Genomic DNA, 169,170 nt, shown 5'->3' on the forward strand with positions numbered 1-169,170 from the left:
TTTGTCCGTATAAAACGTCCGCGTCCGGTACTTCATGATCAACACTCCATCTTTCCAAAAAGATTAAAGTGTTGCGTCGACCCGTTGAAACCGCACACGCAATGAAGACCTTAGTGCAGGACGCCGCTAACGGCAGGTTTGAGCCCAGTGTGACCGATGCTGCAAAATGGGTGAATGGCCGCAATAGGTCTCCCAATGAAGTCATTCAGTCGTTTTCTTGATGCAGGAGTGAAAACCGCCGAGACGTTCTACTTGGAAAATGGCCAGTTCCCCAGAAACCGTAGAATTGTCTGTGAAGACGCTTTTCGGCTTCTGGGGTCAGGGCCGATTCCATAGTCGAGAACTGGCCAGATCCTCAAATCGGCACACTGTATGAAAGATCTCATCAGGCCCCTGAAGTCCTTAGAAACCAAAAGGGCAATGAGAAGCTGCGCCGCTTTGGCATTGCCGCCGTGGCCAATGCACGCGCCTGATCTGCGCGTTCCTGACGACCGATTTTGATGTAATGGGCTGTATCTATTGACCCATCCGGGCGGCGTTTGATGTCTGGCGTTTCATTTTGTTGCATTGCGAGAACTCCTCATTTGTCCTGACACCAATGGACTTCAATCGCGCCGCCAAAGCTTGAAGACGCCCTTTAGAACTCCTTGCCATTTCAATATTTCTGCCCTGCCGGGGACCAAAGTCCTTGAGTATCGGCGTCATTTGCCCGTTCAATGTGCAATGGCATATGAATTCGGAAACTGCTTGATCGACCCTGATAAACACCTTTTTGAGTACGACGGGTTCCCGGTTCACCTCGAACCACAAGTCTTTGATCTGTTATTGTTACTTGTCGATCAGAAGGGTCGGCTGGTGACCAAAGACGACCTTGTCCAAACCGTTTGGCAAGGGCTAAACGTGTCTGACGCCACAATAAGCGCACGGATCAACGCCGCACGAAAGGCCGTTGGTGACACCGGGCGGGTGCAAGCCATTATCAAGACGGTCCATGGCAGAGGCTTTCAACTGAATGTCGAAGTGAAGGCAGTCGCAGCCTCCGCGCAAACGCCCGATCTTTCGCGCTCTGATACGCAAAACATCAAATTTACCCGATCTTCCCGCGGTGCAAGAATTGCGTTTTCCAAGAGCGGGAATGGCCCGCCACTGGTTCGGGTCGCCCATTGGCTTTCGCACTTGGAATTAGATTGGCAAAGCCCCGTCTGGAGGCCATTGATCGAAACGCTCGATTGCAAAAACACGCTTTACCGCTACGATCAAAGGGGCACTGGACTGTCCTCACGCGACCTTGAGGGCGCAGAAATTGATGCCTTTGCCGACGACCTAAAGGCCGTTGCCGACGCCAATAAATTGGATTGCTTCCCGATCTTTGCAGCATCCCAAGCCGTCCCGGTGGCGATCCGCTTTGCCCAAAGGTTTCCCCAACGGGTCAGCGGATTGGTTTTGTACGGCGGGTATGTGAAGGGACGCGCATTGCGCGAAGCGGCACAGGGCGACATTGATGAAGAAACTGTTCTGGGCCTCATCAGGGCGGGGTGGGGCAAGGCGGACAGCCCATTTGTAAATGCGTTCTCGACTCTGTTCATGCCGGACGCCACGCCCGCGCAATTGGCCAGTTTTGTGAAGATGCAAACTGAAACGATATCGCCGGAAAATGCCGCTCGATTGAGACAAATAATTGACCGGTTTGATGTTTCAGAATTATTAGCGTCCATTCGTACGCCGACGCTGGTCATTCATGCGATCTCGGACGCGATGCAGCCTGTCGAACAGGGACGAATACTCGCAAGTGAAATTCAGGGCGCAAGATACGTTTCTCTTGAAAGCAGGAACCATGTCCCACTCCCTCAAGAGGAAACCTGGACTACGATGATGCATGAAGTTCAGTTTTTTCTGGACAGCTTACAGCCTTAATCACGCCGGTCTTATGTCATCAGGGCACTTCACGAACAACTGTAAGCAGACCTCTGGGTCGGTGGGTCGAGCGTCAGCTAAGTCCCACACAGCGGAACTTCGAGTGGTATTTAATGATGACCGCTTTCGACAGTCCCTACCCTCCCAAACATCGACACCGTGCCGACAGCTGCAGTCTAGTTGCTGCTCGCGTGCCTTCAGCACAGCAAAGTTTTCAGGTTTCAGGAACTGTCACCGCCGATCTTCTTACCCATCACGTCCGCTGCCTGCCGCAACGGGTCGTCTGCAAGATGGGCGTAGCGTTGGGTTGTGGAGGGGTTTGTATGTCCAAGCAATCGACCGACTATAGGCAGACTCAGACCGCTGGAAACGAGATGTGATGCATGTGTATGCCGATTGTCGTGGATACGGTAGTTTTGAAGACCTGCAGATGTGGTGACCGAGCTCCAAAACTTCTTCAGATCCTTATACGGTTGGTCCGGAGAGCGTCCCGGAAACAACCAGCGACTTTCAGGATAGTCCCCTGCGCTCATTGCCGAAAGTAAATCACAGGTTGCTGATGATAACGGCAAGTGCTCTCTTCGCTTTTGCTTTGTGTGGTGCGACGGCTTTGTCCAGACCGCGCGGTCCAAATCGAAGTCTTCCCATTTTGACTTCAGCACTTCGCCGATCCGTGCGCCTGTCAGGAGCTGCAGGCGTATAGCGTTGGCTGCAACCTGATTTGGATGCTCTGACAGAACCACCAATAGCCTTTGTAGCTCATCGTCTGACAACCAGCGGTCCCGCTTTTCCTCAGGGAACTTTTCTATACCGCGCGCGGGATTGTCAGTTCGCATCCCCCAGCGTACCGACAGTTGGAACATTTTTGAAGCAAGCGCGAGCGTTCGATTGGCCTGATACGGAGTGTCGCGCATCTGGTTGTGAAGCTTCTGAACATGCTGATGCGTTACTTCAATAACTTTAAGATCCCCAAGCTTGGGGAGAATGTATCTGTCCAGCATCGACCGATCATTCCGAACGCTACCGGGACGTTTCTTTGGCTCCGCATGTTCGGTCATATATTGCGCGGCAAGTGAGTTCACCGTTGGTGAATGCCTAAGCGTTTGAGCATCCGCGACAGGGTCTCCGCCACGCACCACGTCAGCAAGAAGAGCGCGTGCAATTTCGCGGGCCGCGCCCAATGACAAGGTTGGCCCATATCGCCCAAGTGTCTTGCGTTTCGACCGACCGGTTTGTTTGTTGCGATATTGAACTAAGAAGCTTTTGACACCGGTCGTTTTCACGCGGAGTCCAAAACCAGGCAAACCGTCGTCCCAATAGATCATGTCCCGGTTTGTTGCTGAAAGGCGATCGACGCTTGATTTTGTTAATCTGACGTTGGGCATGGTGCTTCCAGATGAATAGGGTAAGCATAGGGTAAGCAAAGTGCAGTGAGTTGGGAAGGGCCTTATAGAAATCTCAGAACGCAAAAACTCCTGTTATTTAATAAAATATACTGCCCAATCGAATTGACTACAATGCTATCGAAAATGGGGTAATAAGACTTTTAATCAGTGGGTCGTAGGTTCGAATCCTACACGGCTCACCACTGAATCCGTGTTAATGAATGACACGTGATCATTCCTTTACGACAAGGTTCTTTTCTTTTCTGCGTTAACATTTCGATAACGCGAGCAATCTCCGCGAATAAGATAAGTGCCGACTTCAGGAACCACGTAGCCAAATTTACGGCAGCTGATTAACGGTTTTTGGCATGAGGTTCGTGTCAGTCGTACACTTTGCTCCACATCGACACCAGATATGCAGGGAACACTTGTTTGATGGTTGCGATATTCTACTCCATCTGCGGGCGGTGCGGTTTCTGTGTAGCGCAGGTAATCTATAAAAAAGAGATACCTTACTTGCGCCGGACTTCAATATCACTTGCCTAAGCCCTTCTGATGAACCTTACGTATGAAGAACCCGACTAGAACTGGGGCCAGAGGCTCTGTGAAGGTGCCTTCGTCTTTCATCTGCGTCTCGACACGGGAGCTGGCCGCGCGCCGAACCCTTCGGGATTGGGGGCGGCAAGTAAGAGGTGAAACACCGCTGATCTTCTTTCTTATTCCTACGGGTCTCGTTGCCGAAGAAATTGTGGGGGATGCACTTGTTAGTGGGGTCATTTGATTGTTGCTCGAAAGGCTTTGGACCTATTGGAAAAGATGACGCCAGCGGAACCAGATCATGCCCAAGCGTCGAACTCTTAAGGCCCACGAGCGGAACGAATTAGAACAGTTCCCTTCGCGCAAAATCCTACACAACGTGAAGTTGCCGCTCTGGTCAAGGAGACCAAAAGCGATCTACAAGAGCTCGCGACACCGCGTTCTAAAGAAACCTTCATTGTTCGTAGAACCATCGAAACCGGGGGGAAACACGCAACCTTGTCTATCCAGAAGGACGATTACGCGCGGTTCATGAGCGTTTTAACTTTCACTTCAATAAGATTGTTCAACCAAGCTACTCGATGAGTCCGAGGAAACACCGGTCATAGCGTGACAATGCTGCCGCACACCTTGAGGCAATCCAATGCCTCACACAGGATATCAAGCAGTTCTATCCATCAACCTCTCGCAGCAAGATCCGAAAATCTCTCATTGAGCAGTTTGGCATAGCAGGAGACGTCGCTGGATTAATTGCCCATGTCGCGACCGCTGACGACAAGGCTTGCTTTGGCTCGCCGCTTACGCCAGTTCTCGCATCGCTTGTCCCGCGACCTATGTTCAACGCAATTTCAGACCTATGTGAAACACATAACTTAGCATATACTGTGTGGGTCGATGATCTAACCCTTTCGGGAGACGCAATAACTGGACAATTTGTCTCAGAACTTCGTCAGATTATCGCATCAAATGGCCTGCAGTCTCATAAATTGGCTTACCGGACCGAAAACAAGGCAGTTTTCACAACAGGTGTCGGGGTTGTCGGAAGCAACTTGGTGGTACCCAACAGAACCGAGCTAAAGTCGAGAGATCTATGGCGAGAGTTCAAAAATGCTGCATCTCTTGTTGAATTGGATACCGCATCAGCTAGGCTGCTTGGTCATCTGGGCGGGATACGTCGCAATTTTGGAAAAGCTTCCCCACGTGGACAAATACTCCCTTGTGAGATGAATGCGATCCGACAAAACGTGCGAAAGCATTCCGGCTCAATTCGGAACGCCTTGCTGCTGAAACAGCGGGACTTCGTCAACTGACGCTAGAAGAGCAGGTAGAGTTCTCCAAACGCCGCTGTGCGGCCTTTCGAAACCGCGACGGTGGGCACTTCTGACGAGCCAGGATCCATCGTTAGTATCTTGACTGCCAAGTATACTGTTAGCTGGTTTTGCGGTGCTATGGCCTGTTTGGCCGGCAGCGCAACGGAAACGGACAATATCGTGGAAACTACAAACAGTGTTTTCAATTTCATGATTGCGTCGGGCCGGTTGCTGTTCTCCGAAATGTAAAACAACGAAACGTAACTTGATCAATTTCTTTGTCAGGTTGGGCGCGCTCTGCTTGCCAAAGCAATCAGCTTTCCTCCAAATCAAATGGCACAACAAGTGATCAAACAACCGAACACAATTCCAGTGGGGTAAGCTTGGTCTGTCCTCGATATAGTTATGATGTTTAACGGCGGCCTTTGATGGGCCACAAAACGGCATCCGTCACTCTTGGCCAATGCCGCAGTTGGGCGGTTGTCCCAATTTCCAGCATAAGCATAAAGAGGATCGCGGACTTTAGTGCGGATTGCAGCATCGTCCCGTATGGGCGCTATAGCCCAATTTGCTGCATTCTGCGTTAATGTTTGTGAGGCCATTCTGGGTCAGTTGTGACGAAAAGGTCGAAACCTTTTAGCGTTCAACAAGTTTTTTGTGGTGCTGCTGGGGAGGATTGAACTCCCGACCTCACCCTTACCAAGGGTGCGCTCTACCACTGAGCTACAGCAGCGTACCGTGGCGGCGGATGTAGCTCCAAAGCGCGAAGCTTGCAACCCCAATCTGGACCCTTTTTTACACGTCATGTAAGGAAAGGTTATGGAACGGAAATCGCAAGCCCCCTCTAAGCCCAAAAAGGCCCAAACCCGCGAAGATCGCCTTAAGGCGGCGCTCAAGGCGAATATGGGTCGTAGAAAGGCACAAGCGCGTGCACGTGCGGAAAAACAACCGGGGCCGGATGAGGCAGACAGCAGTAAAGGGCAGGACTAATGGATTCGATAGTAGTGCGCGGCAATGGGCCGCTGAACGGGCAGATCCCGATCGCCGGGGCCAAGAATGCCTGCCTGACACTAATGCCCGCGACGCTTCTGAGCGAAGAACCGCTGACGCTGACCAATGCACCGCGCCTTAGCGATATTAAAACGATGAGCCTTTTGCTTCAGTCGCTGGGCGCTGAGGTCACAAGCCTGCAGGATGGCAAGGTGGTGGCGATGTCGAGCCACAACCTTGATAACCACGTCGCAGACTATGATATCGTGCGCAAAATGCGTGCCTCAAACCTTGTGTTGGGGCCGATGCTGGCGCGGCTGGGGCAGGCCGTTGTCTCTTTGCCGGGCGGCTGTGCCATTGGCGCGCGTCCAATGGATTTGCACATTCATGGGCTAGAAGCGTTAGGCGCAGAGATTGAGCTGAAAGAAGGCTACCTTCACGCAAAGGCCCCAAAGGGTCTGAAGGGGGCGGTGATCGAGCTGGCCTTTGCTTCGGTTGGGGCCACGGAGAATATCCTGATGGCGTCAACATTGGCCAAGGGCACAACCGTGATCAAAAACGCCGCGCGCGAGCCTGAGATCGTTGATCTGGCAACCTGTCTGCGCGCCATGGGGGCCCAGATCGACGGTGACGGAACGTCCGAGATTACCATTCAGGGCGTTGACCGCCTGCACGGTGCAACCCATCCCGTTGTCGCGGATCGGATCGAACTTGGCACCTACATGCTTGCACCTGCGTTTTGCGGTGGCGAGGTTGAACTGCTCGGTGGTCGGCTTGATCTGGTGACGGCGTTTGTCGAAAAACTGCACGCCGCTGGGATCGACGTGAGCGAGACCGAAAACGGGCTGAAAGTTGCCCGCAAAAACGGACGGGTCAAGGCCGTGGATGTCACCACCGAACCTTTCCCCGGTTTTCCTACTGATTTGCAGGCGCAGATGATGGCGCTCTTGTGTACAGCCCAGGGCACGTCGGTTCTTGAAGAGAAAATTTTTGAGAATCGCTTTATGCACGCACCTGAACTGGTGCGCATGGGCGCTTCTATTGATGTGCAGGGCGGCACTGCGACGGTGCACGGGGTTGATCAGCTCAAGGGGGCGCCAGTGATGGCGACCGACCTGAGGGCCAGCGTATCGCTGATCCTTGCCGGGTTGGCGGCCGAAGGCGAAACCATCGTTAACCGCGTCTACCATCTGGATCGCGGCTATGAGCGGGTCGAGGAAAAGCTGGGCAATGTCGGCGCCCATATTGAGAGAGTGAGAGAATCGTGAACGAAGACGCACGTTTTGAAGACGGGCGCGAGGCGCCTTTGAACCTCGGCGCAATGGACGATCAGGATGTTAAAATCCTGTCCACCCTTGTTCAGGACGCGGTGTTCCCGGCAACCGAAATGAAATGGCTCCCGAGCGAGCGCCGCTTTGCACTTTTGATTAATCGCTTTCGGTGGGAGGATCTGCCCGCCGCCGAGCGTCGCAAGCGCGCAGTTGAACGTGTTCAGTCGCTGCTGGTCGTGGACAACGTGTTGCGCGTGGCCAGCCAGGGCATAGATCGACAGGATGCGGACACGATTCTGTCTGTGCTCACCGTGACCTTTGAAAAGGGCGATGATGGCGCTGGCTTTGTCGAACTGACCCTTGCCGGGGATGGCGGTATCCGACTTGAGGTCGAGGCGCTGGAAATGACATTGAAAGACGTCACACGCCCCTATGCCGCGCCGTCTCGCAGCGCGCCCAGGCACGACGTATAGCGCAGTGATTGCGGGGCGTCTTGCCCCTCCTGTCGGGCGAGGGTATTCAGCGCTCAAAGGAGAGCACGATGCCCCAGTTTCTGAACGCCGCCGATCCAGACTTTGAACCCCGCTTTGCCGCCCTTTTGGGGGCCAAGCGCGAGGATAGTCCAGACGTGGACGCGGTTGTGGCTGGTATTATTGCCGACGTCCGCGCGCGTGGCGATGCCGCTGTAATCGAGCTGACGGCCAAGTTTGACCGGCTGGAGCTGACACCTGAAACTTTGGCCTTTTCCCAAAAGGAAATCGACGCATATTGCGCACAGGTAACAGATACGGATCGCGCCGCACTGGAACTGGCCGCGGATCGCATCCGTGCTTATCACGCCCGCCAAATGCCCGAGGATCAAAGCTGGACCGACCCCAGCGGCGCGACATTGGGCTGGCGCTGGACGCCCGTGTCAGCGGCGGGACTTTACGTCCCCGGCGGCCTCGCTTCTTATCCGTCCTCTGTTCTGATGAACGCTATCCCGGCCAAAGTTGCCGGGGTCGAAAGGCTGGCCATCGTGGTGCCAACACCTGACGGCGTTGCTAACCCGCTCGTGTTGTTGGCTGCGCGGTTGGCTGGTGTGGATGAGGTGTATCGCATCGGTGGCGCACAGGCGGTGGCAGCGCTGGCCTACGGAACAGAAACCATCGCACCCGTGGACAAGATCACTGGCCCGGGAAATGCGTTTGTTGCAGCCGCGAAACGACGTGTCTTTGGCAAGGTAGGTATCGATATGATCGCTGGGCCGTCCGAAATTCTGGTGATCGCCGACAAAGACAACAATCCGGATTGGATCGCACTGGACCTTCTCAGTCAGGCAGAACATGACGAAAGCGCTCAGTCTGTGCTGATCACGGATAATGCCGAATTTGGCAGTGCCGTTGCCGAGGCCGTGGACAAACGATTGGAAACGTTGGAACGTCGCGCCATTGCAGGCCCAAGCTGGCGCGATTTTGGCGCGGTGATCACAGTGTCGGATCTGACCCAGGCCGCCACTTTGTCCAACCGCATGGCACCTGAGCACTTGGAACTCTGTGTGGCTGACCCGGACGCGCTGGCCCGTGACATCACCCATGCCGGCGCAATCTTCCTCGGCCAATACACGCCAGAGGCCATAGGCGACTATGTCGGCGGACCAAACCACGTCCTGCCCACGGCACGCTCAGCACGGTTTTCTTCCGGCCTGAGCGTTATGGACTTTGTCAAACGCACAACCCTGTCCAAAATGACGCCAGACGCGCTGCGTGCCATAGGCCCAGCGGCAGAGACTCTAGCAATTTCCGAAAGCCTTGAAGCGCATGGGCTCAGCGTCCGCGCACGTCTGGATGCGTTGAACGAGTAGTATTTCGAGTGTTCCGGGCACAATGATAGAGCAGGCCCGCTCTCTTCATCTTGCCGGAAATACTTCGGGGGTGGAGGGGGCTGGCCCCCTCCGAAAGCGTCCTCAAACTGCTGCGGCGCGGCTTTCTTCGAGATAGATCTCGCGCAGACGACACGCAATTGGCCCAGGCGTGCCATCTCCCAACGCAACACCGTCAATTTCAACAACCGGCATCACAAATGCACTGGCCGACGTGGTAAACGCCTCATCCGCCTCTTTGGCCTCGTCGATGGTGAACAGGCGTTCTTCGATTTTCATCTGGGCTTCTTCGGCCATGCGCAACACCGCCTTGCGGGTGATCCCATGGAGAATGTCGTTTGACAATGGGCGGGTCACGATGGTGCCGTTTTTGACAAAATACGCGTTGTTCGACGTTCCTTCAGTCACATACCCGTCCTCGATCATCCAAGCGTCATCGGCACCGGCCTTCTTGGCCATCATTTTGCCCATCGAAGGGTAAAGCAACTGCACTGTTTTGATGTCGCGGCGGCCCCAGCGGATGTCGTCGATGGAAATGATCTTGGCACCTTTCCGGGCCGCGGGACTATCGGCCAATCCGGGCTTGTTCTGGGTGAACAGCACGATGGTTGGCGCCGTGTCTTCGGACGGAAACACAAAATCGCGATCGCCATCTGACCCGCGCGTCACCTGCAGATAGATAAGCCCTTCGTTGATCTCGTTCAGCTCCACCAACTTGCGATGGATGTCCAGCAACTCGTCCTTGGTACAGGGCTCCGCCATGTCCAGCGCATCCAACGAGCGTTTCAGGCGCACAGCGTGCCCTTCAAAGTCGATCAGCTTGCCATCAAGCACGCTTGTCACTTCATAGACCGCATCAGCCATCAGGAAGCCACGGTCAAAGATCGAGATTTTGGCATCGGTTTCAGGCAAGTATTCGCCGTTGACATAAACGGTGCGGGTCATGGGCAGGGTCGTCCTTTTGGTGTGTTTCGATTGCGGTTTACAGGATCAGCGCGCGGCTGCAAAGCGCGCGTCTCCAGCCAGCAGCATTGCCTTGCGCTTCTTGTTGATGGAAGAGGCCCAGGTAAAGCGCACCTGGCCATTTTCGATGCTGTCAATATAGAGGCAGCGATTGCCAATCGGATTGCCGTTATCCCATCTGGCGTCGAACAAACAGACAAGACCATCAGGCGTTGCGATCCAGCTTTTGAAATAGCTGACCAAAATGCCGCTGTTGGCAACACCATTCTGTTCACCGCCATTGGGGGAGAACCACAACAGAAACGGGCGGCTTGTCTTTGTCATTAATGTCCGATTGGTCAGCAGGCGTTCCAGATTGGCATCACGGGCCATGGAATTGCGCAGGGCGGGGTTTTTCTCGAATGCATTATATGCCGCCTTTGCGGCGTCTTTGTTGCCTTTGAATGCGCCGGGGGCATAGCCAAAAACGGCAGGGGCGGTTTTGGCATTGATTGGTTTATAAAGCGCCGTGACGGTTTTGGTTTTCACCACCGCCGGGGCGACGATCGTGCCATCGACGGCAAACAAAATGCAATCGCGCTGGCCTTTGCGCATGAACGAACGGCAGAACGACATGGCGCGTGCCGCCGCTTTGTCCTTGCTTGCAAACCCATGTGATCGCCCCCACGCACCGTCAGGGGACACCGCAAATCCAGTGTGTTTCTTTTGCGATTTCTGCTCCTGAAATTCGGCGCTTTGCTTGTTTGTCAGGACCACAGTCCAAATGCCCTGCGCATCTTTGGCAAAGGCGACCGGGGCACACGCCAAAACCAAGGCTATGGCAAAAGAAAACACGGTCTTCACGGGTCAATCTCCTGAATGAACGAACCGCAGATTAGCGAAGCAACACGCGCGCGGCCATAAGCAGTTCACCATCCTATCCCCAAAGCGCGGTACGTGGCGGATGCACACCTTTGTCGTCAAAGGCAAGCGGGGCCTCTCGGTCTTCGGCGAGGAGCAGCGGGCCGTCCAAATCGGTGATCAGCGCGCCCTGCGCCACCAGCGTTGCAGGTGCCATCGCGAGCGAGGAGCCGACCATGCAGCCCACCATAACCTTGTATCCCTCAGCCAGTGCCGCGTCACGCAATGCAAGCGCTTCGGTCAGGCCGCCGGTTTTGTCGAGCTTGATATTAACCACATCATACTTGCCCTTGAGCTTTGGCAGACTGCTCCGGTCGTGACAGCTTTCATCGGCACATACAGGCACCGGGCGCTCCATGCCCAACAACGCGTCGTCCTCACCCGCGGGCAGCGGCTGTTCAACCAGCGCAACCCCAAGCCGCACAAGATGCGGCGCGAGTTCGGCGTACACTTGCGCTGACCAGCCCTCGTTTGCATCCACGATGATGGTCGAGTTGGGTGCACCGGCGCGCACAGCCTCAAGGCGGGGCATATCGTCGGGCGTGCCCAGCTTGATCTTTAGCAACGGACGAAAGGCATGCTTGGCCGCCTGTGCCTGCATCGCCTCGGGCGTGTCGAGAGACAGCGTATAGGCGGTGATCTCAGGGCCCGGCACTGGCAAGCCGGCCAAGTCCCACGCGCGCTTTCCCGCCTTTTTGCACTCCAGATCCCACAACGCACAGTCCAGCGCATTGCGCGCCGCTCCGGCGGGTAGCTCAAAAAGAGACTGCCGCGTGATATTGCCCGTGACCGCCATGATCTCGTCCGTCACGCTTTCCAGCGTTTCATTGTAACGGGCATAGGGCACACATTCGCCCCAGCCAGATGCGTCGCCATCTGTGACACGTACAGTGAGCACCTTTGCCTCGGTCCGAGAGCCGCGCGAGATCGTGAAAACCTGTGCGAGCTTAAAGACGTCAGGCGTGACAGAAATGTCCACGGGAATACCCTTTCATTGCCTCCGAAACACCCCGGAGGGGCCGGGGGGATGCCCCCGGCATTGGTCTGTCTTACAGCGCGGCCAGCGCATCTACCAGCTTGCCCGCACCAAAACGGAACGGATCTGTCGCAGGCAGGTCCATACGCGCTTCCAACTCCGCCAGATAGGCTTTGGCGTCGTCTTCACCCATGTGCTGGGTGTTGACCGAAATGCCAATGATCTGACAGGCAGGGTTGGCGCGCCGTGCCAGCGGCAAAGCAACATCGCGCAGCTCTTCCAGGCTGGGTAGGTCGTATTCGGGCAGGCCGCGCATGTGTGTCCTTGTTGGCTCATGCGCCAGAACCAGCGCGTCGGGTTGTCCGCCATGGATCAACGCCATTGTCACACCGGAATAGGACACGTGGAACAGGCTGCCCTGACCCTCGATATGATCCCAATGATCGGCGTCATTATCCGGTGTCAGCCACTCAACCGACCCGGCCATGAAATCGGCAATCACGGCATCCAGTGGCACACCGTCGCCAGTGACCAGAATACCGGTCTGACCGGTCGCGCGGAATGTCGACTTCATGCCGCGTTCGCGCATTTCGGCGTCCATGCACAGGGCTGTATACATCTTGCCCACGAAACAGTCGGTGCCTACAGCCAGGCAGCGCTTGCCGGTACGGGTCTTGCCGTTGGCAATCGGATAGTCGACTTCGGGAACACGAACATCATGCAGGGTGCGGCCGGTGGCTTCGGCAACGGCCACCAGGTCAGGCTCGTCGCGCAACAGGTTGTGCAGGCCGGAGGCAAGGTCAAAGCCTTCTTCCAGTGCCATCACCAGCACCTTTTTCCACTCTTGGCTGATTACGCCACCACGGTTGGCCACCCCGATCACCAGCGTCTTGGCACCTGCTTCGCGCGCTTCGACCAGCGACATGTCATTCAGACCCAGATCAGCGCCGCAGCCTTCCATGCGGAACTGTCCAACGGCGTTTTCGGGGCGCCAGTCCTTGATCCCAATCGCGACTTTCGCGGCAAGCTGGTCGGGTGCATCGCCCAGAAATAGCAGATACGGTGTTTCAATCATGGCGCATTTCTCCTGTCATCTTTCGGAGATTCTTGCTGAAATTGGGCGCAATGTCCTCTCAAACTGAACAAGTTTGACTCCCATAGGGGAATAATACCGCGTCGATAGCGGCAACATTGAAAGATTCTTTCAATAAGTCACCTAATCTGCCGTTTTGTTTCCATTCGCGGAATCACTCCGCATCGCGGCAATTTTGCTGCATCTGCAAAATTGGCTTGCGGCTTGCGGCGTAATTTAATAACCCTCTGCGAGACACAAACGTAATTTCCTTGCTTGGAGTAAGACATGAGCTTCCGCATCCAACCTGCCGCACCCGCCCGCCCAAATCGTTGTCAGCTGTTCGGCCCGGCCTCTAACACCAAGCTGTTTGCCAAAATGGCGGCCTCGGCAGCCGATGTGATCAATATCGACCTCGAAGATTCCGTGGCACCAACAGACAAGGACATGGCCCGTGCCAATGCGATCGAGGCCATAAATACCGTCGATTGGGGCACAAAGACGGTGTCTGTACGCATAAACGGGTTGGACACGCCCTATTGGTATCGCGACGTTGTCGACCTGATGGAGCAGGCAGGCGAGCGTTTGGACATGATTATGATCCCAAAGGTAGGCTGCGCCGAAGACATCTATGCGGTTGACGCATTGGTCACTGCCATTGAACGTGCCAAAGGGCGGAGCAAACCGGTGGCTTTTGAGGTCATCATCGAATCTGCGGCGGGCATTGCCCATGTCGAGGCGATTGCGGCCTCCTCGCCACGGTTGGAAGCAATGAGCCTTGGCGCGGCGGATTTCGCAGCGTCGATGGGAATGCAGACCACCGGCATCGGCGGCACACAGGAAAACTATTACATGATCCGCGAAGGGGCCAAGCATTGGTCGGACCCTTGGCATTGGGCTCAGGCGGCGATTGTCGCGGCCTGCCGCACACATGGCGTGCTGCCTGTGGATGGCCCATTCGGTGACTTCTCCGACGATGACGGATATATCGCGCAATCCAAACGTTCGGCCACTTTGGGCATGGTGGGCAAATGGGCCATTCACCCCAAGCAGATCGCGCTGGCAAACGAAGTTTTCACCCCGTCCGAAGAGGCCGTAACCGAAGCGCGCGAAATCCTTGCCGCAATGGAAACCGCCAAGGCCAATGGCGAAGGCGCAACCGTCTACAAGGGGCGGCTGGTGGATATCGCATCGATCAAACAGGCCGAAGTGATCGTGGCTCAGGCTGAACTGATCGCAGCCAGCTGATCAAGTGACGCAACTTTGATTTGGCATCCGCGCCAAACACGCGGATCGTAGGGCGGTACCTCTTTTGAAAGGGACCGCCCTATGCGTTTGTTTGCCTTATTTCTCGCCTTCACCACCGCCATGCCCGTCTTGGCCCAAGAGATCACACCGCGCGAGGGTTGGGTCGTAATCAACACCGACAAATCCCACGAAACCCTGCTCAGCGATCTGCGTGCTGCCGTTAAAGCCAACAAAATGGGCGTGGTGACCCAAGCTGGCCCCACCGGCGTTGCGCGCAATCGCGGGATCGAGATCCCCGAAAACCGGGTTGTCGGCGTGTTCAACAACGACTTTGCCGTCAAGATACTCGCCACCTCAACTGCCGCAATGATCGAGGCTCCGATCCGGTTCTATGTCACCGAAAACCCTGACAAAACCGCAACCCTGTCATGGAAAACCCCGTCCTTTGTCTTTGCACCCTACATGGGCGAAGGCGGCGCTTCGCTGAAAGAGCTGGCGCGCGCCTTGGACGAACGCTTTGCCAAAATCGGGCAGGGCGCGGCACACTGAACCCGTCGCTAAGCGCGCCCGTTTTTCCGAGAGTTCTTCTGCGCGGTTGCCTGTGTTGGTGTGCGCCCGTAGACTTTGCGATAGGCTTGCGACAGTGACGATGTGGATGCAAACCCGCATGCAATGGCAACTTCGGCCAGCCGCAATTTTGTTTCGGTAATCATGATATGCGCGCGTTTTACCCGGATCGTTCGATAGAACTTTGCCGGAGACTGGTTCAGATGCAGGTTGAACAACCGTTCCAACTGCCGAGGAGAGACGCCAACCTGATTGGCGATCTGGCTGATTTGCTGCGGTTCTTCGGTGGTGCGCTCCATAATGGCGATGGCCTGCCGCAACCGTTTTTCCAGAAAGTTCTCACCGCCGCTGATCCCCTTGGGTTGGTCCCGTTCAAATCCGCGTACGTTTTCGATCAGCAGCTGATTGGCCAATAACCCCAGCGCGTCAGGCTCCACCAAATCGGCAATCAAATGGATGGTCGCTTCCATGACATAGCTTTCACCTGCGCAGGTCATCACACCGTCATGCACCTCTCCCAGCCGCGTGGTCAGTTCACCGCGAAACCCGGCTTCGGTCAGGATCGGCATGTCGCGCCAATGGGTCGTCAGGGTGACGTCAGGATGGTCGACAAATTTGATATATTGGCTGGCCGCTTCAGAAAACAGCATCACGGGGCGTCGGTCGCGTCGCATGGCACGCACCCTTTTTGGCCAGCTGCCAAATGCCGCGCAATCCGCGCCACCAACCACGATCAGACAGTCAGATAGCAAATGATCAGCAATCGACGGTTCGGTCCGCACCAACAGCGTATCGATGCTCGACACCAGCCCCGGTGCATCGGATGTGATGCGCCAGGAAAAGCGCCCATCGTTCAGGATGTCATTGGCAGTTCGTAATACCGTCAGCACACCCGACAGCTCCAGATGCGAAAATCCGGGCTGAACATGAATCTCGAACGTTACCGGGCTGTCTTGGTCCCCACGCAATCCAGAGCGGTTTATCTTAAAATCGACCATTCGATATACCAGCCCTTTCAAAGCGAGATCCGGAGTGGCCGGATGCGCATTGGTCGCATCAAATGACCCCATCAAGGTCAATCGGCCTGTTGGAGCCGCTTTAAGCCACAAACTGCCTGCGGGTTTCAATCAAGTTTTTGGGTGCAGTCGGGGTTAGCTGTCCCGCTCCATGATCCACTCAACCTCGGGCGCCGGTACAAAACGCCATTTGCGCACCGGGCCTGCCATCACGTTAAGGTAATACATCTCAAACCCATAAGGCGCACCGCAAGGGTGGTGCCCACGTGGCACACACACCACGTCACCATCCTTAACAGCCATGGTTTCATCCAACTGCCCGTCATCGGTATAGACCCGTTGAACACCAAACCCATCCGTCGGGTTCAGGCGGTGATAATAGGTTTCCTCAAGGTACGTGATACGCGGAAAATCATCCTCGTCATGACGATGGCTGGGGTAGGATGACCAATGTCCATTTGGCGTAAACACTTCGGTCACCAAAAGACTGTCGCAATAATCCTCGTTTTCCATCGCAATGTTATTGATGTGACGCGTGTTCACGCCCTTGCCCCGCTCGGTCAACGTGATGCCATCCGGGCCAATCCGGCGGGCCTCGTGCCCGCCTTTACCGGGGGCCGCACACGCTGCGATCACGCAATCGGTTTCGGCCACCGCGTCCCAATCGCTGCCATTGGGCAGGTATAGGCAATGGGGCGGCGTCTTTTCGAACACGTTCATGCGGTCGCCCAGTACACCCCAGTCCCGACCGGCACCCGTGATCCGCGCCTTGCCTTCGACTATGACAAGGATCACCTCGTTGTCGCCTGTGGCCTCGGCCGCCGTGTCGCCCGCGCGCAAGTGATACAGGCCAAAGCCGACGTAACGCCACCCGGCAGATGCGGGGGTGATGTCGTGCACTTTGCCGCGTGTACCAAACGGCTTTTTCAAAAGATCGGCCATCGCGCTTACTCCGCTGTCTTCAATGTGGTGTCGACCATCAAGCCCGATTTGCCACAGATGTTCAGGATATGATCATACCCCAGCTTGGAATAGTCAAAAGGATCGGCCTTGGCGGGGTTCTGTTCCGCCTCAACAACGATCCATCCCTGATAGTTCATCGCCGCCAACCGATCAGTGATCGCCTGAAAATCAATGCATCCTTCCGGGTCGCCCGGCACGGAATAGACACCGGCAGCGACACCATCAAGAAAGCTGCGATCCTGCGTCTGGACCCAGTCGAGCACGGGCTGGCGCACGTCCTTGAAATGAACGTGATGTACCCGGTGCCCCCATTTGTCCAAAACCGCCAGCGGATCGGCTCCGGCAAAATGCAGATGCCCGGTATCATAAAGAAGGGTCAGCTCATCGCTCGACCCATCCATCAGCCAATCGATATCCTCGGCGTCCTGCACCATCGCCCCCATGTGGTGGTGATAGCTCAGCTTAACACCTTGATCAGAAGACCATTTCGCAAGCTCCGACAGCTTTGCACCATAGGCCATCACCTCGTCCCGGTTCAGCTTGGGGCGGCGGGACACGGGCGTGCCCTGATCGCCCTGAATGGTGTTAGAGCATTCGGCATAAACGACGCAGGGCGCGTTCAGCGCCGCGAACTGTTCCACCTGTTCGCGGATCGCGTCGCGTTCCTCAGCCAGAGAGGCAACCATCAGATTGCCGGAACACCACCCACCGCACAGCGCCACGCCATAGCGATCCAGATAAGCACGAAGCCCCTCTGTATCCGCCGGCATCCGTCGGCCTCGCTCCACGCCAAGATAGCCGATCTTGCCGGCATCCCGCATGGCCCCTTCGGTGGTGTAATCCTTGGTCAGCTCAGGCAGATCATCGTTCTGCCAAGCAATCAGGGAAATCCCGACTTTCACGCTCATCTCTCTCGCCCCCTGCCGGATGCTAGCCGAATTCCGCTACGTCGACCACTCGACGTTCCGCCACGGATGTCACCGCCGCTTCGGCCAAGATCAGCGACATCAGCCCGTCCTGACCACTTGGCGTTGGGGCGGCATTGTCGCGAATGGTGGCGACAAATGCGGCGATCTCGGCGGCATAGGCTTCGGTATAGCGGGTCATGAAAAAATCATGCAGCGGCGGGCGGGTATAGCCGGTTTCATTAGCCACCTCGATCGACACCGGGCGCTGGTTTTCAGCTGCGGCCAGACCCTTTTCGCCAAACACCTCAATGCGCTGATCATAGCCATAACTGGCGCGGCGTGAGTTGGTGATCGTACACTGGCGCCCGCTGGCTGTGGTCAGGATAACCGAAGCCGTGTCAAAATCACCGTGATTTGCCACCTCAGGATCAACCAGAACCGAGGCGCTGGCCTGAACCGAGACCACCTCTTCACCCAACAAAAAGCGCGCCATGTCGAAATCATGGATCGTCATATCGCGGAAAATCCCGCCTGAGACGTCAATATATTCCATCGGCGGCAGGCCAGGATCGCGCGAGATGATGGTGACCTGCTCGACCTTGCCCAATGTGCCCTGATCCACCCGCGCCTTGAGCGCGCGGAAATGCGGGTCAAACCGACGATTAAAGCCTAGCATAAGCGTCGCGTTCTCGGCTTTGACCACGTCCAGGCATTCGCGCACCCGCGTAATGCTCAGGTCGATGGGTTTTTCGCAAAACACGGCTTTGCCCGCCTTTGCAAAAAGTTCGATCAGATCGGCATGTGTGTTGGTCGGGGTGCAAATGATGACCCCATCGATTGTCGCGTCGGCGGCAATATCTTCGATCCCTCGCACAGCGCATCCGTATTGATCCGCAACCGCCTGTGCGGCTTTCTCAAACGCATCGGCAACTGCCACCAGTTCCGCGTCCGGATCATACCAGATCGCTTGTGCGTGTACTTTGCCGATACGTCCGGCACCCAAAAGAGCTATCTTGGCCGACATGTTTGTTCTCCCTACAAAAGTCGCCGTTTTCCAGATTGTCGCGCGCTGCGACCCACCTGCCTAAGCCGTCTAAATCCTCTTGGAGCTGTTACGCAAGGCCCCGGCGTTCTCCGCCGAATGCCCTTTGCCGCTCCTCCCCTTACGCCCCGAGAACCGCGGTACTATTTTTTCCTTAGTGCCTGTGACACACGGAATGCACCGGGCGCAAAGCCACGGCTGCGTGTGCGCAGCACCGGCGTGTTATCGGACGTGCCCGCGAACGCCTCGCGCACCACAACATAAAGTCCGCTTGTGATGATAATACCTGCGCCAATCAGCGTTTGCTGATCCACGGATTCGCCATACAGAAAGTAGCCGAAAAAGATGGCCCAGATGATCTGGGAATATTGCATCGGGGCGACAATGGCCGCGTCACCAACCGTGTACGCACCCACAAGACATAATGCGGCGGCAAAACCGAGCAGCGCAATGATGCCCATCGCCGCCAGATCAATCAGCGGCATGGGTTCATAAACCAGCCACAGCCCGCCGCCCATCACCGCAAACGTCGCCGCCAGCGGAAACAGCATCATGACAACACGCCGCTCTTCGCGACCAATCTTGCGGGCAATGATCGATTGCAGTGACGCAAACAGAACCAGCCCAAACGCCGCCAGATGCCCAAGGCCCAGTTCCGCCGAACCGGGGCGCACCACGATCACAACACCCACCAGCCCAACCAGCACCGCGCCAGCCCGATGGATACCGACTTTCTCGCCCAGAATTGGGATTGCAAGAATGGTGATCAATAGCGGCACAGTAAAGAAAATCGAATACGCCTGGGCCAGCGGGAGCGTCGAGACAGCGTAAAACCCACACATCCCGCCCATTGCCATCGCAAAGGACCGCAGCGCGACCCACCACGGATGCACCGGGCGCAGGTTGCCATACGTGGGGTCCCGCACCAGCATCAACGTGACCAGTGGGAATGACAAAAGACTGGTGAAAAACAGAATTTGAATTGGCGAGTAAATCCCACCAAGGTAACGCACGACAATATCATGCGTTGAAAACAGGGCAAATCCTGCCAATCCAAGGAGGATGGCTTTCAAGCTCATGATGCAATTCCGTCAGGATATGTTAGCGGTAGCTTCTATGGAGCGCAGAGCGGCGCGGAAATCAACAAAAAAGGCGCGGTTGCCCGCGCCTTTTTGCAATTTTTGGGGGCTGTGCCCGCATATTACAGGCTGGCATCCAGCGCCGCCAAAACCGCATCACCCATTTCCTGGGTCGAAACCGGCGCGTCGCCATCTGCCTGCATCAGATCGGCTGTGCGCACACCATCGGCGAGCACCTTTTCCACGGCGGCTTCAAGGCGGTCAGCCTCTTCACCTACACTAAACGAATACCGTAGTGCCATTGCGAGGCTCAGAATGCAGGCGCTGGGGTTGGCCTTGCCCTGACCAGCAATGTCAGGTGCCGAACCGTGTACCGGTTCATACATCGCTTTGGGGCGGCCATTCTCCATCGGCGCGCCAAGGCTGGCCGACGGCAACATGCCAAGGCTGCCAGTCAGCATCGCCGCGCAATCCGACAGAATATCGCCAAACAGGTTATCGGTGTAGATCACGTCAAACTGTTTTGGCGCACGCACCAGCTGCATCGCGCCGTTATCGGCATACATATGCGAAAGCTCGACCTCTGGGTAATCCTTGGCCACCTCGGTTACGACTTCGCGCCAAAGGATACCCGATTCCATCACGTTGGCTTTTTCCATCGAGCACAGTTTCTTGTTGCGCTTCATGGCCAGCTCAAACGATGCCCGCGCACCGCGTTCAATCTCGCTTTCGGTGTAACGCTGGGTGTTGATACCGACACGCTCGTTACCTTCCTCAAAAATGCCACGCGGCTCGCCAAAATACACACCCGAGGTCAACTCGCGCACGATCATGATATCAAGGCCACCCACAATGTCAGTCTTGAGCGACGAGAAATCCGCCAGCGCATCAAAGCACTGTGCCGGACGCAGATTGGCGTAAAGGTCCATCTCTTTGCGCAAACGCAGCAATCCGCGCTCTGGCTTTACCGAAAAGTCCAGATCGTCATACGCAGGGCCACCCACAGCACCCAGCAGAACCGCGTCCACTTCTTGTGCTTTGGCCATGGTCTCGTCCGTCAGAGGCACGCCATGCGCGTCATAGGCCGCGCCGCCCACCAGATCCTCGGTCACGTCAAAATTCAGGCCACGGTTTTCGCCGTACCAGTCAATAATGCGGCGCACCTGCGCCATGACTTCGGGGCCAATGCCGTCACCGGCAAGAATGAGAAGCGAGGGGTTGCTCATGAGCGCAGTCCGTTCTTGATAAAATTTGTCCGCCTTGCCCTAACGGGCGTTGCCGGAAAGATCAAGAAACGAAGGCCCGCAACCCCGTTTCAAGCAGGCTCCAAATGCGCGAAATACGCGGGGTGTGGCGCAAAGTTTCATGCGCCGTCAGCCAGACCGGCAAAACCGGGAGCGGAAAATCCAACGCCACTTCTTCGATTCCCGGCGTCGCCCGCGCGATTTCGGCCTGGCAAAACCCAAGCCCACAACCCGCGCGCACCAGTTCCCAATAGGCGCTCTGGTTGTCACAGCGCACCGCAAACCAGTCACGGCTGGCAGGGATCCCCATGCCGCGCATTTCGCGAATGATATCGTCGTTGGCGTCATACCCAATTATATCGTGGTGGCGCAGCTCCTCGGCTGTGGCTGGCTTGCCTCGCCGCGACAAGTACTCGCGCGTGGCAAACATGCCCAACCGAATATCGCCCAGATGTTTGGTGATCATGTCCAGCTGTGTCGGGCGGTACATGCGCACGGCAATGTCGGCCTCACGGAACAACAGGTTTTCAGACGCGTCCGACGGGATCAGGTCAATTTGTATATCCGGCTCCGCTGCGCGCATCTGGGCGATGATGCCGGGCATAGCGTGATGGGCCATGAACACGCTGGTCGCGATGCGCACGTCCCCTTGCAGCCGGGTTTGTGCCCCTGCCGCCGTGATTGCCAACGCCTGCATGGCCTGCGCCATAGCTTGTGCGTGCGGCAACAGCTCTTTACCTTGAGGCGAGAGTTCAAACCCGCGCGCATGACGCAGGAACAGCTCCGCCCCGAGCTGAGCTTCAAGTGCGCGGATATGGCGCCCAAGTGTCGGCTGAGACATCCCCAGCTTGTGCGCACCCGTCGACAGAGTGCCCGCTTGCGCCACCGCCAGAAAGGACTGGATCAGCGACCAGTCGAGTGTGTTCAGAGCAGTATCCATTCAATAATGAATACCATACTTTCACTTTTAGTGAATAGTATCACGAAAATGAATGGCTATGCTTAAAGGACACCCACAAGAAGGAGCCTCGCTCATGTCCCAAACTGTCCTGATCCTTGGTGCCACGGGCCGCCTTGGCCGCCATGCTGCGGCTGCGTTTTCGTCGGCAGGCTGGCACGTGCGCGTGTTTAATCGTCACACCGACACACTTGAGACGGCTGTTTATGACGTCGATGTCATCGTGAACGCGTGGAACCCAGCCTATCCCGATTGGGTCGCACAAATGCCGCGTCTGCACTCCGCCGTTATCCGCGCCGCGCGGCTGGTAAATGCTACGGTAATCGTACCCGGCAATGTCTATGTTTATGGCTCTGAAGCCCCCGCGCCGTGGTCTGCTGACACGCCACATCTGGCAACCAACCCGCTTGGCCGCAACCGCCAAAGCATGGAGCGCGCCTATCGGGACAGCGGCGTGCGCACCATCCTATTGCGTGGCGGCGATTTCATCGACACTCAGGAGTCGGGCAATTGGTTTGACAAGATCATGACCGCAAAACTCAACCGTGGCCGCCTGGTCTATCCCGGTGCGACCGACATCCCACATGCCTGGGCCTATCTACCCGACATGGCGCGCGCCGCAGTCGCGCTTGCGGAGATGCGCGACAAACTGTCAGACTTCGAGGATATCCCCTTTCCCGGCTACACCCTGACAGGTGTAGAAATCGCAAAACACCTCTCTGACATCACCGGTCAAAACGTGGGTTTGTCACCGTTCAACTGGCGAGCCATCCGTCTTGCCGTGCCGTTCTGGAAACTGGCACGGCATCTGCTGGAGATGCGCTATCTCTGGAATAAACCGCACAGCCTTGACGCCGCACGCTTTGATACGCTTCTACCGGATTTCGAACCGACACCTGTTGCACAGGCTTTGGCCAGCGCAATCGGCCATGCTTCACAGGTCCAGATCAACCCAGACCAGCCTGTGTCTGCTCGCGTCGGTGCCTTTATGTGAAAGGGTTGCATGCTCCTCTGTCCCTTTGCGTGGCCAGAATACGCCAGCGTCAAATACCGCCAGATCCGCCGAGGGCAGCACATAATCGACACGCAAGTTGCCGGGGATCGGGTCAGTCCAGTCGACAGTTGGCCCCATCCCCGCGTGCGGATCTTGCAGGCGCCGGTCGCTCAGCAGGGCGCGGATCGCCTCTTGCCGCCCTTCACCACGATCAGGGTCAAGGTTTGCATTGCCCAGCACAACAAACGCCCCTTCAGGTGCTTTGCCAATCTCGCCCGCCATCATCATCGACACCAGCCGCAACTCATCCGCATTGCGCAAACCATTTCGATCTTCGGGGCCGTCAAACACCGGTGGTCCGGCGGCAAAGGTTAGCAAGTTCAGCATTTTCCCATCGGGCCCGGTCACAGGAACGCTCCAGTGACCGACGGATGACAACCGCTGCGCCTCCAGCGCCATGGCGCTTGGAAAGGGGCGATTGTCCACCTCTGGCAAGGTCGCGCCGGGCAGATCACGCCACAACAGCGCACTGAAATCCTGTACCCCCTCTGTCGCAATAGGCCAGCGAGAGAACAACACCATCGCGCCATCTCCATAAAACCGCCCGTACCCCTGTGCATCACGCGGGCCATAGGTGCGCCCGTCGCCATCCAAATCTATCCCACTGGCCGCACCTGCATTCGTAGGCAGGGCAAAGGCATGCGGGTAAAATATTCCATGTTCAGACATCAGGTCGCGCAGCGCCATTGCGCCGTGCAAATTGTGATCGTAATCAACGCCTTGCAGCATCAAGATGTCTGGGGCCACGTGGGCTACCACTTGCGCCACTGCAATTGCCTGAGGATCGCGACGCAGGATGTCGCGCGCCATCACACCCGGCCCCTTGCGCGACAACTCCACATCAAAACTGGCCACACGCACGCGCTCCGCCCAAACGGGCAGCGCCAGACAGGCCAGCACAAAAACGGAGATCAGGCGGTGCGCAAGGCCCGCGCGGCCGCATAGGCGCGCCGCCGATTGTCGCGGATCATCTCTGCTACACGGGTCATTGCCATCCCGCGCATGATCAGGCTCGCCGGAATAAAGGCCCATGCACTTATCGTCCAGATCAACGTCATCGGGTCATCCAGATAGATTGGATCAACCAGATCCGACATCATCTGCACGATCGCCGGGATCAAGAATGGCATGAGAAACCCTAACGCAATGTTAAGGCGTCCGTCGCGTTGTAGTCGCGGCAGGACGTCCCCGCCGGCAGTCGGGTCAAACAAGGGCAGATTCACCCAGACATTAAACGCACCATTGCGCGCCGGCCAACCGAGGATACGCACCTGAAAATAGAAGATAGCCAGCGCCATTAGCGATATCAGATACGATAACCCAGATGATGTGCGCACGGCCTCTATCAATTGCGGCGACGCATTATCAGGCAGCATGATCACCATCAGGCGTACCGGCGAATATGGAAAATCAATCGCATCGCCCACCACAATACCCAGCGTGTGCAAAAACGATGTAAAGGCGTTGGGCGTGTATTGCCCTCGTGCGATGACCGACAAACAGAAAACTGCCAAAAAGATCGCCAGAAATCGCAGCCGATTAAACGGCGGCGCATAGCGAAACTCAACAATCGATGGATAGGCCGAGAAGTACTCGATAAAAACGAGCCCGGCTGAGAACAGCGCGAACAAAAGAACAATCTCGACGGCGTCCGGGCTGACGTTTGGCAGCACTAATGCTGGCGTTGCAAACAACAACGCTACCAATATTGCCCGCGTCAAAGCGCTTATGATTCGTCCTAACACTGCCCGTTCCCTCTTCAAACTGGACGTCGCGATACGTGCCGCGATCTTTTTCCAACTTGATCCCGCGCTTTGTGGCGGGGTGCCTCATTCTCGCCTTAATCCTGCCGCCTTTCACGCGCGCGCTCAAGACTTTGTTTGGTTCAGGGTTAAGAAGCGCAACCACAGCCGCTGAACTGGTGCCGGAAAGCATCATTTGCGCCGTGGAATTATGTATTGAGACCAATAGTCTACAAGATGTAGTGGCTAAACTGCGCGTCTATACCATGCGATCAATATGTTAACCGCACGTACAGTGCGTGCAAATTACGGTGCAAATCACCGCCCCATTTCCGCCACATTCTGACCCAAGCGGCGAGACCACATCCAGAACCGGCACAAATCCGCTTGACTACTGGATAAGGCGTTTCTCTTGCTTCAACCCGCTCATGTCGAATCCGATTTCGTCTGCAAACCGCGCGATAAAGCTGTCTTTCTCAGGCCGATGCAGCGTGTGATACCGTCGCACCATCGAGGCATAAAGATGTATGGCCAGCGTATTTTCAGTGATCCAGCGATCATCCTGACTTGCACAGCTAAAGAAGACATCCGCGTATATACCGCGAATGGGGTAAAACACGTCTGGCGCGCGCACATGCTCGACTTCGCCGGTCTTGTTCAACGCATAGTCAAGCGCACGCGGCCCCAATGACGGCCGTTGTAGGCGAAACGCCCGCAGCAACCGCTTGCCGGGTGGCTCTGCGGCGACCTCGGCCTTGACCTTCTTACCCAACCACGGTGGCACACATTCCGGGTCTTCAAACAGGTCCAGCAGATAGTTCAACGTCTCTGATGTTTTTGGAAGCCGCAGCACCGCGCCATTGATCGTGCCCGGAGGTTCAAACCCGACATGATAGTCATCGTTCGGTAGCGGGCGATAACACAGCATATCTGTGTCGATCCACATCATGTCTGTCTGCTTAAGCAGATAGAGGCGGAACAGGTCCGACAACATCGATGGTGGTGCCTTGGTGTGGCCCGCCTTGACCGGATCCCAGACTTCCTGCACTGGGCAGGTGCGCACGCCCGACGGAACTTCTGGAGCCTTGGCTTCGGTATGAAACAACGTCACCTCGTGACCGCGCTGCACAAAGCTGGCCAACGACAATTCGTGCAGCCAGTCAAGCCGCTCGCCGATCCACAGGCTGGCAACCGCTGGAAGAGTAGGGCTCTGTGGCATGAGGTCTCCTGAAAATAACCTGTGAAAAAGGCGCGGATCGTGTGTTTGAAGAAACCCTGCCGCCTTTGCAGGCCGTGCTCAAGCCATTGTTCCGGCTTGGCCCGTTCTGACCGTCGCTCAGAGATTCAACCGATGCACGAATGCATCAATCTTGGGGGCAGAAAAAGGGCCGCTCCAATCGGAACGGCCTGTTTTGTCTGCTGAGCAGAGGCTCAGGCCCAGGGGCGCGCCGCTGATGCTTGTGCCTCGAACGTGTCGATGGCGTCGGCCTTTTCCATGGTCAGACCAATGTCATCCAAACCATTGAGCAGGCAGTGCTTTTTGAACGCATCCACCTCGAACGGGATCACATCGCCGTCAGACGTGGTGATTTCCTGTGCTTCCAGATCGACCGTCATGCGCGCATTGGCGCCCTTTTCGGCGTCTTTCATCAACAGATCCACCTGCTCTTGCGGCAGAACAACCGGCAAGATGCCGTTCTTGAAGCAGTTGTTAAAGAAGATGTCCGCGAACGAGGTTGACACAACGCATTTGATCCCAAAATCGGCAATTGCCCAAGGCGCGTGTTCGCGGCTTGACCCGCAGCCAAAGTTGTCTCCCGCAACAAGGATCTCTGCGTCGCGATATTGCGGCTTGTTCAGCACAAAATCAGGGATCTCGGTGCCGTCGCGGTTGAACCGCATTTCGTCAAATAGGTTCGCACCAAACCCGGTACGCTTGATCGACTTCAGGAACACCTTGGGGATGATCATGTCCGTGTCGATATTCACCAGCGGCATAGGGGCCGCGATGCCTTGCAGTTTTTCAAACTTTTCCATCGTATTTCCTTTCGGGGGGCAGCTCCTTCAGCCCTTGCGGCCTTCCCTCGCGAGGACGGCCGTTAGGGCGGAGGAGCGCATGCCTCACATCAACTCGCGAATATCCGTCAGCTTGCCAGTCAGCGCCGCCGCTGCTGCCATCGCCGGGGACACAAGGTGCGTCCGGCCCTTATAACCCTGACGCCCCTCAAAGTTCCGGTTCGACGTTGCCGCGCAACGTTCCCCTTCCGAGAGCTGATCCGGGTTCATCGCCAGACACATGGAACACCCGGCAAGCCGCCATTCAAAGCCGGCCTCGCGGAAGATATCCGCCAGACCCTCTTCTTCGGCCTGTGCCCGAACAAGACCCGATCCCGGAACGATCATGGCGCGCATACCGTCTTTGATCTTCTTGCCTTTGACCACTTCGGCCACGGCGCGGAAATCTTCGATGCGACCGTTGGTGCAGGATCCAATAAACACGGTATCGATCTCGATATCGGTCAGTTTCTGACCAGGTGTCAGACCCATATAGTCCAGCGAGCGACGTGCCGCCTCAACCTTACCACCTTCAAAATCTTCAGGGCTTGGAACAACACCAGTGATCGGCAGAACATCCTCGGGCGAGGTGCCCCACGTCACAACCGGTTGAATGTCTTCACCCTTCAGCGTGACAACCTTGTCGAAATGCGCGCCTTCGTCGGTAAAGAGCGTTTTCCAGTATTCCACAGCCTGCTCCCAAGCACCGCCTTTGGGGGCGTGGGCACGGCCCTTGCAATAGGCATAGGTGGTCTCGTCCGGTGCAATCAGACCGGCGCGCGCGCCGCCTTCGATGGCCATGTTACAGACGGTCATGCGGCCTTCCATGCTCAGATCGCGGATCGCTTCGCCGCAATACTCGATCACATAGCCGGTGCCACCCGCTGTGCCGGTCTCGCCAATCACGGCCAGCGTGATGTCCTTGGCGGTTACACCGGGCTTCAACTTGCCGGTGATCTCGACCTTCATGTTCTTGGACTTTTTCTGGATCAGCGTCTGTGTTGCCAGAACATGTTCCACCTCGGACGTCCCAATCCCATGCGCCAGCGCGCCAAACGCACCGTGAGTCGCGGTGTGGCTGTCACCGCACACAACGGTCATGCCGGGCAGGGTCCAGCCCTGCTCGGGGCCGACAATGTGCACGATGCCCTGACGGACGTCGTTCATCGGATAATAGTGGATACCGAATTCCTTGGCATTGGTGTCCAGCGCGGCGACCTGAATACGGCTGTCTTCAGTCATCTGGGTCACATCTTCGCGGCCCATTGTGGTGGGCACGTTGTGATCTGGTACAGCGATGGTCTTTTCCGGTGCGCGCACCGAACGGCCGTTCATACGCAGGCCTTCAAACGCCTGTGGGCTGGTCACTTCGTGTACCAGATGGCGGTCGATATAAAGCAAACAGGTGCCGTCGTCGGCTTCGTGCGCGACATGGGCATCCCAGATCTTGTCATAAAGGGTCTTGGGGGACATCGGTCCTCTCCGTTTCATGTGTTTTGGCTGTTAGGGCTTGAAAAACGGGCGCACGAAATGCGCCGCGCGCTCATAGAGCGGCGATGACAGATTTGGACTGACCAAAGAAGCGCCAAGGCAAAAAAGCGCGGTCATCGATATCATAGATGCGTTTCATGGCCCCGCCATACACCGCCCAAGAGATTCCTTCAAGCAACTCTCGCAATCGCTTAATCGTTGCCGCATCGCACCTTCCCGTGCATCATGCACGTAATGGAAGACGAAACCACTTCGACCGAGACCGCCTCAGGCAGTGAAACAACAACCGCCGACGCGCAAGCGACCGAGCTTGACCGCATCGCCGGTGCCGAGGCTCAGGTCGATGATACCGGCCCGGAAACCGAAACAACCGAGATTGCTCTGTCGATCTGGGATCAGGTCCAAGATTTCCTCGAAGGGTTGCTGCGCCCCTGGAACGCCTATCAGGTCGCCATTGCTCTTATTCTCATCGCGCTCAGCTACGCCATCGCCCGGTTTATCCAGCCGCGGATGCGCGAATGGCTGCGTGGGCGCGAAGGCTGGCCGAAATGGCGCTATCGCTATGCCATGATGCTGCACCGGCGTATGCCGCTGGTGGTGTTCGTGGTGGTGACATGGATCACCGTCCTGATCATGCGCGAAATCACCTGGCCTAGCCGCTCCTATCTGCTGGCGGCGCTGGCAAACCTTGGCACCGCTTGGCTGGTGGTGGTGCTGGTCGTGCGATTGGTTCAGAATTCGGCCCTGCGCGCCTTCCTGCGCCTTGGGGCTTGGATATGGGTCACGCTAATCATCACCGGCCTGTCCCAAGAAGCCACACAGCTGATGGATTCTATCGCTATCGAATTTGGCGAAACCCGCCTGACGCTCTGGATGGTGGTTCAGGCGATCCTGATGCTGGGCCTGACCTTTGCCATTGTGCGGTTCCTGTCACGTCAAACCGCGTGGCGCATCAAAAGCAACGAAGACATCTCTCCATCAATGCAGGTGCTTTTTGTCAAATTCCTGCAAGTTCTTCTCTATGGCACGGCCTTTTTTGTTGGTCTGCGGATCATCGGGTTTGATCTGCGCGGGTTTGCGTTCCTGTCCGGCGCAATTGGGGTCGGCATTGGTTTTGGCTTGCAAAAAGTGGTGTCAAACCTCGTCTCTGGTGTGATCATCCTGCTCGACAAATCCATCAAACCGGGTGACGTGATCTCGTTGGGCGAGACATTCGGCTGGATCAACTCTCTTTCGGCCCGGTATGTCAGCGTGGTCACACGCGATGGGCGCGAATACCTAATCCCGAACGAAGACCTGATCACGGGGCAGGTGGTTAACTGGTCTCATTCCGACACGTATGTGCGGCTCGATATCTATTTTGGCACTGCCTATAACGACGATCCCCATACCGTGCGCCGGATCGCGATCGAGGCCGCCAAAAGCGTGGATCGCGTACTGACATTTCCCAAAACGCCTGTGTGTCACATTGTCGGTTTTGGCGACAGCAGCGTCGACTATATCCTGCGGTTCTGGATCGAGGACCCGACCGGCGGGCTGACCAATATTCGCGGCAATGTCTATCTGGCGCTTTGGGACGCCTTTAATGAGAATGACATCTCGCTTCCCTTCCCGCAGCGCGAAGTACGGATGCTGGGGGATGAAGAGTCACAAGCGGGGCTAACGGCGGAACGGGGGACGCCGAACCCAGCTGACTAACTGTCGTTTATCTTGCATCGTACCCCGCCCTGTCTTTTGCCCGAACATTTGCAAAAACGGCGTCCGCTGCCCACCGCTGGCCTTGCCTATCCGGAAAACTCCGCTCAAAACCCCCGCAAACCCATCACATTTGGCAACAATACGCGTATTTGGGGTTGCCTTTCGTTGAGATGTCATATCTGCGGTGCTATCTTGAAACTATGCCCGGCACCGGGGCCTGACGGTGCGTTGCAAGGAGGGCAGAATTCTGTCTCTGAATACAGACGTGGCTAACGCCACCGACACGCGTCCGATCGTCAGCTCGGACACATCCGATACGACAAGCGAAGCGTTGCTCGCCCGTATCCTGACCTCTCTCGATGAAGACAAGGCCGAAGACGTCGTGCAGATTGACCTGCGCGGAAAAACGGCCATTGGCGATTACATGGTTATCTGCTCGGGCCGTTCGTCCCGTCAGGTGAATGCGATTTCGGAAAAGCTGGCGGACCGCCTGAAATCCGAATTCGGTCGTCTCAGCAAGGTCGAAGGCAAAGAATCCGGCGATTGGGTTCTGATCGATACTGGCGATGTGATTGTGCATGTCTTCCGTCCCGAAGTGCGCGAGTTTTATCAGCTCGAAAAAATGTGGATGCCTGCGGGCACTGCCTGAACGCCCGGTGCTGCGGGGCACCCCGCAGCGGGAGAAATGAGAAATGGCACTCAAGGTGCATATCTGCGCCGTTGGTCGGCTGCGGCCCGGCCCCGAGCGTGACCTGCTTGACGATTATCTCACACGGTTTGACCGAACCGGCCGGGCGCTGGGCCTTGGCCCAGTTGCCGTGCACGAGGTCGAGGATCGCAAGGGCGGCGGCATGAGTGCCGAGGCGCCCTTGTTACAAGGTGTCATTCCCAAAGGCGCGGTCATCTGTGCGTTGGATGAACGCGGCAAGCTGATGAGCTCGCCCGACTTTGCCAATATGCTGGGGCGCTGGCGCGATGATGGGCGCGGGGATCTTGCTTTTGTCATTGGCGGGGCGGATGGCATTGATCCTGCTTTGCGGGCTCAGGCAGATGCCAAGCTCAGTTTTGGTAAAATGGTTTGGCCACATATGCTAGCGCGGGTGATGCTCTCTGAGCAGCTTTACCGCGCGGCATCGATTCTCGCGGGTGCGCCGTATCACCGTGTTTGAAAATGGTGTCTGATGGGTTTCACTGGCGCGCGATGGTCTAACCTGCGCCTCTGTGCTCTGCCTGCGAACACCACACCGACGCGATACCGACAAAATACCGACGTTACTCCGATTTGCTGATTCTGCCGTTTTGCGCCCCGTTAAGAAACGACGCCGTCCGCCCGCTGTTCCCGCAAAAGCGCATTGCGCGATTGCGAAGCAAACTCGCGCCGCCACAGCACAAAAACCGTGATGATCGTACCAACCAAAAGCGCAGGCGCGCCAAAGTGCCATGTCGCCGCGGCCAGCCCGAAATACACAGATCGCATCGCCCGGTTATAACTGCGTGCGGCTGTGATGTTGATTTCAGCGGCAGTGTCGCACCGGGCTAAGGCTTTGGGATCATTGGTATCATTGGGCACAGCAGACATGACAACTGAACAATACCCAAACAGCCGGTGCGCCCAGACAAACTTGAGAAACGCATTGGCGACAAAGATCAACATCACCACGATTTTGATCTCAACAACGATCGCCGGCGCGCTGACAAGGGTCAGATCGCTGGCGACCCCGGCAAACTGTTCCGCGTTCCCAATCAACGCCAATCCACCACCAATCGCGATCATCGTCGCTGACGCAAAAAAAGCAGTGCCTTGTCGAAGGTTACCAAGGATCTGAGCGTCAAAAACCCTTGGATTGCGATCCAGAAAATTGCGCATCCACTCCCGCCGATAGTGCACCATCAGCCGCGATACCGAAGGACGCCCCTTTAGCGGGTTTTCAATAATATGGCCTATAATGATCCACGCAAAAAAAAGGCAGAAAAAAGCTGCCAGATCCAGCGTAGAGAATAGGGAGAAGCGTTCAATCCAGGTCATGGCTGACCCTACCGCGGCACAATCAGACTTGCCAGATGCGAAAATTGGTTATAAAAAGTGACCAATTCAAGCGAGGTACCAAAATGGACATGCCAGAACCCAACAGCGCGATCCTCTCCCGCAAAGCGGAAATCGTTGCGCGGTTGCGTCGTGTTTTGCCCCCAAGTGCCGTGATCGACGACCCGGTTGAGACACGCGCCTATGAGTGTGACGCGCTGACAGCCTATCGCTGTCCACCGCTTGCGGCGGTGCTGCCTTCCACCACCGAAGAGGTATCGGCAGTCCTTCGCGTGTGCCATGAAGAGCGTGTTCCAGTGGTCCCGCGTGGCGCGGGCACATCGCTCGCTGGTGGCTCGATGCCCACGGCAGATGCGGTCATTCTTGGGGTGGCGCGCATGAATGACGTGTTGGAAACAGACTATGACAACCGGATCATCCGGGTGCAAACCGGGCGCACCAACCTGAGCGTTTCAGGTGCAGTGGAAGAGAATGATTTCTTCTATGCCCCGGACCCATCCAGCCAGTTGGCATGTGCCATCGCGGGCAACATCGCAATGAATTCGGGCGGCGCGCATTGCCTGAAATACGGTGTGACCACAAACAACCTGATGGGGGTTACGATGGTCATGATGGACGGCGAAGTGGTCGAGATCGGCGGCGCGCATCTTGATGCGGGCGGGCTTGATCTCTTGGGGCTAATCTGCGGGTCCGAAGGTCAACTGGGTGTGGTGACCGAGGCCACATTGCGCATCCTGCGCAAGCCTGAAGGCGCGCGGCCTGTGCTGATGGGATTTGATGATAATGAGGTCGCTGGCCAATGTGTCAGCGACATTATCAAATCCGGCATCCTGCCCGTTGCGATTGAATTTATGGATCGCCCCTGCATCCGCGCCACCGAAGCGTTCGCCGGTGCAGGCTATCCCGATTGCGAGGCGCTGTTGATTGTCGAGGTCGAGGGTAGTGACGCAGAAATTGACGCGCAATTACAGCGGATTACTGCAATTGCGCGCACTCACAATCCGGTAGAGCTGCGCGAAAGCGGCAGTGCCGAGGAGAGCGCCAAGATCTGGCTGGGCCGCAAATCCGCCTTTGGCGCGATGGGGCAGATTAACGACTATATGTGTCTGGACGGCACCATTCCGGTCAGCCAGTTGCCCTATGTGTTGCGACGTATTTCCGAGATGACCAAGGAGTTTGGTTTGGACGTCGGCAACGTGTTTCATGCAGGCGATGGCAACATGCATCCGCTGATCCTGTTTGATGCCAACAAGCCCGGCGACCTTGAGAAATGCGAGGCGTTTGGCGCAGAAATTCTGAAGCTCTGCGTTGAGGTAGGCGGATGCCTGACCGGGGAACATGGTGTGGGCATCGAAAAGCGCGACCTGATGACCACCCAGTATGACCCCGGTGATCTCGACATTCAGATGGCGGTCAAGGATGTGTTTGATCCACAGTGGCTTTTAAACCCGGCCAAGGTGTTTCCACTGGCCTCAAGCGAGGCGCGGCGGATCGCGGCAGAGTAGGGGCGTTGCCCCTCTTGGCCGTTGGCCAATTCACCCCAGGGTATTTTAGGAACATTGAGAAACATGACACCTGAAAACGAAGCGGCTTTGGCCGAATGCATCAAGAGCGCACAAGGGCCGCTGAAGGTCATGGGCGGGGGGACGCGCGACATTGGCGCGCAAGTTGAAGGCGAGGTTTTGTCGACCCGCGCGCTCAGCGGCGTGACGCTCTACGAACCGGGGGCGCTGACGCTGGTGGCCGGGGCGGGCACGCCCTTGGCCGAGATTGAAGCGGTGTTGGCGGCAGAAGGGCAAAGGCTGGCCTTTGAACCAATGGATCATCGTGGGGTGTTGGGCACCACGGGTGAGCCGACCATTGGCGGGGTTGTGGCGGCCAATGTGTCTGGTCCGCGTCGGATACAGGTGGGCGCCTGTCGGGACAGCGCGCTGGGCGTGCGGTTTGTCGATGGGCAGGGGCGCGTGCTCAAGAATGGCGGTCGGGTGATGAAGAATGTCACCGGCTATGATCTGGTCAAGTTGATGAGCGGCAGTTGGGGCACACTGGGAGTGCTGAGTGAAGTGTCGCTCAAGGTGCAGGCCATCCCAGAGACCGCTGCCTGCGTGTTGTTGAATGGTCTGTCCGATGCGGACGCCGTGAAAGCGATGAGCATGGCGCTTGGCTCGCCTTATGATCTGACGGGCGCTGCACATGCGCCCTCAGGCGTGGATGGTCATCCGGTGACCATGCTGCGGATTGAAGGGCTGGAGGAGTCGGTCAGCTATCGCGCTGACAAGTTGGTCGAATTGCTGGCTCCACTTGGAGCGGAAATTCTGGTTGAGCGCGATGCTGATCGGTTGAAGGCGGGATGGGCCTGGGTGCGTGATGCGGCGTTGTTGCATGAAGTCGAAGGAGCCATTTGGCGCATTTCGGTAAAGCCCAGCGATGCGCCCGCGCTGGTTGCGCAATTGCGCGAAACGTCACCCGAAGTGACCGTTCTCTATGATTGGGGCGGCGGGTTGGTGTGGATTGCAACGCCAATTATGCGCGACCTGCGCGCGATGCCGTTTAAAGGGCACGCGACGTTAATACGTGGGTCGGGCACGATGAAAGGCACTGTGCCAGTTTTCCACCCGGAACCCGCACCGTTGGCCAAGATCACGCAAGGCCTGCGCGCCAAGTTCGATCCGCGCAGTATCCTCAACCCCGGCTTGATGGGATAAGGCAATGCAGACAAATTTCACCGAAACACAATTGCAGGACCCGGGCACCGAGCGGGCCAATGAAATCCTGCGCGCTTGTGTGCATTGCGGGTTTTGCACTGCGACCTGCCCGACCTATCAGGTGCTGGGGGATGAGCTGGACAGCCCACGGGGCCGCATCTATCAGATCAAGGATATGCTGGAGAATGAGCGCGTGCCGGACCCCAAAACGGTCATGCACATTGATCGCTGCCTGTCTTGTCTGGCTTGCATGACAACCTGTCCGTCGGGTGTTCATTACATGCATCTGGTGGATCACGCGCGCGAATATATCGAAGGGAATTACAAGCGCCCCTTTATGGACCGCGTGCTGCGTTGGACACTGGCGCGCATTCTGCCGCATCCGACACGGTTTCGCTTGGCATTGTTAGGGGCCAAGATTGGGCGGCCCTTTGCATTTCTGATGCCCGATGCGCGGCTGAGGGCGATGCTGGATATGGCGCCGAAATACATCCCACCAGTCAGCCGCAATGACGATCCCCAGAGCTTTGCCCCAGCAGAACCACGTAAAATGCGGGTGGCGTTGATGACCGGGTGCGCGCAAAAGGCGCTCAATACCGATATCAATGATGCCACGATCCGCCTGTTGACACGGCTCGGCTGCGAAGTGGTGGTGGCTGAGGGGGCAGGCTGCTGTGGCGCGCTGACCCATCACATGGGCAAGACCAAAGAGAGCCATGGCACAGCAGCCAAGAATATCCGGGCGTGGTGCAAGGAGATGGACGGCGCCGGGCTGGATGCGATTGTAATCAATACCAGCGGCTGTGGCACGACCATCAAGGATTATGGTTTCATGTTCCGCAATGAACCTTTGGCAGCAGACGCCAAACGCGTCAGTGATATCGCGATGGACGTGTCCGAGGTGTTGATGAAACTGGACCTGCCCCAAGGCGATAACAAGGAGACCGTTGTTGCTTATCACGCGGCCTGTTCGCTGCAGCATGGCCAGCAGATCAAGACCTATCCCAAAGACTTGTTGAAACGAGCCGGCTATACCGTTGTCGAACCCGCAGACAGCCATCTTTGCTGTGGATCTGCCGGGACCTACAACCTGATGCAGCCCGAGATTTCCGGCCAGCTCAAGGCGCGCAAGGTGCGTACGCTTGAGGCAAAGAACCCGGATATTATCGCAGCGGGCAACATTGGGTGCATGATGCAGATTGGCGGCGGGACCGAGGTGCCAATTGTGCACACGGTTGAGCTGTTGGATTGGGCCACAGGTGGGCCTCAGCCCCCCGCGTTGACCGCCGAGGGCAAGAAGGCGCCGGAAATACCAATACTGCGATAAGGCCGGTTTGGGGTCACAAGGGTGCCTCAATTCCGCCCAGCCCCGGCGCTAGACATCTACGAAAGACTCGTGGAGAATAGGCCGTGGCCCGCATTCTGACCCTGTTTCTGACCCTCATCCTTGCCAGCACTGCCTGGAGCCAGGACACATCGTTGCGCCGGCTGGAGACAGGCGAAGACAGCAAGGGCTGGGGCGCCGTGGGGCGGTTGGAAATTGGCGGGCGCGGGTTCTGCACTGGGGCGTTGATTGCGCCCGACTTGGTTCTGACGGCGGCGCATTGCCTCTTTCATCGCAAGAGCGGCGCGCGCATCGATGTGGACAAAATCGAATTTCGCGCAGGTTGGCGCAATGGCCGGGCCGAAGCCTATGGCACCGTGCGCAAAGCGGCGGTACACCCGGATTATCGTTTTGGCGGCGCAACCGGAACCGAGCGTGTGGTCAATGACCTGGCCGTTCTAAAGCTGCATCATCCAATACGTAAATCTGGAATTCGCCCCTTTGAAACGGCGGGTCGTTTGCGCAAAGGCAGCAAAATTGGCGTTGTTTCTTATGCAATAGGGCGCGAACAGGCTCCTTCATTGCAACAGGCGTGTCGCGTGATGGGGCGACAGCAGGGCGTTTATGTCATGTCCTGCAACGTGGATTTTGGCAGCAGCGGCGCACCGGTTTTTTCCTTTGACGGCGACGACGTACGGATCGCATCGGTAGTGTCCGCCAAGGCGGACGTCAGAGGGCAAAAAGTGTCTTTGGGCACAGGACTAGGCTCGGCACTTGACGACGTGCTCGATGCCCTGTCGCGCGACACCGTGGCAGTAAACAGGTCTGTTGGCGGGGCAAAATTCGTAAAGCCATGATGTTGAAACGCCTCGCAATTTGCCTATTGCTGGGCGCGATCCCTGACACCTCAACCGCCGCAGGAAGTGACCTTACAGCCTTGCGCAGCAGGGGCGAATTGTTAGGCTGGGAAGCAGTCGGCCGTGTTTCCTTAGGCAACGGGTTTTGCACCGGTGTCTTGATCACTCGCGATCTGGTGCTGACAGCCGCGCATTGTGTTTTTGATCGCCAGACCGGAGCAAGGATTGCGACTCAGAATATCCGCTTTCAGGCGGGTTACGTGGCAGGGCATTCTTTGGCGGACCGCAGGATTGACCGGGTTGTGGTCGACCCTGCCTACAGGCCGCGTGAAACGGGCAATATCGGAACCGATATGGTGCCAAACGACGTGGCCTTACTGCGGCTTGAGAGTTTCATTTCCTCCAGCGAAGCCGACCCCTTTGCCGTCTACGCTGACCCCGAGCCGGGCGAAAAGGTAACCGTCCTCAGTTATGGTCGGGGCCGCAGTGAGCACCCGTCATGGCAACGAAGCTGTTCGGTTTTGTGGCGGCAGGGCGGGTTGATGTCGTTTGATTGTGACGTGACATTTGGCTCCTCCGGCGCGCCGGTTTTGGTGCGCTATGGCAACCGGGTGCGCATTCTGTCGCTCATTTCCGCAACGGCCTGGACAAAGGACGGTGAAAAGGTTGCGCTGGGTATGGAATTACCCGCCAAGGTGGCCGAGCTGAAGCGGCTCATGCGTAACGGTGCGTTGCCAAACGTCCAGAGCGGCGCAGGCGCCAAACGGATTAAGGTTGGATCACGCACCACATCAGGTGGCGCGAAATTTGTGACGGTCGATTGAATTATTGCCCCTTGAAAACACAATTCTGCATTCTCACATAGCCATCATCGAAACGCCAAATTTGGGTTTCGGTTCACCGCTTGTCCACGTTGGAAGGCATCACTTTTTGGTATCGCTCATGATGGAGGATAACCCATGCGCACGTTTGATCTTGCACCCCTTTACCGTTCATCCGTTGGCTTTGATCAGCTGGCAAACATGATGGACCGCGTTCTGTCCAACGAAGTTGGTCAATCCAGCTACCCCCCCTACAACATCGAAAAAACCGCTGACGATGCGTACCGCATCTCAATCGCAGTTGCCGGCTTCGCATCCGAGGATCTTGGCATCGAAGTCAAGGAAAACGCTCTTGTCGTGACCGCACGCAAGGCGGATGACGCAGACACAAAAGCATATCTGCATCGCGGCATCGCAACCCGTGCCTTTGAGCGTCGTTTCCATCTGGCAGACCACGTCCGTGTGACCGGCGCAAGCCACGTTGACGGTATGCTGCATATCGAGCTGGAACGCGAAATTCCCGAGGCACTAAAACCGCGCCGGATCGAAATTTCACGCGGTGATAAGGCGCATATCGAAAAAGATGTCGTTGACGCTAAGGCGGTCAACTGACTTAAATTCGCTTTCGAACATTGTATCATGCGCCGAATGGGTTTCGGCGCATGATGCGTTTTTAGCATGCTTGAAGTTGTTCGGGCCACCTTGTGGTGGCTACGCCATTAAGGCAGTGTCTGCCGACCTTCCCAAACAAGGCAACTTGACCCGTGAACTTGGCCGCCCTGTCCTCCGCCAACTTTCGAAATTATGTCTCCGGCAGCATGTTTGCCTTGCTGGCAATATGGATGCAGCGCGTCACCATGGGCTGGATCGCGTGGGATATGACCGGCACGTCCAGCTTTGTCGGGTTGGTGGCCTTTGTCCAGTTTGCACCCGCTATCGTGCTGTCTCCGCTCTTTGGGGTTTGGGTGGATCGTTTGGACGTGCGGCGGGTTACGCTGGTTATTCAGTTCGTCAACTTGCTGGTCGCGCTGGCGTTTGTGCTGTTTTACGTGTTGGGATGGTTGACACCCTTAACCATGGTCGCGCTCACACTGGCCTCTGGCGTTGCGTTGGCGGCCAATCACCCAACGCGGATGTCGCTGTCTGTTCGGCTTGTCCCAAAAGAGATGGTGAGCTCCGTTGTTACCATTGTCGCCATTAACTTTAACGTCGCGCGCACCCTTGGCCCCGCGCTGGGTGGGTTGATTATCGCACGCTGGGGCGTGGCTGCGGCGCTGATCACTCAGGCGGCCTTGCTATTGCCCTTCATCGTGCAGCTGTTTCGCCTCAAGGTACGTCCTCGGCGCAGCGATCCGGCTGAGGATGAATCCTTTCTCGCCGCCCTGCACAGCGGTTTTTCCTATGTCTGGCAAAACGTTGTCACATGGCGCGCCATGGTCATCGGTGGTGTGGTCGCATTGGTTGGTCGCGGTGTTCTGGAAATTCTGCCACCGCTTGCGGACGGCGTGTTTCAACGAGGTCCGGAGGGGCTTGGTGTCCTGATGACGGCAACCGGAATCGGCGCGGTTTTTGGTGGTTTCTTCAAGGCGATGTTGCCGCCCCAGGCGCCCGGACGCATTCCCCGCGTAACGCTCATCGCCATCTTGCTGGGTCTTTTGCTGGTTTCGGCGTTGGGTGCTGCACCAAACTGGACAGCTGCATTGCTTGTCGCGGCGGCGATTGCGTTTGTCACGACCCTGTCGGCAATCTCGATGCAGACAGCCATTCAAATGGAGCTTGAAGACGACATGCGCGGGCGTGTCATGAGCCTGTGGGCTGTCGTCGTTGCGGGTGGTGGCGCAATTGGCGCGTGGGCGCTTGGCATATCGGCGGACCTTGTCGGCTACCAAGAGGCGCTCATTGTCGTTGGCTTCGGCTCGACACTTCTGCTGGGCGGTTATCTGGCGATGACATCCAGAAATCGCTAGGTTCAGGGCCCTAAGCCCCGGCGCGAACGCCGAGGCCAATTGTTGTTCAAAACCGTGATCAGTTGATCGCGTTCATGTTGCCAATCGAAAAGAACATGGTCTCGCCCGAGTGGTCATCGACACCGTCATTGTCGGTCGACACAAACGCGGTTCCATCTTCCATGACGGCAAAGCCTTCGACCTTGTCCAGAACGTATCCGCCGGTGGATTTCAGGTCTGGCAGCAAGTCGCGCACCAGTGTTTTTGACACGACCGGTAGAGGGCCACCCAGCGGCGCGGGCACCATGTCTGCGGCAGGAATGCGATAGACCTTTTTGGTTACGGCGCGATGGTCGTGCTGGTTGTCACGCTCGACGATATAGATGAATTCGCCATGCGCGGTGATTTCCGACAGACCAACCCAGCCAGTGGCTGGCGCGGCCTTGGGATAGTGCACGGCGCCCCATTCCCCGGTCTCTAGGTTATAGGCGACAAGCTTGACGTGATTGGCAGGATCGTCTTTCCACTCACGCTGCACGGCCATCCAAAGCGTATTGTCAACCTTGGTGATCCCTTCGAATCCAAAGCGTTTCTCAACAGCCGCCAATTCCGGTGGAATTCCGATTTCACCTTGGAGGTTCTTGATCTTCCCCTCGGCGCTGACATGGTAAATCGCGTGCGGGATCAGGCGTTCTGTGCGCCCTTCTGAGGCGACATAGAACCCGCCCTGACCGTCCAGTGTGATCCCTTCGAGATCCAGCTTTTGCGCCGGGCCGCTGGTGCGCTCAACACGGATCACATCGACAATGCGTGCCGGAGTCTGGGTTGTGTCGATCTTAAAGATCGAAGGCTGGAAGCCGTAGAAGCTGTCGTTCACCGCCCAGACAATGCCATCCTTGTCGCCAACCATGCCAGAGATTGCGCCCCAGCCAATCAACTCATCAGCGCCTTCGGATGTTAGGTGCGGATAAGCGGCCGCAGCGTTTTGATGCTCAAACAGCATGACATGCGCCCGCGCTCCACCGTCTTCGATCAGGTCCTTTTCATTGGCCGAAACCAACAGATTGCGCTGTGGAATGGCGACATAACCCTCTGGTCCAACGCCCGAGGGCAGCAGCTGTTTCAGGACCGGCGCGGTCGGGTCAGTCACGTCATAAACCCCCACAACCGATGCGCGTTCCGCACCAACGAATACGAAAGGTGTGCCATTGAATTCGGCAAAGGTTACGCTCTCAGGTTCAACCCCTTTGCTGTCCGAACGTTTGTCAGGATAGTGGCCGATCTGGACGATGGCGTGTTCAAAGCTGACCCCGCTTTCGTACACGACGGTTCCGTCCTTGTGAAAGATGGTCCAGCCACGGCTGCCGCCATTATAGTCGCCTTCGTTGGCTGTGGCGAAATGATCGTCATCGATCCACGCCACGGCATCCGGCTCGCGCAGGCGGTCTTTTTGGCTTTCCGTAAAGAGCAGCGCGCCGCGTTCGTCGGTTGCGTCAATGCCCTCCAGATCAACAGCGCCTGCCGAAAAATGGTTGATCACGTCGCCGTCCTTGGAGACAACAACCATGTGGTTGTTTTCCTGCAAGGTGATCACAGTTTCACCTAGCGCGTTGATCGAGACATATTCGGGTTCAGGATCGGTTGGCGCTACTTCGGCCAGACCATCAAGATTAACTAGCTTCAAGCTGGCGCAATCAAGGCCACCTTCGACAGTGTTGATCATGGCAAGATGCCCAGCGGGCAATTGCGGGATCAAACCGTCATTCAGGTCTTCGTCACGCTCGTTTTCGATGGCAACCGAGATAAAAGCGCCGTCTTTGGATCTCGCGATGGAATCCGGCTGACCCCCCAGATCGCATTCGGCTGTCGTTTCGCCAGTTGCTGTGTCGATAGCAACCAGCTTGCCCGAAGGCAGGGTATAGCTTTCCGAGGTGTTCACGCCAACATAAGCCGTGGTTCCGATAACCGCGACCGAGGTCGGCTCGCCGAACATGTCGATATTGCCAAGCGGTTTGGGATTTGCGGGATCAGCGATGTCGATCATCCCAATCGCGCCCAGAGGGCTGTCTGTATAAACCAAAGTCATACCGTCCGCCGTGACGTCGATAATCTCGGGCGAGGTTTCGCGGTTCGTATCTTCTCCGGCAGCCATATTGGACACAACCGGGAACGAGGCGATGCGGTTAAAATTCATCTCGGCGGCGGCATGCGAAGCAAGCAGCGCCAGCGCAGAGGTCAGGCAAATCATGCGTGTTGGCATAAGAGGCTCCTTTGTTTGAGTCACTCAAATGTCATGGTGTTTCTGGTTGAATGAATTGCGACAGTTTTGGGTAGTTTTTGTAACAGACCAAGCAGGGTGTCGCTAAGTGGTTGTTAAGGCGTACGCGGTATAGATGAAGTCGATACGGTTCAGGGTTAACGATGGTTCCAGTAAACGACCGGCTCTCTCAAGAGAGCTTTCAGCAGGCATTCGCACAAAAAGCGCGCATTGCGGCGCGGTTCTATGAACGTTTGTTTGAACAAACTCCAGAGCTGCAATCTCTGTTTCATAACGACCAGCGTCATCAGCAAGAGATGTTTGCCAGCCTGTTGGTGACGGTCATGCGCACATTCGACAAACCAGATGCGCTCATCGCGATGGCGCAAAGGCTGTCGCGGGCGCACAAAGGATACGGAGTAACGCCCGAGCAGTACGCAAAGGCCGAAGGCGCTTTGATCGGCGCGTTGCGAGATGTATTGCAGGAGAAGTTCACACCAACTGTCGAGGAAGCATGGCGACGCGCCATACAGGTGTTGATAACCTGCATGGCTGATCGCGGCGCTGACTAGACAGACATACAGATGTATTTCATTTCCAGAAACTCATCGATACCATGATGACTGCCCTCGCGGCCAAGACCCGATTGCTTTACGCCACCAAATGGCGCGAGTTCGGTTGATATTATTCCAGTGTTCACACCAACAATGCCGTATTCCAATGCTTCGGACACCTTGTATACCCGGCTCAGATCCTTGGCATAGAAATAGGAGGCAAGGCCAAAGATCGTGTCATTGGCCAGCTCAATCACGTCATCTTCGTTTTCGAATTTGAACAGCGGGGCCAGTGGGCCAAATGTTTCATCTTTGGAAAACAACATGTCGGGTGTCGCGTCAGTGACGATTGTTGGCTCAAAGAATGTACCGCCTAGCTCAGAGGGGTTGCCGCCAAGAATAACCGAAGCACCTTTTGATTTGGCGTCCTCGATATGCTCCTGCACTTTTTCCACTGCCTTTTGCGTGATTAGCGGGCCAAACACTGTACCTTCCTCCAGCCCATCGCCAACTTTCATAGTTTCTACGCGTGCTTTCAGTTTGGCGGCGAATTCGTCGTAAACTCCGGCTTGTACATAAATACGGTTGGCGCAGACACAGGTTTGTCCGTTGTTGCGGAACTTGCACAGAATGGCACCTTCGACGGCTTCGTCGATATCGGCGTCGTCGAAGACGATAAACGGGGCATTTCCGCCCAACTCCATAGAGCATTTCTTGACGCTGTCGGCCGCCTGTCGCAGCAAAATGCGCCCAACATTGGTTGACCCCGTAAACGTCAGTTTACGGACAGCCGCGTTTTCACAAAACTCCTTGCCAACGTCGCTGTCACGGGTGGATGGCACAATGTTCAAAATCCCGGCGGGAATACCGGCCCGTTCAGCGAGGACACCAAGAACGAGCGCGCTGAGCGGCGTTTCGGTGGCAGGACGCGCGACAAATGCGCAACCCGCAGCTAGCGCCGGCCCTGCCTTTCGAGTGATCATAGCATTGGGGAAATTCCATGGCGTGATCGAAGCCGCAACACCTATGGGTTGTTTCAAAACGGTTATGCGTTTGTCGCGTTGATGCCCCGGAATGGTTTCCCCATAAATGCGTTTGGCCTCTTCTGAGTAGAACTCGATAAAGGACGCGCCATATGCAATCTCGCCCATGGATTCGGCAAGGGGTTTGCCCATTTCCGCCGTCAGGATGATGGCAAGGTCGTTCTGGTTTTCCATCATCAGTTCGAACCACTTGCGCAGCACCGTACCGCGTTCTTTGCCGGTCCACTTGGCCCAGTCCTTTTGCGCACTCTCTGCTTGCGCGATGGCACCAGCCACTTGCGCGCGAGAAATGTCGGCCACGTCGGCTACCACGTCGCCACGAGCGGGGTTGGTGACTGCAAAGGTCGCCGCTTTGTCACCTTCAACCCATTGCCCGCCAATGTAAGCACGCGTTTCCACCAGACTTGGGTCTTTAAGAAGGGATTTGAGATTAGTGAGTGTATCGAGCATTCTGACCTCCAGGAGTGCATTTCCCTTGGCAGAGCATCTTTGATTTCAGATGTCCAGTTGGGGTAGATTGCAAATCAGATAACATGTTAAGGAAATGAGTCAATGGATTTTGACGACGCTTTTGCCAATGCTGCCCATATTGAGAATGGGGACGCTTACCCAGCGAAATGGGCGCAGCAAGCAAAACAGTTCAGAGAGATATCAACGTCCCAGATCGGAGTGCCTTATGGTGAAGGTGACAGGCACAAGTTTGACCTGTTTCTCCCACGGGATACTCCAAAGGGATTGTTTGTTTTTGTACATGGTGGCTATTGGCTGAGGTTTGATCGCAGCAGCTGGTCCCATCTTGCGAAGGGCGCTGTTGAACGTGGCTGGGCGGTGGCGATGCCGTCTTATGATCTGGCCCCGATTGTTCGCATTGCCGAAATCACCAAGCAAATGGCGCAGGCGGTTTCGGTCGCAGCGAAAATGGTGGATGGTCCGATAATGCTGGCTGGGCATTCAGCTGGCGGGCACCTTGTAGCCCGGACAATTTGTCCGGGTGTGCTTCCGGATACAGCGGCGGCGCGGATCACCCGTGTCGTGCCGATTTCACCGGTTTCCGATCTGCGCCCCCTGATGAAAACTTCGATGAATGCTGACTTGCGCCTTGACGACGCCGAATGCACTGCCGAAAGCCCCGTGCTGCAAACGCCATTGCCAAGTGTTCAAGTCACGGTTTGGGTTGGCGCACAGGAGCGGCCAGTGTTTCTGGATCAAGCAAGCCAGCTGGCCAAGGCCTGGAATTGTGATTGCATGATCACAGGCGGCAAGCACCATTTTGACGTGATCGATGTGCTGCACGATCCCGACAGCGATCTGTCGCGGATGCTGTTTAGCGCTTAGTCGCGATGAAACAGGGACGGGTGTCGCCAGCTGCCTCGGTCGCCAGATAGACGCCTCGTGCAATAGCGCGCGCAAGACAAGTGGCCGCCGCGTGCCCAATCCAGAGCGTATCCGATACCGGATCGGCCAACGGTAAGGAACCGGTCGACGCCGCAAAGACAAGATCACCGTCCATCGGCGTATGAGACGGCACCAGCGCACGAGCCATGCCGTCATGGGCGGCGGTGGCCATGCGTGTGCATTGCGCTTGGGTCAGATCGGCGTCAGTTGCGACAATCGCAATGGTCGTGTTGTGCGCGGCCAATTTGGTCGTTGGCCAATTGGTTTGCGGACCGGGCACGATGCCGAAGCCTCCGAATTCACCGCCAATCTCCCAAGGAGCAGCCCAGAAATGCGCCCCGTCGGGCGTGGCATCGCCCAGAGCATTCACGGCAACCAACGCACCCACCGTGTGGCCCGAAGGTAGAACCAATGAGGCGGACCCAAGCCCGCCCTTGTGCGACGCCAGCGTTGCGCCTGTGCCTGCACCGACCGTCCCCAGATCAAAGGATGTATCCGCAGCTTTCAGCGCAGAACGGCCTAATGCGCGATAGGGGTTTTCCGACCAATCCTTGTCGCCCCCATTCATCAAATCAAACAGAATGGCCGAAGGAACAACTGGCACCGTTTGATCGCCTACAGCAAACCCCCGCCCTTGGGCACGAAGGGCATCGGCCACGCCGGATGCGGCGTCCAGCCCAAAGGCAGACCCACCAGAGAGCACGAGCGCATCCACCTGCTGCACGGTTTTATCTGGGGCCAACAGGTCAGTTTCACGAGTGCCGGGTGCGCCGCCCATTACGCTGACACCGCACGTGATCGGACGGTCCGCCAGCAAAACAGTGCTGCCGGTCTTGATTGCGTCGTCCTGTGCATTGCCGACCATAAGGCCCGAAACATCGGTGATCAGGTTTCTGGGGCCGGTTTGCATCGCCAATGTTCCTTATCGCGCTCAAAATGCGATCCTAACTTATGCAGAAAGGGTGGCAAGCCATCCACGGGTGCTGATTTCACTTGCCTTACCAGACCCCCTTGGGGCAATTTCTGCCCGAGCCTTGGCGATGGCGTCGCCACGTATCTCGCGAGATGCGCGTCTCACTCTCAACAGTCCTGAACGCCGGGACCTCTTTGATCGGAGGTCAACTATGACTGCACGCCCAGAATTCTATCGCTTTCACAACGGTGAAAAAGCACCCCTTCAATTTTCAGAGGCCGAGTATGCCGCCCGTGTCGCCGGGTTGCGCGGTATCATGTCAGAGGCGGGCGTAACCGCCGCCGTGCTGACATCGATGCACAACGTATCGTACTATTCGGGCTTCACCTATTGTTCCTTTGGCCGCCCTTACGCAATGGTCGTCACGGCCACCGAATGCGTCACCATCTCTGCGGGGATTGACGCCGGACAGCCGTGGCGTCGGTGCTATGGTGACAACATCACCTATACCGATTGGCAGCGCGACAATTATTGGCGCGCGATCAAATCGGTCGCGGGAGAGGGCGCGGTGATCGGCTATGAGGGCGACCACTTGACGCTGTTGCAGAAAAGCAAACTTGATGCATTCCTGTCTCCGTCGCGGGCTTTGGACATTGCTCCGGCGACCATGGTGCAGCGCATGCACAAATCCGCTGCCGAAATCGTGCTGATCCGCGAAGGCGCGCGTGTTGCCGATGTGGGCGGCTATGCCATTCGTGACGCGGTTAAGGCCGGAGTACGCGAAATTGACGTCGCGATGGCTGGACGTGACGCTATGGAGGTCGAAATTGCGCGCAGTTTCCCAGACGCCGAATACCGCGACACCTGGGTCTGGTTCCAATCCGGGATCAACACAGATGGCGCGCATAACCCGGTAACGGGGCGTGTTCTTGAGCGCGGCGACATTCTCTCGCTTAATACATTTCCGATGATCTCAGGCTATTACACAGCGCTGGAACGCACGATGTTTGTCGAAGAGGTTGACCCGGCAAGCCTTGCCATTTGGGAGGCCAACGTGGCCGCGCATGAACTGGGCATATCCCTGCTCAAACCCGGCGCGAGCTGTGCCGAGGTGACGCATCAGATCAACACCTTCTTTGAAGAACGCGATCTGCTGCAATATCGTACGTTCGGATATGGCCATTCGTTTGGTGTGCTGTCGCACTACTATGGGCGCGAGGCAGGTCTGGAACTGCGTGAAGACATCGACACAGTTTTGGAGCCGGGCATGGTGATCAGCATGGAACCGATGCTGACCATTGCCGATGGTCAACCCGGTGCCGGCGGCTATCGCGAGCATGACATTCTGGTAATCACCGAAGATGCCAACGAAAACATCACCGGATACCCGTACGGACCAGAGTTCAACGTCGTCGGTTAAGACGCCTTAAACTGCGATGGAAAGGGCAGACCTCTTAGGTCTGCCTTTTTCTTTTGCACCCTTTTCAACGGCGTGCGGTTTTGCAACACTCTTGCCAATCAATTATCTGGCTGGATGTAAATGGGCGTAACATTGCCCATATCCAACTCAACAAGTTTAGTAGGGAGTGTTTTATGGCTGATTTTAATGCCCAAGTTGCCAAATCGCAAAAGCAAGTCGAAGCGGCTCAAAGCAAGATTGCCGAACTGACCAGTCGCATCGAAACCGCGCGCGCCAAGATGAAAACCGGCGATGACGTTGCGATCGACATCGAAAACGCCTCGCTGGACGATGTGCACGCACATACCGAAGTGATGAACGCCAATATCGCCGAGTTGATTATGGGGCTGGACGATGTAACGTCTGCGTTCTCCAAAGATTTTGACGAGATGCGCGACAAAACCGGCTGGGAGAGCTTTGTTGGCATCTTCAGCCGCGGCAAGTCGGAATCTCTGCGTGCCGAACGGATCAAGACCGCCAGTATCGACGACAAATTGCAGGATCTGATTGCAAAATCTGACGTGATCACAAAGCTGCTCGAAGGGCAGTTGGGTGTGCTCAATGAACAGAAGGAAAAGGTCGAAGCGAACCTGACCGAAACGCTGGATGAGCGTGAGTTTACCGTGGGAGAGCTGGAAACACTGCGCGCGGATATTCTGGGTATGGATCCCAAAATCATCGAGCTTGAGAACAAGATATCCGTCGAACAGGACGCCGCCGAGCGGACCAAGCTCGAAACCGAGCTGGCGGACCTCAACACCAAATACAACGCGCTGGTACAGGACGAACAGGTCAAGCTGGCCAAGTCGCAGACGCTGGAGCGTTATATCGAAAAGGGCAAAACCTGGATCGACTCGCTTCAAAATCAGGCGGCGACGCAGATGGTGCTGATCAACAAATTGCAGACCGACACCAAACAGCGCGTGGTGCTCTATGATGCGTTGACCAAATCGCTCAAGACCGCGCAACAACAGGACGTGGCCCACCGGATCAACGAGATTGGTGTGGAGACTGACAAAGAGGCCCAAGCGTCGATGGCTGCAATCGGCACCGCGACCAACCAGCGTATGGCCGACATGATGGAAGCGCACGAAGAACACATGGTCTATGCCCGCGACGTGCTGGAAGCCAAGGCCAAGGCTGACGAACGCTTTGCCCGCCGTTTCCAGAAGATCGTCGAGAAGCATGACAAGAACCTGTATGGGGCATGAGTTTTAAGCAGCGTTGCCTTTTCGCAATCCTGATCAGTGGCGTACTAATGTATCTGGGATATTCCGTTGCGCCGTGCGCCCTAGGCAGCGGTCCATGTCACTCGTCGGCAAGGTTCCTTGCAGGAATTGGGTTTATGTTTGCATTTGGACTGGGTTTTGGGCCGTGGATAAATCGAGGTTCTTGGGAAGCCATCAAGATGGCAGAGAACGAATATTTTCTTGAGAAGTGGCGGGACAGGCACGCTGGCTCAAGAAGTGGGACCCTCATGTGGCTCATGGGCATTAACTTTGATGGAAGTTTGCGGAAATGACTGAAACCCAAACGACAGAGCACAATGCCCTAATGGATACCTATGCTTCGCGTCGGTATTTCCAGAAGTTCGAGCGCATTACAGAGCATCTGACCCATGTCGCTGCCGCGCGTGCCGCGGAGGGCGAGTTGAGCCAGATGGATGTGTCGGTCCTGACGCGATATCTCAAGGCGATTAGCTTTACCTTTCGCGCGCTCAGCATGAAATATCTGTTGGTCGGGCGAGAGACCGGGCAGTTCTTTGGTTCGCTCCAAATGGACGCGGTCGAAAGTGGTTTTCCAGTATTCAATGAACTGCTCGTCATGGCCAATGACGCACAACAGGCTGAAATGCATTTGCGCAACATGCCGTCGGTCGAGGCGCTCAAGGACGAGATGGTGCGCGTGATCGTTGGTGAACAGGACATCCCGACCAAACTGCAATTCGCCATGTCGCAAAGACTCTATTACGAAGAGCTTACCAAGGGCGATCTGTTCTGGGCGCAGAACCATCCGCAGACGGAATGGGTCGAAAACCTGAGCGAGAGGCGGCGCAAATTCATGGTGCATTGGGCGGTTTATGACAGTCAGGTCAACCTGCCCACCATTTACCTTTTGGAGCTGGAAGACAGTGGTCGTACAGCTTTGCCCAAGGACGAGCGGCGCTGGCCCGAGGTTCAGGCGCATCTGATGGCGCAATCGGTTGGTGCGCTCAAGCTGGTCACGATTGCCAAGGGCTTTGATGAAAGCTTTGACGATCTGCACCCCAAACGCCTGCGCCGGTATCATGTCGGGCCGATGTATTCGAGCGCGTTTACGCGGCAATCGGGGCCGATCCGCGAGGTGCTTGAACAGGCCCGCGCGCCCGAGGGCGAGGATTGGGCATTGGCCTGGACGGTGGAAGAGCTGGAATCCGAGTATGTGAAAGAAGAGCGCGCGGGTTGGTTTTCCTCGGTTGAACGCGAGGTGTTTGCGCTGGATCCGTTTTCCGGACGCGGTGTCGACACCGGCGCGACGCGGATGAACCGCGCGATCATATTACCGCAACGCCCGTTTCAGGCATTGGAAGAGTTGCAGCCGCCGGGTTTCGCAAGTGTGAACAAATATGTCGTCAGCCCGGAGGGGCGGGTGTTGAGTTATTGATTGGCCGCAAGGCGGCCAAGCCTGCGGCGCAAGTATTTTTGGCAAGATGAAGAGTGGGGTCTGCGTAAAATGAGCCTGACAAGTGATCAGATGGAACTGCGCGAAGAAGATATTCGCAAGCATTACGAGGCCGCCGTGGCGATGCTGGACGGGTTCGATCACACGCCCCGGATCGCCAAGGGCAAAGATGTGGCCGCACCAGAGCGTTCGGCGGGCATCGGTACGCGGCGGCGGTTTCGCACAACGACGCCGGGGTTGGTGACACGGTCAACCGCGCGCCCCGAAGGGGTGCATCTGGTGGAGCGGATCGAGGGCGCGGATGGAGGCGATCCGCTTGTATCTCCGGTTCAGGCCAATGTGCTGTATGGGTTGCGACGGGCCTTGGCGATTGCCTTGGCGATTGGGGAGAATTTTTCCGAAGCCTCTGGGTTAGGCGATCTCAAACGCGCCAATCTGGCCGGGTCATTGGGTGCGGATCGCAAGGCCGAGTTTGGCGAGCTGCTGAGCGCCGAGGCACTGGCTGTGCTGCATGTGTTTGCCAATGCGTCTGCGTTCCTGCTGGCCCCGCATGCCAGCGAAGTTTCGGTCGAAGTGGGCGAGATCGAAGAGGTTCTGACCGATAACGCACCGCTGGCAATGCATGGCGCCCTTTGGGAGCTGGATCAGGATATCGCCGCGCTGGTCAGTGAAGAGGCGCGGCTCGTGCCATGTGTCACCGCCTTTGCCGAACAGTTGATGGAGAAGGTGGCGCTGCGCGCACAGACGGCGGGGCGGGTGGCTGCATTTTCCAATGCCAGTTGGAAAGTCGAGGCCGATGATCTGACGATCAGCGGCTTTACTCCGGCCCGTGCGGCCAAGGGCACGACGCTGACCATGACTTTCAAAAAGCCGAACGAGGTGGTGGGCAACCATATCGCCAAGTATCAGGCGCTGCGGCTGTCCAAAATGCTGATGGCTTATGATTTTGACCGCAAGCTGAACCCCTTTGCCGAGCTGGGTGGGTTTATCTTTACGTTCATGGGCGATGGCATGCCGGGCACCGGGAAAACCACGCTGATCCAGATGATGGCCGGGTTGATCAACGACTATTGTCAGGTGGCGGGATACACGTTTCGCTATCAGAACCTGTCGACCGACAATATCGACAGCTATCAGGGCAAATCTGGGCAGAATGCCAAGGCGTTCATCAATAATATCATCGATCCGCAGGTGATCGGTTTTGGCACGATTGACGATATCGACCAGCTTGCGGGTAAACGCGGGGATCGTCAGTCGAGCGCAGGACAGCTGGAAATCACCGCCGTGCTGATGGAGAGCTTTGCCGGGGCCAACACCGTCGTGCGCGGCAACTGCACCTTCGGCATGTTCTCGAACTATCCCGAAAACGTCGACGATGCGCTGCGTCAGCGGGCCGGGGCGCGGTTTCTGGTGGACGGGCCAAAAACGCGCGAGGATTACATCGACATTCTTGCGCTGTTGATGGGCAAGAACCATGACATCCCGCTAGGCGATCACGATCTTTACGAGGCGCAGGCCATCCAAAAGGCCGTGGCCAAGTCGTTTGAAAGCCACTCACGCCCGCACGAGGCGGGGCTGATGAATGTGTTTGACCGTGTGCAGGGCGAAATTGGTGCGCTGGACACGATTGCCAAGCTGGGCACGTACCTCAAGGGCATTCAGGAGGCGGATCCGCGCTTTACCGGCCGCGCGATCAAGAACATCACCGACGCGGTCAAGGTGCGGGCGATGGACTTTGAGCTGCCGGATGAATGGATGGCGGAGCCCGAGCTGTTCCTGTTCCAACCCTATGAGCGTAAGAAAGACATGATCGCCGACCTGCGCGTGCCGATCACGGTCGAGATGTTGGTGCAGGAAATCAACCGCTACGCCGACAGTGAATTCCGCTATGCCGACAAGTCCGACGAAGTGGCGATTGAGAACATGGTGCGGGATTACGGGCGTCAGGAAGAGGCGAAGAAGCGGTATCTGGAGGGGAGAGAGTGACTCTTATCCTCGCCATCTCTGTTTTTGCTATCGTTCTCGGGGGAATACTGCCTTTGCGCTGGGGTGTGATCGGCTTTCTCGCCGCTGTCCTGACCTTGTTTCTGTGTCAGTTTGGGTGGAACACGGCCAGCGGTTTCGAAGGCTCTTCTTGGGATGAATCACTTCTTTTGTTCAATGGGAGCGTGGTGTCATTTCTTGGGTTCAACTTGCAAATCACTGCGCGCGGGTTTGTGTTGCCGCTTTTGTTGATATCCACGTTGACCGTTCTTCGGTTCAGCAGAAAGGGTAAGTGAATGTCATTTGCGAAACCTGACTTGGCGCCTAGCCCCTTTCAGCGCGCCGAACTTCCAGTCACTTATTGCGCGGCGGGCCATCGGCCTACGGAGGTTTCAAATGCACCGACTGATTAAACGCGGCCTGATGTTTGGCAACCTGATCGAAGTGGCCTCGCCTGTGCTGGTCGAACGCTATAACCGCGCGCTTCAGCATTTGACCGGCAAGACCACGCATCTGAGCGATTTTCATATCGACATCTCTGGCTTCTCGCCGGAGATCGGGGATGAACTCAACGATCCGCTCTACCTTAACCACAACGGGGTTAACCGGCAGTTCATTCTGTTGACGACAGAGCAAAAGACCGCGCCGTTGCTCAATGCGAAATTCTCGACCAGCCGGACGATCCTCAAACAGTTTATCGATGAAAACGAGGCCCAGCTTTTTGCGCTGACGGCGCGGGATGCGGTGGCCGGGGAACTGGTGAATTCCGTCTTCAGCGTCGCCGAACCCGTCCGGCTTTTTGACATTCGCAAGGTCGAGATTGAGGCGGACACGACCACAGGCACGCTGCGTGATGCGGATGAGCTGGCGGGATTGGTCGACCGCTTCAAGGGCGAAGAAGACGCGTGGTATGATGATGTTCTGATTGCCTACATGATCACGCTGGCCAAACGCACGGGCGATGTGACACGCAATCCGGTGCGCCTCAAAAACATGGCGTTCCAACAGGATAACTTCTGGACGGCGCATTTTGGCGGAGTGTACCTGTTTCGCGGGTTGGATCATCCAGCAGCGATAGCGCGGCTAAACAAGGCGGCGCTGGGCGAGTTACCTATTAAATACACGTTCGACTTTGACGACCGGAACCAGATCGCCAAATTTTTTGAGTTCAACGACCTCGTAGAGCCAATCGTCAAGGCGCGCGGGATCGATGCCAGCGCAATCTTGCGACAGAAAATGGATTTCATCGTGGTGGACGCCGCGCAAGAGGCCGGTGTAGACCTGACCGGCGCAACACGGCGCGACATTCGCGCTTTGGCACGAAATCATGCTGACCATTTGCCCCCGGAATACCACGGCCTGCGGGCGCTGGTGGATTGGGCCGACAACGACGGGCCGTGGCCACGCATCACAAGCGACCATCCGGCCTATTTTTATTCTTTAAGAGCCACAGACACTGCCGCAAAGGATCTGGTCAACATGTTGCTCGCGGAACTGGCCCCCAAGGACATCCGGCAGCTCTTTATCTGCCACAAAGAGGCGTTCTATGCCGCCTACAAAGATTGGTCCGAAACTAAGAAATCCTATGTTGTTGATTTCCTGGACCGAGAGTATCAGGCCGACAAAGCCGGTGCGCGCGCGGCTCTTTTTGGGCATGACGCGCCAATGGAAGAACCCGTTGGGCGGGCCAAGGATGATCTGATAGAACGGGTTGGCCCATGGGGCGCAGTGAGGAGATAAGACATGTTCGCCATGCTACGATTGATGGGGATCGGGTTCATCGTTTTGTCGGTGATCTACATCTGCCTGTCCTTTTATTCCCGCAGCGTGCGACGCGGCAAGCTTGAAGCGCAGTGGGATGACGAGGGCATGACCGGCGATCGCGATGCGTGGATTGACCAGGGTCTTCAGGATTACGACGGATCCTTGCGGCGCAAGCTGATCCTTGGCGTATATGTCGTTCCGGTCACGCTGATTATGGTGCTGATCTATTTTATGAATTTCCACTAAGGGGGCCGGAACATGGTCTATGTCAAATGGGGTTTCTGGGGGCTTTTCTGGCTGCTGGTCGCGGCGTTTTTTCATTATACGTTGCCGCAGAATGATATTGTCCGGGTCGCAGACACGTACGAAAAACGGATTGATTTCGGCGAGAACTCAATCTTTTGGGCCAAGGAAGACGCGGGCAGCGCAGCAGGCACAGTGAACCGCGATGTGTTCTTTATTCAGACGTTCTATGAGAACGAGCGCCCGATGGTGTTTCGCAACGAAGACACCCATTGGGGTTGGCCGCCTTATTTCAAGTTCGATACAGCCAACCTTCAGGCAGAAGCAACTGATTTGAAGTCGACAAAGGACACGCCCAACTGGGTCGCCGTCAAACACTATGGATGGCGCAACGAGTTCTTGTCGATTTATCCAAACGCCGTAGGTGTTCGTTCTGTCGAAGGACCGGATGTGCGCATTATTCCGTGGCTCAACATCGTTATTCTGACGGTTTTCTTTGCGCTGAGCTGGGCCATATGGGTGCGCTGGCGCCGTTTCCGGGAAGCGCGAATTGACCCAGTGTTGCAAGACGTTGGTGACAGTCTGGATGCGGCGGGTGACAATCTGGCTGAAAAACGGGGACGCTTTGCCCGTTGGTTGGACAGTTGGCGCAGCAAGCCGTCGGGCAAGTAGCACGTTTGCTTACACAAAGGCGCAACGCGGGTATGCAGAGATGTCAGTGGTTTTGGGTATGAGATAGGCGTAATCGGCAGGCAACCGATATGAACTCGTACATGGATACCGAAAATGACAACTCTGGTACTGCAACCCACTTTGCGTATTTGGGCCACTATCGCCGCTCCGTTTCAGGCGATTGCTGCGGCATATAAGTCGAAAGAGCCGATGCCGCATTGGACGGAATACCTTCACGACGAGCAGAAGTGATCTGACGCGAACCAGTTCATCGATACATACGGGCCCTGTTCGGGCCCGTTTTTGTTACCGCATGCCGTAGTACAGACCGACTGTGTGCTCTGCCTCGGCAAAAAAGAGCCATCGCGAGACGGCAACACCTGCCAGATGTGAAAGAACTGCGACGGCGGCAAGGATGTGGCTGAACGGCAGGATCAGACACAGGACTGGCAGGCCAATCATTAATACCAGTGCGATGATCCGCAGTTTGAGCGCGTGTTTGCGACCGATCACAAAAATAAATTCGCGCATAAGATAGTTGGGCGCGGTATGTGGATGCGCCATTGAGCGCACAGTGCCGCGATCTGCGAGACCGGTTGCTGTGCCCAGCGTGCTGCCACGATCTTCAAAAGCCGTGTCGCCACGTTTCCACCATATCAACTGAACCACTCCTGCAATCAGCAGCAGGATCAGCGCGACTGTCACCCGCCCAGAAAGCAACGCGCCACCTCCCAAGGACAGGCTCAGGAACAACGCCGGGGTCAAGTTCGAGTTCCACCTTGGGATGGTTGCGAGCTGTGCATAGATCATTGAGGTGGTAAAAACCGTTATCATACAAAGAATTGCACCGATCCAACCCAGCAACGCAAGGTGGCTGTCAAGGAAAATTAACGCAGCTGCATAAAGCCCCATGACCAGCAAGGCGATGATCGCGCAGACGCCCTCCCGGCTCAGCCAGCTGGTGCGCCACTGCGTCAAAGCACGCCATGCGCGTTCAGGATGTCCTAAGTGGAAGGTAGAGGAAATCAAGCCACCCACCGCGAGGGAAAAGGCGATCAGGAAGAAAATGAAAGCAGTCATGCCCTTGGGCGGCGTGGCGTCAAAACCAAGCCAGAAGAGCAGTCCGAAGCCGATGCCTGACAGAGTGGTAAAGGCAATAACAGAAGGTGCTGGATGCATCAGGCGGACCCTCCGGGCAGTTTGTCGAGCGTCTTGTCGAGCCAGCCAAGAAAGCCGGTGGGTTCGCTGGCGACCGGCTCAAGGAAAGGCGCGAGCAGGCTTTCGTCGTCCCAGCTGTCTTTGGGGCGCGGGGGGAGGTATTTATTGACCGGAGCGGTGCCCAGCTCTGGCATGAGGTCAAATCCTCCTCTGTTTTCAACGAGTTGTGAGACTTCGCTGTCGGGGTCACTCAGGTCGCCAAAGTGGCGGGCACCGGCGGGGCAGGTGCGGACACAGGCGGGAACGCGGTCCTCCTCGGGGAGGTTTTCGTTGTAGATGCGATCCACACAGAGGGTGCATTTCTTCATGACACCTTCGGCCTGATCCATTTCGCGCGCGCCATAAGGACAGGCCCATGCGCACAGACCGCAGCCGATACAGCTGTCTTCGTTCACCAATACAATGCCGTCTTCGACACGTTTATAGCTCGCGCCGGTGGGGCAAACGGTGACACAGGGTGCTTTTTCGCAATGAAGACAAGATTTTGGAAAGTGCACGGTCTGGGCGGTGCCGGTCTCTGGCTGAACCTCGTAGCTGTGCACGCGATTCAGGAATGTGCCCATCGGCTCTTCGCCATAAGGGCGCTGATCCGATAGCGGGGCACCATAGTTTTCGGTGTTCCAGCCCTTGCAGGAGATCACACATGCATGACATCCAACGCAGGTATCGAGGTCGATCACCAGGCCGAGCTTGCGGGTGGTTTGGGTTGGAAGATCTGTCATTTTCCCACCTTCCATTTGAGTTCGGCTGGCCCCTTGGCAACTGGTGACTTGAGTGGCGCAAAGGCTGGTTGCGCCTCAGAGCGGGCCGCAACTTTTTCGATTTTGACCCGCAGATCGAACCACGCGGCCTGACCGGTGATCGGGTCCGAATTGGACCAACGCAGGCCGTCCCCTTTGGGTGGTAGCAACTCGTGGATCAGGTGGTTCAAAAGGAACCCTTTGTTGGCTTCGGGGGCGTCCTCGGACAAGGCCCAGGCGCCTTTTCGTTTGCCTATGGCGTTCCATGTCCAGACGGTATTGCCATTCAGCGCAGCCTGATGGGCGACCGGTACGGTGATGGTGCCATGGGTGGAGGTCACACGCGCCCAGTCACCCTCAGAAAATCCGTGTTTCTCCCAGAGTTTGGTGGGCAGGTAGAGCGGGTTTTCCCCATGCAGCTGACGCAGCCAAGCGTTCTGAGTGCCCCAGCTGTGATACATCGCCATCGGACGTTGTGTCAGAGCGTGCACATCGAATTCTTCGGGGTCGATATGGCCATCTTCCAGCGGCTCGTACCAGATCGGGAGCGGGTCCATGACTTGCTTCAGGCGCTCACGTAAGTGATCGGGCGGTTGCCGATCTCCGTGGCCTTCGGCGGCACGCTGGAATTTTCGCATCGGCTCAACATAGAGTTGGAACAGGTACGGCTGTGGCGCGTCGTAAATGCCCATACCCACGGCCCAGTCCTGATAGGCGGCATTCCAAGGTTTCATATAGGCCGCTTCGTCTGGGATATGCTCGACAAAAAAACCGCCGTTTTCGATATAGCGATCAAGCTGTTCAGGATTGACCGCGCCGCGCCCGCTTTCGCTGCCATCGCCACGGAACCCGGCCAACGGACCGATGCCCGGGCGGCGTTCATGGTTAACGATGTAATCGGCGTAGTCTTTCCACTTTTGCGTTCCATCTTCATTCAGGAAACCCGGTAAACCAATACGTGCGCCGAGTTCGATCAGCACCGACTGGAACCCGCGCACATCGCGGTCGGGTTCGATCACCGGCCAGCGGATGGCATCGGCGGCGGCGTCAGCCTCGCAAATGGGGCGATCCAGCAAAGAGATACAGTCGTGACGTTCCAGATATGTCGTGTCTGGCAGGATCAGGTCGGCATAGGCGACCATCTCGGAGCTGTACGCATCGGAATAGATGATGCGTGGAATGCGATAGCCGCCATCGTCGTTGCGATCCGTTAGCATTTTAATCACGCCGGATGTGTTCATCGACGAGTTCCAGGACATGTTCGCCATGTACATGAACAACGTGTCGATCGGGTACGGATCCTGTGCGTGCGCGTTTGAGATGACCATGTGCATCAATCCATGCACCGACATCGGGTTTTCCCATGTGAACGCCTTGTCGATGCGTTGGGCGGTGCCGTCTTCGTCGATCAGCAAATCCTCTGGACCACGCGGAAAGCCGAGATGGGGGCCCGCCAGAGCGCGACCGGGGCGGCGCTCTCCGTGCGGTGTGGGATGTGCCTCGACCGGTTTGGGGTAGGGCGGTTTAAAGCGGAAGCCGCCGGGCACCTCGACTGTGCCGAGCAGGATTTGCAGCACGTGCAGGGCGCGACACGTCTGGAACCCGTTGGAGTGGGCCGAAATCCCGCGCATCGCATGAAAGCTGACCGGGCGACCCGTCATGGTTTTGTGGGTCTCACCGCGGAAATCGGTCCATTCCTGTTCCAGCTCAAACGACTCTTCAAAGGCGACGCGGGCCAGCTCGGCAGCAATGGTGCGGATTTTGTCCGCCGACACGCCACAGCGCTCTGCAACAGCTTCTGGGGCATATTGCGGATCGAGGTATTTCTCAGCCATCAGCGCCATCACGGTTTGATGCGTGGTGCCCGCGTGACGGTAAGAGGCGGAAAGATCGGGGCGAACGCCCTTTTGATCAAACGGTGTGGGTTTGCCGGTGGCGCGGTCAATGACCAGCTGTTTGCCATCATCGTCGCGCAGCAAAAGGCCCGTTTCGCTATCCACCAGCACGGCGGCGTTGGTGTATTGCGCCAGATAATGCAGGTCGATCTTGCCTGCCTTCATCAGTTCATGAACGAGGGCAAGGATGAACAGGCCGTCGGTGCCGGGCGTAATGCCGACCCATTCGTCGGCCACTGCGTTGTAACCCGAGCGCACGGGGTTGACGCCGATCACCTTGGCACCACGCGCCTTGATCTTGCCGATGCCCATCTTGATCGGGTTTGAATCGTGGTCCTCGGCGACGCCAAAGATCATGAAGAGTTTAGTGTGATCCCAGTCTGGTTGCCCAAATTCCCAGAACGCGCCGCCCATGGTGTAGATGCCCGCCGCCGCCATGTTGACCGAGCAAAACCCGCCATGTGCTGCGTAGTTCGGGGTGCCGAAATGCTGGGCCCAGAAAGATGTAAAGCTTTGTGACTGGTCGCGGCCAGTGAAAAAGGCCAGCTTGTGAGGCGCGGTCTCATGTAATTCGGTGAGCCAGCCAACGGCGGTGCTCATCGCTTCTTCCCAGCTGATTTCCACGTACTCGCCAGAACCACGCGGGCCGACACGTTTCAGCGGTTTTTTCAGGCGTGAGGGCGCGTTGACCTGCATAATGCCAGCCGACCCCTTGGCACAGAGAACCCCTTTGTTCACGGGGTGATCGCGATTGCCCTCGATATAGGCGACCTGTTTTTTGCCGTCCGGACCATCCTTCATGTGCACGTTAATGCCACAGCGGCAGGCACACATATAACAGGTCGTCTTGCGCACCTCGTCTGAAACGGGGGGGGATAGATTAAGTGCCGGTTGTGAGTGCGCCATGGTGCTTTGATCCTCCCCTGATGGGACTGGCTTATCAAGAAACAAGCGTCAATGTAAGCGCTTACATAAAATTAGTTCCAGTTACCTATCTTGCATGTCAATCCAATCGCGCTGCTCCGGCCCGTTATAAAGAGTGAGTGGACGGATCAGGATATTGCCGCGCTGCTGTTCGACGCATTGCACGATCCAGCCGGGCATACGGCCGATGGCGAAAATCGGCACATACAGGTCCATGGGGATACCGTGCAGCTGGTAAATAACGCCGGAATAGAAATCGACGTTCACGTTCAGACCGTGGCGCGCATAGGGCTTCATCGCATCCACAACGGCTTGCAGGATTTCGTACCATTCCGGCGCGCCCATTTCGTCGCCCAGCTTTTTGACGCCACCGCGCATGTGGCGCGCGCGGGGATCTTCGGCGCGATAAACACGGTGACCAAAGCCGGTGACGGCCTCGCGGTTTTTGCGTTTGGCTTTGACATAATCGGCGGCTTTGTCAGGGGTGCCGATCTCGTGCACCATTTTCATCACGTCCTCGGCGGCACCGCCATGCGCGGGGCCAGCAAGGGTGGACAGGGCGGTGACAATGGCGCCGTGCAGGTTAGCCTCAGTGCCGATGGTGACGCGCGCGGCAAAGGAGGACGCGTTGGCGCCGTGTTCGGCGTGCAGGATAAAGTCGACATCAGCAAGCCGCGCCGCGTCCTCAGAGGGCTTTTCTCCTTTGAGCATCCAGAGCCAGTTAGCGGCATGGCTGAGGTTCGGGTCAGCGGCGATCGGCGCGCGGCCATTGCGGATGTTTTCATGTGCTGCAATGATCATCGGCACTTGGCTGGTCAGGCGAATGCCATTGGCGATAAACGCCTCTTCGCCAGTTTCCTGACTTGCCGGTTCCAGTGCGGCGAGCGCAGAGACAGCGGTGCGCAGTACGTCCATCGGGTGCCCGTCCACGGTTGCGCGGATGATGTCATGGATTTGAGGCGGCAAGGTTCGAGCAGCTTTGAGAGCCGCGTCGAATTCTGAGAGCTGTTCGGTGTTTGGCAACTCCCCGTGAATCAGCAGGTAACAGACCTCTTCAAAGGTGGCATTTGCCGCCAGATCATGGATGGAATATCCACGATAGCTGAGTTCGCCCTTGGTTCCGTCAATGTGGCTGACGCCGGAACGTTCGAAATAAATGCCCTTAAGGCCGCGGTTGATCTTGACGTTTTCGGTCACGGATGGCTCCTGTTGCGTATACGGAGGTATACATGCATTTTACGGAAGTTTTGTCTAACAAGGTTGCTGCCAAGAATGCCCGCGTGGTTTTCCCCGAGTTCGAGGAGCCGCGGATTGCACAGGCAATGGGCCGCCTTGCCGATGATGGGATCTGTCAACCGGTAGGGTTGGGCGATGACACTGAAAGGTATGCGCAAGCGTTGGTCGACGCCCGAGGTATGGCTCCAAAAATAGCAAGCAGACTTGTGTCCAAGCCACTTTATCGCGCTGCGGCCATGGTGGCCGCTGGTGAAGCTGATGCAATGGTTGCCGGAGCAGTGGCACCGTCGCGTCGTGTGATCGAGGCGGCGTCCATGGCGATTGGCCTGACAGATGATGTCAACGTGCCGTCCTCGTTCTTTCTGATGCTGTTCCCGGATGGTCGCGCGTTGATCTTTTCCGATTGCGCAGTGAATGTCGCGCCTGATGCCGACGCGCTGACGTCGATTGCGCGCAGTTCGCAAGCCACCGGCGAAGCGCTGTTGGGTGAGGCGCGCGTTGCGCTGTTGTCGTTCTCCACGATGAACTCTGGTGCTGGCGACAGTGTCGAGCTGGTCCGTCAAGTTGCTGAGCGCACGGGGTTTCTGGGGCCAGTTCAGGGGGATGCAGCCCTCATGCCAGAGATTGCAGCGCGAAAAGGCGCCGGGGGCGGTGATGCTAACGTGCTGATCTTTCCGTCGCTCGATGCGGGCAATATAGCGTACAAGCTGGCCGTTGCATTGGGTGGCGCTCAGGCGCTGGGCCCGATCTTGCAGGGGTTTCGCAAGCCAGTTTGTGACCTCAGCCGCGGTGCGACTGTAGACGACATCGTGGCGGCAACGGTGGTGACACTCGCCCTCGGGTGAAGGCGGTACGGAGTTGTGCTTGTAGTACGTCATGCGGATTTGACGTGTGATTGCGCGTTCGATTGCGCGACGGTGACGGCAATCATGTGCAGAATGTCTTCGGCATTGCATCCGCGCGACAAATCGTTCGCGGGCTTCGCAAGTCCCTGTAGAACAGGGCCAATTGCGGTTGCGCCACCAATTCGCTGGGCGATCTTGTAACCTAGATTGCCAGCATTCAGGCTGGGAAACACAAAGACATTGGCCGCACCCCGAAGTTCAGAACTGCTGGCCTTGGATGCGGCAACTTCGGGGACAAAGGCAGCGTCGAATTGAATTTCGCCGTCGATGATCATATCGGGGTCTGCGGCCCGAACCATTTGCGTGGCTTGCACGACTTTGGACACTTTGGGGTGTTCAGCACTGCCAGCTGTAGAGAACGACAGCATCGCCACTCGTGCAGCTTCGCCAATCAGCGCCTGATAAGACGCCGCAGAGGCGCGCGCGATTTCAGCCATTTCCGTTGCGTCGGGGTCAACAACCAATCCGCAATCCGCAAATATATGCGCGCCTTTGACGGTATGATGTTCGGCGCAGTAGAGCATGAGGAAGAAGCTGGAGACGAGATCGCAGCCGTGCGCTTTGCCGATGATCTGGAGCGCGGTTCGCACGGTGTCTGACGTGGTTTCAACGGCCCCGCCCACAGTGCCATCGGCATACCCCTGTTGCACCAACATAGCTGCAAATGTCAGTCGGTTCTGGATCTGATGGCGCGCCATGTCCGGTGTCATGCCTTTGTGCGCGCGACGCGCGAGCAGGGCTACACTTAGTTCTGCTGTCAGCGGGTCGCGCGCGGGGTCATGAATGTCGATGCCGCCCGAGACATCTTTGGGTGTCAGCCCGTGATCCTTTAGGTGCGCGGTGATTGTGGCAGTGTCGCCAACCAACAGGATCTTGGCGACGTTTTCGGTGCGGGCTAAGAGTGCAGCCTCGACCACACGGGGATCATCGCCCTCGGAAAGGGCGATGATTTTATCTGAGCCGCTGGCAGCGCCAAGGATTTGACGAAGCGGCTTCACTTGATCAGCCTACCTGCTGCTGACGCATATCCGCAGGGTCGATCCCGGCGACCTCAACGGGTTTTTTCATGGCGTCGCGGCGGAAGGGCTCGCCCAGTTCCTGGTTGATCATCGCTTCGATCAGAGTGGTGATACCGTTCTTCTGATCTTCGATAGCCTGGTTCAGGGCGGCGGTCAGCTCGTCCATGGTGTTTGCAACCACACCCTTAAGGCCACATGCGTTTGCGATGCCGGCATAGGACACTTGGGTGTCCAGTTCCGTACCAACAAAGTTGTCTTCATACCAAAGCGTCGAGTTACGCTTCTCGGCGCCCCACTGGTAGTTGCGGAACACGATCTGCGTGATCGCAGGCCATTCCTTGCGCCCAATCGCGGTGAGTTCGGTCACTGCGATACCAAAGGCGCCATCGCCGGAAAAGCCGACAACCGGGGTATCGGGGCAACCGATTTTTGCGCCAACAACCGACGGCAAGCCATAGCCACAAGGGCCGAACAGGCCGGGTGCCAGATATTTACGGCCCTCTTCAAAGGTTGGATAGGCGTTGCCGATCGCGCAGTTATTGCCGATGTCGGATGATATGATCGCCTCGCGCGGGAGAGCGGATTGGATAGCGCGCCAAGCCATACGGGGGCTCATCCAATCAGGCTTCGCGCCGCGGGCGCGTTCGTTCCATGTGGTGCCGGGATCGTCGTCTTCGTGATCCATCGAAGAAAGCTGCTGTGCCCATGCCGATTTTGTCGTCGAGATCAGGTTTAGACGCGCGTCGCGATCCTCGTCACCCGCGGTGCCGGAGAGCTTGTCGAGAATCGATGTGGCGACTTTCTTGGCGTCGCCAACGATGCCAACCGTGACCTTCTTGGTCAGGCCAATGCGGTCAGGGTTGATGTCGACCTGAATAATCTTGGCGTCCTTGGGCCAGTAATCCATGCCATAGCCGGGCAGAGTGGAGAACGGGTTCAGGCGGGTGCCGAGAGCCAGAACCACGTCAGCCTTGGAAATGAGCTCCATCCCGGCCTTGGAGCCGTTATAGCCCAGTGGGCCAGCAAAAAGCTGGTGAGAGCCGGGGAAGGCGTCGTTGTGCTGATAGCCACAGCAGACTGGCGCTGAAAGACGCTCGGCCAGAGCCATGGAGGCTGGGATCGCGCCGCCAATAACCACACCTGCACCGTTCAGGATCACGGGGAAGCGGGCGTTGGACAGCAGTTCGGCCGCTGCGTCCAGGGCCTCTTCGCCACCACCTGGGCGCTCAAACCCAACGATAGATGGCAATTCGATGTCGACAACCTGAGTAAAGTAGTCACGTGGCAGGTTGATCTGGGCCGGTGCTGAGTTGCGCTTGGCCTGCATAATGACCCGGTTGAGCACCTCGGCAACGCGGGATGGGTCGCGCACCTCTTCCTGATAGCAAACGCAATCAGCAAAGGCGTTCATTTGTTCCATTTCCTGGAAGCCGCCCTGACCCATGGTTTTGTTCGCGGCCTGAGGTGTCACCAGCAAGAGCGGCGTGTGGTTCCAGTAAGCAGTTTTCACAGCGGTCACAAAGTTTGTGATGCCGGGGCCGTTCTGAGCGATCATCATCGACATTTTGCCGGTCGCACGGGTGTACCCGTCGGCCATCATGCCGCCCGATCCTTCGTGGGCGCAATCCCAGAACGAGATGCCTGCCTTGGGGAAAATGTCGGAAATCGGCATAAAGGCCGACCCGATAATGCCGAACGCATGTTCGATGCCGTGCAGTTGCAGCGTTTTTACGAACGCCTCTTCGGTTGTCATTTTCATGTGAATCACTCCTGATGCGCCCGAAGGCGTTTTGCGACGAAATTACGGGTGGGGACGAATTGCCGTTAGGGCCAGTTATGCAAACCGGATAAGGCCAGACTCAATTACCGTCGAAAGCTTGCGCAATTTTGGCAATACCATCGCCAATTCGACTGGCGGCAATCGAAGAATAACCAAGACGATAAAAATGAGTTGGGCGGTCTGGGCCTTGAAAAAATTGGTGACCAGGTTCGATCAACACGCCCTGAGATTGGAGGTGTTTGGCGGTTTCGACGGTGTCGAATTGGTCCGGGGCCTGCATCCAGAAAGAAGAACCGCCAAAAACGCCGGTCCCCGCGACGCGTAGGCCGTTTTCATCAATCGCCGTTTGCATGACGGCGCGGCGTTCGCTGAGTGCCTTGCGAATGCGGCGGATCAGGGCGTCGTAGTGGCCGAGCGACAGGAAATAGGCTGCAGTGCGCTGGATATGACCCGGAGGGTGGCGCAGGACGCTGGCGCGCAGGGCGCGGGCTTCGCGGATAAAGCTCTCGGAACCGACGAGATAGCCAAGGCGTAAACCGGGAAAAAGCGATTTGGAAAAGCTGCCGACATATATCACACGGCCATCCGTATCCAGCGATTTGAGCGCCGGAGTGGGGGCGTCGAGGAAGGACATTTCAAACTCATAATCATCCTCGACGATCAGGGCATCAATGGCGCGCGCCCGTTTCAAGAGCGCCTTACGGCGTGCCATGGGCATGGTCGCAGTTGTCGGGCATTGATGGCTGGGCGTTGCAAAAATAACGTCGGCCTCGCCGGGGATTTGCCCTGGCCGCATTCCATTTTTGTCAACATCCACAGGGGCCACGTGGCACCGGGATTGGTTCAAAATATCACGCAAGGCGTAGTAGCAGGGGTTCTCAATGGCCGCGACGCGCCGTTGGGTCAAGAGGATCTGGGCCGCGATCCAGAGCGCGTTTTGTGCGCCCAGTGTTATCAATATTTCCTCGGGGCGGGCGATAATGCCACGCCTTGGCAGAGTGTTGCGGGCGATGAACTCGACAAGGCGAGGATCGTCCTGATCAAAGTAATCAGCGGTGAGGGCCGTGAAGTCCTTTTGCCCAAGCGCCTGAAGTGCGCAAAGGCGCCAGTTTGAATGATCAAAAAGCGCTGGGTCGGTCTGCCCATAGACAAACGGATAGCGATAGCTGGCCCAATCGTGGGGTTTTTCCAGCGTGTTGCCGCCCGTAAACCGACGCCCGATGGCGCGCGACCAGTCGACGGTTTCTTCGCCCTTTTCGGGCGGTGTGAAATCGGGTGGGACGGGGGCATTGTCGGACACGAAATATCCCGAGCGTCCGCGCGAGGTGAGGTAGTCATTCGCCAAAAGTTCGGTATAGGCCAGCGTTACAGTGATCCGGCTGACGCCGAGATGTGCGGCGAGACGTCGGCTGGAGGGGAGTTTTTCACCTTTACGAAAGCGCCCCGAGAGGATCCCTTCAGCGATCATCTGCTGGATTTGAGCCTGCAGGGTGCCTTGGGACTCGGGAGACAAAAAGAAAGTTTCGACTGAAATCGCCATAAGGGCGAGCGTATACTGGACTTAAGTAAGGTGCAATCTGGACTGTAATGTTTAGGTATAGGACTTCATTTTGAGTTCCAATCCCGCGCGTACGGCGGGCCATTCGTGCGCAAGGATCGAATAAACGGCGGTGTCGCGCAAAGAACCGTTGGGCATAATCGTATGAGACCGCAGGATGCCGTCGAGCTTGGCCCCAAGCCGTTCGATGGCGCGCCGCGACTGTTGATTCATAAAATGGGTGCGAAATTCGACTGCGATGCAGTCGAGCGACTCAAACGCGTGGCGCAGCAAAAGAAATTTGCATTCCGTATTGATTGGGCCGCGTTGAACCGATTTGCGGTGCCATGTCGAACCGATTTCCAGACGACGGTTGGCGGCATCGATGTTCATATAAGTGGTCATGCCCACGGGTCGGCGATTTGCGTCCAGAATGGCAAAAGGCAGCATGGTTTCAAGTGCCTGCAAGCCGCATCGTCGATCGATTTCGGCTGATACGTCGGCTGGGGCAGGTACGGATGTGTACCAGAGTTCGTGTAGGTTGCCGTCGGCGCTGGCCTCGGCCAGATCTGCCGCATGTGTTTGCGAAAGCGGTTCCAGGTGGACATGTGTGCCGGAGAATTCGGTGGGCGCTGGCCACATGGTGTTTTCCTTTGGAAGGACGCGCCGTCCGCCCCCGCAGAGGGGCCGGACGACGCGGGCTGGCGTGGGAACGCCAACCGGGAAAGGTGGATGGGGGTTAACCAAACACTTTGGTTAGCGCCTGATCGACAGCGTCGGTGATGGCGTCGATATCGTCAGCCGTGGCGATCAATGCGGGCGAGAAGGCCAGAACATTGTTACGACCCGGAATAGACCGGTTTGCCGCGCCGATGATAACACCCAGCGCTCCACATTCTGCGACAACGGCCATAACGTGTTTCTCGTCAACGGGTTCCTTTGTCGTGCGGTCTTTGACCAGTTCAATTCCAAGGAACAGGCCTTTTCCCCGCACATCGCCGATGATGTCATGTTTCTCCATCAACGCATTCAGGTTCCCCTTCATGCGTGCGCCCATGGCGGTGCAGTTTTCGAGCAGGCCCTCTTCTTCGATGATGGCCATGTTTTCCAGCGCGGCTGCTGGACCAGCGGTACACCCCCCAAAGGTGGAGATATCGCGGAAATGGTCGAGCTTGTCCGATGGGTTGGATTTGAACAGCTCAAACACCTCTTCGGTGGTGACCATACAGGCGATGGCGGCATACCCAGAGGCGACGCCCTTGGCCATCGTCACAAAGTCAGGCTTGATGCCATAGTGTTGATAGCCGAACCATTCCGTCCCGGTGCGCCCGACGCCACAGACCACTTCGTCGATGTGAAGCAGGATGTCGTACTGCTTGCAGATTTCCTGAACGCGGTCCCAATACCCTTCGGGGGCCTCGATTACGCCACCACCTGCGGTGACCGGTTCCAGGCATAACGCACCAACAGTTTCGGGGCCTTCGCGCAGGATGATCTCTTCAATCTGGTTGGCAGCAGCAATGCCGAATTCGCGGCCCGAGAGATGGTCGAGACCAAGCTCGTGTTTGCGGTATTCCATGCAATGAGGGACCCGCACAAAATCAGGCGCAAAGGGGCCGTATTGCATGTTGCGCTCATCCTGCCCACCGGCGGACATTGTGGCGAGTGTTGAACCGTGGTAATCACGTTCACGGTACAGGATCTTGGTCTTTTTGCCACCGTATTTCTTGTGCGCGATCTGGCGCACCATTTTGAACGCCTTCTCGTTCGCTTCGGACCCGGAATTGGTGTAGTAGACGCGGGACATGCCGGGCATTTTTTCGATCAGCTTTTCAGCAAAAAGTGCGGCAGGGATCGAGCCGGCAGCCTGCGCAAAGTAGCACATTTTCATGATCTGATCGCGCACAGCATTGGCTATACGTTCGCGGCCATAGCCGACATTGACAGTCCAGACCGCGCCGGATACGGCATCAATATATTCCTTGCCGTTCTGGTCCCAGACACGCATCCCCTTGCCTTCGATGATGATGCGTGGATCACCGGTTTCAAAGGGTTTGTGCTGGACCAGATGGTGCCAGACATGGGCTTTGTCAGCGCTGACGACGCGGCTCAGGTCGTTCTCGTTCAGGGTGCCATCCATGACGCGTAAACTCCTCGGACTGGGGGCGGTGTGGGAATAGTGGCGTGCACCCGTGAACGGGAGGTTGCCTTACGCCGTATCCTCGCTCGTTTTGTAGGTTTGGATATAGGGCCAGAAATGACACACATATATGTCCAAACAGAAGGCCGGGAAATACCGGGATTGCGACATCCCGGTATGCCTTAGCGCGTTTCTATCTAGGGGGCATCAGCCCATGGGAACGCCCGAAATCGCCTTGGTTTCGCAGAACTCTTCGAGCCCCCATTCGCCGCCTTCGCGCCCGTTGCCAGACTGTTTGTAACCGCCAAAGGGTGATCCCTGAATGCGGCCGATACCGTTGGTTTCAACCATACCTGAACGCACCTTGCGCGCCATCCGCAGGCGTTTTTCATCGTCCTGCGTCTGTACATAGTTGGTAAGGCCATAAACCGTGTCATTGGCCATTTCGACGGCTTGTTCTTCGGTGTCAAACGGGGTGATCGACAGAACCGGGCCAAAGATTTCTTCGCGATAGATCGTCATGTCGGGCGTGACGTCGGCAAAGACGGTTGGGCGCACAAAGTACCCTTTGTTCATGCCCTCGGGGCGGCCAAGGCCACCGGCCAAAACAGTTGCACCCTCTTTGATCCCTGTTTCGATCAGGCCCTGAATCTTGTTGAATTGTACCTCGGACACAACTGGGCCAATATGGCGTCCGCTTTGTGTGGTGGGGCCAACTTGGGTTGCCTCGGCGGCGGCCTTGGCGATTTCGAGTGCCTTGGGATAGGCAGAGCGCTCAACCATCATGCGGGTCGGTGCGTTACACGACTGGCCAGAATTGTTCATGCAATGGATCACACCGCGTTTCACAGCCTTTTCATCGGCGTCGGCAAAGATCACGTTGGCGCCCTTGCCCCCCAGTTCGAGGCTGACGCGTTTGAGCGTATCCGCAGCGGCTTTGGAAATCGCAATGCCCGCGCGGGTCGAACCGGTAAAGCTAACCATGTCGACATCAGGATGCGACGAAAGCTGTGAGCCGACCCCTACGCCATCGCCGTTCACAAGGTTGAACACACCCGGAGGAAAACCGGCCTCGTCAACGATTTCGGCAAAAACAATCGAAGAAAGCGGCGCGATTTCAGAAGGTTTCAGAACCATGGTGCAGCCAACCGCCATCGCGGGAATTGCTTTGAGCACCACCTGATTCATCGGCCAGTTCCATGGTGTGATTAGCGCGCAAACACCAATTGGTTCCTTGCGGATGCGATCAGCACCCATTTCGACTTCAAACTCAAAATTCTCAAGCGCCTCAAGAAAACCTGCCAGGTGCCATTCGCCGGAACCCCATTGGCCGTTGCGCGCCAGATCAATCGGCGCGCCCATTTCCATGCGGATTGCCTCGGCCATGTCGTCGCGGCGTGTGTTGTATACCTCGCCAAGTTTGCGAAGCAGCGCGACGCGCTCTGCCAGCGGGGTCTCTGCCCAGCCGTCAAATGCGGCGCGGGCGGCGGCAACAGCGGCGTCCGTGTCGGCCTGATCACCGAGCGAAATAACGGCGCAAACCTCCTCTGTTGCCGGGTCAATAACGTCTAAATCATTGGCGGCTGCGGGGTTTACCCACTGGCCGTTGATATAGAATTGGCGTTTCTCGATCATAATGTTCTCCCTACACGTTGGAATCACTCTGTCAGCGGGCTTTTGAGTCTTCAAGTGGTGCGATTGCAGGTGGGCAAAATCGCGTCATTGACGTCGCGCGATTTGGGGGTGGAAACTGTCGGTGAGAAGAGTAGTCTTGCTCCGTCGTTACTGAGACAAACCTCGTCAGCAGTTTATTTCGCAGGTGGCCTGTGCAAACACCCAATTGCGCTTATGTCATAGGCAACCTGTTTTTTGGAACCACGAAAGGGAGACACCAATGGGTCTGAGAATCAACGATACCGTCCCGAATTTCACCGCCGAAACCGATCAGGGCACAATCACATTCCACGATTGGATTGGTGACAGCTGGGCGATCTTGTTTAGCCACCCCAAGGATTTCACGCCGGTCTGTACGACCGAATTTGGCGCGGTTGCGCAGCTGGCCGACGAATGGGCCGCGCGTAACACCAAGGTCATGGGCGTTTCCGTGGATGGTGTCGAAGATCACAAGGGTTGGAAAAAAGACATCGAATCCTTTGGCGGCGCGCCTGCCGGTTTCCCGATCATTGCTGACGATGGCTTGGCCGTGTCCAAGGCGTTCGACATGTTGCCCGCCGAGGCGTATCTGCCCGACGGTCGCACACCAGCAGACAGCGCCACAGTGCGCTCGGTCTTTATCATTGGCCCGGACAAGCAGCTGAAGTTGTCGATGACCTATCCCATGACGGTCGGTCGGAACTTTGCGGAAATCCTGCGCGCGCTGGACGGATTGCAGACCACGGCCAAGGAAAACGTGGCTACACCCGCAAACTGGACACCCGGCGGTGATGTGGTCATTCCCGTTGCCGTCAGCAACGAAGACGCCACCGCGAAATACGGTGAATTCACCACGCATTTCCCCTATCTGCGCATGACCAAATTGCCGGAGTAAAACCCGGTTCGGGCGACACGTGAACTGCGTGTCGCCCGATTGCTACCTCTTACCAATCAGCTCCATTGATACATCACGGCCAAAGGCGCGTTCCGCGTTTTTGTAAGCGATTTTTTCGGCCACATCGCGCGGCAGTTTTGCGAGCCACCGCCGGTTCGACGCGATAATGTCCTGATAGCTGGCCCATTGGCTGTTCACCCATGTATCGCTGCCCACCATCAATCGATCCTGAAAATCAAAGATGATCTGTCGCCATTCCGGGTCAAGATCGTCACCGCCATCCAGAATGGCAAATTCCCGCAGGGATGTATCGGCCAAAAGGGCAGGGTAATCCGCCATCAGCGCATACACATTGCTGGCCGGTTCACCCAAACCTGCATGCGCCCAGATGATTTTCACATCCGAATCCAGCGAATAAAGCCACCGAATGGGTTCATGGCCAGAATGGACATGCAGATAGATGTCGCGCTCTTTGGCCATTGCGATGACCTTGCGAAACAGGGGGGCGTCGGATTTATCAAGGCGGTGAATGTGGAATTCACCGATTCCTTGGTGCGGATAGGCATTCAGCCGCCCTTCGAGATAATCGCTCATCCCGGCGCCTTTGGACCAGTTGCTGGAGCCAAAATCACCATGGTAGGGGCGCAGTTCGGGTACGATGCGATTGGGCGCATATTCCCAAAGCATTATTGTACCCTCATCCGGCGTGGATGAGACCAGCCCCATTGCAACACCACTCTCGTCCATCAGTTCAATGATGCTTTTGACAGGAAAGAACTCCCAAGCGGGTTCCTTGTAGTGAATATGCGCGTCAAATATGGGCACATCATCGATGCCGGACCCGATGGGCGGGTGCCCATCATCTGATTGAGCCGGTGTGCACAGGCACACGGCCGCCATGATCGCACCCGCGCGGGCCAAAGCGCTGGCAGATTGCGTCATGCCAGATGTGTCTCAAAGTGTTTCAGCGTACGGTCCCAAGCAAGCTGGGCGGCATCCTTATCGAACCGTGGCGTGGTGTCATTGTGAAACCCGTGATTTGCACCCGCGTAAATATGCGTTTCGTAAGCTTTGCCGTTGGCCTTGAGGGCCGCTTCATAGGCGGGCCAACCGCTGTTGATGCGCTCGTCAAGTTCGCCATAGTGGATCAGCAACGGTGCCTCGATGCTGGGGACATCTTCGGCAGAGGGTTGGCGCCCGTAGAACGGCACCGAAGCTCCCATGTTGGGATAGGCCACGGCCAATGCGTTGCAGACGCCCCCACCGTAGCAAAAGCCAACTGCGCCGACCTTGCCGGTCGAACCTTCGTGATCAACAAGGAATTCGAAGGCGGCAAAGAAATCGGCCATGAGTTTGGCCCGATCCATGCTGCGTTGCATGGTGCGCCCTTCGTCGTCGTTACCTGGATACCCGCCAAGTGGCGAAAGACTGTCGGGACCAAACGCCAAATAGCCAGCCTTAGCTGTGCGGCGCACAACGTCTTCGATATAGGGGTTGAGCCCGCGGTTCTCGTGGATCACCAGAACAGCCGGAAGTTTGCCTGTGGCACCGGCAGGTTTGGCCATCAAGCCGCTGATCGTGCCATGCCCCTCCGGGCTTTGGTACTCTGCGGTCATGGTTTCAATTTCCGGGTCATCGGGCGCGACCTGTTGGGCGAGGGCATAGTTTGGTTGCAGGCTTTGTAAAACGGCGGCGGCGCTGATACCGGCGGCGGTGTATTGCGCAGCGCCGGTCAAAAAGGCGCGTTTGGTCATCTTGCCATGCACGTAACCGTCATAAAGTTCGAGAATGCGTGGATCAAAATCACTGGCATTTTTGCGTTTCATCAAATGTCCTCCCAACCAAAATGATGTCTCTCAGTGTATCATACGCTGCGCGCAGTGGGTGGGATCGAAAAACACCCGGCGATGTTTCGCCGGGGCGTGTTTGTCGTGCGGTCTGGTTCGCGACGGTCAATGTATGAATAATGGGCGTTTTGCCCGACAATGACGCAAAGAAAAAGCCCCGGCCAGATGACCGGGGCTTTCTCAATTCAGACGAGAAGAGAGGATCAGTCCTCTTTCTTTTCGCGCTTTTCCTGAACAACTTCTTCGCCGGTTTCCTGATCGACAACTTTCATCGACAGGCGCACCTTGCCGCGATCGTCAAAGCCCAGCAGCTTGACTTTCACTTCCTGACCTTCCTTCAGAACATCCGAAGGGTGGTTCAGGCGGCGGTTTTCGATCTGGGAAACGTGCACCAGACCATCGCGCTTGCCAAAGAAGTTCACGAAGGCACCGAAATCGACAATCTTCACAACCTTACCGTTGTAAACTTCGCCCACTTCAGGCTCGGCTACGATCGCGTGGATCATGTCATAGGCTTTCTGGATCGAGTCACCGTTTGGCGATGCGATCTTGATGATGCCGTCGTCATTGATGTCGACCTTGGCGCCCGACACTTCAACGATCTCACGGATCACTTTACCGCCCGAACCGATCACTTCACGGATCTTGTCGGTGGGCACCTGCATGGTTTCGATGCGCGGTGCGTGGACCGAGAAGTCAGCCGCGCCGGACAGCGCTTTGTTCATCTCGCCCAGAATGTGCATACGACCGTCTTTGGCCTGAGACAGTGCTTTTTCCATGATCTCAGGTGTGATGCCTGCAACCTTGATGTCCATCTGCAGCGAGGTAATGCCGTTTTCGGTACCTGCCACTTTGAAGTCCATGTCGCCGAGGTGATCTTCGTCGCCAAGGATGTCGGTCAGGATCGCGTAATCGCCACTGTCTTCGAGGATCAGGCCCATGGCCACACCGGCAACCGCGTTTTTCAGCGGAACACCTGCGTCCATCATCGACAAAGAGCCACCGCAAACCGACGCCATCGAGGACGAGCCGTTGGATTCAGTGATCTCGGATACAACACGCACGGTATAAGGGAAGTCGGTTGCGGCGGGCAGAACGGCCTGAAGGGCGCGCCATGCCAGTTTACCGTGACCCACTTCGCGACGACCGGGAGGGCCCACGCGACCAGCTTCACCAACCGAGTAGGGAGGGAAGTTATAGTGCAACAGGAAGTTCGAGCGGAAGTTGCCGTGCAGCGCGTCGATGATCTGTTCGTCATCACCGGTACCCAGCGTCGTAACAACCAGACCCTGCGTTTCACCACGTGTGAACAGCGCAGATCCGTGTGTACGGGGCAGCAAACCGGTCTGGCTAACGATGTCGCGAACTTCGTCAGTCTTACGACCGTCGATGCGGACACCGGTTTTTACAACGTCGCCGCGCAGAATGCCGGCTTCGAGCTTTTTGAGCGCCGAGCTGAGGTTGCCGTCTTCCAGCTGTTCCTCGGTCAGAGCCGCCTTGATGGCGTCGCGAGCGGCAGATACCGCGCTGGTGCGTTCCTGCTTGTCGGTAATAGCGAATGCTGCGCGCATCTGATCTTCACCAGCGGCCTTTACGGCTTCGTACAGCTCCGAATAATCAGGTGCTTGGAAGTCAAACGGCTCTTTTGCGGCGTCTTCGGCCAGCGAAATGATCAGGTCGATGACCGGCTGGATCTGCTCATGTGCGAATTTAACTGCACCCAGCATTTCTGCTTCTGTCAGTTCATACGCTTCGGATTCCACCATCATCACGGCGTCTTTGGTACCAGCCACAACCAGATCCAGACGCTGGTCTGGGTTGTTGCGCAGGTCCTGCATGTCGTCGACGGTTGGGTTCAGAACGTATTCGCCATCTTCAAAACCAACGCGGGCACCCGCGATTGGGCCCATGAACGGTGCGCCCGAAATGGTCAGCGCAGCAGAGGCCGCGATCATCGCAACCATGTCTGGGTCGTTAACCAGATCGTGGCTTAGTACGGTGCACATCACCAGAACTTCGTTTTTGAAGCCGGGAACAAACAGCGGGCGGATCGGACGGTCGATCAGACGCGCGGTCAGGGTTTCTTTTTCAGTCGGGCGCGCTTCGCGCTTGAAAAACCCGCCGGGCACTTTGCCGGCTGCATAGTATTTCTCTTGATAGTGAACCGTCAGCGGGAAAAAGTCGAAACCGGGTTTCGGTGCTTTCGCGAACGTCACTGCGGCCATGACAGAGGTTTCGCCCAAAGTGGCGATCACACAACCGTCGGCCTGACGGGCAATCTTGCCCGTTTCCAGCGTGAGGGTCTCTTCGCCCCACTGCATAGATTTTGTCGTTACGTCAAACATGTATCGTATCCTAGCTGGAGGCACTCCCGGGCGTTCCCGGGTCCTCCGTTTCAATGGCGGCCCCATGCCGCCGATCCCTTTTCATCCTAGTTTCGGGTGCCGGGATCAGGGCACCACGTCTCAGATGGAGCGGCATATAGCAAAAAACCCTGTTTGGAAATAAGGATTTTGGGCTGTCGGGGCGGCATCGGCGGCGAACACCCACCGATGCGCGGGTGCAACACCGCTTTCGGCAACATACTGTTTACGAGGTGAAGGTGGATTTTTTGGTTAATTGGGGCAATAGTAAGGCAGAACGCCGGATCTTTGGGGGCATTGATCAGGTTAAGTAAACCGCGTCTCGCAAGACGACGCCCCCAATGTGTGAGCAGGCGAATGAAATTTCCGATGTATGTGATGGCCGTTGTGGCCTTGGTTCTGGCTGGGTGCTCTAACACCGTGTCCCGTAACGCAAATTCCGACGAAATTGCCCCAACACAGGTGGTCAGCCGCAACGCCGAACCCCGCATCCTGGCGATGGGTGACAGTGCCATGGCGTGGCACAATTTTTCCGGTAGATCCATTCCCGACACCGTGGGCCGTGAATTGGGCGAAAAAGTGTCCAACAATGCCATCGGAGGCGCGCGGATCATCTACAAACTGCCAATTTCCGGCGCAGCGGGCATGAAAATCTCGAACCAGTATCGCAAAGGTGACTGGGATTGGATCATCGTCAACGGTGGCGGCAATGATCTGTGGCTGGGCTGTGGCTGTGTGGCCTGTGACAACAAGATGAACCGGATGATTTCGTCGGATGGGCGCAAAGGCGCGATCCCGCATATGCTGGACACATTGCGCAAAACCGGCGCTAAGGTGGTCTATGTTGGATACCTGCGCAGCCCCGGTGCGTGGTCGCCAATTGAACATTGCCGTGACGAGGGTGATGAGCTGGAAGCGCGTGTTTCGCAGTTGGCCGACATCCTGCCGGACGTGCATTTTGTATCTGCCGCAGACCTCGTTCCGCATGGGGATCGGTCTTATCACGGGGTGGATATGATCCACCCATCGGTAAAAGCCAGCTATGAAATCGGTGTCCGGGTTGCAGATCTGATCCGCGCTGTCGAAAGCGAAAACCAGCTCTTGGAAACCGCTGAGGCCGCGAACTGACCCTAGTTTACTGGGTGGGGCGACATACGCCCCACCAACTTGGTCAAAAAGAGCCGTTCTAATTCACCCGCGCGATTGTCTTGCCCGACTTGCCCTTGCCCATGCGCACCTCGCCTGTACCGTGTTTGCGCAATATGCGGGCCACTTCGTCTTCGTCGGTGATCCCAACCTCATAGCCAATCCGCTCAAGGCTGCGCCACGTGTAGTTGGAGTTGCTCAACCCCCGCAAAAGCGCTGCATAAATCTCGCTCTCGTCATCTGACACCGGCACGGGTGGTTCGGCCTTGGGCACCACCAGATCAGCCGCCTTCGCGGCGGCCTCCAGCGCGTCTATCCGCGCCTGCAATTCGGCGATGTTTTCATCCACATTTGACGACACATCCGCCACTTCGCGCTCAATCTCGATCAACCCGGCGATCTTGATGTTCGCGTTGGTCAGAAACGCGACCAGCTCTCGCCCGAGAACGCAAAAGATCACCATCAGCGTGACAAAACCCAGAACCGGCCAGTCCAGCAGCTTGTCAATCAGCTTAAGTTGCGTTTCTGAGGCGGTCCCTTGCGCGATTATTGCAACTAGACCAATCACCACAGCCACCGCCGCCGCGCACATGGCCACAACAAACCACGATCTGCCTTCCGGTTCTGGCGCCATGCCTACGCCCCCTTTTGCAATTTCTGAGTGCAATCAGGCTACCGCCCCTGCCGAAAAAAACAAACCCCCGGGGCCGGGGGCCACGGGGGTTGTCAATTCTTTGGTGTCCAAAGCTGGATATAGTCAGTTTGAAGTCCGCGCGTTGAGTTCCGAAAACCGGTTCCCACTTTTTGGACTGCGCTTAGAGCATACCTTCGCGTTGTGCTTTCTTACGTGCCAGTTTACGGGCACGACGGATCGCTTCAGCTTTCTCGCGCGCTTTTTTCTCGGACGGCTTCTCGAAATGTTGCTTGAGCTTCATTTCACGGAAGACACCTTCACGCTGCAGCTTTTTCTTCAGGGCACGAAGCGCCTGATCGACGTTGTTGTCGCGAACACTAACCTGCATGTGGTTTTCACCACCTTTCTAAGTTGAGTTGCAAGGATTTGCAGGAATGCGCTCTTTAGCAAGCGTTTTGTGTTTTGTCCAGACACGTCGTGAGTGGTTTCAGAACAGGAAGTCCGCCTGAGCAAGCTCTTCCACATCGACCCCAACAAGCAACAGGCGGATGTACGATGCCTCCGCCAAGATTGCTCATTCTCCGCCATGCAAGTCATTCGCGGCGTCGCCAACGAGAGGCCAGTCATGTCCGCCGCGGCCCTTCAGTGCGACAAGGTGGCTATTACCAAGCAACCTATCATTACTGTGAAACCCTATAACTCAGCGCACATCATTAACCGTTGCTCGCGCTGCAGCGCGTTCTACACAAATCGCGCGTGTTCTGGGGTGATCAATTCCAGTATCTGTCGTTCCGCGATGCTTTCTCTGGATCTGGTTTGCGTGCTGCTCTCGCGCTGGGTGCGCGCGGTTTGGTCCTATTGCTCAAACGGATCCCAGCGCGTAAGTCTTTTGACATGACCGATATGACTTCTGACATTGCGAAACAGGTGCTGGATGCGTCGCTGATGCACGTCCCATTTGACGGCTGGTCGCAAACCGCCTTTGACGCCGCCGTGGCGGATTGCGACGTCAACCCAGTGGTTGCCCGCGCGTTGTTCCCACGTGGGGCCGTCGATTTGGCCGTGGCATTCCACAAGCGCGGCGATGCGCAGATGCAAAGCTATTTAGCGGCGGACAACCTGTCCGACATGAAAATCCGCGAAAAGATTACGCACGCCGTGCGGACCCGATTGGAAGTGTGCCCCGATCGCGAAATTATCCGCCGGGGTACCTCTCTCTTTTCCCTACCGCAACACGTACCGACCGGCGCGGAATTGATATGGGACACGTGCGATGCCATCTGGACTGCCATTGGCGATCCGTCGACTGACTTTAACTGGTACACAAAACGCGCTACGCTTTCAGCAGTCTACAGTTCCACGGTGCTATACTGGCTTGGCGATGAAAGCGTGGATAACAGCGCCACATGGGAATTCCTCGACCGGCGCATTGAAAACGTCATGCAGTTTGAAAAATTCAAGGCACAGGCCCGCTCCGGTCCGTTGGGCAAACTCATGGCGGCTCCACTTGCCGCCTTGTCCCGTGTCAAAGCCCCCGAAAAGCGCAGGGACTTCCCCGGCCAATGGCGCGGCCCCACCACCTGATCCCATATTGTCTCAATGTTGCCAAATACCCTGGGGTGAATTGGCGCCACACGCCAAGAGGGGCAACGCCCCTTACCCTTTAGTCCCTGATCCGGCATCCGCGAACGCCGTGCCATTTGCCACACATTCCCGGATCAACGCACTGGGTGTCCAAACCATCGGATCCTGCTCGGCCAGCCGCTCCAGCCCCTGCAAAACCGCATCTGGCCCCAGCATATCCGCATAACACATCAACCCGCCCCGCCACCGCGGAAAACCGTAGCCAAAGACTGTTACCAGATCGATATCGCGGGCTGATTGTGCGATGCCCTCGTGCAGAATCACTGCCGCTTCGTTGATCATGGCCAGCATGAGTGTCTGCACAATCTCATCCGCGCTGATCTCTCTACGTGCAACACCCACGGCTTCAGACTCGGCCGCAACCAATTCGGCAACCTTTGGGTCCACGGCAAGGCCATCGCTGTAGTCATACCATCCAGCGCCAGATTTTCGGCCCAACCGTCCAGCGTCTACCAACTTATCCGCGATTGCGACGTATCGCCGGTGCGGATCACGGTTTTCGTCCTGTCGCCGCCGGTTGGCATAGCCAATGTCGAGCCCCGACAGGTCATTGGTCTCATATAGTCCCATCGCATACCCAAAATCGCGCATCGCCGCATCTACTTGGTCGGGCAATGCGCCTTCCAGCAACAGCGTATCTGCGGCCTCGCGATAGCGCGCCAGAATACGGTTCCCAATGAAACCGTCGCAAACACCCGCCAACACCGGCACCTTGCGCAATCTCTTGCCAAGCGCGAATCCAAGAGCAACCGCCAACTCGGACGTCTTTTCGCCCTTTACGATTTCCAGCAGACGCATGACATGCGCCGGGGCAAAAAAGTGCAGACCCAACAGACGGGACGGATCGTCCAGCACGCCCGCAATCTCATCAACATCAAGATAAGAGGTGTTTGTCGCCAACACCGCATCGGGTCGCATAACCGCTTGCAGCTGCGTGAAAATTGCCTTTTTCACATCCATGCTTTCAAACGCGGCTTCAATAGCCAGTTGTGCCTCCGCCGCTGCGTTGTAATCCGCACTGCACGTCAATCGCGTCCGATGGTCCTTGGCGCCGGTGTCGTTTATCAGTCCGCGTTTTAGGCTTGCGGCGATAATTTTTTCCACATTGGTCTTGGCCCGCTCAACGCCCTCATCGCTGGTTTCCAGTACCGTGACCCTCAGCCCCGCGTTCAATAACGCATAAGCAATTCCGGCCCCCATTGTGCCGCCACCAACGACCGCGATATGGGTCAACTCAGGTACAGTCATGTCTTTTAACGCATCAGGCACCTTGGCCGCCCGTTCTGCGAAAAAGATATGGCGCAGGGCTTTGGACTGGTCCCCTTTTCGCAGTTCGACAAAAGTCTCTCGCTCCACCGCAATCGCCTGTTCAAACGGTTGCTCTGTACTTAGCGCCACGAGATCAATTGCCCGGTGCGGCGCAATCTGGCCCTTGGTTTTGATTGCTGCCACTGCGCGCGCCTCCGCCACAGCATCCGAATCTGCTTCTGGGCCTGGCAAATCGGCAAGCGCGGGCAACGTGCTGAGTAATTCTGCGTTCACCTCCTCGGCGGCATAGATCACATCCTTGGCCACTTCGTGGACCAACCCAATGGCCAACGCCTTGTCCGCTGCGACTGGCTTTCCACGGGCGATCATCTCCAGCGCGGTCTTTAGTCCCACTGCTCTTGGCAAGCGCTGCGTACCACCTGCACCGGGAATGACCCCAAGCGTTACCTCAGGCAGTCCGATCAGACTGGTGGGTGAGGCGATCCGGTAATGGCAGCCCAATACCAGCTCGGCCCCACCGCCCAACGCCCAACCGTCGATCGCCGCAATCCACGGGGTCTCGCAGCGTTCGATACGGGTGATGATGTCTGGCAAATGCGGCGCAATGGGTCCGGCGTCAAACTCCTTGGCGTCTGCCCCGGCGGCAAAAGCACGCCCTTTGCCGCTGAATATCACGCGATCCAGATGCATTTGGGATTCGATCCAATCCAACGCTGCCATCAGACCTTGTCGGATTTCCAGCCCAATGGCATTCACTGGGGGATTGTCCATTTCTACAAATGCAGCAGGGCCTTCACGGCGAAAGGTGACGGGCATCGGGGCTCCTTGGAAATTTATGCTTTTTAATGCACAAAGCGTACTATATTGCAATGAGTAACTGAGGAGATTGCACATGAGCATAGCGCCCGATCCGGTTCTGATGGAGGTTGAGGATGGCATCGCCACGATCACACTCAATCGCCCAGACCGGTTGAACGCGATTACGCGTGACATGATCGTTTTGGTACGGTCACTTGTCGATGCGGCAGCGGGCGACGATGGTGTGCGGGTCATGCTGTTAACAGGGGCAGGGCGCGGGTTTTGTGCAGGTCAGGATCTGTCCGAGCGTGATCCGCGTGGACGACAAGAGCCCTTTGATCTCGAAGCGATCCAAAAGGAACTCTACCATCCGATCCTGAACGCCATCACCTCCACGCCCAAACCTGTTGTGGCACGCGTCAACGGCGTTGCTGCAGGGGCGGGATCAGGATTGGCGCTGGCCTGCGATATTGTAATCGCCGGGCAGTCGGCCAAGTTTATCCAATCCTTCGCCAAAGTTGGGCTTTCGGTCGACGCGGGGGGCGGAATGGCCCTCTACCGTGGCCTAGGTCTACCCCGGGCAAAAGCCGCGCTGATGCTGGCAGAAACACTAACGGCGGACGAGGCGGCCCAGTTGGGGTTGATCTGGAAATCCGTGCCCGACGTGGCGCTGGACGCCGAAGCGAACGCGCTTGCCGGCAGGCTTGCGGCAACGCCCCGCCATGCGCTGGCCTCGATCAAAGCGGCGATGTCGGCCGCCGCAACTGCTCCTGGTCTCGCCCACTACCTCGATCAGGAGGCGACGCTGCAAGGTATTGCTGGGTCACATCCAGACTATGCAGAAGGGGTGCTTTCGTTCCTGGAGAAACGAAAACCGGACTTCTCGTAGGTCGGACAAATTTGTCCGACTTACCTGAGGTAGCCCTCATCCTCGATCAGCGCGAGCAGATCTACCAGCGACGTTTCTAGGCTGCACCCGCTGGTATCCAGCTTTGCCTCCGCGCGGTCATAGACCGGCTCGCGGCTTGCCAGCAAAGCGCGCAGTTGCTCCATGGCCTCGGGGTTGCCGGCCATAGGGCGATCATCCCCTTGTGCTTGTACGCGGCTCATATGCTCTTCGGGATCGGCCTTGACCCAAACAGTATGAAAATGGCCAAGCAGCTCATTGTAGGTCATGGGTTCGGCGACAATCCCACCCGCTACGGCCAGAATCACAGACTCGTGTGTTGCAATGACACGCTGCAACGCCTCGCTTTCCAGCTTGCGATACCCATCTTGCCCATAGAGCGCCATGACCTCAGACACCGGCATCCCGCCATGGGTCTCGATTTCGCGGTTCAGTTCAAGGAATGGAACGCCCAATTTCGCGCTTGCCGCGGCACCCAATGTGGATTTTCCCGCGCCGCGCAATCCCAACAGGCAAATCCGCTGCGCCTTGCGGGCACTCGGTGTGTCTGGGGTCAAAAGGTCCAGCACTGCCCCTTGCGTCGCTTTATCCGCCGTTTGAAACAGGTTCATCATGCGCAGCGCGTCCGATGTCCACGGATCATCTTCGCTCAGAAACCATTCGATCCGATGATCCAGTGCAATCGCCACACGCTCCAAAAGCCCAATTGAAATATTGCCCGCCCCGGCTTCAAGCTGCGCTAAATAACGTGGTGACACGCCCGACAGTTCGGACAGAACCCGGCGTGGAATCCCCTTGCGTTCACGTGCTTTGCGCACCCGTTCGCCCACGCGCAGGATCAACTGTTGCGCGGCCCTGTCAATCGACGTGCTTTGCTGCGCTGGCTGACTGTCGCCCTTGAAGTTCGTTATTTCCGACATTGCTCCGCCACTGCGCCCGACGCAGAGTTGCTCTGCGCCTTGTGTATAATAGTGCAAAAAATACCTTGGATTGCGCGCGGGATCAAATGCTTAAGCATATGTTTGATTTCGCGCCTGCAATATGATGCGCTACGCACGCGCCCAAGGAAATCTCTAGTCAATCAAGAGTGGTTCAACGATTGCCCGTATGTCTTTGGGCGCTGCCTGTTTGGCAAAGGTTTCCGCCACAATGAAGACATTCACAAACTCGCCTGAAAAGCACAGCTGACCATCTTGGCGTCCCAGCACTCTGAACCGGATTGAACTTTGGCCAAGTTTGATCGGGTCCACTTGACAGATCAACCGATTGCGCGGCGTGATCGGTTTGTGAAAATCGAGGCTCATGTGCACAAATGGTGTGCCGACATTGCGATCCAGTTCCATCTGGAACCAGCCGTCGCCGTCCAGATGACGTTCCCACCACGCATTGATCGCATCCAGCGCGAACCATGGAATACGCGCGGTATAGACAATCTTTGCCGGGTCGCAATCTCCCCAGGTCACACGGATTTCATGTTCGAAATGTGGGGCGTTACTATCCATGCTCAGTATGTCTCCACGTGATAACGCCCTTCCTCGCGCATTGTATCGCGTAATGCGGCCCAAGGCGTGCCGATGCTTTCAGCGATATTGGTCAGGGTCTTTTCAACACCCTCTTCCATACCGCGCAAGCCGCATATGTAAATGTAGGTTTTTACATCACCGAGCAGTTCCGCAATCGCATCTTCTTCGGCCATCATGCGATCTTGCACATACTCACGTGGTTGTCCCTCAACGCGCGAAAACACCATATGCGTCTTGAGTAAACTCTCTGGCAGCTTCTTAAGCGGCCCGAAATACGGCAGTGTATCAGGCGAACGCGCACCAAAGAACATGGTCATGCCGCCAGATTTCTGCCCCACGGTGCGTTCACGTCGCATGGTAAAGGCGCGCATCGGCGCCGATCCGGTGCCTGTGCAGATCATCAAAAGCCGCGCGTCTGGGTCTTCGGGCAATAGGAACGTCGCCCCAAATGGGCCCGTGACCTGTACGCCATCACCGGGATTGAGATCGCAGATAAAGTTCGAGGCCACCCCGTGCTCCTCGCGTTTAACGGTCAGAGACACATTTCCAAAGTTGGGTCGTTCCCCGTCCCTCGGGCTCGATACGGAATACAGTCTGGGCAGGTGCGGGTTTCCATCCGCTCCGACACCAGGTGGAATAACCCCAATGGTTTGCCCCTCCAGAACCGGAAAGGTTTGCCCTTCAAGGCTGAGGATGATATGGCGGGTATCGGTCTCAGCCCCGGCGTCGGTCAAACGGTAATTCCCCTGCACCGTCGCCGTTGCGGGTTTGCCAATTGTGTACATGTTAATCGTTGGTTTGGCAGCACTCTCAGGGGCACGCGCCTTCCCGCCAGCCCCTTTGTGGGCCTCTTCCAACAACGCTGCAATTGCAGGATCGAGCGCCTCGGCTTCGGGCGCTGTGTCGGTCATCTCCTGCTGTTCTGGCAACTCTTCCCATTCGAATTGCTCTTCCAGCGAATATGGCGTTTTCACCACCCGCCATTCGTCAATCGAACCGGTGGGGCAAACCGGAATGCAATCCATGCAGAAGTTGCAGCTCTCGGCATCAACAACCACATTGTTGTCGTCATGTTGAATGGCCCCGATGGGGCAAGTCATTTCGCAGGTGTAACACCGGATACAGATTTCCGGATCAATCAGATGTTGCTTGAATGGCTGGGTCATGAATCCCCTGGCTTTGACAGGATGGCGTCGGGAACCGTGATTGCATCGATCAACGCCACACAAAGCCCCCGACAGTCCAAGCATCCAATGCAAGGACCGTTCATACCCGCAAGCTCGCGCTGGATGGCGCTGGTTTGCTGGGTGGGTGTGTTAGAGCGTGTGATCGACATGAATCATCTCCCGAATGTCGCGACCAGAATCAAAGCCGATCCTAGAAGCATAATGTAACAGTTCAGGGACAGTTTTTGATGCAAATCAAATTTTGCCCCCGGCGCGGCGGGTCTCAGGCCATGTGCAGCTTTACATATTCAAAATCGCCCGGTTTGTTGTCGATCCCAACTTTGGGCGGGTTGATCCAACCTGCATATTTACCCGGTTCTGTCACGGCCGTCATGAGTGACTGAATAAAGTCACCATCAGCCCGGCTGGGCAGCCATTGAACTATTCCCGCGTCATACTCGGCACCACTGATGATAACCCCGTCGGGATTAAAGTTGTGACCGGAAAAAACGCCGATCTTGCGGTTGAAACTCTCATGCGGCAGCTTCAGCGCGAACTCGACGCCAGACTTGGCGATGATCTTGTTCCACCGGCCAACACCACCCGACGCATCGCGGGTATAGTCATCTCGTAACCGCATATTGATCGCTGTCAGCGCCGGCACCTCTTTTTGCACCGCTTTGCCGTCTTCCATGTCCCAGACCACGTAAGTGTCGTTGGTCAGCATATGGTCGTCGTCGATCCGGTTTTCCTGATAACGTCCCTTGATCCCGGCGTTGAACGCATTGGCGGCGTTGGTCGATACTTCCTGACCAAAGAGATCAAGGCTGAGCGTGTAGTGCAGGTTCAGTTTTTTCTGGATAGTCGGAAGGTCGATGACACCCAGATCGCGGATCTTGTTGATATCATATGGATCGGTAATCCCATTCTCGACCATCACCTGACAGGTGCGCTCGATCGTGCGCCCCACGCCGGTTTCTCCGACAAACATATGATGCGCCTCTTCGGTCAGCATGAAGCGACATGTGCGGCTCAGCGGATCAAAACCCGATTGCGCGAGGCTCTCCAGCTGCATCTTGCCGTCACGATCTGTGAAATACGTGAACATGAAAAAGGACAGCCAGTCTGGCGTTTCTTCATTGAAGGCGCCCAGCATGCGCGGTGCCTCTTCTGATCCAGAAGAGCGGCGCAGCATGTCGTCGGCCTCTTCGCGCCCGTCACGTCCAAAGTATTTTTGCAATAGATAGACCATCGCCCACAAATGGCGGCCTTCTTCGACGTTTACCTGAAACAGGTTGCGCATGTCATACAGCGATGGGGCTGTTAGGCCGAGAAAGCGCTGTTGCTCTACCGAACCCGGTTCAGTATCGCCTTGAATGACGATCAGACGTTTCATCAGGTTGCGGTATTCGCCGGGCACTTCTTGCCATGCCGGTTGGCCCTTGTGCTCGCCGCAAGGGATCATGCGGCCTTCAACTTCGGGTGCCAACAAGACACCCCATCGGTATTCCGGCATTTTGACATAGTCGAACTTGGCCCAACCCTTGGGGTCCACGCTGACGGCCGTGCGCAGGTACACCATGGATTGCTGAAACTGCTGCGGGATCAGATCGTTCCACCAGTTAATATACCCGGGGTGCCATTTTTCTAGCGCTTTCAGGACTTTCTTGTCAGATGACAAGCCCACATTATTGGGAATTTGGGTGTCATAACTCACATTGATCAGATCAAGCATTCCATTCCTCCTCACCCCTGTAGGTCGGACAAATTTGTCCGACCCACCCTTGGGGTTTTACACACGTTCCATGTCATATTTGCCACGCACGCCGGTGCCATAGCGTTGCAAGGCGCCCTCTGGCCCTACGGCGCTGGGCCGGTTGAAAATCCAGTTCTGCCACGCCGTCAACCGCCCAAATATGCGGGTTTCCATTGTCTCTGGCCCGGCAAAACGCAAGTTTGCTTCCATACCGGTCATAGCATCTGCACTAAAGCTGGACCGCTCTTCCATGAAAATGCGGATTTCGTCGTCCCAGTCGATATCGTCGAGCATTTCCGTAACCAACCCGAGCAGTTCCGCGTCTTGGGCCTCAAGCGCGGTGCCTACGGCATCCTTGGCAGCCACCACGCTTTCCGGCTCGCCCAGAAATCGTGTTTCCAGCCGGGTCAGCCCGTTGCCCATCGGCATGGAGCCAAAATTCACCTCGCTAAGCGTCACTGTCGCCAGCGGGCGATTGTCGCCCTCGAACTCGTCTTCCATCATATAGGATCGGTCCACCGCAAAGAGCAGCTCTGCCAATACACCCGCAAAACACGAACCGTGCTCAATCAGGGCCGCCATGCTGCGCGAGGTCACATCGACCCGCTTCAGCACCCGTTTCCAGTATTGCAGTACTTCATTGGCCAACCAGTGATCGGCATTGGCAACCAGCATTGCTTCATGCGCCAGCACTGTCTCTGGATCACCCTGCGAGCGGATTATCCACAGCCCTAGCTCCATTTCGTTCAGCCGCAAATGCAGGATTGCGTCGTCTAGTTCCCGCGCCAGGCGAAGCATATAGGTCTGTGCCCCTTGCGCCTGAAACGTGTTCATATCCGCCGGTGCGTCGCTGTCGGGCCCCTTAATCGTGATCGTTGCGGTGCGTGCATCTCGATCAATGGCCAGCTCCACTGCGGAATAGGTCACGGCGCCGTCCGCGCCAAACTCTTTCGTCAACGGCGTCAGCGTGATTCCCTCTGCTACGTTCGCCTTGTCGGATGCAGCCGCAAACTCCGCCGCCCGTTCTGTGACCACCGCATCAAATTTGGCGTTCGAAATCACTTCGTCGACCAATCGCCATTCCTTGGCCCGCTTGCCGCGCACACCTTCTTCGATTGTGCAAAAAATGTCGGCGCGGTCCCGGCGCACTTTGCGTTTGTCGGTCACACGGGTTAGCCCCCCGGTCCCCGGCAATACGGCCAACAATGGCACTTCGGGAAGTGCCACGGATGACGCGCTGTCGTCGGTCAGCATGATATGGTTGCAGGCGAGTGCCAGTTCATAGCCGCCTCCGGCGCAGGCGCCCTTGATGGCAGCGACATATTTTTGGCCCGAATCTTCCTCGGCAGCTTCATAAGTATTGCGGGTCTCATTGGTGAACTTACAGAAATTCACCTTGTGGCTATGCGCTGCTCCACCCAGCATCCGGATATTTGCGCCGGCACAAAACACACGGTCCTTAGCAGATTTCATGACCACCACTTTGACCTCTGGGTGTTCGAACCGCATCCTCTGGACGACATCGCTCAGTTCGATATCAACACCTAGGTCGTAGGAATTCAGTTTGAGCTGATACCCCTCGAATAACGCGCCATTCTCGTCCACATCCATGATCAGATTGGCAACGGGGCCGTCATATTCCACCTTCCAGTGGCGGTATCGCGACGGGTCGGTCTGAAAGTCGATGAGCTGGGTCATGGCGCATTTCCCCTGGCAGTATGTTGTTTGCACGATAGTGCGCGTGTTGGGATGCGTAAAGATGATAGATGCAAAATAATGCGAAAAAATGCGGAGTTTGTCGTAATTATTTACGGTTCACGCGTCGTTTTTAGGAATATGAGCATTATAGTGCATAATCGTCAATTGGCATGACTTCCCACAATCTGCAAACATCTTCGCGGGTCATGCCGGGAATCGCTTTGCGTTGACCGGTCAAGGCCGTCTGTAAAAGGTCTTTGGCGAGATCTGATAGCCGTGCAACCGCGTTATTGCGCCCCATGCGTTGTTTTAAACCGGCGTTCGCAAGCTGGATCAAACCCTGCACCAAGGCGCGGTCAGCAGACCCATTTGGCAAGGACATCCAGATCGGCTCGAACAGTTCATGAGCCTCCCAGAAAAATCCTTCGTGCATAAATGCGAGTGCCAGTTGCCAACGATCGGATGTCTCGATTGCATCCAAACCAAACTCAAACCGATCAAACAAATCCTCTGAATGGCGGTCAGTCTGACCGGGCACATAGGCGTAGGGCGGTCGCCACTCGGTCACCGCTTGCATACGGTTTCAACCTCGGCCGCCTCAATTCGTTCCAGCCGGGTGATAAACTCAACAATCGTCATCAGCACCGCATCCCGATGCTCAAGATGCGGGGCATGTCCACAGTCTGGCAGCACCAAAATTTCCACAGGCGCATATGATCGATCTACCACTTCGTCCACCTGCGCGATGCTGCCATACGTATCCTGATGCCCTTGGATCACCAGCGAGGGAATGCGCAAATGGTCGATCACCTCGCCCACATGCCAGTCGCGGAACCCGTCAGAAAGCCAAGCATCGTTCCACCCCCAAAAAGCGCAATCGGGATCGCGATGGTACCGCGCCAGCTTTGCCTGTAACCCAGCGTTCGAATAAGCATCTCGTGCCCGTGCGATCTGCTCCAGCCCCTGAGGCTCGGTGAAGAAATGCGGCGCCATCAGGCACAGGCCACGCACTCGGTAGTCGGCCACAAGCCCGCAATACTCGGCGGCAATTGTTGCCCCGTCGGAGTGACCCAACAAGAAAACCCGCTCAGCGCCAAGCGCGTCCAACACGTCGGGTAGAACATCCTTGGCTTCGCGGGTCATGTAATCCAGAGGGCGGGGCAGGGCGCATGGATCCGATTGCCCATATCCAGCCCGCGAATACGCAAAAACAGAGCATCCCGTTGTCCGTGCCAGAGCCTCGGGAAAATCACGCCACATGGCGACACAGCCCAACCCCTCGTGCAACAGCACAATTACCGGATCGCGCCCCGGTGCAGAGCCCCAGGTCGACCATTCCAAGCTGGCACCGCCCGCGCTTAACCGGCCTGAGCCCGCTGCCCAGTCCAATGTCATCACGCCTCCTCGCGTAGCTTAAAGCGCTGTATCTTGCCGGTCGCGGTTTTAGGCAGATCGTCAACAACGCGTACCCAGCGGGGATATTTCCACATCCCGATCTTTTCTTTGACGTACTCCTTAAGCGCGTCTTCGGCGGGGGGCGTTTCACCATCTTTCATGACGATGAATGCCGCTGGCTTGGTTAGCCCGTCATGGTCGTCACGCGCCACAACAGCGGCCTCCAACACGCCGGGGTACTCTATCAGCACTTGCTCCACTTCGAACGGGCTCACCCAAATGCCGGACACCTTGAACATGTCGTCAGTTCGTCCGCAGTAAACATAGCGCCCCTCGGCAGTTCGTTCGTATTTGTCGCCGGTGCGCGTCCAGTGGCCTTCGAATGTCGACATGCTTTTGTTGCGTTTGTTCCAATAGCCTTCCGCGCTTGACGGACCGCGTACCAGCAGTTCGCCCACATCCCCATCCGGCACGGCGGCACCGTGTTCATCGATCAGTCTCACTTCATAGCCCGGCACAGCCATTCCAGATGTGCCATAGGCGATGTCACCGGGTTGATTGGATAGGAAAATGTGCAGCATCTCGGTCGAGCCGACCCCGTCGACGATCTCACAGCCCCACAGCCCTTCCCATCGTTCTCCAATGTCACGCGGCAATGCCTCACCGGCGCTGGTGCAAAGCCTCAGTGAATGCGTCGGTGCCTTACCGCGTGCCTCTTGCGTGGCGACCAATGCGGCAAACAAAGTCGGCACACCGCAGAATATCGTCGGTTGTTCCGTCTCCAGAATGCTCAGCACCCCGTCGGGCGTTGGCCGCCCACCCAATATGAGCGTGGTTGCGCCCACGGACATCGGAAACGATATCGCGTTGCCCAACCCATATGCAAAAAACATCTTGGCCGCAGAAAACACCGTGTCGTCTTCGCGAATGCCTAACACCTGCGCGCCAAACGTGTCCGCCGTTGCCTTTAGGCTGCCATGCACGTGCCGAACGCCTTTCGGCGCGCCGGTTGACCCTGAACTATATAGCCAGAACGCCAACTCATCCTCATGTGCCGCTGCGGTTTCGGCAGGGCGCGCGCCATCGACAAAGGCTTCGTAGGCTTCGATCTCGTCTGGCGCATCGCCCACAATAATCACGCGGCGGACAAAGCTGTTATCTGCCAATGCAGGTTGCACCACCGGCCACAGTTGAGCCGAGACAATAACAATCGGCGCGCGGCAATCCATTAGTATGGCCTGATAAACGGATGTGCTCAGCAACGTGTTCAGCGGAACCGGGATGGCGCCAGCTTTCATGGCGCCCCAAAAAATTACTGGAAATTCGATCTGATCACGCAGGATCATGGCTACGCGTTCTTCTCGTCGCACATCCGCCGCCAAAAGAGCACCCGCAAACCGCGCTGACTGTTCTGCGAGATCGCCATAGGTCAGCACACGTCTCGCACCGTCTGCCTCGCGAAAGGCGAGCTTTTCGGCGCGTCCCTCGGTGATGTGGCGATCCACAAAGTATGCAGCCGCGTTCCTGGTTGCTGACATAGGCTTCCTCCCCGCGCGAGTCGATTGATGCTTAATAATGCATATTGAGATCGATATTGCATCGAAAATCTTGCTTATATGCACAAAAGTGCAAGTTGTATTGCGCAATGCAAAAGGGCCGCAGCAAATGCTACGGCCCCTTCCAGACTCATCAAAACAAGATCAGTTGGTTGCTGTGTACTCGTCCATGAGCGCCTTGGCCTCGTCGATCATCGCCTGACCGTCCAATCCGCGCTTGTCCATGTCTGCAATCCAAGTGTCATAAATGGGCTGCACGGTTTCCTGCCACACAGCGGCGTCCGCTTCGGACACAGTGATGATGTTGTTGCCACGTTTCACGGCCAGCTCACGCGCCGGACCATCTGCATCGGCCTGTGTGCCACCCGCAAAAACAGAGAACTCTAGACCAGAGTTCTTGTCGATCGCGGCCTTCATCTCGTCCGACAGCGCGTCGTAACGTGGCTTGTTCATCGCCAACACGAAGGTGAGCGTATAAAGCGCGTTGCCTTCAAATTCTGTGTGGTTATCGACCAGTTCCGGCACCTTAAGCGCTGCCGTCACTTCCCATGGGATCGTTGTGCCATCAATCACACCTTTTGACAGGCCCTCCGGCACGGCAGGGACTGGCATACCCACAGGGCTTGCACCCGTCAGCGTCAGCAATTCATTCACCAAACGCGACCCACCGCGGATTTTCATACCCTTAAGGTCATCCGGCGTTGCCACGGCTTTGTTGGTGTGGAACATGCCTGGACCATGCACCCAGGTTCCAAGAATATGAACGTTCTTGAACTCGGTATCCTTCATGTTCTTGTCGAACATCTTCCAATAAGCATAGGACGCGGCCCGCGCATCGCCGACCATAAAGGGCAATTCAAACACTTCGGTCGACGGGAAGCGACCGGGGGTATAGCCGACAACCGTCCAAACAATGTCTGCTACACCGTCTATTGCCTGATCCATCAGTTCTGGCGGCTTGCCGCCCAGCTGCATTGATGGGTAACGCTCGACCTTGATTTGCCCGCCCGAGTCCTTTTCGACCGCATCGGCCCAGACATCCAAAATCAGTTTCGGCACGTTCGCCTGAGGCGGCAGAAACTGGTGCATACGCAATGTCACGTCCTGCGCCATAACGGCCCCAGTCGTGAGCGCGGCAGCGGCAACACCGCCGATAAGGTTAAATACTGTTCTGCGTGTGGTCATGAATTCCTCCCAGAAGACCCACGGCACTATAGTGCCGAATCTATGTATGGTGTGCATGATAATGCAAAAGACCCTATTGGGAAGCTGCAATTTATTGCCCACCCAGTTTGGCCGCGGATCCTTCAATATGCCAACCCTCCTGCGTCGTGGACAATTTGGCGCGACTGTCTGTCAGGCACGGACATTTTGGCAAACCATGCCGACCGCCCTCACACCCTGCGCAATTTTTTTGCACCCTCCCTTGTCAAACCAGAAAAATGTAACGATCAAGGATAAAAAGACCTGTGCGGCCTGCGCGGTTCCCGGCCTTTGCCGGATCAATCAATCAGGCACTGGGATTAGGACGAAACAGACCAACGCCATGAATGAAATTCTCCAAGGTCTGATTCAGGCGGCCCAGCTTATCTTCTCTCTCGACAGAGATCTTATCGAAATCTCGCTGCGCTCCCTTTATGTAACTGTCACCGCCGTCGCCATCGCATCGGCCATTGGTCTGCCGCTTGGATGCTGGCTGGCTGTGCGCCGCTTTCGCTATCGGCGGTTTGTTATCGCCACTTTAAACGCCCTTATGGGATTGCCCCCGGTGGTGGTTGGCCTGATCGTTTATCTGTTGCTGTCCCGCTCTGGCCCATTTGGGGTATTTGGTCTGTTGTTCACGCCAACAGCCATGATCATCGCCCAGGTGGTTATCCTGACCCCGCTCATTGCATCGATCGCGCATCAGGCCATTCGCGAACTCTGGGCCGAGTACCATGATCTGCTTATCTCGCTGAACACAACCCGCCGCCAACGCATTGGGACACTTCTCTGGGACGGGCGTCGCGCGCTGCTCACTGCCGCGCTTGCCGGGTTCGGGCGCGGCATTGGCGAGGTGGGCGCGATCATGATCGTTGGTGGCAATATCGACCACGCCACTCGGGTGCTGACCACCGCAATCGCACTTGAAACCGGCAAAGGTAATTTCTCACTCGCCCTCGCGCTTGGATTTGTCCTGATTGGCCTTGCCGTGCTTGTGAACCTGTTGATCCACAGCTTGTCTCGCACGGAGGTGAGCGGCAGATGGTAAAGCACACGATCCTTCCGCTGACCGTCCAAGACGCTGTCGTGCGCCGCCGCAAGAAAGTGCTGGTTGGACCCGTGTCGATGACAGTTGCGCCCTCGGGCCTGACCGTGGTGATGGGGCCAAACGGTGCGGGCAAAAGCACCCTGTTGCGCCTGCTGCACGGGATGGAGCGTCTCTCGCAAGGCAAACTGCAATGGCAGGTCCCCGAACCACAGGCGCGCCGCAGTCAGGCGTTTGTTTTTCAAACGCCCATCATGATGCGCCGTTCCGTGCTCGACAATGTGGCCTATCCGCTGATCACTCATGGAATACCGCGCCGCGCGGCCCGAAATACCGCAGCGGAATGGCTCGACCGTGTGGGTTTGACCGACAGCGCCGCCAAGCAGGCGACGGTTCTGTCGGGCGGGGAACGTCAAAAGCTCGCCCTTGCCCGCGCGCTGATCCGAGGGCCGGAAATTCTGTTTCTGGATGAACCCTGCGCCAATCTCGATGGGCGCGCCACGCGCGAATTCGAGGCCCTTGTGCTTGCCGCCCATGCTGGTGGAACACGTATCGTTATGGCGACCCACGATATCGGCCAGGCCCGCCGCCTTGCTGGTGACGTGTGGTTCATCTATCGCGGCGCCCTGCACGAGGCGGCCTCCGCTGACCAGTTCTTTGCCTCACCCCAAACCCCGGAAGCGCGCGCCTTTCTTCAGGGAGACATTGTCGAATGAATTTGAACCACATACTTGCCGGTGGCCTCATATGGATGGCCTCACTTGTGCAAGCCGACGAGATGAAAATGGCCGTCACAACCTCCTTTCACAACTCGGGGCTGTCGGACGTTTTGCTGCCGGAGATCGAGAAAGATCTGGACCTTAGGGTGCAATTGCTTGTCGTTGGCACCGGTCAGGCTATTCGCCTTGGTCAAGCTGGGGATGTTGACGCCATCCTTGTACACTCCAAAACGGCCGAAGAAGCCTTTGTTGCAGATGGCTACGGCACGCACCGGACCGAGATCATGTATAACGACTTTGTCCTGATCGGGCCCGCCGCAGACCCCGCTGACATTGCGACAGCCACTTCCGCAGCCGATGCTCTGAGTCGCATTGCCACCGCGCAAACACCCTTTGTCAGCCGTGGTGATGACAGCGGTACGCACAAGAAAGAGCAATCGCTTTGGGACACCGCCAATGTCTCGGACCGGGATGTCGTATGGTACAAAGAGGCCGGTGCGGGCATGGGTGCTACGCTGAACACCGCCTCCGGCCTGAATGCCTACATCCTGTCAGACCGCGCCAGTTGGTTGAAATTTGGAAACAAGGGCGATCTGGCTTTGCTCTATTCGGGCGACCCAATCCTATTTAATCAATACGCGTATCTGCCCGTCGACCCGGCACGCCACGACCATGTCATGTCCGATCAGGCCGCACGCCTCGAAAACTGGCTTACCAGCCCACGCGCGCAGGCGTTGATCGATGGATATACGCTCAACGGCGAGACACTCTTCACCTTTAACGCGAAATAAGTCGGCCTTTCCCGGGCTGCACATTGCGGCCCGCCATGGAACGCGGCAATAATCGGTGGCCGATTCCGCGAAAAGGCTTGTGCGCGATGCTGTTAGACCTCACCCCAAGCGGCCCGATCGAGGCTGCCGTCGCTTTGGCCATCCTCGCCGTCATGTTCGCGCTGTTCGTCACCGAACGCTGGCCCGCCGAGGTTGTCGCGCTCACCGCCGCAGCTGCCATGCTGTTTGCCGGTGTATTGCCCTACAACGCGGCCCTAACCGCACTGTCGAACCCGGCTCCCTGGACAATTGGGGCGATGTTCATCATCGCTGGGGCACTCGTGCGCACAGGGGCGCTTGAACGGTTCACCCGTTTGGCCGAGGCGCAAGCCAGCCGCAACCTAGGAATTGCCGTTGCCTCCCTGATCGCTTTCGCGGTTGTGGCGTCCGCCTTTGTCAACAACACACCGGTGGTTCTGATTATGATTCCGGTCTTTGTGCAATTGGCGCGCAAACTGGACATTGCTGCCAGTAAACTTCTGATCCCACTGTCCTATGCCTCCATTCTCGGTGGTACTCTGACCTTGCTCGGGACCTCGACCAACCTGCTCGTGGCCGGGGTTGCGCAAACTCACGGGCTTGCGCCGTTTTCGATATTCGAGGTCACGCCAGTTGCAGTTGTGCTGGTGGGGTGGGGGCTTCTCTACCTTCGATTTGTCGCCCCACGCTTCCTGCCAGATCGCGCCAGCATGGCGATGCTCTTTGCGGATCAGTCCAAGCGCAAATTTCTGGCCGAAGTCGCCATTCCCGACAACAGCGCGCTGGTTGGGCAAAAAGTTCTCGAGGCCCACCTATTGCGCCGCGATGACATGCGGGTGGTGGATGTATTGCGTGGCGATGCCTCGCTGCGCCGTGATCTCAAATCGGTCACGCTGCAAGCCGGGGACCGGCTGGTCATTCGCACTCAGATGGAAGAGTTGCTGGGGCTTCAGGATGATCGCAATCTGCGCACACTCGACAAACTCAGCTCACGCCAGACTATCACGGTCGAGGTTCTGATCACACCCACAGCGACGCTTGTGGGCAAATCCATGGGACAGCTGCGGTTGCGTCGTCGCTACGGCGTTTACCCCTTGGCCGTGCATCGCCGTGACCAGAACATCTCGGGCGAACTGGACAAACAAGTGCTTCAGGTGGGTGATACAATCCTGCTCGAAGGAGCGCCGGAAGATATCTCGCGTCTCGCGGCTGACACCCGCCTGATCAGCGTGTCTGAGCCCTCGGCGCGGGCGTACCGTCGCTCCCACGCCCCAATCGCTGTTGCGGTTCTTGCAGGGATTGTGCTCTGCGCCGCATTTGGCGTGGCCCCAATCCTCTATCTCGCGATTATTGGCGTCGCTGTCGTGCTGTTCTCCGGCTGCATCGACGCAGAAGAGGCGTTTTCCTTTGTCGACGGGCGCTTACTGGTCCTCATTTTCTCCATGCTTGGGGTCGGAACCGCCTTGGAAACCTCCGGGGCGGTCGAGCTGATCGTGAATGCCGCGCTGCCCTATTTGCAAACCATGCCGCCCTTCCTGATTGTCTGGTCTATCTACCTTCTGACCTCGCTCTTGACCGAACTGATCTCGAATAACGCTGTCGCCGTGGTCATCACACCACTGGCCATCAGCCTCGGTATTGCATTGGGCATAGACCCTCGCCCGCTGATCGTCGCCGTCATGATCGCCGCCTCCGCCAGCTTTGCAACACCGATCGGATATCAGACCAATATGATGGTCTATGGTCCGGGTGGCTATCGCTTTACCGATTTTCTGCGTGTTGGAATTCCACTCAATGTCAGTATTGGCTTGCTGGCGTCGCTGTTAATCCCATTGATTTGGCCCCTCCATGCCGCGCAATGAGGTGTTTTCGTAGCGCGCGCCATAGATACAGATTAAGGGGGGATGACCCAAATATCGGTCAGCTATCTGGCGTCGTGTGAATCGCAAACTGTTCCAAATCGGCCTCGGCCGGTTTGATCGCGCGATACTGTTCCTTCACACCACCCTCGGTCAGCTCCCGCGCGACGGTCAACAGGGTGTTTGCTTCATGCTCGGCGCATAAATCTGCCATCTGGCGTAGTTCTTCTTCGGCGACAGGCAAGGCGGCCTCAACAGATGGTGCGCCGTAGATGTCGACAAAATGCTGCGCGAGATGTTGAGCAAGCACCTTCATTTCCGAAGGTTCGATCTGCGTGACCGCGACAAACGTCACCCGCCCAAACGTCTCAACCCCCAGCCATCCGTTGGCAAAGGCTTGACGCGCTTTGCCGGTCAGATCTGCGTCGGACCAGTTGGAAAACTCAAACCCTCCGCTGATCGCCCATTCCCCGGTGCGGGCAGGGCTGAAAAACACCCTCTGATCGCTTTCGTCAAAATGGATCGCGCGTGCCAGAAACATGGTCATTCTCCCCTATCCAAAAGCCGCGTTAGGGGCAGCAAACGGGTGTCATTACCCTGTTTCAGTAAAGCCCCAAACACTTCGTCCGTCCCCATGAAAATCCCTTTTTCCGTAGCGCCTTGCATGGTCCACGAAACATCTTCACCAACCCCATGCGCCAGCCCGCGCCACTCGTTGCCAAGAGGTTTCATTCCCTCCTCTTCCATCCGGTTCACCCAGACCAAAGTGTGCCGCACCCAAGCGCTCAGCAGCGCATCGGCCGTCACGTCGACACACCCTTCTTCATAAAGGCAGGTTTGATCCGGTGCCGACCCCGGTGCATCCGGATCGGCGGGTATCAGCGGCAATTCCAGACCGAGGACAATCCAATCTGGTACTTCGCTGTCCGCCGTTTCTGACGCCGCCACGCGCAACCGCCCACACCCCGCGCCATTGACGTAAATCTGGCCGGTCCAGCCCAAATGCACAGCCACCTCCGGAGGGGCCAAAGCACCAAGCGCGTTCTGAAACCCGATCCCGCATGCAATCATCACTGGCATGGCGTCCCTGAGTGGTACCTCCGGTGCAAATACAATCGCCGCGCTCAGTTGATCTGTTGCGAGGTTATACACCACCAGTCCGGCGTCACATCCCATGATCGCTTGCATACGCGCTTTGGCGAATGGATCTGCCTTACCAGTCAGGGCAAGCCCCTCAAAAAGCGGCGGGAATTGCGGTGCTTCGCTCATGCATGCCCTTCCGAAATCAACGATTTTGCCAAGGCTCGAAAAGACTGAGCCTGTGCGGAACCCGGCGCGGACACAACAATTGGTGCGCCGCTATCTGCTGCCACACGGATGTTCATCGATAATGGAATTTCCGCCAGCAAGGGCACGCCCAGTTTCGCGGCTTCTGCCGCGACACCACCGTGCCCAAACATGTGTTCTTCGTGCCCACAATTGGAACAGATATGAGTGCTCATGTTCTCGATCATGCCAACAATTGGCGTTCCCAGTTTCTCGAACATATTGATCCCCTTACGGGCATCCAACAGTGCGATGTCTTGTGGCGTTGATACCACTACAGCACCCGTCAGTTCCGCCTTTTGTGCCAACGTCATCTGCACGTCACCCGTGCCGGGTGGCAGGTCGACGATCAACACATCCAGTGCCCCCCATTGCACCTGGTTCAGCATCTGTTGCAAGGCGCCCATAAGCATCGGGCCACGCCAGACAACGGCCTCTTCCTCGCGGGTCATCAGGCCGATGGACATCATGGTAATGCCATGATTTCGCATAGGTAAAATGGTCTTGCCATCAGGGCTGGACGGGCGCCCGCTCACGCCAAGCATTCTTGGTTGAGACGGGCCATACACATCCGCATCCAGCAAGCCGACCCGACGCCCCTCTGCGGCCAAGGCGGCGGCGAGGTTCGCGGAAACGGTCGATTTGCCAACACCACCCTTACCAGAGGCCACCGCGAGGATACGATCAACTCCGGCGATTTTTTGCGGCCCCTGTGGTTCTGCTGGCTTTGATCCCTTAAGATCGGGGGGCGGCTTGGGTGCAGAATGCGCAGTCATCACAACTGACACTTTTTCGACGCCATCAAGCGCCGAAATCTTCTCTTCGGCTTCGCTCTTGACCGGTTGCAGGGCCGCGGCCCTGGCAGGGTCAATCTCCAGCACAAAACGCACCTCGCCACCGTCAATGTTCAGCGCGCGCACCATGCCACTCGACACCAGATCGCTGCCAGAAGCCGGGTCTTTCAGCTGTTTGAGAACTGCCAGTACTTCGTCACGGCTTGCCATTCACGAACGCCCCGCAATCTTGCCGGTGACGACGTGCTCAATCTCGAGGCCATCGATTGTCAGAACCACTTTGGCGTCAAAGCTTTTGCCTGTTGTCGCCTCTGTGCCTGCCGTGCGCATAGCATCTTCGATCGCTTGCTGCGACGTCACTCCCACCTGCTTCAGGAACTTGCGCATCGTCATGTTGAAATCTTCGCTCATCTCGCTGTCCTCATGTCAAAATCAGTCTCTAATTTGGCCCTAACCGGCGTGTATTGACGGAATCGCTGTGACGCGCCTAGCATTGCGTTATGCCAAAAACGCGCCTGATACCCCGTCTGCTTGCCACCGCTTTCTGCATCTCGCTTCTCTCGGTACTGAGCGTCGTGGAAAGCCGCGCACAAGGCAAGTCCATGACGCTCGCCATGCCTGAGGCCATGGTTGAAAATGGCTTTGCCAAGTTTCTTTTGCCGCGTTTCATGTTGAAACATGGTGTGCGCGTGACGCCAGTTGGACCGGGTGAAACGGCGGATGCCCGGCTTGATCCTGATGGCGGAAAGGCGGCGTTTTCCGATGCGTCTCACACTTTTGGTTTGGTGCTTGTCACAACGTCGCCGCACGCGGAGAAATTTGCCGACTGGCTCACGTCTGACGTTGGCTTGCGCACCGTGACCAGTTTCAAAATCGACGGCACTGAGATTTACGGCCCGCCCAAGGAGGTGGTCGAAGAGGTAGTGGAAACGGTACTCTCCGGCGATGCTCAGTCGGGGCAGCAAACGTCGGTCACCGCATGTGGGCGCTGCCATGTCGTCGGGGATATCAACCGTATGGCGGGTATCGGATCGACCCCGTCCTTTGCGGTGTTGCGTACCTTGGGCGACTGGCAGGAACGGTTCGAAACCTTTTATGTGCTCAACCCTCATCCGGCGTTTACCATTATCACCGACGTGACCCTGCCGTTCGATGAAAGCCGCCCGTCGCCCATAAGCCCGATTGAGGTCACGCTTGACGAATTGGAAAACATTGTCGCCTACGTCGCCGCAATGGCGCCTGCGGAACTGGGTTCGCCGATTGAGCATCAGTGATCCCGGCGCTTGGACAAATAGTCATCTGTGGTGCGCACGGCTGGGCGCGGCGCTGCTGCAAATGGGCTATTCTGCTGATGATATTGCGCGTTGACGCGACAATCGTCACACATGCGGATCATGCGCGCCGCGTCAGATGTGGCAAACATTGGGTGTTTGCCTTCCAGCTTTTCGATAATGCGCTCGATTGTCGATTTCACGCCAAACGGTTTACCGCACTCCACACAATCAAACGGGGCTTCTTCATGCACAATGGCCTGATTAAAAGCCGCATCCGAGGTGTCGAATTGCGGCAGCAACGAGATCGCGTTTTCAGGGCACACGCGCGTGCACAACCCACATTGCAAACAGGCGTCTTCCTGAAAGCGTAACTGAGGCATCTCGGGGTTATCACCCACTGCGCCAGCCGGACAAAGCGAGACACAGGACAGGCACAGTGTGCATGCCTCTTTGTCAACCAGTACGGCGCCGTATGGCGCATTCTCCGGCAGCTTAATCGGTGCCTTCAAGTCCGGTTGCAGCGCTTTAACAGCCAACCGCGTCACTTGACGACGTGTCCCAAGCGGCAGGATTGGCTCGATATTACATGGGGCAGGAGACACGCCGTAAAGCATGTCGCACAACGCTGCGGGTTCACTCGGTTCTATTATCCGCACACGCTCAGACGCGCCACATAGCGCCTGCGCGAGCACCATCTCGCTCGCCAATGAATCCCGTTCGGACTTGGGCGAGACCAGCACATCAACGGCAACAAACCCGCTCGCCAAGGCGGCGAGCATTTCGGCATGGCCCACACCTGATACGCGCTCCATATCTAGCGGGATCACGTCAGCGGGCAAACCGCGCTCAAATCGAGCCGCTAACGAAATCATTTCGGCGCCAAAGTCGCGATCATGTATCAAAAGCCTTGGGGCCGTGCCTCCCGCCGCGCGATAGGCGTCGCTTAATCCGGCAATCCGCTGGAACAAAAAGCTGACCGGTGGATCATCGTAAGTGATGGCGCCGGATGGGCAGAGCGCTGCGCAAGATCCGCAACCGGCACAGATTGACGGGTCGATATCCACGTGATCCCCGGCTGAAACAATTGCGGAAGTCGGACAGATATCAAGGCATTTGCTGCAACCGGCCTGTTCCGCCCGTGAATGGGCGCAAATCGTAGGATCAAGGTTAAGGTATAGTGGTTTTTCAAATGTGCCGATCAGATGCGAGGCGCTCATAACGGCTTCGTGCACTGCTTCCGGGCGGTTTGGGTCGGCCCGCAAGTATCCGTCTCGTTTTTCAGGAGCTGGGAACAACGGCGCATCGCGACGCAGGTCGATGATGATGTCGCACTCTGTCTGTGCCCCATTCTGGGCCTCTCCAAACGTCAACGTACCGCGCCCGCCCGGTGCGACCTGTTGCAGTGCGTCAATTGTAACGGTGAAATTCCCAAGCGCGCCTTGAGCACCCTTAATGCGTCCAGCGATAACGTCGAACCCCCTTTCCAGTGGCGGTTCAGCGCCACTCTCCAGCAAAACAGTGACGCCCAGATGATCACGCAATTGCCGTGCTGCGGCCAGCGCCGTCTCCTCTGGACCGACAATCAGGCACAATCCCTCAGAGGCAATATCAAAGGTCTTCGCGGGCGGCGGTGCGCGCAGAGCGTCGGCCACAAGAGCGGCCATTTTTGGTCCCGAACCGCGGGCCTGATCCGACCAGCCAGCCCGATCGCGAAGGTCGATAAATTGCGGTTCTTGAGTGCCAAGTTCAGCCGCCAATTCGGTAAAGAAATCGCGCTCCTGCTGGCAGGCAATGATCGCGTCGCCGCCGCCAATCGCATCAGCCGCCGCTTGTGAATCTTGCATACACAAGCCGGTATGTACCTTTGAGCAGGTCACGCCTTTAACCTGGCCAAGCACGTCAGTATCAATCGCTGAACTGCTCAAACAGTTACATAAAATCAATGACTTGGACATGATTTCCCCCTGGCTATGTTTCGCTGTCCCGACAGCGCCCGCTGCACAGGAAGTCAGAAAATCGGACGCGCGTAAACCCCTGCCAAGGTACGTGATTCGGCGAATCAGACGTCGATAAATCCAACTGATTTAATAGGGCAATGGCCGTTGTGGACATTCTGTCCGCAACGCTCTGGGTGGCTCCGGCATTTGGCGCAAATTGTCCATTTTGTGCCGTCTATTTCAGCGTCTGCGCGAAATCCTTTGGCAAAGTCGGACTTTGGCCGGATCATAAAAATAATTTCTGAACCAGTACTCAAGCCGTCGTTCTGGTCAGACTCGGGAGGAGCACTAACAAATATGCGAACTGCGCCGGTATCCTTGCCATTGGGCATCGTGATCCGCCGAACCCCATCGGTCAGCCGGTGGGCCAAGTGGTCGTGGAAGGCGGTCAGCGTTCTGCCCGGAGCCGCGCAAGCCGATTGGCAGGTTCTGCGCGAAGAAGGGGACGCGGTCGAATATCACGCCGCCACGGTGCAGCTCGATCTCTGGGCCACAGATACCGAAGCGTACCTGACCGGACTGTCTTCTCGGGTGCCGTCAATCGGCGTTGTGCTGCGAGAGGGCACTGGAGAACACCCTTACGACGTAGTGCTGGCCACAGCGTCCCCTTACGAATTTCAAGATTACGCGGACAGCGGGGAAGAGCTTGTTGAACTGGTGCCGATGCCCGAAGGCCTTGTGGCGCTGATCCGCGATTTTGTGAGCGAACATCACGAAGAAGAGGTGTTCGTCAAACGCCGCCGCGACAAGAAACGTATCGATCTTGTTGAAGATGGCAAAGGTGATCCGCGCATCTCGCAGCTGTCCGACGTCTTCCGAACGCCACGTCGGGGGAGGCTGAATTGACCCAAGCTCCTGCCACCAAACCAAGAGACTTCTGGGCCCGCCGCAAAGCTGCTGTTGCAGCCGAGGCTGAGGCCGAGACGATTGCGACAGAGCAGGCCGAGCTGGCCGAGACCCATACGGCACTTGAGGAAAAGACCGACGCGGAAATCCTCTCTGATCTGGAGTTGCCTGACCCGGATACGCTGGAGCAGGGCGATGACTTCTCGGTCTTTCTTGCCAAAGCGGTCCCCGAGCGCATCCGACGGCGCGCGCTGCGCAAGTTGTGGCTGTCAAACCCCGTGCTCGCCAATGTCGATGCTTTGGTCGATTATGGCGAGGATTATACAGACAGCGCCACGGTGATTGAGGGCATGCAAACCGCCTATCAGGTTGGCAAGGGCATGTTGAAACATATCGAGGAAATGGCGCGTCAGGCCGAACTCGAGGCAAATCCTCCCGAACCCGATTTGAAAGATGCCGACGACACCCATGACCTGACGCTGGCCCAGTCTGAAGACGATGCGCGGGAGCCTATGATGGACGCGTGCGATCCACCCGCTGCCGCGCCAATGGACACAGTTGCCGACCATGACACGGACACCGATCAGGAGCCCGTCGCTCTACAACGCCGCCGCCTTCGGTTTGCATTTGACGACACCCAAGCCAACTCATCCCCCACAGCCACGGAGACGTCATGACCGACGCAGCCCAGACCATTCAAATCGCCGAAGAAGATGCACTGCGCGCTGATTTGTACGATTTCCTTGCAGCACTCCTCGCGGGTCCACCAAGCAAGGATCTGCTGACACGTGCGATTGGTCTGACAGGGGATGACAGCGACTTGGGGCAGGCCATCGCCACCATGGCGCGTGTTGCCAGAGCCACGAATGAAAAAGCCATCAAACGCGAATTCAACGCCCTCTTTATCGGCCTCGCCCGTGGCGAATTGATGCCATATGCCAGCTATTACTTGACCGGCTTTTTGAACGAAAAGCCACTAGCCGGATTGCGGGCGGACATGGCCGCACTGAGGATCACCCGCGCGCCTAACGTTTATGAGCCCGAGGACAACATCGCCTCTTTGTTCGAGATGATGGCAGGCATGATCCGGGGCCGTTTTGGCGATCCGGTGCCGCTCCAGCGTCAGAAAGACTTCTTCTTCAAACACATCGCACCCTGGGCTGAGCATTTCTTTTCCGATCTCGAAACAGCTCAGCACTCGGTTTTCTATGCGCCCGTCGGAACCGTCGGCAAGGCATTTCTCGACATTGAAACACAAGCGTTCCGCATGGGGGCGGACTGACGTCAATTGAACCTGCCGGACCCCACCGGCCAACCCAAAGGAGGATGAAATGCGCAAAGACAAAGAAGACACCGGCCAATCCCGGCGTGACTTCCTGAAGCTCGCTTCTACCGCAGCTCCGGCCGCGGCAGCCATTGCCGTGATGTCACCGCAATCCAGCGAAGCCCAACCGGCTGACCTGACCCGCGATGCCATGCAGGACACCGCGCATACCCGCGCCTACTACGACAGCGCCCGGTTTTAAGAGCGTTTTGATTTTCTGGAATGCAGAGAATTGAAATGCGTGTTCGACCCGAAAGGGGAGAGGCAACGTATTTCAATGCAATTCAAATCAATACGCGGAATCGGACGATGACACCCCGCCCCCGACCACTGGTTGCGTGACGCCCACCGGTCGGGTTTTGAACACTAACCAAGCCACCCCAGCATCGAATTGGGGGAGCAAGGGAGGAAAAACATGCTTAGGAAAAAGACCAACGGGGTTGCGCGACGCCCCCAGCGGACAAGTATCCTGTCTGCGGCAGCTGAAAAGTCTGTCGATCGCCGCACGTTCCTGCGCGGATCGGGCCTCGCCATTGGCGGTCTGGCTGCAATAGGCGCCACCGGCGGAACCGTAACACAAGCGCAGGCGCAACAAGTCGTCAGTGCCGCTGTGGACACTGTGAAATCCGTTTGTACACACTGCTCGGTCGGCTGTACCGTTGTGGCAGAGGTCAAAAACGGCGTCTGGGTCGGCCAAGAGCCGGGCTGGGACAGCCCGTTCAACCTCGGGGCACATTGCGCCAAAGGTGCCGCCGTACGCGAACATGCTCACGGCGAACGCCGCCTCAAGTACCCGATGAAGAAGGAAAACGGGGAATGGGTGCGCATCAGCTGGGAACAGGCCATCGACGAGATTGGCGACGGCATGATGAACATCCGCCAAGAGAGTGGACCTGACAGCGTCTATTGGCTTGGTTCGGCCAAGCACAACAACGAGCAGGCCTATCTGTTCCGCAAGTTTGCCGCCTATTGGGGCACGAACAACGTGGATCATCAGGCTCGTATCTGTCACTCGACGACCGTGGCTGGTGTTGCAAATACATGGGGCTACGGCGCCATGACCAACTCCTACAACGACATCCACAACTCCAAGGCTATCTTCATCATCGGCGGCAACCCTGCCGAGGCGCATCCGGTTTCGCTGTTGCATGTTCTGCGCGCCAAAGAGCAGAATAACGCTCCGCTGATCGTCTGCGATCCGCGCTTTACCCGCACAGCGGCCCACGCCGATGAATATGTGCGTTTCCGTCCCGGTACGGACGTGGCGCTGGTCTGGGGTATTCTGTGGCACATCTTTGACAACGGCTGGGAGGACAAAGAGTTCATCCGCACCCGTGTCTGGGGCATGGACCAGATCAAGGAAGAAGTCGCTAAGTGGACTCCCGAAGAAGTGGAGCGCGTGACCGGCACACCCGGTACACAGCTGCGCCGCGTGGCGCGTACCATGGCCAATAACCGCCCCGGCACCGTGATCTGGTGTATGGGTGGTACACAGCACACCAACGGTAACAACAATACGCGTGCGTATTGTGTGTTGCAGCTTGCGTTGGGCAACATGGGCACGTCCGGGGGTGGCACAAACATCTTCCGCGGCCACGACAACGTTCAGGGTGCAACAGACCTTGGTGTTCTCAGCCATACGCTTCCGGGTTACTATGGCCTCTCCGCAGGGGCATGGGGCCACTGGGGCCGTGTCTGGGGTGAAGATGGCGATTGGCTCAAGGCCCAGTTCGCGACAACCACAGGTGCGGATGGCAAGGAGAAGTCACTACAGAACCTCACCGGTATCCCGGTGTCGCGCTGGATCGACGGTATCCTCGAGGACAAAGAGAACATGGATCAGCCGGACAATGTTCGGGCCATGGTGCTCTGGGGCCACGCGCCCAACTCACAGACGCGTATGAAGGAAATGAAGACAGCTATGGAAAAGCTGGACATGCTGGTCGTGGTTGACCCGTTCCCCACTGTTTCCGCTGTTCTGCATGACCGTACTGATGGCGTCTATCTGCTACCGGCTTGTACGCAGTACGAAACCCGTGGCTCTGTCACGGCGTCCAACCGTTCGCTGCAATGGCGTGATCGTGTGATCGAGCCGCTGTTCGAAAGTTTGCCGGATGAGGTCATCATGGCCAAGTTCGCGAACAAGTTTGGTTGGGGCGACCGCCTGTTCCGCAATATCGAGATGGAAGATGCCGAGACACCAAATGTCGAAAGCATCACGCGCGAGTTCAACTCGGGCCTCTGGACGATCGGTTACACCGGTCAAAGCCCGGAGCGGATCAAGCTGCACATGGAAAACCAGCACACGTTCGACCGCACAACGCTTCAGGCGATTGGTGGTCCAGCGGATGGCGACTATTACGGTTTGCCATGGCCGTGCTGGGGAACAGCCGAGATGGGCCATCCGGGTACGCCAAACCTCTATGACATGTCCAAACGTGTCTCCGAGGGCGGCCTGACCTTCCGCGCCCGCTTTGGTGTCGAACGTGATGGTGACAACCTCTTGGCGGAGGGCGTTTCCAGCGTTGGATCCGAAATTCAGGACGGCTATCCCGAATTCACCATGCAGATGCTGATGGATCTGGGATGGGATGGCGATCTGACGGATGAGGAACGCGCATCGATTGATGCGGTTGCTGGTCCCAAGACCAACTGGAAGACCGACCTGTCGGGCGGTATTCAGCGGGTTGCGATCAAGCACGAATGTGCGCCCTTTGGGAATGCCAAGGCGCGGGCCGTCGTGTGGACCTTCCCCGATCCGATCCCGGTTCACCGCGAGCCGCTCTATACGCCGCGGCGCGATCTGGTGGCGGATTACCCAACCTACGAGGACCGCAAGTTTTATCGCTTGCCCACCATGTATGCCTCGATCCAGAAACAGGACTTCAGCAAGGACTATCCGCTGATCCTGACCTCGGGTCGTCTGGTTGAATACGAAGGTGGCGGGGATGAAACCCGGTCCAACCCGTGGTTGGCCGAACTGCAACAGGACATGTTCATCGAGATCAATCCGCGTGATGCGAATAATCTCGGGGTACGTGACCGCGCGCAGGTTTGGGTCGAAGGGGCCGAAGGGGCCAAGGTCAAAGTGATGGCCATGGTCACGAACCGTGTGGGCGAAGGTGTGGTGTTCATGCCCTTCCACTTTGGCGGCCATTTCGAAGGTAAGGACCTCAGGGACAAGTACCCAACCGGGGCCGATCCGTATGTGCTTGGTGAATCCACCAACACGGCACAGACCTATGGCTATGATTCAGTGACCCAGATGCAAGAGACCAAAGCGACTCTCTGCAAAATCTGGGCAGCGTAAGGAGGAGAAGAGAAAATGGCAGCAAGAGCAAAATTTCTCTGCGACGCTGAGCGATGCATTGAATGCAACGCCTGTGTGACCGCCTGTAAGAACGAGCACGAGGTGCCTTGGGGCATCAACCGGCGCCGTGTTGTGACCATCAACGACGGTAATCCGGGTGAACGTTCGATTTCGGTGGCTTGCATGCACTGTTCGGACGCGCCCTGTATGGCCGTTTGCCCGGTGGATTGCTTCTATCAGAACGAAGAAGGCGTGGTTTTGCACTCCAAGGACTTGTGCATCGGCTGCGGCTATTGCTTCTACGCGTGCCCGTTTGGCGCGCCGCAATATCCGCAAGCAGGTAACTTCGGGTCTCGTGGCAAGATGGACAAATGTACCTTCTGCGCTGGCGGTCCCGAAGAAAACCACTCGAACGCCGAGTTCTCCAAGTACGGGCGCAACCGGATTGCAGAAGGCAAACTGCCGATCTGTGCCGAAATGTGCTCGACTAAGGCACTGCTCGCAGGTGACGGCGATGTTGTGTCGGCCATCTACCGCGAACGCGTCGTGGCGCGCGGGTTTGGGTCTGGTGCTTGGGGCTGGGGTACAGCCTATGAACAAAAAGGCGGCTAAAGCTGGCTTTTGAAATGAGGCCGGGCGGTGCGCTGCCCGGCCTTTCCCCATCGTTGCAATCCAGTTGAGCAGCGCTGATCAACACATTCCTAAACCTGTGGCACCTGCGTGTGCCGAGGAGATTTTTCGCATGACCCGTTTGCGCCTTTTGCTGTCCATCCTGACGATCTGTCTGGTGTCCACCATGGGGGTCGCCCAAGAGGCGACCGGTTCCAATGACACCCGTGCCGCCACCGGTGGCGCGCAAACCCTCGAAGATATTATGGCGCGACAGCGGGGCGAGAAGATCGATGACACGTTCCGCCGTGATGCGACGGGCCAAGCCAACGTTGAGGGGCTGATCGGTCAACTTGGCACACGTGGGGTTGCCTCAGATTCCGAAGTTTACCGCGCTCTGCGCTATGGAAGCGCGACAACCTCGACATCGGCCCGCGGCCCTGTCGCCGGTGTGCTCATTCAAGACAACGGCATGACATGGCTGACCTTCCGCGAGGGGCCGCTTCTCAAGTATGGTTTTTACGCGCTGGGCGGAATGCTCGCCGTTATCCTGCTGTTTTTCTTACTACGTGGAAAAATTCGTATCGACGGTGAAAAAACCGGACGCAAGATCACACGGTTTGTCGGTATCGAACGCTTTGCGCATTGGACACTCGGTATTTCCTTTATTCTGCTGGCCCTGACCGGCCTGTTCCTGATCGCGGGGCGCAATTTCATCATGCCGTGGATGGGCAAAGAGGCTTACGCGACAATCGCGCTGGCGGGAAAATGGGTGCACAACAACGTTGCGTGGGCCTTTATGATCGCGCTGGTGATGGTTTTTGTGATGTGGGTCGTGCACAACATCCCCAACATGACCGACCTGCGTTGGTTGGCCAAAGGGGGCGGGCTGTTTTCCAAGGGCGTGCATCCACCGGCACACAAATTCAACGCCGGCCAAAAGATCATTTTCTGGTCCGTAATTCTGCTGGGCTTTTCTATTTCGCTGTCGGGTCTGTCGCTGCTCTTTCCGTTCGAGATACCGACATTTGCCAAGACATTTGTGATCCTGAACGCGACGGGCTTGCCAGAACTGATAATGGGCACACCCTTGCCAGAGGTGCTCTCGCCTTATCAAGAAATGCAATATTCCCAGGCGTGGCATGCCATCGTCGCCTTTGCCTTTATCATGATTGTCATTGCCCACATCTATCTGGGCAGCGTTGGCATGGAAGGGGCATTTGACGCGATGGGTACGGGCGACGTCGAAGAACAATGGGCCAAAGAGCACCACTCGCTCTGGTACGAAAAGGAAATGGAACGCACCAAGTCCGCCCCGGATCAGGCCACGCCTGCTGAATAAAATGCGGCTCGGCGGCATCGTTCTCAGCCTTTTGTTGGCGCCGGGTCTGGCGCTGGCGGGCGATTTTTTTACTCTTGAGGGCCATGGTGGCCCGATCAAGGGGATCGCAGTCTCGCCGTCTGGCGATCGCATTCTCACCGCCAGCTTCGACAATTCTCTGGGCTATTGGAGAGACCAAGCGCCAAGCTGGTTAGAAGCGCACGAAGCCGCCGCCAATACTGTGCGATTTGTCGTCGATACGGTCGCGGTGTCGGCAGGTGACGACTTTGCGGTACTGCTCTGGGATCTGCAAACCGGCACGGCCACGCGCCTCGGCGCGCACAAGGGCAAAGTGATTTCGTTGCGTGTCTCGCCTGATGGGAAAACCATCGCCACCGCCAGCTGGGACGGCACGGTTGGAATTTGGCCACTCGATGGCGGTAAGCCACGTTTTATTCCCGTCGCGTCCAACGTCAACGACATCGCGTTTCTTGATGGCGGCGCGGGGCTGATGACTGCCGCCGCAGACGGAAAAATCCGCGAATGGGATGTTAAAACAGGTGCTCAAAAACGCCTGTTCCTCAGCAACGGATTTGGCGTTAACACGCTCGTTGCGCATGAAAAAGCTGGCTGGCTGGCTTTTGGAGCGGTCGATGGTGTCACCCGCATCGTCGACATAGAGTCGGCCGAAACAATCAAGGATGTCACGCTTGATCGCCGTCCAATCCTTGCCATGGCGGCCAGTCGCGACATGCGCTACCTCGCGATTGGCGACGGCGAAGGATACATTATGGTCCTCGACACGGCGGAGTGGGCCATACACGCTGATTTCCGCGCCACCCATCGCGGCCCGATCTGGGCGTTGGAATTTGCTGCGGACGGAGAGAATATTCACGCGGGCGGTCTGGATGATGCCATGTTCTCATGGCCCCTAAACGGCACGCGCGATGCGCCGCGCATGGTTTCCCAGGATCGCCCGTTCCTGAACGGGTCGCAAAACGCTACCAACGGAGAGCGTCAGTTCCAGCGCAAATGTTCGATTTGCCACACGCTGACCGAAACCAGCGCGCGCCGTGCGGGGCCTACACTAATGAATGTTTTTGGGCGCCCCGCCGGAACTGTGCCAGATTATTTCTACTCTCAAACCCTTACAACGTCGGACATTATCTGGGGGCCTGCGACTATAGACGCTCTTTTTGATCTGGGCCCTGACGTGTATATTAAAGGGACAAAGATGCCGGTTCAGCGCATCACCAGTCCCCAGGATCGCGCTGATCTGATCGACTATCTGCGACGGTTCAGCGAAACCAAGGAAAACTGATATGAAAGCCTTTCTTCTCTCGTGTGTCGCCATCGCCGTGATCTCCGTCGCGGCTTACTATGGCCTGCACTCGGCTGGTTTTTCAGCCAGCGACGTCGCCAGCGGCAGCTCGGTGCGACTGGATTAACATAGATGACCACGGCACATCTGAACTTGTCTCGTCCTCGCACGGAACCTAGGGCTCAATCAGAGTTTGGGATCGGCCTTGCCACCGCGTCGGTACTCGTGGTGGATGACGAACCGGGCATCCGCAATTTTATCGTCAAGATCCTGCAACCGCTTGTGGGGCGTATCGAACAGGCCGCCAACACCGAGGTGGCCTCGCGTCTGCTAGATGCAAATCACTTCGATATCGTGATCCTCGATAATGTCATGCCTGGTACAACGGGCCTTGAATGGCTTGGCGAACAGCGCAAGCTTGGCCTTTTTGCCGACACCATTTTGATCACGGCCTTTGCCGATATGGACACTGCGATCGAGGCCATGCGCGCGGGCGCGGTGGACTTTGTTCTAAAACCCTTCCGCTCAAACCAGATTCTCAATGCTGTCGCCCGCTGTGTTGACAGGGTAAATTTGCGTCGTGAAAACTACCTTCTGAAATACGAACTTGCCTCGGGAAACACACAGGTGCGCTCGCGCCTGCTTGGTACCTCTCCGGTGATCGAAAACATCCGCGCCACACTTGAGCGCGCAGCCCCGTTGCCCACGCCTGTGCTGTTAACGGGCGACACGGGCACCGGCAAAGAGGTCGGCGCACGCGCGCTTCATGTGATGTCGGATCGCGCCGAAAAGCCCTTTGTCCCGATCAATTGCGCCACGATTTCGGGCGACATGGTGGAACACGAACTGTTCGGGCAAATTCGGCAGGATCAAACCGGGCGCACCATCCGTCAGGACGGGGTGTTTATGAACGCCAATGGCGGCACGCTCTATATGGACGAAATCGTCGAACTTCCCGCACCGGTACAGGCCGCGCTTTTGCGGGTCATTGAACACCGCAAAATCCGCCCCGTCGGTTCGTCTCGCGAGGTGCCGCTAGATCTGCGCTTTATCTTTGCCACCAATGGCAACCTGCAAGAGGCCGTCGCTCAGAGCCGTTTCCGCGAAGATCTTTATCACCGCATCAATGTGCTCAACATTCAGATGCCCGTGCTGCGCGACCGGATTGGCGACATCAAGGAACTGGCCCTGATGTTCATCCAACAGATATCCAAATCGCTTGGCGTTGCACCGCTCACCCTGTCTGAAGGGGTGCTTTTGAACATGTCGCGCTATGACTGGCCCGGCAATGTACGCGAGCTGCGCAACCTGATTGAACGCTCTTTGATCGTAGGCGAATGGCCGGCAGAGTTCGCCACCGGTCAGGATGGCGAAGAAGTAGAGGCCGTCGACAGCCTTGCCGCGGTAGAGCGCCGCCATATTCTCACTGTGCTGGATGCCTGCGACGGAAACCGGGCCGAGGCCGCGCGCCGTCTGGGTGTCTCGCGCAAGACCATCGACCGCAAATGCGCGATGTGGAATGGCTGACAACGGGGTGCTAAGAAAACGCGCCATGTCGGTGCGGATCCGCCTGTTGGCGATAGCACTCCTGCCCACGCTTGTGGTGATGCCGCTCTTTTTTATGGTGACGGCGGTCAACTGGTCGTCGCGATTTGACAATCTGCTGATTGCCAAGGTGAACGGCGAACTGACTATCGCAGATCAATATTTCTCGCGTCTTGCAGAAAACAGCGACCTGCAATTGCGCGCCGTGGCCGAGTCCGCCACCTTCGTGCGTCAAATCGAGTCTGGCGATGACAAAATGCTGCTCGACATGCTCGACACACGGCGTGCCGAGCTTGGCTTTGACTTCCTCTACTACACCACGACCGATGGTACGATTCTGTCCTCTCCTCGCATCACTGACGCTGCGCCGCTGATGAAATGGCCCGTTGTGCAACAGGCCCTTGCCGGGCAGCCGTCAACCCAGATCGACATTTTTACGCGGGCCGACCTGTTGCATATCTCGTCCCTTCTGGCAGAACGCGCGCGCATTGCGCTTGTCCCAACCGAGGCCGCCGTTCCAACCGCGCGGACCGAGGAGACACGCGGCATGGTTGTTCATACCGCTACCCCAGTTGGCAGGGATGGAGTGATGGTGGGCGGCGTGCTGCTCAATCGAAACCTTGAGTTCATCGATACGATCAACGATCTCGTCTATCCCACGGCCTCCCTGACCCAAGGCAGCCTTGGCACCGCCACTCTGTTTCTCGAAGATGTGCGCGTTTCAACCAATGTGCGCTTGTTTCAGAACGAACGTGCGCTGGGCACGCGCGTTTCGGCCATTGTGCACGAAACCGTCCTGGAACAGGGCGAGGTCTGGCTGGATCGCGCGTTTGTTGTGAATGACTGGTATATTTCGGCCTATGAACCCATCGTCGACAGCTACGGCAATCGTGTTGGAATGCTCTATGTCGGGTTTCTTGACCAACCATTTCGCGACGCCAAATTCTCTACCATCCTGACATTCGCAATCGCCTTTGCCGTGATCGTCGCCATATCTGTGCCGATCTTCCTGCGCTGGGCGCGTCAGATTTTCAACCCGCTCGAACGGATGCTCGGCACCATTGTGCAGGTCGAAGAAGGCGACCTTGGCGCGCGGACCGGCGTACATTATTCGGCGGATGAAATTGGGCGTGTTGCCGCGCAAATGGATGAACTTTTGGATCAGATTCAAGAACGCGACCGCGAACTGAACCGTCGTGTCGCAGAACGCACCCGCGATCTAAAAGACGCGAACCAGCGTCTTGAGGCGACCACCAAACAGCTTGTTGTCTCCGAAAAGCTTGCCGCAGTAGGTGAAATCGCCGCTGGGATCGCGCATGAGGTCAACAACCCCATTCAGGTGATCCAAGGCAATCTCGACGTGATCCGCTCCGAACTCGGGGTCGAGGCAGATCGTGTGCGTACCGAACTGCGTCTGATCGACGAACAGGTGCACTCTGTCTTTCTGATCGTGAACAAGCTGCTGCAATTCACCCGGCCAGACGAATACGCCGACAGCCTCGAACATCACCGCCCTGCGGATGTCATGTCTGACACGATCCCGCTGGTCCAGCACCTGCTGAACACCGCAGAAATCGACCTGACACTTGATCTCTCCAGCGACAACGTCATTGCGATCAACCGGACCGAGCTGCAACAGGTGTTGATCAACCTCATCGTTAACGCGATCCACGCTATGCCCGATGGCGGTGCGCTCACCCTTTCGGTCCGCGACGTACCCCAAGAAAACAGGCCCGGCGTCGCCATTGGCGTGATGGACACGGGCACGGGCATGACACCCGACATCCTCGCCCGGATATTCGACCCGTTTTACACAACCAAACAGGGTGAAGGTACCGGGCTCGGCCTGTCCATCACTCGCAAACTGGTCGAACTTTATTCTGGCACCATCACCGCAGACAGCACACTGGGGCAGGGGACACGTTTTGATGTTTGGTTCCCGCTCGACAGCGCTGCCCACGAACAGGAAACTCCCGCGTGACCCGTCTGACTCGCCGCACCCTTCTCAAATCCGCCACCGCCGCGTTGGCATTGCCCGCGTTCGCCCGCGCCAGCGGCCACGAAACTCTGCTGCACGCCCAACCCGCCAGCGCGCAACTGGTTGACCCCGAATATCCACCAACCAAAGTGTGGTGCTATAATGGCGCTGTTCCCGGCACGCAACTGCGCGCCCAGCAGGGCGATATTCTAAATGTCCGTCTGCGCAATGGGATCGACCAATCCACCAGCATTCATTGGCACGGCCTGCGCGTGCGCAACGACATGGATGGCGTGCCCGGCTTCACCCAAGACCCGGTACAGCCCGGCGAAGACTTTCTCTATGACCTCGCGCTCAGGGATGCTGGCACCTACTGGTATCACTCCCACAGTCGCTCTTTTGAGCAGGTCGCACGCGGCCTTTACGGTGCGTTGATTATCGAAGAACCCGACGCGCCAGAGGTTGATTACGATCTGACCGTGGTGCTGGATGATTGGCGCCTGACGGAAACGGCCCAGATATCCGACGACTTTGAAAACCGCCACGATCTCAGCCATGCTGGGCGGCTTGGCAACTATATTCACGCTGTGTTCGACGCTGCCCCCGCCCAATTCCGCAAGCATGAGCGTCTGCGCCTGCGCTTCATCAACACTGCCACCAATCGCATCATGCCAGTGTCCCTGCGCGGTGTGGATGGCTGGATCGTCGCCCGTGATGGCATGCCGCTCACCGCGCCTGAACCCCTCGCCACACTTACCCTCGGCCCTGCCGAACGCGCCGACGTAATTGTCGATGTTACCGCCGAAACGGGGGGCGAGGTGTTGTTGGTCTTTCAAGACCGCGATCAGGGTTATGTGCTCAATGAATTTCCCGTAGCCACGGGCGCAACCACCCGCCGCGCCGCGCCCAAAGCGTTGTCGCCCAACCCTATCACTCGCTTAACAACCGTCGAGAATGCGCGCACAATACCCCTGCGTATGGAGGGCGGCGCAATGAGCGGGCTACAGGCGGGGCGTTATCAGGGCCGCGATCTGTCCATGCGCGAATTGGTCGGACAGGGGCAAATGTGGACCCTCAGCGGCGTTGCGAGCTTTCCAGAGGCACCATTCTTTGACGCGTCCTTGGGCGAAACGATCGTGCTGCAAATGAAGAATGACACTGCGTTCCCTCACGCCATGCACATGCACGGAATGCACTTCCAGGAAGTGCTCTCAGACGGGTTTGGCCCTCACAAAGACACCGTCCTCCTGGCCCCCTCAGAGGCGCGCGATTTTGCCTTTGTTGCTGATAATCCCGGCAAGTGGTTGCTGCATTGTCACATGCTCTCGCATTCGCAAGCCGGAATGAAAACATGGTTTCAGGTTGGGTGATTGTCAGCTCAACTTGGCCTGCTGCGCTGTTGGCGTAATGCCAAACTTACTGCGATACACCCGCGCAAAATGGCCCGGGCTCTCAAACCCGCAGGCCAGCGCAACCTCGGTCACCGACTGATCCGTCTGTACCAGCAAATTGCGCGCGCGCTGCAAGCGCAGGTCCATCAGGTATTTCTTGGGCGAACAGTTCAGATGCCGCCCAAACAAACGCTCCAGTTGCCGCGTAGAAATCCCGATTTCCTCGGCAATGCGTGACGGAGACTTGGGTGCCTCAATGCTGTCGCCCATGATCTGGATGGCCTTGACCAAATGCGGATTGCGCATCCCATGGCGCGATTGCAGCGACACGCGTTGCTCCGCCGTCCCCTCTCGCACAGCATTGTAGACCATCTGATCCGCCACAGCGATGGCAAGGTCCGCGCCGTGGGTCTCTTCGATCAGATGCAGCATCAGGTCAGCCGTCGCCGTCCCGCCCGACGCGGTCACAATCGGCTCATCGGCCACAAACACGCTGCTCACAAGGTTCACTTCAGGGAAATCCTCCATGAATCCGTCGTGAAAATCCCAATGGATCGCCGCCCGCATATTGTCCAACATGCCGCCCTTGGCCAGCAAGAAAGCCCCCGAACACAACGCACCAATCTTCGCACCACGCGCACGTTGCTGACGCAAACACGCTAACAAATCCGGCTCCAGATGGTTGTGCACATTGATCCCGGACAAGGCAAACACCCGGTCGCAATGGGGCAGCGACCTGTAGTCCATATCCACCAACGTAACGGTGCCGTTTGAACAGACCGCGCGCGTACCATCAGAGCTGGCCAGCACCCAAGAATATAGAGTTCTGCCGCTAATCAGATTGGCAATCCGCAAGGGCTCAATGGCACAAGAAAACGCGATATGCGTAAACTCGGGCACCAGCAAAAAGGCAAACGTTTCGGATTTGATCATCAAATGGCCTATGGGCGTGCTGTCATCAACACGCCCACTGTGCCGCCACTGGGCAGCAGTTTCAATCTGGGAACTTGCGTCTAATAGCTTTGGTTCAGCTCATCCGCTGCTGGAATTTCACGCTCGCGCCGCGCGATATAGTCCAGCAACGCTTCGTTCCTGGCCTCGTCCAGCTTCGGCTCTTCATAGGCATTCAACAGGTTTTTGGCGTGTGTCAATGCGCGCTCAGTAATCTCGACAGACCCTTCCGCCGCCCACTGTTCAATCGAATTATTGTCGAACAGGTCCGGCATGAAATACGCAGTCTGAAAGTTCTCCTGTGTGTGTGGATGGCCAAGGTAATGCCCACCCGGTCCCACATCGGGCACAGCGGCAAGTGCGGCGTCAAAATCATCCCATTTCGGCCCCTCTGCCATGCGATAGGCCATGGCGCATTGCTCTGCATCCACCACAAACTTGGCCACCGAACAATGCATTCCGGCTTCGTTCCACCCGGCCGAATGCCAGATATAGTTCGCCCCCGCATGCATAACCGCCGACAGGGTCGTCGCGCTTTCATACCCAGCTTGGGCATCAAACGTCTTGGCCCCGCCCAATGTGTTCGAAGTGCGCCAGGGCACATCGTAAAACCGCGCCATCTGACCGATCATGAAATTCATCAGGCTGATCTCGGGCGTGCCCGCCATCGGCGCGCCGGATTTCATGGAAACGGTCGACAAATAATGCCCGTAAATCGCGGGCGTACCCTTGTTGCAAAGCTGCGTATAGGCCAATGCCGACAGCGCCTCTGCGTTCAGCTGCGCCACCGACGCCGCGACCGAGGCGGGCGTGTTCGCACCGCCCAGCACAAAGGGCGAGCACAGCACAGGCTGGCGTCTCGCGCCAAAGGCCCGCAACGCACCCAGCATGGTTTCGTCCCACACCAACGGGGAGTTACCGTTGCAATTCCCGGTCGTGACAGGGTTGTTCATGATGAACTCTTCGCCAAACAGAATGGCGCACATGTCCATGACATCTTCGGCGTTCTTGGGTGATGTGGTCATCCCCATGAACGTCTTGTCCGAATACTTCATCGACGAATAGGTGATCCGCAAATGGCGTTGGCTGATCGGGTGATCATACGGCTCAACAATGTGATGTGCCGAGCTGTGCAAGGCGGGCATCATATGGCTCAGCTTGTGAAACATCGCCAGATCATCCAGCATCGGATTGCGCCGCACATCGTCCAGATCGCGCAGATAGGGCGCGCCGGTCATAGGCACAAAAATCGAATGTTTCCCCCCCAGCCGGACGTTCTTTTTGGGGTCACGCGCGTGATAGGTGAAATCCGACGGAATGGTCGAAATCAGGTCCATCACCAGACCGCGATCAAGATAAACCAGCTCGCCGATCACCTTGGCTCCGGCCCGTTTCCAGTCTGCGATGGCAATCGGGTCGCGAAACTGCACGCCGACGTTTTCAAGAATATCCATCGACGCATTGTGAATACGCTCAACCTGACTGCCATCCATGACTTCGCAAACAGGGATCTTGCGGGTCAGACCGGGCAGCATTGTGAAATCGTGGGCCATGCGCACGGCGCGACGGGCAGAGCGGCCGCCGGCGCGGCGGCGGGAATCAAGTGCCATGGGGGCAACCTCCTAAACTGAAGCTACCCCGAGTCGTGACAGATCGGTGCGCCGCCCACTGACCGGAAAGCGAACCGGGCTTGCAGGAAACGACGCGCGCCCAGAACGCGCGATCGGTCAGTGCCTTGTGCGCCGATCCCACACCACCAGCTCACCCAATTGCGAACAGTGATGCACACCCTCGACCTCGGTCATCTCCAGATGCGGTGGCGTGGGGATTGCCACTTCGTCAAACGTATCCGGCGTCAACTCCATCCGCCTGTATTCCATGCCCTGCCCATAATAGTCTCGGCTGGACTGCACACAGCGGATCAACTGCCCCTCCCATTCAAAGACTCCCCCGGCGTTGCGACCAGTGCCATGCCCCTTGGTAATCTCGCGCCCTTCGACATTAACCGGGTGCGCGGTCCACTCACCGTCAATCGGATCATCAGTATGGAATATCGCCAGATACCGATTGCCCGTTCCCGCTTGCGGGGATCGGATCGACGTGATCAGCCACCAACACCCGCCGTGTTCAAAGATTACACTGTCAGCGGCGTCCACGCCGTCCAAAATGCTGCGGTGCTTGCGCCATCCAGATGGAAAAGACGTGCACTCGTACAGATCAACCCGCCCATTGGCACAGGTTTTGGGCAGCATCCATGTTTTGTCGCCATGGCGGAACATAAACGGAAACGACGTATGCACACCGGGGTCCAGCACCGGCACTGCCTTGCGCGCACCCTCCAACGGCATTGCGACAAGGGTGCCACGCATGGTGATATAGCGGAAATCCTCCAGCATCACCCATGTCTTTCCGTCCTCTTCCCACAGAAACGGATCAGCATAATAATGCCCAAGCGGGCAGGGCAGAACCTCGTCACCGGTCTCACCGCGCCGCTTCAGACGGACCTCAAAATACTCGCCTATCCACCGACTGGGAAACCATCTTGGGCCAATCCACTGGTCCGTGCGGATAAGCGCCTGATCAACCGCTTTCCAAACCGCATAATAGGCGCGCGCAAACACATCCGCCCAATCGGGGAAATCCGGGCCCAGCTTGTTGCGGGTTGAGATAAACTTCACCGGTCGCCCACAGGCGATATCAATATCCTGCTCTGGTAACTTCAAGTCACCGGTGCTGCTCAGCGGTTGCACCAGCGCGTTCAGCACCGACTGATCGTTGCGATGCCCTTCAAAGGTGTTCTTCGGCGGGCGGATAATCTCTTCATCCTCCGACAGCGTTGCCCAATCCTCTATGATCTTGCGCATCTCAGGCCGGGATGCATCAACACCCACCAGCCCCGACGCCAACTCGCGCGATCCCCAGATCCAGCGCGGCACCTTCAGCCGTTCCAACATACGCCGGTCACATCGCCCCATCAGGCTGGTCTGACCGCGTAGCATATAAAACCCGTGCTCGCGCACCCAATCGACCATCTCGGTCATCGACCCACGCGGCAGGTTCGCACTATCGACCCAAAACACAACACCCTGCGCTTCTTTGACGACCTCCCAAACCACGAGACCTTTCCACGCGTAGGCGCCATAGGATGGCACATAATGCGGCGGCAATCCGTTCAGATCGAGCTTGCGCAGCTCGACCCAGTCAAACAGCTCCAACAACCGCGCGCGCTGTGCTGCTTCCATGCCGATATCATAGACAATCCAACGCGCGCCTTTGTTCCAGCCATGGCGTTTAACGGCGCGCAACAGCTGATGTAAGTTGCGCGTAAACCGCGCATCTGCGGCTGTCACAAAAATCACATCATTCGGTCTTTGCATCCCAAGGCACCCGGGGTTATTGCTCTGGCGCATATGTAACCGGTGCAGACGGGGAAAGACCAGTTGCCAATAAAACCGGCGCGAAATTTGGACGAGCAGGGAGCTGAGCTTTGATCTATCTCGCTTTGGCGATGCTTGCGGTGCTTGTCACGTTGGTCGCGGCGATATGGTTGCACCACTTGTTCGAAGGCGAACGGCTGGTGTCTGACCTGCTGCGCGAACGCCGCCTGTCCCGCAAAACGTTGCGCGGGTTAGATCAGGCATGGAAGGCGGCAGACAAAACTGATCTCGTGGTGTCGCTGACCACGATCCCAAGTCGCATCACCCTGATTGAAACCGTGCTCAAAGGGCTGCTCGATCAGTCCAGACCGCCGAAGAAAATCTTTCTCAATGTGCCAGACCATTCTCTTCGCGAAGATGTAAGTTACGACATTCCCTCGCACCTAAAAGATCTCGCTTCGGTGGAAATTGTGCGGGGTCCTGATCACGGCCCGGCGACAAAACTGATCCCGACGGCCTTGAACGCCGGGCCCGACCAATGGATCGTCGCCGTCGATGATGATCGGATCTATCCGCATGACTTCATCGCCATCTTCGAAGCCGCCACACAAACGCACTCCGACACGGCCCTCACCATGGCAGGTTGGGTGGTCCCCGAGGATCTGACCGACCGTCCCACAACGTGGCTTTCTAACCTGCGTGAAAGCCCACCCGCGCCGATACGCGGACATCGCCAAAGTGGTTTGCGCCCGGTGGATATTTTTATGGGGGTCTTTGGGTATGCGGTCAGGCCGCGTTTCTTTGACCTCTCCGTTCTGGCCGACCTGTCCGACACGCCGCGTGCTGCGTTTCTCGCTGATGACGTGCGCACCAGCGCGCTGTGCAAGGCTCCCCGCCACGTTATCCCATGTCGCAGCCTTAGTTTCTTGCCCAAGGCCAATGCATTGCACTACAAACTCACGGCGCTGGCCAATTTGAACCGTGGAAACGGCGCACTAGAAGACCGAAATAATACCAAGGCCATTCGCCACTTTGCCAATCGTTGGCACGTTGGTGGGGCCAAGCAAAGGTGACGAGTTTAATGACAGCCAAGACGGAGCAATTTTCGCACGCGCGAACCGAGGCAGTCAAAACCATCGAGTTGGCCGAAATGCCAGACCCGGGCGAGCCCGGTTTGCGGGCGCTTCTGCGCCGTCGCGCCATTGTTATCCGATTTATGATCGTATCCTCCGGAGTAATCCGGGACCCGGTCGTCATCCTGACCCTGCTGGCCAGCCTCAGCCGCTCTGGCATGATATTCGCCATCAACGAAACCGCACAGTCGATCGGTACGGGCAACGGGTTTGGTTGGTCGGTGCAATTGTTGCTCCTGTGCGCTGTAACATTGATCGTGTCGGGATATTTCCAGCGCATTCGCGCCTTTCGCCTGATCGTCGCCATCGACCGCGCCTTACAGCGCCGCATGGTGTCGCGCTTGTTGCGGGCGAATGTCGATTTCCTGCTCTCCAGCTCGCATGGCCAGGTTTATTCGGCCATGACCCGCGAAGTGCGCGAGGTTTCAGGTGCGGTTGTCAATGTCATCGAAGCGGTCGAGGCCATTGTGGTTCTCGGCTTGGCTGTGCCTTACTTGTTTTATGTCTCGCCCATCGCAGGCACGGCTGCGATTGGTGCGTTTGCCTTCGGTCTGGTTGGATATTTCTTCCTCGATTTGCCAGCACGCGCCAGCAACCTGCGCGCGTCAAAGGCGTTTGGCGCGTATTGCGACCGGGTTGGCGACATGTTGTCGGGCTGGCGCGAATTGCGTCAGCGCCGCTCGCGCCGCGAGACTTTGGAACGTGATGCACTGGATACAATCGACGAGAACATTGCCAATGTGATGCGGTCCGAGGTGTTTTATTCCGGCAGCACGGCGGTGGGCCAGTCGGCTATCATTATGCTGATGTGCTTTGTTGTTATCGCGATCCCGGTCATTCAGGGTGGGGACACCACCACCATGTTTCAGGTGCTCACCATTGTGTTCCTGACAAACGGACCAACCGAACTGTTGTTCAACATGATGCCGCGCCTGTCGCGCGCTGAAAACGGCTACTTCAAAATTCAATCGTTGGAAAAATCGCTCGAGAACGCTCAGTCGCACGCTCTGATGCATCCCGGCGAAACCAAGGATAGTTTTGAAAAAATAGAACTGCGATCTGTCGGTGTGGAAATCAGAGAGCTTGAAAAGCCGGATGCAGAACCCTTTGTGCTTGGCCCGATCGACCTGACGTTTGAGCCGGGGGAAACCGTGTTTATCTGTGGCGGCAATGGTTCTGGCAAAACCACGCTCATGTCGTTGATCACGGGATTGCGGCTTCCCGGCAGTGGCCAGATCCTGTTGGATGGGCAACCGTTGGATGATCAGTCCACCGGCACGTATCGAGAGCTGTTCTCGGGCGTCTTTAGCGGGTTCCACTTGTTCGAACGGGCCTACGGTTTTGACGATAATGAACTTAGTGAATTGAACCGCCGCATAACTCAGCTTGGGCTGAGCCAACGTGTCGCGATGGCCGAGGATCGCTTTTCCACAACATCGCTCTCTGCCGGGCAAAGCCGTCGTCTTGCGCTTGCGGTTGCGCTGGCTGAACAACGCCCCATCATTGTGCTCGATGAATTTGCGGCTGATCAGGACCCCGCCAACCGAGCGTTTTTCTACGATGTGCTCGTACCGGAACTCGCCGCTTCCGGCAGCCTCGTGATCGCAATCACGCATGACGACCACCAATTCCACAAATGCGACCGCCTGATCAAAATGGCAGCGGGCAAGATCATCTCAGACCAACGCCAAGAGCGTCAGGAACCAGTGTGACCAACCCAGCTATTCCATCCGCGAGAACCGCGCTGGCTCTGACCATTGGGTTGGCCAGCACAACCTTCGTTTTTGTAGTTGTGAATTACCTGATTTACACAGTGCGCTGGGAATTTGCCGTGCTCAATCCCGCCTATATGGCGGAACAACCCCCAACAGTAAGTCGCGCAATTTCAGACCCTTCCATTGGCCCGTCCTTTGCTATGTGGATGGTGATCTGTGGTCCGCTTCTGGTCTTGGGTTTATCGCTGCAATACCACTCTTACCTCGGGGTGCTGAAACGTCAGGATATTGCAACCAAGGCACAGGTTTTTGGCCTTTCGGTGCTCACCGTACTGGCGCTGGTCTTTCAGGTTATGGCCTCGTCCGGAATGGTCATCCTCAGCCAGTTTCGGTTCCCGAATCATAACGACATGCATATGGTCGGCAGCTACCTGTTCTTCTTTTCTCAGGCATTCTTTACGTTTACGACATTCTTTGTCTCGCGCGCCTATAGTAAACTTGCCGCGCAGGGCGGGTTGCTCAGTGCACGCGCCTGCCGGTTCCGTGCCCGCCTGATCTGGTTGCCCGCGTTTCTGTCCGCCTTCTATCTCTTTCTCTTTGTAGCAAAAAGCTATTCCTTTGGCACCATCGACGATGCGCTCTACCAGACTTATGTCACAGTCGAGCTGTTCTTGATGTCGTCATTCCTGATTTACATGATGGCCTGGGCGCCAGACAGCGTGATTGCAATCCGTCGTTACTTGGCGTCCCGGTCCACCTGACGCAGCATCTGGGTCGCGCGTCGCATTCTTTGCAAGGCGGTGAAATGCGACAGGATCGCGAACCCAGCCATGCCCACAGTAATTAGCCAGTTTCCCAGAAAACCCGCACCAATCAACATCGCACACAGATAGATCACACGCTCCAGCCGCTCAAAGAAATCAGGCCAGTCCTCGTTGCTGATCTCCATCTCGATCGCCGTGCGCGCCTTGGCATAGGACGTGATGACGCTGCCGGAAAAACACGCCAGCGCCAGTGGCCATAGGTCGTGCATATAGGCCACTGTCGCCAGCACGGCCAACTCCTGATAGCGGTCCACCATCGCGTCAAAATACCCGCCCGCCTTGCTGCGCATTTCCCGCCGCCGCGCCACGGCGCCATCAAGCGCGTCAAAGGCAAAGGCCACCGCCAGCGTGGCGCCGTACAAAACAGCCGAGCCGTGCAGCATATAGGCCCCAGACATCAACAGGATCAGCACCAGCCCGGTGAACGTCACCTGATTGGGTGTAAACCCGGCCTTGACCAGCGGTGTCGACATCGACTCCCAGATCGGATCAATCTTTGCTTTCAACAACCCGTCAATCATTGCCTTGCTTCCCTTAGTCGTGCCGATAGCTTCGGATCACATCCCGCCGAATTTTGTCAAGCCGTTCTGCCCGCGCATCCATCAGCGCTGCTCGCGTTGGATCGGGGGCGTATTCGGCCTCTGCGCGCCCCTTAAGGCCCCGCGACGCCTCAGTTGCGCTTGTGGCCCAGCCCATCGCAGGCGCGGCCAGCGTTGCCGCCCCAAGCACGCCTGCGTGCCGTGCCGCACCCACGCGCAGTTCACGGTTCAGGCTGTCGGCCAGCAGTTGCGCAAACACCGGGTTGGCCGCAGCCCCTCCCACCAAAGCAATAGGGCCAGTCTGCTGTGCCCCACGCTCCTTGAGCACGTTCTCAAACGCCCACCGCAGGTTCAGCGCAACCCCCTCGGCGCTCGCACGCATCATCGCCACCCGATCATGCGCCAGCCCCAGCCCGTGGAACGTGCCGCGCAGAGTGTGATCATCCACCGGCACCCGTTCACCCGCCAACCACGGCAGGAAAAACGGATCATCCGGCTGTATCTCTCCCATATCTGCCACCGCGTCCGCCACCGGCTTGCCCAGCAATTGCGCCGCCCAGTCCAGCGCCGAGCCGGCGCTTTCCTGTGTGGCGATCAACAGCGGGCGGTACGCCAGCCCTGACGTAATCGTCGCATAGGCGTGTGGGATGCTCACCCGGCGGCTATCAAAGAACCCTGCGATCCACGCACTGGTGGCCATGCTGATATGCAGCGCGCCGTCCTCTACCTCACCGGTGCCCAGCGCCGCCGCCGTCACATCCGACGTGCCGCCAATCACTTCGACCTGTGCGCCCAGACCCAGCTCTTGCGCGGAAGTTGTCGTCAGCGTTCCAACCGGCGCGTCGCCCTGCACAATCGCGGGCAGCTTGTCCAACGGCACACCCGCCATCCGCGCCAGCGTACCCGACCACCCTTCGCGACCACGCCGCGTGTTCATCACCCATGTCAGGTTGGCCGATTCCGGAATGGTTGTGATCTCGCCGCAGGCCCTATGCACCAACCAATCGCGCACATCCAGAAACCATCGGGTCCGGTCAAACACGTCGGGTTCATGATCCCGCAACCACAGCATCTTGGCTGTCGGGTCCATCCCGTTCTGGGCCGGTGCGCCATTGGCCAGCGCCAGCCACAATAACCCCTTATCCAGTCGATACCCGCGAATGCCCGGAAACCCGCCAACCAGTCGCCGCCCCTCAACCGCACCGCGCTTGTCCATCCATGTCAGGCAATTGCGCAACGGTATGCCGTTTTCATCCGCGCAAATGACACCGCATATCTGGCTGCAAAACACCACCGCGCCTACGCGCTCGCGCAATCCCGGCAGCGCCTCGTGCAAAGCTGCGACCGCCTGAACCAGCGCAGCCCACCAATCCTCGGGGGCCTGCTCGGCGCGTCCACCGGGCGCCAGATGCAGCGGATAGGGGGCCATACTGCGGGCAAGTATCGTCAGATCGCCGTCGACCACCCCGGCCTTAACGCCCGAGGTGCCAAAGTCTGCCGATATCACCAGATCGCCGCGCGCCAATGCCCCGTTCCACAATGGTTATTCTCTGAATGGGTCTGGCACGGTTCCCCTTGCCAGCGCAACCGCGCATATCTACTTGCGTTGTCATTCACATTTCGCAAGATGCACCCATGACCAGCCCAGCACCTTCCCAAACCACATTGCCCGACTTTGCCGATAACACCATGGATGTCGTGATCATGTGGGTTGACGACCAGTTTCCCGGATATCAGGACACGTTTAGCCAGTATTCGGAAACGTCACATGACAAGAACCCGAACCGGACACGGGATAACCTCGAATTGTTGCGGTTCAATCTGCGCGCGCTGGATGCGTTTTTGCCCCAGATGCGCAACCTTTACCTCTTCACAATGCGTCCACAGGTGCCTGACTGGCTCAAGACAGACCACCCCAACCTGCGCGTTGTACACCACGACGAGGTGGCTGATCCCGCCATTCTACCAACGTTCAATTCGTTTTCGATCATGTCGCATGTGCACCTGCTGCCGGGCCTGTCCGAACACTACTTGTTCCTCGAAGACGACATGATGCTGACCCGGCCCGATGTGTTGGAGGTCCTGCAACGCGACGGCCTGCCGCTTTCGATGTTTCGTGGCAAGATCACCAGGAACGCAGACGAGCTTCACCCTGAAAGGGATGGCCCGTGGAACCACGCACTTGCCAATGCCAACCGTATCCTGAACGCGGCCTATGCGCCGTCACCCCGTGAATACGCCTTCCACGGACCGCGCCTTTTTCAAAAGTCGCAGGTTGCCGCGCTGGCTGAGACGTTTTCAGACGCATTTGCGCAAACCCGCGCAACCCGGTTCCGCGATGGGTCCAACATACCACTCGAGTATTTCTATCCACACGCCATGGTCGACCAAGGTCTGGCGCACAAAGCAACCCGCGCCGAGACAGATGCCGTCGAAGGCTACGCCTCGCTTGAAAACTTCCTGCCATGGACATGGTTTCAGCTGTGGAAACTCAAACGCCAGCGCCCCTTCAGCTACACACTGAACGACAGCTTTGGCAGCCGACCAAATCCGCGTGTGGAACGGTACGTGAAATCGTGGCTCAACCGCGAGTTCCCGAACCCATCACGATTTGAAAGGCACTAGCGCGACCCTAGATTGCGTCCCGATACAAGGTTTCGTACGCCGGCCCCACGGTCCGCACATCAAAGCGTTGGGCCTGTGACAACGCCCAACGACGCATCTGTTCCAGCTTTGCCGGATGTTCGGCAAAGTCCAAGATCTTGCGGCACAGCCCCCAGGATTCGCCCGGCGTCACCAGCAATTCGCGCCCCGGACCTGTCAAAACCGATGCAAACCCCGCATTGGCGGCTGCAATCGGCACGGTCCCAGCCGCCATGGCCTCGGCCAATATCAATCCAAAGCTTTCGCCGTATAGGGCCGGGGCAACCAACAGGTCCGCTGACGCCACCAGCTCCCGTGCCGCGTCGTCCTTGGGTGGGGGCTGAAACGACACACCGCCGATGTCACTATGCTTGACCTGATCGCGCAACAACCCTTCCTCAGGCCCGCTCCCGGCAATGATCAGCTCGGCTTCGGGCCGTTCATCGTGCACCCGCTTCCATGCTTCCAACAGCACCGCCACGCCTTTGCGTTCTTCCAAACGCCCCAGATACACCACCCGAAGCCGATCTGACTCGACAGCGTTCTGACCAGCAACGCGCCAGTCCGAAAGATCGATGGCAGGCGCCATAACTGACGGCTGAGGCTTTGCCTTGGCCGCGTTCCATTGCGCCAGCGGCGCGTCCGACGGTACAACGACAGCCTTCAATCGTTTGTTGAAATAATGGGCGCTGCGGCGCAGGTACCACGCGGTTGGATCAAACACCGACATCTTGGGCAATGTCGCATGAAATGTCCCAATCGACGGAACCCCCAGCGCGCGCCAGACCTGCCACGCCAGCATGGGAGTCCACGGCGTATGCAAATGCGCCACCTCCGCTCCCCAATCGCGCAGCTCTTCGACACAGGCGCGGATTTCTTCGCGCCGCGCATGTGCCATTTCGAAACGGGTGCCATGGATCGACACGTTGCGGCACTTTCCCAGCGCCATTAACCCCGGTATTTGGGCGTTTCCGGGTGGGGCCACAATCCGTACCTCATGCCCCTGATCACACAGCCACGCGCTCAGATCACGGATATGGCTTTGCACCCCGCCGGGTCGATTCATGGCATAAGGTGTGATCTGAACAATCTTCATTCAATAACTCGGGTCAGCGCGTCAAGGATGTCGCCGATGCTGTAAACCAGCACCGCGATAACAGCCAGATACATGTAGGGCCCGGACAGGAACAACAGCGGCACTAATCCGCTCAACCCATTTAGAAACCACATAATACCCCACATCTTGGGCCCGTCATCATCGGACTCGCCCTCTGGTACGCTGTCATTGCACACCCGCGCAAATAACCTCAGCCACCCGGCGGCGAACCCAATCATCGTCCAGAATGTGCCACCATCACCCAATCGATCCGCCAACAACCCGATCGAGGCGTAAAGCACACCCCATTGGAACATATCCACCAGGAAATCGTACCGAGCACCCGCCGCCGAATCCGTGCCACAAGCCCGCGCCATAGACCCATCAGCGCAATCAAGAACCTGAAACAAAAACGCCAATACAAAGCAAACCGATCCTGCCAGCCACAGTGGCAAAAACCCGGCCATCACCGGAATCAACGTCACAACACCCAAAGCCACCACAGTTACGCGTGTCGGCGTGGTCGATGTCTTCAGCAATAGCCATGCCAGCACCGTGCCCAACCCCCGATAAAGCAGGTACACGGACCAGTTTGTCCCCTTTTCCGCCTGCGCCGTCGCGCGATTGGCGGAAGCGACCTGTTTGAATGTGTATTGCATAGGAAACGTGCCTGTTATGTCGCTTGCGGATAGACCAGACCTCACATAGGGTCCGCGCCATTCTTAATCTGTTTTGGAAACGGAAAACATGGCTGATTTGAGCGCACTGATCCTTGCCGCAGGCCGCGGTGTTCGTATGGGGCCACGGGGCCGACTGACACCCAAGGGATTGCTCGAAATCGAGGGCACACCGCTTGTCGCGCGCTCGGTCAACCTGTTGCGCGCGCGCGGCATTCGCCATATCCGTATCGTGACCGGCCATCTCAACGACCAGTACGAGGCGATTTTTGCGGCTGCGTCTGATGTCGAATTGATCCACAACCCGATTTACGACACGACGGGCTCTCTGCGCTCGCTTGTGACGGGTCTCGATGGGGTGTCTGGTCACGTGGTGGTACTCGAATCCGATGTGATCTACGAAGCCCGGGCGCTGTCGCCAGTTGTGGCCGGTGAAACACGTCTGATCGTGTCTGGCGAGACCAACGCCACCGACGAGGTCTACGTCTGGTCCCGCCCCGGTGCCAACGGTGCGCCAGCATTCGATACAATGTCCAAGGATATCAACGCACAACCCGCTCCGCATTTCGGAGAGCTTCTGGGGATCACATGTTTCTCAGCTGCGCAGGTTTTGCGCTTGCGGGCCGCGGCGCAAACCGTGCTGGCCGAGGATCGCAAGGCTGATTACGAATCCGCCGTGATCGAACTGGCGCGCGACACGGATATCGAAGCTGTTCTGTTAGAAGACCTTGCCTGGACCGAAATTGACGACGAAACCATGTTTGCCCGTGCGATCAATACAGTCTGGCCGCAAATCGTGGCGCGCGACGGGATCAAACAAAGCGCCTGATGCGCTTACCCGGCTTAGTTCATCGCCGCCGCAGATACCCGGCTTGCCGCAGTTGCAGGTAAGTTGACATCGCAAGCGCTATCGCCAATGGCAGCATTGCCGCCACATAGGGCGATATGCGCCCGTGTATCCCCAACGCCCAGAACACCCTGACCGACACCAGTGTCACGTACCCGACCGTGGCCAGAATCAACAACCTGAACGGCGCCAATCTTCGCGCTCGCCGCCCTGCCATGGCCAAACTCGCCCCTAGCAGGGCAAAAATACCAGGCAGGAAAAAAGCCATGTTTCGAAAGGCCAGAGTGGTGCGCGCATCGTCGGCAACTCTTGTACCGTCCAACTGAGCAATCCGGCGTAAATGCTTGTTGGGAATGTAATATCCATTTACGTCCAGCCACCGCAGCCCCTCGATGTTGAGTGGTAGAACCATCCGCATTTTTTCAGATGTCTGCGTCGCATTCCCTGTCGACTGTTCGTCATTTTCCCAAAGTGTCACTCCGTGCAACACCCATTCGTTGCCAAGAGTATTCTGATCCGCACGCTCAGCAAACACGATCCGGCTGAGGGTGGGATCATCAACGCCCGCAAAGATCTGCAAGTTGCGCAGCTCTGGGTTTGCCCCCCGCGTCACCTCAGCCCGCATCGCCAAACCATCGCTGACAAACCAGCGCCCGCCCAGCTCTGTATGTGCAAACCAGCGTCCGTAGTTCCCTAGGTTCAGGCTGACCTGTGTCGCCACTGCCGGTGGACGCAGCCAGTTCTGGAACGTCCACTGAACCGTTCCAGTCACAATCCCCACCATCATCAGCGCGCTAAGCACCAATGTTGGCGGCGCCCCCGCCGCAGACAGGATTACATCCTCCAACCGCTGAAACCGCAGTAATGTCGCCACGCCAGCCCCAATCAGCGTCGCCATGCCCAAAAGGCGGGTCACGATATCGATCGCCCGAAACCCTAAATATGGTAAAAGCAATTGCATAACGCCGGTCTCACGTTCGGCGGCGCGCTGCTGAATGCGATCCATGTTGTCGCTCAGATCAATCGTCAACGCGATGATCAAAAGCGTAAACATCACAAACCCAATGGCCTGCAAATAGTTTGCCACCATGCGCCGAACCGCAAGCCCGCTATGCGCACGCCAACTCAAGAGCGGCGCCCCGAAGGTATCATCAGCGCTTCACCCTTTAGGCGCAGATAGGCCAGCGGTGGCCCAAGATATAGCGCAAAGGCGGCAACAATGACCAACACCGGCGGCCAGCTTTCTGCTACGCCCGTGATCACCAAGCGCGCCAAAATATCTCCGGTCATCAACAACAGTGTCGCCACGGGCAGGGCGATATATCGCCCCACTCCTGCACCACCCGCCACCAGCGCCGCCAGCGCGAGCATTGCCGCCATCGGCACCATCAATGCCCGCGTCGCCAGCTTGGCAATGCGCGGTGTCTCGTCCGGCGAGATGTTCAGAATGCGCTCGGCCTTGGTCCTTTCGCGTACGGGGGGCTGGGTGATGTCGGCCATGCGAAATGTGAAATCTGCCGCTGCCACCTCAAACCGGCTCACGTCTTTCTGCGCGGCTGGCATATCGGGGTAATCCCCTTCATAGGCTGCCAGATTGTTCAATTCGATCTTGCGTTCGGCCTCTGGGCCCGGTCCGGTCACGGTCCAATCCCGCGCCTGAATGGTGCGCCATCGCCCATCTACATCGGGCTGAAACACAAACAATTGCCCGCGCCGGTCTAGCCCGTCTTCGGGCGGGGTGGCCACAAAAGTCACGGTTTTTATTGTCTGCACCGAACTTACTGGGGTGGTTGCTTCTATCTTTGCAACGATGTGTTCACTGCGCAGCTCCGCCATCTTGATGCGGCCTGCATAGCGTGCCAATGGCGACAACACTCCTGAAATCGCAAGGCTGACCGCGCCACCCAGCAAGCCGATGATCAAGACCACACCCACGACACGCCGCCATGCCACTCCGGTGCTGGCCAGAATGACCAATTCCCCCCGGTTTCGTGCGTCCGAAACCACAAAATACACCGCGATCAAAAACCCAATCGCCAGCGCCAGATCCAGAATCTCGGGCATCTTGAAAACCAACAGAACCGACACATCAGCCGCGCTGCCTTCCAGCCTCAGCGCTTCCTCCATCAGTGTCGTAAAGCTTTCGGCCAAAAAAATCGCCTCGACCCCCAGCAGGATCACCAGCAACCGCCGCAGTATGGGAAAACCCAGCACGCGCACTATGGGGCCAAACACTCTCATGGCGTCACTCTCGACATGGCAGGCCCGTTACGCAACCCCGTCACAGCCACGTCACCAGAACCTGTAACGCGACCAAAGCGCCAGCGGCGGCGATCCAGCTGTCCAGCGAATCAAACATGCCCCCCTGACGCGCCATTAAAACTGGATAATCCTTGACCCCCGCCATGCGTTTAAGGCGCGATGCCGCCAAATCTCCCACAATAGCCATCCCGGCCACCATCAGCGCAATTAACACGACGCCCACAACGCTCAGACCCAATGCCACCGCCAAGACACCGCCGATCACACAAACACCAACAGCACCCCCGATCAGCCCCTCAACTGTCTTGCGTGGTGACAAAACAGGAAATGCCTTGCGTCGCCCAAACAGCTTGCCACTCAGCAGCGCAAAGCTGTCGAAAACCTCGACCAGCACATAGGCCCCGAACACCGCGATCCGCAAATCCGCGTCCACCGCGCCATGGGCAAACAACGCCATGGGCAAGAGCGGAAACACTAGCACATCGACTATACCGCGCCATCGCCCCAATGCATCGCTGCCAAAGACCAGTGCTGCAAACAACACTGGCCACGCAATAATAATGCCATACCGCGCTGCGGGCAGGGTGATCGTTGCTGCACACAGCCCCAAGGCCGCAAAGGCCAACCCACCATGGCCCAATCGCACCACGCCAACCTCGTATCCAACGCGTAGCGCGATTACACCAACCAGCACCAAAACGCCATTTGTGCCAATCAGCACCGCGCCAATCAATACGGCCGCAATCAGGGATGCACTGAAAAACGTAGCGAGCAAATCCTTGCCAATGTCACGCGTGCGGCGCATGGCGCACAGCGCGCCCAATACGCCGTACCCTGCCACCAACAAGACAGCAGCGATCAGCGCCAGTTGATCGATCGACACCGCGCTCATGGACCGAATTTGCGGATCATGCGCCGCTGATGCCAGCGCAGCACCGGTGCAATCAAGCTGCCAAATCGATGCAACCCGGCCATCTGGAACCCCGGCGCCACCACCAGCCGCCCGCGCGCCATACCGTCAATCAACCGTTGCGCCACTGGCTCGGCCTGCCACAGCCCGCCACCTTCGGAAATCTTGGCGGTTGCTGCGGGTTTCGTGGCCTTTTCTGCCTCTAACTGCGGTGTCTCGGTGTCGGGCGGATAACAGATCGTCACCCCGATCCCTTGTGGTTCCAGCTCCAGATGCAAAATCTCGGCCAGCCCGCGCAGCGCAAATTTTGACGGGGCATAGGCGCCATAGCCGTAGATCCCCACAAATGCGGTTCCCGACGAGATCAATCCAATCTGTCCGCCCCCCGCCTTGGCCATCGGCCCGGCCAGTGCCTTGGTGAAATAGAGCGCGCCAAAATAGTTCACCGCCATCTGGCGTTCATGCAACTCCAATGGCTGTTCGCTGAACAACCCCGGCTGCGCAAAACCTGCGCTGGCAATCGCCACCTCGGGCGCGCCCATTGCGGCCACCGCCTCGTCCAGCGCCGCAGTCACCGCCGCGCGGTCACTGACATCAACCGCAAAACAGCGCACATCGACATTTGGCGCAGCAGCTAGAATACCGTCGCGCGCCCGCGCCAGTTTCACACTGTCGCGGGCAAAAATCGCAATGTCATGGCCCTTTTGTGCCAACAGCTTTGCGGCGGCATACCCTATGCCGCTCGATCCACCGCTGACAAAGACCGGGCGCATCAGGCGCTGGCCTCGCCCCCTTTGACGAAGTCCATGATGACATCATGGGCATCGGTGTCTTCCATCTGCTCCGGGGGGTGCTTGAACAGATAGGCGCTCGCGCTGGTGATCGGACCGGACAGGCCGCGATCCTTGGCAATCTGGGCCAAACGAATGGCAACCAACGCTTCGGCGGCGGCATTCGGACTGTCTTCGACGTCCAGACGCACTTCGATATTTGTACGCGCGCCGCCAAACAGACGCCCTTCCATGCGGATATAGGCGACCTTGCGGTCATTCAGCCACGGCACGTAATCTGATGGACCAATGCGGATGTCGTCCGATTCAAGACGACGCTCCATCACGGCTTGCACCGCTTCGGTTTTGCTCTCGCGTTTGCTGACCAGACGATCCTGTTCCGCCATGTTCAGGAAATCGGTGTTGCCGCCGACGTTCAACTGATAGGTCCGGTCCACTTCGACACCGCGCTGCGCAGCCAACGTGGTCAAGGTGCGGTGCACGATGGTTGCACCAAACTGTGCTTTGAAATCATCGCCCAAAATCGGCACGCCCGCCTTACGGAACTTTTCGGCCCAAACCGGGTGCGATGCGATGAACACTGGAATACCGTTCACCACGGCCACACCGGCCTCCAACGCGCATTCCACATAAAATTCAACGGCTTGCTGCGATCCAACCGGCAGGAAAATCACCATGACATCCGCTTCCAGCTCGCGCAGCTTGGCAACGATGTCGTCTTTGCTCAGGGCAGGGGCCTCTGACAGGCGGAAACTGCGGTCTTCGCGGTTTTGCAGCATGTGCCACGCGACACCATCCAGATCGGGGCCACGATGGATCGCGCCAACCTGCTCGTCGATGTCCGTGTAAAACTGTTCGGTGCAATTTGGCGCCGCAAAGGCCGCTTCACCCAGCGATTTTCCAACCTTGCGGATATCCACGTCAAACCCAGCGACCAGCTCGACATCCTCGCAGCGATATCCGCCAAGATCCGGAAAGCTGACCCCAACTGCGTCCGCGCCCTTGGCTTTGCAATACGAAACACCTTGAATTAGTGAACTGGCACAGTTGCCCACGCCCACGATCACTGTGCGAATGGGGCGGTTCGATGTTGTTGTTGTCATTCCTGGTATTCTCCGCCGGAAACGGCAATTAGATGTGTCACAAACCGCCCCGTTTTCGGGTCAGCCGTATAAAGTCGCAGGCGCTCGACCTTTGGCAACATGCCGCTCTCGTCCAGATCGAGGTACCCATAGATCAGCTCAAAATCACGATTGCCCAGCCGTGTCCAGAGAGCAGCCTCAAAAGGACCGGTTTGGCGTAACATCAGTGTCTCACTACGCATGGCATTAAACGACACTTGATAGCTTTTGCCGTCTGGCATCGCTCGTGTGCGCACGCCAAATCCAAAAACACGCTCATACCATCGCAGGGGCATGATCTGCCCTTGTTCTTCAAAGCGGCGCCAATAAACATCGACGGGACGGTGTTTGTTCAACTGCCCATCATCGTCAAAGCGGGCCACGTAAACAATCGTGTTAGCGTTCGATGTACGCTGGACAAAGAACACCTGATGTCGTTCTGCCGGATGGCGAAACTCCGGGCGCGCGGTTGGCAGCTGCGTGGATGAACTGCTTGAAAGATAATGGATCTTTGGGCGCGCATATCCCGCGTCCGGTGTCAAAACCGCCGCCCCAATCGCCACTAACAGGCATATGCGCAGCATCATCGGGATCAGCTGCGCAACCATCAGATTACTCTGCGCTCAGGCGCGCCCGCACATCATGGGAACCGCCGGTCGCCTCTGCAATGGCATTGATCACGCGCTCAACATCTGCCTCGGTATGGGACGCGGACAAGAAGAAACGGATGCGTGGTAAATCCTTGGGCACGCCGATCTGGATCACAGGCGGGGCATAAATCCCCTGATCCATCAGCGCCTTGGCGACCATCACGCATTCCATAGGCGTGTCAAACATAATCGGCACAACGGCCTCGCCAATGGCTGTACCCGTGTTCAGCCCTGCCGCCTGTGCCTTTTCAAGGAACAACCGCGAGATATAGCGCAAACGGGTCACACGCTCTGGCTCGGCACGCAGAATTTTCAGGGCCTGATGCGAACTTGCCACCGTCGCTGGCTGCAATCCCACCGAATAAATGAAGCCGGCCAAACCATAGCGCATCCATTCGATAATCTGCTTGTTCCCGGCGACAAATCCACCAGCAGAGGCAAAACTCTTGGACAAGGTGCCAATCGACAGTTCAACCCGTGTCGGGTCCGTGCCAAAATGTTCGCTCAACCCGCGCCCAGTGGCACCCAGCACACCATACGAATGTGCCTCGTCCAGCAAAAGCCACGCGTCATGTCGCTCTTTAATGTCCAAAAGCTTGGGCAGGTCCGTAATGTCCCCATCCATCGAGAACAGACCCTCGGTGCAGATCAGAACCTGCCGATACTGACCACGCTTTTCCGCCAGAATGCTCTCAAGCTCGTTCAGATCGTTGTGCTTATAGGAAACTACGTCCGACTTTACGCCCTGTGTGCCCACCATAATCGAATTATGGGCCAGCTCATCCACGATGATCAGATCTTTGTGGTGCATCAGCAGGCCAATAATGCTGACGTTTGTCAGATAGCCCGAGATCATGGTCAGAACACCGCCCAACCCCAGAAAATCCGCCATGTCCGTTTCGAACGCGCGATGTGCCAAACGTTCGCCACCAACAAGGCGCGATGCGCCTGTGCCCGTACCATGCCGATCAATTGCGGCTTTTGCGGCATTCTTCATTTCCGGATGCTGCAACAGGCCCAGATAGTCGTAGTGCGCCATAGATAAATAGCCATCTGGCCATTTGGCGCTCATTTCTTCCAGTGCATCGGTCGCAGCGAAATATGGGTTGTCCCCGTCAATCAGAAATCCACCACCCAAGCGAAAGAATCGTTCCGCAAATGATAAAAAGCTCGAATTCTTGTCTTTCATACCATTCTCCGTTTTCGGACTTCTTGATCCATTGACTGGCTTGTTTCGTTGGCGGTTTGATCAATCCGATAACGGTTAAGACCCTTAAACGCCTGTTTAGCGAATATGAAGGCACAAATCGTGTCTATGCGCGCATTTGCGCCAAGTGCGTCTATTTAATCGTACATTACGTCCTGAATTCAGGCATCTCGTCGGTAAATAAAGCAGCGCCCCGGTACCGCACCCTCCGGCAAGGGCACGTTGCTCAGATTGTCAAAATACATCTGATCTGATGATACCATTAATCCGCCCACACATAGCAATGGTTCTATCAGCGGCGATACAAGTCGCGCAAATTGATCATTTTTTTCCAGATTGTGTCCACCTAGATCTGCATGAATTACAGTCGCGGTGGCACCAAAACGCGCCAATGCCTCTGGAAGCGTGTCACGCACATCGCCCAGCATCGTCATGTCTTCAGTGGGGCGTGAGGCTGGATTTGATTCCACTTGGCGCTCAAACACAAAAATTTCCCGCTCAGACATGATTTCACGCATGTGGTCAAATGTGCGCCCATTCCCCAGACCCAGTTCAAAGACCGGTCCGGTCATTTCTTTGGTCTGTTCAGCTGCGAAATTCAGGCACGCGCGTTGCGACACCATGCGATTGATGAATACGTCTAGTCGGCTCATGTCTGCGCTCCTGAAACTAGGCTGGAATGCTGTTTTCCTCCCCTAGACCAGATCAACCGTGAATGGCACTCAAAAAAGTAATGGTTTCGATCAAACGCGGTTAAAATCACCAAACTGTTATGTTCTTGGGAGAAGGGAACACGCTAGATGCTTGCGACAGCGGACATAATCATGTTCACTCCGCAAAGCACCTTCTGGCCTATTGGGGACGATTGCGGGGTGCGACGAGGGAAAAACGCGTGACGGCACTATTGAATGTAGAGAATTTGACAATCGGCTTTGGGGGCGCCGAGCCGGTTGTTGATGATGTCAGCTTTTCGGTTCAGCCGGGCGAGACGCTCGCACTGGTCGGTGAAAGTGGCTCTGGCAAAACCCTCAGCTGTCGGGCCGCCTTGCGCATCCTGCCCGCCGCGGCTCAAGTGCGATCCGGTCGCGTCTTATTGTCAGGCCCAGAAGGGGCGACGCCTATTGACCTGATGGATGTCAGCGAACGCCACATGTGCGGTATTCGCGGCGAACGCGTCTCGATGATCTTTCAGGAACCCATGCGCTCGCTCTCGCCGTTGCACCGGATCGGCAACCAGGTGACCGAGGTGCTGCGCCTGCACAAAAACATCAACAAGGCAGAGCAAAGGAAACGTGTTCTGGCGATGTTTGAACGTGTCGGCTTCAAGGATCCGGCGCGCATTTACGAATCATATCCGTTTGAGCTGTCCGGCGGTATGCGCCAGCGCGCTATGATCGCCATGGCCATGGTTGGCCGTCCCGAGCTGCTGATCGCAGACGAACCCACGACTGCGCTGGATGTGACCACGCAAGCGCAGGTGCTTGGTCTGATCAAGGATCTGCAACAGGAATACGGCATGGCCGTGGTTCTTGTGACCCATGACTTAGGTGTCGTCGCCAACATGGCCGACCGCGTGGTCGTGATGAACCGGGGCCGCGTGATGGAGGCGGGACCAGCGCCGCTTATCCTGACCGATCCCAAGCACGGCTACACAACCGACCTGATGGCCGCCGCGCCCGAGATTCCTGCCTCGCCCATGGATAAAGCCAAAGAGAGCGAGCGCGACTACATCCTAGAAATGCAGGACGTGTCCAAGACATTCACGCTCAAAGGCTCCTCTGCGTGGAAACCCAAAACCATCGTTCATGCGGTGCGTGGTATCGAATTTGGGGTCGAGCGCGGTAAAACACTTGCCGTTGTCGGCGAGTCCGGCTCCGGCAAAACCACCTGTGCCCGTATGGCACTGGGGGCAGAGCGGGCAGATCCCGGCGCCTCCATTCTGTTCCGCGCGGAAAAAGGCGGCGATGTCGTTGACCTGCAAAAGCTGGGCAATGCCGATCGGCTCGCGTTCCAACGCAAGGCGCAAATGGTGTTTCAGGACCCGTATTCGACCCTGAACCCCCGAATGCGCGTGAAAGAAGCGCTGACAGAACCCATGGAAATCCACGGCGTCGGCTCTGTGTCCGAACGCATGGATCGTGCGACGGAAATGCTGCGCTGGGTTGGCCTTAGCGAGAATATGCTCACCCGTTATCCGCATGCCTTTTCCGGCGGTCAGCGCCAGCGCCTGTCGATTGCTCGCGCGCTCATGCTGGGGCCAACTTTCTTAGTCTGCGACGAACCAACGTCGGCACTGGACGTGTCGGTTCAGGAACAGGTTCTGCAACTGCTCGAAGAAATCCGCGACCGGCTCAACCTCAGCTACCTGTTTATCAGTCACGACCTTGCCGTCGTGGCGCGCATCGCCGACGAAGTCGCTGTGATGCGCTCTGGTCTTGTGGTGGAGCAGGGGCCGCCCGACCAGCTTTTTTACAACCCGCAACACCCCTACACCAAGGCGTTGATTGCTGCTCAGCCAGAGCCTGACATCAATCGCCCTATCAACCTCAAAATCGTGGCCCAGGGCGCTGGAGAACCTTCCAGTTGGCCTGACGCGTTCCGCTTTGATGGGCTTCAGGCCCCTCCGCTGACGGAAACCGGCCCCGGACACAAGGTGCGCTGCTATGTTTAGATCTCTCGCTATTGTCCTCGCCACGTCGCTTTGTGCGACGGCCGCCTTTGCCTCCGACTATCTCGAAAGCAGTTTCTGGCAAGCCGAGGTCGACAGCGGCAATCTGCCCGCGGTGGCCGACCGCATTCCGGATGCCCCGCTTGTGGTCAATCTGGAACGCAAAGGGCGCGAGTTTGGCACCCAGGGCGGTACGATACGCACCATGGTCACACGGGTAAAAGATGTGCGCCAAATGGTGGTCTATGGCTATGCCCGCCTTGTTGGCTATGACGGGCGCTATGAACTGACCCCTGACATCCTCGAATCCATTGAAATCGTCGACGATCGCAAATTTACGATGAAACTGCGCCCCGGCCATCGCTGGTCCGACGGCCACCCCTTCACTTCCGAAGATTTCCGCTACTGGTGGGAAGATGTTGCCAACAACAAGCTGCTCTCCCCCTCCGGTCCAGTCGATTTTCTGCGTGTCGACGGTGAATTGCCAATTGTGACCTTCCCGGATGAAACCACTATCATCTACGAATGGTCCAATCCGAACCCGCAATTCCTGCAATCCTTGGCCGAGGCCCGCCCGCCCTTCCTCTACCGCCCTGCGCATTTCCTCAAAAACCTGCACGCGGACTATGCCGACGAGGATGTGCTGAGCGAAAAACTTTATGAGGCCCGCGTGCGCAGCTGGCCAGCGCTGCACAATCGAAGTGACAACATGTACAAGTTCGACAACCCGGACCTGCCGACGTTACAGCCATGGATGCTGGCCACCAAAGACGGCAAAAGCCGCTTCCTGTTTGTGCGTAACCCCTATTACCACCGTGTCGATTCCAACAACGTGCAGCTGCCCTATGTTGATGTCGTTGAAATGCAGGTTGTTGCACCGGGCCTTGTCGCCGCCAAGGCCAATGCCGGCGAAGTCGATCTTCAGGCGCGGGGTCTTGATTTCAAGGATACCGCCATCCTGAAAAAGGGCGAAGCGAACGGTAACTATTCAACCCTTCTGTGGGCCAACGGCACCGCCTCGCAAATCGCGATATACCTTAACCTCAACTATAACGACGATGGTTGGCGTGAAACCATGCGCGACCCGCGCCTGCGCCGCGCCCTGTCACTGGCGATCAACCGCAAGATCATCAACAAAGGCCTCTACTTTGGCCTGGCCAATGAGGGTGGCATGACAGTGCTGCCCATCAGCCCCTTTTACAAGGAAGAGAACCGCAAAGCGTGGTCCGCCTTTGATCCCGAGCAGGCCAACGCGCTCTTGGATGAAATGGGGCTGACTGAACGCGACAAAGACGGATACCGAACCTTACACGACGGGCGTCCTATGTGGATCGTCATCGAAACCGCCGGTGAGAGGCAAGAGGTTGAAAACGCTTTGCAAATCGTGATCGATAACTGGAAAGATGTCGGCATCAAACTGATTATGCGCCCGTTGGAACGCGATATCCTGCGCAACCGGGTCTATTCCGGCGAAACCATGGGCGCGGTCTGGTTTGGCTGGGACAATGGCTTGCCGCAAAGCTACACATCCCCCGCGTATATGGCGCCGCGCGAGCAGTCGTTTTTTGCCTGGCCGAAATGGGGACAGTATCATCAGACCGGCGGTGATGCAGGCGAACCGCCAGATGTGCTCGCCGCTGTGCGCCTTGATGAGCTGGCCGATAAATGGAACCACGCCTATACGGCGGTCGAACGCGGCCTGATCTGGCAGGAAATGGTCGACATTCACGCCGATCAGGTCTTTGCCATCGGGCTCCTGAATGGCGCGCCTCAGCCCGTCGTGGTGTCCAACCGCCTGAAAAATGTGCCGGAAAAGGCGATCTGGGCCTGGTCGCCTGGTGCGCATTTTGGCATGCACCGTCCCGATGAATTCTTCTTTACTGACTAGGAGCGCATGAATGGCCATCCTGCGTTTCGCAGTTTTTCGCTTGCTGACAATGCTGGCCACCCTCGCGGTGGTTTCGGTGCTGATCTTTGCTATCATTAACCTGCCACCCGGCGACTATTTGTCCAACCAGATCAACGAACTACGCGCTACTGGTCAGTCCAACGGTATCGCCAAGGCCGAATTCCTTCGCACCGAGTATTCGCTCGATCAACCCCTGTGGAAGCAATACATGATCTGGATGGGTTTCTTTCCCGGTCCGCATGGTTTCTCCGGCATGATCCAAGGCGAATTTGGCTGGTCGTTCGAATTTGACAAACCCGTGGCTGATCTGGTCGGCGGCGCGCTCTGGATGACCATTCTGGTCAACCTTGCCGCCGTGCTCTTTATCTACGCTATCGCCTTGCCGCTGGGGGTGATTGCCGCGGCGCGTTCCAAAACGTGGATCGATTACACATCGGCCTTTGTTGGCTATCTCGGCCTTGCCACGCCAAACTTCCTCTTGGCGTTGATCCTGTTCTACTACGGCAATCGCTATTTGAACCTGCCCATTGGCGGCCTGATGGATCCCAAGTTCGAAGGCGAGCCGATGAGTTTTGACAAGATGAAATCGGTGCTCATTCACTTGATCATCCCGACATTCGTGATCGGCACCTCAGGCGCTGCGGCAATGATGCAGCGCCTGCGCGCCAACCTGCTTGACGAGCTGGGCAAGCCTTATGTCGAAACCGCCCGCGCCAAGGGCATGCGCGAAAGCTCGATGTTGGTGAAATACCCGCTGCGCGTGGCCTTTAACCCCTTCGTGGCTGATATCGGCACTCTGATCCCATCGCTGATTTCGGGCTCGGTTCTGGTGTCGGTGGTGCTTGGTCTGCAAACCATCGGGCCGGTTCTGCTCACGGCTCTCAAATCTCAGGACTTGTTCCTATCGGCCTTCGTTCTGATGTTCGTGGCCCTTCTCACCCTGATCGGCACTTTGGTCTCTGACGTTTTGTTGGCCTTGCTCGATCCCCGCATTCGTTTCGGAGGTCGCGACAAATGACTATTTTGCCTGACGGACGATATATCGACGACAAACCGTACGAGCGTGACACCGGGGCCGAGGTGCGCCATGCCGAACTCGACATGTCCAACGCCCGGCTGTTGTGGATACGGTTCAAACAACACAGGCTGGGACTGGTTTCCGGCCTGTTCCTGTTGTTCTCGTACCTGATCCTGCCCTTTGCCGGATTTGTCTCGCCATACACTGCGAACGAACGGTTAGAGGACTACCTTTATCATCCACCGCAGCTGGTACGCCTGTTCCACGAGGGGCAGTTCATTGGGCCCTACGTCTACAAGACCGAAGCCCGCATGAACCTCGAAGAATTCGCATGGGAATACGAGGCCGACACCTCCACACCCGCGCCGCTTGAGTTCTTCTGCGAGGGTAGCGAATACCGCCTTGCTGGTCTGTTCAAAACCAACAAACACCTGTTCTGCGCACCCGAGGGGGCAACGGTATTTCTCTGGGGGTCGGACAGGCTGGGTCGGGATGTCTTCAGCCGTATCTTCTACGGCGCACAGCTGTCGCTTACCGTCGGTCTTGTCGGGATCACGGTCAGCTTTGTGATCGGCATCGTTCTGGGCTCAATCGCGGGGTATTTTGGTGGCTTCCTTGATTGGGTAATCAACCGCGTGATCGAGATTCTGCGCTCCCTGCCGGAACTCCCGCTCTGGCTCGCGCTCTCTGCGGCGGTGCCGTCGCATTGGGGGCCTGTGTCGGTGTTCTTCATCATATCGATAATCTTGGGCATACTCGACTGGCCGGGCCTTGCCCGTGCGGTCCGAAGTAAATTCCTATCCCTGCGCGAAGAAGAGTTTGTGCGCGCCGCCGAAATGATGGGCGCCAAACCGGGCCGCGTGATCAAGAAACACCTGTTGCCAAACTTCCTCAGCCACCTCATCGCTTCGGCCACTTTGTCGATCCCGGCGATGATCCTAGGGGAAACGGCACTGTCGTTCCTCGGCTTGGGCTTGCGCGCGCCTGCGGTCAGCTGGGGGGTCATGCTGAACGACGCCCAAAACCTTGCCTCGATCGAAATCTATCCATGGACGGCGATTCCGATGATGCCGATTGTTGTGGTGGTCTTGGCCTTCAACTTCTTCGGCGACGGATTGCGCGACGCGCTGGATCCAAATCGGAGCTAAGATACACCGCCCGGCGCTTTGACGTTCCGGGCGGTCGTCGCATCCTCTGGCGTGTCGTCTAGCTACAGACCCGCGCAACACCCCATCAACGGCGGAATATCCAACGCTTACAGCGCCTTCCGCGCTGTCGTTCACGTATTGCCGTCTGGCCTCACAGTTCGCTCCGTTAACTGGCCCATGAGCGAAAACGATACCGACGCAATACCGACGTTATACCGACGTAAAACCGAGGGGCGTTTTCGGACGCATCGCGCCCGTTAACCTCTTGCGATTACCGGTCATCCCCGCCCATGGCACCGTCCTGCAAATCTTCGACTTCGATCGCTGATTGCACTGCTCCGGTTACCGCTTCCTTCTGCTTTTCGTCCAGATCATCTGCCTTGCCATCCGCCAGACGCACCGTAACTTCGCGGTGAGCAAACTTAATGCCTTCTCGTTCGAACAAGTCTCTGATTTCTTGAAAGACTTTCTTGCGCACCAACCACTGATCGCCGGGTTTTGTCATGAATTTGACCCGGATAATCATCGCAGAATCCTGCATCTCGATCACGCCTTGGGACTTAAGCGGCTGAATAAAGTTGTGCCCAATCACCGGATCATCAAGCAGCTCAACACCGAGGTTTTTGATCAGCTTGCGCACGCGCTCGACATTTGTGTCATACGTCACCCGAAGCGGAAGCTTCATAATGACCCAATCTCTTGAATAGTTTGTCAAAAACTGGATTTCACCAAACGGAATTGTGTGTAGCGGGCCGAGGTGATGGCGCAGCTGGAACGAGCGTACCGAGATCTTTTCGACCGTGCCTTTTACCGACCCGATATCGATATATTCACCCTTTCTAAACGCATCATCGAATAGAAAGAACGCTCCCGAAAAGATGTCTTTGACCAGCGACTGCGCACCGAAGCCAACGGCCAAACCAACCACACCCGCACCTGCAAAGAGCGGGCTTACATTTACCCCAAGCTCGAGCATGACGATCAAAGTGATGGTGACGATAATCACCAGCAAAATAAAGGATCTGAACAGCGGCAACAGCGTCGCCAGACGGCTCGCACCGCCCGCGCCACCTTCATCACCCAGCTCGCCCTCTTCCGGTACGTCGCCTTGTTCCTCACGGATACGTGTGTCTATCCAAATGCGGAACGAATGAAACACGATGTACCCGATGAACAGGATCACCGCGACATCCAGAAACCTGTCTGAATAGGTGTTGCTCGAGTCCATGAGGTCTTGCGCACCAAAGATGCTGATCGCGGCATAAACCCCCGCAACAACGGCCAGAATCCCCGATACACGCCGCGCCAGCGCCTCGAATGTGTTGACCTGTCTGTGGTCCAATGTGTGCTCAATCTCTTCGAGCTGTTCTTCCTGCGCAACCGAGATTTCACCGGTCTCCACAACACGTTCCCGGATCGCCTCGGCAGCGTCGTTCATGTCGCGAATGCTGCGCGCGCGGGCGAAATAACGTTCGATGCCAAAGTTGATTGTCGCGTATACCACCAGTGTAGACATCAGAATGATGTAAGCACCGGCGATCAGACCGATGGATGTAGGGTTGTTAAGGACAAGATCAAACGCATGCTCGACGGACCCATAGAGCACGTAAATCATGAATAATGGTGCCCACAGAATACTGATCCAACGCACCGCAACCGCGACATCATTTCGGTCACGCCCATTGCGCAAAGCCATCGAGATGGCATTTTTGTTTGCAAAAATGAGAGCAATATTCGCCACCGCAAACACAGCCGTCAGCACCAGCGACATCATCGCGTAGACGTCATAGTTCAGCCCAAGTTCCTTGAGCCATTCGCCAAAAATGTTGGTGCAGATATCGAGTATTGCCAGCGAAAAAACCCAATGATGCAAACGTTTTGCATCCTTGGTCGAAAAGGGTGGAATTCGGTATTGAGGTAAGTAGGGCGACAGGATCATGCGCCACGCCAGTGACACGGCGCGGCACATGAAAAAGGCAGCGTTGATCGACACAATTGTAAATCGGATCGCGGTGTCTTCGGCGGGACCAAAAATGATCAACCCCAACAAAAACGCAATCAGCATGGTTGTTGCCACCCCTACAAGTCCGGCGGCAAAGCGTGCGACGAGAAAGGGTAGTTTTTCGGAGTACCCCACCGGGTCTTTTCTGATCAGCGGAATGATCAGACGCCCCGCGATCTTGGGGCCATACACAAACCGCTCAAAGCACATCCCAACGAACAGGAACACCAGCATCCAGACCAGTGTTTTGAAAAACGCAGATATCGTTCCATCCGGGCTTGATGCGCGCAAGATGTAGAGCACCTCATTGATCGCGGCGGGCAATGCATCAAGCCGATTAGACAGGACCGCGCGGAAACTATCGACCTCGGCCTGTGCCTTCATCAGCGACGTCATGTCGTCGGCCAGACCCTCTTCGGACTGACCATCCGGCTCTATGGTTTCTTCGGCTCCCACGACATTCCCGCTCGCGTCGAGAATGATCACGCTCATGCCATTTTCCGCAGCTTCCTGAACGATTTGTGCAATGGCTGCGTCGCCAACCGGGTCGTCACCTTCTTGAGCCGCTGTAAAATGTACTGGAAGCAAGAACAGGATGGTCAGAACGAGCGAGAAGAGGTGCCGGATCATAGCGTTTAAACCCTTGTAGAACAGTGCATCTCTAACGCGTCTTGGCGCTAGCGGCAAATCTCAAACAGTCAACGCTTTGTGTCTGATCTTGTCGGCTCGATGATGGTCACGGTGTGGTCGTGGATTCGCGATCAGGTTTTGATGGCTTTTGACGTGACAATTCGCGTCATTTTCGTTAGCGGACACCTGACCGATCAGGTGACCGTAAATAGAAGGTTGCGCACGTGAGCCAAACACAACAGGAAAAGATCGCCGTTTTGGGGCTGGGCTATGTTGGATTGCCGCTGGCCTTGGCATTGTCGCGGGCGGGTTTTGATATCGTGGGATATGACACCAGCGCTCCGCTGGTTGCCGCTTTGCGCGAAGGGCGAGATCGCAACGAAGAAGTATCTTCCGAGTCGATCACCCAAAGCAACGCAGTTTTTACCGATCAGGCCTCAGAGCTTGTTGGCGCGACGGTCTTTATCATTTCAGTGCCGACGCCCATTACCGACGCGAAAAAGCCAGACCTGGGCCCGGTACGTTCCGCATGTGAAACCATTGGGTCTGTTGTCGTTCCGGGCGCTTTGATTATTCTGGAATCGACGGTGTACCCGGGCGTTACAGAAGATGTCTGTGGCCCTGTCATCGCAGAGGTCAGCGGTTTGCGTGCCCAAAAAGATTTCGCGCTAGCCTATTCGCCGGAACGGATCAATCCCGGCGATGCAGAGCACTCCTTGGAAAGCGTGATCAAAGTTATCGCGGGTCAGGACATCGAGACACTGGATCGTGTAGAGGCCGTTTATTCTCCTGTGATCCGCGCGGGTTTGCACCGTGCCAGTTCAATTAAAACCGCAGAAGCGGCCAAGGTTATCGAAAATACGCAACGTGATCTGAATATTGCGTTGGTCAACGAGTTCTCATTGATATTTTCCCGTCTGGGTCTCGACACGTTAGAAGTACTGGAGGCAGCAGGCACCAAGTGGAACTTTCTACCGTTCCGTCCGGGATTGGTGGGGGGGCACTGCATCGGCGTCGATCCATATTATCTGACATTCCGCGCAGAGCAGTTGGGCTATCACCCTGAAGTCATTCTGGCCGGACGGCGCATCAATGATCACATGGGCCGCCATGTTGCCCAGCAAATGGTCAAGGCGATGCTGGCGCGCAAAGAGAACCCGGCGCGTGCACGCGTGCTGGTCATGGGTTTTACATTCAAAGAAAATTGCGCAGATACCCGGAACACGCGAGTTGCTGATATTGTCGATGAATTGCAAAGTTATTCGGCAGATGTCGACGTGTGGGATCCAAATGTAAACAAGGCAGATGTCGAACGTGAATACGGGGTTTCACCCATTGCTGCGCCTGCTTTAGATACTTATGACGGTATTGTTATTGCGGTTTCGCATGACGCGTTCATGCAGATGGGTGCAGATGCAATAAGAGCACTCGGAAAGCCGGGAGCTTTGATTTACGATATCAAAGGTGTGCTCGACAAATCCGAGTCGGATTTGCGATTGTGAGCTGGGATTATGTGGGGTGAAAGATTGTCAGAGGCGATCTCCATAACGGCTGAGAATGGGCGCCATGAGTCGCCGCGCGTGCTGTTTTACAGCCACGATACCTTTGGGCTCGGGCATCTCAGACGCTCTCGTGCTTTGGCCAGTGCGATCACTCAGGCGGATGAGCGCATCTCGGCACTTATCCTTACCGGCTCCCCTGTGGCAGGGCGTTTCACATTTCCCGAAAGAGTTGATCACATTCGCTTGCCGGGTGTCACCAAAACGCCTGATGGGGATTATCTCTCAGAACGCCTTGGATTGCATATTGATGAGACCACCGCGTTGCGGGCAGGGCTGATCAAAGCGACCGTCGAGAATTTTGATCCTGATATTCTGATCGTTGACAAGGAGCCGACGGGTTTTCGGGGCGAGCTGATCCCGGCACTGGATTGGTTGCGCTCTAAACGCAAGGCGCAGATCATACTAGGCCTTCGGGATGTGCTGGACGATCCAGAAGTGCTAGCCATTGAATGGGACCGCAAAGAAGCACTGCAAGCCGCCGAAACGTATTATGATGAAACTTGGGTTTACGGGTTGCGTTCAATTTGTGACCCCACAGCAGGGCTGAACCTATCTGCGTCTTTCCGCTCTCGGATGAAATTCACGGGCTATCTGCGTCGTGACGAACTTGCCGAAGGCGATGTGCCAACCGATCCGTTTGTTTTGATTACACCCGGCGGTGGTGGTGACGGGGCGGCGATGGTTGATCTGGTTCTGTCCGCTTACGAACAAGATCAATCGCTCGAGCCCGATGCCGTGCTCGTTTACGGTCCGTTTTTGTCCGGTCAACAGCGTGCAGATTTTGAAGCGCGTGTCGCGAATTTGAATGGCCGCGTCCGGGCCGTTGGTTTCGAGAGCCGTATGGAAAACCTGTTTCTCGGGGCACAGGGGATCATTTGTATGGGCGGTTACAACACGTTCTGCGAAGTGTTGTCGTTTGACAAACCGGCCGTGATCGTGCCCCGCACGCGTCCGCGGCTAGAGCAATATATCCGCGCAAGCCGTGCGGAAGGTTTGGGTCTTGTTCGGGTTTTGGATGAATACCGCGACGGTTTGACTCCGCAGGCAATGATCGATGCTATCCGCGATTTGCCGTCACAACCCAAACCGTCATTGGCATTTGTTCCTGGTCTTCTCGAAGGTTTGGATTTCGTTTCCGCCCGTACGCTCGAAATGCTCGGCCTTAAGAAATCGCAAGGCGTCGCATGACCTCAAAAAAACCGAAGTTGGCTGTCGTTGTCAAAGGATGGCCACGGTTGTCAGAGACTTTCATCGCCCAAGAACTGGTTGCGCTTGAAGGGGCAGGGCATGATTTGGACCTATGGTCGCTGAGATTCCCAACGGATAAGAAGCGGCATCCCTTGCATGAACGCCTCAAGGCAAAGGTGCGGTATTTGCCAGAATATCTGCATCAAGAGCCATTCCGAGTGCTGCGCGGTGTCCTGAAATGCAGCGTAAATCGACGTTTCTGGACCTCGCTTCGCGTATGGTTGAAGGACTTGGGCCGCGAGAAAACACGCAACCGGGCGCGCCGCTTTGGTCAGGCATGTGTGCTGGCGGCGGAACTTCCGCGTGACACAGCGGCGCTTTACGCGCATTTCCTGCACACGCCAGCATCGGTTGCGCGATATGCATCCATAATCCGAGGTGTTCCATGGTCGGTGTCCGCACATGCCAAGGACATATGGACCTCGCCGGAATGGGAAAAGCGTGAAAAACTTCAAGCCAACACGCATGGCGCGACCTTTCTTGCGACGTGCACAGGGGGCGGTGCCAAGCACTTACAAGGCCTTGCAGACCGCAGCGACCGGGTTGAGCTGATTTATCACGGTCTGGATTTATCTCGGTTTCCCGAGCCACCGGCGGAACGCCCTCAATCCGGTAAGGTGCGGTTCCTGTCAGTTGGCCGTTTGGTTGAAAAAAAGGGGTTTGATCGTCTTTTAGAGTCTTTTGCCCTATTGCCTGCGGATTTGGATTGGACTTGGGAGCATATTGGCGGCGGTGGATTGAGTGACACGCTCGAAGCCAAGGCCAAGTCGCTTGGGGTGAGCAACAAAATCACGTGGCGCGGGGCGTGTGATCAGCCCGAAGTAATCGACGCAATGCGTCGCTCGGACATCTTTGTGTTGCCTAGCCGAATTGCTGTGGATGGCGATCGGGATGGGTTGCCGAATGTGCTGATGGAGGCCGCGTCGCAAAAGCTATGCCTATTGTCGACGCCTGTTTCTGCAATTCCAGAGTTTATCACCGACGGGCAGCACGGGATTTTGTCGAGCGATGATCCTGCCAATCTGGCTGAGGCGCTGACAAATCTATCGCAAAACGCAGCTTTGCGCGTAGCATTAGCCGATTCCGCCTATGAGAGGCTGACCTCGCATTTCCTGATGCAGCCGGGCATTCAGCAACTGGACCATCGCTTGCAGGCGATGTTTCAGGGCTAGCGCCATGTCTGGAATAGCCTTCTACGCGCCGCTGAAATCGCCCAATCATCCTATTCCGTCGGGCGAACGTGAGATGGCCCGCAATCTGATCCGCGCGCTGTCTAGCCGGGGGTACGACGTAGAGCTGTCGTCAGAATTTCGCAGTTTGGAAAAAAAAGGCCATTTGGATGCGCAAACCTTACTGATGGCGCAAGCAGAGACGGAGATCAGCGCGTTAAAGACGCGCAGGGATTGGTCTGCTTGGGTCACGTATCATAGTTACTACAAAGCGCCTGACCTGTTGGGGCCCGCTTTGTCCAAGGCACTGAATATCCCGTACTTCGTTATCGAAGCCACGCGCGCGTCAAAACGTCTGGGCGGGCCTTGGGACGGGTTTGAAAAAGCAGCGGTTCGGGTTTGTGAAACAGCGGATGTTCTGTTCCATGTCACACAGCGGGATGCCGTTGCATTGCGTCCCCATATCAGATCGGATCAAAGCCTGATGCATTTGGCGCCATTTCTGGACATCGAGTGCTTGCCAGCAATCTCGCAAGGGCCGCGTGATCCGGTCATCCTGATTGTCGGTATGATGCGTGAGGGTGATAAGCTTGCCTCTTATGAGATAGCCGCTGACGTGCTGCATACTCTAGAATATGGCCAATGGCGGGTTGAAATTGCTGGAGACGGTCCCGCGCGAGCCAAGGTCGAAAACCTTATGGCCCCTTTTGGAGAGCGCATAAGTTTCCTTGGGGCATTGGATAAGCAAACGTTGCAATTGGCATATAGGCGCGCGCGCGCCCTGCTTTGGCCGGGGATGAATGAAGCCTTCGGGATGGTTTACCTCGAGGCGCAAGCACAGGGTGTGCCCGTTGTCGCGGAAAACCGCTCAGGGGTGAGTGATGTTGTGGCGTCAGATGGCCTGTTTGCGATCGGAGAGCACGCGGTGCTTGCTCAGGATTTGAAACGTTTGTTGAATGATAACGAATACCACGCGCGTCGAACGCAGGTGGCGCGCGAAAAAATCCAAGCGCATCATTTGCTAGGTGCGGCGCGGGACACATTGTGGGGCGCCATGGCGCGCTATTTGCCGGAGGTTGCATGAATAAACTAGCCATGTTGCGCCATGGACATACTGAATGGAACCGTGCCGGTCGCATTCAAGGGCGAACGGATATTCCATTGGACGGGCAAGCCAGAACGGATCTTTCCGGCTTTGCTCTGCCCGAGGGGTGGAAAGACGCAGATGTCGTTTCGAGCCCGTTGGGTCGTGCCAAAGAGACAGCCGAGATCGTCTCAGGCCGCCCACCGAACATTGTGCCTGAGCTGATGGAGATGGATTGGGGGCAGTGGGAAGGTAAAAAAGGTGTCGAGCTTAAGGCCGACCCTGCATCCGGGTTTCGGGACATTGAACAATGGGGATGGGACTATCGCCCACCCGAAGGTGAAAGCCCTGCCGACGTGAAAGCGCGTCTCTTGCCCTGGTTGGCGTCTTTGAAGCGTGACTGCGTCGCTGTTTGCCACATTGGTATTATGCGCATCGTGTTGGCGCAGGCTAGCGGCTGGAACTTTAGCGGACCGCCGCCGTTTCGGATCAAGCGCAACCGCTTGTTTATCGTGGACATAACCCCTGACGGATTGCGCATTGCCGACCCTGATATCGTGCGGTTGGAGCCTCAAGCCTCATGAAGGTCATGATCGCGGTCACTCACTTGCTTGGCGCAGGCCATTTGTCGCGCGCCGCAACGCTGGCTCGGGCATTTGCGCATTCCGGGCACGAAGTGTCGCTGTTGTCTGGTGGGCGGGCCGCGCCGCATTTGGACATGTCTGGGTTTTCGCTTTTGCAGGCTCCGCCGTTGGCATCAGACGGGATTAATTTTGCGAGGCTGCTGGACGACACAGGTGGTCTTGCCGAAGAAAGCTATCTGAAGCGACGCACGGATCGCATGGTGCGTGCGTTGCAAGAAACCGCGCCTGATGTTCTGATCACAGAGCTGTTTCCATTTGGAAGGCGTGCTTTGTCCGGGGAATTTCTTGCATTGCTTGAGGCCGCTAAATCCTTGCCGACGAAACCGCGTGTTTATGCCTCGATCCGAGACATTCTGGCACCTCCATCCAAGCCTAGCAAAGCAGACCGAGCTGAAGAGATTTTGTCCACCTACTATGACGGCGTTTTGGTCCACTCAGACCCAGCCATCACGCCGCTGGATGCGAGCTGGCCGGTTTCAAGCGCTGTTGCGGACATGTTGAATTACACCGGATATGTTGCGCCGCACCCAGTTTATGCCAATCGCGACGGCGATGGCGCGGGAGAAGTTATCGTAAGCGCAGGTGGCGGTTCAGTTGGCAATGCGCTTTTCGAATGCGCAATCCAAGCTGCTGAGCAATCGGATTTAACGTGGAGGCTTTTGGTTGGTGGCGAGGACAAGGTTGAGCGGATCAATAAACTGAATTCCAAGATTCTGACCGAGAACGTTATTGTTGAAAGTGTCCGGCCTGATTTTCGCGACATGCTAGCTCGGGCAGCGGCGTCGGTGAGCATGTGCGGCTACAACACAGCGTTGGATCTGTTGCAAACTGGCCTGCCCGGAGTGATTATTCCTTTCGACGATGGTGGCGAAGTGGAGCAAACTTTGCGGGCTGAGTCTTTGCGCGCGCTGCCGTCCATTGAGGTAATCACATCGAGCGATCTGTATCCGGAGCGTCTTGCTGTAGCGCTGACCCATGTGCTGACCAGCGGTCATCGGGTAACCGATGGGCTCAAGATGGATGGCGCCGGGCAATCAGTGCGGATTGTGGAAAGAGACGTGCACGGGTTGAGTTCATGAGAGTTGATTGGACCGCGTTGCGCCAAGAGCTTGCGGTTTGGCACCGCGACGGCCTTCGCTTGCCTTTCTGGTGGCGTGACGATGACGCGATTGCTCCAACCAAAGCGTTGAAACAGCTGGAAAACCTTGGTCGAAACATGGGAGTTCCGGTCCATCTGGCGATTATTCCAGCCAACGTGGATCAAGCGCTTGTCGAGCATATCAGCGATGTGATTGTCCCGGTTGTTCATGGCTGGTCACATCAGAACAACGCCCCTCTTGGGCAGAAAAAGGCTGAGTTTGGAGCAGGGCGCGATCTGGACTTAGTACGCCAAGAATTGCAGCGCGGGCTTGAGCGGATGAATGGGGTTTTTGGCGCGCGCTTTTCCAAAATGTTCGTGGCACCGTGGAACCGGCTAAGCGCGGATGTGTTGTCGATCTTACAGGATGTCGGTTTCACAACGGTTTCCACGTTTCAATCGCGCACTTCGGCCCAGCCAATTGCGGGGCTAGAGCAGGTTAACACGCATATCGATCCAATTTTTTGGCGCGGTGCCAGAGGCTTGGTGGAGCCGGTCACGCTTGTATCTCAGACAGTTGAGTTGCTCGAGAAACGTCGTCGCGGCATTCTGGATGCAGCGGAACCTCTTGGCTATCTGACACACCACCTTGTGCATGACGCGGAAATCTGGGAGTTCTCGCGTCAGTTTCTGACGGAAATCTGCGAAGGGCCGGTAACGCTCTATCGTCACGATAAAAAGGACATTTCATGAGCCGATTGGACAGCATGATGCGCCGCCTTGCAGCGCAGCGGGATGGTTTGGAGTGGGGTATTGGTCTCATTGGCGCGTTAGAAGGCGACATTGTGGACATGGGTTTGGGCAATGGCCGGACTTATGATCACCTGCGCGAAATTGCGCCAGATCGCCGGATCTGGGTGATTGATCGTGTGCTGCAATGCCATCCTTCTTGCGTGCCGCCAGAGCAGGATTTCTTGCAGGGTGAAGCCGAGGACATGCTGATCAAATTAGCGGATGCCACCGCAGGAATAGCCTTGGCCCATTATGATTTTGGCTTTGGTGACAAGGGTAAAGACGTGGCAGAGGCGGCGCGTTTGTCGCCACTGATTGCCAAGATTATGGTGCCCGGCGGTGTCGTGGTGTCCGGTCAGCCATTGGTCGGTATGGAGCAGGTGCGCGGCCCGGAGAGTGTCGCTCCGGATCGCTATTGTTTCTACAAAGCTTGAGGTTACTCGGCGGCTGGCAGTTTGAGGGCGGTTGCCTCAGCCTTTGACAGCATTGCGCCCTGTTTGCGTTGTTTCAAAACTTCGCGTGCATGGGCGTACATATCATCCTGCCAGAAGATTAGGCAGCCGTTGCAGCCCTTGCCACAGCAGCCTTCGGTACCCTTGCGGTTGGTCTTGAACCGGCGGGTATTGGCGTCGGCCTCGATGGCATCAACCAGTGCATCGCGGCGGCGTTTATAGGCGGTTTCGTTGGTCGTGTCCTTGACCTCCATCGCCAGCGTGGTCTTGTCGAGTTGCAGGCGTTTCCACTGTTCCTCGGTCAAGGCACGCTCTTTGCGAAGTACGGTCATCGCGGGGAAGTTGGTGCGCAGGTCGTTCACATCCTCTTGTTCAAAAAGAGAAAATGGCAGACGGATTACTGTTTTGGTAGAGCCGTGGACGACGTCTTTTTTCTCGCCAGTTGCGGCCACTTCGTAGTCGTATCCCCGCAAAAGGATGGTGTTGCGCGCCACGGGTGAGACGAGTTCGATCACATCGCCTGGTTCGAGTTTGTTCTTCACTTCGACCAAGAACGCGTCGTTCTTCACTTCGGTGACAAAACCCGCGTATTCCCATTGGGCAATGGCTTGGGTCTGTTCATATCCATGGGCCAGATTGGTCAGGCGGCCCTTGTGGAAGGCGAGAGTGTAGCCGCGGTTACCGACGGTTTCGAGCTCTTCCATATAGTCGGCGGCGTTCCAGTTTTCGGGGTCGGCGTAGTAATCGTCAATCGCCATGCGGTAGGCGCGGGCGACGATGGCGGCGTAGTATTCGGACTTGCCGCGGCCCTCGACTTTGAGACTGTCCACGCCGATGCGCAGATAGTCGTCGAGTTTGGGCATCAGGCACAAGTCTTTGGAATTCAATATATAACTGCCGCGTTCATCCTCTTGAATCGGGAGGAACTCACCGGGGCGCACGCCTTCTTCGAGCAAGAACTCGAACATGTGCAGGTTGTCTTCGTCGACGATCAGTTCCTGAATGGTGCCATCCTTGAGGCGCATGTGGAACTTGTAATTCCAGCGGCAAGAGTTGGCGCAGTTCCCTTGATTTGCACCGCGTTCAGCCATGAAATTCGACAGCAAACAGCGACCTGAATAGGTCATGCACATGGCGCCGTGGACGAAGGCTTCTAGCTTGATATCAGGGCATTTTTCGCGGATTTCTTCCAATTCTGGAAAGGAGACTTCGCGCGCCAGAACCACCAAATCGGCCCCCTGAGCCTGCCAGAACTGAGTCGTCAGCCACGAGGCGACATTGGCTTGGGTGGAAACGTGCAACGGGATCTCGGGTGCGCGTTCGCGGACGTATTGAAACACGCCGGGGTCAGAGATGATCAGACCATCGGGCTGCACCTTGCGGACCGTATCGATGTATTCGTCGAGCTTTGGTATATCTTTGTTATGGCTGAACAAATTCAGTGTCAAATAAGCGCGGCGACCGTGGTCGTGGCAGAATTGAACACCTTCGATCACCTCTTGGAGCGAGAATTCCGACTTGGTTCTGAGCGACAAATCGGGTGTGCCCAGATAGACAGCATCGGCGCCATAAAGCACCGCCATCTTAAGTTTTCGAAGGTTGCCCGCAGGCATCAGAAGTTCAGATTTATGCTCGGTCATGGTGTGCGCGTCCTTGATCAATGCGGTGTCATACACGGGATGAATGCCATGCGCAAACCCGCGATTTGGCACGTCGGTATTACGTCGGTATTGCGTCGGTCTTGCGTAGGTGCGAATTCAGAATAATGGCCGAATGGCGGGTTTTAGCGGGACAAGGATGCCGTTTGCATTAATAGTGCCAGATAGAGCTTTGGCCTCATTGGGTAAAGTTGGATTGAGAGGACTAAATGGGCGTCGCACTGCCGAGAAAAGAACTTTTTGATATCCCAGAGGGGGTAATTTACCTCGATGGTAACTCGTTGGGGGTGTTGCCAAAAGGCGCGGCAGAGCGTGCGCAGCGTGTGATCACGCAAGAGTGGGGTGATCAGCTGATCCGGGCGTGGAACAGTGCCGGTTGGATGGAACTGCCTCAGATTGTTGGGGACAGGCTGGCCGAATTGGTTGGCGCGCCGGGCGGGTCGGTGGCCACGGGTGACACGCTTTCGATCAAAGTGTTTCAGGCGTTGGCGGCGGCGCTCAAGATGCGGCCAGATCGGCGGGTGATTCTTTCGGACAACGGCAACTTTCCGTCAGACCTTTATATGGCCGAGGGGTTGGTCGACCTGATCGACAAAGATTACGAGCTGCGCACGCCAGACCCGGAGGCGGTGATGGCGGCGATTACCGAGGATGTCGCGGTGGTGATGCTGACGCAGATCGATTACCGCTCGGGGCGGATACACGACATGCAGGCCATCACGAAGCGCGCGCATGACGTGGGTGCGGTGATGATCTGGGATCTGGCGCATTCGGCGGGGGCGATCCCGGTGGACCTGACGGCGAGCAATGCGGAGTTCGCTGTGGGCTGCACGTATAAGTATCTCAATGGTGGACCCGGTGCGCCAGCGTTCATTTATGTGCGCCCTGATCTGGCGACGGATGTGAAACCGGCGCTGTCCGGGTGGCTGGGGCATGATGCGCCCTTTGCCATGGAGCGGCATTACCGCCCGGCGACGTCCACGGAACGGATGCGTGTAGGCACACCAGCGATTTTGCAGCTGTCGGTTCTGCAAGAGGCGCTGAGGGTCTGGGATGGCGTGGATATGAATGATTTGCGTGCAGCATCCATGCGGCTGACGGATCGGTTCATTGCCGAGGTTGAGACCCGTTGCCCGCAATTGCGGTTGGCAAGCCCAGAGGATGCAGAGCATCGCGGTTCGATGGTGTCTTTTGGCTTCGAGCACGGCTACCCGGCGATGCAGGCACTGATTGATCGCGGAGTGATTGGTGATTTTCGCGCGCCGGATATCATGCGGTTTGGGTTCACGCCGTTGTTCATTGATGAGGATGACGTGGTTGCGGCGGCAAAAGTGATAGAAGAGGTCATAGGTCAGGAACTGTGGCGCGACGCCAAGTATCAGGTCGTGTCGCGGGTGACGTAACGACCTGATCTGTGCGGTTTGGGCCAGTCTTGGTCTGTTGATGAAATTGCCTAACCCCCCATCAGGAAACCAGCCGGACCGGAAATGGAGTGTGGTTCGGCAAAGGCGAGCACACCGTCATAACCCAAATTGCGCCCGACCCCGGAGTGTTTGAACCCGCCAAACGGTCCACGCCCGTCTTGGGCCATGGGGCCGTGCCCATTGAGATAGGTGTAACCTGCCTCGATCCCGCGGGCGAGGCGCATGGCACGGTCGGCATCCGGAGTCCAGATCGAGGAACAGAGGCCATAGTCGCTGTCATTGGCTTTGGCGATGGCCTCGCCTTCGGTGCGAAATTTCATGATTGGCAGAGCAGGGCCAAATTGTTCGTTCTTCACAATCGAGAGGGCTGGGTCAGCATCAAAGACCAGTGTTGGTTTCTGAAAGTAACCGTTCGTGTAGAGCGCCTCGTCGGGGACTTGGCCGCATTCACGCACATCGGCACCTTTGGCGCGGGCTTCGGCGATCATGTCAGTGACTACCTTGAGTTGGCGGGCATTGTTAACCGGCCCCATGGTGGTTTCTGGCAAAAGCCCATCGCCAATGACAGCGCGTTCGCAAGCCGCAGTAAGGCCGTCGACCACCTCGTCATACCGGCTTTCGTGGACATAAAGACGTTTCATGGCCATGCAGATTTGCCCCGAGGAGGCGAAAGAGGCCCAGTACATGCGGGTGAAGACCTCTTCGTTGAGATCTGCGTCCTGCAGAACCAGTGCGGCGTCGTTTCCGCCAAGTTCCAGGGTAACGGGTGTGATGTTTTCAGCAGCGGATTTCATCACCATTCGACCTACGCGAACAGAGCCCGTGAAATTGACGCGACGCACCAGCGGGTGGCTGGTGAGGGGATCGCCAATTTTTGCTCCGTCGCCGGTGATGACATTGACCACTCCGGGGGGCAGAAGTGCCGCGATTTTATGGAGCGTGAGAGCGGGAGCGAGCGCGGAAAATTCGGATATTTTCATAACCACGGTGTTGCCAGTAACCAGTGCCTGCGGGAGCTTGGCCCCAAGGATGGAGAGCGGCCAATTCCATGGTACTATGAGCGCAGCCACCCCCGCGGGTTGGCGGATGACAATGGTGTCAAAGGGTGGGCCCGCAATTTCCTCGTCGATGGCCATTCGCTCCCCATAGTCTGCGACTTGCACGAAGCGATCTCCGAGGCGAGACATTTCCAGCAAAGTTTCACGGCCGATTTTGCCGTGTTCACGGGTGAATAAGCGGGAGCGGTATTTGACGTCTTCCTCGTCGGCCGTCAGATATTTGGCAACGTCGCGCAAGGCGTTTGCGCGTTCACCAAAGGACAGGGCAGACCATTCAGGAAAGGCGGCATGAGCGGCACGAACGGCGTCGTCGACATCTTGGGCCGTGGCGTCGGCAGCATGACCGACCAGCTCGGACGGGCGGGCCGGATTGTGGATGGCGTAGGTGGCACCGCCCTGTGCGGGGCGGCTTTCGCCATTGATGAAAAGTCCGGTCGTGACGACCCTGTCCATATTGCTCATGCGCGCGCTCCTTTCAGTTGGGGCAAATTGCAGGGACTTGGCCCGATATGCCGCCATGCTCCGTCCAGTTAGGCCCCCCCCCGACCCTTAGTACACTTTCTGAAAGTGCACGGGCGACGACGGGGGGTGATGTTGTTCATTGTGATCGCGGGATCGCGCCACGTCCAATTATTTTGCAGGGCTTGGACGCGGTGAAGACAGTGGCCAGCAGCAAGTCAGTGGCTTGACACCCGTGGCGCGGTGGTCAGGATACGCGGGACGGGCGGACTGGGAAAACACATGATAGATGCATTGCCACTTTTGGGGTTCCTGATTGTTATCGGAGCCTTTGCCGGAGTTTTGGCCGGGTTGCTGGGTGTTGGGGGCGGGATCGTGTTGGTCCCGGCGTTTTTCTTTTTGTTCAGCCAGCTGGGTTATGGTGGGGACCAGTTGATGCAGGTGTGTCTGGGCACATCTTTGGCGACGATCGTGGTGACGTCGGTGCGGTCGCTGCAAAGCCATAACAAGAAGGGCGCGGTGGACTGGGATCTGCTGCGCGCCTGGGCACCGGGAATTGCGGTTGGCGCAATTGTTGGGGTGATGGCGGCGTCGCAGCTGCGGTCAGTTTATTTACAGGCGATTTTTGGCGGGTTGGGCGTTGTTGTGGCGCTGTACCTTGGTTTGGGGCGTCCGGAGTGGCGCTTGCGCGATGAGATGCCAAAGGGGATCGGTCGTGCGGTTGTGTCCTCGGTATTGGGATTTTTGTCGACGCTGATGGGCATTGGCGGCGGGAGCCTTGGTGTGCCGACGATGACGTTGTGCAACATGGCCATTCACCGAGCTGTCGCGACGGCGGCGGGATTTGGGCTGGCGATTGCGGTGCCTTCGGCGCCGGGGTTCATGCTGATCTCGGTCGAAGAGGCGAGCCGCCCGCCATGGACGATTGGTGCGGTGAACCTGCCGGCCTTTGCCATTGTGATTTGCATGACGCTGCTCACCACGCCTTATGGTGCAAAGCTGGCTCATGCGATGGATCCCAAGCCACTGCGCCGGGTCTTTGCGGTTTTCCTGTTCCTTGTGGCGCTGAACATGCTGCGCAAAGCGTTTGGTTGGGGATAAAAAAACGCGCCCAAAACGGGCGCGTTGCGGTTACCTGAATGTTGCCCTTGATCAGGTGCGCATAGACTGACCTTGGTGGAAGAGATGCACCTTTTCGGGGACGGCTGTCATGCGCACGTTCTGTCCGCGAAGATCCTTGTGAATGCCGGGCAATTTGGCAATCAGGGGGTCTTGGCCGTCTTCGGCTTCGAAGTAGAGCAGTGTGACTTCGCCCAAGGCTTCGGTGATGTCGACCTTGGCTTCGAACATGAAACTGTCGGTGGTTTCGGTCATATCCTCGGGGCGGACGCCGATATTGACGGCTTTGCCCATGTCAGCATCGTTGGTTGGAACGCTAGACACGGCGGAACCGCCGCCATCCAGTGATACGGTGGTTTGTGCGCCGGTGCCGGTAATCTTGCCCGAAAGCAGGTTCATAGAGGGGGAGCCGATGAACTGGGCGACAAACTCGTTTTCAGGAGTTTCGTAGAGTTCAAGAGGTGTGCCGACCTGTGCAATGCCTTTGTTGGCGAGCACGACGATGCGGGTCGCCAGTGTCATTGCTTCGACCTGATCGTGGGTCACGTAAATCATGGTGCGATCTGGCATGGCCTCTTTCAAGCGGGCGATCTCGATCCTTGTGGCGACGCGCAAGGCGGCGTCGAGGTTTGAGAGCGGTTCGTCAAAGAGATAGACCTGCGGGTCGCGCACGATGGAACGGCCGATGGCGACGCGCTGGCGCTGACCGCCTGACAAGGCCTTGGGCAACCGGTCGAGATACTCGTCCAGTTGCAAAACCTTGGCAACGTCAGCGACGGCCTTGTCGATTTCGGCCTGCGACTTCTTGGCGATCTTGAGCGCGAAAGACATGTTTTCGCGCACCGTCATATGCGGGTAAAGCGCGTATGACTGGAACACCATGGCAATGCCGCGCTGGGCAGGCGGCATGTCGTTCATGTACTGGCCATCGATGGTGAGTTCACCACCGGTGATTTTCTCAAGCCCCGCAATCATGCGCAACAAGGTGGATTTGCCACATCCTGAGGGTCCGACAAAGACGATCAATTCGCCCGGTTCGATGTCGAGGTTGATATTGTTGAGAACATTGACGTTCCCGCCGTAGGTTTTCTCGACATTGCGGAGTTTGAGTTCGGCCATGATCTTACCCTGTCTTCTTGACGGCGATGCAGCAATGCCACGCCGGCAGGTGAACGGTGTTGACCGCCGGAGCAACGGTGCCCCTGAGGTCGGAGGCTGCGCTTTCCCAAGCGCCAGACGGCAGGTCGGCATTTTGCGACACGCCGCTGATGTTGAACGCGCAGAACAGCTTTTCGCCGTTTAGTTCGCGGGTGAAGGTGAGCAGGTTGCCGGTGACCTTCATGTCGTCCTGCATGCCCTGCGACAGCGCGTCGTGCGCTTTGCGCAAGGCGATGGCCTTGCGGTAGTGGTGCAGTAGGGCGTCGGCGTCGTCTTCTTGACCGGCGACGGATTTGTCCATGTGGTCATGGCTTACCGGCAACCAAGGTTTACCAGCGGTGAAGCCGCCGTTCTGATTTGAAGGTTCCCAGACCATGGGAGTGCGGCAACCATCGCGACCTTTGAACTCTGGCCAAAACTCGATGCCATAGGGGTCTTGCAGGTCTTCAAAGGCAACGTCGGCCTCGGGTAGGCCGAGCTCTTCGCCCTGATAGATACAGGCAGAGCCGCGCAGGCACATCATGAGCGTGGTCATAAGGCGCAGGCCGTCTGCGTCCAGTTCCCAGCGTGACGCGTGGCGTTTTACGTCGTGGTTGGAGAACGCCCAGCAGGGCCAGCCATCGGCGGCAACATCGGCAACGCGATCCATCACGGTTTGCACGTCGGTCGCGGTGGGTTGGTCATTGGCAAGGAATTCGAAGGCATAGCACATCTGCATCAGATCATCGCCAGCCGTATATTGACCAAGGATTTCGAGCCCTCGCTGGGCGTCGCCCACTTCGCCAACCGCGGCGGCACCATATCCGTCCATCAGCGCACGCAACTTGCGCAGGAAGGCGAGGTTTTCGGGTTGGTTTTTGCTATAGAGGTGTTCCTGATGGTTATAGGGGTTCACCTGCGGCGCAATGGTGGAGTTCCGCTGGTCCATAGGCAAGGGCGGGTTGTCGCGCAGTTGCTTGTCGTGGACGTAGAAGTTGATCGTGTCCAGTCGGAAGCCATCAACGCCCCGGTCGAGCCAGAAGCGGGCCACGTCCAGCAGTGCGTTTTGCACGGCGGGTTCGTGGAAGTTCAGGTCCGGTTGCGAGGACAGGAAGTTATGCAGGTAGTATTGCAGGCGGCGGCCATCCCATTGCCAGCCTGACCCGCCAAAGATCGACAGCCAGTTGTTAGGCGGGGTGCCATCGGGTTTTGGGTCTGACCAGACATACCAATCGGATTTTGCATTCTCACGGGAGGAGCGGCTTTCAGCAAACCAAGGATGCTGGTCAGATGTGTGGCTGAGGACGAGGTCGATCATGACCTTCAGTCCCAGCGAGTGTGCGGTTTCAATGACCGTGTCGAAATCGCTGATCGAGCCGAACATCGGGTCAACATCGCAATAATCGGACACGTCATAGCCGAAATCTTTCATCGGTGAGGTGAAGAACGGAGAGATCCACACCGCATCGACGCCAAGAGAGGCGATATAGGGCAGGCGATCGGCAATGCCGTTGAGATCACCGATGCCGTCGCCGTTGGAGTCTTGAAAGGAGCGGGGGTAGACCTGATAGATCACCGCACCGCGCCACCAATCCGGGTCTTTGGCGAGATGTGTGAGGGATGTGTTTTGGACTTTGGCGTTCATGGAAAGAGCCCTTACTTAACTGAGCCGGCCAACAGGCCGCGCACGAGATAGCGTTGCATAGAGAAGAAGACGACCAGCGGTACGGAGATCGAGACAAAGGCCGCTGTTGCGAGGATTTCCCAGTCGCCGCCACGTGTCCCCAGCATTTCGACAATGCGGTTGGTCATGACGGTGGTCTGGCCCGTAGCGTCGATCAGGAAGACCTTGGCCACGAGGAGATCGTTCCATGTCCATAGAAACTGGAAGATCGCGAAAGAAGCGAGTGCCGGGAAGGAGAGCGGCAGGATGATCTTGGTAAAGATCTGGAATTCGGTTGCACCATCAACGCGCGCGTTCTCGATGATGTCGCGCGGCAGGCCAACCATGTAGTTGCGTAAGAGATAGATCGCGAGCGGCAGACCAAAGCCCGTATGGGCGAGCCAGACGCCGAGATAGCTTTTGCCGATGCCGATGTTGAGGTGCAGTTTCAAGAGCGGAATCAGCGCCAATTGCAGTGGTACGACCAGCAGGCCAACCACAAAGGCAATGAGTAACGCACGCCCCGGAAAGTCCATCCAAGCCAGTGCATAAGCGGCAAAGGCGGCAACAAGAATCGGGATGATTGTCGCGGGGATTGTTACAGTGAGCGTGGCCATGAAGGCAGCCCCCATACTGTCCGACGCGGTGCCGGAAAACAGCACGTGTTTGTAGTTTGCCAGTGTGAACTCAGGCGGGGTGAGCGCGGTGACAAACACACGCGGGCCGCGCGCGCCCTCGAAGGCTACTGTGTTTTCGATGCGGTAGTTGCCGATCGTGTCGACTGTGATGGTGCCACCGCGGCGCAGCTCGGCGGTTTCGCTGGGCTGGAAGGCGTTGATGTCGCGCGAACTGATACCCCATGACGAGATTTCAGCCTCGGACCCGTCGTCAAAGAGCTGGCCTTCGATCACGTAGAGATCATTGACCTGTTTCTGATCGTCGGGGCCGTTGGCGCGGATGGTGAGGTTCTGTTCGGCGGGGAACAGCGCTTTCCACCAGCCGCCAGTGACGATCTGATCGGTCGTGCGGAATGACGACACGAACAGGCCCACAGTTGGGAAGAGCCAGAGTGCAACCAGCACCGCGACGGAGATGTGAACAACCCATGTGAGGGTGGATTTCTGACCTGCGATATTGTCCATCTGTCTACCCTCTTATTTCATTTCGTTGCGCGCATTGCGCACGTTCCAGACAAGGATCGGCGTAACCAGAAGCATGATGATCATGGCCGAGGCAGAGCCCATTCCCCAGTCGTTCGCGCGGAATAGTTTGTCGAACATGTAGTTTGCCAGAACCTGTGTTTCCCATTGGCCGTTGGTCATTGCGAACACGATGTCAAAGACCTTGAGAACGGCGATGGTAATGGTGGTCCAGACAACAAGGATGGTGGTCTTGATCTGGGGCACTTTGATCTTGAAGAAGATTTGGAAAGGCCCCGCGCCGTCGACGATGGCGGCTTCGATGGTTTCTTCGGGGATACCACGCAGCGCGGCCGAGAGGATCACCATGGCAAAGCCGGTCTGGATCCAGATCAGGACGATCATCAGGAAAAAGCTGTTCCAGAAGGGAATAGTGAGCCATGTCTGTGGTTCAGTGCCGCCAAACCAGATGTAGAGCGCATTGAGGACACCAATCTGTTCCTGCTCGATCGGGCGCGCGTCATAAACGAGCTTCCAGATCACCGAAGCACCGACAAGGGAGATGGCCATCGGCATGAAGATCAGAGATTTGGCAACGCCGCCCCAGCCGATGCGATCGGTCAGTTGGGCCGCCAAAAGGCCAAAGCCTGTTGATGCGGCAGGAACGACCAGCAGCCAGAGCGCATTGTTACGCATGGATTCCCAGAATTTCGGCTCTCCGAACATTTGGGTGTAGTTGCCCAGACCGATGAATTCGTTGTTTGAGCGGGTGTCGAGAAGCGATAGGCGCAGCGTCTCAAATACCGGGTACGCCAGGTAGAGCGACAACGCGAAAAACGCCGGAAACAGGAAAAGCCACGGGCGGATTTGGTTGGCGCGGTTGATGTTGCGCCCCGCGTTCGGGCCGCTGGCCGGGTAGAGCACTTTGTCGAGGAACAAGTTGGACGCGTAAAAGTACCCGACACAGCCGCCAACCCCAACTGCGATGGTAATGATTCCAAGTATCGCCGGATGCATGGCGTCCTCCCTCAGACGAAAGCAACTTCTGATGAATAGCAGAATTGTGGTCCGAAGGCGGCGGGCGGATGCGGGCCGCCTTCGGAGGTGTCAGCGTGGGGCGCTTATTTCAGCGCGTCCCAGCTGGATTGGATGTCGTCGGCAACGGCCTGAGCGTCCTTGCCGCCGGTGTAGTCGACCATGCCGGTCCAGAACGTGCCTGCACCCACTCCGCCTGGCATCAGGTCGGAACCGTCAAAGCGGAAGGTGGTTGCGTCGATCAGGATCTGGCCCTGCTTGCGCAGCGTGTCGTTCAGGTATGCCTCGAGGTTTACACCTTTGTGTGGTGTCAGGAAGCCGGTCTGCGCCATCATGATTTCGTGGCTGATTGGCTGTTGCAGGAACTTCATCAGCTCGCTGGTGGCATCCGAAGGATTGGTGATTGCCATCAGTGTACCGCCGCCGAGAACCGGGTTGCCCAGGTTTTTGCTCTCGTAGGAGGGGAAGTAGAAGAAGTCTGCGTCTGCACCAAATTCCACATCTTCAGGGAAGAAGGCAGGAACAAACGATGCCTGACGGTGCATGTAGCACTGGGGTGGGGATGAAAAGAGACCTTTGGGGCTGTCACGGAAGTCTGTCGATGCGACGGCACCGGCACCACCCGAGACGAAATCGTCATTGCGGGCAAACCAACCAAATTCTTCGATCGCGCCAACGATGCGGGGGTCGTTGAAGGGGATTTCATTGGAAGTCCAGCCGTCATAGACGTCAGCAGGCTGCGTACGCAGCATGATGTCTTCGACCCAGTCAGTTGCTGGCCAGCCTGTGGCTGCTCCGGAACCCAGGCCGATACACCAAGGTGTTTCGCCCTCGGAGGCGATGGTTTCGGTCAGCGCGCGCAGCTCTTCCATGGTGGTTGGGACGTCATAGCCTGCATCTTCGAAGTTTTCTGGGTTGTACCAGACCAGTGATTTGACGTTCACGTTGTAAAAGAAGCCGAACAGCTGGTCGTTGCCGTCTTTGTCGGCGTATGTGCCGAGATCAACCCAGGACTGCCCCGCGCCGTAGTTGTCGCGAACCCATGTGTCCATGCCCTCGGGCAAGGGGGACAGCAGACCGCGCGATGCCATGTCCGAAGCAAGACCCGGCTGAGGGAATACGGCGATATTGGGCGCGGCACCTGCTTCGGCGTCGATTACGATGTTCTGCTCGAAGCTGTCGGAACCCACGTAAGTGACGTCAGCGCCGGTTGCCGCTTCGAAATAGGCGAGCATGTTGTCGAAATAGCCGTCTTCGGGTGTGAGCCACGGACCGGAAACGGTAACCGACTGACCCGAGAGGTCCGGCGCGCCTTCGGCCCATGCATTATAGGCGTCCCAGCTGAAGGGGCCTTCGCCTGGAGTAAATTTCAGATGACCGTCGGCGTGAACGAGGCTGGCAGACAGTGCCAGTCCGGCGACGCCTGTGAACAGTGCTTTTCTCATAGGTTCCTCCCATTGATCCTTTAGGTAGAAGCGCTTGGTAAGCCATCTCCAAAGCGCTTTGGATGACATTTTAAACTCCGACTCGGCGGTCCGAGTCAACATTAATTAGTTCAAGTCTTAAAAAAATTAATGGAAATAGCTGATTTCTTGCGGTAACGATTGAGTTCAAGTCCTAAGCCGGCTGTCGGCAGTGGAGTGATAGTTGAAAGCGCTTTGAATGGCGATGAACCTTAAAAAACTTTCTGAGGAGCTGGGGTTATCCCAGACGACTGTCAGCCGCGCGCTGAACGGTTATCCAGAAGTTAATGAGGCGACTCGGCAGCGTGTTCAGCTTGCAGCAGAGAAATTCAACTATCGCCCCAACAGCCGCGCAAAGGGGCTGGCGACAGGGCGGGCGATGATGGTGGGACATGTGATTCCGGCATCGACACAGCATGAGATGGTTAACCCGGTTTTTGGCGATTTTGTGGGTGGTGCATCCGAGGCGCTGGCGCGGCTGGGCTATGACATGATGTTCACCCGGGTGTCCGAAGGCGATGAGGAAAACGCCTATCGCGAGCTGATGGCGAAACGGCTGGTGGATGGGGTTATTCTACAGGGTCCGTCGATCGCGGACAGTCGGATTGCGCTGTTGAATGATCTGGGGCTGCCATTTGTGGTGCATGGCCGGTCGAGCGGAGTGGATGCGCCCTATAGCTGGGTGGATGTGAACAATAAGAGGTCGTTCCAACGGGCGACAGAATTCCTTTTGGATCTCGGGCACACGCGGATTGCGCTGATCAATGGATTGGAGCGCATGGATTTTGCCAAACGACGTCGCGACGGGTATCGTGCTGCGTTCGAACAAAGGGGGTTTTCGGTCGATCCGGAGCTGATGCGCAGCGCGGAGATGACCGAGGTCTATGGGCATCACGAAACGCGCGAAATGTTGCGGATGGATGCGCCGCCCACAGCGATTTTGGCATCATCCATGATCTCTGCGATGGGGGTACGACGCGCCATCGAGGAAGAAGGATTAAAGATGGGGCGGGACGTGTCGGTGATTACGCATGACGACGATCTGTCCTATCTGAAGAACGGACAGGATGTGCCGATTTTCACCGCCACGCGGTCATCGGTGCATCATGCAGGGGAAGTGCTGGCCGGGATGCTGATCGATCTGATTGCAGAGCCGACCTGCCCGCCAATCACAAAAATGCTTGAGGCAGAGCTTGTCGTGGGTCGCTCAACCGGCCCGGTTCCAAAGGGGCAGTAATACATGAATTTCAGTCGTTCGGATTTTGCTGAAGGGTTTCAGTTTGGCGCGGCCACGTCGTCTTATCAGATCGAGGGGCATGCGTTTGGTGGAGCGGGGGCGACCCATTGGGACAATTTTGCTGCGACACCCGGCAATGTGGTGCGCGCCGAAAACGGTGCGAGGGGGTGCGAGCATTATTTGCGGTATGAAGAAGACCTCGACCTGATCGCGGCGGCGGGGTTTGATTGTTATCGGTTTTCAACCAGCTGGGCGCGTGTGCTGCCAGAGGGGCGCGGCGCGGTCAATCAAGAAGGGCTCGATTTCTACGACCGCTTGACGGATGCGATGTTGGAGCGCGGCATCAAACCGTGCGCGACGCTCTACCATTGGGAACTGCCATCGCCATTGGCGGATCTGGGCGGATGGCGCAATCGCGACATCGCCGGGTGGTTTGCAGATTTCGCTGAAGTGATCATGGGGCGGATCGGAGATCGGATGCATAGTGTTGCACCTATCAACGAGCCTTGGTGTGTGAGTTGGCTGAGCCATTTCATGGGACACCACGCGCCGGGGCTGCGCGATATTCGCGCGACCGCACGGGCGATGCACCATGTCATGCTGGCCCATGGGCGCGCGATTGAGGCGATGCGAGGGATTGGTGTCAAGAACTTGGGTGCCGTTTTTAACCTCGAATGGGCCGATCCGGCGGATGACAGCGCAGAGGCGCGACAGGCGGCAGATGTCTATGACGCCTACTACAACCGATTCTTTCTGGGAGGCGTTTTCAAGAAAGCCTATCCCGAGGAGGTGTTGAAGGGTTTAGGCCAACATCTGCCCGATGGGTGGCAAGATGATTTTGACACCATCGGCGCACCGGTGGATTGGGTTGGGCTGAACTATTACACTCGAAAACTGATTGCGCCGAATGACGGGCCATGGCCACATCATCACGAGGTTGAAGGGCCATTGCCCAAAACGCAGATGGAGTGGGAAATCTATCCCGAAGGGCTCTACAAATTCCTCAAGCGCACGGCGGCAGAGTATTCCGGCGATCTACCGATTTATGTCACCGAGAATGGGATGGCCAATGCAGATGTGTTGACCGATGGTGCGGTCGAGGATGCAGCGCGGACCGACTATGTTGAGAGGCACGTTGCAGAGATGCGCAAGGCCATCAGCGAAGGTGTGCCTGTGAACGGGTATTTCCTGTGGTCGCTGCTCGACAATTACGAATGGGCGCTGGGCTATGAAAAGCGGTTTGGGCTGGTTCATGTGGATTTTGACACTATGAAACGCACTCCAAAGGCGTCTTATCACGCTTTGGCGAAGGCTTTGGCCACTTAAGACTTGATTGCGCTAACATAGCTGTGGTGGAAGGGGGTGCCTGAACCGGTCAGGCACAAAGTTCCATTGGGAGGATATGGCGATGATCCTGTGTTGCGGCGAAGCGTTGATTGATATGATTCCGGAACCGACGGACGGTGGGCGGACTGGGTTTGTGCCACATTCGGGTGGAGCGATCTTTAACACCGCCCGTGCGCTGGGTCGTTTGGGTGTTGAGGTCGGGATGCTGACCGGGCTGTCCGAGGACATGTTCGGCCAGCAGCTGGAACAGGATTTGCGCGAAAGCCACGTGGACACGCGCCATATCGCCAAATCCGATCGCCCCACAACGCTGGCGTTTGTGCAGCTCAAGGATGGTCACGCCACCTATGATTTCTACGATGAGAATTCTGCGGGGCGTATGCTGGCGATTGATGCGGTGCCCCCGGTGGGTGCGCATGTGTCGGGGCTCTATTTTGGTGGTATCAGCCTGGCGTGCGAGCCTGCGGCAGAGACCTATTGCGCGCTGCTGGAGCGAGATGGCACAGAGCGGGCGGTGATGATCGACCCCAATATACGCCCCGGTTTCATCAAAGACGAGGCGCGGTTTCGGGATCGATTGGCCCGGATGTTCGCAGGCACTGATATCGTGAAAGTTTCGGATGATGATCTGGACTGGATGTATCCAGATAAAGGCAGCCTGCAGGCACAGATCGAAGCCTTGTTGGCGGCGGGTCCAGCGCTGGTGATCGTGACGCGCGGAGGCGAAGGTGCCATCGGGGTTCTGGCGGATGGCACCGAGGTAAGGGTCGCCGCAGAAAAGGCGCAGGTCGTGGACACGGTGGGCGCTGGCGATACGTTCAACGCAGGTGTTCTGGCGGCATTGTCCGAACGTGGCCTGTTCCGCAAAGACAAGGTGCGCAGCCTGTCAGCCGAAGATGCATCGGCAGCCTTGTCTTATGGTGCCAAAGTCGCCGCTGTGACGGTGTCGCGTGCGGGTGCCAATCCACCGTGGAAGTCAGAGCTGTAAGCCCCTTATTTGATTCTTTTTCCTGTATTTTTGTTGAATAGGTATGTTCTTTTTGTTGGGATATTGATTGCGGTTTTGTTTCCTTGTTTTGATCTT

At 57.0% G+C, this 169,170-nt stretch carries 150 protein-coding genes and 1 tRNA gene; 73 read left to right on the forward strand and 78 right to left on the reverse strand.

Going from position 1 to position 169,170, the window contains the following annotated elements; translation table 11 throughout:
• Positions 1-385 precede the first annotated feature (385 nt).
• A complete protein-coding gene (locus tag CLV88_RS13775; RefSeq protein WP_106608998.1) occupies positions 386-568 on the reverse strand; it encodes a hypothetical protein in 183 nt (60 codons plus the stop codon).
• Positions 569-747: 179 nt separating this feature from the next.
• Between CLV88_RS13775 and CLV88_RS13780 the strand changes: the two genes are divergently transcribed.
• Positions 748-1,914 carry an alpha/beta hydrolase gene (locus CLV88_RS13780; RefSeq protein ID WP_165798897.1) on the forward strand — a complete coding sequence of 389 codons (1,167 nt, stop codon included), beginning with the start codon at positions 748-750 and terminating at the stop codon, positions 1,912-1,914.
• 221 nt (positions 1,915-2,135) lie between these two features.
• Here CLV88_RS13780 and CLV88_RS13785 read toward each other — a convergent pair whose 3' ends face one another.
• The 3 genes from CLV88_RS13785 to CLV88_RS13800 form a co-directional block, all read right to left on the reverse strand.
• The gene (locus CLV88_RS13785) at positions 2,136-3,299 is read right to left on the reverse strand and encodes a tyrosine-type recombinase/integrase (protein ID WP_106609000.1); all 1,164 of its coding nucleotides are present in this window, start codon (positions 3,297-3,299) and stop codon (positions 2,136-2,138) included.
• A gap of 1,849 nt (positions 3,300-5,148) precedes the next feature.
• Positions 5,149-5,358 (reverse strand): hypothetical protein, encoded by a 210-nt coding sequence (locus tag CLV88_RS13795; protein ID WP_106609002.1) that lies wholly within the window; start codon positions 5,356-5,358, stop codon positions 5,149-5,151.
• 446 nt (positions 5,359-5,804) lie between these two features.
• Positions 5,805-5,879: transfer RNA gene (locus tag CLV88_RS13800), tRNA-Thr, on the reverse strand.
• Positions 5,880-5,965: 86 nt separating this feature from the next.
• Between CLV88_RS13800 and CLV88_RS23035 the strand changes: the two genes are divergently transcribed.
• From CLV88_RS23035 to hisD, 4 genes are all read left to right on the forward strand, one after another.
• Positions 5,966-6,136, forward strand: a complete 171-nt coding sequence (locus CLV88_RS23035) for a hypothetical protein (protein ID WP_165798898.1) — start codon at positions 5,966-5,968, stop codon at positions 6,134-6,136.
• Complete coding sequence (gene murA / locus CLV88_RS13805; protein ID WP_106609003.1) at positions 6,136-7,404, forward strand: UDP-N-acetylglucosamine 1-carboxyvinyltransferase; 1,269 nt, start codon at positions 6,136-6,138, stop codon at positions 7,402-7,404. The genes CLV88_RS23035 and murA overlap by 1 nt, the downstream gene beginning before the upstream one ends.
• Positions 7,401-7,880, forward strand: a complete 480-nt coding sequence (locus CLV88_RS13810) for a DUF2948 family protein (protein ID WP_279338354.1) — start codon at positions 7,401-7,403, stop codon at positions 7,878-7,880. Before murA ends, CLV88_RS13810 begins: the two co-directional genes overlap by 4 nt.
• Before the next feature lie 68 nt (positions 7,881-7,948).
• Positions 7,949-9,250 (forward strand): histidinol dehydrogenase, encoded by a 1,302-nt coding sequence (gene hisD / locus CLV88_RS13815; protein ID WP_106609004.1) that lies wholly within the window; start codon positions 7,949-7,951, stop codon positions 9,248-9,250.
• A gap of 102 nt (positions 9,251-9,352) precedes the next feature.
• Here the strand turns inward: hisD and CLV88_RS13820 are convergent, their stop codons facing one another.
• The 4 genes from CLV88_RS13820 to dgcN form a co-directional block, all read right to left on the reverse strand.
• Positions 9,353-10,213, reverse strand: a complete 861-nt coding sequence (locus CLV88_RS13820; RefSeq protein ID WP_106609005.1) for a D-amino-acid transaminase — start codon at positions 10,211-10,213, stop codon at positions 9,353-9,355.
• 45 nt (positions 10,214-10,258) lie between these two features.
• Positions 10,259-11,074, reverse strand: coding sequence for a hypothetical protein (locus CLV88_RS13825; RefSeq protein ID WP_106609006.1), 816 nt, complete (start codon positions 11,072-11,074; stop codon positions 10,259-10,261).
• 73 nt (positions 11,075-11,147) lie between these two features.
• A complete protein-coding gene (dgcA, locus tag CLV88_RS13830) occupies positions 11,148-12,110 on the reverse strand; it encodes an N-acetyl-D-Glu racemase DgcA (protein ID WP_106609007.1) in 963 nt (320 codons plus the stop codon).
• 70 nt (positions 12,111-12,180) lie between these two features.
• Positions 12,181-13,182, reverse strand: a complete 1,002-nt coding sequence (gene dgcN, locus CLV88_RS13835; protein WP_106609008.1) for an N-acetyltransferase DgcN — start codon at positions 13,180-13,182, stop codon at positions 12,181-12,183.
• Positions 13,183-13,467: 285 nt separating this feature from the next.
• Here dgcN and CLV88_RS13840 point away from each other — a divergent pair, with 285 nt between their 5' ends.
• A complete protein-coding gene (locus CLV88_RS13840; RefSeq protein ID WP_106609009.1) occupies positions 13,468-14,427 on the forward strand; it encodes an L-malyl-CoA/beta-methylmalyl-CoA lyase in 960 nt (319 codons plus the stop codon).
• 81 nt (positions 14,428-14,508) lie between these two features.
• Complete coding sequence (locus tag CLV88_RS13845) at positions 14,509-14,976, forward strand: DUF302 domain-containing protein (protein ID WP_106609010.1); 468 nt, start codon at positions 14,509-14,511, stop codon at positions 14,974-14,976.
• A gap of 8 nt (positions 14,977-14,984) precedes the next feature.
• Here the strand turns inward: CLV88_RS13845 and CLV88_RS13850 are convergent, their stop codons facing one another.
• From CLV88_RS13850 to CLV88_RS13880, 7 genes are all read right to left on the reverse strand, one after another.
• Positions 14,985-16,064 carry a GlxA family transcriptional regulator gene (locus CLV88_RS13850; protein ID WP_106609011.1) on the reverse strand — a complete coding sequence of 360 codons (1,080 nt, stop codon included), beginning with the start codon at positions 16,062-16,064 and terminating at the stop codon, positions 14,985-14,987.
• Positions 16,065-16,145: 81 nt separating this feature from the next.
• Positions 16,146-16,952 (reverse strand): 5-deoxy-glucuronate isomerase, encoded by an 807-nt coding sequence (iolB, locus tag CLV88_RS13855; RefSeq protein ID WP_106609012.1) that lies wholly within the window; start codon positions 16,950-16,952, stop codon positions 16,146-16,148.
• Positions 16,953-16,957: 5 nt separating this feature from the next.
• A complete protein-coding gene (gene iolE, locus CLV88_RS13860; protein ID WP_106609013.1) occupies positions 16,958-17,881 on the reverse strand; it encodes a myo-inosose-2 dehydratase in 924 nt (307 codons plus the stop codon).
• A gap of 22 nt (positions 17,882-17,903) precedes the next feature.
• Positions 17,904-18,905 carry an inositol 2-dehydrogenase gene (gene iolG, locus CLV88_RS13865; RefSeq protein ID WP_106609014.1) on the reverse strand — a complete coding sequence of 334 codons (1,002 nt, stop codon included), beginning with the start codon at positions 18,903-18,905 and terminating at the stop codon, positions 17,904-17,906.
• A 161-nt stretch (positions 18,906-19,066) separates the two neighbouring features.
• On the reverse strand, positions 19,067-20,002 hold the full coding sequence (locus tag CLV88_RS13870) for a DMT family transporter (RefSeq protein ID WP_106609015.1): 936 nt from the start codon (positions 20,000-20,002) through the stop codon (positions 19,067-19,069).
• A 122-nt stretch (positions 20,003-20,124) separates the two neighbouring features.
• Positions 20,125-21,228: a 3-isopropylmalate dehydrogenase gene (leuB, locus tag CLV88_RS13875; RefSeq protein ID WP_106609016.1), complete on the reverse strand. Its 1,104-nt coding sequence runs from the start codon at positions 21,226-21,228 to the stop codon at positions 20,125-20,127.
• Positions 21,229-21,289: 61 nt separating this feature from the next.
• On the reverse strand, positions 21,290-22,186 hold the full coding sequence (locus CLV88_RS13880; RefSeq protein WP_106609017.1) for a LysR family transcriptional regulator: 897 nt from the start codon (positions 22,184-22,186) through the stop codon (positions 21,290-21,292).
• 94 nt (positions 22,187-22,280) lie between these two features.
• Between CLV88_RS13880 and CLV88_RS13885 the strand changes: the two genes are divergently transcribed.
• Positions 22,281-23,198: a Rossmann-fold NAD(P)-binding domain-containing protein gene (locus CLV88_RS13885; RefSeq protein ID WP_106609018.1), complete on the forward strand. Its 918-nt coding sequence runs from the start codon at positions 22,281-22,283 to the stop codon at positions 23,196-23,198.
• Here the strand turns inward: CLV88_RS13885 and CLV88_RS13890 are convergent.
• The 5 genes from CLV88_RS13890 to leuC all read right to left on the reverse strand — a co-directional run bounded on the left by CLV88_RS13890 (position 23,139) and on the right by leuC (position 28,528).
• A complete protein-coding gene (locus CLV88_RS13890; RefSeq protein WP_243403670.1) occupies positions 23,139-24,068 on the reverse strand; it encodes an endonuclease/exonuclease/phosphatase family protein in 930 nt (309 codons plus the stop codon). The two genes, CLV88_RS13885 and CLV88_RS13890, sit on opposite strands and share 60 nt — an antisense overlap.
• Before the next feature lie 101 nt (positions 24,069-24,169).
• Positions 24,170-25,003, reverse strand: a complete 834-nt coding sequence (locus tag CLV88_RS23370) for a hypothetical protein (RefSeq protein ID WP_133169969.1) — start codon at positions 25,001-25,003, stop codon at positions 24,170-24,172.
• A gap of 388 nt (positions 25,004-25,391) precedes the next feature.
• The gene (locus tag CLV88_RS13900; RefSeq protein ID WP_106609020.1) at positions 25,392-26,219 is read right to left on the reverse strand and encodes a glycosyltransferase family 32 protein; all 828 of its coding nucleotides are present in this window, start codon (positions 26,217-26,219) and stop codon (positions 25,392-25,394) included.
• Positions 26,220-26,431: 212 nt separating this feature from the next.
• Positions 26,432-27,037, reverse strand: a complete 606-nt coding sequence (leuD, locus tag CLV88_RS13905; protein ID WP_106609021.1) for a 3-isopropylmalate dehydratase small subunit — start codon at positions 27,035-27,037, stop codon at positions 26,432-26,434.
• An 84-nt stretch (positions 27,038-27,121) separates the two neighbouring features.
• Positions 27,122-28,528, reverse strand: coding sequence for a 3-isopropylmalate dehydratase large subunit (gene leuC / locus CLV88_RS13910; RefSeq protein WP_106609022.1), 1,407 nt, complete (start codon positions 28,526-28,528; stop codon positions 27,122-27,124).
• A 252-nt stretch (positions 28,529-28,780) separates the two neighbouring features.
• Here leuC and CLV88_RS13915 point away from each other — a divergent pair, with 252 nt between their 5' ends.
• The 3 genes from CLV88_RS13915 to rlmH all read left to right on the forward strand — a co-directional run bounded on the left by CLV88_RS13915 (position 28,781) and on the right by rlmH (position 31,413).
• A complete protein-coding gene (locus CLV88_RS13915) occupies positions 28,781-30,244 on the forward strand; it encodes a mechanosensitive ion channel family protein (RefSeq protein ID WP_106609023.1) in 1,464 nt (487 codons plus the stop codon).
• Between the two features lie 265 nt (positions 30,245-30,509).
• The gene (gene rsfS / locus CLV88_RS13920) at positions 30,510-30,893 is read left to right on the forward strand and encodes a ribosome silencing factor (RefSeq protein WP_207797067.1); all 384 of its coding nucleotides are present in this window, start codon (positions 30,510-30,512) and stop codon (positions 30,891-30,893) included.
• Between the two features lie 43 nt (positions 30,894-30,936).
• Positions 30,937-31,413 (forward strand): 23S rRNA (pseudouridine(1915)-N(3))-methyltransferase RlmH, encoded by a 477-nt coding sequence (rlmH, locus tag CLV88_RS13925; protein ID WP_106609024.1) that lies wholly within the window; start codon positions 30,937-30,939, stop codon positions 31,411-31,413.
• 140 nt (positions 31,414-31,553) lie between these two features.
• Here the strand turns inward: rlmH and CLV88_RS13930 are convergent, their stop codons facing one another.
• Positions 31,554-32,270 (reverse strand): DUF599 domain-containing protein, encoded by a 717-nt coding sequence (locus tag CLV88_RS13930; RefSeq protein ID WP_106609025.1) that lies wholly within the window; start codon positions 32,268-32,270, stop codon positions 31,554-31,556.
• An 83-nt stretch (positions 32,271-32,353) separates the two neighbouring features.
• On the opposite strand from CLV88_RS13930, the gene CLV88_RS13935 reads away from it, so the two are divergent.
• The 7 genes from CLV88_RS13935 (at position 32,354) to CLV88_RS13965 (ending at position 39,962) form a co-directional block, all read left to right on the forward strand.
• Entirely contained in the window at positions 32,354-33,793 is a 1,440-nt protein-coding gene (locus CLV88_RS13935) for an FAD-linked oxidase C-terminal domain-containing protein (protein ID WP_106609134.1), read from the forward strand.
• Positions 33,794-33,856: 63 nt separating this feature from the next.
• Positions 33,857-34,993, forward strand: a complete 1,137-nt coding sequence (locus CLV88_RS13940) for an FAD-binding protein (protein ID WP_106609026.1) — start codon at positions 33,857-33,859, stop codon at positions 34,991-34,993.
• 4 nt (positions 34,994-34,997) lie between these two features.
• Positions 34,998-36,320, forward strand: coding sequence for a glycolate oxidase subunit GlcF (gene glcF, locus CLV88_RS13945; protein WP_106609027.1), 1,323 nt, complete (start codon positions 34,998-35,000; stop codon positions 36,318-36,320).
• An 83-nt stretch (positions 36,321-36,403) separates the two neighbouring features.
• Positions 36,404-37,174: a trypsin-like serine peptidase gene (locus tag CLV88_RS13950; protein WP_106609028.1), complete on the forward strand. Its 771-nt coding sequence runs from the start codon at positions 36,404-36,406 to the stop codon at positions 37,172-37,174.
• Entirely contained in the window at positions 37,171-37,998 is an 828-nt protein-coding gene (locus CLV88_RS13955) for a trypsin-like serine peptidase (RefSeq protein ID WP_106609029.1), read from the forward strand. Before CLV88_RS13950 ends, CLV88_RS13955 begins: the two co-directional genes overlap by 4 nt.
• Positions 37,999-38,133: 135 nt before the next feature.
• Complete coding sequence (locus tag CLV88_RS13960; protein ID WP_106609030.1) at positions 38,134-38,607, forward strand: Hsp20 family protein; 474 nt, start codon at positions 38,134-38,136, stop codon at positions 38,605-38,607.
• 152 nt (positions 38,608-38,759) lie between these two features.
• Complete coding sequence (locus tag CLV88_RS13965) at positions 38,760-39,962, forward strand: MFS transporter (protein ID WP_106609031.1); 1,203 nt, start codon at positions 38,760-38,762, stop codon at positions 39,960-39,962.
• 58 nt (positions 39,963-40,020) lie between these two features.
• Here the strand turns inward: CLV88_RS13965 and CLV88_RS13970 are convergent, their stop codons facing one another.
• Entirely contained in the window at positions 40,021-42,201 is a 2,181-nt protein-coding gene (locus CLV88_RS13970) for an esterase-like activity of phytase family protein (protein ID WP_106609032.1), read from the reverse strand.
• 161 nt (positions 42,202-42,362) lie between these two features.
• On the opposite strand from CLV88_RS13970, the gene CLV88_RS13975 reads away from it, so the two are divergent.
• Positions 42,363-42,770 (forward strand): globin domain-containing protein, encoded by a 408-nt coding sequence (locus CLV88_RS13975; protein ID WP_106609033.1) that lies wholly within the window; start codon positions 42,363-42,365, stop codon positions 42,768-42,770.
• Here CLV88_RS13975 and CLV88_RS13980 read toward each other — a convergent pair.
• Positions 42,767-44,245 (reverse strand): NAD-dependent succinate-semialdehyde dehydrogenase, encoded by a 1,479-nt coding sequence (locus CLV88_RS13980; RefSeq protein WP_106609034.1) that lies wholly within the window; start codon positions 44,243-44,245, stop codon positions 42,767-42,769. The genes CLV88_RS13975 and CLV88_RS13980 overlap by 4 nt on opposite strands.
• A gap of 102 nt (positions 44,246-44,347) precedes the next feature.
• On the opposite strand from CLV88_RS13980, the gene CLV88_RS13985 reads away from it, so the two are divergent.
• Positions 44,348-45,130: an alpha/beta hydrolase gene (locus tag CLV88_RS13985; protein WP_106609035.1), complete on the forward strand. Its 783-nt coding sequence runs from the start codon at positions 44,348-44,350 to the stop codon at positions 45,128-45,130.
• Here the strand turns inward: CLV88_RS13985 and CLV88_RS13990 are convergent.
• Complete coding sequence (locus tag CLV88_RS13990) at positions 45,120-46,100, reverse strand: P1 family peptidase (RefSeq protein WP_106609036.1); 981 nt, start codon at positions 46,098-46,100, stop codon at positions 45,120-45,122. The two genes, CLV88_RS13985 and CLV88_RS13990, sit on opposite strands and share 11 nt — an antisense overlap.
• A gap of 214 nt (positions 46,101-46,314) precedes the next feature.
• Between CLV88_RS13990 and CLV88_RS13995 the strand changes: the two genes are divergently transcribed.
• From CLV88_RS13995 to CLV88_RS23040, 9 genes are all read left to right on the forward strand, one after another.
• Positions 46,315-47,523 carry an aminopeptidase P family protein gene (locus CLV88_RS13995; protein WP_106609037.1) on the forward strand — a complete coding sequence of 403 codons (1,209 nt, stop codon included), beginning with the start codon at positions 46,315-46,317 and terminating at the stop codon, positions 47,521-47,523.
• Between the two features lie 173 nt (positions 47,524-47,696).
• Entirely contained in the window at positions 47,697-48,773 is a 1,077-nt protein-coding gene (locus tag CLV88_RS14000) for a hypothetical protein (RefSeq protein WP_106609038.1), read from the forward strand.
• A 307-nt stretch (positions 48,774-49,080) separates the two neighbouring features.
• Positions 49,081-50,205: a hypothetical protein gene (locus CLV88_RS14010; protein WP_106609040.1), complete on the forward strand. Its 1,125-nt coding sequence runs from the start codon at positions 49,081-49,083 to the stop codon at positions 50,203-50,205.
• 69 nt (positions 50,206-50,274) lie between these two features.
• Positions 50,275-52,209: an AAA family ATPase gene (locus CLV88_RS14015; RefSeq protein ID WP_106609135.1), complete on the forward strand. Its 1,935-nt coding sequence runs from the start codon at positions 50,275-50,277 to the stop codon at positions 52,207-52,209.
• Positions 52,206-52,502, forward strand: a complete 297-nt coding sequence (locus CLV88_RS14020; RefSeq protein ID WP_106609041.1) for a hypothetical protein — start codon at positions 52,206-52,208, stop codon at positions 52,500-52,502. Before CLV88_RS14015 ends, CLV88_RS14020 begins: the two co-directional genes overlap by 4 nt.
• Before the next feature lie 100 nt (positions 52,503-52,602).
• Positions 52,603-53,946 carry a DUF6638 family protein gene (locus CLV88_RS14025; protein ID WP_106609042.1) on the forward strand — a complete coding sequence of 448 codons (1,344 nt, stop codon included), beginning with the start codon at positions 52,603-52,605 and terminating at the stop codon, positions 53,944-53,946.
• A gap of 3 nt (positions 53,947-53,949) precedes the next feature.
• Complete coding sequence (locus CLV88_RS14030) at positions 53,950-54,216, forward strand: hypothetical protein (RefSeq protein ID WP_106609043.1); 267 nt, start codon at positions 53,950-53,952, stop codon at positions 54,214-54,216.
• A 12-nt stretch (positions 54,217-54,228) separates the two neighbouring features.
• Positions 54,229-54,885 (forward strand): DUF1523 family protein, encoded by a 657-nt coding sequence (locus tag CLV88_RS14035; RefSeq protein ID WP_106609044.1) that lies wholly within the window; start codon positions 54,229-54,231, stop codon positions 54,883-54,885.
• Positions 54,886-54,999: 114 nt separating this feature from the next.
• Positions 55,000-55,137, forward strand: a complete 138-nt coding sequence (locus CLV88_RS23040; RefSeq protein ID WP_165798899.1) for a hypothetical protein — start codon at positions 55,000-55,002, stop codon at positions 55,135-55,137.
• 54 nt (positions 55,138-55,191) lie between these two features.
• On the opposite strand, the gene CLV88_RS14040 is transcribed toward CLV88_RS23040, so the two are convergent.
• From CLV88_RS14040 to CLV88_RS14055, 4 genes are all read right to left on the reverse strand, one after another.
• The gene (locus CLV88_RS14040; protein WP_106609045.1) at positions 55,192-56,064 is read right to left on the reverse strand and encodes a dimethyl sulfoxide reductase anchor subunit family protein; all 873 of its coding nucleotides are present in this window, start codon (positions 56,062-56,064) and stop codon (positions 55,192-55,194) included.
• Entirely contained in the window at positions 56,064-56,825 is a 762-nt protein-coding gene (locus tag CLV88_RS14045) for a 4Fe-4S dicluster domain-containing protein (protein ID WP_106609136.1), read from the reverse strand. Before CLV88_RS14045 ends, CLV88_RS14040 begins: the two co-directional genes overlap by 1 nt.
• Positions 56,822-59,644, reverse strand: a complete 2,823-nt coding sequence (locus CLV88_RS14050; RefSeq protein ID WP_106609046.1) for a molybdopterin oxidoreductase family protein — start codon at positions 59,642-59,644, stop codon at positions 56,822-56,824. Before CLV88_RS14050 ends, CLV88_RS14045 begins: the two co-directional genes overlap by 4 nt.
• A gap of 81 nt (positions 59,645-59,725) precedes the next feature.
• Positions 59,726-60,859, reverse strand: coding sequence for a citrate/2-methylcitrate synthase (locus tag CLV88_RS14055; RefSeq protein ID WP_106609047.1), 1,134 nt, complete (start codon positions 60,857-60,859; stop codon positions 59,726-59,728).
• A 32-nt stretch (positions 60,860-60,891) separates the two neighbouring features.
• Here CLV88_RS14055 and CLV88_RS14060 point away from each other — a divergent pair, with 32 nt between their 5' ends.
• Positions 60,892-61,743 (forward strand): phosphate acyltransferase, encoded by an 852-nt coding sequence (locus CLV88_RS14060; protein ID WP_106609048.1) that lies wholly within the window; start codon positions 60,892-60,894, stop codon positions 61,741-61,743.
• 29 nt (positions 61,744-61,772) lie between these two features.
• On the opposite strand, the gene pta is transcribed toward CLV88_RS14060, so the two are convergent.
• The 6 genes from pta to CLV88_RS14090 all read right to left on the reverse strand — a co-directional run bounded on the left by pta (position 61,773) and on the right by CLV88_RS14090 (position 69,914).
• Positions 61,773-62,801 carry a phosphate acetyltransferase gene (gene pta / locus CLV88_RS14065; protein WP_106609049.1) on the reverse strand — a complete coding sequence of 343 codons (1,029 nt, stop codon included), beginning with the start codon at positions 62,799-62,801 and terminating at the stop codon, positions 61,773-61,775.
• Between the two features lie 4 nt (positions 62,802-62,805).
• On the reverse strand, positions 62,806-64,581 hold the full coding sequence (gene xsc, locus CLV88_RS14070) for a sulfoacetaldehyde acetyltransferase (RefSeq protein ID WP_106609050.1): 1,776 nt from the start codon (positions 64,579-64,581) through the stop codon (positions 62,806-62,808).
• Between the two features lie 100 nt (positions 64,582-64,681).
• Positions 64,682-66,142 carry a MocR-like pyridoxine biosynthesis transcription factor PdxR gene (gene pdxR, locus CLV88_RS14075; protein ID WP_106609051.1) on the reverse strand — a complete coding sequence of 487 codons (1,461 nt, stop codon included), beginning with the start codon at positions 66,140-66,142 and terminating at the stop codon, positions 64,682-64,684.
• A gap of 51 nt (positions 66,143-66,193) precedes the next feature.
• Positions 66,194-66,781 carry a GNAT family N-acetyltransferase gene (locus CLV88_RS14080; protein WP_106609052.1) on the reverse strand — a complete coding sequence of 196 codons (588 nt, stop codon included), beginning with the start codon at positions 66,779-66,781 and terminating at the stop codon, positions 66,194-66,196.
• A gap of 97 nt (positions 66,782-66,878) precedes the next feature.
• Entirely contained in the window at positions 66,879-68,279 is a 1,401-nt protein-coding gene (locus tag CLV88_RS14085; RefSeq protein WP_106609053.1) for an aminotransferase family protein, read from the reverse strand.
• A gap of 207 nt (positions 68,280-68,486) precedes the next feature.
• On the reverse strand, positions 68,487-69,914 hold the full coding sequence (locus CLV88_RS14090) for an aldehyde dehydrogenase family protein (RefSeq protein WP_106609054.1): 1,428 nt from the start codon (positions 69,912-69,914) through the stop codon (positions 68,487-68,489).
• Positions 69,915-70,173: 259 nt separating this feature from the next.
• Between CLV88_RS14090 and CLV88_RS14095 the strand changes: the two genes are divergently transcribed.
• The gene (locus tag CLV88_RS14095) at positions 70,174-70,827 is read left to right on the forward strand and encodes a peroxiredoxin (RefSeq protein ID WP_106609055.1); all 654 of its coding nucleotides are present in this window, start codon (positions 70,174-70,176) and stop codon (positions 70,825-70,827) included.
• A gap of 42 nt (positions 70,828-70,869) precedes the next feature.
• On the opposite strand, the gene CLV88_RS14100 is transcribed toward CLV88_RS14095, so the two are convergent.
• The 3 genes from CLV88_RS14100 to pnp form a co-directional block, all read right to left on the reverse strand.
• Positions 70,870-71,769 carry an amidohydrolase family protein gene (locus CLV88_RS14100; RefSeq protein ID WP_243403668.1) on the reverse strand — a complete coding sequence of 300 codons (900 nt, stop codon included), beginning with the start codon at positions 71,767-71,769 and terminating at the stop codon, positions 70,870-70,872.
• Positions 71,766-72,653, reverse strand: coding sequence for a YghX family hydrolase (gene yghX / locus CLV88_RS14105; protein WP_207797068.1), 888 nt, complete (start codon positions 72,651-72,653; stop codon positions 71,766-71,768). The genes CLV88_RS14100 and yghX overlap by 4 nt, the downstream gene beginning before the upstream one ends.
• Positions 72,654-72,877: 224 nt before the next feature.
• Complete coding sequence (gene pnp / locus CLV88_RS14110) at positions 72,878-75,019, reverse strand: polyribonucleotide nucleotidyltransferase (RefSeq protein WP_106609057.1); 2,142 nt, start codon at positions 75,017-75,019, stop codon at positions 72,878-72,880.
• A 375-nt stretch (positions 75,020-75,394) separates the two neighbouring features.
• Here pnp and CLV88_RS14115 point away from each other — a divergent pair, with 375 nt between their 5' ends.
• Entirely contained in the window at positions 75,395-76,165 is a 771-nt protein-coding gene (locus CLV88_RS14115) for an SGNH/GDSL hydrolase family protein (RefSeq protein WP_165798900.1), read from the forward strand.
• Between the two features lie 58 nt (positions 76,166-76,223).
• Here CLV88_RS14115 and CLV88_RS14120 read toward each other — a convergent pair whose 3' ends face one another.
• Positions 76,224-76,817 (reverse strand): hypothetical protein, encoded by a 594-nt coding sequence (locus CLV88_RS14120; RefSeq protein WP_106609058.1) that lies wholly within the window; start codon positions 76,815-76,817, stop codon positions 76,224-76,226.
• Positions 76,818-76,998: 181 nt separating this feature from the next.
• Positions 76,999-77,205 (reverse strand): 30S ribosomal protein S21, encoded by a 207-nt coding sequence (gene rpsU / locus CLV88_RS14125; RefSeq protein ID WP_008207378.1) that lies wholly within the window; start codon positions 77,203-77,205, stop codon positions 76,999-77,001.
• A 506-nt stretch (positions 77,206-77,711) separates the two neighbouring features.
• On the opposite strand from rpsU, the gene CLV88_RS14130 reads away from it, so the two are divergent.
• Positions 77,712-78,401 (forward strand): COQ9 family protein, encoded by a 690-nt coding sequence (locus tag CLV88_RS14130; protein WP_106609139.1) that lies wholly within the window; start codon positions 77,712-77,714, stop codon positions 78,399-78,401.
• Positions 78,402-78,473: 72 nt separating this feature from the next.
• Here CLV88_RS14130 and CLV88_RS14135 read toward each other — a convergent pair whose 3' ends face one another.
• The gene (locus tag CLV88_RS14135) at positions 78,474-80,546 is read right to left on the reverse strand and encodes an FAD-dependent oxidoreductase (protein ID WP_106609059.1); all 2,073 of its coding nucleotides are present in this window, start codon (positions 80,544-80,546) and stop codon (positions 78,474-78,476) included.
• A 76-nt stretch (positions 80,547-80,622) separates the two neighbouring features.
• Here CLV88_RS14135 and CLV88_RS14140 point away from each other — a divergent pair, with 76 nt between their 5' ends.
• On the forward strand, positions 80,623-81,417 hold the full coding sequence (locus tag CLV88_RS14140; protein ID WP_106609060.1) for an enoyl-CoA hydratase-related protein: 795 nt from the start codon (positions 80,623-80,625) through the stop codon (positions 81,415-81,417).
• A gap of 20 nt (positions 81,418-81,437) precedes the next feature.
• On the opposite strand, the gene CLV88_RS14145 is transcribed toward CLV88_RS14140, so the two are convergent.
• From CLV88_RS14145 to CLV88_RS14185, 10 genes are all read right to left on the reverse strand, one after another.
• Positions 81,438-82,355, reverse strand: coding sequence for a helix-turn-helix transcriptional regulator (locus CLV88_RS14145; RefSeq protein WP_106609061.1), 918 nt, complete (start codon positions 82,353-82,355; stop codon positions 81,438-81,440).
• A gap of 153 nt (positions 82,356-82,508) precedes the next feature.
• The gene (locus CLV88_RS14150; protein ID WP_106609062.1) at positions 82,509-82,937 is read right to left on the reverse strand and encodes an acyl-CoA thioesterase; all 429 of its coding nucleotides are present in this window, start codon (positions 82,935-82,937) and stop codon (positions 82,509-82,511) included.
• A 2-nt stretch (positions 82,938-82,939) separates the two neighbouring features.
• Complete coding sequence (boxA, locus tag CLV88_RS14155) at positions 82,940-84,124, reverse strand: benzoyl-CoA 2,3-epoxidase subunit BoxA (RefSeq protein ID WP_106609063.1); 1,185 nt, start codon at positions 84,122-84,124, stop codon at positions 82,940-82,942.
• Positions 84,121-84,294, reverse strand: a complete 174-nt coding sequence (locus CLV88_RS23045; protein ID WP_165798901.1) for a hypothetical protein — start codon at positions 84,292-84,294, stop codon at positions 84,121-84,123. The genes boxA and CLV88_RS23045 overlap by 4 nt, the downstream gene beginning before the upstream one ends.
• Positions 84,295-84,407: 113 nt before the next feature.
• Complete coding sequence (gene boxB, locus CLV88_RS14160; RefSeq protein WP_106609064.1) at positions 84,408-85,859, reverse strand: benzoyl-CoA 2,3-epoxidase subunit BoxB; 1,452 nt, start codon at positions 85,857-85,859, stop codon at positions 84,408-84,410.
• A 57-nt stretch (positions 85,860-85,916) separates the two neighbouring features.
• On the reverse strand, positions 85,917-87,578 hold the full coding sequence (gene boxC, locus CLV88_RS14165) for a 2,3-epoxybenzoyl-CoA dihydrolase (protein ID WP_106609065.1): 1,662 nt from the start codon (positions 87,576-87,578) through the stop codon (positions 85,917-85,919).
• A 145-nt stretch (positions 87,579-87,723) separates the two neighbouring features.
• On the reverse strand, positions 87,724-88,155 hold the full coding sequence (locus CLV88_RS14170) for a DUF309 domain-containing protein (RefSeq protein ID WP_106609066.1): 432 nt from the start codon (positions 88,153-88,155) through the stop codon (positions 87,724-87,726).
• Entirely contained in the window at positions 88,143-88,973 is an 831-nt protein-coding gene (locus CLV88_RS14175) for an alpha/beta fold hydrolase (RefSeq protein ID WP_106609067.1), read from the reverse strand. The genes CLV88_RS14170 and CLV88_RS14175 overlap by 13 nt, the downstream gene beginning before the upstream one ends.
• Positions 88,973-90,511, reverse strand: coding sequence for a benzoate-CoA ligase family protein (locus CLV88_RS14180; protein ID WP_106609068.1), 1,539 nt, complete (start codon positions 90,509-90,511; stop codon positions 88,973-88,975). The genes CLV88_RS14175 and CLV88_RS14180 overlap by 1 nt, the downstream gene beginning before the upstream one ends.
• Before the next feature lie 162 nt (positions 90,512-90,673).
• Positions 90,674-91,714 carry a TRAP transporter substrate-binding protein gene (locus tag CLV88_RS14185; protein WP_106609069.1) on the reverse strand — a complete coding sequence of 347 codons (1,041 nt, stop codon included), beginning with the start codon at positions 91,712-91,714 and terminating at the stop codon, positions 90,674-90,676.
• A 361-nt stretch (positions 91,715-92,075) separates the two neighbouring features.
• On the opposite strand from CLV88_RS14185, the gene CLV88_RS14195 reads away from it, so the two are divergent.
• The 4 genes from CLV88_RS14195 to CLV88_RS14210 all read left to right on the forward strand — a co-directional run bounded on the left by CLV88_RS14195 (position 92,076) and on the right by CLV88_RS14210 (position 96,167).
• Positions 92,076-92,780 (forward strand): ABC transporter permease, encoded by a 705-nt coding sequence (locus CLV88_RS14195; RefSeq protein WP_106609071.1) that lies wholly within the window; start codon positions 92,076-92,078, stop codon positions 92,778-92,780.
• A complete protein-coding gene (locus tag CLV88_RS14200) occupies positions 92,774-93,493 on the forward strand; it encodes an ATP-binding cassette domain-containing protein (RefSeq protein ID WP_106609072.1) in 720 nt (239 codons plus the stop codon). Before CLV88_RS14195 ends, CLV88_RS14200 begins: the two co-directional genes overlap by 7 nt.
• Complete coding sequence (locus tag CLV88_RS14205; protein ID WP_106609073.1) at positions 93,490-94,287, forward strand: ABC transporter substrate-binding protein; 798 nt, start codon at positions 93,490-93,492, stop codon at positions 94,285-94,287. Before CLV88_RS14200 ends, CLV88_RS14205 begins: the two co-directional genes overlap by 4 nt.
• Positions 94,288-94,373: 86 nt before the next feature.
• Positions 94,374-96,167 carry an SLC13 family permease gene (locus tag CLV88_RS14210; RefSeq protein ID WP_106609140.1) on the forward strand — a complete coding sequence of 598 codons (1,794 nt, stop codon included), beginning with the start codon at positions 94,374-94,376 and terminating at the stop codon, positions 96,165-96,167.
• Positions 96,168-96,225: 58 nt separating this feature from the next.
• On the opposite strand, the gene CLV88_RS14215 is transcribed toward CLV88_RS14210, so the two are convergent.
• The 4 genes from CLV88_RS14215 to CLV88_RS14230 are packed head-to-tail and all read right to left on the reverse strand — an operon-like array spanning position 96,226 to position 98,695.
• Positions 96,226-96,705 carry a DUF6505 family protein gene (locus CLV88_RS14215; RefSeq protein WP_106609074.1) on the reverse strand — a complete coding sequence of 160 codons (480 nt, stop codon included), beginning with the start codon at positions 96,703-96,705 and terminating at the stop codon, positions 96,226-96,228.
• Between the two features lie 2 nt (positions 96,706-96,707).
• Positions 96,708-97,433 carry a biotin/lipoate--protein ligase family protein gene (locus tag CLV88_RS14220; protein ID WP_106609075.1) on the reverse strand — a complete coding sequence of 242 codons (726 nt, stop codon included), beginning with the start codon at positions 97,431-97,433 and terminating at the stop codon, positions 96,708-96,710.
• Complete coding sequence (apbC, locus tag CLV88_RS14225) at positions 97,430-98,494, reverse strand: iron-sulfur cluster carrier protein ApbC (RefSeq protein ID WP_106609076.1); 1,065 nt, start codon at positions 98,492-98,494, stop codon at positions 97,430-97,432. The genes CLV88_RS14220 and apbC overlap by 4 nt, the downstream gene beginning before the upstream one ends.
• On the reverse strand, positions 98,495-98,695 hold the full coding sequence (locus CLV88_RS14230) for a DUF6494 family protein (RefSeq protein ID WP_106609077.1): 201 nt from the start codon (positions 98,693-98,695) through the stop codon (positions 98,495-98,497).
• An 89-nt stretch (positions 98,696-98,784) separates the two neighbouring features.
• On the opposite strand from CLV88_RS14230, the gene CLV88_RS14235 reads away from it, so the two are divergent.
• Complete coding sequence (locus tag CLV88_RS14235; RefSeq protein ID WP_106609078.1) at positions 98,785-99,558, forward strand: hypothetical protein; 774 nt, start codon at positions 98,785-98,787, stop codon at positions 99,556-99,558.
• Here CLV88_RS14235 and CLV88_RS14240 read toward each other — a convergent pair.
• Entirely contained in the window at positions 99,552-101,513 is a 1,962-nt protein-coding gene (locus tag CLV88_RS14240; protein ID WP_106609079.1) for a 4Fe-4S binding protein, read from the reverse strand. The two genes, CLV88_RS14235 and CLV88_RS14240, sit on opposite strands and share 7 nt — an antisense overlap.
• Positions 101,514-101,852: 339 nt before the next feature.
• Here CLV88_RS14240 and CLV88_RS14245 point away from each other — a divergent pair, with 339 nt between their 5' ends.
• From CLV88_RS14245 to CLV88_RS14295, 12 genes are all read left to right on the forward strand, one after another.
• Positions 101,853-102,401, forward strand: a complete 549-nt coding sequence (locus CLV88_RS14245) for a DUF3305 domain-containing protein (protein WP_106609080.1) — start codon at positions 101,853-101,855, stop codon at positions 102,399-102,401.
• Positions 102,398-103,078 carry a DUF3306 domain-containing protein gene (locus CLV88_RS14250; RefSeq protein WP_106609081.1) on the forward strand — a complete coding sequence of 227 codons (681 nt, stop codon included), beginning with the start codon at positions 102,398-102,400 and terminating at the stop codon, positions 103,076-103,078. Before CLV88_RS14245 ends, CLV88_RS14250 begins: the two co-directional genes overlap by 4 nt.
• Positions 103,075-103,683, forward strand: a complete 609-nt coding sequence (locus CLV88_RS14255) for a TorD/DmsD family molecular chaperone (RefSeq protein ID WP_106609082.1) — start codon at positions 103,075-103,077, stop codon at positions 103,681-103,683. Before CLV88_RS14250 ends, CLV88_RS14255 begins: the two co-directional genes overlap by 4 nt.
• A 49-nt stretch (positions 103,684-103,732) precedes the next feature.
• Positions 103,733-103,927, forward strand: coding sequence for a twin-arginine translocation signal domain-containing protein (locus CLV88_RS14260; RefSeq protein WP_106609083.1), 195 nt, complete (start codon positions 103,733-103,735; stop codon positions 103,925-103,927).
• Between the two features lie 213 nt (positions 103,928-104,140).
• On the forward strand, positions 104,141-107,035 hold the full coding sequence (locus CLV88_RS14265) for a formate dehydrogenase subunit alpha (RefSeq protein WP_106609084.1): 2,895 nt from the start codon (positions 104,141-104,143) through the stop codon (positions 107,033-107,035).
• A gap of 15 nt (positions 107,036-107,050) precedes the next feature.
• On the forward strand, positions 107,051-107,647 hold the full coding sequence (gene fdh3B / locus CLV88_RS14270) for a formate dehydrogenase FDH3 subunit beta (RefSeq protein WP_106609085.1): 597 nt from the start codon (positions 107,051-107,053) through the stop codon (positions 107,645-107,647).
• Between the two features lie 130 nt (positions 107,648-107,777).
• Positions 107,778-108,986, forward strand: coding sequence for a formate dehydrogenase subunit gamma (locus tag CLV88_RS14275; RefSeq protein ID WP_106609086.1), 1,209 nt, complete (start codon positions 107,778-107,780; stop codon positions 108,984-108,986).
• A gap of 1 nt (position 108,987) precedes the next feature.
• The gene (locus CLV88_RS14280) at positions 108,988-110,286 is read left to right on the forward strand and encodes a c-type cytochrome (protein WP_106609087.1); all 1,299 of its coding nucleotides are present in this window, start codon (positions 108,988-108,990) and stop codon (positions 110,284-110,286) included.
• A 1-nt stretch (position 110,287) separates the two neighbouring features.
• The gene (locus CLV88_RS23585; protein WP_279338355.1) at positions 110,288-110,413 is read left to right on the forward strand and encodes a hypothetical protein; all 126 of its coding nucleotides are present in this window, start codon (positions 110,288-110,290) and stop codon (positions 110,411-110,413) included.
• A 5-nt stretch (positions 110,414-110,418) separates the two neighbouring features.
• The gene (locus CLV88_RS14285; RefSeq protein ID WP_106609088.1) at positions 110,419-111,813 is read left to right on the forward strand and encodes a sigma-54-dependent transcriptional regulator; all 1,395 of its coding nucleotides are present in this window, start codon (positions 110,419-110,421) and stop codon (positions 111,811-111,813) included.
• On the forward strand, positions 111,806-113,812 hold the full coding sequence (locus CLV88_RS14290; protein ID WP_106609089.1) for a cache domain-containing protein: 2,007 nt from the start codon (positions 111,806-111,808) through the stop codon (positions 113,810-113,812). The genes CLV88_RS14285 and CLV88_RS14290 overlap by 8 nt, the downstream gene beginning before the upstream one ends.
• Positions 113,809-115,179 carry a multicopper oxidase family protein gene (locus CLV88_RS14295; protein ID WP_243403669.1) on the forward strand — a complete coding sequence of 457 codons (1,371 nt, stop codon included), beginning with the start codon at positions 113,809-113,811 and terminating at the stop codon, positions 115,177-115,179. The genes CLV88_RS14290 and CLV88_RS14295 overlap by 4 nt, the downstream gene beginning before the upstream one ends.
• 3 nt (positions 115,180-115,182) lie before the next feature.
• Here the strand turns inward: CLV88_RS14295 and CLV88_RS14300 are convergent, their stop codons facing one another.
• The 3 genes from CLV88_RS14300 to CLV88_RS14310 all read right to left on the reverse strand — a co-directional run bounded on the left by CLV88_RS14300 (position 115,183) and on the right by CLV88_RS14310 (position 119,528).
• Complete coding sequence (locus CLV88_RS14300) at positions 115,183-116,133, reverse strand: GlxA family transcriptional regulator (RefSeq protein ID WP_106609090.1); 951 nt, start codon at positions 116,131-116,133, stop codon at positions 115,183-115,185.
• 80 nt (positions 116,134-116,213) lie between these two features.
• Positions 116,214-117,761, reverse strand: a complete 1,548-nt coding sequence (locus CLV88_RS14305; protein ID WP_106609091.1) for a trimethylamine methyltransferase family protein — start codon at positions 117,759-117,761, stop codon at positions 116,214-116,216.
• Positions 117,762-117,878: 117 nt separating this feature from the next.
• Positions 117,879-119,528: a glucosamine inositolphosphorylceramide transferase family protein gene (locus CLV88_RS14310; protein ID WP_165798902.1), complete on the reverse strand. Its 1,650-nt coding sequence runs from the start codon at positions 119,526-119,528 to the stop codon at positions 117,879-117,881.
• A 110-nt stretch (positions 119,529-119,638) separates the two neighbouring features.
• Here CLV88_RS14310 and CLV88_RS14315 point away from each other — a divergent pair, with 110 nt between their 5' ends.
• The 3 genes from CLV88_RS14315 to CLV88_RS14325 are packed head-to-tail and all read left to right on the forward strand — an operon-like array spanning position 119,639 to position 123,137.
• Positions 119,639-120,601: a hypothetical protein gene (locus tag CLV88_RS14315; protein WP_106609093.1), complete on the forward strand. Its 963-nt coding sequence runs from the start codon at positions 119,639-119,641 to the stop codon at positions 120,599-120,601.
• Positions 120,602-120,609: 8 nt separating this feature from the next.
• On the forward strand, positions 120,610-122,373 hold the full coding sequence (locus tag CLV88_RS14320; protein ID WP_106609094.1) for a cyclic peptide export ABC transporter: 1,764 nt from the start codon (positions 120,610-120,612) through the stop codon (positions 122,371-122,373).
• Positions 122,370-123,137 carry a hypothetical protein gene (locus CLV88_RS14325; protein WP_165798903.1) on the forward strand — a complete coding sequence of 256 codons (768 nt, stop codon included), beginning with the start codon at positions 122,370-122,372 and terminating at the stop codon, positions 123,135-123,137. Before CLV88_RS14320 ends, CLV88_RS14325 begins: the two co-directional genes overlap by 4 nt.
• Here CLV88_RS14325 and CLV88_RS14330 read toward each other — a convergent pair.
• Positions 123,113-123,721, reverse strand: a complete 609-nt coding sequence (locus tag CLV88_RS14330; protein WP_106609096.1) for a CDP-alcohol phosphatidyltransferase family protein — start codon at positions 123,719-123,721, stop codon at positions 123,113-123,115. The genes CLV88_RS14325 and CLV88_RS14330 overlap by 25 nt on opposite strands.
• 13 nt (positions 123,722-123,734) lie before the next feature.
• Positions 123,735-125,264 (reverse strand): xylulokinase, encoded by a 1,530-nt coding sequence (locus tag CLV88_RS14335; RefSeq protein ID WP_165798904.1) that lies wholly within the window; start codon positions 125,262-125,264, stop codon positions 123,735-123,737.
• 110 nt (positions 125,265-125,374) lie between these two features.
• Between CLV88_RS14335 and CLV88_RS14340 the strand changes: the two genes are divergently transcribed.
• Positions 125,375-126,364 (forward strand): hypothetical protein, encoded by a 990-nt coding sequence (locus tag CLV88_RS14340; RefSeq protein WP_165798905.1) that lies wholly within the window; start codon positions 125,375-125,377, stop codon positions 126,362-126,364.
• 7 nt (positions 126,365-126,371) lie between these two features.
• On the opposite strand, the gene CLV88_RS14345 is transcribed toward CLV88_RS14340, so the two are convergent.
• Positions 126,372-127,478, reverse strand: coding sequence for a glycosyltransferase family 4 protein (locus CLV88_RS14345; protein ID WP_106609099.1), 1,107 nt, complete (start codon positions 127,476-127,478; stop codon positions 126,372-126,374).
• Positions 127,475-128,137, reverse strand: coding sequence for a CDP-alcohol phosphatidyltransferase family protein (locus CLV88_RS14350; RefSeq protein ID WP_106609100.1), 663 nt, complete (start codon positions 128,135-128,137; stop codon positions 127,475-127,477). The genes CLV88_RS14345 and CLV88_RS14350 overlap by 4 nt, the downstream gene beginning before the upstream one ends.
• An 88-nt stretch (positions 128,138-128,225) precedes the next feature.
• Between CLV88_RS14350 and CLV88_RS14355 the strand changes: the two genes are divergently transcribed.
• On the forward strand, positions 128,226-128,984 hold the full coding sequence (locus CLV88_RS14355; protein ID WP_106609101.1) for a phosphocholine cytidylyltransferase family protein: 759 nt from the start codon (positions 128,226-128,228) through the stop codon (positions 128,982-128,984).
• A 19-nt stretch (positions 128,985-129,003) separates the two neighbouring features.
• Here the strand turns inward: CLV88_RS14355 and CLV88_RS14360 are convergent, their stop codons facing one another.
• From CLV88_RS14360 to CLV88_RS14395, 8 genes are all read right to left on the reverse strand, one after another.
• The gene (locus tag CLV88_RS14360; RefSeq protein ID WP_133169970.1) at positions 129,004-130,131 is read right to left on the reverse strand and encodes an LptF/LptG family permease; all 1,128 of its coding nucleotides are present in this window, start codon (positions 130,129-130,131) and stop codon (positions 129,004-129,006) included.
• Positions 130,128-131,243: an LptF/LptG family permease gene (locus tag CLV88_RS14365; protein ID WP_106609103.1), complete on the reverse strand. Its 1,116-nt coding sequence runs from the start codon at positions 131,241-131,243 to the stop codon at positions 130,128-130,130. The genes CLV88_RS14360 and CLV88_RS14365 overlap by 4 nt, the downstream gene beginning before the upstream one ends.
• Positions 131,244-131,283: 40 nt before the next feature.
• Positions 131,284-132,156: a phosphatidate cytidylyltransferase gene (locus CLV88_RS14370; protein ID WP_106609104.1), complete on the reverse strand. Its 873-nt coding sequence runs from the start codon at positions 132,154-132,156 to the stop codon at positions 131,284-131,286.
• Complete coding sequence (locus CLV88_RS14375; RefSeq protein WP_106609105.1) at positions 132,153-132,947, reverse strand: SDR family oxidoreductase; 795 nt, start codon at positions 132,945-132,947, stop codon at positions 132,153-132,155. The genes CLV88_RS14370 and CLV88_RS14375 overlap by 4 nt, the downstream gene beginning before the upstream one ends.
• The gene (locus tag CLV88_RS14380) at positions 132,947-134,068 is read right to left on the reverse strand and encodes an inositol-3-phosphate synthase (RefSeq protein ID WP_106609106.1); all 1,122 of its coding nucleotides are present in this window, start codon (positions 134,066-134,068) and stop codon (positions 132,947-132,949) included. The genes CLV88_RS14375 and CLV88_RS14380 overlap by 1 nt, the downstream gene beginning before the upstream one ends.
• Positions 134,065-134,694: a DUF4833 domain-containing protein gene (locus CLV88_RS14385; RefSeq protein WP_106609107.1), complete on the reverse strand. Its 630-nt coding sequence runs from the start codon at positions 134,692-134,694 to the stop codon at positions 134,065-134,067. The genes CLV88_RS14380 and CLV88_RS14385 overlap by 4 nt, the downstream gene beginning before the upstream one ends.
• 4 nt (positions 134,695-134,698) lie before the next feature.
• Complete coding sequence (locus tag CLV88_RS14390; protein ID WP_106609108.1) at positions 134,699-135,925, reverse strand: aminotransferase class I/II-fold pyridoxal phosphate-dependent enzyme; 1,227 nt, start codon at positions 135,923-135,925, stop codon at positions 134,699-134,701.
• A 179-nt stretch (positions 135,926-136,104) separates the two neighbouring features.
• On the reverse strand, positions 136,105-136,596 hold the full coding sequence (locus CLV88_RS14395) for a class I SAM-dependent methyltransferase (protein ID WP_106609109.1): 492 nt from the start codon (positions 136,594-136,596) through the stop codon (positions 136,105-136,107).
• Positions 136,597-136,835: 239 nt separating this feature from the next.
• Here CLV88_RS14395 and CLV88_RS14400 point away from each other — a divergent pair, with 239 nt between their 5' ends.
• From CLV88_RS14400 to CLV88_RS14415, 4 genes are read left to right on the forward strand one after another with little or no spacing between them, the layout of a single operon-like run.
• Positions 136,836-138,614, forward strand: a complete 1,779-nt coding sequence (locus CLV88_RS14400; RefSeq protein WP_106609110.1) for an ABC transporter ATP-binding protein — start codon at positions 136,836-136,838, stop codon at positions 138,612-138,614.
• Positions 138,607-140,499: an ABC transporter substrate-binding protein gene (locus CLV88_RS14405; protein ID WP_106609111.1), complete on the forward strand. Its 1,893-nt coding sequence runs from the start codon at positions 138,607-138,609 to the stop codon at positions 140,497-140,499. The genes CLV88_RS14400 and CLV88_RS14405 overlap by 8 nt, the downstream gene beginning before the upstream one ends.
• Before the next feature lie 10 nt (positions 140,500-140,509).
• Positions 140,510-141,538 (forward strand): ABC transporter permease, encoded by a 1,029-nt coding sequence (locus CLV88_RS14410; RefSeq protein WP_106609112.1) that lies wholly within the window; start codon positions 140,510-140,512, stop codon positions 141,536-141,538.
• Positions 141,535-142,686 (forward strand): ABC transporter permease, encoded by a 1,152-nt coding sequence (locus CLV88_RS14415; protein WP_106609113.1) that lies wholly within the window; start codon positions 141,535-141,537, stop codon positions 142,684-142,686. Before CLV88_RS14410 ends, CLV88_RS14415 begins: the two co-directional genes overlap by 4 nt.
• Before the next feature lie 271 nt (positions 142,687-142,957).
• Here CLV88_RS14415 and CLV88_RS14420 read toward each other — a convergent pair whose 3' ends face one another.
• Positions 142,958-145,318: a mechanosensitive ion channel family protein gene (locus tag CLV88_RS14420; RefSeq protein ID WP_106609114.1), complete on the reverse strand. Its 2,361-nt coding sequence runs from the start codon at positions 145,316-145,318 to the stop codon at positions 142,958-142,960.
• A gap of 224 nt (positions 145,319-145,542) precedes the next feature.
• Between CLV88_RS14420 and CLV88_RS14425 the strand changes: the two genes are divergently transcribed.
• From CLV88_RS14425 to CLV88_RS14460, 8 genes are read left to right on the forward strand one after another with little or no spacing between them, the layout of a single operon-like run.
• Complete coding sequence (locus CLV88_RS14425) at positions 145,543-146,820, forward strand: nucleotide sugar dehydrogenase (protein WP_106609115.1); 1,278 nt, start codon at positions 145,543-145,545, stop codon at positions 146,818-146,820.
• 9 nt (positions 146,821-146,829) lie between these two features.
• Positions 146,830-148,068 carry a glycosyltransferase family protein gene (locus tag CLV88_RS14430; RefSeq protein ID WP_106609116.1) on the forward strand — a complete coding sequence of 413 codons (1,239 nt, stop codon included), beginning with the start codon at positions 146,830-146,832 and terminating at the stop codon, positions 148,066-148,068.
• Positions 148,065-149,300: a glycosyltransferase family 4 protein gene (locus tag CLV88_RS14435; protein WP_106609117.1), complete on the forward strand. Its 1,236-nt coding sequence runs from the start codon at positions 148,065-148,067 to the stop codon at positions 149,298-149,300. Before CLV88_RS14430 ends, CLV88_RS14435 begins: the two co-directional genes overlap by 4 nt.
• Positions 149,301-149,304: 4 nt before the next feature.
• Entirely contained in the window at positions 149,305-150,381 is a 1,077-nt protein-coding gene (locus CLV88_RS14440) for a glycosyltransferase family 4 protein (RefSeq protein WP_106609118.1), read from the forward strand.
• Positions 150,378-150,965 carry a histidine phosphatase family protein gene (locus CLV88_RS14445; protein WP_106609119.1) on the forward strand — a complete coding sequence of 196 codons (588 nt, stop codon included), beginning with the start codon at positions 150,378-150,380 and terminating at the stop codon, positions 150,963-150,965. The genes CLV88_RS14440 and CLV88_RS14445 overlap by 4 nt, the downstream gene beginning before the upstream one ends.
• Complete coding sequence (locus CLV88_RS14450) at positions 150,962-152,104, forward strand: glycosyltransferase family protein (RefSeq protein WP_106609120.1); 1,143 nt, start codon at positions 150,962-150,964, stop codon at positions 152,102-152,104. Before CLV88_RS14445 ends, CLV88_RS14450 begins: the two co-directional genes overlap by 4 nt.
• On the forward strand, positions 152,101-152,856 hold the full coding sequence (locus CLV88_RS14455; RefSeq protein ID WP_106609121.1) for a polysaccharide deacetylase family protein: 756 nt from the start codon (positions 152,101-152,103) through the stop codon (positions 152,854-152,856). The genes CLV88_RS14450 and CLV88_RS14455 overlap by 4 nt, the downstream gene beginning before the upstream one ends.
• Positions 152,853-153,329 carry a class I SAM-dependent methyltransferase gene (locus tag CLV88_RS14460; protein ID WP_106609122.1) on the forward strand — a complete coding sequence of 159 codons (477 nt, stop codon included), beginning with the start codon at positions 152,853-152,855 and terminating at the stop codon, positions 153,327-153,329. The genes CLV88_RS14455 and CLV88_RS14460 overlap by 4 nt, the downstream gene beginning before the upstream one ends.
• A 2-nt stretch (positions 153,330-153,331) precedes the next feature.
• Here the strand turns inward: CLV88_RS14460 and CLV88_RS14465 are convergent, their stop codons facing one another.
• On the reverse strand, positions 153,332-154,987 hold the full coding sequence (locus CLV88_RS14465) for a U32 family peptidase (RefSeq protein WP_106609142.1): 1,656 nt from the start codon (positions 154,985-154,987) through the stop codon (positions 153,332-153,334).
• Positions 154,988-155,214: 227 nt separating this feature from the next.
• On the opposite strand from CLV88_RS14465, the gene kynU reads away from it, so the two are divergent.
• Complete coding sequence (kynU, locus tag CLV88_RS14470; RefSeq protein WP_106609123.1) at positions 155,215-156,408, forward strand: kynureninase; 1,194 nt, start codon at positions 155,215-155,217, stop codon at positions 156,406-156,408.
• A gap of 50 nt (positions 156,409-156,458) precedes the next feature.
• Here the strand turns inward: kynU and CLV88_RS14475 are convergent, their stop codons facing one another.
• The gene (locus CLV88_RS14475; RefSeq protein ID WP_106609124.1) at positions 156,459-157,949 is read right to left on the reverse strand and encodes an aldehyde dehydrogenase family protein; all 1,491 of its coding nucleotides are present in this window, start codon (positions 157,947-157,949) and stop codon (positions 156,459-156,461) included.
• A 279-nt stretch (positions 157,950-158,228) separates the two neighbouring features.
• Here CLV88_RS14475 and CLV88_RS14480 point away from each other — a divergent pair, with 279 nt between their 5' ends.
• Complete coding sequence (locus tag CLV88_RS14480; protein WP_106609125.1) at positions 158,229-159,047, forward strand: sulfite exporter TauE/SafE family protein; 819 nt, start codon at positions 158,229-158,231, stop codon at positions 159,045-159,047.
• A 51-nt stretch (positions 159,048-159,098) separates the two neighbouring features.
• On the opposite strand, the gene CLV88_RS14485 is transcribed toward CLV88_RS14480, so the two are convergent.
• From CLV88_RS14485 to CLV88_RS14505, 5 genes are all read right to left on the reverse strand, one after another.
• Complete coding sequence (locus tag CLV88_RS14485) at positions 159,099-160,184, reverse strand: ABC transporter ATP-binding protein (protein WP_106609126.1); 1,086 nt, start codon at positions 160,182-160,184, stop codon at positions 159,099-159,101.
• Positions 160,185-160,188: 4 nt separating this feature from the next.
• Entirely contained in the window at positions 160,189-161,847 is a 1,659-nt protein-coding gene (locus CLV88_RS14490; protein WP_106609127.1) for an alpha-amylase family glycosyl hydrolase, read from the reverse strand.
• An 11-nt stretch (positions 161,848-161,858) separates the two neighbouring features.
• A complete protein-coding gene (locus CLV88_RS14495) occupies positions 161,859-163,007 on the reverse strand; it encodes a carbohydrate ABC transporter permease (RefSeq protein WP_106609128.1) in 1,149 nt (382 codons plus the stop codon).
• Between the two features lie 12 nt (positions 163,008-163,019).
• Positions 163,020-164,021 carry a carbohydrate ABC transporter permease gene (locus CLV88_RS14500; protein WP_106609129.1) on the reverse strand — a complete coding sequence of 334 codons (1,002 nt, stop codon included), beginning with the start codon at positions 164,019-164,021 and terminating at the stop codon, positions 163,020-163,022.
• A 104-nt stretch (positions 164,022-164,125) separates the two neighbouring features.
• Positions 164,126-165,484: an ABC transporter substrate-binding protein gene (locus CLV88_RS14505; RefSeq protein ID WP_106609130.1), complete on the reverse strand. Its 1,359-nt coding sequence runs from the start codon at positions 165,482-165,484 to the stop codon at positions 164,126-164,128.
• Between the two features lie 223 nt (positions 165,485-165,707).
• Between CLV88_RS14505 and CLV88_RS14510 the strand changes: the two genes are divergently transcribed.
• The 3 genes from CLV88_RS14510 to CLV88_RS14520 all read left to right on the forward strand — a co-directional run bounded on the left by CLV88_RS14510 (position 165,708) and on the right by CLV88_RS14520 (position 169,074).
• A complete protein-coding gene (locus CLV88_RS14510; RefSeq protein WP_106609143.1) occupies positions 165,708-166,739 on the forward strand; it encodes a LacI family DNA-binding transcriptional regulator in 1,032 nt (343 codons plus the stop codon).
• A 3-nt stretch (positions 166,740-166,742) separates the two neighbouring features.
• Positions 166,743-168,065, forward strand: a complete 1,323-nt coding sequence (locus CLV88_RS14515; protein ID WP_106609131.1) for a GH1 family beta-glucosidase — start codon at positions 166,743-166,745, stop codon at positions 168,063-168,065.
• Between the two features lie 82 nt (positions 168,066-168,147).
• Positions 168,148-169,074 (forward strand): carbohydrate kinase family protein, encoded by a 927-nt coding sequence (locus CLV88_RS14520; RefSeq protein ID WP_106609144.1) that lies wholly within the window; start codon positions 168,148-168,150, stop codon positions 169,072-169,074.
• Positions 169,075-169,170: the final 96 nt, after the last annotated feature.

The organism is Shimia abyssi, assembly GCF_003014475.1.
Lineage (GTDB): Bacteria > Pseudomonadota > Alphaproteobacteria > Rhodobacterales > Rhodobacteraceae > Shimia > Shimia abyssi.

Excerpts from the sequence above, each read along its gene's own strand:
- CLV88_RS14140 (WP_106609060.1), top strand. The coding sequence starts at position 80,623 with ATGAGCATAGCGCCCGATCCGGTTCTGATGGAGGTTGAGGATGGCATC.
- CLV88_RS14120 (WP_106609058.1), bottom strand. The coding sequence starts at position 76,817 with ATGGCGCCAGAACCGGAAGGCAGATCGTGGTTTGTTGTGGCCATGTGC.
- CLV88_RS14175 (WP_106609067.1), bottom strand. The coding sequence starts at position 88,973 with ATGACATTGGACTGGGCAGCGGGCTCAGGCCGGTTAAGCGCGGGCGGT.
- CLV88_RS14430 (WP_106609116.1), top strand. The coding sequence starts at position 146,830 with ATGTGGGGTGAAAGATTGTCAGAGGCGATCTCCATAACGGCTGAGAAT.
- CLV88_RS14215 (WP_106609074.1), bottom strand. The coding sequence starts at position 96,705 with ATGTTTCTGGCACGCGCGATCCATTTTGACGAAAGCGATCAGAGGGTG.
- CLV88_RS14030 (WP_106609043.1), top strand. The coding sequence starts at position 53,950 with ATGTTCGCCATGCTACGATTGATGGGGATCGGGTTCATCGTTTTGTCG.
- CLV88_RS14395 (WP_106609109.1), bottom strand. The coding sequence starts at position 136,596 with ATGAGCCGACTAGACGTATTCATCAATCGCATGGTGTCGCAACGCGCG.
- CLV88_RS14025 (WP_106609042.1), top strand. The coding sequence starts at position 52,603 with ATGCACCGACTGATTAAACGCGGCCTGATGTTTGGCAACCTGATCGAA.
- CLV88_RS14170 (WP_106609066.1), bottom strand. The coding sequence starts at position 88,155 with ATGCAAGCGGTGACCGAGTGGCGACCGCCCTACGCCTATGTGCCCGGT.
- CLV88_RS14040 (WP_106609045.1), bottom strand. The coding sequence starts at position 56,064 with ATGCATCCAGCACCTTCTGTTATTGCCTTTACCACTCTGTCAGGCATC.
- CLV88_RS14135 (WP_106609059.1), bottom strand. The coding sequence starts at position 80,546 with ATGCCCGTCACCTTTCGCCGTGAAGGCCCTGCTGCATTTGTAGAAATG.
- CLV88_RS14095 (WP_106609055.1), top strand. The coding sequence starts at position 70,174 with ATGGGTCTGAGAATCAACGATACCGTCCCGAATTTCACCGCCGAAACC.
- CLV88_RS13935 (WP_106609134.1), top strand. The coding sequence starts at position 32,354 with ATGGACATGCCAGAACCCAACAGCGCGATCCTCTCCCGCAAAGCGGAA.
- CLV88_RS14420 (WP_106609114.1), bottom strand. The coding sequence starts at position 145,318 with ATGATCCGGCACCTCTTCTCGCTCGTTCTGACCATCCTGTTCTTGCTT.
- kynU (WP_106609123.1), top strand. The coding sequence starts at position 155,215 with ATGGGCGTCGCACTGCCGAGAAAAGAACTTTTTGATATCCCAGAGGGG.
- CLV88_RS14370 (WP_106609104.1), bottom strand. The coding sequence starts at position 132,156 with ATGAGCGCGGTGTCGATCGATCAACTGGCGCTGATCGCTGCTGTCTTG.
- CLV88_RS14490 (WP_106609127.1), bottom strand. The coding sequence starts at position 161,847 with ATGAACGCCAAAGTCCAAAACACATCCCTCACACATCTCGCCAAAGAC.
- CLV88_RS14520 (WP_106609144.1), top strand. The coding sequence starts at position 168,148 with ATGATCCTGTGTTGCGGCGAAGCGTTGATTGATATGATTCCGGAACCG.
- CLV88_RS14220 (WP_106609075.1), bottom strand. The coding sequence starts at position 97,433 with ATGAGCGAAGCACCGCAATTCCCGCCGCTTTTTGAGGGGCTTGCCCTG.
- CLV88_RS14330 (WP_106609096.1), bottom strand. The coding sequence starts at position 123,721 with ATGATTGACGGGTTGTTGAAAGCAAAGATTGATCCGATCTGGGAGTCG.
- boxB (WP_106609064.1), bottom strand. The coding sequence starts at position 85,859 with ATGCTTGATCTGATCAATGTGAGTTATGACACCCAAATTCCCAATAAT.
- CLV88_RS14185 (WP_106609069.1), bottom strand. The coding sequence starts at position 91,714 with ATGACCACACGCAGAACAGTATTTAACCTTATCGGCGGTGTTGCCGCT.
- CLV88_RS14000 (WP_106609038.1), top strand. The coding sequence starts at position 47,697 with ATGGCTGATTTTAATGCCCAAGTTGCCAAATCGCAAAAGCAAGTCGAA.
- CLV88_RS13795 (WP_106609002.1), bottom strand. The coding sequence starts at position 5,358 with ATGAAATTGAAAACACTGTTTGTAGTTTCCACGATATTGTCCGTTTCC.
- iolG (WP_106609014.1), bottom strand. The coding sequence starts at position 18,905 with ATGTCGGCCAAGATAGCTCTTTTGGGTGCCGGACGTATCGGCAAAGTA.
- CLV88_RS14035 (WP_106609044.1), top strand. The coding sequence starts at position 54,229 with ATGGTCTATGTCAAATGGGGTTTCTGGGGGCTTTTCTGGCTGCTGGTC.
- CLV88_RS14015 (WP_106609135.1), top strand. The coding sequence starts at position 50,275 with ATGAGCCTGACAAGTGATCAGATGGAACTGCGCGAAGAAGATATTCGC.
- CLV88_RS14145 (WP_106609061.1), bottom strand. The coding sequence starts at position 82,355 with ATGTCGGAAATAACGAACTTCAAGGGCGACAGTCAGCCAGCGCAGCAA.
- CLV88_RS13900 (WP_106609020.1), bottom strand. The coding sequence starts at position 26,219 with ATGCCACAGAGCCCTACTCTTCCAGCGGTTGCCAGCCTGTGGATCGGC.
- CLV88_RS14515 (WP_106609131.1), top strand. The coding sequence starts at position 166,743 with ATGAATTTCAGTCGTTCGGATTTTGCTGAAGGGTTTCAGTTTGGCGCG.
- CLV88_RS14320 (WP_106609094.1), top strand. The coding sequence starts at position 120,610 with ATGACAGCCAAGACGGAGCAATTTTCGCACGCGCGAACCGAGGCAGTC.
- CLV88_RS13820 (WP_106609005.1), bottom strand. The coding sequence starts at position 10,213 with ATGACCCGCACCGTTTATGTCAACGGCGAATACTTGCCTGAAACCGAT.
- CLV88_RS14415 (WP_106609113.1), top strand. The coding sequence starts at position 141,535 with ATGACTATTTTGCCTGACGGACGATATATCGACGACAAACCGTACGAG.
- boxC (WP_106609065.1), bottom strand. The coding sequence starts at position 87,578 with ATGACCCAGCTCATCGACTTTCAGACCGACCCGTCGCGATACCGCCAC.
- boxA (WP_106609063.1), bottom strand. The coding sequence starts at position 84,124 with ATGACCCAGCCATTCAAGCAACATCTGATTGATCCGGAAATCTGTATC.
- CLV88_RS23040 (WP_165798899.1), top strand. The coding sequence starts at position 55,000 with ATGACAACTCTGGTACTGCAACCCACTTTGCGTATTTGGGCCACTATC.
- CLV88_RS14410 (WP_106609112.1), top strand. The coding sequence starts at position 140,510 with ATGGCCATCCTGCGTTTCGCAGTTTTTCGCTTGCTGACAATGCTGGCC.
- CLV88_RS14115 (WP_165798900.1), top strand. The coding sequence starts at position 75,395 with ATGAAATTTCCGATGTATGTGATGGCCGTTGTGGCCTTGGTTCTGGCT.
- CLV88_RS14450 (WP_106609120.1), top strand. The coding sequence starts at position 150,962 with ATGAAGGTCATGATCGCGGTCACTCACTTGCTTGGCGCAGGCCATTTG.
- CLV88_RS14480 (WP_106609125.1), top strand. The coding sequence starts at position 158,229 with ATGATAGATGCATTGCCACTTTTGGGGTTCCTGATTGTTATCGGAGCC.
- CLV88_RS14340 (WP_165798905.1), top strand. The coding sequence starts at position 125,375 with ATGACCAGCCCAGCACCTTCCCAAACCACATTGCCCGACTTTGCCGAT.
- CLV88_RS14355 (WP_106609101.1), top strand. The coding sequence starts at position 128,226 with ATGGCTGATTTGAGCGCACTGATCCTTGCCGCAGGCCGCGGTGTTCGT.
- CLV88_RS14290 (WP_106609089.1), top strand. The coding sequence starts at position 111,806 with ATGGCTGACAACGGGGTGCTAAGAAAACGCGCCATGTCGGTGCGGATC.
- pnp (WP_106609057.1), bottom strand. The coding sequence starts at position 75,019 with ATGTTTGACGTAACGACAAAATCTATGCAGTGGGGCGAAGAGACCCTC.
- dgcN (WP_106609008.1), bottom strand. The coding sequence starts at position 13,182 with ATGATTGAAACACCGTATCTGCTATTTCTGGGCGATGCACCCGACCAG.
- CLV88_RS13930 (WP_106609025.1), bottom strand. The coding sequence starts at position 32,270 with ATGACCTGGATTGAACGCTTCTCCCTATTCTCTACGCTGGATCTGGCA.
- leuD (WP_106609021.1), bottom strand. The coding sequence starts at position 27,037 with ATGGAAAAGTTTGAAAAACTGCAAGGCATCGCGGCCCCTATGCCGCTG.
- CLV88_RS13970 (WP_106609032.1), bottom strand. The coding sequence starts at position 42,201 with ATGCCAACACGCATGATTTGCCTGACCTCTGCGCTGGCGCTGCTTGCT.
- CLV88_RS14090 (WP_106609054.1), bottom strand. The coding sequence starts at position 69,914 with ATGATCGAGAAACGCCAATTCTATATCAACGGCCAGTGGGTAAACCCC.
- CLV88_RS14390 (WP_106609108.1), bottom strand. The coding sequence starts at position 135,925 with ATGAAAGACAAGAATTCGAGCTTTTTATCATTTGCGGAACGATTCTTT.
- CLV88_RS14305 (WP_106609091.1), bottom strand. The coding sequence starts at position 117,761 with ATGGCACTTGATTCCCGCCGCCGCGCCGGCGGCCGCTCTGCCCGTCGC.
- CLV88_RS14255 (WP_106609082.1), top strand. The coding sequence starts at position 103,075 with ATGACCGACGCAGCCCAGACCATTCAAATCGCCGAAGAAGATGCACTG.
- CLV88_RS13840 (WP_106609009.1), top strand. The coding sequence starts at position 13,468 with ATGAGCTTCCGCATCCAACCTGCCGCACCCGCCCGCCCAAATCGTTGT.
- CLV88_RS14045 (WP_106609136.1), bottom strand. The coding sequence starts at position 56,825 with ATGACAGATCTTCCAACCCAAACCACCCGCAAGCTCGGCCTGGTGATC.
- CLV88_RS14205 (WP_106609073.1), top strand. The coding sequence starts at position 93,490 with ATGAATTTGAACCACATACTTGCCGGTGGCCTCATATGGATGGCCTCA.
- CLV88_RS14455 (WP_106609121.1), top strand. The coding sequence starts at position 152,101 with ATGAGAGTTGATTGGACCGCGTTGCGCCAAGAGCTTGCGGTTTGGCAC.
- CLV88_RS13890 (WP_243403670.1), bottom strand. The coding sequence starts at position 24,068 with ATGGCGCGCGACATCCTGCGTCGCGATCCTCAGGCAATTGCAGTGGCG.
- CLV88_RS13960 (WP_106609030.1), top strand. The coding sequence starts at position 38,134 with ATGCGCACGTTTGATCTTGCACCCCTTTACCGTTCATCCGTTGGCTTT.
- CLV88_RS14350 (WP_106609100.1), bottom strand. The coding sequence starts at position 128,137 with ATGCAATACACATTCAAACAGGTCGCTTCCGCCAATCGCGCGACGGCG.
- CLV88_RS14280 (WP_106609087.1), top strand. The coding sequence starts at position 108,988 with ATGCGGCTCGGCGGCATCGTTCTCAGCCTTTTGTTGGCGCCGGGTCTG.
- CLV88_RS23035 (WP_165798898.1), top strand. The coding sequence starts at position 5,966 with ATGGAACGGAAATCGCAAGCCCCCTCTAAGCCCAAAAAGGCCCAAACC.
- CLV88_RS14405 (WP_106609111.1), top strand. The coding sequence starts at position 138,607 with ATGTTTAGATCTCTCGCTATTGTCCTCGCCACGTCGCTTTGTGCGACG.
- CLV88_RS14285 (WP_106609088.1), top strand. The coding sequence starts at position 110,419 with ATGACCACGGCACATCTGAACTTGTCTCGTCCTCGCACGGAACCTAGG.
- CLV88_RS14260 (WP_106609083.1), top strand. The coding sequence starts at position 103,733 with ATGCGCAAAGACAAAGAAGACACCGGCCAATCCCGGCGTGACTTCCTG.
- CLV88_RS14385 (WP_106609107.1), bottom strand. The coding sequence starts at position 134,694 with ATGGTTGCGCAGCTGATCCCGATGATGCTGCGCATATGCCTGTTAGTG.
- fdh3B (WP_106609085.1), top strand. The coding sequence starts at position 107,051 with ATGGCAGCAAGAGCAAAATTTCTCTGCGACGCTGAGCGATGCATTGAA.
- CLV88_RS14505 (WP_106609130.1), bottom strand. The coding sequence starts at position 165,484 with ATGAGAAAAGCACTGTTCACAGGCGTCGCCGGACTGGCACTGTCTGCC.
- rpsU (WP_008207378.1), bottom strand. The coding sequence starts at position 77,205 with ATGCAGGTTAGTGTTCGCGACAACAACGTCGATCAGGCGCTTCGTGCC.
- CLV88_RS14475 (WP_106609124.1), bottom strand. The coding sequence starts at position 157,949 with ATGAGCAATATGGACAGGGTCGTCACGACCGGACTTTTCATCAATGGC.
- CLV88_RS14275 (WP_106609086.1), top strand. The coding sequence starts at position 107,778 with ATGACCCGTTTGCGCCTTTTGCTGTCCATCCTGACGATCTGTCTGGTG.
- murA (WP_106609003.1), top strand. The coding sequence starts at position 6,136 with ATGGATTCGATAGTAGTGCGCGGCAATGGGCCGCTGAACGGGCAGATC.
- CLV88_RS14380 (WP_106609106.1), bottom strand. The coding sequence starts at position 134,068 with ATGACAACAACAACATCGAACCGCCCCATTCGCACAGTGATCGTGGGC.
- yghX (WP_207797068.1), bottom strand. The coding sequence starts at position 72,653 with ATGAAACGCAAAAATGCCAGTGATTTTGATCCACGCATTCTCGAACTT.
- CLV88_RS14495 (WP_106609128.1), bottom strand. The coding sequence starts at position 163,007 with ATGGACAATATCGCAGGTCAGAAATCCACCCTCACATGGGTTGTTCAC.
- CLV88_RS23045 (WP_165798901.1), bottom strand. The coding sequence starts at position 84,294 with ATGTCGATCACACGCTCTAACACACCCACCCAGCAAACCAGCGCCATC.
- CLV88_RS14460 (WP_106609122.1), top strand. The coding sequence starts at position 152,853 with ATGAGCCGATTGGACAGCATGATGCGCCGCCTTGCAGCGCAGCGGGAT.
- CLV88_RS14060 (WP_106609048.1), top strand. The coding sequence starts at position 60,892 with ATGCATTTTACGGAAGTTTTGTCTAACAAGGTTGCTGCCAAGAATGCC.
- CLV88_RS13915 (WP_106609023.1), top strand. The coding sequence starts at position 28,781 with ATGGAAGACGAAACCACTTCGACCGAGACCGCCTCAGGCAGTGAAACA.
- CLV88_RS13850 (WP_106609011.1), bottom strand. The coding sequence starts at position 16,064 with ATGGGGTCATTTGATGCGACCAATGCGCATCCGGCCACTCCGGATCTC.
- CLV88_RS14050 (WP_106609046.1), bottom strand. The coding sequence starts at position 59,644 with ATGGCGCACTCACAACCGGCACTTAATCTATCCCCCCCCGTTTCAGAC.
- CLV88_RS14130 (WP_106609139.1), top strand. The coding sequence starts at position 77,712 with ATGACCGATATGACTTCTGACATTGCGAAACAGGTGCTGGATGCGTCG.
- CLV88_RS13885 (WP_106609018.1), top strand. The coding sequence starts at position 22,281 with ATGTCCCAAACTGTCCTGATCCTTGGTGCCACGGGCCGCCTTGGCCGC.
- CLV88_RS14310 (WP_165798902.1), bottom strand. The coding sequence starts at position 119,528 with ATGCAAAGACCGAATGATGTGATTTTTGTGACAGCCGCAGATGCGCGG.
- CLV88_RS13940 (WP_106609026.1), top strand. The coding sequence starts at position 33,857 with ATGACACCTGAAAACGAAGCGGCTTTGGCCGAATGCATCAAGAGCGCA.
- CLV88_RS14265 (WP_106609084.1), top strand. The coding sequence starts at position 104,141 with ATGCTTAGGAAAAAGACCAACGGGGTTGCGCGACGCCCCCAGCGGACA.
- CLV88_RS13975 (WP_106609033.1), top strand. The coding sequence starts at position 42,363 with ATGGTTCCAGTAAACGACCGGCTCTCTCAAGAGAGCTTTCAGCAGGCA.
- CLV88_RS14500 (WP_106609129.1), bottom strand. The coding sequence starts at position 164,021 with ATGCATCCGGCGATACTTGGAATCATTACCATCGCAGTTGGGGTTGGC.
- CLV88_RS14445 (WP_106609119.1), top strand. The coding sequence starts at position 150,378 with ATGAATAAACTAGCCATGTTGCGCCATGGACATACTGAATGGAACCGT.
- rlmH (WP_106609024.1), top strand. The coding sequence starts at position 30,937 with ATGGCACTCAAGGTGCATATCTGCGCCGTTGGTCGGCTGCGGCCCGGC.
- CLV88_RS23585 (WP_279338355.1), top strand. The coding sequence starts at position 110,288 with ATGAAAGCCTTTCTTCTCTCGTGTGTCGCCATCGCCGTGATCTCCGTC.
- CLV88_RS13995 (WP_106609037.1), top strand. The coding sequence starts at position 46,315 with ATGACTGCACGCCCAGAATTCTATCGCTTTCACAACGGTGAAAAAGCA.
- CLV88_RS14230 (WP_106609077.1), bottom strand. The coding sequence starts at position 98,695 with ATGAGCGAAGATTTCAACATGACGATGCGCAAGTTCCTGAAGCAGGTG.
- CLV88_RS13955 (WP_106609029.1), top strand. The coding sequence starts at position 37,171 with ATGATGTTGAAACGCCTCGCAATTTGCCTATTGCTGGGCGCGATCCCT.
- CLV88_RS13775 (WP_106608998.1), bottom strand. The coding sequence starts at position 568 with ATGCAACAAAATGAAACGCCAGACATCAAACGCCGCCCGGATGGGTCA.
- CLV88_RS14435 (WP_106609117.1), top strand. The coding sequence starts at position 148,065 with ATGACCTCAAAAAAACCGAAGTTGGCTGTCGTTGTCAAAGGATGGCCA.
- CLV88_RS14245 (WP_106609080.1), top strand. The coding sequence starts at position 101,853 with ATGCGAACTGCGCCGGTATCCTTGCCATTGGGCATCGTGATCCGCCGA.
- pdxR (WP_106609051.1), bottom strand. The coding sequence starts at position 66,142 with ATGGCGATTTCAGTCGAAACTTTCTTTTTGTCTCCCGAGTCCCAAGGC.
- CLV88_RS14345 (WP_106609099.1), bottom strand. The coding sequence starts at position 127,478 with ATGAAGATTGTTCAGATCACACCTTATGCCATGAATCGACCCGGCGGG.
- CLV88_RS13880 (WP_106609017.1), bottom strand. The coding sequence starts at position 22,186 with ATGGATACTGCTCTGAACACACTCGACTGGTCGCTGATCCAGTCCTTT.
- CLV88_RS14235 (WP_106609078.1), top strand. The coding sequence starts at position 98,785 with ATGCCAAAAACGCGCCTGATACCCCGTCTGCTTGCCACCGCTTTCTGC.
- iolE (WP_106609013.1), bottom strand. The coding sequence starts at position 17,881 with ATGAGCGTGAAAGTCGGGATTTCCCTGATTGCTTGGCAGAACGATGAT.
- apbC (WP_106609076.1), bottom strand. The coding sequence starts at position 98,494 with ATGGCAAGCCGTGACGAAGTACTGGCAGTTCTCAAACAGCTGAAAGAC.
- CLV88_RS14510 (WP_106609143.1), top strand. The coding sequence starts at position 165,708 with ATGAACCTTAAAAAACTTTCTGAGGAGCTGGGGTTATCCCAGACGACT.
- CLV88_RS14100 (WP_243403668.1), bottom strand. The coding sequence starts at position 71,769 with ATGACGCAATCTGCCAGCGCTTTGGCCCGCGCGGGTGCGATCATGGCG.
- CLV88_RS13980 (WP_106609034.1), bottom strand. The coding sequence starts at position 44,245 with ATGCTCGATACACTCACTAATCTCAAATCCCTTCTTAAAGACCCAAGT.
- leuB (WP_106609016.1), bottom strand. The coding sequence starts at position 21,228 with ATGAGCAACCCCTCGCTTCTCATTCTTGCCGGTGACGGCATTGGCCCC.
- CLV88_RS14150 (WP_106609062.1), bottom strand. The coding sequence starts at position 82,937 with ATGGATAGTAACGCCCCACATTTCGAACATGAAATCCGTGTGACCTGG.
- CLV88_RS14240 (WP_106609079.1), bottom strand. The coding sequence starts at position 101,513 with ATGTCCAAGTCATTGATTTTATGTAACTGTTTGAGCAGTTCAGCGATT.
- CLV88_RS14440 (WP_106609118.1), top strand. The coding sequence starts at position 149,305 with ATGTCTGGAATAGCCTTCTACGCGCCGCTGAAATCGCCCAATCATCCT.
- leuC (WP_106609022.1), bottom strand. The coding sequence starts at position 28,528 with ATGTCCCCCAAGACCCTTTATGACAAGATCTGGGATGCCCATGTCGCG.
- CLV88_RS14085 (WP_106609053.1), bottom strand. The coding sequence starts at position 68,279 with ATGGATGGCACCCTGAACGAGAACGACCTGAGCCGCGTCGTCAGCGCT.
- CLV88_RS14200 (WP_106609072.1), top strand. The coding sequence starts at position 92,774 with ATGGTAAAGCACACGATCCTTCCGCTGACCGTCCAAGACGCTGTCGTG.
- CLV88_RS14210 (WP_106609140.1), top strand. The coding sequence starts at position 94,374 with ATGCTGTTAGACCTCACCCCAAGCGGCCCGATCGAGGCTGCCGTCGCT.
- glcF (WP_106609027.1), top strand. The coding sequence starts at position 34,998 with ATGCAGACAAATTTCACCGAAACACAATTGCAGGACCCGGGCACCGAG.
- CLV88_RS14465 (WP_106609142.1), bottom strand. The coding sequence starts at position 154,987 with ATGACCGAGCATAAATCTGAACTTCTGATGCCTGCGGGCAACCTTCGA.
- CLV88_RS14080 (WP_106609052.1), bottom strand. The coding sequence starts at position 66,781 with ATGTGGCCAGCGCCCACCGAATTCTCCGGCACACATGTCCACCTGGAA.
- xsc (WP_106609050.1), bottom strand. The coding sequence starts at position 64,581 with ATGAAAATGACAACCGAAGAGGCGTTCGTAAAAACGCTGCAACTGCAC.
- CLV88_RS14365 (WP_106609103.1), bottom strand. The coding sequence starts at position 131,243 with ATGAGAGTGTTTGGCCCCATAGTGCGCGTGCTGGGTTTTCCCATACTG.
- CLV88_RS13785 (WP_106609000.1), bottom strand. The coding sequence starts at position 3,299 with ATGCCCAACGTCAGATTAACAAAATCAAGCGTCGATCGCCTTTCAGCA.
- CLV88_RS13845 (WP_106609010.1), top strand. The coding sequence starts at position 14,509 with ATGCGTTTGTTTGCCTTATTTCTCGCCTTCACCACCGCCATGCCCGTC.
- CLV88_RS14195 (WP_106609071.1), top strand. The coding sequence starts at position 92,076 with ATGAATGAAATTCTCCAAGGTCTGATTCAGGCGGCCCAGCTTATCTTC.
- CLV88_RS13990 (WP_106609036.1), bottom strand. The coding sequence starts at position 46,100 with ATGCAAACCGGCCCCAGAAACCTGATCACCGATGTTTCGGGCCTTATG.
- CLV88_RS13985 (WP_106609035.1), top strand. The coding sequence starts at position 44,348 with ATGGATTTTGACGACGCTTTTGCCAATGCTGCCCATATTGAGAATGGG.
- iolB (WP_106609012.1), bottom strand. The coding sequence starts at position 16,952 with ATGGCCGATCTTTTGAAAAAGCCGTTTGGTACACGCGGCAAAGTGCAC.
- CLV88_RS14485 (WP_106609126.1), bottom strand. The coding sequence starts at position 160,184 with ATGGCCGAACTCAAACTCCGCAATGTCGAGAAAACCTACGGCGGGAAC.
- CLV88_RS14300 (WP_106609090.1), bottom strand. The coding sequence starts at position 116,133 with ATGATCAAATCCGAAACGTTTGCCTTTTTGCTGGTGCCCGAGTTTACG.
- CLV88_RS13870 (WP_106609015.1), bottom strand. The coding sequence starts at position 20,002 with ATGAGCTTGAAAGCCATCCTCCTTGGATTGGCAGGATTTGCCCTGTTT.
- hisD (WP_106609004.1), top strand. The coding sequence starts at position 7,949 with ATGCCCCAGTTTCTGAACGCCGCCGATCCAGACTTTGAACCCCGCTTT.
- CLV88_RS14010 (WP_106609040.1), top strand. The coding sequence starts at position 49,081 with ATGACTGAAACCCAAACGACAGAGCACAATGCCCTAATGGATACCTAT.
- CLV88_RS14180 (WP_106609068.1), bottom strand. The coding sequence starts at position 90,511 with ATGTCAGCAACCAGGAACGCGGCTGCATACTTTGTGGATCGCCACATC.
- CLV88_RS14375 (WP_106609105.1), bottom strand. The coding sequence starts at position 132,947 with ATGCGCCCGGTCTTTGTCAGCGGTGGATCGAGCGGCATAGGGTATGCC.